The organism is Streptomyces sp. CB01201, from assembly GCF_002803085.1.
In the GTDB taxonomy this organism is placed as follows: Bacteria; Actinomycetota; Actinomycetes; order Streptomycetales; family Streptomycetaceae; genus Streptomyces; species Streptomyces hundungensis.
The window spans coordinates 1-218,780 of sequence record NZ_NNBJ01000014.1; the positions used below are offsets into that span (position 1 = coordinate 1).

Here is a 218,780-nt window from a genome sequence, read left to right on the forward strand (position 1 = left end):
CGCCGAGCCGACCGCCGGGAGCGCCCGGGCCGCCGCCGCTGAGCGGGCCGGCCGCGAGACCGGCACGCGAGGGCGGACCGCCCGCGAGACCGGGCCGGCCGCCCTGGCCCGCCGGGGCCTGCGGCTGCCCGGCACCCGGCTTGCCGGGCACCTTCTTGCCGCCCTGGGCGACATCGACGGGGAGCATGACGAGCGCGGTGGTACCGCCGGAGTCCGACGGGCGCAGCTGGATGCGGATGCCGTGTCGCAGGGACAGGCGGCCGACCACGAACAGGCCCATGCGGCGCGAGACCGAGACGTCCACGGTGGGCGGCGACGCGAGCCGCTCGTTGATCGCGGCGAGGTCCTCGGGGGAGAGGCCGATGCCGGTGTCGTGGATCTCGACCAGGACGCGGCCGTCGGGCAGCGCGTGACCGGTGACGCGGACCTTGGTCTGCGGCGAGGAGAACGAGGTGGCGTTCTCCAGGAGCTCGGCGAGCAGGTGCACGAGGTCGTTGACCACGCGTCCGGCGACCTCGGTCGCGGGCACGGCGGCCAGCTCGATGCGCTCGTACTGCTCCACCTCGGACGCGGCGGCGCGGAGCACGTCGACCAGCGGGACCGGGCGGGTCCAGCGCCGGCCCGGCTCCTCACCGGCGAGGACGAGGAGGTTCTCGCCGTTACGGCGCATACGGGTCGCGAGGTGGTCCAGCTTGAAGAGCGAGGACAGCTGGTCCGGGTCGGCCTCGCGGGACTCCAGCTCGGAGATGAGCGAGAGCTGACGCTGGATCAGACCCTGGGAGCGACGCGAGAGGTTGGTGAACATCGCGTTGACGTTGCCCCGGAGGAGGGCCTGCTCGGCGGCGAGGCGGACGGCCTCGCGGTGCACGTCGTCGAAGGCCGCGGCCACCTGGCCGATCTCGTCGCGCGAGTGCACGCCGACCGACTCCACCGAGGTGTCGACGTCCTGCGGGTCCGACTCCGAGAGCTGCTTGACGAGCTCGGGCAGACGGTCCTGGGCGACCCGGGTCGCGGTGTCCTGGAGGCGGCGCAGCGAGCGGATCATGGAGCGGGCCACGACGAACGCGCCGACCAGCGAGACGCCGAGCACGATGAGGATCAGCGCACCGTTGAGGATCGCGTCGCGCTGCGAGGAGTCGCGCAGCTCGCGCGCCTTCTGCTCCATCTCGCCGAGCAGGGTCTGCTCGATGGTCTTCATCTGGTTGATCTTGTTGGAGTCCTGGTCGTACCAGTCGAGGTACGAGCGCCGCTGCTCCTGGTTGATGCCGCCGGTGTTCTTGAGCACCCGCTGCGAGTACGCGTTGGCGGCGGTGATCTCCGAGTTGCCCTTGTCGAGCGGGGCCATCAGCTCGGTGGAGTTGCCGCCGTTGGCCTCGTACACGTTCTGGAACGAGGCCAGTGACTGGCGCTCGCCGTCCTGGGCCGCCTTGGCGTAGAGGCGGTCGGGCTCCGTGAGGTCGCCCGCCTTGTCCTTGGTGGCCGGCAGGGCCGCGGCGATGATCGCGCGCTGGACGGAGGCGTACTCCTTGGCCGAGGAGAAGGCCGCGAGCGCACGGGTCCGCTTGATCATCTCCGGGTTGGAGGTGGCCTGGGCCATGTCCTGGGAGAGGCTGAGCAGACCGCGGATCAGACGGCTGTAGGACTCGACCGTCTGGGAGTTGGTCGAGCCCTCCTTGTAGGCGGTCCTGCGGATGCTCTCCAGGTCCTGGAGCTGGATCGCGATGTTGGTGACGTTGCGCCGGATCGACTCCAGGGCGGCGTCGTTCTCCGTGCCGCTGACGTCCTGGGTCGCGTGGATGAACGACTTCCTGACCAGGTCGGTGGCCGAGCGGTCGGTCTGGACGCGGGCGTCGGAGGTCTGGGTGGAGAGCGGGCCGGCCGAGTCGTCGCGCTCGGTCTGGAGCGCGGCGGCGAGCTCGGTCGCCTGCTTGGTCATGTCGGTGAGCAGCTGCATGTGGTCGAGCTGCTGCATGTCGTTCATCGACTGCTGGATGCGCAGCCCGCCCAGGGTGGTCGCGGCCACCACGGGGAGGGCGAGCAGGGCGACGAGTCGGGTCGAGATGCGCCAGTTGCGCAGGGCTATTCGGGAGCCCGTGTCCACGGGACCCGTGGGTTTGCGGTCGGCACCGGCGCTGTCGCCCGCGGACGGGCCGGCGGGCCCGCTGGTGCGGGCCGTCTGGCCGCCCGCCTCACCGGCCGGCGATGCGGTCGGGTTCTCGGGGCCCCGGGGGTTCTGGGCGTGCTGGGGCGAGGAACTGGCCGTCTTGGGGCCAGTCCCGCCCTGCGGCTCCTGCTCCGCCGCAGCGCTGCCATCCCTCTTGAAACGTCCCTGCACTAGCGTCGCAACCTCTGGACCAGGCGTCCCCCCGCTCAAGGCGGATGGGACGGTGTCGGCGTCATGGGGGCACTGCGCGCCCCCTGTGTGGTCTGAGTGACCGGCGCTTGTCCTGCTCCCCCTCCCGCCGCTCACCCGGCGCTGCGTTGCGCCCCTGCGCACCGGTCAGTGACCCGCGGCGGTGCGTGGAATTCCAGCACAGTGCCGGATCTCCAACAAGGCCCGCGTACCGGGCCGTGACCCGAGTGACACATTGTGAGTATCGCGTCACAACACGTAGAAAGTGATCACGGAGAAAACGGACTTATGCTCCCGAGTCACTTACGGGCGGGGGGTGTCCCAGTCGACATGATCAGGAGCGGAATGAAGGGTTCGATGCCTAAATGTCCGTTCCTGGAACGGCAGTTGACGGACCCTTATATCCCTTTTGCGGCTTGATTCGTGAGCAAACTCACATGTTGATCGTCGTCTCTACGACCCTTTGCCGGGAATTCGAATGTTTAGCCTGACGCTTTACAGGGATGGCCAGACCGACAATCGGCGCCCGTCGGCGCCCGTAAAGACAGGGTTCGTAGCAGAGATGAAGACGACGATGATCATCCGCAACATAGCCAACCCGCGCCGCACCACCCTGGCGCACCTCGCGGACGCCGAGGAACTGCAGCGGGCGGCCCAGCCGGAGCACACCGTCGCACTGCCGACCCAGACGGCCAACCCGCGCCGCACCATCCTGATGAAGGCCCCGGCCGCGCCCCAGGCCGAGACCCCGGCCCGGGCCGACGCCGCCGCCGCTGTCTGACCGGCCGCCCCCGTGCGGTGGCGCTACGGCCGGGCGGCCTCGCGGCCGGGCGGAATCGCACGGCCTGCGCCCCCGCCCGCGTTAGCCTGGAGCGTCAGACTCCGGCCGGTCGGCCAGTACCCGCTCAAGCGAAGTGAGGGGCGACAGCACTCGTGCGCATCGCCAGGTTCTCCATCGACGGCAATGTCGCCTTCGGAGCCGTCGAGGGTGAAGGCCCCGACGGTCTCGTACTCGACATCATCAAGGGCATCCCGTACGCGGACTTCGAGCTCTCCGGCACCAAGGTGCCGCTGAGCAAGGTCCGCCTGCTGCCGCCCGTGCTGCCCAACAAGGTCGTGGCCATCGGCCGCAACTACGCGGAGCACGCCAAGGAGCTCGGCAACTCCGTCTTCGACGATCAGGGCCGCCCCGAGGCGCCGGTGGCCTTCTTCAAGCCGACCACCTCGGTGATCGGCTCCGGCGACACCATCGAGTACCCCTCCTTCTCCAACGAGCTGCACCACGAGGCCGAGCTGGCCGTCGTGATCGGCCGCATGTGCCGTGAGGTCCCGCGCGAGCGCGTCAAGGACGTCATCTTCGGCTACACCTGCGCCAACGACGTGACCGCCCGTGACGTACAGCAGCGCGAGAAGCAGTGGGCCCGGGCCAAGGGCTTCGACACCTCGTGCCCGCTGGGCCCCTGGGTCGAGACGGACCTGGACCCGAGCGACCTCGCCATCCAGGCGACCGTCAACGGCGAACAGCGTCAGCTCGGCCGCACGGCCGACATGATCCGCTCCATCGAGGACCTGGTCGTCCACATCACCGAGGCCATGACGCTGCTCCCGGGCGACGTCATCCTCACCGGCACCCCGGCCGGGGTCGGCCCCCTCAACGTCGGCGACGAAGTCGCCGTCACCATCGAAGGCATCGGCACTCTCACCAACAGGGTGATCAAGCGTGGCTAACCCCCTGGACGCGAAGGTCCGCGTCCGTTTCTGTCCCTCCCCGACCGGCAACCCCCACGTGGGCCTGGTCCGCACCGCCCTGTTCAACTGGGCGTTCGCCCGGCACCAGGGCGGCACGTTCGTCTTCCGCATCGAGGACACCGACGCGGCCCGCGACAGCGAGGACTCCTACAACCAGCTCCTGGACTCCCTGCGCTGGCTGGGCTTCGACTGGGACGAGGGCCCGGAGGTGGGCGGTCCGCACGCGCCGTACCGCCAGTCGCAGCGCATGGACATCTACCGCGATGTCGCCGAAAAGCTGCTCGCCGCCGGCCACGCGTACAACTGCTACTGCACCACCGAGGAGCTGGACGCCCGCCGCGAGGCGGCCCGCGCCGCCGGCAAGCCGTCCGGCTACGACGGCCACTGCCGCGACCTGAGCGCCGAGCAGAAGCAGGCCTACGAGGCCGAGGGCCGCAGCCACGTCGTCCGCTTCCGGATGCCCGACGAGGCGACCACCTTCACGGACCTGGTCCGCGGCGAGATCACCGTCCAGGCGGAGAACGTCACCGACTACGGCATCGTCCGTGCGAACGGGGCGCCCCTCTACACCCTCGTGAACCCGGTCGACGACGCCCTGATGGAGATCACCCACGTCCTGCGCGGCGAGGACCTGCTCTCCTCGACCCCGCGCCAGATCGCGCTCTACAAGGCGCTGATCGAGCTGGGCATCGCCAAGCAGGTCCCCACCTTCGGCCACCTGCCGTACGTGATGGGCGAGGGCAACAAGAAGCTCTCCAAGCGCGACCCGCAGGCGTCCCTGAACGTCTACCGCGAGCGCGGCTTCCTGCCCGAGGGCCTCCTGAACTACCTCTCCCTCCTGGGCTGGTCGTTCTCCGCGGACCAGGACGTCTTCTCGATCCAGGACATGGTCGCGAAGTTCGACATCGCGGACGTCAACGCCAACCCGGCCCGCTTCGACCTGAAGAAGGCCGAGTCCATCAACGCGGACCACATCCGCATGCTGGACGAGAAGGCGTTCGCCGCGGCCTGCGAGCCGTGGCTGCGCGCGCCGCACGCGAACTGGGCCCCCGAGGCGTTCGACGAGAAGGCCTGGCAGGCGATCGCCCCGCACGCCCAGACCCGCGTGACCGTCCTCTCGGACATCACGGCCAACGTCGACTTCCTCTTCCTGGACCAGCCGGTCGAGGACGAGGCGTCCTGGGCGAAGGCGATGAAGGAGGGCTCGGACGAGCTCCTGCGCACGGCCCGGGAGAAGCTGGAGTCGGCGGACTGGACGTCCCCGGAGTCCCTGAAGAACGCGGTCCTGGCGGCGGGCGAGCAGCACGGCCTGAAGCTCGGCAAGGCCCAGGCCCCCGTCCGCGTGGCCGTCACCGGCCGCACGGTCGGCCTCCCGCTCTTCGAGTCCCTGGAGATCCTGGGCAAGGAGAAGACCCTGGCCCGCATCGACGCGGCGCTGGCGAAGCTGGCGGCGTAGCCGGAGGGCAGGGCCCGATCGAGGGGCGGCAGCCGATCCGGCTGCCGCCCCTCCGTCCTGTCCCATCCGCCGCGCGGCCAGAGCGGGCCGGGCTCCGCGGTGCGAGGAGCTTGGCAACGGGCCCCAGAGGTAAGGGAGTTGCTTCTGGAGCAGGCACGGTGGCCCGACGGGTGCCGCCCCGAATCGGATGTCGGTGGGGCGAGTTATGTTCTTCGGGCAGTGCGCGCAACGCTGCGGACCGCCGTCGCCACGCCTCACCGGGAGACCCTCATGCCCATGCCCGCCCCCGACTTCTCCTGGCACTTCACCCCGGGCAACGTGTTCGAGGAGGAGTCGGGCAGTACCGGCACGATGAGTGTGGTCCGCGGCGGGGAGTTGTGGCTGCACACCGGGCGGGTCATCGCCTGTGACCCGTTCGTCTCGCTGGGGGCCGGGGAGGCCGAGCCGTTCACGGCGCGGGTGGAGCCGGGGCGCTATCCGGTGGAAGCGGCCCTGGCCACCCTGGTGCGGCCGGGGGAGCCGGAGGTGGACGGGCCGCATCTGCGGGTGGCCGCCGCGCGGCTCGTCATCCAGGACGTCCCCGCCGTCTCCTGGGAGCTCGCGCTCCAGCCGGGGCAGGAGCTGGCCGAGCTGGATGACGAGGAGTTCTTCGGCTACGGGGTCGACGCCGGCACCGGATGCTTCTACGACGCCGGGTCCGACGGGTCCTTCCCCGACTGCGCGGGCGACGAGGGCCCGCTGTGGGACGCCTTCGACACCGTTCCGCCCTCACCGGGCCCGCACACCGTCACCGACCCCGCGTCCGGCCACAACCTGATCGCCTTCACCTCGGGGTGGGGCGATGGGGCGTACCCGACCTGGATAGGCAGGGACGAGGCCGGCGCGGTCACCTGCTTCGTCACCGACTTCTTCGTCGTTCCCGCCGAGGCGCTGGTCCCCTGAGCCGCCGGCCCGCCGCCTGTGCCAGAAAACCCGGGCCGCCTGCCGGGCGGGCGGCCTAAGCTCGAAGCATGGCCATCCGCGCCGTCCTCTGGGACATCGACGACACGATCTTCGACTTCGCCGCGGCCTCCCGCTCCGGCATGCGCGCGCACCTCGACATCGAGGGCCTGCCCCCCGCGTACGAGTCCCTGGAGGCGGCCCTCGACGGCTGGGACGAACTGACCGCCTTCCACTGGGCCCGGTTCGCCGCCGGGGAGACGGACTGGCACGGGCAGCGGCGCGACCGCGTGCGGTCGTTCCTCGGCGCGGCCATGAGCGACGAGCTGGCCGAGGCCTGGTTCGAGCGGCACATCGCGCACTACGAGGCCGCCTGGAGCCTGTTCCCGGACACGCTGCCCGTTCTCGACGTCCTCGCCGACGACTACCGGCATGCCGTCCTGTCCAACTCCTCCCTGCACAACCAGGAGCGGAAGCTGCGGATCCTGGGCGTCCGGGACCGCTTCGAGGCGCTGCTCTGCGCGGTCGAACTCGGCGTAGCCAAGCCGCAGGCGGCCGCCTTCCTCGCCGGCTGCGAGGCGCTCGGGCTGCCGCCCGAGGAGGTCGTCTACGTGGGCGACCAGCCGGACATCGACGCACGCGGGGCGGTCGAGGCGGGGCTCAAGGCGGTCTGGCTGGACCGGTCGGGGCAGGGCGGCAGGCCCGAACTCGTACGCATCACCGGACTTGCCCAGCTCCCCGGCCTGCTGCGCCGCGATACCCGTTTTGGAGCGCCGGACACCTTCGGGTAATGTTCTTCCTGCGCCAAGGGGAACGGGACGAAAAACCCCGAACCGGAAGCGCAAGCCAAGCAAAACCCCCGACGGGGGTTGCGTTTTGGTGGGCTATGGTGTAATTGGCAGCACGACGGTTTCTGGTTCCGTTAGTCTAGGTTCGAGTCCTGGTAGCCCAGCTCGCAGAGCTTTATCTGCAAGGCCCCCGTTGTGTAGCGGCCTAGCACGCCGCCCTCTCAAGGCGGTAGCGCCGGTTCGAATCCGGTCGGGGGTACAGATCCTTCCCGCGGGATCACCAGGGTCGCTCCCGGTGAACCTGATGCAGGATCGCTAGGGCCCCCGTTGTGTAGCGGCCTAGCACGCCGCCCTCTCAAGGCGGTAGCGCCGGTTCGAATCCGGTCGGGGGTACTGGTCTAAACCACCATGGGCTATGGTGTAATTGGCAACACTACGGTTTCTGGTACCGTCATTCTAGGTTCGAGTCCTGGTAGCCCAGCGGGTCATTTCAAGATCCTGGACCTTCGTCGAAGGTCCGAAAAGGCAAGTAGGCCCCCGTTGTGTAGCGGCCTAGCACGCCGCCCTCTCAAGGCGGTAGCGCCGGTTCGAATCCGGTCGGGGGTACGCACAGAGAATGGGCCCTTCGCATCTTGCGGAGGGCCTTTTCGTTTGCCCTGCCCTGCCCTGCTCAGGGGGGGCGGCTTCGCGCCACCCCGCCGCCCGGTCACCCGCTCGTGAAGCGCCGCCCGGACTCCCGCGCCTCGGCGATCCTGCGCAGGCTGAGCAGTACCGGCTCGTACAGCACGGTCAGGGCCACCGCCGCCTCCACCTGTGCGTCGGGGGAGTCGTAACGCTCCACCAGATCGAGGTCCGTCACCGCCAGTTCGGCGGCCGCCCGCGCGTAGGGCAGCAAGTCGTCGACGGCGCACGGGTAGTTGAGCCGGACCAGCGCCCCCACCGCGTCGACGAGCGTGCCGTAGGCGGGGGAGCCCGGGCCGCAGGCGTGCGCGCCTTCCCGCCAGTTGAGCCGGGAGAGCAGTGCGTCGACGGTGTGCCGGGCGAGGTCCGCGGCGGGGGCCCCGGGGTCGGGTTCGGCTGCGCCCGGCAGCGCTCCTACCGCGATGCCCAGGCGGTGGTGGTGGTCGAGGGAGTCGTCCTCCAGGGCGGCGAGCACCTCCCGGGCGGTGGCCACCGGAACCCGGCCGACCTGGATCAGGGCGCGCACCAGCCTCAGGCGCTGGAGGTGGCTGTCGTCGTACGCGGACCGGGTGGCCGTGACCCGGCGGCCCGGCGGCAGCAGCCCCTCGCGCAGGTAGTACTTGATCGTGGCCGTGGAGACCCCGCTGCGTTCGCTCAGTTCCGCCAGTTTCACGCCGGTTCCCCCTTGCGTCGTTCATTGGAGAGTGTCACTATCCAATCATGGATAGTTCGGCTATCCAATGGCCAGGAATCGTGACAGGGGGAACGTCATGAACGACAAGCCGGTCCCGGGGCGCATGACCGCCGCCGCCGAGGGAGACGTGGTCGTCTTTCTCATCGGAATGCGCATCAACAGCTTCAGGGCGCTGCGCAGTTGGCTGCCCGTCTCGGCGGCCATGCCGCGGATGCTGAAGGAGCTGGAAAGGGAGAAGGAGCAGGGCGTCGGGCTGCTCGGCTACCGGCCCGTGCTCGGTGGGCCGCGCCTGATCGGCGTGATCCAGTACTGGGAGTCCAAGGAGAAGCTGCTGGCCTACGCGTCCGCCGCGGACAAGGAGCACCGACCGGCCTGGGCGGCCTTCAACCGCCGGGCCCGGGCGGGCCGGGGCCACGTCGGGATCTGGCACGAGACGTATGTCGTGCCCGCCGGGTCGTACGAGTCGGTGTACCTGAACATGCCGGAGTCGGCGGCCGGTCTCGGCGCGGCCACCGGTCTGGTCCCGGTCGGCCGGCGGGGCGATCGGGCGGCCGACCGTCTCAAGATCCAGGCGGGTTGATTCCGACCCTCGGACACCAGGGGCTTCCCGCCGGGGCGCGGCCACGTCCTCACCAGGGACAACTCATCGGCCACATCATCAACTTGGCAGGCCGTCGTCTTGGCATTCCGGGTGGGAGCATGGAGCATGGGCCTTGCGGGCGGTCGATGCGAGAGGTCCATGATAAAGATTCTGATTGCCGAGGACATGGCGATGCTGCGCCGAGCGCTGGTCGAAATCCTCTCATTGGAAGCGGACTTCGAAGTGGTGGCCGAAGTCGAATCCGGCGACGAGATCGTCCCCAAGGCAATCGCCCTGCAACCGGATGTGGCTGTGCTCGACATCGGTCTGCCCGGCATGGACGGCATCTCCGCGGCCGCCGCGCTGGGTACCGTCCTGCCCGACTGCCGGATCCTCATGCTCACAGGGCTCGGCAACCCCAGCACCCTGCGCCGAGCCCTGGCCACCCGGGCCACCGGCTTCCTGCGCAAGGACGCCGATCCGGCCCAACTCATGGGCGCGATCAGGGCGGTGGCCTCCGGGGAGACGGCGATCGACCCCCAATTGGCGATCGCGGCACTCCAGGACGTGACGCAGCCGCTGGCGCCCCGCGAGCTGGAGGTCCTCCGGCTCGCCGCCGCGGGCGAGGGCACCGCGGCCATCGCCCGCAGGCTGTTCCTCTCGCCGGGCACGGTGCGCAACTACCTGAACAGCGCCGTGGTGAAACTGGGCGCCCGCAACCGTATGGACGCGGTACGGATCGCGCGCGAGAGCGGCTGGATCTGAGGCGGGGCGAGCGCGTTCCGCCGGCCTCGGGTACCGCCCCGTCGTCCTTCGGCTCAGGCCTCCGCGTTCAGGCCGCTGTCCGGCCCCGGCCGGCACGGCCGAGTGGTGCGTCTCCCTCCGGCGGGCGCACGGCTGCGGCGGGAGGACGCAGGAAGCGGCGTCTCGGCTCCTGGGCCGCTGCCGGGAGCGGGACGACTGCCGTCAGGGAGAACCATGTGTCGTCGACGATCTCGATGTTGAGCCGGCCCTCCAGCGCTTCGAGGCGTTCGCGGAGGTTGGTGAGGCCGCTTCCCAGCAACGTTCCGCTGGTGGGACTGACCGGGGTCTCCTGGATCCCGTCGTTGGTCACGATCAGTCGGACCGCGCCCGGTTCGCGGCTGAGCTGGACGATGCAGCTTCCGGCCCGGCTGTGCCGGAGCGCATTGGTGATGCCCTCGCGCAGCACCGTCGCCAGTGTCGTCTCGACGTCGGACGGCAGAGGTCCGGCGCTGCCCCGGGACACGGCGCGGATGCCCATGTCCCGGAGAATGGCGAAGAGGGTGTCGATCTCCGTACTCAGTGACATGGCGCGGTAGGTCTGCGAGACGGCCCGCACATCGGCGAACGCCCGCTGCGTGGTGTCCAGGATCTCCGTCAACTCCTGGCGCAGGCGGGCGTGTTTGGAAGGCGGCAGCCGTCGAGCCAGTTCGCACTTGAAGGCGATCGTGGTCAGGCTGATGCCCAGCAGGTCGTGCAGATCGCGGGAGAACCGCAGCCGTTCCGCCTCCAGGGCCATCCTGGTCAGCTCGTTCCGGGTGCGGTGGGCCTCCTCGACGAGACGGGTCAGCTCGGAGAGGCCGTAGACCACAAGACCGGTCAGCGCGGTCGCGATGGTCCCGTACCAGAGCGAACCGCGGCCCATTCCCGTCCCCAGCACCAGCAGGCCGGCCGACCCCACGGCCAGCGCGTAGATCAGCCATCTCCACCAAAACGGCAGCACGAGCAGGGCGGAGCCGGCGAGAAACCCCGGGGTGGCGAGCCATGCCTCGGCATAGGCGAGAAACGGAACGTAGGTGAGGACGGCCTGGCACCCGAAGCTCCAGTACTGGAGGCCGGCCAGTCGCGGCAGGAGGTGCGGGAAGGAATGGATCAGTTGGAGCCCATAGACGAAGAAGAGAGTGGTCATGCCGCTGGCCAGACCGGCAGGTGAGGGGCGGTCCTCCAGCAGATAGCCCACGCCGATGCCGAAGAACGCGACGAGCACGGCGAAGGTGATGGCGACGGCGGTCCCGAGGGCGAGGTGTCTGCTTCGCGCGTCCTCCTGTTCGACGTGCGGGTCATGGTGCAGAGCAGAACCTTGCATCTCTTCCCCCCGGACGAGCCGAACGAGTCAGTGAGTCTGGCGGCGCTGCTCCAGCCTCTCACGGCGTACCGGGAAGATATAGGAATTCCTGGTCGATTTTAATCGGCCGGAATGCCAGGAAGCGGAAACTCGGCAGGATAATGGGCGGACCTGCTCAAGTTATCCGTGCGGGGCGCGAGTTGGGGTGGGCGAAGGGGTCGCCGTTCACCTTCGCCGGAATCCGGTATTCCTTCTACGCTTGTCCGACGGAACGCACCCTGCCCGTTGCTTTCGGCACGACCTGGCGGCGCCTGCGAGGGCTCTTCACCTCGCAGGCGCCGCTTCGGTCGGGGAGGCAAGCCACGGCAGCTCGGGGCCGGCCGACGGGGGTGGACAACCGACCCCGGCTGCCGTGGCTCGTTCGGAGGGTGCCGCTAGACGCGGCTCTTGGCGCGGTACAGGTGCATGGTCAGCGGGGCGAAGATCAGCGTGATGACGCCGCACGCCAGCAGGACCCAGCCGATGTCGGTGCCACTCGCGTCGCCGTGGACCAGTCCGCGTACGGCGGTGGCCGCCCTGCTGACCGGGTTGGCGTTGACGATCGCCTCCATCCAGCCCGGCATCGTCTCGGGCCGCACGAAGATGTTGCTCGTGAAGACCAGGGGGAACATCACCAGCATGCTGGAGCCGGACACCGTCTCCGGCGCCTTGGCGACCACGCCGAGCGCGGCGAAGATCCAGCTGACGCTCACCGCGAAGACCAGCAGGAGGAGCATCGCGGCCAGCACTCCGCCCACCCCGCCGTCGGGCCGGAAGCCGAGGGCGAGGCCGACGGCCATCGTGGTGGTCAGGGCCAGCACGTAACGGAAGATGTCGCCGAGGATGCTTCCCACGATGGTGGCCGGCTGCCAGAACGGCAGGGTCCGGAAGCGGTCGTAGATGCCCCGGGTGATGTCCATGTTGAGCGCGGTGCCGGTGTAGACCGTCGGCATCACGACCGTCTGCACGAGGACGCCGGGCAGGAAGTACTGGAGGTATTCCTTGGTCGACCCGGCGAACGCGCCGCCGAAGAGGTAGGTGAAGGTCAGCAGGAAGACGATGGGCATCAGCGTGACGTCGAACAGCACCGCCACGCCGTAGTGCTTCATCTTCCGCATCGTCCGCCAGGCCGAGACCCGCACCGCCGTCAGCGGGTTGGGGCGAGAGGGGCGGATCTGGCTGGTGAGGGCCTTGCGCAGGGCGTCGGCGGGCACGCCCGGGGTGGCCGCCGTCTCGGATGTGATGGTCATGCCGCGTCCTCTTCGTTGGCGGTGCTGTCTTCGGCGGGGCGCCCGGTCAGGGCCAGGAAGACCTCGTCGAGACTGGGTCGGCCGAATGCGAAGTCCGAGACGGCGATCTCGGCGCGGGCGAGTTCGGCCAGGGCTCGGACCACCCGGTCGTTGTCGTCGGTCCGCACGGAGAGCGCGAACGGGTCGGACTCCTGGAAGACCGGTGACGCGAGCGTCCGGGTGAGTAACTGGGAGGCCTCGGGGCGGCTTTCGGCGTTGACGAGCCGTACGTGCAGAGCGCCGGTGCCGACCGATGCCTTGAGTTCGCCCGTGGTGCCCTCGGCGATGACCCGGCCGTGGTCGATGACGGCGATCCGGTCGGCCAGTTGGTCGGCCTCGTCCAGGTACTGCGTGGTGAGCAGGATCGTGGTGCCCAGGGCCACCATCGCCCGCACGCTGTCCCACACCTGGTTGCGGCTGCGCGGGTCGAGGCCGGTGGTCGGCTCGTCCAGGAAGAGCAGGTCGGGGGTGATCACGAGGCTGGCGGCGATGTCGAGCCGGCGGCGCATGCCCCCGGAGAAGGTCTTGGCCTGCCGTCCGGCGGCATCGGTGAGGTCGAAGGCCGCGAGCAGCTCCTCGGACCGGTCCGCGGCCTGTGCGCGGGAGAAGCCCAGCAGCCTGGCGAGCAGGGTCAGGTTCTCGGTGGCGGTGAGGTCCTCGTCGATCGAGGCGAACTGGCCGGTGAGGCTCACCCGGCTGCGCACCGCCTCGGCCTCCTTGACGACATCGTGCCCGAGCACCCGGGCGGTTCCGCCGTCCGGGGTCAGCAGGGTGGACAGCATCCGGATCGTCGTCGTCTTGCCCGCGCCGTTGGGTCCCAGCACCCCGTAGACGACGCCCTGGGGGATGGCCAGGTCGACGCCGTCGACGGCGCGGGTCTCACCGAAGACTTTGACGAGGCCCGACGTCTCGATGGCAAGAGTGGATTGCGAACTCAATCTGTGACTCCTTGGTCCTGATGCGCCACGAGGGACTGCGCCCACGGCAGGCACACGGGAGGGACTCTGAGGGGTGGAAGGGCGGGAAACGAGCGGCACCCAGGGTCAATATTCAAATTTGACCACTCCCTCAAAGCTAGAGCACGAGGAGCCAACTATGCAAGTTTGATTAGTGGGTCAGGAGAGAACGATCAGTACGCCGGCGACTCGACGGGGGCATGCCAGGCTCCCGGCATCCCGAAGGCGTCTCCGTGCTCGCCGGCCATCTCGTACTCCCCTGCCCTCACCCGTTCCAGCAGGTCATGCGTCCACTCCACACCGAGGTCGGCATACCGCGTGCGCATGGTCCACAGCTCGCTCAGATGCGGCGGCAGGCCGTCGGCGCGGGCCGCCGTGGATTCCCCCCGGAGTGCCGCCTGCTGTGCCTCCAGGATGTCCAGGCGGGTGGCGAGGGCCGCGACGGCGCGGTCGCGGGGGAGCGCGGGCATCAGGGCGAGGCCGGCGCTGAGCATGTCGGCCCGGTGCTCGGGCCGTTCCAGGGCGTCGACGAGCAGCCGGAAGAACTCCGCGTCCCCCTCGGGGGTCACGCTGTAGTCCACCCGCCCCGGCCAGTGCGCGATCTCGCTGGCCTCCATGAGTCCGGCCTTCGCCAGCTGGCGCAGCGCGTGATAGATCGATCCGGGCTTGACGTTCGCCCAGTCGTCGATCCCCCAGGACAGCAGCTCGGCCCGCACCCGGTAGCCGTGCGTCCTGCCGAAACCGCGTACCACTCCGAGGACCAACAGCCGCGTCGCCGACATCATCACCCCGTTCCGCCTGGTGCGGCGTACCGCCTGCCCGCCGCCCGCCTGGGCGTCAGCATAGTGAACCGCCGGCGGCGGTGACGGAGCACGCACCGTCCCCGAACTCCCGGCGGCCGACGGGCGGTTGAGCTGTGTGACGGCTCAGCTGCTCGCCTCAAGCTCCACCTTCGGAACGTCCGGCAGCTTGCCCAACTGCACCAGCAGGGGGCGCATGTTGATGACGTCCCAGTGCTCGACGACCTTGCCGTCCGCGAAGCGCAGCTCCTCCACCAGGTGCCAACTCACGGGCCGGCCGGTCGGTTTCACGCCCATGAACTCGTTCTGGTGGGTGGCGGTCACGGTGATCCGCAGGATGACCCGGTCCTCCTCGGCCATGATGCTCTTCACTTCGAGCCGGAGATCGGGGAACGCCTTCAACCCGCCCTCCATGAGCTTGATCATGTCGGCGGAACTCACCTCGCTGTCTTCGGAGTAGTGCACGATGTCCGGCGACCAGTGCTTGATGATCCCGCTCAGATCCCACCGGTTCCAGGCGGCGACCATCTCCAGGCACAGCGCCTTGCGATCGGCCAATGACATGGCGATTCCTCACAGTCTCGCGGACGATGTCCCGCCAGCCTGCCCGCGCCCGCGTGAAATCGCCTGAAGGACCGCTCCATTCCTCCTTGAGCGGCGCGGGCAGCCCCGGTCCATCGGGCCTCGCGGGACCCTCCAGCCCGGCGCGACAGCCTTGGCGTCCTGGAACCACCTCTCCGGCATGCCGCCGGGGAGCACGCCCGCCTGCCGAGGAGGAGCCTTTGAACATCCTGCTGACCGGTGCCACGGGCAGGGTCGGCCGCCATGTCGCGGACGGCCTGGTGGCCATGGGACATCATGTGCGGGCGCTCACCCGGACTCCGTCAACTGCCGCGCTGCCAGCGGGAGTCGAGGTCGTCCAGGGTGATCTGGAGCAGCCGGGGACCCTGCCGAAGGCCCTGGTGGGCATCGACCGGATGTACCTCTTCCCGGTGCCCGGGACCGCCCGCGAGGTGGCGGCGCTGGCCCGGGACGCGGGGGTCCGGCACATCGTCGTCCTGTCGTCCAGTTCGGTCCTTGAGGACGCCGACAACCCCAGCCACCAGCACCACCGGGCGGTCGAACGGGCCGTCGAGGAAAGCGGCGTGGACTGGACCTTCGTACGCCCCGACGAGTTCGCCGGCAATGCCCTCTGGAAGTGGGGGGACTCCATCCGTACGGAGAACGTGGTGCGCGCCCCGTACGGCAAGGCCGCCCGGGCGGTCGTCCACGAGGCCGACATCGCGGCGGTGGCGGTGGCCGCCCTGCTGGAGGACGGACACGCGGGCGCGCGGTACCTGGTGACGGGCCCCGCGGCACTGACACAGATCGAGCAGGTCCGCGTCCTGGCGGAAGCGATCGGCCGGGAGATCCGCTTCGAGGAGCTGAGCCGTGCGGCCGGGCGCGCGGCGATGAGCGGTTTCATGCCGCCCGAGGTCGTCGAGATGCTGCTCGACTACCTCGCGGCATCGGCCGCCGCCCCCGGCCCGGTGACCGATGTGGTGCACAAGGTCACGGGCCGGGAAGCCCGCACCTTCGCGAGCTGGGCCGCGGAGCACGTCGACAATTTCAGCAGTTCCGGCTGAGGGAGGGGAGACCGCGATGTACGGATCCGGGATGGCCGAGATCTACGAGCTGCTCCACGAGTCGCGCGGCAAGGACTACCGCGCGGAGGCGGCCACCGTCACGGAACTCGTCAGGAGCTGGAATCCGCAGGCGGCCTCGCTGCTGGACGTCGCCTGTGGCACCGGCGCGCATCTGCGTCACTTCGCCGCACTCTTCGACAAGGTCGAGGGGCTGGAGCTGTCCGACGCCATGCTGGCGATGGCCCGCGCCGCCGTGCCCGCCGCCGTGCTGCACGGCGGTGACATGCGCGACCTGTCCCTGGGGCGCTCCTACGACGTGATCACCTGCATGTTCGGCGCGATCGCCTATCTGAAGGACACCGCCGAACTGACCACGACCCTGCGGTCGTTCGCGGACCATCTCGCGCCGGGCGGGGTCGTGGCGGTCGACCCGTGGTGGTTCCTGGAAACCTCCCTCGACCGCCATGTCAGCGCGGACACGGTGACCGTGGGGAGCCGGACCATGACCCGCGTCTCCCACACCGAGCGGCAGGGGCACATCTCGCACATGGTCGTGCACTACGTGGTGGCCGAACCCGGCAGCGGGGTGGAGCACTTCGCGGAGCAGCACTCCCTGACCCTCTTCACGCGGGCCGAGTACGAGGAGGCGTTCACCCGCGCCGGCCTGCGGGTCACCTTCGTCGAGAAGATCCAGTCGGGCCGCGGCCTGTTTCTCGCCGACCGGGCCGAGGGCGGGCGGCGCTGAGCGGACCCGCCCGCGGCGAAGGGGCGGTGACCGCCCCTTCGCCGCCATCAGCCGGGCAGTTGCACGGACAGCGCGTGCCGGAAGACGTTCTTCGGGTCCCAGCGGGCCTTGACCTTCTGGAGGCGCGGATAGTTCCCCTTGTAGTAGAGGGTGTGCCAGGGCACTCCGGAGGTGTTCCAGGCCGGGTCGGCGAGATCGATGTCGGGGTAGTTGATGAAGGTGCCCTCGGTGCGGTCGTCGGGCACCGGAACGCCGCCGGTGGTGGCGAAGACATCGCGGTAGATCGCCCGGATCCAGGCGAGGTTCGCGTCGTCCTGGGTGGGATCCATCCACGTCGCGGACATCCACACCTTGATGATGGAGTCCCGCTGGGCGGTGGCGGTGGCCGTCTCCGGCACGGTGTTGACCTTCGCGCCGTAGGAGTAGAGCGAGACCTCGCCCCAGACCGGGGAGTCGGCGCTCAGATACCGGTAGAGGGTGGCGGACTGGGCGGCGGTCCACGGCTTGCGCAGATACGCGCCCTTCGACTTGGTCCGGTCGAAGCCCCCCGTGTCGAACTTGTTGGCCAGCGTGGCGCGCAGCCAGGGCTCCGTGCTCCGCTGGACGGCGGGCTGTACCCCGGTGCCCTCGTTGATCGCGGCCACGAAGTCGCTCAACAGCCCCTCGGCGCCGTCGAGTCCGCCGTCGATCTGGGTGTCGAGCAGGATCTGCCCGGCCGCCCGGCTGTTGAGGTAGAAGACGCTGTGCAGACTGGCGTACGGGGTGCCGGCGGCACTGTTGCGCTGGTGCCAGGCCCCGTGGTTGGCGATGATCCGGGTGAACGCCGCCTCGGTGAGCGCGGACCAGTCCCAGGTCACGAGGTGCCGCAGGGTCGACCGGGGCGCCTTGGGGAGCAGGGCGGAGGGGTCGTTGCCGGTGGCTCCGGGGGTGCGGAACCAGTACCGCGTGACGATCCCGAAGTTGCCGCCGCCTCCGCCGGTGTGGGCCCACCACAGCTCGCGGTTGGGGTCGTCCGCCGCGCTGGTGGCCACGACCTTGCGGGCCCGGCCCGAGGCGTCCACGACGACGACCTCGACGGCGTACAGATGGTCGGCCACCACCCCGTCGCGACGGGAGAGCGGGCCGTAGCCGCCTCCCAGGACATGGCCGCCGACCCCGACCTGAGGGCAGACGCCGGCCGGAATGGTCACGCCCCAGTCGAGGTACAGGGTGCGGTAGGCCTCGCCGAGAGTGGCGCCCGGCTCCACGGCGAACGCCCGCCTGGCGGCGTCGTAGCAGACCTGTCTCATCTCGGACATGTCGATGACGGCCCGGACGGCGGGGTCGTCCACGAAGCCCTCGAAGCAGTGCCCGCCGCTGCGCACGGCGATCCGCCGGCCCGCTTCCAGGGCCCGGTTCACCGCGTCGACGACCTGGTCCGCGGTGTGCACGACGTACACGGTGTCGGGTCTGCCGCGAAAGCGCCCGTTGAAGCCCCGCGAGATCAGGTCCTGGTAGCGCCGGTCGGTCCGGTCCACCTGGACGAGCCCGGTCGCGGGGCCGCACGCGCCGCCCTGCGCCGCTGCCGGTGCGGCCGCCTCGGCGGCCGAGGCGCCCGGTACGGCCGCGGTCACCACGGCCGCTCCACCGACCGCGGCCGCACTGCCGAGGAATCCGCGGCGCGTGAATTCGTTCAACACAAACACCCTTCCTTCCCTGTCATGACATTGCTCCGGTCATTCGGCCGGAGCTCGCCGCCATTGCCTTGGGCGGTTACGGCGTCACCGGTTCCAGGATCACCACGGGAATCTCCCTGGTGGTCTTCTTCTGGTAACTCTTGTACTGCGGGAAAATCCCCGCCATGAGTTTCCAGAGTTCCGGCTTCTCCTCGGCATTCGCCGTGCGTGCCCGCACGTCGAGATGCTCCTCGCCGATCTGCACATGGGCCTCGGGCGAAGCGACCAGATTGAGATACCAGAGCGGATGCTCGGGCTTTCCGCCGTTCGAGCCGACCACGATGACGTTGTCACCGTCCCGGCCGTAGATCACCGCGGTGCGCCGCAGCCGGCCGGACTTCCGGCCCCGGGTGGTGAGCAGCAGGGTGTCGAGCCCGTACCACTTCGCCCCCTCCTTGCCGCCGCTGCGGTCGTATCGGCGTATGTGCGCGGCGACCCAGCCCGTCGGGCTGTCGACGGGTGTCTCGTCCTGCTGCTCCGGCTGCTGCTCATCCGGCATGGCCCCTCCGAGCTAATCAAGTTTGTCTAGATGAGACCCTAGCCACGCGGGACCCGGCCGCGCAATCACCTGTGGGTACCGGGACCTCAGTAGGCCCGGCCCCTGCCGAAGACCGAGGCCGGCGCGGCGACCGGGACGCGGCCGACGAACCGGGGCTCGAAGTCGAGGTCCGCGTTCAGCACCGCCTGGTGCAGCCGCTGCACCCGTGGGCTCGGCTCCAGACCGAGATGGGCGACCAGCGCGACCCGCAGCCGGTGGAAGACCTGGAGTGCCTGCGCCCGGCGCCCGCTGAGGTGAAGGGCCCACATGTACTGGCCGTGCAGCCCCTCGTACAGCGGGTTCTCGACCGTGAGGGCCGCCAGCTCGGCCAGCACCTCGCGGTACAGGCCGAGCCGCAGCTGCACGTCGACCAGGCACTCGAACGCGGCGAGCCGGGACTCCTCCAGCTGCTGGCGCCTGCTCTCCAGCACCCGTCCGACCGGAACGTCCACCAGAGCGGGACCCCGCCACAGCAGGAGCGCCTCGTTCAGATCCCGCACCCCGGCCGCGTCGTCGCCGCGCGACAGGGCCTCGCGGCCCGCGGTCACCAGGCGCCGGTAGCGGTGCAGGTCCAGCACTCCGGCCTCGGTCGCCAGGAGATAGCCGCCCGCCCGGGTCACCAGGATGTCGCGGGACACCTCGCCGGCGGTCAGCCCGGTGACGGCGGAGAACATCTTGCGCAGGTTCAGGACATACGTCTGGAGCGTCGCCAGACCGCTGACGGGTGGATCATCGTCCCACAACTCCCGCACCAGGGAAGGCGCGGGCACCACCTGTCCCGTGTGGACGAGCAGCATCGTCAGCACGTTCCGCAGCTTCGGGGCACTCGGCGCGGCCGTCTCCCCGTTCACTCGCACGCACAACGGCCCCAGCACACCGAATTCCATCGTGTTCTCCCCACTCTCCGCCGTCGCGGTTCCCGCCCTCACGGACGGCGGTGCTCCCTTTCCGGCCACGGCTCCCCGAGCTGGCGGTAGGTGCCCTGGTAGTCGGGCCAGTCGCGGTGGTGGTGGATCTTTCCGTCGACGAAGTGGAGGAGGTGGATCTGCTCGCCCGAGAACAGCCGGCCGGTGGGCGCCATGCCCACCATCTCGCCCACGTGCCGCCCGTAGAGCACCAGACGGGCGCGCACCCAGTCGCCGTTCTCCTCGATGCCCACCTCCTCCAGGCGCGCCTCCTCCGAGAACGTTCTCCTGACCCACGCGACATTGACCGCGAAAAGCTCCGGGCCGCGCAGCGAAGTGAATTCCAGAGTTCCCGGATTCATGTATTCCGCATGAATGTAGTCGGCTACATCGTCCGTTTTCCCGGTGTTGTACGCCTCCACCAGGCGCCGAACGCTCGCTATCTGATCGCTCACGTTTTACCCTCCCGAATCGATGCGGTACGTGCCGGAATCAATTCTTAGGAGAAGTCCTGTCCGGAAACAAGGGCCGACCGGCTCGCCACGGATTGCTTTACGTTTTATCCAACCGCAATCCAGTGGCGCTCCAAGGCCCCTCCATCCGCGTCGGAGACGGAGCGGGAAAGGTGGTGGGTCCACCGAGAGAGCGGGAGAGTCAGTGGACACGTCCACGTACAAGACCGAAGTGGCAGCAGCCTTCAACAGCGCCGCGGCGTCCTATGACCGGCTCGGTGTGGAGTTCTTCACCCCGATGGGCCGGCGCCTGGTGGAACGGGCGGCACCGGGCGAGGGGGCCCGGGTCCTCGACATCGGCTGCGGCCGGGGGGCCTGCGTCTTCCCGGCAGCCGAACGCGTGGGACCGGGCGGTCGGGTCACCGGCATCGACGTCGCCGAGGCGATGATCGAGGAGGCCGCGAAGGAAGCGGCGCTGCGGGACGCCGCCACGGTGGAGCTGCGGGTGATGGACGGGGAGTACCCGGACTTCGCGCCGCGCTCCTTCGACGTGGTCCTGGGCAGCTACAGCATCATCTTCCTGCCCGACGCGCCCGCGGCACTGGCCCGCTACGCGCCGCTGCTCTCCCCGGGAGGCCGACTCGCCTTCACCAGCCCGGTGTTCACCGAGGACACCTTCCCCTTCCTGCCCCCGGTGTTCACCGAACTCATCCCGCGCGAGCTGCTGCTCGACCTGCCGCCGCAGTGGCAGCCCGAGCGTCTTCAGGAGCGCTTCAACAGCTGGCTCGCGGATCCGGCCGACCTCGCCCGCACCCTGGAGGAGGCCGGCTTCCAGGAGGTCTCGGTCGTCGACGAACCGGTCCGGCTGGTGGCCGAGTCGGGCCGTGCGTGGGTGGACTGGTCCCACACACAGGGCATGCGCCTGCTCTGGAACCACCTCTCGGACGACAAGCGGCAGCAGCTGCGGACGCGGCTGATCGGTTCGCTGGACGCGATGCGCGACGGGGACGGGCCGCTCACGATCGACACACCGGTGCGCTACGTCACGGCGACCGTCCGCACCTGAGGCGACCGTCCGCACCTGGCGGCGGCACCGGTTCCGTACGCGACGCCACGGAACCGGTGGCCCCGGCTCGCTGCGCCGCACGCGCCTGACGCCCCACCCACCTGAACGGACAGGGGAGGGGCGTCAGTTGCGTGTCCTCGGGTGCGGGGGTCAGACAGCGGTGGCGGGCCGTTGCGGCAGGTCGTGGGGGACCGGGGTGCGGACGATCGGGTGACCCGCGGCCGCCACACGGGCCACCGCGGCGTCCACCGCGGCCCGGTCCGCCTCGGGCGGCCCGGGCCGGGCCGGGAGCAGGGACACCACGGCACTGGTCCCCCGCCGGACGGCCGGGTGGCGGCGGGCCACCTGGGACAGGCCCTGCCCGGGTCCCACCTCCACCAGCAGGTGGTCACCGGTCGCCAACAGCCCCTCCAGCGCCGGCCAGAAGAGCACCGGAGCCACCGGCTGCCGCGCCCAGAAGGACACGTCGTCGATGTCGGACCGCGTCAACGGGGCGGCGGTGTAGGCGGAATGGACCGGCAAGGACGGCACACGCCGGTCCACGGCGGCAAATCGTTCGGCCGCGCCACGGCAGGCGGGTTCGAGCACCGGACTGTGGAAGGCGCTGAGCGAGGGCACCCGGCGGCAGACGAACCCGGCCTCCCGCAGCGTGCGGCCGACCTTGTCCAGCGGGCCGTCGGGACCGGCCAGCACGGTCTGGCGCGGGGCGTTGACCGCGCCGACGACGACATCGCCGCTCAGATACGGCGTCACCTCCGCCCGGGACGCGGCGACCGCCAGCATGCCGCCGGGCGGGGCCCCGGCCAGTCGTCGTACCCGGTCCAGGACCAGGCCGGTCGCGTCCCGCAGGCCGAACACCCCGGCCAGTACCGCCGCCGCCAGCTCCCCGATGCTGTGCCCGAGCAGGGCGGCCGGGCGCACGCCCCAGCTCAGCACCAGTTTGCCGAGCGCGTGGTCCACGGCGAAGAGCAGCGGCTGCGAGCGCGTGACGTGGTCCAGCTCCGTGACCGGCCGTTCGGCCAGCCAGTCCTCGCGCAGCGCGACGCCCTCGGGACCCGCCGCGTCGAAGAACGCGTCCATCGCCGCGGTGAATACCGGCTCGTGCCCATAGAGCCCTGCGGCCATCCGCTGGTGCTGGGAGCCCTGTCCCGGCAGCAGCAGGGCGACGGGCGGAGACGGTGCGGGGGTCATACGACGCCCTCCCTGTTGGTCGTGGCCGCCCAGTCGGGCCGTTCCAGCATTTCGACAACCGCGCACGAGTAGGTGAATCCGGCGCCCACGCTCATCCACACGACCAGATCCCCGGAGCCGAGCGCGCCGGAGCCGACCAGGTGGTCGAACCCGGCGATCTGGTCGCCCGCGCCGAGGTGCCCGACACCACGGCTCCACTGCCAGGTGGTGCGCTCCTCCGCGATCCCGAAGCGGGCGAGATGGCCCGCCCGCAGCCGCTTGCGGCCCAGGTGGGGAAGGACGAAGCGGTCGACGTCGGCGAGCGTGACCCCGGCGCCGGCGAGGGCCCTTTCGACGGCTGCGTCCTGCGCGGCCGCGCTCGCCGCGATCACCTGGGTCACCCGGCGGGTGGCCAGGAAGTCCTTCTTGCAGGCGTCCAGGTCGACGACCGGCCGGTGGCTGAACGGGGCGTGGCCGAACGGGTCCTCGCCCCGGTGCATCCCCTCCAGTTCCGGCGCGGAGACGGTGGCAAGACCGCGGATCCGGGCGAAGCCCTCCCGCGAGGACAGCACGAGGGCGGTGCCCCCGTCCCCGTAGAAGGTGCCCGAGTCGCTGCGCCAGCGGTCGAAGCCGGGCGGGCGGAAGGCGTCGCCGGTCGTCACCAGCACGCGCCGGTCGAGCTCGCCGGACGCCGGGCCGGAGCGCAGGTGGTCGACCGCGAGCCCGAGCGCGGCCATGCCGCCGTTGGAGACCTGGCCGACCTCGATCGCGGGGCACTGGTTGCCGACGGCGGTGCGCTGGACGTACGAGGCGGGCGCCCACAGGTCGTGCCCCTGATAGAAGAAGCTGGCATGCAGGATCAGCGACACATCGTCGAAACCGGAGCGCCCGAGGGCGGTCCGGGCGGCGCGGGCCGCCATCTCGGGCGCGGGCTCGTCGTGCGCCACGGCCACGGACACCATGCCCGTGGCCGTGGCCAGAGCCTCGTCGCACAGCCCGGCCGCGACCGCGTCCGCGACCGCGGTGCGGGGCGGCAGCCAGGACGCGCACCCCGCGATCCGGATGTCCGGTGCCGCCACCGCGGGGGCGTCCCCCGCACCGAGTCCCGCCTCGGTCATCCGGCGGCCTCCAGCGGGGCCGGGTGACCCGCGAGCACGGCGTTGACGGCGTCGACGAACGCCGCCGGGGTGAGAGCCTCGCCGAGCAGTTCCTCGGGGAGCTCGACACCGTAGCCGCGCTCGACCCTGCTGATCGCCTCCATGAGGGCCAGCGAGTCGTAGCCGAGCAGGGCGAACTCCTGCTCCGCGGCGGCGCTCGACAGATCGGCCGCCTCCTCCTCGCCTGCGCACTCACGCATGATCCGGAAGAGGTCTTCGACGGTGAAAGCGGACATGACGTCTCCAAGGGGCGGCCCCGCGGGCCGCGGTGAGGCCGGCCGTGCACGGCACGGCCGGGCGGAACGGATGGTGCGGGAGATGTGCAGTTGCTCTGCCTCAGGCCGCCGCCGGACGGCTCACGACCATGGCGCTGTTGAATCCGCCGCGTCCCCGGGCCAGTACCAGCACGGCCGCCCCGTCGACGGGGCGCGACGAGCGGGTCACGAGGTCGATGTCGTAGCCCGTGGCCGGTCCGTCGACGTGGACCGTGGGCGGGACGACACCGTCCCGCAGGGCGAACAGGGCCGTGACGAGATCGAGCGGGGCGGCGCCCGCGTACAGGCGGCCCGTCATGGTCTTGGGGACCGTGACCGGCACGCCCGCGGGCCCGAACACCGCGGTCAGGGCCGCTGCCTCGACGCGGTCGGCCTCCGGTTCCCCGGCGCCGTCCGCGAGGACGAAGGCGATGTCCCGGGGACGCAGACCCGCGTCGGCCAGCGCACCGCGGACGGCCCGTTCCAGGTTGCCGGGCCGCCCCGAGCCGGGGCGGGGGTCGAAGGTGGCGGCGTAGCCACTGATCTCCCCGTAGCTGCGTGCCCCGCGTGCCCGGGCCCGCTCCGCGTCCTCCAGGACCAGGATCGCTCCGCCCTCGCCCGGCACATGGCCGTCGGCCGCGGCGTCGAAGGGCAGATAGGCGCGGGTGGGATCCGTGCTCTCGCTGAGGATTCCGGCGGAGATCTGCGCGGCGAGTCCGTAGGGACACAGCGAGGCGTCCATGGCACCCGTCAGCATGACCGGGGTGCCCCCGCGGATCCGCCGCCTGGCCTGGGCGACCGCGTCGAGGCCGCCCGCCTGGTCGGCGACGAGGACTCCGGTGGGTCCGCGCAGGTCGTGCCGGATGGAGACCTGGCCCGAGTTGACGGCGTAGAACCAGGCGAAGGACATGTACGCGCTGACGTGCTTGGGGTCCTTGCCCCACAGGTGGCCCAGTTCGCGCTGCCCGAACTCGAACCCGCCCGAGGCACTGGCGGTGGCCACCCCGCGCTCGGCGGCGGGCAGGCTGTCGGCCGCCAGGCCGGAGTCCGCGAGCGCCCAGTCGGAACCCGCCAGGGCGAACTGCGTCGTGCGGTCGGTCTGCGGGACGAGACGGCTGGGGACGTGCTCGCGCACCGAGAACCCGGTGACCTCGCCGGCCAGCCGGGAGGGGTACGAGGAGGGGTCGAAGCGGGTGATGCGGCCGATGCCGCTCTCGCCGCGCAGGGTCGCCGACCAGTACTCCTCCGCCCCGATCCCGTTCGGCGCGAGCACGCCGAGTCCGGTGACCGCGGCCGCGGTGGTCATGGGCGCCTCCCTTCCGTGGCGGTGAGCACCAGCGCGCTCTGGAAGCCGCCGAAGCCGCTGCCCACCGTCAGTACGGTGTCGGTGGGCTGGTCGCGCGCGGTCAACGGCACGTAGTCCAGGTCGAGTTGGGGGTCCGGCTCGTGCAGGCCCGCGGTGGGCGGCAGCACGCCGTGCCGGATCACCAGCGCGGAGGCGGCCGCCTCGATGGAGCCGACGGCACCGAGCGAGTGGCCGATGACCGCCTTGATGGAGCTGACCGGGACCCGGCGGGCGTGGTCGCCCAGGCTGTGCTTGATCGCGGCCGTCTCGTGGATGTCGTTCTGCTTGGTGGCCGTGCCGTGCGCGTTGACGTAGCCGACGGCCTCGCGGTCGATCCGGGCGTCGTCGAGCGCGCCGGTGATGGCGGCGGCCATCTCCAGTCCGTCGGGACGCAGGCCGGTCATGTGGTGGGCGTTGGCCCGCGCGGCGAAGCCCGCGATCTCGGCGTAGACCGGCGCCCCGCGCCGCAGGGCGGACTCCCGCTCCTCCAGGACGAGGACGGCCGCCCCCTCGCCGAGCACGAAGCCGCTACGGGTCCGGTCGAAGGGCCGCGAGGCACGGTCCGGGGTGTCGTTGCGCGGCGAGGTCGCCTTGATGGCGTCGAAGCAGGCCACGGTGATCGGCGCGATGGGAGCGTCACTGCCCCCGGCGATCATGATGTCGGCGCTGCCCTCCCTGATGAGCTCGACGGCGTGCCCCAGGGAGTCGAGGCCGGAGGTGCAGCCCGCCGAGACGAGCGCGACGGGGCCCTCGGCGCCGGCCTCCCAGGCGACCTCCGCCGCCATCGAGCTCGGCACGAAGTAGTCGTACAGATACGGGGTCCCCGCCGCGTGGTCGACCAGCCACTGCCGGCCGCCGCCGCTGCGCGCGACGTACTCCTCCTCCAGCTTCTGGGTGCATCCCACCGCGGAGCCGAGGCTGACGCCGGTCCGGTGCGCGTTGCCCGCGTCGATCTCGATGCCGCTGTCGGCCAGCGCCTCGCGGGCGGCGACCAGGGCGAACTGGGTGGCGCGGTCGAGGCGCACGGTGTCCCGCTCGGACAGTCCGGAGCGGGCCGCGTCGAAGTCGCATTCGGCGGCCATCCGGGAGCGGAACGGCGCCGGGTCGAAGGCGGTGATGGTCCTGGTCGCCGAGACACCGGAGACGATGCGTTCCCAGAACGCCTTCGTGCCGATGCCCCCCGGGGCGATCACGCCGAGGCCGGTGATCACCACCCGGCGGGTCGTCATATCTCCTCCCGCGCCGGGGCGTCGTCGAGGGCGCCGCCACGGCGCAGCCGCGCGAGATACAGTTCCGGCCGGCTCTCGCCCAGTGCGCGCAGTGCCTCGGCGTGCGGCCGGAAGCCGGCCCCCGAGACGGCCGCGCGGAACGAGGCGAGGTCCCGCCACTCGGCGACGTTGACGTACTGGCCGGGCCGCTCCGCGTGCCGGGAGAGCGTGTGCCGGACGAAACCCGGCTGGCGCGCCATGAACTCGGACGTCCGCGCGAACTCCTTCTCGAACACCTCGGGTTCGGCGTGCACGGTGAAGGTGTTCACGAAGGTCACGGCAGCGGCCCCCCTGGCATCCGGCTCCTGATCCGTCATCGATGGCCTCCTCGTTGCCTGGTGTTGCCCGGTCTCTCGTCAACGCGTTCATGGACCCCGCGTCGCTTGACATCGTGCGTTCGCTCGTGTCGTTCCACGCTGCGTGCCAGGTCTCTCAGGTGGATGGACGGCCAATGGAGCCCTGGCCGGGCCGGGGGTAGAGCGCGTTCCGACCGGCCGCTGACACCCTCGCAGTCGTCCGGCACGTCACCGCGGGGACCGCTGAGGAGCCGTCATGTCGCAAGGAGCAGAACGCGTCGCCATCGTCACCGGTGCCACCAGCGGGATCGGTCTGGCCGTGGCCCGCAGCCTGGCCGAAGGGGGTGCGCGGGTCTTCATCTGCGCCCGCGACGGCGACCGGGTCGCCCACACCGTCAAGGAGTTGCGCGAGGCCGGCCACGACATCGGCGGCACCTCGTGCGACGTACGCGACGGCGGCCAGGTGCGTGCCTTCGTCCAGGAGGCCAGGGAGCGGTTCGGCCCCGTCACCGTGCTGGTGAACAACGCCGGCCGCAGCGGTGGCGGCCATACCGCGCAGATCCCCGACGAGCTGTGGCTCGACGTGATCGAGACCAACCTCACCAGCGTCTTCCGGATGACCCGAGAGGTCCTGACGACCGGCGGAATGCTGGAGCGCGGCGCCGGACGGATCGTCAACATCGCCTCGACGGGCGGCAAGCAGGGCGTGGCCCTGGGAGCGCCGTACTCGGCGTCGAAGCACGGCGTGGTCGGCTTCACCAAGGCCCTGGGCCTGGAGCTGGCGAAGACGGGCATCACCGTCAACGCCGTCTGCCCCGGCTATGTCGAGACGCCGATGGCCGAGCGGGTGCGCCAGGGATACGCCGGTGCCTGGGACATCACCGAGGACGAGGTGCTGGAGAAGTTCGAGGCGAAGATCCCCCTCGGCCGTTACTCCACGCCGGACGAGGTCGCCGGGCTGGTCGGCTATCTGCTCACCCCGACGGCCGCCTCGATCACCGCCCAGGCGATGAACGTCTGCGGCGGGCTCGGCAACTACTGACAGCGGGCCCGGCCGGGCACGGCCGCGGGCAGACAGAGGGGATCAGCATGGCGCACGAGGTGCACACGACCGAACACGCGATCACGGTGGCCGCAGCCCCGGAGGCCGTCTTCGCCCTGGTGGAGCGGGCGCAGGACTGGCCGCACGTCTTCCCGCCGAGCCTGCACGTGGAATATCTGGAGCGGTCGCGGGACGAGGAGCGGCTGCGCATCTGGGCCACCGCCAACGGCGAGGTCAAGACCTGGACTTCCCGGCGCACCCTGGACCGCGAGGGACTGCGGATCCGGTTCCGCCAGGAGATCTCCCAGGATCCCGTCGCCGCGATGGGCGGCGAGTGGATCGTCGAGGCGCTGCCGGACGGCGGCAGCCGGGTACGCCTGCTGCACGACTTCCGGGCCGTCGGCGACCTGGAGAGCAACGTCCGCTGGATCCTGGCGGCGATCGAGCGCAACAGCGGCGCCGAGCTGGCCGCGCTGGAGTCCGCCGCACTGCGCTCCGGCACCGACGAGGCGCCGTACACCTTCGAGGACTCCGTGCGCATCGACGCCCCGGCCCAGCAGGTACGGGACTTCCTGCGCGACGCGGAGCTGTGGCAGCAGCGGCTTCCGCACGTCGCCCGGGTCCTCCTGAAAGAGGACACCCCCGACGTCCAGCACCTGGAGATGGACACCCGGACCCCCGACGGTTCGACGCACACCACGGCCTCCGTGCGGATCTGCCTGCCCGACGGCCGGATCGCGTACAAGCAGCTGCGGACCCCGCCCCTGATGTCCGTGCACACCGGCGATTGGTCGGTGGCGGAGACCCCGTCCGGCTGCGTGGCCGTCTCCCGGCACACGGTGGTCGTCAACGCCGCAGCCGTCGGCCAGGTCCTCGGCCCCGCCGCGACCACCGCCGAGGCCCGCACCTTCATCCGGGACGCGCTCGGCGGGAACAGCACGATCACCATGCGGCACGCCAAGGAGCACGCCGAGCTACAGGCCCGGAGCGAGCCGCTGCCGCCCGCCGAGTACGCCTCCGTCCAGCAGTTCTACGCCCGGCAGATGCGGCTCCTGGACGAGGGCGACGGCGAGGCGTGGGCGGCCACCTTCACCGAGGAGGGGGCCTTTGAGCAGACCTCGTTCACCGAGCCGGTACGGGGCCGGGCGTCGATCGCGCGGGCCGTGCGCGAACGGCCCGCGGCGCCTGCCGGGACCGTACGCCGGCACTGGATCGGCCTGCCGGCCGCCTGGCGGTTCCCGGACGGCTCGGTGCGCACGGGCTACGACGCCCTGGTCGTCTCGACCACCGAGGGCGCGGCTCCCGTGATCCGGCTGAGCACGTCGTGCCAGGACGTCCTCGTCGCCGACGGGGACGGCTGGCTGGTGAGCCACCGTCACGTCCGCCACGACGGGCAGTGAGGGCCGCCGCCCCGGACGTGCCGGATCCGCGCCGGGCCGGCCCGGATCCGGCACCACCACTCGCGAAAGGGAGACCCATGAAGGTCCTGTTCACCACGTTCGCCGCGAAGTCCCATATGCATGCCCAGGTCCCCCTGGCCTGGGCCCTCCAGACCGCCGGCCACGAGGTCCGTATCGCCAGCCAGCCGGATCTGGCGGAGGACATCACCCGTACCGGACTGACCGCCGTCTGCGTGGGGGAGCCGCTGCTCCTGGAGGAGCAGATGCAGCGGGTCAACGAGGGCCTGGGCGAGGACGCCGAGATCATGGAGAGCCAGGCGGAAGCCGGGATGGACATGACGGAGACCCGGCCCGAGATGCTGACCTGGGACCACGTCCTCGGGGTGTTCACCTCGATGACGGCCATGGCCTTCCAGAACTCCTGCCCGGAACGCATGATCGACGACCTGGTCGCGTTCAGCCGCGAGTGGCAGCCCGATCTGGTCATCTGGGACACCCTCTCCTTCGCCGGGCCGGTGGCCGCACAGGTCACCGGCGCCGCACACGCCCGGCTGCTGTTCGGGCTCGATCTGCTGGGGCGGATGCGCGAGACCTTCCTCGACCTGCTGGCGGAGCGGCTTCCCGAGCAGCGGGACGATCCGCTGCGCGAGTGGCTGACCTGGACGCTCGGCCGCTACGGCGCGCGGTTCGAGGAGGAGGTGGCGGTCGGCCAGTGGACCATCGACCCGGTGCCGCCGTCGATGCGGTTCCCGGTGCGGCAGCCGTTCGTCCCGCTGCGCTACATCCCCTACAACGGGCAGGCCGTCGTACCGGACTGGCTGCACGAGCCGCCGAAGAAGCCGCGCGTCTGCCTGACGCTGGGGGTGGCCCACCGGGAGGTGCTGGACGGCGACCGCGCCTCCATCGGCGAACTGGTCGAGGCGCTGGCGGAGCTGGACGTCGAGGTGGTCGCGACGCTCAACGCCAAACAGCTCGCCGGACTGCGGCTGCCCGACAACGTCAGGGCCGTCGACTTCGTGCCGCTCAACGCGCTGCTGCCGACCTGCTCCGCGGTCATCCACCACGGCGGCTCCGGCACCTTCCAGACCGCGCTGGCGCACGGGGTCCCGCAGCTGATCGTGCCCGACATGGTCTGGGACACCATCCACAAGGCCAAGCAGCTGGAGAAGTTCGGCGCGGGGCTGTATCTGCACGACGTCGACCACTACACCGCCCAGGACCTGCGCGAGCACGTGCTGCGCCTGCTTGAGGACCCGTCGTTCGCGGAGAACTGCGCGCGGATCCGCCGGGAGATGGTGGGCACGCCGAGCCCCAACGACATCGTCCCCCTGCTGGAGAAACTCACCGCGGAGCACCGTACGGCTCGGGACACCCGCGGCACCGACCGAAAGGAGCGGTAGATGACCTCCGCCGTGCAGTTCCGCGAGCTCGCCGTCTCGGGCGCGTACGCCTTCACCCCGCCCGTCTTCGAGGACGACCGCGGCCTTTTCACCTCGCCGTACCAGGAGCCGGCGTTCCGGGAGGCGCTGGGGCATCCGCTCTTCCCCGTCGCCCAGTCCAACCACAGCAGATCGCGGCGCGGCACCGTCCGGGGCATCCACTACACCGTCACCCCGCCGGGCGTGGCCAAGTACGTGTACTGCGCCCGGGGCCGGGCCATCGACATCGTCGTGGACATCCGGGTCGGCTCGCCCACCTACGGCCGCTGGGACTCCTGCCTGCTCGATCCGCAGAGCTTCAGCGCGATGTACTTTCCGGTCGGTGTCGGGCACGCCTTCGTCGCCCTGGAGGACGACACGGTGATGTCGTACATGCTCTCCGGGAGTTACGAGGCACAGCACGAGCTCGCCCTCTCGCCGCTCGACCCCGCGCTCGGCCTGCCGATCCCCCGGGACACGGAGCCCCTGCTGTCCGCACGGGACACGGCCGCGCCGCTGCTCGCGCAGGTGCGGGCGGAGGGCGGCCTGCCGGAGTACGACAAGTGCCGCCGGATCGAGGCCGCACTGTGGCGGCGCTGAGCGAGGGCCGGCCACCGACCGCGGGATCCCGGATCGCGGTGCTGGGGGCCACCGGCTGCGTCGGCCGCTGTGTGAGCGCGGCGCTGGCGCGCGAGGGGCACCAGGTGCTCGCCGTCGCACGACGCGGCGGGCCCGCGGTGGCGGACCACGACTTCGTCGGCCTGGACGTGGCGGCGGTCCCGCCCTCCGATCTCGCGCGGCTGTTCACCAGGCACCGGGTGAGCGCGGTGGTCAACGTGACGGGCGGCTGGGGCACGACCGAGGAGGAGATGCGGTACGCCCACATCACCCTGGTCGACCGGCTCCTGAGGGCCGTGACACAGATGGAGGCGCGGCCGCGGCTGGTCCATGTGGGCTCCATCCACGAGTACGGCCCGGTGCCGGAACCCCGCTCCATCGGCGAAGGCCTCGAACCCCGGCCGACCACCATGTACGCCAGTACCAAGCTGGCCGGCTCCGAGCTGGTGCTCGACGCCACCCGGGGCGGCCGGGTGGACGGACTGGTGCTGCGCGCGGTGAACGTCTGCGGTCCCCGCACCACGCGGGCCAGTTTCCTCGGGGCGGTCGTCGACACCCTGCGGGCCGCGGACCCGGGCGAGCCGGTGACGCTGCGGGTCGCGGACGCGCGGCGGGACTTCATCGACGTACGGGACCTGGCCGAGGCCGTGGTCCTCGCCGTGACGTCACCGGCCACCGGACAGGTCGTCAACATCGGCCGGGGGGAGGCCTCCGCCATGCGTGAGCTGGTGGATCTGCTGGTCGCCGTCTCGGGGCTGCCGTCCGGGGCGGTGCGGATCGAGGACGGGCCGATCGCCAGCAAGGGCGGCGGCTGGACCCTGGCCGACATCCGGCTGGCGGGAGAACTGCTCGGCTGGAAACCGCGGATCCCGCTCAGCGAGGCGATGCGGGCCACCTGGGAGACGCCCGCCGACTGATCCACCCGGACCGGGCCGCGTACGCCCCATCCATGACAAGGAGTTCAGATGGCCGAAATGACGGCGCGGATCGCCAGGTCGGCTGCGGCCGTGGAGAGCGCCCGCACCGATCTCGCCGGATTCGACGACTGGTTCGCCGAGTACGGGGAGCAGATCTACACGACGGCCGAGCGGGTGCCGCTGGCGGCCCTCGACCAGTGGTACCAGACACCGGTGACCGGCGATCTGCGCCATCGCAGCGGCAAGTTCTTCACGGTCCACGGCCTGCGGGTGCACGATCCGGGCAACGCGGTGCCCTGGTGGGACCAGCCCATCATCGACCAGCCCGAGGTCGGCATCCTCGGCATCCTCATCAAGGAGTTCGACGGCGTTCCGCACTTCCTGATGCAGGCCAAGGCGGAACCGGGCAACCCCGGGGGCCTACAGCTCTCTCCCACCGTGCAGGCGACGCGCAGCAACTACACCGGCGTCCACAAGGGCAAGCCCGTGCCGTATCTGGACTACTTCCGGGACACCTCACGGCACCGGGTGGTCGCCGATGTCCGGCAGTCGGAGCAGGGCGCCTGGTTCTACCGCAAACGCAACCGCAACATGGTGGTGGAGACGACCGCCGAGGTGGAGGTCCTCAAGGGCTTCCGCTGGTTCACGCTGGGGCAGTTGTACCGGCTGCTGGCGCGTGACGACATCGTGAACATGGACGCGAGGACCGTGCTGGCCTGTCTGCCGCACGCCTCCCGGCCGGACGGCGCGCTGCACCGGACGACCGACGTGCTGAGCTGGATCACCCGCGCCCGTTCGCTGGCCTCCGTGCACACCGAGCGGATCGCGCTCAACGCGCTCGACGAGTGGCGGCAGAGCGAGATGGGCCACTCGCACGAGAGCGGCGGGTTCTTCGACGTCATCGGGGTTTCCGTGACGGCCGCCGGGCGCGAGGTCGGCACCTGGCGCCAGCCGATGATCGAGCCGCACGGCACGGGGGTCATCGCGTTTCTGACCCGCGAGATCAACGGGGTGCCGCATGTGCTGGTGCACGCCCGGACCGAGCCCGGCTACGCGGACGTCGTGGAACTGGCGCCGACCGTGCAGTGCGTCCCGGACAGCTACCGCTGGCTGCCGCCCTCCGCGAGGCCCCGCCACCTCGACGAGGTGCTGGCCGCCCGGCCCGACCGCATCCGGTTCGAGGCCGTGCTCTCCGAGGAGGGCGGCCGCTTCTTCCACGCCCGCAACCGCTATCTGATCGTGGACAGCGACGTTCCCGAGGACCCCGGCCATCCCGACTACCGCTGGCTGACCATGGACCAGCTCACCCAACTGCTCCGGCACAGCCATTACCTCAATGTGCAGGCCCGGAGCCTGGTGGCGTGTCTGCGCGGCCTTGAGGCGAGCCGCCCGGCCGGCTGACCGGGCGAGGGGCGCGGCCGTACCGAAGAAGGACCGGTGCACCGCACCGGACACACCGAGGGCCCGGCCACATGGCGCCGGGCCCTCGGTGTGTCCGGTGCGCGCCGCGGCCGGCCCGCCGCACCGGCTCAGAGGCTGTCCAGTACGTCGCGCACCGCACTGATCACCTTGTCCTGGACGTCCGGCGCGAGGGTCGGGTACATGGGCAACGAGAAGATCTGGCCCGCCAGTTCCTCGGTGACGGGTAGCGAGCCCAGGGGATACCCGAGGTGGGCGAACCCGGACATCGTGTGCACCGGCCAGGGGTAGCTGATGTTGAGCTCGATGTCGTACGCCTTGAGGGCCTCGATGATGGCGTCGCGCCGGGGGTGGCGCACCGTGTAGACGTAGTACACGTGCTCGTTGCCGGGGACGGTGTGCGGCAGCACCAGATCGGTGTCGCCGAGCCCCTCCTCGTAGCGGCGGGCGACCGCCCGCCGCCCCTCGATGTAGGTGTCGAGCCGACCCAGCTTGCGCCGCAGGATTTCGGCCTGCACCTCGTCGAGCCGGGCGTTGTGGCCCGGGGTGCCGACGACGTAGTACCGCTCCTCCATGCCGTAGTAGCGCAGTCGGCGCAGCGCGCGGTGGGTGTCGTCCCGGGAGGTCAGCACGGCGCCGCCGTCGCCGTACGCGCCGAGCACCTTCGTGGGGTAGAAGGAGAAGGCGGCGGCGTCACCCGCGGCGCCGGCGAGCCGGCCGTCGCGGCGGGCACCATGGGCCTGGGCGCAGTCCTCGACGAGGAACAGGTCGTGCTCGGCGGCCAGCCGCTCCAGCGGGGCCAGGTCCACGCACTGGCCGTAGAGGTGGACGGGCAGCAGGCACCGGGTCCGGGGGCCGAGGACCGCGGCCACCTGCTCGGTGTCCATGAGGTAGCTGTCCGGGTGGACGTCGACGAACACGGGGGTGGCGCCCACCGAGTCGATCGCGACCACGGTGGGGGCCGCCGTGTTGGACACGGTGACCACCTCGTCCCCGGGGCCGACGCCGAGCGCCTGGAGGGCCAGCTTGATCGCGTTGGTGCCGTTGTCCACGCCGACGCAGTGACCCACGCCGTGATAGCCGGCGAACTCCCGCTCGAAGCCGCGGACACTCTCTCCGAGGACGAGCCGGCCAGAGGTGAAGACCGTCTCCACAGCGTCCAGAATATCGGCGCTTTCGTTCTCGTATTCCTTCTGGTAGTCCCACACGAGAGTCGTCATTAATTCTTTCCCTCCCATACCGATGCCACGCCACGGGACGTCACCGTTCCCTTACAGCCCACCATATTGCCGGACCGATCCACAACCCTTGCATTCCTCTATTCTCGGTCGAATCTCCGTGGACTCCGGGATTTCCTTCTTGCTGTCGGGTGAATCCGGTCGTTAACATGGTCGGAAATCAAGGACAGGGGCATAACGTGAAAGGGATTATTCTCGCCGGCGGTTCGGGATCACGGCTCCATCCAATAACTGTCTCCGTATCGAAGCAACTGCTTCCGGTGGGCGACAAGCCGATGATCTACTATCCGCTTTCGGTGCTGATGCTCGCGGGTATCAAGGAGATCCTGCTCATCTGCACCGAGCGCGACCTGGAGCAGTTCCGCAGACTCCTGGGCGACGGAACCCAGCTCGGCATCCGGATCGACTACGCCGTCCAGAACCGGCCGGCCGGACTGGCCGAGGCCTTCGTCATCGGCGCCGACCATGTGGGCGACGACGATGTCGCCCTGGTCCTGGGGGACAACATCTTCCACGGCTACCACTTCTACGACCTGCTCCAGAACAACGTCCGGGACGTGCGGGGCTGTGTGCTGTTCGGCTACCCCGTGGAGGACCCGGAGCGCTACGGGGTGGGCGAGACCGACGCCTCGGGCCGCCTCGTCTCCCTGGAGGAGAAGCCGATCAGGCCGCGCTCCGACCTCGCCATCACCGGGCTCTATCTGTACGACAACGAAGTGCTCGACATCGCCAAGAACCTTCGCCCGTCGGCCCGCGGAGAACTGGAGATCACCGATGTGAACCGGAATTACCTGGCCCGCGGCCGAGCCCGCCTTGTCGACCTCGGCCGCGGTTTCGCCTGGCTCGACGCCGGAACTCCGGAATCCCTGCTCCAGGCCTCCCAGTATGTCCGGACCCTGGAAGAACGCCAGGGCGTGCGCATCGCCTGCGTGGAGGAGATCGCCCTGCGCATGGGATTCATCGACCCGGAAAGGTGCCACCAGCTCGGCGAGAAGATGTCCCAGTCGGGTTATGGCCGATACGTGATGTCGGTGGCCCGCGAAATGTCGTCCTGACGCCTGCGCCACTCACGCCGATTCGCGTACACCGACGAAGAGACCACGACCGGTCGGGCCGTCCGCCAGGAGCTCCACGGAACAACCGGCGTCGGTGAACGCGGAGACGTACTCGTCCTTGGTGAAGAGGGTCAGGACGTCGATCTCGGTGAACTCCTTGATGCCGGCGGCGTCGCCCACGGTGAAGCGGACCTCCATACGGGTGGCCCGGCCCTTGCGGGTGGTGTGCGAGATCCGCGCGATGGTGCGGTGCTCCTCCCGGGCCAGGTCACCCGCGACATAGCCCTCGATGAAGTTCTCCGGGAACCACCAGGGTTCGACGACCAGGACGCCGCCGGGCTCCAGATGGCCGGCCATCGACCCGATGGCGGCCCGCATGTCGGCCACCGTCTCCAGATAGCCGATGGCGCAGAACATACAGCTCACCGCCGAGTAGCTGCGGCCCAGCGCGAAGTCGCGCATGTCTCCCGCGTGCACCGTGACGTCGGGCAGCCGCTGCTCGGCGAGCCGGCGCATCGGCTCCGCGATCTCCAGTCCCTCGGCGACCTCGAACAGCGTGCTGAACACGCTGAGATGGGCGCCGGTGCCGCAGGCGACGTCGAGCAGCGAGTCGGCTCCGGGGCGGCGTTCGGCGATGAGGCGGGCGACGTCCCTGGCCTCCTGCCCCCAGTCCTTGCCCCGGCTTCGGTAGATGGTCTCGTACACGTCCGCGAGTTCCCGGCCGTACATGTGGGTCTCCTCCTGTGGTCGCCCCGCAGGGCGCGTCGTCCGCTCGCCTGGCACGCTCCTCAGTCGTCGAGCAGCGCCACCGCCCTCGCCCAGCCGGCGCCCGCGCCGACGATCCGGACCGGGAAGCACGCGACACGGAAGCCCTGGGAGACCGGCAGCCGGTCGAGCCCGGCGAGCCGTTCGACCTGGCAGTACTCCCGGTCCCGGCCGATCATGTGGGCGGGCCACAGCACCGAGCGGTCACCCGTCTCCCGGTAGCGGGCGATGATGTCGCCGAAGGGCGCGTCCAGGCTGAACGCGTCCGTGCCGATCACCCGGACTCCCTGGTCGAGCAGCAGGTGCACGGCCGAGCCGTCGAGCCCGGTGAAGTCCGTGAAGTACTTCTGCGTCCCCGACCACGCGTCGGCGCCGGTCCTGAGCAGCACGATGTCCATGGGGGAGAGGGTGTGCCCGATCCGGTCCAGTTCCCGCTGCACCACGTCGGCGCCGGCCGCGCCCGTGCCCTGGTCGCTCAGGTCGAGCACGACCGCGGGCCGGAAGAACCAGTCGAGCGGCATCTCGTCGATGTGGCGCGGCGGCCCGTCGCGGTAGGAGGCGCGCGTGCCGTAGTGCGAGGGCGCGTCGACGTGCGTACCGGTGTGGGTCGTCAACTGGAGGCGGTCGAGCGAGAGGAACTCGCCCTCCGGCAGCTCCGCCGGGTCGAACGCGATCCCGAAGTGGTCACGCATCTCATCGCTCATGTGCGCCGCGGCCTCCTTCGGGCCGAGCACGTCGTGCACCACGGGATCGGGCTCGAAACCCGCCGCGTCCACGGGCGAGGACAGGTCGATGATGCGCACACGAGCCTCCCGGCGATGGGTTCCTGCAAGTCAGCCCATGTTCACCAGCGCGGCTGGAAGAGCGTTGGAGCTTGGATGAACGACCGCCTGCGCGCCCGCACACCCCGCGCTCGATCGATCCTGGAGAAGCCGCTGACACCGTCGTGACCCATCGGGAACCCGGGAACGCACCCGCCCCGGCACGAGGGAGCGGCGGAAGGGACACGGCATGGCAGCACAGGCCCCGACGGCCCCGGCGGAGGTCTACGCCGAGGTACAGCACTTCTACGCACGGCAGATGCGGCACCTGGACTCGGGCGAGGCCGAAGTCTGGGCCGGCACCTTCACCGCGGACGGCTCCTTCGCGCCGCCGTCGCTCCCGGAACCGGTACGCGGCCGCCCGGCCCTGACCGAGGGCGCCCGCAAGGCCGCCGCGGGCCTCGCCGCCGCGGGCGAGACGCACCGCCACTGGGTCGGCATGCTCACCGTCACCCCGGCGGACGACGGCTCACTGACGGCCGAGAGCCAGGTCTCGATCATCGCGGTTCCGCGGGGCGGCCCGGCCCGGCTGCACCTGGTGTGCACCTGCCGGGACGTCCTGGTGCGCGAGGCGGGCGAACTCCTGGTCAGGGAAAGGGTGGTGACCCGTGACGACCGGCCGTAGCGGAAGCAGGCCGCGCTTCGGGCGGCCCGGCCCCCGGTCCCGCACATGAGCGCGGCCCAGGCCCCGACGACGCCTCGGGGCGTGATCGTCACCGGCGGCGGGACCGGCATCGGGCGGGCCACGGCCCGCGCCTTCGCGGACCGCGGCGACCGGGTACTCGTCGTGGGCCGTACGCCCGCGACCCTGGCCGGGACGGCCGAGGGACACCCCGGCATCAGCGTCCTGGCCGCCGACCTCACCGACCCGGACACCCCCGGGGCCGTCACCGCCGCGGCGCTGGACGCCTTCGGCCGAATCGACGTGCTGGTCAACAACGCGGCCACCGGCGGATTCGCCTCTCTCGCCCAGACCACGCGGGAAACCGTCATCGACCAGCTCGGCAGCAATCTCCTGGCCCCGCTGCTGCTGACCCGGCAGACCCTGGACGCCCTCGGCGCCGAGGGCGGCGGAACCGTTCTGAACATCGGCTCGGCCGGCGCGCTGGGCCTGCGTGCCTGGCCGGAGAACGGGGTCTACGGCGCCGCCAAGGCCGGGCTCGACTTCCTCACCAGGACCTGGGCCGTGGAACTGGCATCCCGCGGCATCCGGGTCCTCGGCCTGGCGCCGGGCGTGATCGACACCGGCATCGGTGAACGGTCCGGCATGTCCCAGGAGGCCTACGCGGGCTTCCTTCAGCAGATCGCCGCGCGCGTCCCGGCCGGCCGGGTCGGCCGCCCCGAGGACATCGCCTGGTGGGCCGTCCAGCTCGCCGATCCGCGCGCCGCCTACGCGACCGGAGCGGTGCTCGCGGTCGACGGCGGTCTGTCCCTCACCTGAACCACGCCCCGAAGGAGACCGCCGTGACATATACGGACACCGACGAGACGGCCACCGACGAGAGCCCCGCGGCGCCCGAGGAGGTTGAGCAGACCGACAGCGAGCTGGGCCGTCATCTCCTGACCGCCCGAGGCTTCCACTGGATCTACGGAACCAGTGGCGATCCCTACGCCCTGACGCTGCGCGCGGAGAGCGACGACCCGGTGGTGCTCGCGCGCCGCATACGGGAATCGGAGACACCGCTGTGGCAGAGCGCCGCGGGGGCCTGGGTCACCGGCCGGCACGGTGTGGCCGCCGAGGTGCTGGCCGACCCGCGGCTGAGCCTGCGCCACGCCGACCTGCCGGGTCCGCAGCGGCACGTCTTCTCGGATGCCTGGAGCAATCCGCTGCTGTGCCACATCGTCCCGCTGGACCGGGCCTTCCTGCACGCCTCGGGCGCCGACCACGCGCGCTGGGAGCGGTCGGCGGCACCGGTGCTCGGCGCGGCCGCGGCGGACGGGCACCGCAAGAGCGCCGAACGCGTGCACCAGGAGACCGCCGACGGACTCGGTGCCGCCTTCGATCTCATGGCGGACTATTCCCGCCCGGTGGCCACCGAAGCCGCCGCGGCGCTGCTCGGGGTCCCGGACGCGCAGCGGACACGCTTCGCCCGCGCCTGTCTGGCCCTGGGTGTCGCGCTCGACGCGGCGCTCTGCCCGCAGCCGCTCGCCGTCACCCGCCGGCTCACCGAGGCGATCGAGGATGTCCGCGCCCTAGTCGGCGAGCTCGTCGCGGCTCGGCGGGCCGAGCCGGGTGACGATCTGCTCAGCACGGTCCTGAGCGCGGGCTCCGCCGACTCCGCCGGCTCTCGCGCCCAGGACGCACTCGCGGTCGGTGTGCTGACCGCCGCGGTGGGCGTCGAGTTCACCGCCGGGCTCATCAACAACGCCCTGGAGGCACTCCTCGCCCATCCCCGGCAGTGGGCGCTGCTCGGCGAGAGCCCGGAACTGGCGGCCGGCGCGGTGGAGGAGACGCTGCGTCACGCGCCGCCGGTGCGGTTGGAGAGCCGGATCGCCGCCGAGGACCTCACCCTGGCCGGTCAGGACATCCCCGCCGGCGCCCAGGTCGTGGTCCACGTCGGAGCGGCCAACCGGGATCCCGAGGCGTTCTTGGCCCCGGACCACTTCGACCTCACCCGGCCCCCGGGACCGGGGCACTTGTCGCTGTCCGGCCCGCACACCGCTCTGTTCGGGGCGTTCGCCCGGCTCCAGGCCGAGACCGCGGTACGCACCCTGCGGGAGCGCCACCCCCGGCTGGCCCCGGCCGACGGCGTCCAGCGCCGGATGCGATCCCCCGTCCTGGGCGGAGTGCTGCGGTGCGCGCTCACCACCTCCGCGTGAGGTGCGCCGGGCCGCCCGGGCGCGGCACCGCCGGAGTTTCGACCGAGCCGCAGAGAGAGGACCGGCCATGCGGGTACTGCTGACGTCCTTCGCGATGGACGCGCACTTCAACGGGTCCGTGCCGCTCGCCTGGGCGCTGCGGGCCGCCGGGCACGAGGTACGGGTGGCGAGCCAGCCCGCCCTGACGGGGAGCATCACGGCGGCCGGACTGACCGCCGTCCCGGTGGGAGCCGACCACGGTCTCGACGAGATGGTCAAGGGGGTGGGTGACTCCGTGCTGTCCCACCACGCCAACCAGTCGCTTGACCCCGATGCCCCCGGACAGCTCACCCCGGCCTTCCTCACGGGCTGGGACACGATGATGACCGCCACCTTCTTCGCCCTGGTCAACGACGATCCGATGGTCGACGGACTCGTCGCGTTCGCCCGCGACTGGAAGCCGGACCTCGTCCTCTGGGAGCCGTTCACGTTCGCGGGCGCGGTGGCCGCGAAGGTGACCGGCGCGGCCCACGCGCGGCTGCTGTCCTTCCCCGACATGTTCCTGCCGATGCGGCGGGCCTTCCTCGCGCAGCTCGCCCCCGGCCCCACGGCCGGGGACGGAGAGCGGCGGGGGGCGCACACCGAGGACTCCCTGGGCCAATGGCTGGAGTGGACCCTCGGACGCTACGGCGTGCCCTTCGACGAGGAGGCGGTGACCGGGCAGTGGTCGGTCGACCAGGTACCGCGCAGCTTCCGCCCGCCGTCGGACGGACCGACCGTGGGCATGCGCTACATCCCGTACAACGGGCCGCTGCCCGCCGTCGTACCCGACTGGCTCCGGGTCCCGCCGACACGTCCGCGTGTGTGCGTCACCCTGGGGCTCACCGCTCGGACCTCGGAGTTCCCCAACGCCGTCCCGGTCGACCTGGTCCTCAAGGCGATCGAGGGGCTCGATGTCGAGGTGGTGGCCACGCTCGGCGCCGAGGAGCGGGCGCTGCTGACCCACGTCCCGGACAATGTGCGCCTGGTGGACCACATACCGCTGCACGCGCTGCTTCCGACCTGCGCGGCCATCGTGCACCACGGCGGTGCCGGGACCTGGTCGACGGCCCTCGTCGAGGGCGTCCCGCAGATCGCCATGGGCTGGATCTGGGACGCGATCGAGCGGGCGCGCCGCCAGCAGGAACTGGGCGCCGGTCTCCATCTGCCCTCCCACGAGGTGACGGTGGAAGGACTGCGGAGCAGGCTGGTGCGGCTCCTGGAGGAGCCCTCGTTCGCCGCGGCCGCCGCGCGGCTGCGCACCGAGGCCGCGTCCGAACCGACCCCGGCGGAGGTCGTCCCCGTACTGGAGCGGCTGACCGCCCAGCACCACGCCCACGGGCGCCGACGTCCAGGAGGTACGTCCCCATCATGCGTGTCCTGATCACCGGCGGCGCCGGCTTCATCGGATCCCACTATGTGCGCTCCCTGCTGGCCGGCGGTCTGCCCGGCCCCCTGCCGAGCCGGGTGACCGTCATCGACCTGCTCACCTACGCGGGAAGCACGGACAACCTGCCCCTGGCGGACTCCCGGCTGGACTTCCGGCGGGTCGACATCCGCGACCTCGACGCACTCCTCGATGTGCTCCCCGGTCACGACGCGGTGGTGCACTTCGCGGCCGAGACCCATGTCGACCGTTCCCTGACCGGTGCCGAGGAGTTCGTCCGCACCAATGTGCTGGGTACGCAGGCACTGCTGGAGGCGAGCCTGCGCTGCGGGATCGCCACCTTCGTGCACGTCTCGACCGACGAGGTCTACGGTTCCATCGCCGAGGGGACCTGGACGGAGGAGGAGCCGCTGCTGCCCAACTCGCCCTATGCGGCGTCGAAGGCCGGCAGCGACCTCGTCGCCCGCTCCTACTGGCGCACGCACGGGCTCGACGTGCGCACCACCCGGTGTGCCAACAACTACGGACCGCGCCAGCATCCGGAGAAGCTCATCCCGCTGTTCGTCACGGAGTTGCTGGCCGGCCGGAGCGTGCCGCTGTACGGGGACGGCAACAACGTCAGGGAGTGGCTGCACGTGGACGACCACTGCCGTGCCGTCCACGCGGTACTGACGGGCGGCCGGGCCGGAGAGATCTACAACATCGGCGGGGGCACGCACCTGACGAACCGTCAGATGACCGCCAAGCTGCTGGAGTTGTGCGGCGCGGACTGGTCCCGGGTCCGCCAGGTGCCCGACCGCAAGGGCCACGACCTCCGGTACGCGGTGGACGACTCGAAGATCCGCACGGAACTCGGCTACCGGCCGCTGCGGTCGTTGGACGAGGGGCTGCGCGAGGTCGTCGACTGGTACCGCGGCCGGTCGTCCCGGCGACCGGGAACGGCCGAGCGGGTGTGAACCGGCTCCCGTCGGGGGCGGCCGCGACGGCCGGGCCGGCCCCCGGCGGGAGCCGGGCGTGAAAGGCCCCGGCCCGCCCGTACCGGGCGCTGCCTCAGCCGCTGATGACCCGCGCGGCCTTGCGCACCTGCTCGACCAGGAGCGCCTGCCGCAGCAGTGCCTCGCCCAGGGCGGCCCGCCCGGTGCCCGACAGGGCCGCCGCGGCGAACGCGTCGAGCGCGTTGCCCACCTGGTGGTCGGCGGCCAGCGTCACCTCGGTGATCCGGTCCTGCTGTTCCAGGCGGACCGCCGGGCGGTGCTCCCGGGGCGGCGTGAAGGCCCGCGGCACGCTGATCCTTCCCCGGCTGCCCCACAGGGCGTACACGGACCGGTAGGAGTGCTGGAATCCGAAGTCGAGCTGCGCCGTCACACCGGTCGGCGTGGAGAGCAGCGCGCTCCCCGCGACATCGACACCGGTGGCCTCGTCGACGCGCAGACAGGCACCGAGGACGTCGAGTTCGCCGGCGAGGTGGAGCTGGGCCGCGCGCAGCGGATACACCCCGACGTCCAGCAGGGCGCCGCCGCCGAGCCGCGTGTCGTACCGGAAGGACGCCGCATCGGGCGGCGGCACCCCGAAGGAGCTCGAAAAGACCCTCAGTTCGCCGATCTCGCCGGCCAGGTCCCGTACCGCCGCGTGCTGCGAGTGGTGCAGGAACATGAAGTTCTCGGTGAGCGCCAGATCGAACCGGGCGGCCAGCGCCACCAGTTCGGCACTCTGCGCGTACGTGGTGCTGAGCGGCTTCTCCACCAGGACGTGTTTGCCGGCGGTCAGCGCCTCCGCGACCCACTCGTGGTGCATTCCCGGCGGCAGCGGCACATAGACCGCGTCGATGTCGTCCCGGTCGAGCAGCGCCTTGTAGCCGGTCACCGCCGCGCACCCGAAACGGGCCGCGAGACGTTCGCTCCGCGCCCCGTCCCGGCTCGCCACGGCCACCAGCCGCACCGACTGGTGCTCCACGAGCGCGGGCAGGATCCGGCGCACCGCGATATCGGCACAGCCCAGAACGCCCATGCGGAGTACGGGTCGTGGAGTGTCCTCGGGCATCTGCCACCTCACCTGTCGGATACGTCACCGATCAAGCTAGCCAGATCAGGTCGAAAACCCCTGGACGCCCGCTGGAGCAGGCTCTTTCCGCGCGGACTCCATGGCTCCTGGACCGAGCGGCGCGAGCATGGCCCGGAGGCAATCCTTTGAGGAGGGACGGCTATGACGTCGGACGCCAAGGCCCTGGTCCTGGAGCAGGTTCGCGAGTACCACCGCCAGCAGCAGCCGGAGCACTTCGTGCCGGGAGTGACACCGATCCTCTCCTCGGGTGCGGTCCTGGACGAGGAGGACCGGATCGCGCTGGTGGAGGCCGCGCTGGAGCTGCGGATCGCGGCCGGGGCGTACGCCCGGCGTTTTGAGAGCAGGTTCGCCCGCCATATCGGCGTACGCAAGGCGCATCTGGTCAACTCCGGCTCCTCGGCGAACCTGTTGGCGCTCTCGGCGCTGACCTCGCCCCGGCTCGGCGAGCAGCGGCTGCGCCCGGGCGACGAGGTGATCACCGTGGCCGGCGGCTTCCCCACGACGGTGAACCCGATCATCCAGAACGGTCTCACGCCCGTCTTCGTCGACCTCGAACTCGGCACCTACAACACGACGGCGGAGCGCGTCCGGGCGGCGATCTCGGACCGGACCAGGGCCATCATGATCGCGCACACCCTCGGCAACCCCTACGAGGCGGCGGAGATCCAGCAACTGGCCACCGACCACGAGCTGTTCCTGGTCGAGGACAACTGCGACGCCGTCGGCTCGACCTATCAGGGGCGGATGACGGGAACCTTCGGGGACCTGGCCACCGTCAGCTTCTATCCGGCCCACCACATCACGACGGGCGAGGGCGGCTGTGTCCTGACCAAGAACCTCGAACTGGCCCGGATCGTCGAGTCGTTCCGGGACTGGGGCCGCGACTGCTGGTGCGAGCCGGGCGAGGACAACACCTGCCTCAAGCGGTTCGACTACCAGCTCGGCGATCTCCCCAAGGGCTACGACCACAAGTACATCTTCTCGCACATCGGCTACAACCTGAAGGCGACCGACCTCCAAGGGGCCCTGGCGCTCAGCCAGTTGAAGAAGCTCCCGGCGTTCGGCGAGGCCCGGCGGCGCAACTGGCAGCGGCTGCGCGACGGCCTCGCCGACGTCCCGGGCCTTCTGCTGCCGAGCGCGACGCCGGGCAGCGACCCGAGCTGGTTCGGCTTCGTCATCACGGTGCTGCCCGACGCCACCTACACCCGCCGCGACCTGATCGCCTTCCTGGAGGACCGGCGCATCGGCACACGCCGGCTGTTCGGCGGCAACCTCACCCGCCACCCGGCGTACCTCGACACCCCGCACCGGGTCTCGGGAGACCTCCGCAACTGCGACATCATCACCGAGCAGAGCTTCTGGATCGGGGTGTATCCGGGCATCACCGAGGAGATGACCGACTACATGCGGGAGTCCATCGTCGAGTTCGTCGCCAAGAACGGCTGAGCCGCCCGGACCCGTCAGCCGATCATCCGGTCCAGCAACGCGTCCTCCCCGCAGCCGGGCACGTCCAGCCACGGCTCCGCCGCGAGCACCGCCTGCTGTAGGCGCTGCAACCGCGGCGACGGCGAGAGCCCCAGTTCCTCCGCCAGCCGGCGGCGCAGCATCTGGTAGACGTCGAGCGCCTGCCAGGAGCGGCCCGCCCGGTACAGCGCCGTCATGCACTGGGCGTGCAGGCCCTCGTGCAGCGGATGGCGTCCGGTGAGTTCGATCAGCTCGGCCAGGAGTTCCGCGTGGCGCCCCAGCCGCAGATCCGCTTCGAGACACCGCTCCAGCACACCGAGCCTGCTCTCCTCAAGACGGGCCACCTCGATGCTCAGAACAGGCCCTATCCGCACGTCCACCAGCGCGGATCCGCGCCACAACGACAGCGCCTCACGGAAGTGGGCGGACGCCTCCTCCTGCCGGTCCTCGGCGGTGGCGAGCCGCCCCGCGGCGACCAGCCGTTCGTACCGCGGCACATCGACGGCGTTCGGCGGCGCCTGCCAGGAGTAGCCGCCGTACTGGGTGACGAGGACGTCCTTGGCGGACACGCCCGCGTCGGTGCCGTAGGCGGCGGTGAGCTGCCTGCGCAGCTGGAGGATGTACGTATGCAGGGTGGCCAGCGCGCTCTGGGGCGGTTCGTTTCCCCAGATCTCCTCCATCAGGGTCGCCACGGGCATGACGCGATTGGCGTGGATCGCGAGCAGGGCGAGGATCTGGCGCGGTTTCGCCGCGGTCGGCACGATCGATCGGCCCCGCACCTCGGCCGTCAGCGGTCCCAGCAACCAAATGTCCATGTCTCTCCCCCATGTGGTTGGTCGGTGGAGCACCGCGAAGAGCTCCTTGCCAGGCAGTCTTGCTGGCTGCTTCCCGTCTCAACCAGTACTGAGGGCCCGGCCACGCATATGCGGAACGTGTGCGCAAGATGTGTGTTTCTCATATAGGTACCGCGCCGAACGCACTGGTAGCGGCCCGGCGCGACCGAAAGGATGGCGGCAGCGCGCCGCACCCCGGCCGGGATGGGGCACGCCGCCACGACATCGACAGGGAAAGGGAGCACACATGTCACCGATCACACCTCTGCCGAACATCGACGCGCCGGCCGCGGGGCTCACCGACGACCTCGTGATCACCGAATTCGGCCCCGAATCCGCCGAGTTCGCCGACAGCCGCATCTGCATCTGCTGGATGCCGGCGGCCGCTCCGAGGTCCGCCGCGGACGGCTGCCGTCTGCCCCGGTGAACCGTCCGCCCCCGGGCGACCGGCTCCCGCGGCTGGGATTCGCCCCGCATCTGCGGGTCGAATCGGTGCCGGGGGAGGCCGTGTTCCTGATGACCGAGGAGCGGGTGACCACGCTCGGCGGCGAACAGGTCGCCCTGCTGGCCCCCCTGCTCGACGGCAGTCGTGATCTGCCCCGTATCGTCGCCGACGCGGCGCCCGGACTGTCGGCCGAAAGCACCGAACGGCTCGTGGCCAGGCTGCTGGACGCGGGCCTGTTGTACGCCTATCCGCCGGGCGGATCCGCCGGCCCCGAGCGGACCTACTGGACGCTGACCGGCCTGGAGGCGCGGCCCGGCGGTGGCGGGGGCGCGCGGGTGGCCCCGGTCGACCTCACCGAGGACGCCGGAAGCACGCTGTGCGCGGCCGTGTCGGCGGCGGGGCTGCGCACCGCCGCCGCGGGCGAGCCGGCCGATCTGGCGCTGGTGCTGTGCCACGACTATCTCGATCCACGGCTGAGCGCGCTGGACGCGGAACACCGTGCCGCGGGCCGCAGTTGGCTGCCGGTGCGAGCGAGCGGCACCCACCTGTGGATCGGCCCGTTCTTCTCCCCCGGAGACGGCCCGTGCTGGCGCTGTGTCGCGGATCGGCTCCGGTTGCGCCGGCGCGGCGAGGCCTACGTCCAGCACCGGCTCGGGCACAGCGGCCCGGCCGCGCATCGGCCGTCGTATCTTCCGGCGGGGCGCGCGGCGGCTCTGCAACTGGCCCTGCTGGAGGCCGGAAAGTGGCTCGCCGGCCATCGGGATGCCGACCAGGGCAGCCTGTGGCGGCTGGACACCCGCACCCTGGAGAGCAGCCGCCATCCCGTACGGCGCCGCCCCCAGTGCCCCCGGTGCGGCGACCCCCTGCTCGTACGCGACCGGGTGTCGGCCCCGGTCGTGCTGTCCCCCCGGCCGGTGCGCGACACCGGGGGAGGGGGTCAGCGGACGGTCGGTCCGGACCGGGTGCTGGCACGGTACGGCCACCTCGTGGACCCCGTCACCGGTCTGGTCGGCGAGATCCGCCGGGATCCGCGGGGACCGGAGTTCCTCAACTGCTTCCACGCGGGCGCTCAGCCGCCCTGGGACCCCTCGCTGCCCCCGCCCCCGCTGCACACCCCGCTGCGCAGCCCCGGTTCGGGCAAGGGGGTCACCGAACTGCACGCCAGGGTGAGCGCGTTGGCCGAGGCCCTGGAGCGGTACAGCGGATACTTCCAGGGCGACGAGCCGCGGCGGCGGGGCAGTTACCGAGAGCTCGCACCGCTGGCCGTTCACCCCGACACCGTCCAGCTCTTCGACCGGCGGCAGTTCGAGGACCGGGACGCCTGGAACCGCACGCACGGGCCCTTCCACCAGGTGCCGGAGATCTTCGACGAGGACGCCCCGCTCGACTGGACGCCCGTCTGGTCACTGACCGAGCAGCGGCAGCGGCTGGTGCCCACGAGTCTGCTCTACTACAACGCCCCGGACGCGGGCACCCGGTACTGCCGGGCCACCTCCAACGGAGCCGCCGCGGGGACCAGTCTGGAGGACGCGGTCGTACACGGCTGTCTGGAACTGGTCGAGCGGGACGCGGTGGCCCTGTGGTGGTACAACCGCACGCGCCAGCCTGGGGTGGTCCTCGACCCGCGGGATCCGTGGCTCGCGCGGACGCGGGCCGGCCTCAAGGGCATGGGCAGGTCGGTGTGGGCCCTCGACCTCACGTCCGATCTGGGGATTCCCGTCGTGGCCGCCGTCTCGGCCCGCATCGGGAAGCCCGCCGAGGACATCGTGCTCGGCTTCGGCGCCCACTTCGACGCACGGGTCGCCCTGCGCCGGGCGCTGACCGAACTCCATCAGATGCTCCCGCCGCTGGCCCGGGAACCCGTTGACGGAGGGTCCGCCTACACCGGCACCGACCGCGAGGCCCTGCGCTGGTTCCGGCACGCCACCACCGCCAATCAGCCCTATCTGCTGCCGGCCGCCCGCCGGTCCTCCCGGCCGCCCGCGGCTCTGCGGCCGCCCGCCGACGCGGCGGCCCAGGCCGGGGCGCTGGTCGCGCTACTGCGCCGGCACGGGCTCGACGTACTGGTGCTCGACCAGACCCGCCCCGACGTCGAGATGCCCGTCGCCAAGGTGCTGGTCCCCGGGCTGCGCCCGATCTGGGCGAGGTTCGGACCGGGCCGGCTCTTCGAGGTGCCGGTCGCGCTCGGCCGGCTGCCCCGGCCGACGGACCCGGCCGATCTCAATCCTCTTCCGCTGCATCTGTGACGGGCCGAAGGGCTCCCGCCGGCCCTGGACCGGGCCCCGGACACGCCTCCGGCCCACCGCTGCGGCGTTGAAGCGGTGGGCCGGAAGGGGACGTGGGGGACTCAGCCGTTGCGGCGCAGGGCTTCGGACAGGCGGGCCGCGGCGTCGATGATGGCCTGGGCATGCATCCGGCCCGGGTGCCGGGTCAGGCGCTCGATGGGGCCGGAGACCGAGACCGCGGCCACCACCCGGTTCGACGGGCCGCGCACCGGCGCGGACACCGAGGCCACACCCGGCTCGCGCTCGCCGATGGACTGGGCCCAGCCCCTGCGGCGCACCCCGGAGAGGGCCGTCGCCGTGAAGCGGGCGCCCTGGAGGCCGCGGTGCAGGCGCTCCGGCTCCTCCCAGGCCATCAGGATCTGCGCGGAGGACCCGGCCTTCATGGTCAGCGTGGAGCCGACCGGCACGGTGTCGCGCAGGCCCGAGAGGCGCTCGGCGGCCGCCACGCAGATCCGCATGTCGCCCTGGCGGCGATAGAGCTGCGCGCTCTCGCCCGTGACGTCGCGCAGATGCGTCAGGACCGGGCCGGCCGTGGCCAGCAGGCGGTCCTCGCCGGCCGCCGCGGCGAGCTCGGCGAGACGCGGGCCGAGGATGAAACGGCCCTGCATGTCCCGGGCCACCATCCGGTGGTGTTCCAGTGCCACGGCCAGTCGGTGTGCCGTGGGTCGTGCGAGCCCTGTGGCCGCGACCAGACCTGCGAGGGTGGCCGGACCGGACTCCAGAGCGCTCAGGACAAGGGCAGCCTTGTCCAGAACGCCTACGCCGCTAGAGTTGTCCATGCAACGATATTCGCGTCTCACTCTGTGAAACGCAAGTTCAATTTTCTCCGGAAGTCGTCAAGCTGTACTGGCGATCCGTACAACGGAACGCGGCCCTCGTCCGGGGCGTGCGCACGGGCGGGGCAATGGGTCTCTAGAAGTGCCGGCGAAGCCGCCGGCCGGAGGGAAGGCGATGGGTAGGACACTCGCGGAGAAGGTCTGGGACGACCATGTCGTCAGGCGAGTCGAGGGCGAGCCGGACCTGCTCTTCATCGATCTTCACCTGCTGCACGAGGTGACCAGCCCGCAGGCCTTCGACGGACTGCGCAAGAACGGCCGCCCGGTGCGGCGCCTCGACCTCACCATCGCCACCGAGGACCACAACACCCCCACCCTCGACATCGACAAGCCGATCGCGGACCCGGTCTCCCGGGTCCAGCTGGAGACGCTGCGCAAGAACTGCGCCGAGTTCGGTGTGCGGCTGCACCCGCTCGGCGATGTCGAGCAGGGCGTCGTCCACGTGGTGGGACCGCAGCTGGGCCTGACCCAGCCGGGCACCACCGTGGTCTGCGGCGACTCGCACACCTCCACCCACGGCGCTTTCGGCGCGCTGGCGTTCGGCATCGGCACCAGCCAGGTCGAGCACGTCCTGGCCACCCAGACGCTGCCGCTGGCCCCCTTCAGGACGATGGCCATCACCGTCGACGGCGAACTGCCCGAGGGCGTCACCGCCAAGGACCTGATCCTCGCCATCATCGCCAGGATCGGCACCGGCGGCGGCCAGGGCTACGTCCTGGAGTACCGCGGCTCCGCCATCGAGAAGCTGTCGATGGAAGCCCGCATGACCATCTGCAACATGTCCATCGAGGCCGGTGCCCGCGCGGGCATGATCGCCCCGGACCGAACCACGTTCGACTACCTGGAAGGGCGCGCCCACGCTCCCCAGGGCGAGGACTGGGACGCGGCGGTCGCGTACTGGAAGACCCTCAAGTCCGACGAGGACGCGGTCTTCGACGCCGAGGTCGTCATCAAGGCCGACGAGCTGGCCCCGTTCGTGACCTGGGGCACCAACCCCGGCCAGGGCGCGCCCCTGTCGGCCAACGTCCCCGACCCGGCTTCGTACGAGGACGCTTCGGAGCGCCTGGCCGCCGAAAAGGCCCTGGAATACATGGGGTTGACCGCGGGACAGCCGCTGCGCGACATCAACGTCGACACCGTCTTCGTAGGTTCGTGCACCAACGGCCGCATCGAGGACCTGCGCAACGCCGCGGCCGTCATCGAGGGCCGCAAAGTCGCCGACGGCGTACGGATGCTGGTCGTCCCCGGCTCGGTCCGGGTCGCCCTGCAAGCCATCGACGAGGGCCTGGACAAGGTGTTCACGGCCGCCGGAGCCGAATGGCGGCACGCGGGCTGCTCGATGTGCCTCGGCATGAACCCGGACCAGCTGGCCCCCGGCGAGCGCTCCGCGTCCACCTCCAACCGCAACTTCGAGGGCAGGCAGGGCAAGGGCGGCCGCACCCACCTGGTTTCGCCCCAGGTCGCCGCCGCGACCGCGGTTCTCGGCCATCTGGGCTCGCCCGCCGACCTGTCCGACGCCCGTACCCCCGTGGAGGCCTGAGAACCATGGAAGCTTTCACCACGCACACCGGCCGGGCCGTTCCGCTGCGCCGCTCCAACGTCGACACCGACCAGATCATCCCGGCCCACTGGCTGAAGAAGGTCACCAGGGACGGCTTCGAGGACGGACTCTTCGAGGCCTGGCGCAAGGACCCCGAGTTCGTCCTGAACAAGCCCGAGCGCAAGGGCGCCACGGTTTTGGTGGCCGGCCCCGACTTCGGCACCGGCTCCTCCCGCGAGCACGCGGTGTGGGCGCTCCAGAACTTCGGCTTCAAAACCGTGATCTCGTCCCGCTTCGCCGACATCTTCCGCGGCAACTCGCTGAAGAACGGGCTGCTCACCGTAGTTCTCGACCAGAAAGTCGTGGACGCGCTGTGGGAGCTGACCGAGCGCGATCCCCACGCCGAAATCACCGTTGACCTGGAGGATCGCCAAGTTCGCGCGGAAGGCGTCACCGCCGACTTCGAACTCGACGAGAACGCCCGCTGGCGGCTCCTGAACGGCCTGGACGACATCTCCATCACGCTCCAGAACGAGCCGGACATCGCCGCCTACGAGGCCCGTCGCCCCGCCCACAAGCCGAGCACGATCCAGGCCTGAACCGCCTATTGACCCCCCTTCGGCTGCATCGCGCCCCCTGATTTCCGGATTGATTTCCGGGCAGGGGGCGCGTCGCGTTTTGGGCTCCGGGGGTGACGTCAACTAGCCTTGTGCGCAGGGCAGATGGCCGGATAGTCGCTTGCGCGACCGCGGGGGCGTACGGACGTCCCCGAGTCGCCGGATTCGCTCAGTTGCCCCCGCCGGAGGTGACAACTCGCCTCAGATGGCACAATCGACGCATGGAACGCGACAGCCAACTCAAGCTCTACGGGCTGGTCGCGGACCAACTGAAAGAAGCGCACACAAGGGTGCGCGAACTGCAAGTCCCGGAGGGCGTACGGATGGCGCTGTCCCGGAAGCTGCTGGTCATAACAGCGGCTGCCAAACACGATCTCGCCGATGCGGCAAGGCGTCTGGACCGGTTGTTGAAGGACCTCGACGAGGGCCGATTCCCCGAAGGCGACTGAGCCGTAAGGAACTAGGCGAGAGCCGACTTCGTTGCGGCACTAGGGTGATTAGCCCGTTTCGTGTTTGATTTGCGGTATATATCTGCCTAACGTGCGAAAAGGCCTGGACACTTTCGCTCAGGCAATGTCTCCGAAGGGGAAGACGTGAACAAGGCGCAGCTCGTAGAAGCGATTGCCGACAAGGTCGGCGGCCGTCAGCAGGCCGCGGACGCGGTGGACGCGGTGCTGGACGCGGTCGTCCGCGCAGTCGTCGCCGGGGACCGCGTCTCGGTCACCGGTTTCGGCTCGTTCGAGAAGGTCGACCGCCCGGCCCGTTACGCCCGCAACCCGCAGACGGGTGAGCGCGTCCGGGTCAAGAAGACCTCGGTTCCGCGCTTCCGCGCGGGCCAGGGCTTCAAGGACCTCGTCGCGGGCTCGAAGAAGCTCCCGAAGAACGACGTGGCCGTCAAGAAGGCCCCCAAGGGCAGCCTCTCGGGCGGTACTTCCACCCGGACGACCGTCAAGAAGGCCGCGGCCAAGAAGGCCACGACCGCCAAGAAGGCGACCGCCAAGAAGACCGCGGCGGTGAAGAAGACCGCTGCCGCGAAGACCACGGCGGCGAAGAAGACCACCGCCAAGAAGGCGACCGCCAAGAAGACGACGGCGACCGCCAAGAAGGCCGCGCCGGCGAAGACCGCGACCGCCAAGAAGGCCACCGCGAAGAAGACCGCGCCGGCCAAGAAGACCGTCGCGAAGAAGGCGCCCGCGAAGAAGACCACGGCGCGCAAGACCACTGCCAAGAAGGCGACCGCTCGCAAGAAGTAGTCACCAGCGGCAAGGCTCATGCGCCGGGCCGGGCTCCCCTCGGGGAGACCCGGCCCGCGGCCGTTTCCGGCCAAGTCGCCGTGCGGCCGCCCCTCGGGGCCCGCCGCGCGGGTTCAGAACGTCTGCAACGTCACCAGCGTGATGCGCAGCTCCGCACCCGAGCCCTCGGTCTCGATACGGACCCGCTGCCCGGCCCGCAACAGCCGCAGCCCGCCCGCGTCGAAGGCCGGCGCCCCGAAGTCCACCGGGGTGCCGTCGTCGAGCAGCACACTGCCGCTGCGGGTCTCGGAGTCGTACGTGTACGCGGTCGCCTGCATACCGGTCAGCCTAGGGCCTTCACGGGGTCGAGGGCGCCCAGGAGGGCCGTGGTGGACGGGCCCACGCCCAGGGCGAGGGCGGTGCGCAGATCGGCGCCGGTGTCCACGTCCCGGCGTACCGTGTCCACGTCCGCGAGCAGGATTTCGATGGCGCCCGATGCCGAATGGGCCGTTCGTGAGGGGCCGCCGAAAAACGGGTCCAAATCCTTGCCGGGAAGCGCCGAAAGGAAAGTCGTGCCGATTCCGGCCGCGTCCGCGAGAAATGCCCGCGGAAATGCCCCGGCCGCGGCGAGCACCCGGCCCAGTTCGGCGGGGCGCAGCGCGGGCAGGTCCGCGTTGAGGGCGGCCACGGGGAGCGCCGCCCGGCGCGCGCGTACCCGGTGCGCGCCGTGCGCGAGGGCCGCGTTGAGGCCGGCGCCGGGGGAGTCGGGCACGACGCGGGCGCCGAGAGCGGCCAGTTCGGCCCCGGCCAGGCGGTCGTCCGTGACGACCGCCACATCGCGCACCGCCGGGCAGGCGAGGGCGGCCGTCACGGTGTCGCGCGCGAACGCCAGGGCGAGCCGCGGCCGCAACTCGTCGCCGACGGCGGCCGCGAGCCTGCTCTTGGCCAGGGCCAAGGGCTTGAGGGGTATGACGAGGGACCAGCGGGCAGCTGTGGCGGTGTTCGTGGCGTCCCCTCCGTCCGGACGCCGCCCCGCGTCGGCCGGGCGGCGGCGGCTTCATTGTCACCCGCCCGGACGGCCGCCGTGCGGACCGGGGCGTACGGTGTTCTCGACAGACCAGGGGCCTGGGGCGACACTTGCCCCCAGCAGCAACCCAGCGTCCGTTCCCCCGGGTCCCGCAGCGGCCCGGCCGGGGTCCACAGAGGAAGGTGTCCGAGTGTCCCGCCGCAGAATCGGCTTCTGGTACCGCCTGGCGGCGGTCATCGCAAAACCGCCGCTGGTCGTTCTGTTCAAGCGGGACTGGCGGGGAATGGACAACATTCCGGCCGAGGGCGGATTCATCACCGCCATCAATCACAACTCGTATCTGGACATGTTCTCGTACGGGCATTTCCAATACAACACCGGACGGGTGCCCCGATTTCTGGCGAAGGCCGCCCTTTTCAAGGCGCCCGGCGTGGGGATCCTGCTGCGCGGGACGGGCCAGATTCCCGTCTACCGCGAGTCCACCAACGCGGTCGGCGCCTTCCGGGCCGCCGTGGACGCCGTGGAACGCGGTGAATGCGTGGCCTTCTACCCCGAGGGCACTCTCACCCGCGACCCCGGCCAGTGGCCGATGACCGCGAAGACCGGTGTCGCGCGGGCCGCCATGCTGACGCGGGCACCCGTCATCCCGGTCGCCCAGTGGGGCGCCAACCTCGCGATGCCGCCGTACGCCAAGGAGAAGAAGGTCCGCTTCTTCCCGCGCAAGACCCTCCAGGTGAAGGCCGGTCCGCCCGTCGACCTCGACCGGTACTACGACAAGGAGCCGACGCCCGACGTCCTCAAGGAGGTCACCGAGGTCATCATGGCCGCGATCACCTCCCTGCTTGAGGAGTTGCGGGGCGAGCAGGCCCCGGAGAAACCGTACGATCTGCGCGAAGTCCGCGCACGGCAGCGCCGCGAGGCCGCCGGGGAGGGCTCCAAGTGACACACGGCACCACCAAGGCAGCGGTGTTCGGGACCGGTTCGTGGGGCACGGCGTTCGCCATGGTCCTCGCCGACGCGGGCTGCGAGGTGACCCTGTGGGCCCGCCGCCCCGACCTCGTCGAAGCGGTCAACTCCACCCGCACCAACCCGGACTACCTGCCCGGCATCGAACTCCCCGCGTCCGTACGGGCCACCACCGACCCCGCCGAGGCCGCGGCCGGCGCCGACTTCACGGTCCTCGCCGTGCCCTCGCAGACGCTCCGCGACAACCTCGCCGCGTGGGCGCCGCTGCTGGCCCCCGACACCGTGCTCGTCTCCCTGATGAAGGGCGTCGAACTCGGCACCGCCAAGCGGATGAGCGAGGTCGTCGCCGAGGTCGCCAAGGTCTCCGAGGACCGCGTCGCCGTGGTCACCGGGCCCAACCTGGCCAAGGAGATCGCCAAGCGGATGCCGGCCGCGGCCGTCGTGGCCTGCCGCGACGAAGCCGTCGCTCAACGCCTCCAGGCCGCCTGCCACACCCCGTACTTCCGCCCGTACACCAACACCGACGTGGTCGGCTGCGAACTGGGCGGCGCCGTCAAGAACGTCATCGGGCTCGCCGTCGGCATCGCCGACGGGATGGGGCTCGGCGACAACGCCAAGGGCTCGCTCATCACCCGCGGCCTCGCCGAAACCACCCGGCTCGGCCTCGCGATGGGCGCCGACCCGCTGACGTTCTCCGGACTCGCGGGCCTCGGTGACCTCGTCGCCACCTGCTCCTCGCCGCTCTCGCGCAACCACACCTTCGGCACCAACCTCGGCCGGGGCATGACCCTCCAGGAGACCATCGCGGTCACCAAGCAGACCGCCGAGGGCGTCAAGTCCTGCGAATCCGTACTGGATCTGGCCCGCCGGCACGGGGTGGACATGCCCATCACGGAGACCGTCGTCGGCATCGTCCACGAGGGCAAGCCGCCGGTCGTCGCGCTCAAGGAGCTCATGTCCCGCAGCGCCAAGGCCGAGCGGCGCTGACCGCGCCGGGCCCCCGCGGCCGTGGATCCGACGCTCCGAACGGGTACCCTCAACGCGATATGAGCAGCGAGAACCTCCCCCAGAGCCCTGAGAAGCAGTCCCGCAAGCCGCGGGTGGCCGTGGTGTTCGGCGGCCGCAGTTCGGAACACGGCATCTCGGTCGTGACCGCCGGCGCGGTGCTGCGCGCCATCGACCGGACGAAGTACGACGTGCTGCCCATCGGCATCACGACGGACGGCCGCTGGGCGCTCACCGCCGACGAACCGGAGCGGATGGCGATCACCGACCGGCGCACCCCCAGCGTCGAGGAGCTCGCCGAATCCCCCGAGGGCGGCGTGGTCCTGCCCGTGGACCCGGGCAACCGCGAAGTCGTCTACAGCGAGCCCGGATCGGTTCCCAAGGCGCTCGGCGAGGTCGACGTCGTCTTCCCGATGCTGCACGGCCCCTACGGCGAGGACGGCACCCTTCAGGGCCTCCTGGAACTGTCCGGCATCCCGTACGTCGGCGCGGGTGTGCTCGCCTCGGCCGTCGGCCAGGACAAGGAGTACATGAAGCGCGTCTTCACCTCCTTCGGGCTGCCCGTCGGGCCCTACCTCGTGGTGCGTCCGCGCGAGTGGGAGCAGGACGAGAAGGGCGCCCGCCAGCGCATCGCGGACTTCGCGGGTGAGCACGGCTGGCCGCTGTTCATCAAGCCCTCCCGGGCCGGCTCCTCGTTCGGCATCACCAAGGTCGACTCCTTCGAGGGGCTGGACGAGGCCATCACCGAGGCCCGCCGCCACGACCCCAAGTTCCTGGTCGAATCGCTGCTGCGGGGCCGCGAGATCGAGTGCGGCGTCCTGGAGTTCGAGGACGGGCCGCGGGCGAGCGTGCCGGCCGAGATCCCGCCGGTGACCGCGCACGACTTCTACGACTTCGAGGCCAAGTACATCGACTCGGCGGCCGGGATCGTGCCCGCGCCGATCGGCGAGGAGGCCACCGCCGAGGTGCAGCGCCTGGCCGTGGAGGCCTTCGAGGCCGCGTCCTGCGAGGGCCTGGTCCGCGCGGACTTCTTCCTTCAGGACAACGGCGAGTTCGTCATCAACGAGATCAACACCATGCCCGGCTTCACGCCGATCTCGATGTACCCGCGGATGTGGCAGGAGAGCGGCGTCGAGTACGCGGACCTGGTCGACAAGCTCATCCAGGCGGCCCTGCGCCGGCCGACGGGACTGCGCTAGAGGCTCTTGGTGGTCTTGACGACGGGGGCGCCGAACGCCTGGAGCACGGACGCGTCGTGCGCGTACCGCGCCCCCGTCAGCAGCTCGATGTAGGGCTCACGGTAAGCGCTGACGAACCGGGGACCCTCGGGGCGCGGGAACACGACCCACCAGACCCCCTCCACCTGAACACCGTTGGACTTGGGGTCGTTCATATCGTCACCCCGCGGGATCCCGCAGCGCAGTACGATCTCCGCGTCCCCGTCCCCCCATCGGGCCGTCAGTGGCGAGTCCGGGGTGGGGTCGTGCCGCTTCTGGCCGGCGACGGTGTCGGGCAGGAGCCTGTCCAGCGCCTCGCACGCCCGCGCCTCCTGCGCGGGGGGCGAGGGAACCGCCACCTTCGCGGTGGCGTCGGACGAAGAACAGCCCGCGACCGCCAGGAGGGCGGCCACGGGCAGGATGAGAAGCGGCCGGCGAGAGAAAGTCACCGGCCCAGGGTATGCGGGGGCTACAGATGGACGACCGGGCAGGTCAGGGTTCTGGTGATGCCGTCCACCTGCTGGACCTTGGCGACCACCATGCGGCCCAGCTCGTCGACCGTCTCGGCCTGGGCCCGCACGATCACGTCGTAGGGTCCGGTCACGTCTTCGGCCTGGATGACCCCCGGGAGCTTTGCGATGGCCTCGGCGACGGTCGACGCCTTGCCCACCTCGGTCTGAATGAGGATGTACGCCTGTACCACGGAACCTCCAGGGCGGCCACGAGGATCATGTGGGGGAGAGAAAGAGACGCCACGGTACCGCGTCGCCCCGGGCGACGGGGAGACCCGCGCGAGCGGCCGCTCATGCCGAGCAGCGAGAGCGGCCCTGAAGTTGACGTATGTGTTGACGGTACCCATGCACGTGACCGCTCGCGACCGCAAGCGCACGGGGGCAGAAGAGGTACGACGATGAGAGGTGGGACACGGTGAAAGGCACTGTGGGCGAGTTGGGGGAGTTCGGGCTCATCAGGGAGCTGACCTCGCGGCTCACCACCACCCCCGCGGTCCGGCTGGGGCCGGGCGACGACGCCGCGGTCGTGACCGCACCCGACCGCAGGGTGGTCGCCAGCACGGACATCCTCCTTGAGGGGCGGCACTTCCGCCGCGACTGGTCGACCGCGTACGACGTGGGCCGCAAGGCCGCCGCGCAGAACTTGGCCGACATCGCCGCCATGGGCGCGGTGCCGACCGCGGTGCTGCTCGGCCTGGTGGTGCCGGCCGAGCTGCCGGTGACCTGGCCCACCGAGCTGATGGACGGCATCCGCGACGAGTGCCAGGTCGCGGGCGCGGCCGTGGTCGGCGGCGACGTGGTGCGCGGGGACACCATCACGGTCGCCATCACCGCGCTCGGCGACCTGCGCGGCCACGAGCCGGTGACCCGGGCCGGCGCGCAGCCCGGCGACGTCGTCGCCGTCACGGGCTGGCTCGGCTGGTCCGCGGCGGGCTACGCGGTGCTCTCCCGCGGCTTCCGCTCGCCCCGCGCCTTCGTCGAGGCCCACCGCCGCCCCGAGCCCCCGTACCACGCGGGTCCCGCCGCGGCCGGGCTCGGCGCCACCGCCATGACCGACGTCAGCGACGGCCTGGTCGCCGACCTGGGGCACATCGCCGAGTCCAGCAAGGTCCGCATCGACCTGCGGTCCGGGCTCATCGACATTCCGACGCAGATGAGCGACATCGGGCAGGCCGTCGGCGTGGACCCGCTCCAGTGGGTGCTCACCGGCGGCGAGGACCACGCGATCGTCGCGACGTTCCCGCCGGACGTGAAGCTGCCCGCCCGCTGGAAGGTCATCGGCGAGGTCCTCAACCCGTCCGCGCTGCCCACGGTCACCGTGGACGGCGCCCCCTGGACCAGCAAGGGCGGCTGGGACCACTTCGGGGACGATCCCGAATGATCCTGCGCACTCCCCGCATCCCCCGTGTGCTGACCGTCGCCGGATCCGACTCCGGCGGCGGCGCGGGCATCCAGGCCGACCTCAAGACGATGCTGGCGCTCGGTGTGCACGGCATGAGCGTGCTCACCGCCGTCACCGCGCAGAACTCGCTGGGCGTCCAGGGCGCCTGGGACCTTCCGGTGGAGGCGGTGCGGGCCCAGTACCGGGCCGTCGTCGACGACATCGGCGTCCAGGCCGTGAAGACCGGGATGCTGTCCTCGGCGGTCCTCGTGGAGGCGGTCGCCGAGCTGCTGGCCGGCACCGGCGCCCCCGTCGTCGTGGACCCCGTGGGCGTCTCCAAGCACGGCGACCCGCTGCTCGCGGCCGAGGCGCTCGACTCCGTACGCAGCAAGCTGCTGCCCACCGCGACCGTCGCCACCCCCAACCTGGACGAGGTGGCGCAGCTCACCGGTGTCCAGGTCGAGGACGAGGACGGAATGCGGCGGGCGGCCGACGCGATCTTGGAGTTCGGACCGCGCTGGGCGCTGATCAAGGGCGGCCACTTCCCCGGTGACGCGCTCGACCTGCTCAGCGACGGCACCGAGGAGCACTGGCTGCGGTCCCCGCGCCTGGACAACCGGCACACCCACGGCACCGGCTGCACGCTCGCCTCCGCCATGGCCTCGGGCCTGGCCAAGGGCCTCGCGGTCCCGGAGGCGGTCCGGGCGGCCAAGGAGTACGTCACGGGCGCGATAGCCGCGGGGTTCGCGCTCGGCGCGGGCATAGGACCCGTGGACCACGGCTGGCGCCTGCGGTAGGGGAGGCGTGCGTGCCCGGGTGGGCCCCGGGTACGCACGCCGCCGCGGTCCGGCGCACGGCAAAAAGCCGGCCCACCGAGGTGGACCGGCTTTTCAAGGCAACCGCAGGGGCTGCGCTACGACAGACGTCGCAATTAGCGCGAGACCTTGCCGGCCTTGATGCACGAGGTGCAGACGTTGAGCCGCTTCGGCGTCCGACCGACCACGGCACGCACACGCTGGATGTTCGGGTTCCAGCGACGAGACGTACGGCGGTGCGAGTGCGAAATGTTGTTGCCGAAGCTCGGCCCCTTGCCGCAGACGTCGCAGTTGGCAGCCACGGGTCACTCCAAAAGCTTCAGATGCATTAAATGCACTTACAGTGAATCCGGCGCACCGGAATCAGAGATCTGAAGTGGCTTGCCGGGGGAATTGGCCCGACTCTCGCCGGGCAACCGAAGCAGCATACAACGCCTGCTCCTGAGATACGAAACTACCACGGTCCCGGCCGCCCCCGCCCCGGCCCCCGGCCGCACCGGGTCTACCCTGCGCTCAGAGCCTGTGTCCGCACCCCGACACGGGCTCTCATCCGCTCCCCGCCCACAAGGAGGACCACCAGGTGCCGCAGACCCTCGATGCCGTCGCGGTACGCGGCTGGTGCGCGCTGGCGCTCGACGCACTGGGCCGGGACCGCGAGGCGATCGACGCGATCAACGTGTATCCGGTCGCGGACGGGGACACCGGCACCAACCTCTATCTGACGATGGAGTCCGCGGCCCAGGCCGTCGAGGCCGTCTTCGCCGCCTACCCCGAGCCGCCCGTGTACGCCGGCGTCCCGCCCACCGCCGATGTCGTACGGGCCATGGCGCACGGCGCCCTGCTCGGCGCCCGCGGCAACTCCGGCACGATCCTCGCCCAGCTCCTGCGGGGCATGGCCGAGGTCGTCGCGGCGGGCGAGGGCGATCTGGCCCTGGCCCTCGACCGGGCCGCGTCCGCCGCCTACCAGGCGGTCGCCCACCCCGTCGAGGGCACCGTCCTCACCGTGGCCGCCGCCGCCGCGAAGGCCGCCGCGGGCGCGAACGGCACCCCGGCGGCGGTGGCGCAGGCCGCCTACGCGGGCGCCCGCGACGCCCTGGACGCCACGCCTTCCCAGCTGGCCGCCCTCGGCCGCGCGGGCGTGGTGGACGCGGGCGGGCGCGGTCTGGTCACGATGCTGGGCGCCCTCGTCCAGGCGCTCTCCGGCGAGGCCCCCGTGGTGCGCCGGGAGGCGCCGGTGCCGGTGCCCGTCGACGACTGCCCGGCCGAGGCGGCCGGGGCCGGGCCCGCCTTCGAGGTGATCTACCTCCTGGAGGCCGACGACGCGGCCGTGGACCGGCTGCGCGCCCGGCTCGACCGGCTCGGCGAATCCCTGGTGGTCGTCGGCGGCGACGGCCTGTGGAACGTCCATGTGCACGTCGACGACGCGGGCGCCGCCGTCGAGGCCGGAGTGGAGGCGGGCCGGCCCCACCGGATCCGCATCACGCACTTCGAGCAGCCGACCCCGGTCGAACCGCCCCGCGAACAGGTCCAGCGGGCCGTCGTCGCCGTCGTACCCGGCGAGGGTCTTGCCGGGCTGTGCTCCGAGGCCGGCGCGACGACCGTGCTCGCCCGGCCGGGCGAGGCCCCGGCGAGCGGCGAACTCGTGGAGGCGATCCGGCGCGCGCACGCCCGCGAGGTCGTGCTCCTGCCGAACGACGCCGAGCTGCGCCACACGGCCGCGGCCGCCGTCGAGCAGGCCCGCGCCGAGGGCATCCGGGTCGCGCTCATCCCGACCCGGGCCGCCGTCCAGGGCATTGCGGCGCTCGCCGTGCACGCCCCCGAGCGGCGCTTCGACGAGGACGTCGTCGCGATGACGTCGGCGGCCGGCGCGACCCGGCACGCCGAACTCGCCGTCGCGGAGCGGCAGTCGTGGACGATGGCCGGCGTCTGCCAGGCCGGGGACGTGCTCGGCCTCATCGACGGGGACGTGGTCGTCATCGGCCAGGACCTCGCCGGTACCGCCCGTACCGTGCTCGACCGGATGCTGGCGGCGGGCGGCGAGCTGGTCACCCTCGTGCTGTCCGCGGACGCCCCGCCGGACCTGGCCGCACAGCTCGAATCGCATGTCGGCAAGGCCCACTTGGCGGTCGACACCGTGGTGTACGAGGGCGGCCGCCAAGGGGTCCCGCTGCTGATCGGCGTGGAGTAGCACCCCGCTCGCCGGTGCCCGTGGCGTTCGCGGCACGGGTTTGACCAGCGGTTATCCACAGGCTTTGGCGGGCTGTCAGTCCGGTGGTGTGCAATGGATCGCGTGCCTGCGCTCGAAGAACCACTGAAGAAGCTGCTCGGCGGACCCACCGCGAAGGTGATGGCCGAGCACCTCGACCTGCACACGGTCGGCGACCTCGTGCACCACTACCCGCGGCGCTACGAGGAGCGCGGCCAGCTCACCAAGCTGGCCGAGCTGCCCCTGGACGAGGACGTCACCGTCGTCGCCCAGGTCGCCGACGCCCGGGTGCACACCTTCAACGGCGGGCGCGGCCAGCGCCTGGAGATCACCATCACCGACGGCAGCGGCCGGCTCCAGCTGGTCTTCTTCGGGCGCGGCATCCACAAGCCGCACAAGGAACTGCTGCCCGGCAGCCGGGCGATGTTCGCCGGCAAGGTGTCGATGTTCAACCGGCGCATGCAGCTCGCCCACCCCACCTACGCCAAGCTCGGAGCCGACGCGGCCGAGGGCGAGGACACGGCGGACATCGACTCGTGGGCCGGCGCCCTGATCCCGATCTACCCCGCCTGCAAGGGCCTGGAGTCCTGGAAGATCGCCAAGGCGGTCGACGCGGTGCTGCCCAGCGCCCAGGAGGCCGTCGACCCGCTGCCCGACTCCCTGCGCGAGGGGCGCGGTTTCGTCCCGCTGCCCGAGGCCCTCCTCAAGGTGCACCGGCCGCACACCAAGGCCGACATCGAGGACGCGCGCCAACGCCTGAAGTGGGACGAGGCCTTCGTCCTCCAGGTGGCGCTCGCCCGCCGCCGCCACGCGGACGGCCAACTCCCCGCCGTGGCAAGGCGACCGGCCCCCGGCGGCCTGCTCGACGCCTTCGACGCCAAGCTGCCCTTCACGCTCACCGAGGGCCAGGAGAAGGTCTCGGAGGAGATCTTCGACGACCTGGCGACCGAGCACCCCATGCACCGCCTGCTCCAGGGCGAGGTCGGCTCCGGCAAGACGATGGTCGCGCTGCGCGCCATGCTCGCCGTCGTCGACTCCGGGGGACAGGCCGCGATGCTCGCGCCCACCGAGGTCCTCGCCCAGCAGCACCACCGCTCGATCACCGAGATGATGGGCGAACTCGCCGAGGGCGGCCTGCTCGGCGGGTCCGAGCAGGGCACCAAGGTCGTGCTGCTCACCGGCTCGATGGGCATGCCGGCCCGGCGCCAGGCGCTGCTCGACCTGGTCACCGGCGAGGCGGGCCTGGTCATCGGCACGCATGCCCTGATCGAGGACAAGGTGCAGTTCCACGACCTGGGCCTGGTCGTCGTCGACGAGCAGCACCGCTTCGGCGTCGAGCAGCGCGACGCCCTGCGCGGCAAGGGCAAGCAGCCCCCGCACCTGCTCGTCATGACGGCCACGCCCATCCCGCGCACGGTCGCCATGACGGTCTTCGGCGACCTGGAGACCTCCGTCCTCGACCAGCTGCCCGCCGGCCGCTCGCCCATCGCCAGCCATGTCGTGCCCGCGCAGGACAAGCCGCACTTCCTGGCCCGCGCCTGGGAGCGGGTCCGCGAGGAGGTCGACAAGGGCCACCAGGCGTACGTGGTCTGCCCGCGCATCGGGGACGACGAGGAGGAGGCGAAGACCGCCAAGGGCAAGAAGAAGGCGGAGGAGGCCGAGACCGCCGACAAGCGGCCCCCGCTCGCCGTGATCGAGACCGCCGGCCAGCTGGCCAAGGGGCCCCTCCAGGGACTGCGCGTCGAGATCCTGCACGGCAGGATGCAGCCGGACGACAAGGACGCCGTGATGCGCCGGTTCGGCGCCGGCGAGGTGGACGTCCTGGTCGCCACCACCGTCATCGAGGTCGGGGTGAACGTGCCGAACGCCACCGCGATGGTGATCATGGACGCCGACCGCTTCGGCGTCTCCCAGCTCCACCAGCTGCGCGGCCGCGTCGGCCGCGGCTCCGCGCCCGGCCTGTGCCTGCTCGTGACCGACATGCCCGAGGCGAGCCCGGCCCGGGCCCGGCTCAACGCCGTCGCCGGCACGCTCGACGGCTTCGAGCTCTCCCGCATCGACCTCGAACAGCGCCGCGAGGGCGATGTGCTGGGCCAGGCCCAGTCCGGAGTGCGCTCCTCGCTGCGGATGCTCACCGTCATCGACGACGAGGAGGTCATCGCCGCGGCCCGCGAGGAGGCCGTCACGGTGGTCGCCGCCGACCCGGACCTTGAGCGGCTGCCGGGCCTGCGCACGGCGCTGGACGCCCTGCTCGACAAGGACCGCGAGCAGTATCTCGACAAGGGCTGAGAGACTGTCGGAACACATCCGGCGCGGGAACCGCACCGGCCTCGTGAACCGCGTGGCCCACCGGGACCGCGTGGACCGCATGGACACGGACAAGGACTGAGATGACCCGCGTGATCGCCGGCCGGGCCGGTGGACGCCGTCTGGCCGTACCGCCGGGCACCGGCACCCGCCCCACCTCCGACCGGGCGCGCGAGGGCCTCTTCTCCACCTGGGAGGCACTGCTCGGCACGCTCGACGGCATCCGGGTCGCCGATCTGTACGCCGGGTCGGGAGCCGTGGGCCTGGAGGCCCTCTCGCGGGGAGCGGCCCACGCCCTGCTGGTGGAGGCCGACACCCGGGCCGCCCGCACGGTCCGCGACAACGTGGCCGCGCTCAAGCTGCCGGGCGCCGAGGTGCGGACCGGCAAAGCGGAGCAGATCGTGACAGGGCCGGCGCCCGCCGCCCCCTACGACGTGGTCTTCCTCGATCCGCCGTACGCCGTCACCGATGACGATCTTCGGGAGATCCTGCTCACACTCGGTCGTGGGGGCTGGCTCGCGGAGGACTGTCTCGTCACCGTGGAGCGCAGCACCAGAGGCGGAGCCTTCGGCTGGCCCGAAGGATTCGAAGCGCTGCGGGCCCGTCGTTACGGCGAGGGCACGCTTTGGTACGGTCGCGCCGCCTCCACGTGCGAAAACGCACCACGAGACACCCCATGACCGGACCGGAGAGCGAGGGACATCAGTTGCGCCGCGCCGTCTGTCCGGGGTCCTTTGACCCCATCACCAACGGACACCTCGACATCATCGCCCGCGCCTCCCGGCTGTACGACGTCGTACATGTCGCGGTGATGATCAACCAGTCGAAGCAGGGCCTGTTCGCCATCGAGAAGCGGATCGAGCTGATCCGTGAGGTGACGGCCGACCTCGGCAATGTCGAGGTCGAGTCCTTCCACGGCCTGCTCGTCGACTTCTGCAAGGAGCGGGACATCCCCGCGATCGTCAAGGGCCTGCGGGCCGTCAGCGACTTCGACTACGAGTTGCAGATGGCCCAGATGAACAACGGGCTCTCCGGCGTCGAGACCCTGTTCGTGCCGACCAATCCGACGTACAGCTTCCTGTCGTCCTCCTTGGTCAAGGAGGTGGCGACCTGGGGCGGAGACGTCTCCCACCTGCTGCCGGCCGCCGTCCAGGAGGCCCTGGTCGCACGGCTCGCCGAGAAGCGGGCGGCCGAGCGGTAGGGAGCGGATCGCTGACAGTCCGTCATCCGGTGTCGGGCGGGCGCCGACTGGCCTTACAGTCGTCCCGTCCGTCTCCAATCCGTTAGAAGAGTGGCGATCACCGGTGGACGTGCAGAAGAAGCTCGACGAGATCGTCGAGGTGGTCGGCAGCGCCCGGTCCATGCCCATGTCGGCCTCGTGCGTGGTCAACCGCGCCGACCTCCTCGCGATGCTGGAAGAGGTGCGCGAGGCCCTGCCCGGCTCGCTCGCCCAGGCCCAGGAGCTCATCGGCGGCCGGGAGCAGATGGTCGAGCAGGCCCGCCAGGAGGCCGAGCGGATCATCGAGTCCGCGCACGCCCAGCGCGGCACGCTGATCTCGGACACCGCCGTCGCCCGCCAGTCCCAGGACGAGGCCGACCGCATCCTCGACGAGGCCCGCCGGGAGGCCGAGGAGATCCGCGCCGAGGCCGACGACTACGTCGACTCCAAGCTCGCCAACTTCGAGGTCGTCCTCACCAAGACCATCGGCTCGGTCGACCGCGGCCGGGAGAAGCTGCTCGGCCGCGGCCCCGGCCTGGACGACCAGGGCCACACGGACGAGGACGCCCCCGAGTACAGCTCGGACCCGGGAACCCTGATCCACCGGGCGGACGAGTACGTCGACGCCAAGCTGGGTGCGTTCGAGGCCGTGCTCGCCAAGACCCTCGAAGCCGTCGGCCGCGGCCGGCTCAAGCTGCACGGCAGGACCGCGTCCGACGAGCTCGGCGCCCACATGGCCGCCCAGGACGCGGCGGGCGGACTGCACCAGCACACCAGTGACGCCGACTACCTGGCCGGCCTCGCCGAACTCGCCGAGCCCGAGCCGGCCGCCGCCCACGCCGCCGCCGAGCCGCACATCCCGGCCCAGCAGCAGCCCCCGGTCTACGACCCCTACGGCTACCAGCAGCCGCAGCAGGACCCGTACGGCTACCAGCCCCAGGTCCAGCAGCAGGACCCGTACGCGCAGTACGGGTACGCCCAGCAGGATCCGTACGGCTACGACCAGGGCCAGCAGCAGTACGCGGCCCCGGACACCGGGCAGTACGGGATGCCTCCGCAGCCGCAGCACCAGCCGCAGCAGGCCGCGCTCGACGAGACCAGCCTCTTCGACACCAGCATGATCGACCTGGACCAGCTGCGCGCCTACGAACAGGGCCACGGACAGAACCGCTCATAGGGCCCGTCCGGCGGGCCGAACGGGGGGAACCGGACCGGATTGGGCCTATCGCGGCCGGTCCAGTATCCTGGTTCTTCGGTCGCGCGTACGTCCGCGATCCAAGCTGCCCGATTCGCTGCGCGAAGCCGGTGGCAGCCACTCCACGACCCTGAAAGCGGGAAGAACCCTGAGCACGCGCCTTGACCACCGCAATCCCCTCGTGTTCGACACACACGAGCTGGGACGGCGTCCCGGTGCGCTCCAGCGTCTGACCCGCACCGTGGAGGCCCCGAAGGAACTCGGGATTCCCGAGGTCATCCACGTGCCCGAGGGCAGGCCCGTGGACATTGAGCTCCGCCTGGAGTCGGTCATGGAAGGGGTGCTTGTCACAGGCACCGCCCGTGCATCGGCCGAGGGTGAGTGCGTAAGGTGTCTGGAGCCGCTTCAGCAGGACGTTGAAGTGGATTTCCAGGAGATGTTCTCGTACCCCGACACCGACGACCGGGGCCGCCGCAAGGCAGCCGCGGACGACGATGCCGAGGACGACGAGGACATGATTCCGCTTGAGGACGGCCTGTTCGACCTTGAGCCTTTGCTGCGTGATGCGGTAGTGCTCGCACTGCCGATGCAGCCGGTGTGCCGGGAGGACTGCCCGGGGCTGTGTTCCGAATGTGGAGCGCGCCTGGCGGACGACCCGGAGCACCACCATGACGCCGTCGACATTCGTTGGGCGGCATTGCAGGGACTCGCCGGGACCATCCAGGACGGCGAGAAGGACAACATGAGCGGCACTGCGTCTGACGTGCAGGATGCCGCCGAGAAGCAGGAGAAGTAGCCGTGGCTGTTCCGAAGCGGAAGATGTCGCGCAGCAACACGCGCCACCGCCGGTCGCAGTGGAAGGCTGCGGTCCCCACCCTGGTTGCGTGCGAGAGCTGCCATGCGCCGAAGCTCCAGCACATCGCGTGCCCGAGCTGCGGTACGTACAACAAGCGCCAGGTCCTCGAAGTCTGAGCGGCTGGTGAGAGGCCCGATGTCTGAGTCCAACGCCAAAAAGGCGGACAACAACACGGCCTCGTCCCACACGCTTCTGGAAGGGCGGCTCGGGTATCAACTTGAGTCCGCCCTTCTGGTGCGTGCGCTCACCCACCGTTCGTACGCGTACGAGAACGGCGGTCTGCCGACCAATGAGCGGCTTGAGTTCCTCGGGGACTCGGTGCTCGGTCTGGTCGTCACGGACACGCTGTACCGCACCCACCCCGACCTTCCGGAAGGCCAACTGGCCAAGCTCCGGGCCGCGGTGGTCAATTCTCGTGCGCTCGCGGAAGTGGGCCGTGGGCTCGAACTCGGCTCCTTCATCCGGCTCGGCCGGGGTGAAGAGGGCACGGGCGGCCGGGACAAGGCTTCCATCCTCGCCGACACCCTCGAAGCGGTGATCGGCGCTGTCTATCTCGACCAGGGTCTTGAGGCGGCGTCCGTGCTCGTCCACAAGCTGTTCGACCCCCTGATCGAGAAGTCCTCGAACCTCGGGGCCGGCCTGGACTGGAAGACCAGTCTCCAGGAGCTGACGGCGGCCGAAGGGCTCGGCGTCCCCGAGTACCTGGTCTCCGAGACCGGACCCGACCACGAGAAGACCTTCACTGCTGCCGCCCGCGTCGGTGGTGTCTCGTACGGCACCGGCACCGGCCGCAGCAAGAAGGAAGCGGAGCAGCAGGCCGCCGAGTCGGCGTGGCGGGCCATTCGCGCCGCCGCCGACGAGCGGGCCAGGACGGTGGCCGAGGCCGCCGTCGCCGCTCCGGCCGATGGCGGGTCGCCGACCCCCGCCGCCGGCGGTACGGCGGCCTGACCGCCCCTTCCTCGCGCACCCCCGTCCAGCGCTCCGGCGCCGGGCGGGGGTGCGTGCTGCCGGGGGCCGCCGCGACCGCGGGGGCGCCGCGGGGGTAATCTGCGCGCATGCCTGAGCTGCCTGAAGTCGAAGTGGTCCGGCGCGGTCTGGAGCGCTGGGTGGCCGGGCGCACCGTGGCGGACGTCGAGGTGCTGCACCCCCGCGCGGTACGCCGTCACCTCGCCGGGGGCGACGATTTCGCGGCCCGGCTCAAAGGCCACCGGATCGGCGTCGCCCGTCGGCGCGGCAAGTACCTGTGGCTGCCGCTCGCCGACACCGATGCCTCCGTGCTCGGACACCTCGGGATGAGCGGGCAGCTGCTGGTGCAGCCGACGGACGCCCCCGACGAGAAGCACCTGCGGATCCGGGTGCGCTTCCAGGACGACGCCGGGACCGAGCTGCGCTTCGTCGACCAGCGCACGTTCGGCGGCCTCTCGCTGCACGACACCGCCGCCAACAGCACGGACGGCCTTCCGGACGTCATCGCGCACATCGCCCGGGACCCGCTGGACCCGGAGTTCGACGACGAGGCCTTCTTCGTGGCGCTGCGGCTCAAGCGCACCACGGTCAAACGAGCACTGCTCGATCAATCGCTCATCAGCGGTGTCGGCAACATCTACGCCGACGAGGCGCTCTGGCGCGCGAAGCTGCACTACGACCGTCCGACCGCGACCCTGAACCGCCCCAAGGCGGCGGAACTCCTGGGCCATGCACGGGACGTCATGAACGCGGCGCTCGCCGTCGGCGGCACCAGCTTCGACAGCCTCTACGTCAACGTCAACGGCGAATCCGGCTACTTCGACCGCTCGCTCGACGCCTACGGCCGCGAGGGCGAGCCCTGCCGGCGCTGTGGCACGCCGATGCGCAGGCGGGCCTGGATGAACCGGTCCAGCTACTTCTGCCCCAAGTGTCAGCGCGTCCCGCGCGCCACGTCGTAGCTCTGCTGCGCGTCGAGCACCGACGGCATCCTGTCCTCCACGAAGTGGATGAGCGCCAGCAGCCGCTCGGCCACCTCGCGCCCCAGCGGGGTCAGTTCGTAGTCGACCCGGGGCGGATTGGTCGGCTGCGCCTCGCGGTGGACGAGCCCGTCGCGCTCCAGTGAGTGCAGCGTCTGGGAGAGCATCTTCTCGCTGACGCCGTCGACCCGCCGCCGCAGCTCGTTGAAGCGGAGGCTCCCCTCGTGCAGCGCGCCCAGCGTCAGGCTGCCCCAGCGCCCCGTGACGTCCTCCAGGGTGCGCCGCGAGGGACAGGACTTGGCGAACACGTCGAACGCGAGGTCGCCGTCGGCGCGGTCCTCGACGGCGACCCCGTCCGTGCGGGTGGAACCGGGGGAAGTCTCATCCATACCGTCACCATACGCCCCCACAGCGCGTACGCCTAGGTTGCGCTAACTAGAAGTTAGTGCTTACCTGAGTGCAGCGCTGCCCGTGCCGCCGCCGCTGCACCGGCTCCGGCCCGTGCGCCTGTTCCGCCGTCCTTTCCGTGCCTTGTTCCATGCCCTGTCGCATGCCCTTGAGGGGAACCGCTGTGATCACTCCTGTCGTCTCGATCGCCTACCACTCCGGCTACGGCCACACCGCCGTCCTCGCCGAGGCGGTCCGGACCGCGGCCGCCGAGGCCGGGGCCACCGTGCACGTCATCAAGGTCGACACCATCACCGAGGCCGAGTGGGAGCTGCTCGACGGCTCGGACGCCATCGTGTTCGGCTCGCCCACCTACATGGGGACCGCCTCCGGCGCCTTCCACCAGTTCGCCGAGGCCAGCTCGAAGCGCTGGTTCACCGACGCCTGGCAGGACAAGCTGGCCGCCGGCTTCACCAACTCCGGCTCCAAGAGCGGCGACAAGGGCCACACCCTGCAGTTCTTCCAGACCCTCGCCGCCCAGCACGGCATGCACTGGGTCAACCTCGGCCTGAAGCCCGGCTGGAACGTCTCGACGGGTTCCGAGCACGACCTGAACCGGCTCGGCTTCTTCGCCGGGGCCGGCGCCCAGACCAACAACGACGAAGGACCCGAGGGTGTCCACAAGGCCGACATCGCGACCGCCGAACACCTCGGCCGCCGCATCGCCGGAACCGCCCGCCTCTTCGTCGCCGGCCGGGCGGCCGTCGGCGCCTGACGGCACTCCCGCCGGGTGATCGAATGCAGCACAGCCGAAAGGGCCCCCTCCGTTCATGGCGGAGGGGGCCCTTTCACGTTCCCGTGCGTACTTCCGGTGTGCTCTTCGCGCGCGTCCGGCCGAATGACCGAACCGGAGTGGCGAATGAGCGAGTGAATTGATCAATTGCCCCGGTGCGCCGTGCGCCCGGGCGAAGGATCAAAAGCCGAAGTCCTGGGTCCACCAGGGGCCGCCGGGGCCGAAGTGCACACCGACGCCCAGGGATTTGTACTCGCAGTTGAGGATGTTCGCGCGATGGCCCGGGCTGTTCATCCAGGCGTCCATCACGGCCTTGGCGTCGGCCTGGCCGCGGGCGATGTTCTCGCCGCCCAGGCCCTGCACGCCTGCCTTCGCGGCCCGGTCCCACGGGGTGCGGCCGTCCGGGTCGGTGTGGTCGAAGAAACCGCGGGCCGCCATGTCGTCACTGAAGGCGGTGGCGAGCGCGGCCAGCGCCGGGTCCGCCGCCACGGGGCTGCAACCCGCCTGCGCCCGCTGCTGGTTGACCAGGGACATCACGGTCGCGGCGGCCGACACCTCGGCGCTCGGCGACTGCACCGGCTGCGCGGGCGCGGCGCTGGGCGGGCTGCTCGGGGGAGCCGCCGGCTTCGACGGAGCGGGGGCCGGGGCCTCGGACTTCTTCTGCGGGACGGGCGGCGCGGAGGGAGCGGAGGAGGCCGGCGCCGACGGCGTGGCCGGGGCGCTGGGCGAGGAGGGCGTGGCCGTCGGCGCCGCCGACGCGGCCCGGCTCGGCCCGGCAGGCGTGGGCGCCGCCTCGGTGGGCTTCCGCGATTCGCTGCCCTGCGGCCGTATGTCGGGGGTGCGGCTCGCCTGGACCCGGGGGCCGGTCATCGTGTCGCCGCTCACCTTGTACGTACCGCCGCCGGGCAGCAGACCCGAGGCGACGGCCACGGCGCCCACGGCCACCGCCGCGGAGACGCCGAGCAGCCCGGTGCGCACGGGCGCCGCGGCCCGCTTCCTCCGGCGCGACCCACCTCGGGGCCGGCCGCCCCGGCCCGCCGACGCTTCGGCGGGCGCGGGGTCGGCGGCGGAGCGACGATGGCGTCCCATCTGCGGTGCCTTCCTCCATGCCGGGGCAATGCCTGACGCATTGCCGCGCGGGCCGCGGTCGGCCCGAAATGATCAAATAGCCACTAACCCATACGGGTGAGGCCGATTGCGTCGCGACTGTACGCCATGGCGCATGGGGGTGAAGTGCAGCGTGAGCAATTGGCCGGTTAGCGTGCACGTATGAACGAGGATGCGCACGGAGATGTTCGAGTCACGGCCTGGGTGCGCGGGCGAGTACAGCAAGTCGGCTTCCGCTGGTTCACCAGGGCAAATGCTCTGGAGATCGGCGGCCTCCGCGGGTTCGCCCTCAATCTGGACGACGGGCGGGTCCAGGTCGTCGCCGAGGGGCCACGTGAGAATTGCCACCGTTTGCTGGAGTGGCTTCGCTCCGGCGACACACCGGGGCGGGTCGACGGAGTGACCGAGATCTGGGACACAGCCCGGGGCGGCTACGACAGCTTCGCGATCCGCTGAGCCGGGGCCCCGCCGTGCGTGAGCCGGCCGCGGTGACACCGCGCGTCCGGCTCGCAACCACGCGCTGACCTCGAACGATCTGACTGTTGCCATCTCGCGTCCGGCGTGGAAGGCTGCGGCAGTAAGGACGATCTCCACGCCCCCGGGGCTCCGAGGAGAGGCAGCGCCGCCCGGTCCGCGGCCGCGTGCCCCCGGATTGCCCATGGATACGGGGCGTGATCGTGTTGACCGTCAAACTTTTTGGTGAGACTCTGGAAGCCCCGCGCACCTTAGCTGTTTGGCATGAAGAACCGCAGTCAAGTCCAAGCACCGCGGGTGCGATTCCCTCACGACCCACACCGCTTCGGTCGGTCACTCAGTGTGGAGGACCATCCATCATGGCAAAGGCGCTTCTCGGTTACGTCGGCGGTTCCGACCCGCGACTCCTCGCCGAGATGCGACGGCTCCAGCAGCGCGTCCAGGACCTTGAGTCCGAGCTCAACCGGATTCAGTCCGAGAACGACGTGCTCGCCGCTGCCGCCGCTTCGCACCGCGGAGATTCGCTGCTCGAAGGCATCGACATCGACGTCCCCCAGGCGGAGCCCGCCCTCACCTGATCCAGGTGGGAGAGGCTTCGTTCTCTCGTCGAGATCGAGAGATCCGCAAGACCTGCAATGTATTGCAAGGGACGCTTCGGCGTCCCTTCTTTCTTTCCGCCGGTGGGTGCCGGAGGGGTGCTCCGCCTTTCCCTTCACGCTCTGATCTGCCCTGCACCTTCCTGGGCGAAACCGGGAGCTGAAGGTAGAGTCCGGCGGCGTGCACCTCAAGGCCCTCACCCTGCGCGGATTCAAATCATTCGCCTCCGCGACCACGCTGAAGTTCGAGCCGGGCATCACCTGCGTGGTGGGGCCCAATGGATCAGGCAAGTCCAATGTCGTGGACGCGCTGAGCTGGGTCATGGGTGAGCAGGGCGCCAAGTCGCTGCGCGGCGGAAAGATGGAGGACGTCATCTTCGCCGGGACGACCGGCCGCCCGCCGCTGGGCCGGGCCGAGGTCTCCCTCACCATCGACAATTCCGACGGCGCGCTGCCCATCGAATACGCCGAAGTCACCATCACGCGGATCATGTTCCGCAACGGCGGCAGCGAATACCAGATCAACGGCGACACCTGCCGGCTTCTCGACATTCAGGAACTGCTCTCCGACTCCGGCATCGGCCGCGAGATGCACGTCATCGTCGGACAGGGCCAGCTCGACTCCGTGCTGCACGCCGACCCGATGGGCCGGCGCGCCTTCATCGAGGAGGCGGCCGGCGTCCTCAAGCACCGCAAGCGCAAGGAGAAGGCGCTGCGCAAGCTGGACGCGATGAAGGCCAACCTGGCCCGTGTCCAGGACCTGACCGACGAGCTGCGCCGCCAGCTCAAGCCGCTCGGCCGGCAGGCCGCCGTGGCCCGCCGCGCCGCCGTCATCCAGGCCGACCTGCGCGACGCCCGGCTGCGGCTGCTCGCCGACGACCTCGTACGCATGCGGGAGGCGCTCAGCGCCGAGATCGCCGACGAGGCCGAGCTGCTGCGCCGCAAGGAGAGCGCCGCCGCCGACCTCCGGGCGGCCCTCGCCCGGGAGGCCCAACTGGAGGAGCACGTACGGCGATTGGCGCCTCGGCTCCAGCGCGCCCAGCAGACCTGGTACGAGCTGTCCCAGCTGGCCGAGCGGGTGCGCGGCACGATCTCGCTTGCCGACGCCCGGGTCAAGAGCGCGCGTGCCCAGCCCCCCGAGGAGCGGCGCGGCCGTGACCCCGAGGACATGGAGCGCGAGGCCGCCCGGATCCGCGAACAGGAGGCCGAGCTGGAGGCCGCTCTCGAAGCGGCCGAGCACGCCCTGGAGGACACCGCGGCCCACCGCGCGGATCTGGAGCGGGAACTCGCCGTCGAGGAAAGGCGTTTGAAGGATGTGGCCCGGGCCATCGCGGACCGCCGCGAAGGGCTCGCGCGACTGCACGGCCAGGTCAACGCGGCGCGCAGCCGCGCGGGTTCCGCCCAGGCCGAGATCGACCGGCTCGCCGGCGCGCGCGACGAGGCGGGCGAGCGGGCCGCGCTCGCCCAGGAGGAGTACGAGCGGCTCAAGGCCGAGGTGGACGGCCTCGAAGCCGACGACACCGAGCTTGCCGACGCCCACGACGCGGCCAGGCGGGAGCTGGCGGCGGCCGAGGCGGCGCTGGGCGGCGCCCGCGAGGAAGCCACCGCCGCCGAGCGGAAACGTGCCGCCGTCGCCGCCCGGCACGACGCCCTCGCGCTCGGGCTGCGCCGCAAGGACGGCACGGGCGCGCTGCTCGGCGCCCGCGACGCGCTGGCCGGGCTGCTCGGGCCCGCGGCCGAACTGCTCACCGTGGCACCCGGCTATGAGGTGCCGCTCGCCGCGGCCCTCGGTGTCGCGGCCGATGCCATCGCGGTCAGCGGGCCCTCGTCGGCCGCCGAGGCCATCCGGCTGCTGCGCAAGCAGGACGCCGGCCGCGCGGCCCTGCTCCTGAGCGGCGCCCCCGAGGACGAGCGCCCGGCCCCCGGCGAGGGCCCGCCCCGCGCCGCCGACCTGGTGCGCGGCCCCGCCGAACTGATGCCCGCCGTACGGCACCTGCTGCGCGGGGTCGTGGTGGTCGCAACGCTGGAGGACGCGGAGGACCTGGTCTACGCGCGGCCCGCGCTCACCGCCGTCACCGCCGACGGCGATCTGCTCGGCGCCCACTTCGCGCACGGCGGCTCGGCCGGCGCACCCAGCCTTCTGGAGGTCCAGGCCGCCGTCGACGAGGCCGCCGCCGAACTCGCCGACCTGGCCGTACGCTGCGAGGAACTGGCCGGGGCCCAGCGGGCGGCGCAGGAGCGTCGCGGTCAACTGGCCCTGGAAGTGGAGGAGTCGGGGGAGCGGAGGCGGGCCGCCGAGAAGGCGCGGTCCGCGGTGGCCCAGCAGCTCGGACGGCTCGCCGGGCAGGCCCGTGGCGCGGCGGGCGAGGCCGAGCGGACCGCTGCCGCCGCAGCCCGCGCCCAGGAGGCGCTGGAGCGGGCGACCGAGGAGGCCGAAGAGCTGGCCGAGCGGCTCCTGGTGGCCGAGGAGCTGCCGGTCGAGGAGGAGCCCGACACCTCGGTCCGCGACCGGCTGGCGGCGGACGGCGCCAACGCCCGGCAGACCGAGATGGAGGCCCGCCTCCAGGCCCGTACCCACGAGGAGCGCGTCAAGGCGCTCGCCGGACGGGCCGAGGCGCTCGACCGCGGGGCCGCGGCCGAGCGCGAGGCGCGGGCCCGGGCCGAGCAGCGGCGCGCCCGGCTGCGGCACGAGGCCGCCGTCGCCGAGGCCGTTGCCGCGGGGGCCCGGACCCTGCTCGGCCACGTCGAGGTGTCGCTGGTGCGGGCCGACCGGGAGCGGGCCGGTGCCGAGGCCGCGAAGGGGGAGCGGGAGCAGGAGCTGGCCGCGGCCCGCGGGGCCGGCCGGGATCTGAAGGCAGAACTCGACAAACTCACTGATTCAGTTCACCGCGGCGAGGTACTAGGAGCTGAGAAGCGGCTGCGGATCGAGCAGCTGGAGACCAAGGCGCTGGAGGAGCTGGGGGTCGAGCCGGCCGGGCTCGTGGCCGAGTACGGGCCCGACCAGCCGGTGGCCCCCTCTCCGCCCGCCGAGGGGGAGGAGCTGCCGGATGATCCACTGCACCCGCGCAACCAGCCCGTCCCGTATGTGCGGGCCGAGCAGGAGAAGCGGCTCAAGGCAGCCGAACGGGCGTACCAGCAGCTCGGAAAGGTCAATCCGCTCGCCCTTGAGGAGTTCGCGGCGCTGGAGGAGCGCCACAAGTTCCTTTCCGAGCAGCTGGAAGACCTCAAGAAGACCCGGGCCGACCTCCTTCAAGTCGTGAAGGAGGTCGACGAGCGGGTCGAGCAGGTCTTCACCGAGGCCTACCGGGACACGGCCCGGGAGTTCGAGGGCGTGTTCTCGCGGCTCTTCCCGGGCGGCGAGGGCCGGCTGATCCTGACCGACCCGGGCAACATGCTGGCCACCGGAGTCGACGTGGAGGCGCGCCCGCCGGGCAAGAAGGTCAAGCGCCTCTCGCTGCTCTCGGGCGGCGAGCGGTCCCTGACGGCGGTGGCCCTGCTCGTCTCCATCTTCAAGGCCAGGCCCAGCCCGTTCTACGTGATGGACGAGGTCGAGGCCGCCCTGGACGACACCAACCTCCAGCGCCTCATCCGGATCATGCAGGAGCTCCAGGAGTCCTCCCAGCTGATCGTGATCACGCACCAGAAGCGGACGATGGAGGTCGCCGACGCGCTGTACGGCGTCTCGATGCAGGGCGACGGCGTCTCCAAGGTCATCAGCCAGCGGCTCCGCTGAACGGCGCGGGGGTGGGTATCCCGCCTGCCCCCGCAGCTGTTCAAGTCTTGAATGAACACCCGTCACCGGTCCCTGAAAATTCACAACCGACCAGGTATTGACTTAGAAACTTGAAGGCATAGTCTCTGCAACGTTGTCTTTACGTTCAAGTGGTGGGTGACCGGAAGTTGTGCGCCACTTAGACGGAGTCCCCTCACCCCCGGCGGCGTTGCCGGGCGGCCCCAGGAGTACACGTGACCAGTACCGCGCAGTCGCAGGCGTCCGGAGGCGGCCACACCGCTCCGGACCACCTCGGCCATGTCATCTTCATCACGGCGGCGGCCGCGATGGGCGGCTTCCTCTTCGGCTACGACAGTTCCGTGATCAACGGCGCCGTAGAGGCGATCCGCGACCGGTACTCCATCGGCTCGGGAACGCTCGCCCAGGTCATCGCCATCGCCCTGATCGGCTGTGCGATCGGAGCCGCCACGGCGGGCCGGATCGCCGACCGCATCGGCCGCATCCGCTGCATGCAGATCGCGGCGACCCTCTTCACCATCAGCGCCGTCGGCTCCGCGCTGCCGTTCGCGCTCTGGGACCTCGCCTTCTGGCGGATCATCGGCGGCTTCGCCATCGGCATGGCCTCGGTCATCGGCCCGGCCTACATCGCCGAGGTCGCCCCGCCCGCCTACCGCGGCCGGCTCGGCTCCTTCCAGCAGGCCGCCATCGTCATCGGCATCGCGATCTCCCAGCTCGTCAACTGGGGCATCCTGAACGCCGCCCACGGCGACCAGCGCGGCAAGCTCATGGGCCTGGAGGCCTGGCAGGTCATGCTCGGCGTGATGGTCGTCCCGGCCGTCCTGTACGGGCTGCTCTCCTTCGCCATCCCCGAGTCGCCGCGCTTCCTCATCTCGGTCGGCCGTGACGCCGACGCCAAGAAGGTGCTCGCCGACGTCGAGGGCAAGGACGTCGACCTGGACGCCCGCGTCGCCGAGATCGAGCACGCGATGCGCTCCGAGCACAAGTCGAGCTTCAAGGACCTGCTCGGCTCGAAGATGGGCTTCCTGCCCATCGTCTGGGTCGGCATCGGCCTCTCGGTCTTCCAGCAGCTCGTCGGCATCAACGTCGCGTTCTACTACTCCTCGACGCTGTGGCAGTCCGTCGGCATCGACCCGTCCAGCTCGTTCTTCTACTCGTTCACCACGTCGATCATCAACATCATCGGCACCGTGATCGCGATGGTCCTGGTCGACCGGGTCGGCCGCAAGCCGCTCGCGCTCGTCGGCTCCATCGGCATGGCGATCGCCCTCGCGGTCGAGGCCTGGGCGTTCTCCGCCCACCTCGTCGACGGCAAGCTCCCCAACACCGAGGGCGTCGTGGCACTGATCGCCGCCCACGTCTTCGTGCTCTTCTTCGCCCTGTCGTGGGGCGTGGTGGTCTGGGTCTTCCTCGGCGAGATGTTCCCGAACCGGATCCGCGCCGCCGCCCTCGGCGTGGCCGCGGCCGCCCAGTGGATCGCCAACTGGGCCATCACCGCGAGCTTCCCGAGCCTGTCGGACTGGAACCTGTCCGGCACGTACGTCATCTACGCGATCTTCGCCGCGCTCTCGATCCCCTTCGTGCTCCGGTACGTCAAGGAGACCAAGGGCAAGGCGTTGGAGGAGATGGGCTAATCCCCGCTGCCCCTCTCTCCTCTCATCAAACCGCCCCGGCTCGCCCGTCGAGCCGGGGCGGTTTGGTGCTGAATTCCTGATTCCGGGTCATCCGTGCCAGGCTTTTGATCATGGAAAAGAGAACCAACCCCGTCGCCGTCTTCAACTTCATCGGCGTCGGCGCGGCCGTGCTGTTACCGGGGATATCGCTGCGCGAAGGCGCCTCGCCCGTTCTGGGCTTCGTGCTCACGGGCCTGCTGTTCGTCGTCGTCAACCAGGCGATCCGGTGCTACCCGACGGACATCCGCAGCGCCCCGCCCGTCATGCTCCTGATCCTCGGGGCCGTCGGCGTCGTGCAGGACACGCTCTTGTGGCTGCTCGCCGGATGGGTCGGCGGCAAACTGGACGGCTTCGAGGTCGACGGCTTCGGGACGGCCCTGCTCGGCGGCCTCGTCGTGCGGACCGTGGTCCTCGTCCTCATGGCTCTCGCACCACGCCGGACGGAAGACGCGGAACCGGCCTAGAGCCGTATCGGGCAACCTTCGCCCCTCCCTCCATGACGTCATGGAGGGCCTCTTTCGGCGATCAGGTGAGGTGCTCCCATAAGGCCGAGGTCTCTCGATGGCGACCGGATCCGCCGGACAGACCCTAGAGCGCCGGCAGCACCCGGTCGCAGAACAGGTGGAGGCTGCTCCACGCCTCGTCGATGGGCATGCCGCCGCACAGCGGGTGCAGGACCAGGGAGTCGGAGGCCAGTGAGGCGCACTGCTCCGGGGTCAGCACCCGGTAGACGCCCTCCGCGCGCAGCTCGGCCACCGTCGTCGCCGCGGACTTCACCGCCGAGCGGATGTCCTTGGACTGCCAGGACGCGTACATCCGCGCCTCGTGCAGGAAGTGCTCGCCGTACTCGGCCCAGGTCCGGTCGGGGTCCTCGCTGATGTGCAGCAGGGGCGTCGCCGCCGCCGGCATCATGCAGAAGCCCTCGGTGCCGTACTCGGCGAGCTTCTCGTTGTAGTACGACTCCAGGTCCGGCAGATGGGCGCTCGGGAAGAACGGCAGGCCGAGCCGGGCCGCCCGGTTCGCGGCCGCCCGTGAGGAGCCGCCGACCAGCAGCATCGGGTGCGGCTCGGTGAACGGGCGCGGTGTGACCCGCACTTGGCGGCCCCGGAAGGTGAACTCCTCGCCGCTCCACGCCTTCAGAAGGGTTTCCAAAAGCTCGTCCTGGAGCTTGCCGCGCCGGCCCCACTCGACGCCCTGCTGCTCGTACTCGGCGGGCCGGTAGCCGATCCCGGAGACCGTCACCAGACGGCCGCCGCTCACCAGGTCGAGCACCGCGATGTCCTCGGCCAGACGCAGCGGGTCGTACAGGGGGCCGATGATCGCCGAGACGGTCACCGCGATGCGGCGGGTCGCGCCGAAGACCGCGCCCGCGAAGGCGAACGGGGAGGGCAGCCAGTTGTTGTCCGTGCCGTGGTGCTCCTCGGTCTGGACGGTGTCGATGCCCCGGTCGTCGGCGAACGCCGCCATCTCCAGGGCCGCCCGGTAGCGGGCGGACAGGGACTGCGCGGTGGCGTCCGGGTCCACCAGGTTCATGCGTACGACCGTGAACGGCATGGCAAAGTCCCCCTCCACCGGGTGGGTTCCGTGGGAACCCGGGCGAAGGGGGACGGTAGCTGACGGAGCGTCAGACGGCCAGAGTCTCGGCGGACTTGGCGGTGTCGGCGCCCTCGGGTGCCTCGGACTGCACCACCGGCGGCTTGGGCAGCGCGAGGTACAGCAGGCCGGAGATCACGATCGTGGCGATCCAGCCGAGGCCGTACTCGCCGACCGGGTTGTTCGCGGAGAGCGGGCCCGTGAACCAGTCGGACTTGGTGAACATCAGGCCGCCGAGCAGACCCACCGCCCAGGCGATGACCGCGGCGGGGGCGAAGCCGGCCTTGTACCAGTAGGCGCTCGTACGCGTCGTGTCGAGCAGCGCCTTCGCGTCGTACTCGGTGCGCCGCAGCATGTCCGCGCCGAACACGCCGACCCAGGCGGAGAAGGCGACGGCGAGCAGCGAGAGGAAGGCGATGAAGGAGCCCATGAAGCTGGTGGCGACCAGCATCAGGATGCCGCCGAAGACCAGCGAGATGACCGCGTTGACGGAGACCGCCCAGTGCCGCGGGATCTTGAAGCCGAGGGTCTGCGCGGTGAAGCCCGCCGAGTACATCGACATCGAGTTGATCAGCAGCATGCCGACGAGCGCGATCAGCAGGTAGGGCACCGCGATCCACATCGGCAGGATCTCGCCGAGGAAGGACACCGGGTCGGCGGCCGAGGCGAGGTCGGGCGTGGAGACGGCCATGACCGCGCCCATCAGGACCATCGGCAGCACCACGATGCCGGCGCCGCCGATCGAGTTGCCGACGATCGCCCTGGAGGAGGCGGTGCGCGGCAGGTAGCGGGCGAAGTCGGGGGCGGACGGGATCCAGCTGACACCGCCCGCGGCGATCATGCCGATGCCGGCGACCATCAGCGAGGTCTTGCCGGCCGGCTGGTGGAAGACGGCGGACCAGTCGGTGTTCAGCACGAGGTAGACGAGCACCAGGACCGAGAACGCGCCGAACAGGAACGTCGCGTACTTGTTGCACTTCTGGACGACGTGGATGCCGAGGCCCGAGATGGCGAACGTGATGACCACGAAGACGGCGAGCGTCACGATGATCAGGAACGTGTTGCTCTTGATCCCGAAGAGGATGTCGAGGACGGTCAGCACCGCGTAGGCGCCGGTCACCGCGTTGATGGTCTCCCAGCCCCAGCGCGCCACCCAGATCAGCGAACCGGGCAGCAGATTGCCGCGCTGGCCGAACACCGCGCGCGACAGCGCCATGCCGGGGGCGCCGCCGCGCTTGCCCGCGATCCCGATGAGCCCGACCAGGCCGTACGAGAGGATGGGCGCGCACACGGCGACCACGATCGCCTGCCAGAAGTTGAGCTTGTACGCGACGACGAGGCTGGCGCCCATCGTGAGCAGCAGCACGCTGATGTTCGCGGCGACCCAGGTGGGGAAGAGCTCGCGGGTTCTGGCGGTGCGCTCCGCGTCCGGCACGGGCTCCAGGCCACGTGTTTCCAGGGCGCTCTGCGCTTCGTCGGGGGAGCCGGTGTCGTTCATGGGGGTGGAGTTCCGTGCCTCTCGCTCGGCTCGACACTGAGCCGGTGGGGGTAGTCGAAGGGGACTCTACGCGCGTTGATGCAGCTACCTCTATCGTACTTTAATCTGACACCTGCCCCATAATTCCCTTCCGTTCTCGGAGGAAGGTACAAACTGGGCCCTCGCGGACTCGTACCCGATACTGGGAGCGTTATGGAATTCGTCATCCTTGCTGTAGTCATCGCCCTGGTCGCGGTCGGCGCGATCAGCGGGCTCGTGGTCAGCAGCCGCAAGAAGAAGCAGCTGCCGCCCACCGCGCCGCCGAGCACGCCGACCATCACAGCCCCGCCCGCAGAGCCTCAGGTCGGTGAGGACGCCGCGGAGACGGCGGAGGAACCGCGCCGCACCATTGAGGAGGTCGGCCTTCCCGAGGCCCCCGCCACCCCGGTCGTCATCGAGGAGCCCGCCGCCCCCGAGGCGCCGGCGCTCGATGTGCCCGAGCCGACCGCCGGCCGGCTCGTCCGGCTGCGGGCCCGCCTCGCCCGCTCGCAGAACTCGCTCGGCAAGGGTCTGCTCACCCTGCTCTCCCGCGAACACCTCGACGAGGACACCTGGGAGGAGATCGAGGACACCCTGCTGACCGCCGACGTCGGCGTCGCGCCCACCCAGGAGCTGGTCGACCGGCTCCGCGAGCGCGTCCGGGTGCTCGGCACCCGCACGCCCGACGACCTGCGCACCCTGCTGCGCGAGGAGCTGCTCTCCCTGCTCGGCACCGACTTCGACCGCGAGGTCAAGACGGAGGGCGGCGAGACCGTCCCCGGCGTCGTCATGGTCGTCGGCGTGAACGGCACCGGCAAGACCACCACCACCGGCAAGCTCGCCCGCGTCCTGGTCGCCGACGGCAAGTCCGTCGTGCTCGGCGCGGCCGACACCTTCCGCGCGGCCGCCGCCGACCAGCTCCAGACCTGGGGCGAGCGCGTCGGCGCCCGTACCGTGCGCGGCCCCGAGGGCGGTGACCCGGCCTCGATCGCGTACGACGCCGTCAAGGAGGGCATCGCCGAGGGCGCGGACGTCGTGCTCATCGACACCGCGGGCCGGCTGCACACCAAGACCGGCCTCATGGACGAGCTCGGCAAGGTCAAGCGCGTCGTCGAGAAGCACGGCCCGCTCGACGAGGTGCTGCTGGTGCTCGACGCCACGACCGGGCAGAACGGCCTGGTCCAGGCCCGGGTGTTCGCCGAGGTCGTCGACATCACCGGCATCGTCCTGACCAAGCTGGACGGCACCGCCAAGGGCGGCATCGTCATCGCCGTCCAGCGTGAACTGGGCGTCCCCGTCAAGCTCGTCGGACTCGGCGAGGGCGCGGACGACCTGGCCCCGTTCGAGCCCGAGGCGTTCGTCGACGCGCTGATCGGCGACTGAGCCCCACCCTTCGCGCACCGACGCCCCGCCGCATCTGCCCGATGCGGCGGGGCGTCGGCGCGTTCCCGGCCTAGGCCGCCGAACGATGGCAGATGTAGGCCAGCGTGCCGAGCAGGAGGCGGGCCTCCGGGGGGCGGGTCGCGGTGTCGAGCGAGGGCGGGCGCAGCCAGTTGACCTCGCCGGAGGGCGGCGCCGGCACATAGCTGCCGCGCGGCGGGCAGCGCAGATCGAGGACCGCGTCGTCCCAGCCCATCCGGTAGAGCAGCCGGGGGAGTTCGGCGCAGGCGCCCGGCGCGACGTAGAAGTGGGTGCGGCCGGTGGGCGTCGAGGACACCGGGCCCAGGGGCAGCCCCATCCGCTCCAGGCGCACCAGTGCCCGCCGGCCCGCGGGGGCCGCCACGTCCAGCACGTCGAAGGTCCGCCCGACCGGCAGCAGCACGGCGGCGCCCGGGCACTGCGACCAGGCCTCGGTGACGTCGTCGAGCGTGGCCCCCGCCGGGACCTCGGGGGTGAAGGCGAGCGGATGGGCGCCCGGCTCCGTACACGAGGAACTGCCGCACGAGCACACGCCGTTGAGGGCCCGGGCGCCGGGTGCCACGGCCCACCCCCACAGGCCGGTGTACTCGGCGACGGCCGTGGCCTCGCTGGTGCGGGTCGTGCGTGTGGAGCGGCCGCGGCGCCAAGAGCCGGGCCGGGTCTCCCTGATGCCCCGGCTGCCGCCGATCGTGAAGCCCATGCCCCCTCCAACGGGTCTGCCGCGTCAGTGGTTACGACGCCAGTGGCGTAGTCGTGACGATCCGGAGTTTTCCCGTCACTTTCCGTTTCCGCCAGGTCGGATGCGGTCGTGAAAGGGGTGGTGCGATGCGCTTCGTGCGCCCCGGCGCACTCCGCTCCACCCGACGCTGATCGTCCTGTGTCAAGTGAATCGCGCCTGGCGGCAGGGGAGTTCATTCGATGGGGTGGCGAATGGTGGCGTTTCTGGAATCGCCATGGCCGGACGGGTGATCGTAGGATTACCGTCGGTACACGGACCTGGGGGATGGGCGCACCCGTGGGTATGCCGGGGGCAAGGCGGTTTCCGGTCCGAGCGGGTGCAACCGCGGGACAGGAGGCCCAACTAGCGGCATTCTGATAGGGGTTCGCGCGATCGACGCACAACCGACGCACATGAGGCTTCAGCAGATTGGGGGCGTTCCAGTGGGCGGCAGTGGGGCTAGCGGTACGAGCGCCGGAAAGCGCCCCAACGAACAGCTGGGTTCGTGGTTCGTACGGAGCGGCTGGTCGAAGGGTGAGCTGGCGCGCCAGGTGAACCGGCGGGCGCGCCAGATGGGCGCCCACCACATCAGCACCGACACCTCCAGAGTCCGGCGCTGGCTCGACGGCGAGATGCCGCGCGAGCCCATTCCGCGCATCCTCTCGGAGCTGTTCTCGGAGCGCTTCGGGAGCATCGTCGCGATCGAGGACCTCGGCCTGCGCCAGGCCCACCAGTCGCCCTCGGTGTCCGGGGTCGACCTGCCGTGGGCCGGGCCCCAGACGGTGTCGCTGCTCAGCGAGTTCTCGCGCAGCGACCTCATGCTCGCCCGGCGCGGCTTCCTCGGCACCTCGCTGATGCTGGCCGCGGGCCCCTCCCTGATCGAGCCCATGCAGCGCTGGCTCGTGCCCTCGCCGGCCGGCGAGCCCGGGCCCCCGGAGACCGCCGCCAGCGCGCGGCGCCCCTCCCGGCTCTCCCGCCCCGAGCTGGAACTGCTCGAATCCACCACCGCGATGTTCCGCCAGTGGGACGCCCAGTGCGGCGGCGGCCTGCGCCGCAAGGCCGTGGTCGGCCAGCTCCACGAGGTCACCGACCTGCTCCAGGAGCCCCAGCCGACCGACACCTCCAAGCGCCTGTTCAAGTGCGCGGCCGAACTCGCGGAGCTCGCCGGCTGGATGAGCTACGACGTCGGCCTCCAGCCCACCGCCCAGAAGTACTTCGTGCTGGCCCTGCACGCCGCCAAGGAGGCGGGCGACAAGCCGCTCGGCTCGTACATCCTGTCCTCCATGAGCCGGCAGATGATCCACCTCGGCCGGCCCGACGACGCGCTCGAACTCATCCACCTCGCCCAGTACGGCAGCCGCGACTGCGCCACCGCCCGTACCCAGGCCATGCTGTACGCGATGGAGGCCCGCGCCTACGCCAACATGGGCCAGCCCAGCAAGACCAAGCGCGCCGCCCGGATGGCCGAGGACACCTTCGGTGACGCCGGGCTCGACGGCGAGCCGGAGCCCGACTGGATCCGCTTCTTCTCCGAGGCGGAGCTCAACGGGGAGAACGCCCACTCCTACCGCGACCTCGCCTATGTGGCCGGCCGCAGCCCCACCTACGCCTCGCTCGCCGAGCCCGTGATGGAACAGGCGGTCGCCCTGTTCGGCAAGGACGAGGAGCACCAGCGCAGTTACGCCCTGAACCTCATCGGGATGGCCACCGTGCACCTGCTCAAGCGGGAGCCCGAGCAGTCGACCGTGCTGGCCGAGCAGGCCCTCGGGGTCGCCAAGCGGGTCCGCTCCGAGCGGGTCAACACCCGGCTGCGCAAGACCGTCGACACCGCCGCGCGCGACTTCTCGGACGTGGCCGAGGTGGTGCGGATGACCGACCTGCTCACCAAGGAGCTGCCCGAGACGGCCGAGGCCGTCTGACCCACCCGCCGTCGCCCGGCTCCGCGACGGCATACAAGACCCCGGCCGCGACACCTACCCCGTTCAGCCCGACTCGGCTCCCCCACGCCAGGTCAAACGGGTGGCGTCGCGGCCGGTCCGCCAGGTGCGGGCGCCCTCGGACGGCAGCGCCCGCTCCCGGCCGATCCGGCAGTTCACGGGCACGTAACACGCCCGCCTCCTTCGTCACTGCGGTGAAACATCGAGCGGCATCGACGGAAACCGCGCTGGGACAACCTCATGGCGCATAACCGGCCCCCGGCCAGTTCCCGCCCGAGTAACGCCCCCGCACGGGCCGTACCGACGACGAGGAGACGCCGATGCCTCCAGGCATCACGCTCGCAGCTGACGCTCCGCAGCTGTCCAGCGCCAACACCGGATTCATGCTGATCTGCTCAGCGCTGGTGATGATCATGACGCCCGGCCTCGCCTTCTTCTACGGAGGCATGGTCCGCGTCAAGAGCACCCTCAACATGCTGATGATGAGCTTCATCAGCCTCGGCATCGTCACGATCCTGTGGGTGCTCTACGGATTCAGCCTGACCTTCGGCGAGAGCAACGGCTTCATCGGCTGGTCCAAGGACTACTTCGGGCTCAGCGGCATCGGCCTGGTCCAGCTCTGGCCCGGATACACCATCCCGATCTACGTCTTCGCCGTGTTCCAGCTGATGTTCGCGGTCATCACACCCGCGCTCATAAGCGGGGCGCTCGCCGACCGTGTCAAGTTCACCGCCTGGTCGCTGTTCACGGCCCTGTGGGTCACCGTCGTCTACTTCCCCGTCGCGCACTGGGTGTGGGCCTCGGACGGCTGGCTCTTCAAGAAGGGCGTCATCGACTTCGCCGGCGGCACCGCCGTGCACATCAACGCGGGTGCGGCCGCTCTCGGCGTGATCCTCGTCATCGGCAAGCGGGTCGGCTTCAAGAAGGACCCGATGCGGCCGCACAGCCTGCCGCTCGTCATGCTCGGCGCGGCCCTGCTCTGGTTCGGCTGGTTCGGCTTCAACGCCGGCTCCTGGCTCGGCAACGACGACGGCGTGGGCGCCGTGATGTTCGTCAACACCCAGGTCGCCACGGCCGCGGCCATGCTCGCCTGGCTGCTCTACGAGAAGCTGCGCCACGGCTCCTTCACCACCCTCGGCGCCGCCTCCGGCGCGGTCGCGGGCCTCGTCGCGATCACCCCCGCGGGCGGCTGCGTCAGCCCGCTGGGCGCGATCGCGGTCGGCGCGATCGCGGGCGTCCTGTGCGCCATGGCCGTCGGCCTCAAGTACCGCTTCGGGTTCGACGACTCGCTCGACGTCGTCGGCGTCCACATGGTCGGCGGGATCACCGGCTCGCTGCTCATCGGCCTCTTCGCCACCGGCGGCGTACAGTCCACCGCCAAGGGCCTCTTCTACGGAGGCGGCCTCGACCAGCTCGGCAAGCAGGCCATCGGAGTCGGCGCGGTCCTCGGCTACTCCCTCGTGGTCTCCGCGGTCCTCGCCCTCGCCCTCGACAAGACGATCGGGATGCGGGTGCCGGAGGACGACGAGGTCTCCGGCATCGACCAGGTCGAGCACGCCGAGACGGCGTACGACTTCAGCGGCGCGGGCGGCGGCACGATCCCCCGCAAGGCCGTGCCGGTCCCGGGCGACGTGGCAGCGAACAAGAAGGTGGACGCATGAGGCTCATCACCGCGGTCGTCAAACCGCACCGGCTCGACGAGATCAAGGAAGCCCTCCACGCCTTCGGCGTCCAGGGCCTGACCGTCACCGAGGCCAGCGGCTACGGCCGCCAGCGCGGCCACACCGAGGTCTACCGCGGCGCCGAGTACACCGTCGACCTCGTCCCCAAGATCCGGATAGAGGTCCTGGTCGAGGACGAGGACGCCGAGGAACTCATCGACGTCGTGGTCAAGGCGGCCCGCACCGGAAAGATCGGCGACGGCAAGGTGTGGAGCGTGCCCGTCGAGACGGCGGTCCGGGTCCGGACCGGCGAACGCGGACCTGACGCACTGTAGGGGCGTCCGGTGGGCCCTGGCGGGGCCGTGCCCACCGACACCCCGGGAACACGGCAAGGAGCTGCTGGGTGACGAGCGTTGAAGTGAGTACCGGATCCAACGACGGCGACTCGGAGCCCGGCGGTTACGCGGCGGCCCGGCTGCGCCTTCTCACCGAGAAGGGGCGGTCCGGGCCGCCGCGCCGCGCGGCCCTGTCCCAGCTGACCGATGCCTGGCTGGCCACCCTGTTCGCCGGCGCGGTCGAAGGGTCCGGGGTGGGCGGGGCGGCCCTGGTCGCGGTCGGCGGCTACGGACGCGGCGAACTCTCCCCGCGCAGCGACCTCGACCTGCTGCTCCTGCACGACGGGCGGGCCGACGCCGGGGCACTCGCGCTGCTCGCCGACCGGCTCTGGTACCCGGTGTGGGACCTCGGCCTCGCCCTCGACCACTCGGTGCGCACCCCCGCCCAGGCCCGCAAGACGGCAGGCGAGGACCTCAAGGTGCAGCTCGGCCTCCTGGACGCCCGCCATGTGGCCGGCGACCTCGGCCTCACCACGGCGCTGCGCACCACCGTCCTCGCCGACTGGCGCAACACCGCCCCCGGGCGCCTGCCCGAGCTGGACGAGCTGTGCCGTGAACGGGCGCAGCGCCAGGGCGAGTTGCAGTACCTCCTGGAAGGCGACCTCAAGGAGGCCAGGGGCGGGCTGCGGGACGCGACCGCCCTGCGTGCGGTCGCCGCCTCCTGGGTCGCGGACGCCCCCCGCGAAGGCCTCGCCGAGGCCAGGCGCCGTCTGCTCGACGTGCGTGACGCGCTGCACCTGTGCACCGGCCGCGCCACCGACCGCCTCGCCCTCCAGGAACAGGACGCGGTGGCGGCCGAACTGGCGCTCCTGGACGCCGATGTGATGCTCCGTCAGGTATCGGAGGCGGCCCGCGTCATCTCCTACGCCGGCGACGTCACCTGGCGCGAGGTCGGCCGCGTGCTGCGCGCCCGCTCCGCCCGTCCCCGGCTGCGCCAGCTGTTCGGCGGCGGGCGCCCCGGCGCCCCCGAACGCACCCCGCTCGCCGAAGGCGTCGTCGAACAGGACGGCGAGGTCGGCCTCGCACTCGCCGCCCGCCCCGAGAAGGACCCCGTCCTCACGCTGCGCGCCGCGGCCGCGGCCGCCCAGGCGGGCCTGCCCATCTCCCGGCACGCCGTACGCCACCTGGCGGGCACGGCGGCCCCGCTGCCCACGCCCTGGCCCGCCGAGGCCCGCGACCGGCTGGTCTCGCTGCTCGGCGCGGGCGAGTCCACCGTCCCCGTGTGGGAGGCACTCGAAGCGGAAGGGCTCGTCACCGCGCTGCTTCCCGACTGGGAACGGGTGCGCTGCCGGCCCCAGCGCAACGCCGTACACACCTGGACCGTGGACCGCCACCTCGTCGAGACCGCGGTACGCGCCTCCCGCCTCACCCGCCGGGTGCACCGCCCCGACCTGCTCCTGGTCGCCGCCCTGCTGCACGACATCGGCAAGGGCTGGCCCGGCGACCACTCGGTGGCCGGCGAGACCATCGCCCGCGACGTCGCCACCCGGATCGGCTTCGACGCCGCCGACGTGGCCGTCGTCGCCACCCTCGTACGCCATCACCTGCTGCTCATCGAGACCGCGACCCGGCGCGACCTGGACGACCCGGTCACCGTGCGCTCGGTCGCCGAGGCCGTCGGCTCGACGGGCACCCTGGAACTGCTGCACGCCCTCACCGAGGCGGACGCGCTGGCCACCGGGCCGGCCGCCTGGTCCTCGTGGCGCGGCTCCCTCGTCGCCGACCTGGTCAAGCGGGCCTCGGCGGTCCTCGCGGGCGCGCCCGCGGACCCCGAACCCGCCGCGGTCACCGCCGAACAGGAACGCCTCGCCGTGGAAGCCCACCGCACCGGCGGCCCCGTCCTCGCCGTGCGGGCCCGCACCGACGGCTCGGACGAACACGAACCCCTCGGCGTGGAACTGCTCATCGCCGTCCCCGACCAGCCCGCCGTACTGCCCCTGACGGCCGGGGTGCTGGCCCTGCACCGCCTCACCGTCCGCGCCGCCGAGCTGCGCGCGGTCGACCTGCCCGACCCGGTCGGCGGCTCGGTCCTGCTCCTGGACTGGCGGGTGGCCGCGGCCTACGGCTCGCTGCCGCAGGCCGCCCGGCTGCGGGCCGACCTGGTGCGGGCGCTCGACGGCTCCCTCGACATCGGGGCCCGCCTGGCCGAACGCGAGGCCGCCTACCCGCGCCGCCGCGCCGCCCCGGCCCCGCCGGCCCGGGTGACCGTGGCACCCTCGGCCTCCCGGCACGCCACCGTCATCGAGGTCCGCGCCCAGGACGTCCCCGGCCTCCTGCACCGCATCGGGCACGCCCTGGAGAGCGCGGGCGTACGGGTGCGCTCCGCCCACGTCTCGACGCTCGGCTCCAACGCCGTGGACGCCTTCTACGTGACGGACGCGGACGGCGCGGCCCTCGGCGCGGGGGAGGCGGCGCGGGTGGCGGGGCAGCTGGAGTCGGCCCTGGGAGAGGTGCCCGGGCCCGCGTGAGCACCCCCGACGCGGGAAGGGGTGTGCAGGCACCCCCGCGTACCCCCACCCGCCGGGATACCCTGGGGCCTGTTCACCCGACCGCCCCACGAGCCGAGGACCCGCGACCACCGTGTTCGATACCCTTTCCGACCGCCTGAGTGCGACGTTCAAGAACCTCCGGGGCAAAGGACGCTTGAGCGAGGCGGACATCGACGCCACGGCGCGCGAGATCCGCATCGCTCTGCTTGAGGCCGACGTCGCGCTGCCCGTAGTCCGCGCCTTCATCAAGCAGGTCAAGGAGCGCGCGTCCGGCATCGAGGTCTCCCAGGCCCTCAACCCCGCCCAGCAGGTCATCAAGATCGTCAACGAGGAGCTCATCGGCATCCTCGGCGGCGAGACCCGGCGCCTGCGGTTCGCCAAGACCGCGCCGACCGTGATCATGCTCGCGGGCCTCCAGGGTGCCGGTAAGACCACCCTCGCCGGAAAGCTCGGCAAGTGGCTGAAGGGGCAGGGCCACTCCCCGCTCCTGGTGGCCTGCGACCTCCAGCGCCCCAACGCCGTCAACCAGCTGAGCGTCGTCGCCGAGCGCGCCGGAGTCGCGGTCTACGCGCCGGAACCGGGCAACGGCGTCGGCGACCCGGTCGAGGTCGCCAAGGACTCCATCGAGTACGCCCGGTCCAAGCAGTACGACGTGGTCGTGGTCGACACCGCCGGTCGCCTCGGCATCGACCAGGAGCTGATGCAGCAGGCCGCGGACATCCGCGACGCCGTCAGCCCCGACGAGGTCCTCTTCGTCGTCGACGCGATGATCGGTCAGGACGCGGTCAACACCGCGGAGGCCTTCCGCGACGGCGTCGGCTTCGACGGCGTGGTGCTCTCCAAGCTCGACGGCGACGCCCGCGGCGGTGCGGCGCTCTCGATCGCCCACGTCACGGGCAAGCAGATCATGTTCGCCTCCAACGGCGAGAAGCTGGAGGACTTCGACGCCTTCCACCCGGACCGGATGGCGTCCCGCATCCTCGACATGGGTGACCTGCTCACCCTGATCGAGCAGGCGGAGAAGACGTTCAGCCAGGCCGAGGCCGAGAAGATGGCCTCCAAGCTGGCGTCCAGCAAGGGCGGGAAGGACTTCACGCTCGACGACTTCCTGGCCCAGATGGAGCAGGTCCGCAAGATGGGCTCCATCTCCAAGCTGCTCGGCATGCTGCCCGGCATGGGGCAGATCAAGGACCAGATCAACAACATCGACGAGCGCGATGTGGACCGCACCGCGGCCATCATCAAGTCGATGACCCCCGGCGAGCGCCACGACCCGACGATCATCAACGGCTCGCGCCGCGCCCGTATCGCCAAGGGCTCCGGCGTCGAGGTCAGCGCGGTGAAGAACCTCGTCGAGCGCTTCTTCGACGCCCGCAAGATGATGTCCCGGATGGCCCAGGGCGGCGGCATGCCGGGCATGCCCGGGATGCCGGGCATGGGCGGCGGCCCCGGCCGGCAGAAGAAGCAGGTCAAGCAGGGCAAGGGCAAGCGCAAGAGCGGCAACCCGATGAAGCGCAAGGCCGAGGAGGCCGCGGCCGCCGAGCGCAAGGCGCAGGGCGGCGCGCTCGGGCTTCCCTCCGCCGAGGAGCAGAAGAACTTCGAGCTGCCCGACGAGTTCAAGAAGTTCATGGGCTGACCGCCCGCGACCGTATGTGCGGGGCGCCTCCCGATCGACCGGGGAGGCGCCCCGCACGCATTCCGGCACCTCATCAGGACCCGCCCGGAATGCCTTATTTATACGAGTCTCCAATAATGGCGCGTACCGGCCATGAGGAGAGCACGTGCCCACTTCCGTACCCCCGCGCGACCGCCCCGACCAGCCGTGGCGCTCGGAAGGGGCGCCCCCGCCGCCCGCGCCGAAGAAGAAGATGCCCGGCGGCTGGGGCCGGCTGATCCTCACCGCCCTGATCGTCTACCTGATCACCAATCTGATCCTGTCGTTCTTCAACGACGGCGACGAGCCGACCGTCTCGTACACCGAGTTCAGCAAGCAGGTCACGGCCGGCAACGTCTCCAAGATCTACGCCAAGGGCGACGCCATCCAGGGCCAGCTCAAGAACAAGGCGCCCGTCCCGTCCGGCGAGGGCAGCGGCGACTACACGAAGTTCACCACCCAGCGCCCCACCTTCGCCGACGACGACCTGTGGGCCCAGCTGACCAAGCAGAACGTCACCGTCACCGCCGAGCCCGTCGTCGAACACCGCAGCTTCCTCGCCAACCTGCTCATCTCGCTCGCCCCGATGCTGCTGCTCGTCGTCCTGTGGCTGTTCATCGCCCGGCGCATGAGCGCGGGTCTCGGCGGCGGCGCCGGCGGGATGCTCGGCCGCAAGACGCCGCCCAAACCGGTCGAGATGGCCGACGACAAGCGCACCACCTTCAAGGACGTGGCCGGCATCGACGAGGTCGAGGGCGAGCTCAACGACGTCGTCGACTTCCTCAAGAACCCGGGCGCCTACCACGAGATGGGCGCCCGCATGCCCGGCGGCGTGCTGCTCGCGGGCCCGCCCGGCACCGGCAAGACGCTGCTCGCGCGGGCCGTCGCGGGGGAGGCCGGGGTGCCGTTCTTCTCGGCGTCGGCCTCGGAGTTCATCGAGATGATCGTGGGCGTCGGCGCCTCCCGCGTGCGCGAACTGTTCGCCGAGGCCCGCAAGGTCGCCCCCGCGATCATCTTCATCGACGAGATCGACACCATCGGCCGGGCCCGCGGCGGCGGCTCCGGCATGGGCGGCCACGACGAACGCGAACAGACCCTCAACCAGATCCTCACCGAGATGGACGGCTTCACCGGCTCCGAAGGCGTCATCGTGCTGGCCGCCACCAACCGGGCCGACGTCCTGGACCCGGCGCTCACCCGCCCCGGCCGCTTCGACCGCATCGTCCACGTCAGCCCGCCCGACCGGGGCGGCCGCGAGGCCATCTTGAAGATCCACACCCGTGAGATCCCGATGGCGCCGCAGGTCGATCTGGAGCAGGTAGCCCGCAGCACGCCCGGCATGACCGGAGCCGACCTCGCCAACCTCGCCAACGAGGCGGCCCTGCTCGCCGTCAAGCGCCAGCAGCGCGAGGTCACCCAGTCCGACCTCTCGGACGCCCTCGAAAAGGTCCAACTCGGCGCGGAGCGGCCCCTGGTGATGCCGTACGAGGAGCGCCGGCGCACCGCCTACCACGAGAGCGGCCACGCACTGCTCGGCATGCTCCAGCCCGGCGCCGACCCGGTCCGCAAGGTCACCATCGTGCCGCGCGGCCGCGCCCTCGGCGTCACCCTGTCCACCCCGGACGCCGACAAGTACGCCTACACCGAGGAATATCTGCGCGGCCGCATCATCGGTGCGCTCGGCGGCATGGCGGCCGAACAGATCGTCTTCGACGTCATCACCACCGGCGCCGAGAACGACCTGGAACAGGTCACCAACATCGTGCGCGGCATGGTCGGCCGCTGGGGCATGAGCGAGAAGATCGGCCCGCTGTCCGCGCTGCCGGGCGACGCCCAGCAGGCGTACGGGCTCTCGGCGGCGCCCGGCACCCTGGACACCATCGCCGTCGAGATGCGCCGGATCGTCGACGAGTGCTACGACAAGGCGTGCCGGCTCCTGCGCGAGAACCGCGACAAGCTGGACGCCCTCGCGGAGGCCCTGCTGGCCAACGAGACCCTGGAGGAGGCGGCGGCCTACCGCGCGGCCGGCATCCCCCGGCTGTCGAAGGCGGAGGTCTAGCCGGGCGCGGAGCAGGACCGCTGCCAACTCCCTTATGGGGCAAGGCGGTTACTGCACGTTCACGGCGTGCGGGCGATGAGGTAACGGAAGACGTTCGGCATCCACACCGTGCCGTCGCGCCGCACATGGCCGTGCAGCGCCTCGACGATCTCCTTCTCCACCTGCGCCTGATCGGTGGCGCGGGCCGCCGCGTCGAAGGCACCGGTCGACATCAGACCCCGTATCGCACTGTCGAGATCCGCATAGCCGAAGGGGCACGCCACCCGGCCGGAACCGTCCGGCTTCAGCCCGGCGCGGGCCGCCACGTCCTCCAGGTCGTCGCGCAGGCTCGGCCGCCAGCGCGGCGCATCGCTCACGCGGGTCGTCAGCCGGGTCGCCACCCGCAGCACCGCCGAGGTGGCACACCGCTCCGGCGGCCCCCAGCCGGCGAGCACCACGGGGCTGCCGCGTTCCGCGAGCCCCACGGCCTCCTCCAGAGCGGGCACCAGGCCCTCCGTGTCGCCGGCCGCACAGCCGACGGGCTCGAAGGCGGTGATCACGCCGTACGGGGGCGAGTCCGGTTCGGCCGCGTCGGCGGGACCGCCCGTGACCAGCCGGGCCGCACCCCGTCCCGTGACGCCCCGGCGCCCGGAATCCGGAGCGAACCGCTCCCGCGCCAGCGCCAGGAGCGCGGCCCGTTCCGGGCCGTCCACGCCGGTCACCGCCGCGCCGCGCGAGCCCGCGATCAGCAGCGCGAGGCCCGAGCCGCAGCCGAGCCCGAGCAGCCGGGTCCCCGGGCCCACGCCGAGCCGTTCGTAGGCCGCCTCGAAGAGGGGGACGAGCATCCGTTCCTGGATCTCCGCCCAGTCCCGCGCGCGCCCGGTCGTGCCCGCCGAAGGGGCGGTGGCCGTGCGGGAGTGATGCCGGACGAGCGTTGGTGTCATGGAAAGCGCCCCAATCCGCCGAGAGGTCAGCTGTGCCCTGATTGACAGCCCCCCGTGAATGTCCGTACGCACTTCCCCCGTATGCCAGGGAACTCCGCATCCCGGCCCGCGTCCAGAGGGCGGAGCCATCAACCGCGCTCCGGCCCCCGGCCGGAACGCGATTCACGCTCCACCACGCGGGCGCCGTACCATTCGCGCCATGGCAAAGGCACCCGTTCTCACGCCCCAGGCGGAAGACTTTCCGCGCTGGTACCAGGATCTGATCAACAAGGCCGAGCTCGCGGACAACGGCCCGGTGCGCGGCACCATGGTGATCCGACCGTACGGCTACGGCCTCTGGGAGCGGATGCAGCAGGAAATGGACGCGCGCATCAAGGACGCAGGCGCCCAGAACGCCTACTTCCCGCTCTTCATCCCCCAGTCTTACCTGACTCGCGAGGCTGAGCACGTCGAGGGCTTCGCGCCCGAGCTCGCGGTGGTCACGCACGGTGGCGGCAAGGAGCTCGAAGAGCCCGTCGTGGTCCGCCCCACCTCCGAGACGATCATCAACGACTACTTCTCGAAGTGGGTCCAGAGCTACCGCGACCTGCCGCTGCTCATCAACCAGTGGGCGAACGTGGTCCGTTGGGAGATGCGCCCGCGCGTCTTCCTCCGTACGAGCGAATTCCTGTGGCAGGAGGGGCACACCGCCCACGCCACCTACGAGGACGCCCGCGACTACGCCGCGCGCATCCACCGGGACGTCTACGCCGACTTCATGATCAACGTGCTCGGCATCGACGTCGTCCTCGGCCGCAAGACCGCCAAGGAGCGCTTCGCCGGAGCCATCAACACCCTCACCCTGGAAGGGATGATGGGCGACGGCAAGGCCCTGCAGATGGGCACCAGCCACGAACTGGGCACCAACTTCGCCAAGGCCTTCAACACCCAGTACCTGTCCAAGGACGGCAAGCAGGAACTGGTCTGGCAGACCTCCTGGGGCGTCTCCACCCGCATGGTCGGCGGCCTGATCATGTCGCACGGCGACGACAGCGGGCTGCGGGTGCCGCCGCGGCTCGCCGCCGTACAGGTCGTCGTCGTGGCGATCAAGGGCGACGAGGCCGTCGCCAAGGTCCGCGAGGTCGGCGACCGGCTCAAGGCCGCGGGCCTGCGCGTCCAGGTCGACGACCGGATCGACACCCCCTTCGGCCGCCGCGCCGTCGACTGGGAGCTGAAGGGCGTCCCCGTACGCGTCGAGATCGGCCCGCGCGACCTGGAGGCGGGCACCGCGATGCTGGCCCGCCGCATCCCCGGCGGCAAGGAGCCCGTCTCCCTCGACGCCCTCGCCGAACTGCTGCCCGCCCTCCTCGAAGAGGACCAGGCGCTGCTCCTGAGGCAGTCCCGCGAGCGCCGCGAGTCCCGCACGAGCGACGTCACCACCCTCGCCGAGGCGGCCGAGGCCGCCATCGCCGGCGGCTGGGCGCGCATCCCGTGGGCCGACCTCGGCCCCGAGGGCGAGGCCAAGCTCGCCGAACAGGCCGTGTCCGTACGGTGCCTGGTCGCCGAGGACGGGTCCGTGCCCGACGCCGACGACGCACCCGGTACGGTCGCGATCGTGGCCCGCGCCTACTGAGACCGCGCCCCGCGCTCCCGAGGGGGCCCGGCCGGCACAGGTGGCGCACAGGCCACTGACAGTCGGCCGAAACCCCTCTTGCGCGCCGGCCGGGAACGTCCGACAACGGTCGTTCCGGCGTGGGGAGTTCTCCTACACGCCGGGGCGTACCCGCCGCTACGTCATACCTTGGTGCGAGCTGTGAGCCTTCTCCGCAGATCAGCGCACCCGCCCTCGTCCGCACGCATCAATGCCAACTGACGGGTACGAGCAAATTATTTGGGATGCCCCGGAATAGGAACACAGCGGCCCTGCGGCTCGTTGTCACGACGTGAGCACGACACCACCTGTTCTCGCCGCAGAGCTGGCACAGGCGTGGGCCGACATTCAGCGGTACCACTCCGAGCTGCCGGACCTAGCCGCGCCCGAGTCCCTGATCGGAGAGTCGTCGTCCGCCTGTGGCGCCGAGCTCTCCTTCGAGCGACTGCTCCATGAGGCAGTCCACGGCATTGCCGCCGCCCGCGGTGTACGCGACACCTCCCGCGCCGGCCGCTATCACAACCGGAGGTTCCTGGCGATCGCCGAGGAGCTCGGCCTCGACCATCCGGAGGAGCCGCACCCCAGCAGCGGCTTCTCCCTGGTCACGCTGAACGCCGAGGCAAGGCGCCGCTACCGGCCCACCATCGAACGGCTGCAGCGGGCGCTCAAGGCGCACACCGTCGCCACCGCCGCCGACACCAAGCGCTCCTTCCGCGGACCGGCCGCCCGGCACGGCTCCTCCGGAGGCGGCGTCCGGGTCAAGGCGGTCTGCGACTGCGGGCGCAACGTCCGCGTCGTTCCGTCCGTGCTCGCCCAGGCGCCGATCGTCTGCGGCGGCTGCGGCAAGCCGTTCCGCATCCCGGAAGGGGCCGAGGTGGTCGCCGCGGCCGGCTGACCCCGGGCCCGGCCGCCGGCAGGGGCGGCAGGTCCGGGGGAGCGGGCCGCCCGGGGGTGCCCCACGGACCCCCGGCGTGCGCACTCCAGGCGTGTGGCACAATGGCTAGCTGTACTCGACAGCCGCACAGGAACCCTCTCGCCTCCGGCTGACGCGTCCATCGGGCACTCCGAGTACCGCAACCCCACGTGGCATCTCATGTGCCCAACCACGTCAAGACCAGGAGACACCACTCCAGTGGCAGTCAAGATCAAGCTCAAGCGCCTCGGCAAGATTCGCCAGCCGCACTACCGCATCGTCGTCGCCGACGCCCGCACTCGCCGTGACGGTCGCGCGATCGAGGAAATCGGTCTGTACCACCCGACGTACAACCCGTCGCGCATCGAGGTCGACGCCGAGCGTGCGCAGTACTGGCTGTCCGTCGGCGCCCAGCCGACCGAGGCCGTCCTCGCCATCCTGAAGCTCACCGGCGACTGGCAGGCGCACAAGGGCCTCCCGGCCCCCGCGCCGCTGCTCCAGCCGGAGGCGAAGGAAGACAAGCGCGCTTCCTTCGAGGCCTTTGCCAAGACCCTTGAGGGCGACGACGCCAAGGGTGAGGCCATCACCCAGAAGGCGAAGAAGACCGAGAAGAAGGCGGACGAGGCCGAGGCCGCCGCCGAGTCGACCGAGTCCTGAGCATGCTCGAGGAGGCTCTTGAGCACCTCGTGAAGGGCATCGTCGACAACCCCGACGACGTGCAGGTCGCCTCGCGCAACCTGCGCCGGGGGCGCGTGCTGGAGGTCCGGGTCCACCCCGACGACCTCGGCAAGGTGATCGGCCGCAACGGCCGCACCGCTCGCGCCCTGCGCACCGTCGTGGGTGCAATCGGCGGTCGTGGCATCCGCGTCGACCTCGTCGACGTGGACCAGGTCCGCTGACCAGTAGGGTCGCTTTACCTAGATACGCCGGCTCCGGGCCGGGGAGGGCTTCTCGCCCGCCCCGGCCCGTAGTCGTATTCCGGGCCATAGTGGTACGAAGGCCGCGGCCGTCATGAGGCCGCAGTTGTCCGAAGGAGAAGCAAGCGTGCAGTTGGTAGTCGCGCGGATCGGCCGCGCCCACGGCATCAAGGGCGAGGTCACCGTCGAGGTGCGCACCGACGAGCCCGAGCTGAGGCTCGGTCCCGGCGCCGTCCTCACCACCGACCCGGCGTCGGCGGGCCCGCTCACCATCGAGACCGGCCGGGTGCACAGCGGCCGGCTGCTGCTGCGCTTCGAGGGCGTGCGCGACCGCACCGCCGCCGAGGCCCTGCGCAACACCCTGCTCATCGCCGACGTCGACCCGGCCGAGCTGCCGGAAGAGCCCGACGAGTACTACGACCACCAGCTCATGGACCTGGACGTGGTCCTCGCGGACGGCACCGAGGTCGGCCGCATCACCGAGATCACCCACCTGCCCTCGCAGGACCTCTTCATCGTGGAGCGGCCCGACGGCAGCGAGGTCATGATCCCCTTCGTCGAGCAGATCGTCACCGAGATCGACCTCCAGGAGCAGCGCGCGGTCATCGACCCGCCGCCCGGCCTGATCGACGACCGCGCCGTGATCGCCTCCGCCCGCGACGAGGAGGCGGACGAGCCCGGGGAGGCCGAGGAGCCCGGCCGGTCCGGCCGGGGCGGGCAGAACGCCGGGGACGCCGGCTGATGCGGCTCGACGTCGTCACGATCTTCCCCGAGTACCTCGAACCGCTGAACGTCTCCCTGGTCGGCAAGGCCCGGGCCCGCGGGCAGCTCGACGTTCACGTCCACGACCTGCGGGACTGGACGTACGACCGGCACAACACGGTCGACGACACCCCCTACGGCGGCGGCCCCGGCATGGTCATGAAGACCGGGCCCTGGGGCGACTGCCTGGACGAGGCGCTCGCGAACGGCTACGAATCCGGCGCGAACGGCCCGGTCCTGGTCGTACCCACGCCCAGCGGCCGCCCCTTCACCCAGGAACTCGCCGTCGAACTCTCCGAGCGGCCCTGGCTGATCTTCACGCCGGCCCGCTACGAGGGCATCGACCGCCGCGTCATGGACGAGTACGCCACCCGGCTGCCCGTGTACGAGGTGTCCATCGGCGACTACGTCCTGGCCGGCGGCGAGGCCGCGGTCCTGGTGATCACCGAGGCGGTGGCCCGGCTGCTGCCCGGCGTCCTCGGCAACGCCGAGTCGCACCGCGACGACTCCTTCGCGCCCGGCGCCATGGCCAACCTCCTCGAAGGGCCCGTCTACACCAAGCCCCCCGAGTGGCGCGGCCACGGCATCCCCGAGGTCCTGCTCAGCGGCCACCACGGCAAGATCGCGCGCTGGCGCCGGGACGAGGCGTTCAAGCGCACCGCCCAGCACCGGCCCGACCTGATCGAGCGCTGCGAGGCCAGTGCCTTCGACAAGAAGGACCGCGAAACCCTCTCCATCCTCGGCTGGGCCCCCGAGCCCGGCGGCCGATTTTGGCGCAGGCCGCAGGCCGTGGAAGAATAGGCCGCTGCCGTACGCTCAGCCGGCGCCCCTGCCACAGGGGGAACGACGCCCGCCCTTCGCGCACAGCACCCCATTCATCTCGAATTCCGCTGATGACCTGTGGCATCAGTGAGGAAGTAGTCAGTCATGGCAAGCCTGCTCGACTCCGTCAACGCCGCCACGCTGCGCAGCGACGTCCCGTCGTTCCGCCCGGGTGACACCGTCAACGTCCACGTCCGCGTGATCGAGGGCAACCGCTCCCGTATCCAGCAGTTCAAGGGCGTAGTCATCCGCCGCCAGGGCGCCGGTGTCTCCGAGACCTTCACGGTCCGCAAGGTCTCCTTCTCCGTCGGCGTCGAGCGCACCTTCCCGGTGAACTCCCCGATCTTCGAGAAGATCGAGGTCGTGACCCGCGGTGACGTCCGTCGCGCCAAGCTCTACTACCTCCGTGAGCTGCGCGGCAAGGCCGCGAAGATCAAGGAGAAGCGCGACCGCTGAGCCCCGGCTCACACCCGCGCACGGGCCTGACGGCGGCCGGATAAGCTCTGGCCCCGATGGACACCGAAGCACAGCACACGGAGCGCGACCCTTCCGCGGCCCCCGAACCGGGGCCGGCGGAGCGGTCGCGCTCCGCGCGTTTCTCCACCCTGGCCGGCCTCCTCGAAGGCCCCTGGCGCAAGACCGGGGCACTGTTCGCGCTCTGCGTCGTCTTCCTGCTGCTGCTCAGCCACTTCGTGGTGCAGCCCTTCCTCGTCCCCAGCGGCTCGATGGAGAACACGCTCCAGGTCGGCGACCGGATCCTCGTCGACAAGCTCGCCTACCGCTTCGGGGGAACGCCCCGGCGCGGTGACGTCGTCGTCTTCGACGGACGGGGTTCCTTCGTACGAGAAGGTGACGAAGGGAACCCGCTGGGGCGCGCGGTGCGTTCAGCAGGAGCGGCCCTCGGCCTGACCGAGCCCGCCGAGACCGACTACGTCAAGCGCGTCATCGGAGTCGGCGGCGACCATGTGGTGTGCTGCGACCGGCGGGGGAGGCTCCAGGTGAACGGCACGGCCATCGACGAGCCCTATCTGCACCCCGGCGACCGCCCCTCCCAGGTGCCCTTCGACATCGTCGTGCCCGACGGCACCCTGTGGGTCCTCGGCGACCACCGCTCCCGCTCCAGCGACTCCCGCGACCACCTCGGCGACCCCGGCGGGGGCATGGTCCCGGTGGACCGCGTCATCGGCCGGGCCGACTGGATCGGCTGGCCCCTCGGCCGCTGGACCTCCCTCGGCGACTCCGGTGCCTTCACGGACGTACGCGACCCGGGCGGGGCCCATGGGTAACCACGGGCGCTCGCGCCCGGCCGCCCCTGCGGGCGGCGACCAGCCGCTGCCCACCGGCACCCGGCCCACCTCCGCCCCGGCCGCCCCCGGCCGGCGCGGCCACAGCGGCCGGGCCGAGCGGCGCAGGCTGGCCCGCAAGGTCAAGCGGCGCAGACGCCGCTCCGCGGTGCGCGAGATACCGCTCCTCATCACCGTCGCGCTGCTCATCGCGCTGGTCCTGAAGACGTTCCTCGTCCAGGCCTTCGTGATTCCCTCCGGCTCGATGCAGCAGACCATCACCATCGGCGACCGCGTCCTCGTCGACAAACTCACTCCCTGGTTCGGCTCGAAGCCCGAACGGGGCGACGTCGTCGTCTTCAAGGACCCCGGTGGCTGGCTCAAGGACGAACCGAAGACGTCCTCGGGCCAGGACCCCGTCGTCGTCAAACAGGTCAAGGAGGGCCTGACCTTCATCGGTCTGCTGCCCTCCGACAACGAGCAGGACCTCATCAAGCGCGTCATCGGAGTCGGCGGCGACACCGTCAGATGCTGCGACAAGGACGGCAAGGTGACCGTCAACGGGCATGCCCTCGACGAGCCGTACGTCTTCACGCCCGCCACCGATCCGCCCGCACTCATCCAATTCGAGGTAAAGGTTCCCCAGGGCCGGATCTTCGTCATGGGGGACCACCGGTCCAACTCCGCGGACTCCCGCTACCACCTCGACAACGGTCAGTACGGCACGGTGCCGGTGAGCGGCGTGGTGGGCCGCGCAGTGGTCGTGGCCTGGCCTTTCTCGCACTGGCGCAGACTCGAAGTGCCGCCCACCTTCGGCTCGGTGGCCGCCGCGCCCGGCGGTCCGGGAGGTGCCGAGTCGCATAGGGTGTCGTCCCGGGATCCGGCGGCGCAGCCGGACCAGGCGACCCAGCCCCCGACCCCTGCGGAACTCCCGCTCGTTATGGGAGTGGTGGGCCTGAGCCTCGTACGGGCCAGGCGGTGGCACAGAGTGAGGAGTGGATGTGGGGGATTTGGCGGTCGGCGCACGATCCGGACGCGAAGAGCCGGAGGAGCGGCCGGAGCAGCAGCTCGCCGATTCCTCCCCGGGCGGTCCCGCGGCGGGCCACGGCTCCGCGGACCCGGCGAACAGCCCCCCGGCCGAGCACCTGGTGCCGGCGCAGGACAGCGGCCGGGGCGACGGCGGGCCTGGTGGCGAAGGACCCGGTGAGGGCGAGGGGCGCACCCCCAAGAAGCCGCGTTCCTTCTGGAAGGAACTGCCGCTGCTCATCGGCATCGCGCTGGTCCTCGCCCTGTTGATCAAGACGTTCCTGGTCCAGGCGTTCTCCATCCCGTCCGACTCGATGCAGGACACCCTCCAGCGCGGGGACCGGGTCTTGGTCGACAAACTCACGCCGTGGTTCGGCGCCGAGCCGCAGCGCGGCGAGGTGGTCGTCTTCCACGACCCGGGCGGCTGGCTCGACGGCGAGCCCACGCCGAACCCGAACGCCGCGCAGAAGTTCCTCTCCTTCATCGGCCTGATGCCGTCCGCCGAGGAGAAGGACCTGATCAAGCGGGTCATCGCGGTCGGCGGCGACACCGTCGAGTGCAAGAAGGGCGGCCCGGTCACGGTCAACGGCAAGACCCTGAAGGAGCCGTACATCTTCCCGGGCGACAGCGCCTGCGACGACATGCCGTTCGGGCCGATCAAGGTGCCCAAGGGCCGGATCTGGGTGATGGGCGACCACCGCCAGAACTCGCTGGACTCCCGCTACCACCAGGAACTGACCGGTGGCGGCACGGTCTCCACCGATGAGGTCGTCGGCCGCGCCTTCACCATCGCCTGGCCGCTCAACCGCATCGACTGGCTCGGCGTCCCCGACACCTTCGACCAGCCGGGTCTGAGCGCGATGGGCACCGCGGCGCCCGCCGCCGTCGGCCTCGCGGGCGCGGTACCGATGGTGCTGTGGCGCCGGCGCAAGCTCGTTCAAGCGCAGGTCAAGGCGGAAACCCCGGCAGCCAAGGGCTGACCCGCGGGCATACCGCCGGGTAGGGTGCGGTCCCGGAATGTCGATCTCCGGGGTCCCGGGACGCCGTGCGCGTCCCGGGGCGCTGCCGGCAAGGGAGCGCTGCGATGAGCGGTAACGGACAGGACCACGACGGCCACGGCCGCAGTCTCGGCAGCGTGCTGTCGGGGGTGGCCGTGGCCGTCGGCTGTGTCCTCTTCCTCGGCGGCTTCGCCTGGGGCGCCGTGCAGTACAAGCCGTACACCGTGCCCACCCAGTCCATGTCGCCGACCGTGAAGGCGGGCGACCGGGTGCTCGCCCAGCGCATATCCGGCGGCGACGTACGCCGTGGTGACGTCGTCGTCTTCAACGACCCGAAGTGGGCCAACGTGCCCATGCTCAAGCGCGTCGTCGGCATCGGCGGCGACCAGGTCGCCTGCTGTGGCACGGGCGGCCGCCTCACCATCAACGGCAAACCGCTGGACGAACCGTATCTGCACGGCGCGCAGGCCTCCGGTACGCCCTTCGACGCCAAGGTCCCGGCGGGCCAGGTCTTCCTCCTCGGCGACGACCGGCTCGTCTCGCTCGACTCCCGGGTCCACCTGGACGACGCCGCCAACGGCTCGGTCCCGCTGAGCACGGTGACCGCCCGTGTGGACGCCGTCGCCTGGCCCATGGACGGCATGCTGGCGCGGCCCACGAACTTCGCGGACCTGCCAGGCGGCATCTCCTCGCCCGGGCCGCTGAAACTGGTCCTGGGCGCCATCGTGGCCGGCGCGGTCCTGATCGTGGTCGGCGCCGCCTGGGGCCCCATCGCCGGACTCGCCCGCCGCCGCGGGAACCGCACCGCAGCGCCCGCCGGAAGGTGAACCCCGTGACCGAACCGCGCAAGGTCGCCCGGGTCGTTCTGCTCGACCCCGACAACCGCATCCTGCTCATGCACGGCTACGAGCCCGAAGACCCCGCCGACACCTGGTGGTTCACCCCGGGCGGCGGCCTGGAGGGCGACGAGAGCCGGGCGGAGGCGGCCCTGCGCGAACTCGCGGAGGAGACCGGGATCACAGACGTCGAACTCGGGCCGGTCCTGTGGCAGCGCGTCTGCTCGTTCCCCTTCGACGGGCGCCGCTGGCACCAGGACGAGTGGTACTACCTGGCCCGTACCACCCAGACCGAGGCCGCCCCGACCGGCCTGACGGAACTGGAGCGGCGCAGCACCTCGGGGCTGAGGTGGTGGACCTCCGCCGAACTGTCGGCGGCGCGTGAGACGGTGTACCCGACCAGGCTCGCCGAGCTGCTGCGCACGCTGCTCGACGAGGGTCCTCCGCACGCGCCGGTGGTCCTGGCCCCGGAAATCGTCTAGGGGCCCAGGGGGCTGACGCACAATAGGGGGACGCACGGCTGAAGGGGAACATGCCATGAGCGCCGAGGACCTCGAAAAGTACGAGACCGAGATGGAGCTGAAGCTCTACCGGGAGTACCGCGACGTCGTCGGTCTGTTCAAATACGTGATCGAGACCGAGCGCCGTTTCTACCTCACCAACGACTACGAGATGCAGGTGCACTCGGTCCAGGGCGAGGTGTTCTTCGAGGTGTCGATGGCGGACGCCTGGGTGTGGGACATGTACCGGCCGGCCAGATTCGTCAAGCAGGTCCGGGTCCTCACCTTCAAGGACGTGAACATCGAGGAGCTGAACAAGAGCGACCTCGAACTGCCGGGGGGCTGAGCGCTGCCGCGGTGAACGGTGAGCGGGGCAGGGGAAAACGGTTGAGCGCTGCCGCGGTGAACGGCTGAGCGGGGCAGGGGCAGGGGCAGGGGGCCGAGCGGGGCCGGGGAGGGCGGACGAACCCCTTCGGGTGGCGGAGTTTTCCACAACCGGAGGGTTGTCCACCAAGATCCACTTCCCGGCGCCGGATGCGTGAGAGTCGGTGCCGGAGGTGGTGCCGGATGAACGCTCGCGGAGCTCTCGGAAAATACGGCGAAGACCTGGCGGTACGGCTGCTCGAAGCGGCCGGAATGACGATCCTGCAACGCAACTGGCGCTGCGGCAGGACCGGCGAGATCGACATCGTCGCCCACGACGACACGGCCCCCGGCGGCCCCGTGCTCGTCATCTGCGAGGTCAAGACCCGCAGGGCGGGCGCCTACGAACACCCCATGGCCGCCGTCACCCCCGCCAAGGCCGACCGCCTCAAACGCCTCGCCGGCCACTGGCTCGCCGACCACGGAGGACCACCTCCCGGCGGCGTACGCGTCGACCTCGTCGGCGTCGTCCTGCCCCGCAAGGGCGCACCCCGCGCCGAGCACGTGCGGGGGGTGGCCTGACATGGGATTCGCACGCACCTGCTCGGTCGCCCTCGTCGGTGTCGAAGGCGTCGTCGTCGAGGTCCAGGCCGACCTCGAACCCGGCGTCGCCGCCTTCACCCTCGTCGGCCTTCCCGACAAGAGCCTCGCGGAGAGCCGCGACCGGGTACGGGCCGCCGTCGTCAACTCCGGCGACTCCTGGCCCCAGAAGAAACTCACCGTCGGCCTCAGCCCCGCGTCCGTCCCCAAGAGCGGCGCCGGCTTCGACCTCGCCATCGCCTGCGCGATCCTCGGCGCGGCCGAACGCATCGACCCCCGCGAACTCACCGACCTCGTCATGATCGGCGAGCTCGGCCTCGACGGCCGCGTACGGCCCGTGCGGGGCATCCTGCCCGCCGTCCTCGCCGCGGCCGAGGCCGGCTACGAACAAGTCGTCGTCCCCGAACAGACCGCCGCCGAAGCGGCCCTCGTCCCCGGCATCTCCGTCCTGGGAGTGCGCAGCCTGCGCCAACTCGTCGCCGTCCTCACCGACGAGCCCGTCCCCGACGAAGAACCCGCCGAGAAGGGCCGCCCCGACGCGATGCTGGCCGGACTCGTCGTCCCCGGAGCCGGAGCGGGCACCGGCCTCGCCGCCGGCCCCCGCGACGCCGACCTCGACCTCATCGACGTCGCGGGCCAGCACGCCGCCCGCGCCGCCCTCGAAATCGCCGCTGCGGGAGGCCACCACCTGCTGCTCTCCGGCCCCCCGGGCGCCGGCAAAACCATGCTCGCCGAACGACTCCCCGGCATCCTGCCGCCCCTCACCCGCCAGGAATCCCTCGAAGTCACCGCCGTCCACTCGGTCGCCGGAATCCTCCCGCCCGGCGAACCTCTCGTCCGCCGCGCCCCCTACTGCGCCCCGCACCACTCCGCCACCATGCAGGCCCTCGTCGGCGGCGGCAACGGCCTGCCGCGCCCCGGCGCGGTATCCGTCGCCCACCGAGGAGTGCTCTTCCTCGACGAAGCGCCAGAATTCGCCGGCAAAGCCCTCGACGCCCTCCGCCAGCCCCTCGAATCGGGCCATGTCGTCATCGCCCGCAGCGCCGGAGTCATCCGGCTCCCGGCCAGGTTCCAGATGATCCTCGCCGCCAACCCCTGCCCCTGCGGCCGCCACACCCTGCACGGCGCGGGCTGCGAATGCCCCGCCTCCATGATCCGCCGCTACCAGGCCAGGCTCTCCGGCCCCCTCCTCGACCGCGTCGACCTCCGCGTCGAAGTCGAACCCGTACGCCGCGAAGACCTCCTCGGCGGAGGGGGCCGCGGCGAGCCCAGCGCCGTCGTCGCAGCCCGCGTCCTCGCCGCCCGCGAGCGCACCGCGGCCCGTCTGGAGGACACCCCTTGGAACAGCAACAGCGAAGTCCCCGGCCATGAACTGCGCACCCGCTGGCTCACCGCCCCCGGCGCCCTCACCGGAGCCGAACGCGACATGGAGCGCGGCCTGCTCACGGCCCGCGGACTCGACCGGGTCCTGCGCGTCGCCTGGACCATCGCCGACCTGGCCGGCCACGACCGCCCCGACGCGGACCACGTCGCCCTCGCCCTGGAACTGCGCACCGGCATCTCCCGAGGCGCCCCCATGCCGGTGGGGGTGAGCCTGTGAGCGCGTATGACGACGAGCACACGGGCCGAGAGGAGCCGTTGGCCGTCGGCAGGTCTGTCAGCACGTCTTCCGGCACGTCTTCCGGCCCCCCTCTCGGGCCGCCTTCCGACAGGCCTTCCGACAGGCTTTCCGACAGGCCTTCCGGCCGGGAGCACCCCGGACCCGTGCTCGGCCCCGTATCCGTGCCCGGCCCCGTACCCGGCCTCGGCCCCGTACTCGGACTCGGCCCCGGACCCGGACTTGGGCCTGTACCCGTACCCGGACTTGGGCCCGGCCCCGCACCCGGCCCCCTACCTGGCTCGGGATCCGGATCCCGGGCCAACCGCACCGGGGCGGACGCCGAACGCCTGGCCAGGGCCGCCCTCACCCGCGTCATCGAACCCGGCGACGAACGCGGCGGCCGCTGGCTGCGCACCTTCGGCGCCGTCGAGCTGCTGCGCCGCCTCACCTCACCCGAAGGGCCCGAGGACGATCCGCCCGGCGCCAGCGCGGCCCGGCTCGACGCCCACCGCCGCCGGGCCGCCCTGGCCGACCCCGAACGAGACCTGGCGACCGCCGCGACGGCCGGCGCGCGGTTCCTCGTCCCCGGCGACGAGGAATGGCCGAGCCAACTCGACGACCTCGCCGACGCCCGACCCGTCGGCCTGTGGGTGCGGGGCCACGCCGACCTGCGGATATGGGCACTGCGCTCCGTCGCCCTGGTCGGCGCCCGGGCCTGCACGCCCTATGGGGCGCACATGGGTGCCGTCCTCGGCTCAGGGCTCGCCGAAAAGGGGTGGGTCGTCGTGTCCGGGGCCGCTGCCGGTGTCGACGGAGCGGTGCACCGCGGGGCCCTGGCTGCCGGGGGAGCCACCATCGCCGTGCTCGCCTGCGGGGTCGACGTCATCTACCCGCGCGGACACGCCGAGTTGATCGGACGCATCGCCGAACAGGGCCTCCTCGTGGGCGAATTACCACCCGGAGACCATCCGACACCCAGCAGATTCATCCTGCGCAACCGCGTCATCGCCGCCCTCACCCGCGGCACCGTGGTCGTCGAGGCCGAGTACCGCAGCGGCTCGCTCGTCACCGCCCGCGCCGCGCAGAAGCTCGGCCGCTTCACGATGGGCGTCCCCGGCCCCGCCACCAGCGGACTCTCGGCCGGCGTCCACGAACTTTTGCGCGGTGAGGCCACCCTGGTCACCGACGCGGCGGAAATCGTCGAACTCGTTGGAGACATGGGTGAACTCGCCCCCGCTCGCCGCGGCCCCGTCCTGCCCCGGGACCTCCTCGCCCCGGACGCCGCACGTGTCCTGGAAGCGTTGCCCTCCCGCGGCACCGCGGCCGTCCGCGACCTCGCCCGCGAGGCCGGAACCAGTACGGACGAGGCGCTCGGCCGTCTCTACGAACTGCACTCGCTCGGCTTCGTCGAACGCGTCGGCGACAGCTGGAGGTTGACGCCGGGCACGCTCCAGGCCGCGGCCACCCGGCGAGGCGGTGCTTGACCAGGGGCATTCGGGTGACAAGGTGAGCAAGATACGTCCACCACGGGCCGCACGGCAGCGCCTTCGGGGCCGACGAGCGGCACCGCGACCCCCACCTGCGCGTGCGCCGGTAACGGCCGGTGCGACCGGGCCCGCTCACCGGACCTCGCGCACCGCGACGGTCCAGTCACGCTACGCTCACGAGGATCCCCGACCGGAAACAGCCCCCGCTCACGTCACAGCAGAACGGCTCAAGGCAACGCATGCCCCAGCACACCTCCGGGTCTGATCGCACGGCAGCGCCCCCGGCTGCCCGCGGCAGCGGCACCGTGCGGCCACCGGCCCCCTCGTCCGTCGACGAGTTGTGGCGGTCGTACAAGGCCACCGGCGACGAGCGGCTGCGCGAGCAGTTGATCCTGCACTACTCGCCCCTGGTCAAGTACGTCGCGGGACGCGTGAGCGTGGGTCTGCCGCCCAACGTCGAACAGGCCGACTTCGTCTCCTCCGGAGTCTTCGGGCTCATCGACGCGATCGAGAAGTTCGACATCGAGCGGGCCATCAAGTTCGAGACGTACGCCATCACCCGGATCCGCGGCGCGATGATCGACGAGCTCCGCGCCCTCGACTGGATCCCGCGCTCCGTACGCCAGAAGGCACGAGCCGTCGAGCGTGCGTACGCGACCCTCGAAGCACAGCTCAGGCGCACCCCGTCGGAGGCGGAAGTCGCCTCCGAGATGGGCATCGCCGTCGAGGAACTGCACGCCGTATTCAGCCAGTTGTCGCTCGCCAACGTCGTGGCCCTCGAAGAGCTGCTGCACGTCGGAGGCGAGAGCGGCGACCGGCTCAGCCTCATGGACACGCTGGAGGACACCTCCGCCGACGACCCTGTCGAGGTCGCCGAGGACCGGGAACTGCGCCGGCTGCTCGCCCGCGCTATCAACACGCTGCCCGAGCGCGAGAAGACCGTGGTCACGCTCTACTACTACGAGGGCCTCACCCTCGCCGAGATCGGCAATGTCCTCGGGGTCACCGAGAGCAGGGTCAGCCAGATCCACACCAAATCGGTGCTCCAGCTGAGGGCCAAACTGGCGGACGTCGGGCGCTGAGGGGTCCTTGGCGAATCGTCCCTGCCGATCACGTTCGGCGCCCGGCCGTAAAGTGGAGCAGTGCCCAGGATCCGAGCGGCCTCCGTGGCCGAGCACCGCACCATGCAGCGCGACGCCCTGCTGGACGCCGCACGATCGCTGCTGTCCGAAGGCGGAACGGAAGCGCTGACCTTCCCCGCCCTGGCCGAGCGCACGGGCCTTGCCCGCTCCTCCGTGTACGAGTACTTCCGCTCGCGCGCCGCGGTCGTCGAGGAACTGTGCGCCGTCGACTTCCCGCTGTGGGCCGCCGAGATCGAAGGCGCGATGCAACGGGCCGACACCCCCGAAGGCAAGGTCGAGGCGTACGTACGCCACCAGCTCGGCCTTGTCGGCGACCAGCGCCACCGGGCCGTGGTCGCCATCTCGGCCAGCGAACTCGACGCCGGGGCCCGCGAAAAGATCCGCGCCGCCCACGGCGGCCTCATCGCCATGATCGTCGAAGCCCTGGCCGACCTGGACCACGCCCAGCCCCGGCTGGCCGCGGTCCTCCTCCAGGGCATCGTCGATGCGGCGGTCCGCCGCATCGAAGCGGCGCCGACGGAATCCCCCGCCGCGATCGCGGACGCGGCAGTGGCCATGGCCCTGACGGGCGTCAGGGGCTGAGGCTGGGGGCCTCCCTCCCCCTACACCCCCCCACCCCCCTCACCCCGGCTCAACCACCCCCGCCACCGGCAGCAGCCGTGATCGTGCGGCCCGGTGTAGGAGCAGGAGCGGGTTCATATAGGTGTCGCCTCTTCTCAGCCCCCAGTGCAGGCAGCCCTGTGGGCAGTGCGAGGGGGCTTCGGTGGTGGTGGCGACCACCTCGCCCGCGGTTACTTCTTCGCCCTCCTTCACCTCGGGCCTTACTGGTTCGTAGGTCGTTCTCAGCGGTGTTCCCCCTGGTGGGGGTGCCTTGCCCGACAGGGTGATCGTGAGGACGCCCCGGCCTGCCACCTGGCCCGCGAAGGTGACGCGGCCGGGGGCGGCGGCACGGACGGGGGTGCCCGGAGGCGCGGCGAGGTCGATGCCGCGGTGGCCGGGGCCGTAGGGCGTGGACGGTGGAGCCCAGGGGTGGACCACCGTGGGCGGGACGACGGGCCAGGCCGCCGCGGTGGTCATGGCAGTCAGGGTCAGCAGAAGTGGCCGGTATTTGGGGAACCTGCGGAAGTACATGAAGGGCCTGCGGAAGTACATGGGGAACAGGGTCCCGGGCGGGAGCGATCGGAGTGGATCTTGCTCGGTAGCTGTGGAGAACTCCCCGGTTGTGGACAGCGCCGTCACCCGGCAGGGTCCGGATCCCGTGCAGCGCCGGGAGCCAGCACGGCTCCGGGTTCCGTGCAGCACCGCGACTCAGCCCGGTCCGGGTCCCGCTCACCGCTGCGGCTCAGCCCGGTTCGGGTTCCGTGCAGCGCCGTCGACCCAGCCCGGTCCGGGTCCCGCTCACCGCTGCGGCTCAGCCCAGTCCGGGTTCCGTGCAGCACCGCGACTCAGCCCGGTCCGGGCCCCGCTGACCGCCGCGACTCAGCCCGGTCCGGGTTCCGCTCACCGCCGTCACCCGGCACTGTGCGGGTCCCGTACACTTCTTGTGGCGATCCGGGTGACCGGATCGACTTCGCACGCCCCGCCGGCGGTCTCACCACCATCGCCGGCCGCGCCTCTCGGTCCTCAACCCACGCAGGGTCCAGGGCACGGCGCAACGGGGCGTCAGGCGCGGCAGCCGACCGGCGGCCGCGGTAACCGAGTACCTCAAGGAGTACGGCCATGGCCGTCGTCACGATGCGGGAGCTGCTGGAGAGCGGCGTCCACTTCGGTCACCAGACCCGTCGTTGGAACCCGAAGATGAAGCGCTTCATCTTCACGGAGCGCAACGGCATCTACATCATCGACCTGCTCCAGTCGCTGTCGTACATCGACCGCGCCTACGAGTTCGTCAAGGAGACCGTCGCGCACGGCGGCTCCATCATGTTCGTCGGCACCAAGAAGCAGGCGCAGGAAGCGATCGCCGAGCAGGCGACGCGCGTGGGCATGCCCTACGTCAACCAGCGCTGGCTCGGCGGCATGCTGACCAACTTCTCCACCGTCTACAAGCGTCTGCAGCGCCTCAAGGAGCTTGAGCAGATCGACTTCGAGGACGTCGCGGCCTCGGGTCTCACCAAGAAGGAGCTCCTGGTCCTCTCGCGCGAGAAGGCCAAGCTGGAGAAGACCCTCGGTGGTATCCGCGAGATGTCGAAGGTTCCCAGCGCCGTCTGGATCGTCGACACCAAGAAGGAGCACATCGCCGTCGGTGAGGCGCGCAAGCTCCACATCCCGGTCGTCGCGATCCTCGACACGAACTGCGACCCCGACGAGGTCGACTACAAGATCCCGGGCAACGACGACGCGATCCGTTCCGTCACCCTGCTCACCCGCGTGATCGCCGACGCCGTCGCCGAGGGCCTCATCGCCCGTTCCGGTGCCGCCACGGGCGACTCGAAGCCGGGCGAGAAGGCCGCCGGCGAGCCGCTCGCCGAGTGGGAGCGCGACCTGCTCGAAGGCGAGAAGAAGGCCGACTCCGAGGAGTCCGCCGAGGCTGCGGCCCCCGCGGCCGAGGCTGCTCCGGCCGCCGAGGCCGAGAAGCCGGCCGAGGCCGCTGCCGAGGCTCCGGCCGCCGAGGCCACCGAGGCTCCGGCCGCGGACGCCGAGCAGGCCTGACCCCTTAACCGGGACCCACAGGTTCGGTAGTTGACGGCGGGGGCCACAAGCCCCCGCCGTCGACCCGTAGCCCCGCAGATCTTCGTAGATCTTTCTAGACTCCGAGAGAGAAACACAGACTCATGGCGAACTACACCGCCGCTGACGTCAAGAAGCTCCGTGAGCTCACCGGCGCCGGCATGATGGACTGCAAGAAGGCCCTGGACGAGGCCGACGGCAGCGTCGACAAGGCCGTCGAGGCCCTGCGCATCAAGGGTCAGAAGGGCGTCGCCAAGCGCGAGGGCCGTTCTGCCGAGAACGGCGCCGTCGTCTCCCTCATCTCCGAGGACAAGACCTCCGGCGTCCTGGTCGAGCTGAAGTGCGAGACGGACTTCGTCGCCAAGGGTGACAAGTTCCAGGCCGTCGCCGCCAAGCTCGCCGAGCACGTCGCCGCCACCTCCCCGGCCGACATCGCCGCGCTGCTCGCCTCCGAGATCGAGGCCGGCAAGACCGTGCAGGCGTTCGTCGACGAGGCCAACGCCAACCTCGGCGAGAAGATCGTCCTGGACCGCTTCGCGCAGTTCAAGGGCGGTTACGTGGCCGCGTACATGCACCGCACCATGCCTGACCTGCCGCCGCAGATCGGTGTCCTCGTCGAGCTCGACAAGGAGAACGCCGAGGTCGCCAAGGGCGTCGCCCAGCACATCGCCGCCTTCGCGCCGAAGTACCTCACCCGTGAGGACGTTCCGGCCGAGGTCGTCGAGACCGAGCGTCGCGTCGCCGAGGAGACCACCCGCGCCGAGGGCAAGCCCGAGGCCGCGCTCCCGAAGATCGTCGAGGGCCGCGTGAACGGCTTCTTCAAGGACGCCACGCTCCTCGGCCAGCCGTACGCGCTGGACAACAAGAAGTCCGTCGAGCAGGTCCTGAAGGAGGCGGGTGTCACCCTGACGCGCTTCACGCGCATCAAGGTCGGCATCTGAGTCCGTTCGGCGTTCGACACTAGACCCCGCTAGGGTCTGAGGCAGTCGTCCGCGCACGCGACGGACGACGGCAGATCTGACGAGGAGGCCATTGCCGCTAGGGACCGCGAGTACCCACCGGCAATGGCCTTCTTCGTATGTGCACGAGGAGATCCCTATGAATCAGGGCGCGGACGCCGCCAAGGCCGATCACTCGGCCGACCACAAGCGCGATGACGGCAAGGTGGCCGGGCGCTTCATGCTGAAGCTTTCCGGTGAGGCGTTCGCCGGCGGTGGGGGGCTCGGTGTCGACCCCGACGTCGTGCACAACATCGCCCGCGAGATCGCCGCAGTCGTCCGGGACGGGGCGGAGATCGCCGTCGTCATCGGCGGAGGCAACTTCTTCCGGGGCGCCGAGCTCCAGCAGCGCGGCATGGACCGGGCGCGCTCCGACTACATGGGCATGCTCGGCACGGTCATGAACTGCCTCGCCCTCCAGGACTTCCTGGAGAAGGAGGGCATCGACTCGCGCGTCCAGACCGCGATCACGATGGGCCAGGTCGCCGAGCCGTACATTCCGCTGCGGGCCGTGCGCCACCTGGAGAAGGGCCGCGTCGTGATCTTCGGCGCGGGCATGGGCATGCCGTACTTCTCCACCGACACCACCGCCGCCCAGCGTGCCCTGGAGATCGACGCCGAGGCCATGCTGATGGGCAAGAACGGCGTGGACGGGGTCTACGACTCCGACCCCCGGACCAACCCCGACGCGGTGAAGTTCGACGCCCTTGAGTACGGCGAGGTCATCACCCGGGACCTGAAGGTCGCGGACATGACCGCGATCACCCTGTGCCGGGACAACAACCTCCCGATCCTCGTCTTCGAGCTCCTGACGGCCGGCAACATCGCGCGCGCCGTCAAGGGTGAGAAGATCGGCACGCTCGTGAGCGACCAGGGCACCCGGGCCTGACCGGGGGATGGACAATCCCCTGCCGGTCGGACACCGTGCAGGGAAAGACGCTGGTTATCCAGGGCCCAAGGGCTCAGATCGCACTGAGTCCTCCCGGCCCACCCAAGACATGCAGGAGCAAGTGGTGATCGAAGAAATCCTCCTCGAAGCCGAGGAGAAGATGGAGAAGGCCGTCGTGGTCGCCAAGGAGGACTTCGCCGCGATCCGCACCGGCCGTGCGCACCCGGCGATGTTCAACAAGATCGTGGCGGACTACTACGGCGCGCTGACGCCGATCAACCAGCTCGCCTCGTTCTCCGTGCCGGAGCCGCGCATGGCGGTCGTGACCCCGTTCGACAAGAGTGCCCTGCGCAACATCGAGCAGGCCATCCGCGACTCGGACCTGGGCGTCAACCCCAGCAACGACGGCAGCATCATCCGCGTGAACTTCCCGGAGCTGACCGAGGAGCGCCGCAAGGACTACATCAAGGTCGCGCGCACCAAGGCCGAGGACTCCAAGGTGTCGATCCGCGCCGTGCGCCGCAAGGCGAAGGACGCCCTCGACAAGCTCGTCAAGGACAAGGAGTCCGGCGAGGACGAGGTCCGCCGTGCGGAGAAGGAGCTCGACGACACCACCGCCAAGTACGTGGCGCAGGTCGACGAGCTGCTCAAGCACAAGGAAGCCGAGCTGCTAGAGGTCTGATGAACGACTCTTCCTGGGGGGCTCCGCCGAGACCCGAATACTGGGGAACCCCCGAGGGGCCTTCCCAGGGGGCGTTCCCGGCGGGGCCTGCATACGATGCGTATGACGCCCCGCCGGTGTCGCGGACACAGCCGATGCCGGTCGTGCCCGACCTCGGCCGAGGCGCCGAAGACCGCGAACGTGATCCGGGGGCCGCTCTGCCGGGCGGCCCTGACTTCCGCGACGAGCCGCCGCAGGAGCCCATGGCAAGCCCTCCGCCCGTGCCGCCCGTGCCCGCCCAGCCGGAGAAGAAGAAGGCGGGCCGCGATCTGCGTTCCGCGATAGGGGTCGGCGTCGGTCTCGGCGTGGTCATCATCGCGTCGCTGTTCATCGTGAAGGCCGTCTTCGTCGGGGTCATCGCGGTCGCCGTCGTGGTCGGACTGTGGGAGCTGACCAGCCGCCTCCAGGAGCGCAAGGAGATCAAGGCGCCCCTGGTGCCGCTCGCGGTCGGCGGCGCGGCGATGGTGGTCGCCGGGTACGTCGGCGGCGCGGAGGGCGCGTGGGTGGCGATGGCGCTCACCTCGCTCGCGGTCCTCGTGTGGCGGATGACCGAGCCGCCCGCGAACTACCTGCGGGACGTCACCGCGGGCGTCTTCGCCGCGTTCTACGTGCCGTTCCTCGCCACGTTCGTGGCGATGCTGCTCACCGCGGACGACGGCCCCTGGCGGGTGCTCACCTTCCTGCTCCTGACCGTGGTCAGTGACACGGGCGCGTACGCGATCGGCTGGCGCTTCGGCAAGCACAAGCTGGCCCCGCGCATCAGCCCCGGAAAGACCCGCGAGGGACTGTTCGGCGCGGTGTCGTTCGCGATGGTGGCGGGCGCGCTGTGCATGCAGTTCCTCATCGACGACGGCACCTGGTGGCAGGGCCTGCTGCTCGGCCTCGCGGTCGCCGCGAGCGCCACGCTCGGCGACCTCGGCGAGTCGATGATCAAGCGGGACCTCGGCATCAAGGACATGGGCACGCTGCTGCCCGGCCACGGCGGCATCATGGACCGCCTCGACTCCCTGCTGCCCACGGCTCCGGTGGTGTGGCTGCTGTTGGCGGTGTTCGTAGGAACTGGCTGACCTGCGTTTTCTTATCGCTTTGAACGGTAAAGGGCTCTTCGTCCACAGGACGGCGAGCCCTTTTCCGTACGTCTGAGACACTTGAGGAACCATGCCCAAGCCCGGAGAACTCACTTTCGTCGCCCCCCGCGGAGCCAAGAAGCCGCCGCGGCACCTCGCCGACCTCTCGCCCGCCGAGCGCAAGGAAGCCGTCGCCGCCATCGGCGAGAAGCCGTTCCGCGCCAAGCAGCTCTCGCAGCACTACTTCGCGCGGTACGCGCACGACCCGGCGGAGTGGACCGACATCCCGCTCGCCGCGCGCGGCCGGCTCCAGGAGGAGCTGCTGCCCGACCTGATGTCCGTCGTGCGGCACATCTCCTGCGACGACGACACCACCCGCAAGACGCTGTGGAAGCTGCACGACGGGACGCTCGTCGAGTCCGTCCTGATGCGCTACCCGGACCGGGTGACGATGTGCATCTCCTCGCAGGCCGGCTGCGGCATGAACTGCCCGTTCTGCGCCACCGGCCAGGCGGGCCTGGACCGCAACCTGTCGACCGCCGAGATCGTGCACCAGATCGTCGACGGCATGCGGGCGCTGCGCGACGGCGAGGTGCCGGGCGGCCCCGCCCGCCTGTCGAACATCGTCTTCATGGGCATGGGCGAGCCGCTCGCCAACTACAAGCGGGTCGTCGGCGCGATCCGCCGCCTCACCGACCCCGAGCCGGACGGCCTGGGCCTGTCCCAGCGCGGCATCACCGTCTCCACCGTGGGCCTGGTCCCGGCCATGCACCGCTTCGCCGACGAGGGCTTCAAGTGCCGCCTCGCGGTGAGCCTGCACGCGCCCGACGACGAGCTGCGCGACACCCTCGTCCCGGTCAACACCCGCTGGAAGGTCCGCGAGGTCCTCGACGCCGCGTGGGAGTACGCCGAGAAGTCCGGCCGCCGCATCTCCATCGAGTACGCCCTGATCCGGGACATCAACGACCAGGCGTGGCGCGGCGATCTGCTCGGCCGGCTCCTCAAGGGCAAGCGGGTGCACGTCAACCTCATCCCGCTGAACCCGACGCCGGGCTCCAAGTGGACGGCCTCGCGGCCCGAGGACGAGAAGGCGTTCGTCGAGGCCATCGCGGCCCACGGCGTGCCCGTCACCGTGCGCGACACCCGCGGCCAGGAGATCGACGGGGCCTGCGGCCAGCTCGCCGCCTCCGAGCGGTAGTCCGCAGCTGGGCCGTCGTCCGAAGGGCAGAACGGCCTGGGGCAGGTCAGGGGGCCCGTGTAACCTGGCTGGAAACATCTGCATATTCCGACAGGGGAGCGCCACAGCGCTGAGAGTGCGGTACCCGCAAGGGATACGGACCGCAGACCCTCTGAACCTTGCCCCGGTCATTCGGGGTAGGAAGTTCGGCGATTACTCAAGCTGTTGCGCCCTGCCCGCACGACCCCGCGTCGTGCGGGCAGGGCCGCGTCTCTTCCTGGTCATCTCCAGGAGGAATGAAGAAATGCGCAGTACCAAGAGGCTCGCGGCCGGCGCGCTCGCCGCCGCCCTCGGGGTCACCACGCTCGCGGCCTGCGGCGGATCGGACGGCACCAAGGCGTCCGGTACGGCCAGTGGGTCCGGGGGCAAGACCGTGACGCTCGTCAGCCACGACTCGTTCAACGCCTCCGCCCCGGTGCTCAAGGCGTTCACCGCCGAGACCGGGTACACCGTCAAGGTCCTCAAGAGCGGGGACGCGGGCGCCGCCCTCAACCAGGAGATCCTCACCAAGGGCTCCCCGCGCGGCGACGTGTTCTTCGGCGTCGACAACACCCTGCTCTCGCGCGCCCTCGACAACGGCATCTTCACTCCGTACGAGGCCAAGGGCCTGGACCGGGTCCCCGGCGACGTCCAGCTGGACAAGGACAAGCACCGGGTCACGCCCATCGACACCGGCGACATCTGCGTCAACTACGACAAGAAGTACTTCGCGGACAAGAAGCTCAGCCCGCCGCAGTCCTTCGGCGACCTGATCAAGCCCGAGTACAAGGACCTGCTCGTCACGGAGAACGTGGCGACCTCGTCCCCGGGGCTCGGCTTCATGCTCGGCTCGGTCGCCACGTACGGCGACGACGGCTGGCAGGACTACTGGAAGAAGCTGAAGGCCAACGGCGTCAAGGTCGTCGACGGCTGGGAGCAGGCGTACAACACGGACTTCTCCGGCTCGGCCGGCGGCAAGAAGGCCAAGGGCGACCGCCCGCTGGTCGTCTCCTACGCCTCCAGCCCGCCCGCCGAGGTCATCTACGCCGACCCGAAGCCGGCCGAGGCCCCCACCGGCGTCGCCACCGGCACCTGCTTCCGCCAGACCGAGTTCGCGGGCCTGCTCCAGGGCGCCAAGAACGAGGCCGGCGGCAAGGCGCTCCTGGACTTCCTGATCTCCAAGAAGTTCCAGCAGGACATGCCGCTCCAGATGTTCGTGGACCCGGTCGCCAAGGACGCCGCGCTGCCCGCGGAGTTCACCAAGTACGGCACGAAGATCACGGAGTCGACGACCGTCGCGCCCGACAAGATCGCCAAGAACCGTGACCAGTGGGTCAAGACGTGGTCCTCGCTCGTCCTGAAGTAGACGGGCCCGATGCGAACGGCCCCGACACGGACGCCCCCGGGGCGGGCCGCCGCGGGGGCGAGGCGCGGGCGGACGCGGTGGCGCGGCGCGGTGCGCTGCGCCGCGGCGGGATGCGGTTCGCGCTCATGGCGCTGCCGCTCGTGTTCTTCGCGCTGTTCTTCGCCTGGCCCGTGGCCGCCATCGTCGGCCGCGGGCTCAAGGCGGACGGGGCCTGGCAGTTCGGCCGGATCACCGAAGTACTCGGCGACCCGGACATCGGCCACGTCCTGTGGTTCACCACCTGGCAGGCCCTCGCCTCCACCGCGCTGACCCTCGCGATCGCACTGCCCGGCGCCTATGTCTTCGCCCGCCTCGACTTCCCCGGCAAACAGCTCCTGCGGGCCGCCGTCACCGTCCCGTTCGTGCTGCCGACCGTCGTCGTGGGCACCGCGTTCCTGGCGCTGCTCGGCCGCGGCGGGCTGCTCGACCAGCTGTGGGGCGTGCGCCTGGACACCACGGTGTGGGCGATCCTGCTCGCGCACGTCTTCTTCAACTACGCCGTCGTCGTACGCACCGTCGGCGGCCTGTGGTCCCAGCTCGACCCCCGGCAGGAAGAGGCCGCCCGCGTCCTCGGCGCGTCCCGCCTCGCGGCCTGGCGCAGGGTCACGCTGCCCGCGCTCGGCCCGGCGGTCGCCGCGGCCGCGCTCATGGTCTTCCTCTTCACCTTCACCTCCTTCGGTGTCGTCCAGATCCTCGGCGGGCCCACCTTCTCCACCCTCGAAGTGGAGATCTACCGCCAGACCGCCGAACTCCTCGACCTGCCGACCGCGGCCGTCCTCACGATCGTGCAGTTCGCGGCGGTCGGCGCGATCCTCGCCGTGCACGCCTGGACGGTACGCCGCCGCGAGAGCGCCCTGAAGCTCGTGGACCCCGCCCAGACCGCACGCCGGCCCCGCGGCGCCGCCCAACGCGTCCTGCTCGGCTCGGTCCTGGCGGTCGTCGCCCTGCTGATCCTGCTGCCCATCGGCGTCCTGGTCCAGCGCTCCCTCGACACCCCCGACGGCTACGGATTCGGCTACTACCGGGCACTCCAGGCCGCCGGTGACAACGGCAGCTTCCTCGTGCCGCCCATCGAGGCGATCGGGAACTCGCTCCAGTACGCCCTCGCCGCCACCGCCATCGCGCTCGTCGTCGGCGGGCTCGCGGCGGCCGCCCTCGCCCGGCGCGGCACCGGCCGCCTCATGCGGAGCTTCGACGCGCTCCTGATGCTGCCGCTCGGCGTCTCCGCCGTGACCGTAGGCTTCGGCTTCCTGATCACCCTCGACAAGCCGCCGCTGGACCTCAGGACCTCCTGGATCCTGGTGCCGCTCGCCCAGGCGCTCGTGGGCACGCCCTTCGTCGTACGGATCATGCTGCCGGTGCTGCGCGCGGTGGACGGGCGGCTGCGCGAGGCGGCGGCCGTGCTCGGCGCGTCCCCGCTGCGGGCCTGGCGCGAAGTGGACCTGCCGCTGGTGCGCCGGGCGCTCCTGGTCGCGGCGGGCTTCGCCTTCGCGGTCTCGCTCGGCGAGTTCGGGGCGACCGTCTTCATCGCCCGGCCCGACCACCCGACGCTGCCCGTCGCGGTGGCCCGCCTGCTCGGCCGGGCCGGCGACCTCAACTACGGCCAGGCGATGGCCCTCAGCACGATTTTGATGGTGGTGTGCGCGGTGTCGTTGCTCGTCCTGGAACGCATCCGGACCGACCGCGGCGGGGAGTTCTGATGCTGAAGCTCGACGGTGCGACCGTACGGTTCGGACAGCGGGCCGCGCTCGACGCGGTCGACCTTGAGGTCGCCGACCACGAGACGGTGTGCGTGCTCGGGCCCAGCGGCAGCGGAAAGTCGACGCTGCTGCGGGTCGTCGCGGGCCTCCAACCCCTGGACGCCGGACGGGTGTTGCTCGGCGGCGCCGACCAGGCCGGGGTGCCGGTGCACAAGCGCGGGCTCGGCCTGATGTTCCAGGACCACCAGCTCTTCCCGCAGCGCGACGTCGCCGGGAACGTGGCGTTCGGGCTGCGCATGCGGGGTGCTTCGCGGGCCGAACAGGCTGCCCGGGTAGGGGAGTTGCTCGACCTCGTCGGCCTTCCCGGCGCCGAGCGGCGGGCCGTCGCCGCGCTCTCCGGCGGCGAGCAGCAGCGCGTCGCCCTCGCGCGGGCGCTGGCGCCCTCGCCGCGCCTCCTCATGCTGGACGAGCCGCTGGGGCAGCTCGACCGTACTCTGCGCGAGCGTCTGGTGGTCGAACTTCGTTCCCTGTTCGCCCAGTTGGGTACGACCGTACTGGCCGTCACGCACGACCAGGGCGAGGCCTTCGCCCTGGCCGACCGGGTCGTGGTGATGCGGGACGGCCGCATCGCGCAGACCGGTACGCCCCTGGAGGTCTGGCAGCGCCCCGCCTCCGAGTTCGTGGCGCGCTTCCTGGGCTTCGAGAACGTGGTGCCGGCGACGGTGACGGGGGCGGTGGCGGCCACCCCCTGGGGGAAGGTGCCGGTTCCTCCCGGCTCCCCTCAGGGCGAGGTGCGCCTGCTGCTCCGCCCCGGGGGCATCCGGCTCGTCCCCTCCCGGGACGGCCTGCCCTGCGAGGTCGTCGCGCGCACGTTCCGGGGCAACCACGTGGCCCTCCGACTGCGGCCCGGGGCGGGGCCGTTGCTGGAGGCCGAGTGTGACTTGGCGGCCGCGCCGGAGGTTGGCTCCGGGGTGGGGGTCGCCTTCGCGGCGGGCGGGGTCGTGGTGCTGGCGGAGGACTAGCCCCGCGGCCCGCGTCGCTCCTGGGCCCGGCCCGTGGGGCTTGGCCCTGGTTCTGCGGGCTTTGTGGCGGCCTTGCGCCTGGCTCCGCGGGGTTTGCGCCTGGCTCCGCAGGGTTTGCGGCCGGTTTGCGCCTGGCTCCGCGGGTTTGCGGCAGCCTCGGTCCCAGTCCTGCGGGGTCGCGCCCCCGCCCCCTTCAGGCTCCGTGCTGTGCGGCTGCGTCGCGGTGGCCTGGCCTGCGGGGGCGGGTGGCTTGCGCTGCCCCGGACGCCGGTTTTTGCCCCTCCCCACCCCTTCCCGCAACCCTCCGGGGGTGGGCGTGGGGCTGGGCGGCTTCCGGGGCTGCGCCCCGGGCCCGTTGGTTCGGGTGCGGATCGTGCTTGGCTGGTCGCGCAGTTCCCCGCGCCCCTGGGTCTGTTTGAGCTGCGGACCGTGCGTGGTTGCTCGCGCAGTTCCTCGCGCCCCTAAAGGCCTCGGTGCTGGCCCGCATCGGGCACTTCAGCCTGTCCGGCGTTTGAGGACGAGCGCCGTTCAGGCGCGAACGGGGTCCGGGGCGGAGCCCCGAACGGGGGTGCAGGGGGCTCCGCCCCCTGCGGGGGTTCGAGGGGCGCAGCCCCTCCGGGGGTCTGGGGCGGAGCCCCGCGGGGCCGGGGCCCACCAACCCCGGGCAACGGGCGGGCGGGGCCGAGGCCCGCTAGCCGACCCGGGCCGGCTCCTTCGGAGCCACCGGCTCCGCCGTGTCGGGCGTGCCGAACCACGCCACCGCCACCGCCCCGCCGACCGCCAGGACGAACCCCAGGACCGCCATCCAGGCGAGCCCCGCCCGGGACGCGTCCCCGAGCCACAGCACCCCGATCGCCCCGGGCAGCACCGTCTCGCCCACCACCAGCGCCGCCGTCGCCCCGTTCACCGAGCCGATCTGGAGAGCCACCGTGTGCAGATACATCCCGCCGGTTCCGGCGACCAGGATCGCGTAGAGGGCCGGGTCGGTCAGGAGGGCCCCGGCGTCGAAGGGGTCCACGCCGTTCAGGATCCGTACGCCCACCCCGAGCGCACCGAAGCCGAGCCCGGACAGCAGCCCCGCCAGGATCGCGGCGCGCGAGCCCAGGAGGCGTACGACCACTGTGCCCCCGGCCATCAGCAGGAGCGCGACCGCCAGCAGCCACCAGTGCGTGGCCAACTCGGTGTGCCCGCTGCCCTCGTGGCCCGCCGCCGAGGCGAGCAGCACCAGGGCCGAGCAGACCACCCCGATCGACGTCCACTCGGCACGGCTCAGCCGGATGCCGAGCAGCTTGACGCTGAGCACCGCCGTGATCACCAGGTTCGCGCTGATCACCGTCTGGGAGAGGAAGAGGGGGAGCAGCCGGGCCGCCAGCGCGCCGAGCCCGAACCCGACGAAGTCGAGGACCGTACCGACGATGAACTCCCAGGTCATCGCGGCCTTGGCGGTGGACGACAGGCTCGGCCCGCCGTGCTGGGTCCGGTCGGCGGCGGTCGCGTCGCGCCGGGCGGACTTGCGGGACCCGACGGCTTGCAGGACCGAGCCCGTGCCGTAGCAGACCGAGGCGGCGATGGCGGTCAGCAGACCGAGCAGCACAGAGGACTCCGTTCCTGGCGGGGGCAACTCGTTCGCCCCACTCCGCTTTACCAGACGTTTACCGCCCTTTGGGAGTTGCCTGGAGGTCGGCCCTTTTCCGGACCGTCCCGGATGCGCCGCGCTATCGCGACATGCGGGCCAGCGCGTCGGGAGCCTCGGCGACCGAGTCGACCAGGGCGATCCGGGCCGCCATCGGCCGGTCCTTCGCGAGCGCCTGGAGCAGCGGCCAGGTCGGCAGCTCCTTTGTCCAGTGCGCCCGGTCGACGAGCACCATCGGCGTCGGCGTCCCGCGCGACTCGTAGTAGTTCGGCGTCGCGTTGTCGAAGATCTCCTGCACGGTACCGGCCGCGCCCGGCAGGAAGACGACGCCCGCGTTGGAGCGGGCGAGCAGCCCGTCCTCGCGGGTGGCGTTCGCGAAATATTTGGCGATGGCGCCCGCGAAGGCGTTCGGCGGCTCATGACCGTAGAACCAGGTGGGGATCCCCACGGAGGTGCCGCCGCGCGGCCACTTCGTCCGCACCTCGAAGGCGGCGCGCGCCCAGGCGGACACCGAAGGCCTGAACGAGGGCTCCCCGCCCAGGAGTTGGAGGGCCGAGGCCAGCATCGCGTCGTCGAAGGGCGCCGCGTACGCCCCCAGGTTCGCGGCCTCCATGGCGCCCGGACCGCCGCCGGTGGCCACGGTGAACCCGGCACGGGCCAGGGTGCGGCCGAGTACGGCCGCCCCTTCGTACTCGGCAGTGCCGCGGGCCATCGCGTGGCCGCCCATCACGCCCACGACCCGCGCCCCGACGAGCAGTTCGTCGAGGGCGTCCGAGATCGCGTCGTCGTGGATCGAGCGCAGCATCGAGGAGAATATGTCGCCGTCCGCCTTGGTCCGCTGGAACCAGTCGTACGACAGGGCGTCCGGTGTCCCCTCGTACCCCTGCGTGAGCCCCTCGAAGAGCTCGGTGGGGGAGTAGAGCGCGCCGCGGTAGGGGTCGAAGGGCAGATCGGGTACGGGCGGGAAGACCAGCGCCCCGTCGGCCCGCACCTTCGCGGCCGCGTCCGGCTCCATCGCGCAGCCGAGGAACACCGCGCCCGCCGTGCCGACGCCGAGCAGGACGCTCGTACGCCCGGTCAGGTCGACCGACTGGACGCGGTACCCGGCGAGTTCGCCCCGCTCGGCGGCCGCGTCGAACTCGGCCAGTGATTCGATCTCGGTGTCGTTGCCCGCAGGGAACTTCGCTTCGTCTTCCGGCACGCCCACATGCTAGGCGCTGCCCGGTGCGGGCTCCCCGGGCGGGTCCGCGGGCGCGGGCCACCCGGCCCGCGCCCGTCACGAAAGCCCCGGTCCGTAGGGGCTTCGCCCCGCCGCGGCGCCTACCGCAGCGGCAGCGCCGCGACCTCCGCGACGAGCACCGTGAGCGGGGTGAGGACCGCGAGCAGCGCCGCCGCCCGCAGGAACGCGGCGGTCCGCAGCACTGCTACCGGCGTGCCGATGGACACCAGGGCCGCCGTGGTGTGGGCGCGGGCATGGCGCGACTCCAGGGCCGCGGTCAGCAGCGTCGCCACCGTGCAGCTCATCACGAGGGCCGCGCCGAGCCCGGTCAGCGGGCCGAAGGGGTGCGGGCCCGCCCGGTCGCCGTACAGGGTGGCCGCGGCGATCGCCCCGGCGGCCACCGCGCACACCACCCCGAGCGGCCGCCCGATGCGCCGGGCCTCCGCCATCAGGACCCGGCCCGCGAGCAGCCGGGCCGCGCTGGGCCGGGCCAGCTGGAGCAGCCGCCCGCAGAAGTGGGCCAGGGCCGGTCCCGCCAGGGCGAGGCCGAGCACGGTGATCGCCCAGCCGGCGAGGACGCCGGCCGGGGTGCCCCCGGGGTGCCCCGGCATCGGGAAAGCGGCGCCCTGCGAGCCACGGCTCGCGTACGTCTCGACCGCGAGGCCCGCCGCGACCAGCGCGAAGCCCCACGGCAGTCCGGCCGGTGCGGGCGCCGGCTCCTCGGGGTGCACCGGGTCGCTGGTGCGTCCGGCGCGCTGGGTGCGCGGGCGCAGGGCGAGCCCGGCCGCGAGGGACGCCGTCACCGGGAGCACCGCGAGCAGGGTCAGGGCCCCGGCCAGCGGCATCGGCTCGTCGGCGGCGAGCAGTCCGGCGGCGGCGCCGTCGAAGGGCAGCCCGTCGATGTCACCGCGCAGATGCAGATACACCAGGAGCGCCACCGCCGAGCCCAGGGTGCAGGTCACCGCCGTGGACGCGGCGGCGATCGCGGCGAGCCGCGCCGGGCCCAGGCCGACGGCGGAGAGCCCGGTGCGCGGCCGGGTGCTCGGGTCGGTGCGGGCGACGGCGACCGCGAAGTGCACGGTCGCCGCCAGCGGCACCGCGCACCACAGCAGCCGCAGCACCGAACTGCCGGAATGGCCGACCGCGTATCCGAGCGTGCACAGGAGCAGGAAGCCCACCCCGGCGGACGCGGCGGCCACCAGCAGCCGGCGCAGCAGGACCAGGGGGTGGGTACCGCGGGCTAGACGGAGAGCGAGCACGCGGCGATACCCTCCGTTTGCGAAGTACCACTGTTCTCACGGGAGTTGACGCGTCGCCCGTCGACGAGGACCACCGTGCGGTCGGCGAGGGCGGCCACGTCCGTGTCATGGGTGGCGATGATCGTGGTGATGTGGTGCGAGCGGGCCGCGGTGAGCAGCGTGCGCAGCACCTGGGCGCGGTCGGCGCTGTGCAGGGTCGCGGTCGGCTCGTCCGCGAACAGCACGGCCGGCTCGGTGATCAGGGCGCGGGCGATCGCCACGCGCTGGCGCTCCGCCTGGAGCAGGGCGTGCGGGCGCTTCTTGGCGCAGGTGTCGATGTCGAGGCGCTCCAGCCACTCCAGGGTGGCGTTCTTCGCGCTCCGGTGCGAGACGCCCCGCAGCAGCAGCGGCAGGGCCGCGTTCTCCCAGGCGCTCAGCTCGGGCACCAGGGCGGGCTCCGGGTCGATCCAGGCGAACCGGTCGCGCCGCAGCCGCTCGCGGGCCGCCGCGCCCAGGGTGTGCACGGCCCCGCTGTTGAACCACACCTCGCCCTCGTCCGGCACGACCGCGCCCGAAAGGCAGCGCAGCAGGGTCGTCTTGCCCGAGCCGCGCGGGCCGCCGACGGCGAGGATCTCGCCCTCGCGGGCCTCCACGCTGACCCCGGTCAGGGCGGGCGAGCCGCTGTGGGAGTGATGCAGGGAACGTGCCCACAGCACGTCGTTGTCCGGCGGAGCCACCATGGTGCACACCTCGGTTCAGATCAGATTTCCTGCTCCCCGTACGGGGGAACGAAGGCAGGGCCGATCGGTCACTGGGCACGCTAGGCACTGGGGTGTGACTGCCATGACAGCACGCGGCCCGGCCGCCCCCATCTCACTCGGATGGGCGCGGCCGGGCCGTGGGCGGGACGGGTCAGAGCTTCGTCCAGGCCTCCGTCAGGACCTGACGCAGGACGCCCTCGATCTCGTCGAAGGTGTTCTGGTCGGAGATCAGCGGCGGGGCGAGCTGGACGACCGGGTCGCCGCGGTCGTCGGCCCGGCAGTACAGGCCGTTGTCGTACAGCGCCTTGGAGAGGAAGCCGTACAGGACGCGCTCGGTCTCCTCGTCGTTGAACGTCTCCTTGGTGGCCTTGTCCTTCACCAGCTCGATGCCGTAGAAGAAGCCGTTGCCGCGGACGTCGCCGACTATCGGCAGGTCGTGCAGCTTCTTGAGGGTGTCGAAGAAGGCGCCCTCGTTGTCGAGCACGTGCTGGTTGAGGCCTTCCTTCTCGAAGATGTCGAGGTTGGCCAGGCCCACCGCCGCGGAGACCGGGTGGCCGCCGAAGGTGTAACCGTGCAGGAAGGTGTTGTCACCCTTGTAGAACGGCTCGGCGAGCCGGTCGGAGATGATGCAGGCGCCGATCGGGGAGTAGCCCGAGGTCATGCCCTTGGCGCAGGTGATCATGTCCGGCACGTAGTCGAACTTGTCGCAGGCGAACATCGTGCCCAGGCGGCCGAAGGCGCAGATGACCTCGTCGGAGACGAGCAGCACGTCGTACTTGTCGCAGATCTCGCGGACCCGCTGGAAGTAGCCGGGCGGCGGCGGGAAGCAGCCGCCCGCGTTCTGCACCGGCTCCAGGAAGACGGCGGCGACGGTCTCGGGTCCCTCGAAGAGGATCTCCTGCTCGATCTGGTCGGCGGCCCAGCGGCCGAAGGCCACCGGGTCCTCGCCGTGGATCGGGGCGCGGTAGATGTTGGTGTTCGGCACCTTGTGCGCGCCGGGGACCAGCGGCTCGAAGGGCGCCTTCAGGGCGGGCAGACCGGTGATGGACAGGGCGCCCTGCGGGGTGCCGTGGTAGGCGACCGCGCGCGAGATGACCTTGTACTTCGTGTGGTTGCCGGTGAGCTTGTGGTACTGCTTGGCCAGCTTCCACGCGGTCTCGACGGCCTCGCCGCCACCGGTGGTGAAGAAGACCTTGTTGAGGTCGCCCGGCGCGTAGTTCGCGAGGCGCTCGGCGAGCTCGACGGCCTTGGGGTGGGCGTAGGACCACACCGGGAAGAAGGCCAGCTCCTGCGCCTGCTTGTAGGCGGTCTCGGCGAGCTCGTGACGGCCGTGGCCTGCGTTGACGACGAACAGGCCCGACAGGCCGTCCAGGTACTTCTTTCCCTTGTCGTCGTAGATGTAGGTGCCTTCGCCACGGACGATGGTGGGAACAGGCGCGTTCTCGTACGACGACATGCGGGTGAAGTGCATCCACAGGTGGTCGTAGGCGGTCTGGCTGAGGTCCTTGCTCACGGCTATCGGGTTCCCCACATATAGGTCTGCTTCTTCAGCTTGAGATAGACGAAGCTCTCGGTGGAACGCACGCCGGGGAGGGCGCGGATCCTCTTGTTGATCACTTCGAGGAGGTGGTCGTCGTCCTCGCAGACGACCTCCACCATCAGGTCGAAGGAGCCCGCGGTCATCACCACGTACTCGCATTCGGCCATGGCCGTCAGCGCTTCCGCCACGGGGTCGAGGTCGCCCTCGACGCGGATGCCGACCATCGCCTGCCGCCGGAAACCCACGGTGAGCGGGTCGGTGACGGCGACGATCTGCATGACGCCCTGGTCGAGCAGCTTCTGCACGCGCTGGCGCACAGCCGCCTCGGACAGGCCCACGGCCTTGCCGATCGCGGCGTAGGGACGGCGTCCGTCCTCCTGGAGCTGCTCGATGATCGCCAGGGAGACGGCGTCGATCGACGGGGACTGTCCGTTCCCGATCCTGGGTTCTGTGCTTCGGCTGGCCACGGAGCCACTGTGCACCCGAGTCGTCCGTCCCGCAACCCCGAAGCGATGAAATTCGTTGTTCTGTGACCTCCAGAGAACTGAATCCGAAGTTCACGGGCGGTAGGTCTGTCGAAAGCGTCACCTCACCGACTAGGGTGGGGTGTCTCACCCATCGGACATCGGACCGGGAGGCCAGCGAAGTGACCACCGAACTGCGTCGTTTGCGCAACTACATCGACGGAGAGTTCCGCGATGCTGCCGACGGGCGGACCATCGAGGTGGTCAACCCGGCCACGGGACAGCCCTATGCGACATCGCCGCTCTCCGGCCAGGAGGACGTCGACGCCGCCATGACGGCCGCCGCCAAGGCGTTCCCCGCCTGGCGCGACGCCACCCCCGCCGAGCGCCAGCGCGTCCTGCTCAAGATCGCGGACGCCATCGAGGAGCGGGCCGAGGAGCTGATCGCGGCCGAGTCGGAGAACACCGGCAAGCCGCTTGAGCTCACCCGCACCGAAGAGGTGCCCCCCATGGTCGACCAGATCCGCTTCTTCGCCGGCGCCGCCCGGCTGCTCGAAGGCCGCAGCGCCGGCGAGTACATGGAGGGACTGACCTCGATCGTCCGCCGCGAGCCGGTCGGCGTCTGCGCGCAGGTCGCGCCGTGGAACTACCCCATGATGATGGCGGTCTGGAAGTTCGCCCCGGCGCTCGCCGCGGGCAACACCGTCGTCCTCAAGCCGTCGGACACCACCCCCGCCTCGACCGTCCTGCTCGCCGAGATCATCGGCGCGATCGTCCCCAAGGGCGTCTTCAACGTCATCTGCGGCGACCGCGACACCGGCCGCGCGATGGTCGAGCACAAGACCCCGGCGATGGCCTCCATCACCGGTTCGGTACGGGCCGGCATGCAGGTCGCCGAGTCCGCCGCCAAGGACGTCAAGCGCGTCCACCTGGAGCTGGGCGGCAAGGCCCCGGTCGTCGTCTTCGAGGACGCCGACATCGACAAGGCCGTCGAGGACATCGCCGTCGCGGGCTACTTCAACGCCGGCCAGGACTGTACGGCCGCGACCCGCGTGCTCGTGCACGAGTCGATCCACGACGAGTTCGTGGCCGCGCTCGCCAAGGTGGCCGCCGAGACCAAGACCGGGCAGCCGGACGACGAGGACGTGCTGTACGGCCCGCTCAACAACGCCAACCAGCTGAAGCAGGTGGCCGGCTTCATCGACCGGCTGCCCGCGCACGCCAAGGTCGAGGCGGGCGGCCACCGGGTCGGCGAGCAGGGCTACTTCTACGCCCCGACCGTCGTCTCCGGCCTGAAGCAGGACGACGAGATCATCCAGAACGAGGTGTTCGGGCCGGTCATCACCGTCCAGCCGTTCACCGACGAGGCCCAGGCCCTCCAGTACGCGAACGACGTCGAGTACGCGCTGGCCTCCTCGGTGTGGACCAAGGACCACGCCCGCGCCATGCGGATGTCCAAGAACCTCGACTTCGGCTGTGTGTGGATCAACACCCACATCCCGCTGGTCGCCGAGATGCCGCACGGCGGCTTCAAGAAGTCCGGCTACGGCAAGGACCTCTCCGCGTACGGCTTCGAGGACTACACCCGCATCAAGCACGTGATGACGTCCATCGAGGGCTGAGCCACGGCCTGAACGGCGCACCGGGGCGGGGGAGTTGTCCCCCGCCCCTTTTCGCTGCCGTCATGCCCCGCCGCCATGCCCCGACAGGGTGTCTGGCTCGGGGCTCCGGGCTGTACGCAGCGTCCATTGAACGCGGTGGACGCGGGAGGCATCCTGCCGGAATGCGACCGACCGCGTTCCCCGCAGCCAGCCCCCTGTCCCGCCGCAGCCTGCTGCGCGCCCTCGGCGGCGGTGCCGCGCTGGCCGCGCTGGCCGGCTGCGGGGTCCCCGCGGCGTACGTCGAACCGGGCGACCGGGCCGGGCGCGACCGCTCGGCCGCCGACAAGTCCCTCACCTTCGCCAACTGGCCGCTCTACATAGACGTCGACGACAACGACGCCTCCCGGCGGCCCACCCTGGACGCGTTCACCAAGAGCACCGGGATCTCCGTCACGTACACCGAGGAGATCAACGACAACGACGAGTTCTTCGGGAAGATCAGCCCGGCCCTGATGAACCACCAGGAGACCGGCCGGGACCTGATGGTCATCAGCGACTGGATGGCCGCCCGGTTCGTCCGGCTCGGCTGGGTGCAGCAGATGGACCGCGCCAAGCAGCCCAACGTCACCCGCTACCTCGACCCCCAGCTGCGCACCCCCGCCTTCGACAACGGGCGTCTGCACAGCGTCCCGTGGCAGTCCGGGATCACCGGGATCGCGTACAACAAGAAGAAGCTCGGCCGCGAGATCCAGCACGTCCACGATCTGTGGGACCCGCGGCTCGCGGGCAAGGTGACACTGTTCTCCGGGCTCGACGAGTCGTTCGCGCTCCTGATGCAGGGCGAGGGTGTCGACATCACGAAGTGGACGGCCGACGACTTCCACCGGATGTGCGACCAGGTCGAGAAGCAGGTCGCGAAGAAGCAGATCCGCCGCTTCACCGGCAACGACTACACCAGCGACCTCAACAAGGGCGACGTCCTGGCCTGTCAGGCCTACAGCGGTGACGTCTTCCAGCTCCAGGCCGACAACCCCGACATCGAGTTCGTGGTGCCCCAGGAGGGCGCCGAGCTGTGGGCGGAGTCGATGATGATCCCCAACCTGGCCCGCCACAAGGCGAACGCGGAGGCGCTGGTCGACTACTACTACGACCCCCAGGTCGCGGCCGAACTCGCCGCCTCGGTCAACTACGTGTGCCCGGTGCCGGCCGCCCGCGAGGTCCTGGCCTCCTCGAAGAACAAGGAGGAGGCCCAGCTCGCCGAGGACCCGCTGATCTTCCCGGACGACGCGATGCGGAGGCGCCTCGCCATCGCCCGGGACATCACCTCCGAGGAGCGCGTCGAGTTCGCCAAGCGCTGGAACGAGATCGTGGGGCTCTAGGCGGGGGTGCTGAGGCTGCGGCCGGGGGCCGGGGCAGGGGTCCGCGGTGCCGGTCCCCTGCCCCGGCCCCGATCCGTCCCCTGATTTTTAGACGTGTTCAACACGGGCGTCTGGCTGCCGGGGCCGACCGGCTGGATCGGCCGGGTGCGGGCCGGGCTCGACACCGCCGACGCCGACTGTCCGTTCCTCCTCACGGCACGGACTGGCTCGCCTTCGCCCATCTCGTCATCGCGGTCGCCTTCTACGGGGTGCTGCGCGACCCCGTCCGCAACATCTGGGTCGTCGGGTTCGCGAGGATCGCCTGCAGTTCGGCGTGATCCCGCTGTATGTGGTGCGGCGCAAGATCAGGGCCCTTGAGGCGATGGGGGAGCGGGGGCGGTGCCGGCCTGACGGCGGCGGGCGCCAGGACTTGAGCGACCGGGCCTCAGGAAGGGTCCGGGGCGCCGAAGGTTGCGAGCATGATCTTCATCGCGGTGGGGTTCATGTCCGCGCCCTTCGCGTCCGTGGAGTTGACGCTGTAGACCAGGGTCCGGGCGAGGGTGCCGGTGGGGGACAGCACGCCGGCGATCACCGTGTTGTAGCCCCAGCGGCCGCCGGTCTTGCCCCATACGTTCCGGCCGCCGAGCCGCTTCATCGACAGGCCCGCGCTGTAAGCGGCCGGCTTGCCCGTCTCCCGGTTTCGCACCGCAGGGTCGGGCAGCGTGAACATCTCCTTGAGCTGAGCGCCGTGCACCAACCGGCCGGTGAACAGGGCGTCCGTGAAGCGCTCCAGGTCGGCCGTGGTGGAGATCAGGTTCCCCGCCGCGAAGGTGTCGCCCGCGCCCCACACCGTCACGTCCCGCAGCTCCGTCGAGCCGTCCGGCGCGGGGAACACCTGGTAGCCGTGGTTGTGCGGGCCCCTTAGGGCGGGATCCGCACCGGGCACATAGGTGTCCGTGAGGCGCAGTGGCCGCACGATGCGGGCGGCGAGCTGATGGGCGTAGGAGTCATGGGTGATCCGCTCCAGGAGCAGCCCGGCCACGGTGTAGCCGATGTTGTCGTAGTGCTGCGCGGTGCCGGGCGCGAAGTCCGGCTTCCGCGCGGTCGCCGCGCGCACCACGTCCGCCGGGTCGCTGGCCTCGAAGCGGTGCGCGTACAGGTACTCCAGGGAGTCGTCGGGCGAGTCGTCCGACGGTATCCCGCTGGTGTGGTTCAGGAGTTGACGGACCGTCACCCCGGCGTAGGCCGCCGGGATCAGGTCGGGCAGGTAGCCGCGCACCGGGCGGTCGAGGGCGACCCTGCCCTCGCCCGCGAGTTGCAGCACCATCGCCGCCGTGAACACCTTGGTGACCGATCCGGCCCGGAAGCGTCCGTTCGGGTCCGCCGGGGCGTCGCTCACCAGGTCGTGAACCCCGGCGCTGTCGCGCCAGCTTCCCTCCGAGCCGCCGACGCGGACCAGCGCCGCCGTCGCGTCCGCGCCCGGCTTCCCCGCGCCCGTGATGGCCGCGCGCAGGGCGGCGGTGTCGAGTCCGGTGTCGGCGCGATGGGCGGTGGCCCCGGCCGGCGAGGGAGAGGGGACCGCGACGGCCGGGGCCACCGAGAGGCCCAGGACCAGGGCGGTGGCGAGCAGAGTGGTGCGGGTGCGGGTGTTCATACGGAGGCCTTCGTGATCGAGGGAGGTGGCGCCGATGAACCCCATCCTGCTGATCACGCGCCGCCTGTGGGTCGCCGCGACGAGCGGTTTCCGAACCTCCGACTCCTCACCGGAGCGGGGGAGTCGGAGACCCTGACTCCCCCGCGCGGGGGAGCACGGTCAGGACGGTGCGGCCACGGCGACCAGTCCCGTCTCGTACGCGCAGATCACCGCCTGGACGCGGTCGCGCAGCCCCAGCTTCGCCAGCACATGGCCGACGTGCGTCTTCACCGTGTGCTCGGAGACGGTGAGTTCGGCCGCGATCTCGGCGTTGGACAGGCCCCGGCCGAGCAGCAGCAGCGTCTCGCGCTCGCGGGCGGTCAGCGCGGCGAGCCGCTCCGGGGCGGCCGGGACGGTGGGCCGCGAGGTGTACTCGGCGATCAGTCGCCGCGCCACCGACGGGGCGAGCAGCGCGTCCCCGGCGGCCACCACCCGCACCGCGTGCACCAGATCGTCCCGCCGGACGTCCTTGAGCAGGAAACCGCTCGCCCCGGCGTGCAGCGCTTCGTAGACGTACTCGTCGGAGTCGAAGGTGGTCAGCATCACCGTGCGGCAGGCCCCGGCGGCGCTGATCGCGCGGCAGGCCTCGATGCCGTCCAGGCGCGGCATCCGGATGTCGAGCAGCGCCACATCGGGCGCGAGGCGGCGGACCGCCTCGACCGCCTGCGCGCCGTCGCCGACCTCGGCCACCACCTCGATGTCCGGCTGGACGTCCAGGATCAGCGCGAAGCCACTGCGCACCAGCTCCTGGTCGTCGGCCACCACCACACGGATCGTCACGGCCCCACCTCCGCCGAGGAGGGTACCGAGCGGGATCCGGGTACGCGGGGCGACAGCGGCAGGACGGCCCGCACCTCGAAGCCCCGGCCGTCCGGGCCCGGCCCCGCCGAGGCGCTGCCGCCCTGCGCGGCCGCCCGCTCGCGGATGCCGACCAAGCCGTGTCCGGTACCGGGTCCGGAGCCGGTACCGCATCCGTCGTCCAGGACGTGGATCGCCAACTCGCCATCCCTGCAGTCCAGTTGGACCGTTATCGCGGAAGCGTCCGCGTGCTTCACCGCGTTGGTCAGGGCCTCCTGCACGATCCGGTACACCGTCGTTTCCGTGTCCAGGGGGAGCGGGCCGGGCGTGCCCGTCGTCCGGTACGTGACCGGGGGGCCGCCCAGTGACACCCGCTGGACCAGCGCGGGCAGCGCGGAGAGGCCCGGCTGCGGTTCGCGCGGGGCGGCGGCCGGGGGAGCGCCCGGGGCGTCCTCCTCGCGGAGCAGCCCGAGCATGCGGCGCAGCTGGACCATCGCGTCCCGACCGGTCTCGGAGATCGCCTCGAACGCGGCCTCCGCCCGGTCCGGCGCGGCCCGTACCGCGAGCGGGCCCGACTCGGCCTGCACGATCATGATGCTGACCGCGTGCGAGAGGATGTCGTGCATCTCCCGGGCGATCCGGGCCCGTTCACGGGCCGCGGCCTGTTCGGCCTCGATGCGGTTGGCCCGCTCCAGCTGTGCCGCCCGATCCTCGACGGCCGCGGTGTAGGCCTGCCGGGTGTGGGTGAGCCGCCCGAGCACGTACGCGGCACCGAAGACGAAGAAGGAGAACATCAGCTCCTTGACGTCCTGGCTGTTGAGCGCCACCGAGGGCCCGATGAGCACCGCGACGAGAGCGGCCACCCCGACCCGCTTGCGGGCCGGAGAGAGTGCCGCGACCGAGTACACGGCGATGAGCCCGGGATAGGGGAGCGGCTGGCCCGGTCCGTCCAGGGTCAGCTTGTATGCCGCGCCCGCCGCCAGGACCGCGAGCGTCACCGCGACCGGGGCCCGGCGCCGCCACACCAGCGGGAGCACGCTCAGGGAGGTCAGGGCGTAGTCGGCCCAAGTGGCGGGGCGCAGTCCGTCGGGGCGGGCCACGACGAACGGGATCGACATGGCCGCCTCTACGAGCAGGGCGAGGCCGATGTCGACCGTCCGGGCGTTCGCCGCCCGCAGCCGTGCCGTCAGGCGTGCCGTCAGGCGCGCCGCCGGCCGTGCCGCGAGTCGTGCCACCGGTCGTGCCCGCAGCTGTTCGGCCGGCCGTTCAGTGCCACCCACCCCATCCCCCCCGTCAACCTTCCCCGCCCGCACGTGTCCCCGTCGGCCGGCTTCCGCCCCGCCCGTGCCGTCCCCGCCCCGCCTACCGCCCCGACAGGACGGCCGACAGCGTGTCCAGGCGGTTGGTGGTGATCGCGTCCACGCCGTGGCCGATCAGCCGGCGCTGGGTGCGGGCGGTGTCCGCGGTCCAGGCCGAGACGAGGAGGCCGTCCCGGTGGACCCGTGCCACCAGGTCCGAACTCAGCAGGCCGAAGCGGTAGTTGAGCCAGCGGGGCTTGACGGCCTCGACCAGGGCGGGGCGCGGCGGGGCGGGCTTGGTCCAGGTCAGGGCGATCTCGGCGGCCGGGTCGGCGCGGCGCACCCACAGCATGGCGACCGGCCCGGCGCAGTAGTAGACCCGCTCGCCCGCACCGCACTCGCGGACCGTGTTCACCACCTTGCGCACCGACGCCTCGGTGGCGCCGGGCAGATCCAGCAGCACCCGGTGCGCCCCGGCCGCCATCAGGGCCTGCCGCAGGGTGGGCACCCCGCCGCCGGTGACCTCGGCGACCTCCGCGTGCGGGAGCTCGGCCAGCGGACGGTCGAAGTCCCACAGCCGCTTCAGCGTCTCGTCGTGCAACAGCACGGGCACGCCGTCCCGGGTGGTGCGGACATCGAGCTCGACCGCGTCGGCACCCCGCTCCAGGGCCGAGGCGATGGAGGGGAGCGTGTTCTCGCGGACGCGGTACGGGTCGCCGCGGTGGGCCACGGCTGTCACGGTGCGCATGGGGTCATTGTGCTGAGCGGTGGCGGGGGCGGCCAGCCGGAGCCCCCGCCGGCGGGGATCAGCGGGCGAGCCACTTCGCGGTGTAGTCGTCGATCTCCCCGGCGAGCTTCGTCTTGCCGGCGGGGTCGAGGAAGGACGCCTCGACGGCGTTCTTCGCGAGGTCGGCAACCCCCCGCTCGTCCAGCTCCAGGAGCCGGGCCGCGACCGCGTACTCGTTGTTGAGGTCGCTGCCGAACATCGGCGGGTCGTCGCTGTTGACGGTGACCAGGACGCCCGCGGCCACCATCTCCTTGATGGGGTGCTGGTCCAGGTCGGGCACCACGCGCGTCGCCAGGTTGGACGTCGGGCAGACCTCCAGGGCGATCCGGTGCTCGGCCAGATGCTGGAGCAGGGCCGGGTCCTGGGTGGCGCTGGTGCCGTGGCCGATGCGCTCGGCGCGCAGGTCGATGAGCGCGTCCCAGATCGACTGCGGGCCCGTGGACTCGCCCGAGTGCGGTACGGAGTGCAGCCCGGCGGCGATGGCCCGGTCGAAGTACGGCTTGAACTGCGGGCGGGGCACGCCGATCTCCGGGCCGCCCAGGCCGAAGGAGACCAGGCCCTCGGGGCGCACCCCGTCCTCGGTGGCGAGGCGGGCCGTCTCGGCGGCGGCGTCCAGACCGGCCTCGCCCGGGATGTCGAAGCACCAGCGCAGGACCGTGCCGAACTCGGCCTCGGCGGCCCGGCGGGCGTCCTCGATCGCGTCCATGAAGGCGCGCTCGTCGATGCCCCGGCGGGTGGAGGAGAACGGCGTGATGGTCAGCTCGGCGTAGCGGACGTTCTGCCGGGCCATGTCACGGGCCACCTCGTAGGTGAGAAGGCGCACATCCTCCGGGGTGCGGATGAGGTCGACGACCGAGAGGTAGACCTCGATGAAGTGCGCGAAGTCCGTGAACGTGAAGTAGTCGGCGAGCGCCTCGGGGTCGGTGGGGACCTTCGAGTCCGCGTGGCGGGCGGCGAGTTCGGCCACGATGCGCGGTGAGGCGGACCCCACGTGGTGCACGTGGAGTTCGGCCTTGGGCAGCCCCGCGATGAAGGGGTGCAGGTCGGTCATGGGGTCCTCCATGGGTCTGCCGCGAGGGTCCTCGCGCGATGGGCGGCGTACGGCCTTCGCCGGTCGGGGATCATGGTAGGCCGGGCACACGCGCCCGGATCCGTTGGCCGTAGCATGACGGAACCACGATGGGGGAGGCCCATGTCAGACAACACCCAGCAGCCGTCGGGAGGCCAGGAGCCCCGCGACCCCTGGGCTCCGCCGGAGCGCAAGGTCCCGCTGGACAAGCCGTCGGTGCACGACCAGCAGACGGTCATATCCATGCCGGGCACTCCGACCGAGGGCCAGTACCCCGCCCCGCCGCAGGCCGCCCCCGGCGCCCCGGCCCAGGCCCCGTTCCCGGGTGCGCCCGGGCAGCAGGCTCCCGGCACCGGCTACGGCGCCCCGACCCCGCCGCCGGGACAGCCGGCCCCCGGCAGCTACGGCTACCCCGCCTACCCGCAGCACCCCGGGCAGGGCTACGCCGGGTACCCGGGCCAGCAGCCCGGGTACGGCTATCCGGGATTCGCCGCGGTCGCCCCGCCGCAGAACGGCTTCGGCACGGCCGCGATGGTGCTCGGCATCGTCGGATGTGTCCTCATGCTCTGCACCATCGGCATCGCCGGCATCGTGATCGGGACGCTCGCCCTGATCTTCGGGCTGCTCGGCAAGGGCCGGGTCAGGCGCGGTGAGGCGAACAACCGCGGGCAGTCCCTGACGGGCATCATCATGGGCATCATCGCCATCGTGATCGGCGTCGGGATTCTCGTCCTGGTGATCGTGACCAATTCGCTCGACCATTCCACCCGGTACGACGACTACTCGAACTTCCTGTCGCTGGCCGTCTCGGCCCGCTGAGGAAGCACTTCCCGCCGAGGAAGCACTGCCGAGGACCCTCCGGAGGAGCGAGCCAAGAGGATCCGGGGATCTCACCCCGAGCGGGGGAGGCCGCCAAGGCCTCTCTCGCTCGGGGCCGCCCTGCCCGGCCGCCCTGTCCGGCCGCACGGGCAGGCAGCCGCCTCAGCGCAGCCGCTCCCGCGCCTCCGTCAGGGCGAAGCCCAGCAGGTTCAGGCCACGCCACCGCCGCGGGTCCGCCGCCTCCGGCGCGTCCGCCGCCAGGCCTATGCCCCAAATCCGGTCCAGCGGGCTCGCCTCGACCAGGACCCGCTTCCCGGTGCCGAGCAGATAGCCCCGCAGCGCCTCGTCCTGACCGAACTTGTGCAGGCTGCCGGCCAGCACGATGCCGTACCGCTCCCGGCGCCACACCTCGTCGTCGAAGCCCCGCACCAGGCGTCCCGCCTTCTTCGCGAGCGCCGGATTCGCCGCGTCGATCGCCGCGCGCTCCGCGTCCGGGTCGCCGAACAGCCGGGCCTTCGACGCCATCATCCAGTGCTCGGCCGTCGCGTACCGGACGCCCTCGACCGTGAAGGGCGAGGGCCACCACTGGCTGAAACAGCTCCGGCCCAGCGACCCGTCCCGCTGCGGCCGGTGCCCCCAGAAATGCAGATACTTGATCCGGTCACCCTCACTGACCTGCGCGATCAGCGCGTCCAGCGCCGCGCGGTCCCCCGTGTCCTCGTTCATGCATGCGAGTGTGGCAGGCGCCACTGACACTCCGTCGGGCCATAACGGCTCCGACGCGACACATGGTCGACAGATTCCGTCGCGTAACCAAAAGGCAACAACGGAATCACTTGTTGGCCAGATGTGCCTCTGTCAGGATCGGCACTCAAATCGAGCTGAAGCTACGAAGAACGTGGGCGACATGGACACCGACACCGGCAACGGCAACAGCAATCCCGCCAAGGACCGCTTCCCCGCGCAGGACCGCTTCGCGGCCGGCGCCCAGTACATCGGCGGGCGGCTGCGCCCCGGCACCTCCGGGCGCGAGCACGCGGTCGTCGATCCGGCCACGGGGGCCACGGTCTACACGTACGAGCTCGCGGGCACCGCCGATGTCGACGCCGCGGTCGCCGCGGCCAAGGAGGCCTTCCCCGGCTGGTCCGGCGCCACCCCCGGCGAGCGCTCGGCCGCCCTGCACCGGTTCGCGGAGGTGCTCGCCGAGCGGGCCGAGGAGTTCGCCCAGGCCGAGTCCCTCCAGTGCGGAAAGCCGATCAAGCTGAGCCGGGAGTTCGACGTGCCCGGCACCATCGACAACACCGCGTTCTTCGCGGGCGCGGCCCGGCACCTGGAGGGCCGGTCGGCCGGGGAGTACGAGGGCGACCACACCTCCTACGTACGCCGTGAGCCCATCGGTGTCGTCGGTTCCATCGCGCCCTGGAACTACCCGCTCCAGATGGCCGCCTGGAAGATCCTTCCGGCGATCGCGGCCGGCAACACCATCGTCCTCAAGCCCGCCGAGACCACCCCGCTGACCTCGCTCCTGTTCGCCGAGGCGGCCACGGAGGCCGGCATTCCGGACGGCGTGATCAACATCGTCACGGGCGCCGGCAAGGACGCGGGCGAGCACCTCGTCGGCCACCCCGACGTCGTGATGACCTCCTTCACCGGATCCACCGGCGTCGGCAAGCGGGTCGCGGAGATCGCCACCCGCACGGTCAAGCGCCTCCACCTGGAGCTGGGCGGCAAGGCCCCCTTCGTGGTCTTCGACGACGCCGACCTGGAGGCCGCCGTGCACGGCGCGGTCGCCGCCTCGCTCATCAACTCCGGCCAGGACTGCACCGCCGCCACCCGGGCCTACGTCCAGCGCCCGCTGTACGACGCCTTCGTCGAGCAGGTCGCGGCCCTGATGGAGACCGTCCGGCTCGGCGCCCCCTTCCGCGAGGACACCGACCTCGGCCCGCTGATCTCGCACGTCCACCGCGACCGCGTCGCCGCCTTCGTCGAGCGGGCCAGGAGCTACGCCCGGATCGTCACCGGCGGCGAGGCCCCCGAGGGCGACGGCGCCTACTACCGGCCCACCCTCATCGTGGACGCGCCCCAGGACAGCGAGGTCGTCCAGGACGAGATCTTCGGCCCGGTCCTGGTGGTGCTGCCCTTCGACAGCGACGACGAGGGCATCGCGCTCGCCAACGACACCCCCTACGGCCTCGCCGCCTCCGCCTGGAGCCGGGACGTGTACCGCACCGGGCGGGCCACCCGCGAGATCAAGGCGGGCTGCGTCTGGATCAACGACCACATCCCGATCCTCAGCGAGATGCCGCACGGCGGCTACAAGGCGAGCGGCTACGGAAAGGACATGTCGGCGTATTCCTTCGAGGAGTACACGCAGGTCAAGCACGTGATGTACGACAACACAGCGGTCGCCAGGAAGGACTGGCACCGCACGATCTTCGGGGACCGATAAAAAGGCGGCCCGACCAGGCCACCGAACCCACCCGAAAGGGCATTCAGCGCATGGAGCAGTACGAGCCCGAAAGCCTGTCAGCGGCCCAACTGGCGGCCGTCCGGCGCAGCTTGACGAATGGCAGGGGCGCCCTGACCCGCCGTTCGCTGCTGCGCGCCTCGGGCGTCGGCGCGCTCACCGTCGGCGGCCTCGCCACCCTGAGCGCGTGCGGCATCCCGGCGGCCAAGAAGGAGAACGGCACCGGACCGTCCAACACGGACCACTCCGCCCAGGAGAAGGAGGTCAACTTCTCCAACTGGACGCAGTACATGGACATCAGCGACGACAAGAAGCACCACCCGACGCTGGACGAGTTCACCCGCCGCACCGGGATCCAGGTCAAGTACACCGAGGACATCAACGACAACGTCGAGTTCTTCGGGAAGATCAAGCCGCAGCTCGCGGCCGGCCAGGACACCGGCCGGGACCTGGTCGTGCTCACCGACTGGCTCGCCGCCCGGCTCATCCGGCTCGGCTGGGCGCAGCAGCTCGACCCCGCGCACCTGCCCCACGCCTACGCCAACCTCGCCCCCCAGTTCCGCTCGCCCGACTGGGACCCCGGCCGCGCCTACTCCTACCCCTGGACCGGCATCCCGACCGTCATCGCCTACAACTCCAAGGCGACCGGCGGCAAGAAGGTCGACTCCATCACCCAGCTGCTCGACGACCCCACCCTCAAGGGCCGCGTCGGCTTCCTGTCCGAGATGCGCGACTCCATCGGCATGACCCTGCTCGACCTCGGCAAGGACCCCGCCAGGTTCACCGACGCCGACTTCGACGCCGCGATCGGGCGGCTCCAGAAGGGCGTCGACTCCAAGCAGATCCGCCGCTTCACCGGCAACGACTACACCGGCGACCTGGTGAAGGGCGACCTCGCGGCCTGTGTCGCCTGGGGCGGCGACGTGACCCAGCTGCGCGCCGACAACCCGGACATCAAGTACGCGATCCCGGCGGCGGGTTACATGACCTCCAGCGACAACCTGCTCGTCCCGGCGAAGGCCCGGCACCAGAGCAACGCGGAGAAGCTCATCGACTACTACTACGAGCTGCCGGTCGCCGCGAAGCTCGCCGCGTTCATCAACTACCAGTGCCCGGTCGACGGGGTGCGCGACGAACTCGCCAGGATCGACCCGGCCCTCGCGGCGAACGAACTGATCCTGCCGGACAAGGCGATGGCCGCGAAGTCCCACTCCTTCCGCTCGCTCAGCGAGGCCGAGGAGACCGCCTACGAGCAGAAGTTCTCCAGGCTCATCGGAGCGTGAGCGCTCCGCGGGGTGCGGTGTTTTTCGGGTGCGGGCCCGCTGTGGCTGGTCGCGCAGTTCCCCGCGCCCCTTAGGGGCCCTAGGCCCGGACCCGTGATCCCCCTCCTCTTCCCCCCCTCGATACCCCCTGGGACCCCACCCATGACTGACAGCACCGCCGGCGGCGATGTCCGCCTCACCGGGATCAGCAAGACGTACGGCTCCTTCACCGCCGTGCATCCGCTCGAACTGACCGTCCCGCAGGGCTCGTTCTTCGCCCTGCTCGGTGCGTCCGGCTGCGGCAAGACCACCACCCTCCGCATGATCGCCGGGCTTGAGGAGCCGACCACCGGGACGGTCTTCCTCGGCGACAAGGACGTCACCGATCTGCCGCCCTACAAGCGGCCGGTGAACACCGTCTTCCAGTCGTACGCCCTCTTCCCGCATCTGAACGTCACCGAGAACATCGCCTTCGGGCTGCGCCGGCGGGGCATCAAGTCGGTGCAGAAGCAGGTCGACGACATGCTGGAACTCGTCCAGCTCGGCGACTTCGCGCAGCGCAAGCCGCACCAGCTCTCCGGCGGGCAGCAGCAGCGCGTCGCCGTCGCCCGCGCGCTCATCAACCACCCCCAGGTACTGCTCCTGGACGAGCCGCTCGGCGCCCTCGACCTCAAGCTGCGCCGTCAGATGCAGCTTGAGCTCAAGCGCATCCAGACCGAGGTCGGCATCACCTTCGTGCACGTCACCCACGACCAGGAGGAGGCCATGACGATGGCCGACACGGTCGCGGTGATGAGCGGCGGCCGGGTCGAACAGCTCGGCGCACCGGCCGAGTTGTACGAGAACCCGAAGACCACCTTCGTCGCGAACTTCCTCGGCACCTCCAACCTCATCGAGGCCGAGGTGGCCGAGAGGAGCGGCGAGGACCTCGTCGTCACCGCGGGCGGCGCCAAGCTGCGGCTGCCCGGCGGACGATGTTCGGCCCCCACGGCGAGCGGCGGCAAGCTCCTCGTCGGCGTACGCCCCGAGAAGATCTCGCTCGCCCACCGCGACGACGAGGGCGCGATCGCCGACGGCCGCAACCGCGTCACCGGCCGCATCGTCGACTCGTCGTTCATCGGGGTCTCCACCCAGTACCTCGTCGACTCCCCGGCGGGCAGCGGCCTTTCGGTGTACGAGCAGAACATCGAGCGCGACACCCGCCTGGTGCCCGGCGCCGAGGTCGTCCTGCACTGGAACCCGGCGCACACCTTCGGCCTGGACGCGGCGCAGGCCAAGGACGCGGGCGTCGAGAAGGTCGAGGACGCCGCGTGACCGCCCTGGCCGAGGCGCCCGCGGCACCCACCGTGCGCAAGGCCTCCACCCGCAAGCGGCTCGTCCCGTACTGGCTGCTGCTGCCGGGCATCCTCTGGCTGATCGTGTTCTTCGCGCTGCCGATGGTGTACCAGGCCTCGACCTCCGTACAGACCGGGTCACTTGAGAAGGGCTTCCAGGTCACCTGGCACTTCCAGACGTACTGGGACGCCTTCAAGGAGTACTACCCGCAGTTCATCCGCTCCCTGCTCTACGCGGGCACGGCGACCCTGCTCTGTCTGCTGCTCGGCTACCCGCTGGCCTATCTCATCGCCTTCAAGGCGGGCCGCTGGCGCAACATCGTCCTCATCCTGGTCATCGCGCCGTTCTTCACCAGCTTCCTCATCCGCACCCTGGCCTGGAAGACGATCCTGGCCGACGGCGGGCCCGTGGTGCACGCGCTCGCCACCCTGCACATCCTGGACGTCACCAACTGGCTGGGCTGGACCGAGGGCAGCCGGGTCCTGGCCACGCCGATGGCGGTGGTCTGCGGACTCACCTACAACTTCCTGCCCTTCATGATCCTGCCGCTGTACACCTCTCTTGAGCGCATCGACTCCCGGCTGCACGAAGCGGCCGGCGACCTGTACGCGACCCCGGCCACCACCTTCCGCAAGGTGACGTTCCCGCTGTCGATGCCCGGTGTCGTCTCGGGCACGCTGCTCACCTTCATCCCGGCCAGCGGTGACTACGTGAACGCCGAACTGCTCGGCTCCACCGACCAGAAGATGGTCGGCAACGTCATCCAGTCGCAGTTCCTGCGGGTCCTGGACTATCCGACGGCCGCGGCCCTCTCCTTCATCCTGATGGCCATCGTCCTGATCATGGTCACCGTCTACATCCGCCGAGCCGGGACGGAGGACTTGGTCTGATGAGTCTCATGCCCATCCTCAAATGGCTGCGCCGCAACTTCGTGGTCATCGCGGGGCTCGCGACCCTCGCGTATCTGATCCTGCCGAACGTCGTCGTGATGGTGTTCTCGTTCAACAAGCCGAACGGGCGCTTCAACTACTCCTGGACGCGGTTCTCCACGGACGCCTGGAAGGACCCGTGCGGTGTCGCCGACATGTGCGGCTCGCTCTCGCTCTCGTTGCAGATCGCCTTCTGGGCGACGATCGGCGCGACCGTGCTCGGCACGATGATCGCCTTCGCCCTGGTCCGCTACCGGTTCCGGGCCCGCGGCGCGATCAACTCGCTGATCTTCCTGCCGATGGCGATGCCCGAGGTCGTGATGGCCGCCTCGCTGCTCACGCTCTTCCTCAACATGGGCGCGCAGCTGGGCTTCTGGACCATCCTCATCGCGCACATCATGTTCTGCCTCAGCTTCGTCGTCACCGCCGTCAAGGCCCGTGTGATGTCCATGGACCCGAGGCTCGAAGAGGCCGCGCGCGACCTCTACGCGGGCCCGGTCCAGACGTTCCTGCGGGTGACGCTGCCGATCGCCTCGCCCGGCATCGCGGCGGGCGCGCTGCTCGCCTTCGCGCTCTCCTTCGACGACTTCATCATCACCAACTTCAACGCGGGCTCCACCGTGACCTTCCCCATGTTCGTGTGGGGCTCGGCGCAGCGCGGCACGCCCGTGCAGATCAACGTCATCGGGACGGCGATGTTCATCGTTGCCGTCGTGGTGGTCACCGCCGGACAATTCATTGCGAACCGGCGCAAGAACAGCGCGAAAGCGTAACCGTACGCAGTTCCTGAGGGAGTTGGAAATCATGGCCGTGACCCGAGCCATGAAGAGCGCAGCACGGCAGTCCCTGGCGGGCGCGAAGCCCGTCCCCTTCTGGCTGGAGGACCCCGGCCGCCCCGAGGCGCTGCCCGCCCTCACCGGCGACGAGCGGTGCGACCTGCTCGTCGTCGGCGGCGGCTACAGCGGACTGTGGACCGCGCTGATCGCCAAGGAGCGCGAGCCCGGCCGCGAGGTCGTCCTCATCGAGGGCAAGGAGATCGGCTGGGCCGCCTCCGGCCGCAACGGCGGCTTCTGCGCGGCCTCGCTCACCCACGGTCTGGGCAACGGCCTGGCCCGCTGGCCCGGTGAACTCGCCAAGCTCGAACAACTCGGCGCGGCCAACCTCGACGCCATCGGGGACGCGGTCGCCCGCTACAAGATCGACTGCGACTTCGAGCGCACCGGCGAGATCGACGTGGCCACCGAGCCGCACCAGCTGGAAGAGCTGCACGAGATGTACGAGGAGGCGACCGGGCTCGGCTTCGGCGGGCTCGAACTCCTCGACGAGCAGGCGCTGCGCGCCCAGGTCGACTCGCCCACCTTCCTCGGCGGCCTCTGGGACCGCGACGGCGTCGCCATGCTCCACCCGGCCAAGCTCGCCTGGGGCCTGAAGCAGGCCTGCCTGGACCTGGGCGTACGCATCTACGAGCACACCCCGGGCCTCTCGCTGACCCGGGTCGGCAGCGGCATGGGCGTGCGCACTCCGTACGGCAAGGTGCGGGCCGAGCAGGTCGCGCTCGGCACCAATGTGTTCCCCTCGCTGGTCAAGCGGCTGCGCCCGTACACGGTCCCGGTGTACGACTACGCCCTGATGACCGAACCGCTCTCCGCGGACCAGCTCGCCTCGATCGGCTGGCAGGGCCGCCAGGGCCTCGGGGACGCGGCCAACCAGTTCCACTACTTCCGGCTCTCCGCGGACAACCGGATCCTGTGGGGCGGTTACGACGCGATCTACCCCTACGGCGGGAAGGTGCGCAGCGAGTACGACGACCGGCCCGAGACGTACGCCAAGCTCGCCGAGCAGTTCTTCTACTGCTTCCCGCAGCTGGAGGGGCTCCGTTTTGGGCATGCGTGGGGCGGCGCGATCGACACCTGCTCGCGGTTCTCGGCGTTCTTCGGCACGGCCCACGGCGGCCGGGTCTCCTACGCCGCCGGGTACACCGGGCTCGGGGTGGGCGCGACCCGCTTCGGCGCCGATGTGATGCTCGACCTGCTCGCCGGGGAGCACACCGAGCGCACCGAGTTGGAGATGGTGCGCACCAAGCCGCTGCCGTTCCCGCCGGAGCCGGTGGCCTGGGCGGGCATCGGCATCACCAAGTGGTCGCTGGCCCGGGCCGACGAGCGGGGCGGCCGGCGCAATCTGTGGCTCAGGGCGATGGACCGGGTCGGCCTTGGCTTCGACAGCTGACGGCCCCGGACCGCAACAGGGCTTCCCCCTGCGGCAGTTGAGTGCTTGATCATCCCGTACGCCCCCGGGTCACGCCGGGGGCGTACCCCTTAGATCGCCCTGTGACCCAGCTCACTGCCGATTGCTGCGCGAAGTCGCGTCATAACCCGGCCCCGCGCCGCTCTCTCCCGTGGACGCACTGGCTGTGTCCAGTGGAGCGGGTCGAGCGGAGGGACGGCAATGACTGCCTCGGGGTCGAAGACCGCGGTGGAATGGCTGGCGTCGGTGGCGCCGGATCCCGATGCCTGCCGGTGGGAGTGGGAGCGCAACCCCCTCGGGGTCGCCCTCCTCCCGGCCGGCCGGCGCTGGGACGTACTGATCGTGCCGGGCGAGCTGGGCCACCACACATTCGATGTGCTGGCCCGGCTCGTGGACCGGCCGGGTCCCGTGCTCGTCGACTTCGGCGACGCGCGGATGGGCTTCTTCGTGCCGCCCGGCACCGCCGCGCGCTGGCTCGGCACGGGGGTGCGGGGTGCGGGCCACGGCACCTGGATCGTGGTGCCCTATCCCGGCCGGACGACCGGCGGGGTGCGCTGGCTGGTGCCGCCCGACGGCTCGGGCACGCTCACCGACCCCACCCTCCTGGAGCTGGCGATGCACGAGGCGGCGGCCCGGATCGCGCGCGACGGGGACAACCGGGACAAGGGGGAATGAGTGGGGGCGGACGGCTGCCGGAAGCCTTGACAACCGGATTGGTCTGGACCATGTTGTGCGCACTTCGTGTCTCAATACCCCCTTGCCTGGAGGCAGTTGTGGACCGCACCAGACATCCGGCCCTCCGGTCATCGCTCTGCGCCGCCCTGACGGCGGCCGCCCTCGGCGCGGCCGGGCTCGTCGCCGCGGCGCCGTCCGCGCAGGCCGCCGACGCCGACCTCATGCGCAACGGCGGCTTCGAATCCGGGCTCGACGGCTGGAGCTGCACCGCCGGCAGCGGCGCCGTGGTCACCTCGCCCGTGCACGGCGGCACCCACGCCCTGAAGGCCACTCCGGCCGGCAGCGACAACGCACAGTGCGCCCAGAGCGTCGCCGTCCAGCCCAACTCCACCTACACGCTGAGCAGTTGGGTGCAGGGCAGCTATGCCTACCTCGGCGCGTCCGGCACCGGTACGACCGATGTGTCGACCTGGACCCAGTCCGCGCCGTCCTGGCAGCAGCTGACCACCACCTTCAAGACCGGCGCGAGCACCACATCGGTGACCGTCTACACCCACGGCTGGTACGGCACCGGCGCCTACGAGGCCGACGACGTGAGCCTGATCGGGCCCGGCGGCACCCCCGTCCAGCTGCCGGCCGCCCCCGCCGGGCTCACCGCCTCCGGCGCCACCTCCTCCGGCATGAGCCTGAGCTGGTCCCCGTCGGCCGGCGCCACCGGCTACAACGTGTACCGCGACGGCGCCAAAGCGGCCTCTGTGAGCGGGACTTCGGCCACCGTCACCGGCCTCGCGCCCAGTACCTCGTACAGCTTCCAGGTCACCGCGACCAACAGCGCGGGCGAGTCGCCCAGGTCGGCCGCCGTCAGCGCGAGCACCACCAGCGGCGGCACCACCCCGCCGCCCTCGGGGCACGCGCTGGTCGGCTATCTGCACGCGTCCTTCGCCAACGGCGCCGGCTACACGCGGATGGCGGACGTGCCCGACGACTGGAACATCATCGACCTGGCCTTCGGTGAGCCGACCTCCCCGACCTCGGGCGACATCCGCTTCACGCCGTGCCCGGTCAGCGAGTGCCCCACCGTGGAGCCCCTCGCCGACTTCAAGGCGGCCATCAAGGCCAAGCAGGCCGCGGGCAAGAAGGTACTGATCTCCATCGGCGGCCAGAACGGCCAGGTCCAGCTGACGACGACCGCCGCCCGCGACACCTTCGTCTCCTCCGTCTCGAAGATCATCGACGACTACGGCCTCGACGGCCTCGACATCGACTTCGAGGGCCACTCGCTGTCGCTCAACACCGGCGACACGGACTTCCGGAGCCCCACGACTCCCGTCGTCGTCAACCTCATCGACGCCCTGAAGACCCTCAAGGCCAAGTACGGCTCCAAGTTCGTCCTGACCATGGCCCCGGAGACGTTCTTCGTGCAAATGGGCTACCAGTACTACGGCTCGGGCCCCTGGGGCGGCCAGGACCCCCGCTGCGGCGCCTATCTGCCGGTGATCTACGCCCTGCGCGACTCGCTCACCCTGCTGCACGTCCAGGACTACAACTCGGGCTCGATCATGGGCCTCGACAACCAGTACCACTCGATGGGCGGCGCGGACTTCCACATCGCCATGACCGACATGCTGCTCACCGGCTTCCCGGTCGCGGGCGACACCACCAAGGTGTTCCCGGCGCTGCGGCCCGACCAGGTCGCCATCGGGCTGCCGGCCTCCACCCAGGCGGGCAACGGCTGGACCAGCCCCGCCGAGGTCACCAAGACCCTGGACTGCCTGACGAAGAAGGCGAACTGCGGCACCTACCAGACCCACGGCAGCTGGCCGGGCCTGCGCGGGCTGATGACGTGGTCCATCAACTGGGACCGGTTCAACGGCGGAGAGTTCTCGAAGAACTTCGACGCATACCCGTGGAGCTGAGCACCAGGAGCGCCCCGCACAGGCAGCAGCTGGCCAGCACGTCCAGGGGCCAGTGGTAGCCGTGCAGCACCAGGCCGGTGCCCGTCGCCGCCGTCAGCACCCCGGCGGCGACGGGCAGCGGCCAACGCCGGCGTACGAACGGGGAGAGCAGCAGCGCGGCCGCGCCATAGGCCACCATTGCGGTCGCGGTGTGGCCGGAGGGGTAGTAGCCGGTGGCGGGGTCGAACGGGCCCGGCCGGGCGGTCCACTCCTTCAGCGGCACCACGAGCAGCGGCACCAGGGCCATCGTGGCGGCGGCGATCAGGGCCCGGCGGCGCAGCCCGCGCCACAGGGCGTAGCCGATCGCCAGGGCGAGCACCGGCAGGGCGACCGGCATGCTGCCGAGGTCGGAGAGTCCTTCGGCGAGCCAGGAGGGGCCGTGGCCGGTGAGCGAGGGATCGAGGCGCTCGTCGAGACGGCGCAGCGGGCCGTCGGAGACGACCTGCCAGGTGATGACCGCGAACACGCAGAGCAGCGTGACGAAGAGGAAAGCCGGCCGCCCCGGAACAGGGGGGGAGGTTCCGGGGCGGCCGCCTTGACCGGCGTGCCGCTCGCCCCGGGGGGTGTGGGGCGGTCGGCCGGCCGATCGGTGAGGAGTTCCGGAGCCAGGGGCTCCAGTGGTGTGCGCGAGGGCACGACCAGGGCAGGGCTGGGGAAGCTCCGCTCTGGAATCGCCCGCAGTCCCCTGCGGGCGGGGTGTTTCTCTCATCTGCGGAAACCGTACGGCAGACAGCGGGGGACCGACAGCGGGAACTCCATCCCGCCATCGGCCCCCCACACCTTCTTCACAGGCGGTACCGGTCGCTCGGCGTCACACGCCGGCGAAGGCCTGCTCGATGATGTCGAGGCCCTCGTTCAGCAGGTCCTCGCCGATGACCAGCGGCGGCAGGAAGCGCAGCACGTTGCCGTAGGTGCCGCAGGTCAGGACCAGGAGGCCCTCCGCGTGGCAGGCCTTGGCGAGTGCGCCGGCGGCCTCCGGGTTCGGGGTCTTCGAGGCGCGGTCCTTGACCAGCTCGATGGCGATCATGGCGCCGCGGCCGCGGATGTCGCCGATGATGTCGTACTTCTCGGCGATGGTGGCCAGACGGGCCTTCATGACCTCCTCGATGCGCTTGGCCCTGCCGTTGAGGTCGAGCTCCTTCATCGTCTCGATCGCGCCGAGCGCCGCGGCACAGGCCACCGGGTTGCCGCCGTAGGTGCCGCCGAGGCCGCCCGCGTGCGCGGAGTCCATGATCTCGGCGCGGCCGGTCACGGCGGCGAGCGGCATGCCGCCCGCGATGCCCTTGGCCGTGGTGATCAGGTCGGGGACGATGCCCTCGTCCTCACAGGCGAACCACTGGCCGGTGCGGCAGAAGCCGGACTGGATCTCGTCCGCGACGAACACGATGCCGTTGTCCTTGGCGAACTGGCTGATCGCCGGCAGGAAGCCCTTGGCCGGCTCGATGAAGCCGCCCTCGCCGAGCACCGGCTCGATGATGATCGCGGCGACGTTGTCCGCGCCGATCTGCTTGTTGATCATGTCGATGGCCTGCGCGGACGCCTCGGCGCCGGCGTTCTCCGGGCCGGTGAGCCAGCGGTAGCCGTAGGCCACCGGAACGCGGTAGACCTCGGGCGCGAACGGGCCGAAGCCGTTCTTGTACGGCATGTTCTTGGACGTCAGCGCCATGGTCAGGTTGGTGCGGCCGTGGTAGCCGTGGTCGAACACGACGACGGCCTGGCGCTTGGTGTACGCACGGGCGATCTTGACGGCGTTCTCGACGGCCTCCGCGCCCGAGTTGAACAGGGCGGACTTCTTGGCGTGGTCGCCCGGGGTCAGCTCGGCCAGCTGCTCGGCGACGGCGACATAGCCCTCGTACGGCGTGACCATGAAGCAGGTGTGGGTGAAGTCCTGCAGCTGGGCGCTCGCGCGGCGCACCACGGCTTCGGCGGAGGCGCCGACCGAGGTCACCGCGATGCCGGAGCCGAAGTCGATCAGGCGGTTGCCGTCGACGTCCTCGATGATGCCGCCGCCCGCGCGCGCGGTGAAGACGGGCAGAGTGGAGCCCACACCGGCGGCGACCGCCGCGAGACGGCGGGCCTGAAGCTCCTGCGACTTCGGGCCGGGGATGGCGGTGACGACGCGGCGCTCCTGCGGGATCGCGCTCATGACGGGCTCCTGGAGATTTTCTGGGGGATTCGGACGCTTCCTTGGCTTTCTTGGCAGGCTAGGGCGCGCGGACGGCCCCTGGCATGCGCCGTTCGGTAGTGGTGGGGGTGTGTCCCTTGTCCTCGGCGGACAGTTCCCCCGGGCGGGCGCGCGGTGCGCGGCAGCGGTGAACCGTCGTGCGCTGGCACTAGATTGAGCGTTCGCACCGCTCGGAACGGACCTGGCTGGTCAGGGGGGCAAGGGGTCGATGGACACCGAAGGCACGTACGACGCACGCGGCACCCGTTCGGGGTCGGTCCCGCGCCCCGCCGGACCGCCGCCCCGCCCGGCGCTCCCGCCCCGGCCCGTCGAGGCGCCCACCGCGGGAACCTCGCTCGGCGACTGGCTGCGCACCCCGCGCGCCCCCGCCGAGCCGGGCCTGTGGCGCTTCGGCCACAAGCCGCGTCCCGACGCGGACCCGGACCGGGTGCCGGACCGGGCGCTGCTGGGCGGCGCCATCGTCGCCCTGCTCGCGGCCTCCCTGGTCTGGTCGCTGTGGCGCAACGGGTACGTCCCGCACAGCCGAATCCTGCTCGAACTCGTCACCCCGGCCGACTGGTGGGGCCTGGAGCGGCCGCAGGCCGCCACGACCGCCCTCGCCGTCTACAACAGCCTGGTGGCGGTCGTGATCCTGTGGACGGCGGGCCGGCTCGGCAACTGGCACGAGGTGTTCCGGCGGTACGCCGTCGACCATCCGCAGCCCTCGCGCGCGCTGCGCACCGCGCTGGCCGGGGCCTTTCTGGCCTGGTGCTTCACCCAGGCCGACAGCCTCAACGACTACGCCCCGTCGGTGGCCACCGTGCAGGCGGGCGCGTCGCCGCCGCGACCCCTGCTGCCCTTCGGCGACCTCGCGCTCTACCTGATGCCGCACGACTGGCTCTACAGCGGCACGGGGACGGACGTCGCCGACCGCCTGCGCACCTTCGCGACCTGCTACCACCTGCTGGGCGCCGCCGTGATCCTCTGGCTGACCGCACGGGCCGGCGACTGGCTCACCGCGGTGCGCGGCCTGCGGGCCGGCCGGGGGAGCGGTGCCGCCCCCGGCGGCCCCGCACCCGCCGCCGGAACGTCCCCCGCCGACTGGCCGCAGCTGCGGGACGCCGGGCTCGGGGCGGTAGCCGACCGGCTGGTGGCCGAGGAGCGCTCCGGGCACATGAACGACGTCGACTGCGTCCGCATCCGGCGGGCCTGGACGACGGTCAAGGCCGACCCGGCCCGGCTCGGCGCGTTCACCGAGGCCGTCGCGGGCCAGGGCGCGCGGGCCTGCCTGCACCCCTCGGGCGACCGCGACCTGCCCGCCCGTGCCGCCACCCACGACCTGCTCACCTCCCAGGTACGGCTCGGCCACTACCCCGACACCGACCGCACCCCGGCCACCCGCCGGGGCGCGGGCGCCGCGATCGACCCGGGCTCGCTCGGCTCCTCGCTGCTGGCGATCGGCCCGTTCGGCTCGGGCAAGACCCGGCACCTGGTGCGGCCCGTCGTGGAGTCGCTCGCGCTCCAGGCGCTCGCCGGGAAGGCCGCCGTCGTCGCGGTGTGTGCCGCGGGCACCCCGCTGGGCCCGGACGACGGCTACGACGTCGTGATCAAACCCGGCGACCCGTCCTCGGCGTACGACCTCGACCTGTACGGCGGCGCCACCGACCCCGACGAGGCGGCGGCCCTGCTCGCCGAGGCCTTCGCGGGCGACCTCGCCGAGGTCGACTCACGGCGGGCCGCGACGGTCCTGGCCCAGCTGCTCGGTCCCTACCGCGCGGCCCACCGGCGCTTCCCCTCCGTGCCCGTGCTGCGCGAACTGCTCGACGGCTCACCCGGCGCGCTCGCGGACCTGCGGGCCCGGCTCGACGACGAGACCCACCGCACCTACCATCGCGAACTCGACGCCAGGGAAAGGCAGTTGGGGACACCGGGCGACCCGGGGCTCGCGCTCGCCGCACGCGTCGCGGTGCTCGACCGCCCGGCCTTCGAGGGCTTCTTCGACACCACCGGCGAAAGCCGGCCGTTCTCGCTGCGCGCCCTGGAACACCCGCTGCGGGTCCGCGTCGACGTACCCGAGCGCGCCCACCCGGAGGCGGCCCGCCTCCTGACCCGGCTGATCCTGGCCCAGTTCACCATCGGCGCGACCGCCCGCGGGGACCGCTCGCTCTTCGCCCTTCTCGCCCTCGACGACGCCACGCACGCCGTCACCGCCGAGTCCGTACGCGGCCTGCAACGGCTGCGGAACTGCAACGCCGGGGTGCTGCTCACGCTGCGCGCACTCGGTGACGTCCCCGAACCGCTGCACACCTCGCTGCTCGGCTCGGTCGGCTGCCACATGGCGTTCGCCGGGCTCAGCACCTGGGACGGGCGGCTGTTCGCGCAGGCGTGGGGCACCGAATGGGTGGAGACCACCGAGGTCGCCAAGCACACCGTCTTCGCGGACCAGCCGCTCACCCGGGCGGTCCACGCGCTGCGCAAACTCGTCACCGGAAAGGCGGTCACCACCGACGCCGTCACCGTGCGCAAGGTCGAGCGCGAACGCTGGTCGGCCTCCGAGCTCGCCCACCAGGTGCCCGCGGGGCACGCGGTGCTCTCGCTGACCACGGTGAAGGGAGAGCACGCGCCGCCCCTGCTGGTCGATCTGCGGCGGTGACGAGCCGAGGGGGGGGCGACGATCTGCCGGGTGAGGCGCGGCCGGTAACGGGCGGTCGAGCGGCCCCCGGGTATCTGGCCGGGCTGGCAAAATGGGAGTGTGCGTTCATACGGGACGTAGTAATGGCCCGCGGTCCGTCCGTCCCGTACGCCCCGCGTACGTCCCGTCCTTTCCCGTCGAAGGTAGCCGGTCCCATGCCGCCCACGCTCGCCTCGCTCGTCCAGCACTCGGCGCTCAAGCTCACCGTGCGCGCCGGCGAGGAACACCTGGACCGCCCGGTGCGCTGGGCCCACGTCAGCGAACTCGCCGATCCCGTCCCGTACATGGAGGGCGGCGAGCTGCTGCTCATCACCGCGATGACGCTGGACGCGGAGGACCCGCAGGCGATGCGCCGCTACGTGCGCAGGCTGTCGCGGGCCGGAGTGGTCGGGCTCGGCTTCGCGATCGGCGTCAACTACGACTCCGTCCCGGACGCGCTCCTGGACGCGGCCCGCGAGGAGGGCCTGCCCCTGCTGGAGGTGCCCCGGCGCACCCCCTTCCTGGCCATCTCCAAGGCGGTGTCGGCGGCCATCTCCGCCGACCAGTACCGGGCGGTCACCGCGGGCTTCGAGGCGCAGCGCGAGCTCACGAAGGCGGCGCTGTCCGACGGGCCGGCCGTACTGATCGCCAAGCTCGCCGCCCATGTCGACGGCTGGGCCGCGCTGTACGACACCTCGGGCGCGGTCGTGGCCGCCGCCCCGGAGTGGGCCGCGCGCCGCGCCGCCCGGCTCACCGGTGACGTGGCCCGGCTGCGCGAGCGCGCGGCCCCGGCCAGCGCGGTGGTCGGCGGCGCCGACGAGGCGTCCGGGGACCGCGTCGAACTCCAGTCGCTCGGCACCGGGCGCCGGGTGCGGGGCGCGCTCGCCGTCGGCACGGGGGCGCCGCTCGGCACCGCCGAGCGGTACGCGGTCCACTCGGCGGTCGCGCTGCTCACCCTCACCACCGAACGCTCCCGCTCGCTCCAGGCCGCCGAGCAGCGCCTGGGCGCGGCCATCGTGCGGATGCTGCTCTCCGGGCAGCAGGACCACGCCCGCGCGGTCGCGGGGGACCTGTACGGCGGGCTCCTGGACGCGCCGTTCCGCCTCGTCATCGCCGAGCCGGTGGGTGACGGCGACCCGGCGGGGCTCGGGGCGCTCGCCGAGACGATGGAGTCGGCGGCCGCGCGCTGCGGCGAGGCGGTCCTGGTGGTGCCGGAGGCCGCACGGCTCGTCGTGCTCGCCGCGGACGGGGGCGAGGCGGTCTCGGCCTGCCTCGCCCACGAGGCCGCCGAGGGCGAGGAGGTCGTCGTCGGGCTCTCCGCGCCGGCCGGGCCGATCGCGGCGGCCTCCGCGTACAAGCAGGCCGAGCAGGCGCTGTCGGTCGCCCGGCGCCGGGGCAAGCCGCTCGTCGAGCACGAGGAGCTGGTCGCGGGGTCGGTGCTGCCGCTCCTCGCGGACGACGCGGTGCGGGCGTTCGCGGACGGGATGCTGCGGGCGCTGTACGAGCACGACGCGACGGGGCGGGGTGATCTGGTGGCCTCGCTGCGGGCGTGGCTCTCGCGGCACGGGCAGTGGGACGCGGCCGCCGCGGACCTCGGGGTGCACCGGCACACCCTGCGGTACCGGATGCGGCGCGTGGAGGAGATCCTGGGCCGCTCCCTGGACGACCCCGACGTCCGCATGGAGCTCTGGCTCGCCCTGAAGGCAACCTCCACCCCCGACCCGGGGTGACCCCGACCCGGGGTGGCCCCGACCCGGGGTGGCCCCGACCCGGGGTGGCCCCGACCCGGGGTGGCCCCGACCCGGGGTGGCCCCGACCCGGGGTGGCCCGACCCGGGGTGGCCCGACCCGGGGTGGCCCCCGCCCCCCTCTCCCTGGGGCTCCGCCCCAGACCCCGGGGGTTCGCCCCTCCCCGCCCCTTCCCGAAACCCTCCGGGGGTGGAGTGGGGGGTGGGTGGGCTTTCGGGGGCTGCGCCCCGGGCCCCCTGGTGTGGTTCGGCTGCGGACCGTGCGTGGCTGGTCGCGCAGTTCCCCGCGCCCCTGTAGGGGGCCCGGGGTCTCTCCGGTTGCGCCCACTGCGGCGGAGCCGCGCAAGTGTCGCAGTGCCGCGCCCCGGTAGGTGGCCCCGAATGTCTCGGTGCCGGCCAGCACCAGAGCATTTCAGCCCGTCATGGGGGTCCCCCCTGGCCCTTGAGGCCTTGGGGGAGATTGAGGACGAGCGCCGTTCAGGCGCGAACGGGGTCTGGGGCGGAGCCCCAGGGTCACTTCAACGCCCGGAGGGTTGGGGGAAGGGGCGGGGAGGGGAAAGGCCCTCGGGGTTCCGGGCGGAGCCCCAGGGGTTCCGCCCTCGCGGAGGCGACAAAGCGGCGTACGGAGTGGGCGGACCACTCCACCCCGGACAAACACACACCCCCGCCCCGCGCCCTACCGTGAGGGCATGACTTCTACCCACGCCTTCTGGCTCGCCGGCCGCGAGGCCACCGGCGACGACAGCTTCGATGTCACCTCGCCCTGGGACGGCCGGCACGTCGCCTCGGTCAGCGTCCCCACCGACGCCCAGGTCGAGGAGGCCGTGGCCGCAGCGCACGCCGTCGTGGAGGAGTTCGCGGCGACCCCGGCGCACGTCCGCGCCGCCGCCCTGGACCACGTCTCCAAGCGCCTCACCGAGCGGACCGAGGAGATCGCCCAGCTGATCTCCGCCGAGAACGGCAAGCCGATCAAGTGGGCCCGCGGCGAGGTCGGCCGCGCGGTGTCCGTGTTCCGCTTCGCCGCGGAGGAGGCCCGCCGCTTCAACGGCGGCGAGGCCCAGCGCCTGGACACCGACGGCGGCGGCGTGGGCCGCCTCGCCCTGACCCGCCGCTTCCCCAAGGGCGTCGTCCTCGGCATCGCGCCGTTCAACTTCCCGCTCAACCTGTGCGCCCACAAGGTCGCCCCGGCCATCGCCGTCGGCGCCCCGATCGTCCTGAAGCCGGCCCCCGCGACCCCGCTCTCGGGCCTCGTCCTCGGCGAGCTGCTCGCCGAGACCGAGCTGCCCGCCGGCTCGTGGAGCATCCTGCCGGTCGCCAACGACAAGATGCCGGCCCTGGTGCAGGACGACCGCCTCCCGGTCATCTCCTTCACCGGCTCCGACAAGGTCGGCTACGCGATCATGGACTCGGTGCCGCGCAAGCACTGCACCCTGGAGCTCGGCGGCAACGGCGCGGCCGTCGTACTCGCCGACTGGGCCTCCGAGGAGGACCTGGACTGGGCGGCGACCCGCATCGCCACCTTCTCCAACTACCAGGGCGGCCAGTCCTGCATCTCCGTACAGCGCGTGATCGCGGACGCCGCCGTGTACGACCGGCTGCTCCCGAAGATCGTCGCGGCCGTCGAGGCGCAGGTCACCGGTGACCCCTCCGACTCCGCCACCGACGTCGGCCCGCTGGTCAGCGAGGACGCCGCCCGGCGCGTCGAGTCCTGGGTCGACGAGGCCGTCGCGGCCGGCGCCACGCTGCTCGCCGGCGGCAAGCGCGACGGCGCCTCCTACGCGCCGACCGTGCTCACCGAGGTCCCGGCCGGTACCACCCTCGCCTGCGAGGAGGTCTTCGGACCGGTCCTCACCGTGCAGAAGGTGGACGGCGAGGCCGAGGCGTTCGCCGCGGTCAACTCCTCCAAGTACGGCCTCCAGGCAGGGGTGTTCACGCACGACGTGCAGACCGCCTTCCGCGCCCACCGGGCCCTGGAGGTCGGCGGCGTGATCGTCGGCGACGTGCCGTCCTACCGCGCCGACCAGATGCCGTACGGCGGCGCCAAGGCCTCCGGCGTCGGCCGCGAGGGCGTCCGCTACGCGATGGACGACTACACCTACGAGCGCGTCCTCGTCCTGACGGGCCTCGCCCTGTAGGACCCCGCGCCACGAGACCGGCGGCCGGAACCCACTGTGCGGGGGTTCCGGCCGCCGTCGTACGTCCGGGCGGGCGCGAGGGGTGGTCCAAGTGCCGGGAATGGGGTACATACGGTCGAGTAGCACCACCCGGTAACGGGCAGCCGCCCGCACCCGTCAGCCCGCGGCGAGGAGAACCCCTCAATGACCGCACCACAGCACACGCCCAAGGTCTCCGAGCGCGAGGCGCGCCAGGTCGCCGAGGCCGCCCGCGAACAGGACTGGCGCAAGCCCAGCTTCGCGAAGGAACTCTTCCTCGGCCGGCTGCGCCTCGACCTGATCCACCCCCACCCCCAGCCCGCCCCGAAGGACGTGGAGCGCGGCGAGGCCTTCCTCGCCAAGATGCGCGACTTCTGCGAGACCCGGGTCGACGGCCGCCTCATCGAGCGCCAGTCGCAGATCCCCGACGAGGTCGTGAACGGGCTCAAGGAGCTCGGCGCCTTCGGGATGAAGATCGACACGAAGTACGGCGGCCAGGGGCTGACCCAGGTCTACTACAACAAGGCGCTCACCCTTGCCGGTTCGGCCAGCCCCGCGATCGGCGCGCTGCTCTCCGCGCACCAGTCGATCGGCGTGCCCCAGCCGCTCAAGCTGTTCGGCACCCAGGAGCAGAAGGACGCCTTCCTGCCCCGCTGCGCCCGTACCGACATCTCCGCGTTCCTGCTCACCGAGCCCGACGTGGGCTCCGACCCGGCCCGGCTCGCCACCGCCGCGGTGCCGGACGGCGAGGACACATACGTCCTGGACGGCGTGAAGCTGTGGACCACCAACGGGGTCGTCGCCGACCTCCTTGTCGTGATGGCCCGGGTGCCGAAGTCCGAGGGCCACAAGGGCGGCATCACCGCCTTCGTCGTCGAGGCGGACTCGCCGGGCGTCACGGTCGAGAACCGCAACGCCTTCATGGGGCTGCGCGGCATCGAGAACGGCGTCACCCGCTTCCACCAGGTCCGCGTCCCGGCCGCCAACCGGATCGGGCCCGAGGGCTCCGGCCTCAAGATCGCCCTGACCACGCTCAACACCGGCCGGCTCTCGCTGCCCGCGATGTGCGTGGGCGGCGGCAAGTGGGCTCTGAAGATCGCCCGTGAATGGGCGGGGGTGCGTGAGCAGTGGGGGCGTCCGGTCGCCCGGCACGAGGCGGTCGGCGCCAAGATCTCCTTCATCGCCGCGACCACGTTCGCCCTCGAAGCCATGACGGACCTCTCGGCGCAGATGGCCGACGAGAACCGCAACGACATCCGCATCGAGGCCGCCCTCGCCAAACTGTACGGGTCCGAGATGGGCTGGCTGATGACGGACGAGCTGGTCCAGATCCGCGGCGGCCGCGGCTTCGAGACCGCGGACTCGCTCGCGGCCCGCGGCGAACGGGCCGTGCCCGCCGAGCAGATGCTCCGGGACATGCGGATCAACCGGATCTTCGAGGGCTCGACGGAGATCATGCACCTGCTGATCGCCCGCGAGGCGGTCGACGCCCACCTGTCCGTGGCGGGCGACCTCATCGACCCCGACAAGACCCTCCAGGACAAGGCGAAGGCGGGCGTGGGCGCGGCCGGGTTCTACGCCAAGTGGCTGCCCAAGCTGGTCGCCGGGCCGGGTCAACTCCCCAGCGCCTACAGCGAGTTCGGGCCGCTGGCCCAGCACCTGCGGTACGCCGAGCGGGCCGCGCGCAAGCTCGCCCGCTCCACGTTCTACGCGATGTCGCGCTGGCAGGGCCGGATGGAGACCAAGCAGGGCTTCCTCGGCCGGATCGTCGACATCGGGGCCGAACTGTTCGCGATGAGCGCGGCCTGCGTACGGGCCGAGCACCTGCGCGCCACCGGCGAGAACGGCCGCGAGGCGGTCCAGCTGGCCGACACCTTCTGCCGCCAGTCGCGCATCCGGGTGGAGGAACTCTTCACGCGGCTGTGGAGCAACACCGACGACCTCGACCGCAAGGTCGTCGACGAGGTGCTCGCCGGTGCGTACACCTGGCTGGAGGAGGGCGTCGTCGACCCGTCCGACGACGGCGCCTGGATCGCGGACGCGACCCCGGGCCCGGCCAAGCGCGACAACGTCCACCGCCCCATCCGCTGACCCGGCCCCCGCCCCGTCCGCCGACCAGGCCCCGGCGACCCGGAGCGACAGGTTCCGCTCCGGCGCCGGGACCCGGGGCGCCGTCCCGCGAGCGGGGTACGGGACGGCGCCCGCGTCCGCCTTCCGACACCGCCGGCGTCCGCCTTCCGGCACCGCCCGCGGTCGCCTTCCGGTACCGCCGGCGTCCGCCTTCCGGCACCGCCCGCGGTCGCCTTCCGGTACCGCCCGCGCACTCATCCCGGGCTTATTGTCAGGAGCGCTGTTCGGGCGCACAGCGGATGCGGCAACAATGGGGGCATGAGCGACAGCCCAGCCCCCCTCGCCGACCCCCACATCACCTTCGACCCGGTCGAAGGCCGACGCGATGTGGTGGTCCTCGGATCCACCGGGTCCATCGGTACCCAGGCCATCGACCTGGTCCTGCGCAACCCCGACCGCTTCCGCGTCACCGCGCTCTCCGCGGCCGGCGGCCGGGTCGAGCTGCTCGCCGAGCAGGCCCGGCGACTGCGGGTGCGCACCGTCGCGGTGGCCCGCGAGGACACCGTGCCCGCGCTGCGCGCGGCGCTCGCGGCGCAGTACGCGGGCGAGCCGCTCCCCGAGATCCTGGCCGGCCCCGACGCGGCGACCGAGCTCGCGGCGTCCCCCTGCCACACCGTCCTGAACGGGATCACCGGGTCGATCGGCCTCGCCCCGACGCTGGCCGCGCTCACGGCCGGCCGCACGCTCGCGCTCGCCAACAAGGAGTCGCTGATCGTCGGCGGCCCGCTGGTGAAGGCGATCGCCGCGCCCGGCCAGATCATCCCGGTCGACTCCGAGCACGCCGCCCTCTTCCAGGCGCTGGCCGCCGGAAAGCGCGCCGATGTGCGCAAGCTCGTCGTCACCGCCTCGGGCGGCCCGTTCCGCGGGCGTACCAGGAGCCAACTCGCCGATGTCACTCCCGCCGACGCGCTCGCCCACCCCACCTGGGCGATGGGCCCGGTGATCACCGTCAACTCGGCGACCCTGGTCAACAAGGGCCTGGAGGTGATCGAGGCCCACCTGCTCTACGACATCCCCTTCGAGCGCATCGAGGTCGTCGTACACCCCCAGTCCTATGTGCACTCCATGGTCGAGTTCACCGACGGCTCCACGCTGGCCCAGGCCACCCCGCCCGACATGCGCGGGCCGATCGCCCTCGGGCTCGGCTGGCCCGAGCGGGTGCCGGACGCGGCCCCCGCCTTCGACTGGACCAAGGCCTCGACCTGGGAGTTCTACCCGCTCGACAACGAGGCCTTCCCCTCGGTGGGACTCGCCCGGCACGTCGGGGAGCTGGGCGGGACGGCTCCGGCGGTGTTCAATGCCGCGAACGAGGAGTGCGTGGACGCGTTCCTGGCCGGGCGGCTCCCCTTCAGCGGGATCATGGAGACGGTGACGGAGGTCGTCACCGAACACGGGACGCCGGCCGCGGGAACTTCCCTCACGGTCTCGGACGTCCTGGAAGCGGAGACCTGGGCACGCGCCCGGGCCCGGGAACTCGCGGTGAAGGCGACAGCGGAGGCACACGCATGACGATCCTGTTGACGGTCCTCGGCATAGTGCTCTTCGCCGTGGGGCTGCTCATCTCCATCGCGTGGCACGAGCTGGGCCACCTCTCCACGGCCAAGCTCTTCGGCATCCGCGTGCCGCAGTACATGGTCGGCTTCGGCCCGACCATCTGGTCGCGCAAGAAGGGCGACACCGAGTACGGCATCAAGGCGGTGCCGGCCGGCGGCTACATCCGCATGATCGGCATGTTCCCGCCCGGCGCCGACGGCCGCATCGAGGCCCGCTCGACCTCGCCGTTCCGCGGCATGATCGAGGACGCGCGGGCGGCCGCCTTCGAGGAGCTCCAGCCCGGCGACGAGGACCGGCTCTTCTACACGCGCAAGCCGTGGAAGCGCGTCATCGTCATGTTCGCCGGCCCGTTCATGAACCTGATCCTCGCGGTCGCGATCTTCCTCAGCGTGCTGATGGGCTTCGGCATGGCGACCCAGACCACCCAGGTCGCCGGCGTGCAGAAGTGCGTGATCGCGCAGAGCGAGAAGCGCCAGACCTGCCAGCCCGGTGACGCGGTGTCGCCCGCCGAGGCGGCCGGCCTGAAGAACGGCGACACCATCGTCGCCTTCAACGGCAAGCCCGTGAAGGACTGGTCAGACCTCTCCGACCGCATCCGCCAGACCATCGGCCCGGCCACGATCACCGTGGAGCGCGCGGGCCAGCAGGTCACCCTGCACCCCACGCTCGCCAAGAACATGGTGGCGAAGAAGGACGGGAACGGCGACGTCGTACCGGACCAGTACGTGCCGGCCGGCTACCTCGGCTTCGCGCCCAAGTCCGAGATCAAGCCGCTCACCTTCGGCCAGTCCGTGGACCGCATGGGCGAGATGGTGCAGAACGGCGTCCACTCGATCGTCGCCCTGCCCGGCAAGATCCCGGACCTGTGGAACGCGGCCTTCGACGGCGGCGAGCGCAAGGCCGACTCCCCGGTCGGCGTGGTCGGCGCGGCCCGTCTCAGCGGCGAGGTGCTCAACCTGGACGCCCCGACGCCGAACATCATCGCGACGTTCCTGTTCCTGCTCGCGGGCTTCAACCTCTCGCTGTTCCTGTTCAACATGCTGCCGCTGCTCCCGCTGGACGGCGGCCACATCGCGGGCGCCCTGTGGGAGTCGCTGCGCCGCAACGTCGCCCGCGTCTTCAAGCGCGCCGACCCGGGCCCGTTCGACGTGGCGAAGCTGATGCCGGTCGCGTACGTGGTGGCCGGGATCTTCATCTGCTTCACGCTGCTCGTCCTCGTGGCGGACGTGGTGAACCCGGTGAAGATCACCTGACGGCGGCGGGGGAGATCCCTGTCGTGCGCGTCCGCCGTATACGTCCGCCGTACGGTGCCGGACGCGTACGGCGCGTGAACCGGGGCGGCCCCGGGCGCATGGAGCGCCCGGAGCCGCCCCTTCGCGTGAACTCGGGGGCAGGGTGTGCCCGGGGGCCCGTGGGTGACGTAACCTCGAAGGCTGGAGCCCGCCGATCTCGGGACCTTGATCCACACCTTGGGGTTGCACAGCAGATGACTGCGATTTCACTGGGAATGCCGTCCGTACCGACCAAGCTGGCCGAGCGTCGCAAGAGCCGTCAGATCCAGGTCGGTTCCGTGGCGGTCGGCGGGGACGCACCCGTCTCGGTGCAGTCCATGACCACGACGAGGACGTCGGACATCGGTGCGACGTTGCAGCAGATCGCCGAGTTGACGGCGTCGGGCTGCCAGATCGTCCGCGTCGCCTGCCCGACGCAGGACGACGCGGACGCGCTGGCCACGATCGCGCGGAAGTCGCAGATCCCGGTGATCGCGGACATCCACTTCCAGCCGAAGTACGTGTTCGCGGCGATCGACGCGGGATGTGCCGCGGTGCGCGTGAACCCGGGCAACATCAAGCAGTTCGACGACAAGGTCAAGGAGATCGCGCTGGCGGCGAAGGACGCCGGCACGCCGATCCGGATCGGCGTCAACGCGGGCTCGCTGGACGCGCGGCTGCTGAAGAAGTACGGCAAGGCGACGCCGGAGGCGCTCGTCGAGTCCGCGCTGTGGGAGGCCTCCCTCTTCGAGGAGCACGGCTTCCGTGACATCAAGATCTCGGTCAAGCACAACGACCCGGTCGTGATGGTGAACGCCTACCGGCAGCTGGCCGCGCAGAGCGACTACCCGCTGCACCTGGGTGTGACCGAGGCGGGCCCGGCGTTCCAGGGCACGATCAAGTCGGCCGTCGCGTTCGGCGCGCTGCTCGCGGAGGGCATCGGCGACACGATCCGCGTCTCGCTCTCGGCCCCGCCGGCCGAGGAGATCAAGGTCGGCATCCAGATCCTGGAGGCCCTGAACCTGCGCCAGCGCCGCCTTGAGATCGTGTCCTGCCCCTCCTGCGGGCGGGCCCAGGTGGACGTCTACAAGCTGGCCGAAGAGGTCACGGCGGGCCTTGAGGGCATGGAGGTTCCGCTGCGGGTCGCGGTCATGGGCTGTGTCGTGAACGGGCCCGGCGAGGCGCGTGAGGCGGACCTGGGTGTCGCCTCCGGCAACGGCAAGGGGCAGATCTTCGTCAAGGGCGAGGTCATCAAGACGGTGCCGGAGTCGAAGATCGTGGAGACGCTGATCGACGAGGCGATGAAGATCGCGGAGCAGATGGAGCGGGACGGGGTCGCCTCGGGCGAGCCCCAGATCTCGGTGGCCGGCTGATCCGTCCCGTCCGGGGCTCCGGGGCTGCCCGAGGTGCGCCGGGGCCCTGCCCCGGGCCCCGGGTCTGGCCCCTCCCCACCCCTTCCCGCAACCCTCCGGGGGTGGGATGGGCGGGCTTCCGGGGGCTGCGCCCCCGGGCCCCTCGGGTTCGGCTGCGGACCGTGCGGGGCTGGTCGCGCAGTTCCCCGCGCCCCTAAAGACTTCGGCGCTGGCCCGCACCGGGCATTTCAGCTCGTCCAGCTGATCGGTGCGGGCCAGCGCAGGCATCTTCAGCCCGTCATGGGGGTCCCCCCTGGCCCTTAAGGCCTTGGGGGAGTTTGAGGACGAGCGCCCTTCAGGCGCGAACGGGGTCTGGGGCGGAGCCCCAGGAAAGCGGGGGGCCCGGGGCGGCGGGTACAGTGCGGAGATCAGCAGCCCGTCCCGTGAGGCCCCCTCGTGTTGATGCAGACCACCACCCGGGTCCTCGAACCCGGCGACCTCGGCGCGGCGCTCGCCATCCTGGAGAGCGACCCGGTCGCCAACGCGTTCGTGACGTCCCGCGTACAGATCGCCGGCCTCGACCCCTGGCGCCTCGGCGGCGAGATGTGGGGCTGGTACGCGGACGGCCGGCTCCGCTCCCTGTGCTACTCCGGCGCCAACCTCGTACCGATCTGCGCCACCCCCGAGGCGGTACGTTCCTTCGCCGACCGCGCCCGCCGCACCGGCCGCCGCTGCTCGTCCATCGTCGGCCCCGCCGAGCCCACCGCCCGGCTGTGGCAGCTGCTCGAACCGCACTGGGGCCCGGCCCGCGACGTACGCCCGAACCAGCCCCTGATGGTCGCCGAGCGGATGCCCGACGACATCACCCCCGACCCGTACGTCCGCCGCATCCGCAAGGACGAGATGGAGGTGATCATGCCGGCCTGCGTCGCCATGTTCACCGAGGAGGTCGGTGTCTCCCCGATGGCCGGTGACGGCGGCCTGCTCTACCAGGCCCGGGTGGCCGAACTCGTCGGTTCCGGGCGGTCGTTCGCCCGCATCGAGGACGGCAGGGTCGTCTTCAAGGCCGAGATCGGCGCCGCCACCAACCAGGCCTGCCAGATCCAGGGCGTCTGGGTCGCCCCCGAGCACCGGGGCAAGGGCCTGTCCGCCACCGGCATGGCGGCCGTCCTGCGATACGCCCTCGCGGATGTCGCCCCGGTCGTGAGCCTGTACGTGAACGACTTCAACACCCCCGCTCGCGCCTGCTACCGACGGGTCGGTTTCCGTGAGACCGGAGCATTCATGAGCGTGCTGTTCTGAGGTTAGGGTGCGCCCATGGCTCCTGACTCTGAGGTACTGGTCGGCCCGCTCGACCTCGCGGCCCGCGTGGACGAGGCGCTCGCCGTGCAGGCGGTCGCCTTCGGACTGGGCGCCGAAGAGGTGGGGGTCCGCCGCCACATCGTCCTTCGCCACCTCACCTACCCCGGCGCCCGGGCGCTCGGAGCCACCACCCCCGACGGGCGGCTGGCGGGCTTCGTCTACGGGATGCCCAACGACCGGGCGCACTGGTGGTCCACCGTCGTCGAGCCGTATCTGCGCAACAGGAACACCGAGCACTGGCTGGACGACTCCTTCGTGATCACCGAGCTGCACGTCCACCCCGCCTTCCAGGGCCGGGGCCTTGGCCGGGCGCTCATCACCACCATCACCGACACCGCCACCGAACCCCGCTCGATCCTCTCCGCGATCGACACCGAGAGCCCGGCCCGTGCCCTCTACCGCTCCCTCGGCTACGCGGACCTGGCCGGCCAGGTCCAATTCCCGAGCGCGGCACGGCCGTACGTCGTGATGGGCGCCCCCCTCCCGCTGCTGCGGAGCGGGCCCCCTCGGTAAACGGATTTCCGCGCACTCGGGCCGCCCGGCTAACCTCCAGGCATCACCCCGTGCACGTACAGGAGAGAAATCCATGGCAGCCGCCCAGGTTCAGCGCATGTCCCGTCTGATGGCCAAGACATTGCGCGACGACCCGGCGGACGCCGAGACGCTCAGCCACAAGCTCCTGGTGCGCGCCGGTTACGTACGCCGCAATGCCGCCGGCATCTGGACCTGGCTGCCGCTCGGCAAGAAGGTCCTGGACAACATCTCCACCGTCGTGCGCGAGGAGATGGACGCCATCGGCGCCCAGGAGGTCCTGCTCCCGGCGCTGCTGCCCAAGGAGGCGTACGAGGCGAGCGGCCGCTGGGACGAGTACGGCGACCTGCTGTTCCGGCTCAAGGACCGCAAGGGCGGCGAGTACCTGCTCGGCCCGACGCACGAAGAGATCTTCACGCAGACGGTCAAGGACCAGTGCACGTCCTACAAGGACCTGCCGGTGATGCTCTACCAGATCCAGACCAAGTACCGCGACGAGGCCCGTCCGCGCTCCGGTGTGCTGCGCGGCCGCGAGTTCCAGATGAAGGACTCGTACTCCTTCGACACCACCGACGAGGGCCTCGCCGAGTCGTACGCGCTGCACCGCGCCGCCTACCAGAAGATCTTCGCGCGCCTGGGCCTGGACTACCGCATCGTGTCCGCCGTCTCCGGCGCCATGGGCGGCTCCGCCTCCGAGGAGTTCCTGGCCCCGGCCGCGGCCGGTGAGGACACCTTCGTGGACTGCCCGGCCTGCGACTACGCGGCCAACACCGAGGCCGTCACCTTCGTGGCCGCACCCGTCGACGGCTCCGCGCACGGGCCCGTCGAGGAGATCGACACCCCCGACACCCCCACCATCGAGACCCTGGCCGCCCACCTCGGCGTCCCGGCCTCGGCCACCCTGAAGAACCTCCTGGTCAAGGTCGACGGCGAGATCGTCGCGGTCGGCGTCCCCGGCGACCGCGAGGTGGACCTCGGAAAGCTCGGCGAGCACCTGGCCCCCGCGGTCGTGGAGCTCGTGACCGCCGAGGACTTCGCCGACCGCCCCGACCTCGTGCGCGGCTACGTCGGACCGCAGGGCCTGGAGAAGGTCCGCTACATCGCCGACCCGCGCGTCGCCCCCGGCACCGCCTGGGTCACCGGCGCCAACAAGCCCGACACCCACGCGCGCAACGTGGTGTGCGGCCGTGACTTCGAGGTGGACGACCACCTCGACGTCGTCGTGGTCGAGGAGGGCGACCCGTGCCCGTCCTGCGGCGCCGGCCTCAAGCTGGACCGCGCGATCGAGATCGGCCACATCTTCCAGCTCGGCCGCAAGTACGCCGACACCTTCCAGCTCGACGTCCTCGGCAAGGAGGGCAAGCCGGTCCGGGTCACGATGGGCTCGTACGGCATCGGCGTCTCCCGCGCGGTGGCGGCCCTCGCCGAGCAGACCGCCGACGACAAGGGCCTGTGCTGGCCCGCCGAGATCGCCCCGGCCGATGTGCACGTCGTCGCCGCGGGCAAGGCCGTGCAGACCGAGGCGGCCCTGGAGGCGGCCGAGCAGCTGCGCGCCGCCGGGCTGCGGGTCCTGGTCGACGACCGGGCCGGTGTCTCGCCCGGCGTGAAGTTCACCGACGCCGAGCTGATCGGGGTGCCGCAGATCCTGGTCGCCGGGCGCCGGGTCGCCGAGGGCGTCTTCGAGCTGAAGGACCGGCGCAGCGGCGAGCGCGAGGAGCTGCCGCTGGCCGAGGCGATCGCCCGCCTGACGGCCTGACGGCCGCGGCTGCCCGGGTGCGCTGGGGCTCCGCCCCAGGCCCCGTTCGCGCCTTGAGGACGGACTGAAGATGCCCGCGCCCCGGGTATTTAGGGGCGCGGGGAACTGCGCGACCAGCCACGCACGGTCCTCAGCTGAGGAACCCTCCCCCGGAGGGTCTCGGGAAGGGGCGGGGCGGGGGCTCTCCCGGGGTGTGGGGCGAAGCCCCACCAGGGGGCGCGGGCTACAGCCAGCCCGCGAATTCGAGGAGGAGTTCCGCGTCGCGGTGGCGGCCCGCCGCCCCCGCCCGCAGCCCGGACTCGACCGCACGGAACAGCGTCCAGCCGTGCAGCCGCTCCGGGTCCACGTCCAGCGAGTCGGCGAGCTTCTTCACGCGGCGCCGGGCAGCCGACGCCCCGGTCGGCGCGGCGATGAGGTCCTCCACCCGGTCCCGTACCAACCGCGCCAGGTCATAGGCGCGTTCACCCACCAGCGGTTCCGGACCCACCGTCAGCCATGGCACCCGCTCGCCCGAAAGCACCTTGCTCTGCCGGAAGTTGCCGTGCAGCAGCATCAACTCGGCTGCGGAGGAGGCGAGTTCATCGCGGGCAGCCAGCGCGGCCGTCACCAGCGGCGCCAGCTCGCCGCTCCCCGCGGCCCGCATCGGCACGCTCTGGCGCCCGGTGCGCTCGGCCACCGATTCGAAACCGTGGCCGCCCGGCGGCTCGACCCACAGCCGCCGTACCGTCCCGGCCGCCTCCAGGAGCGCCTTCGCCTCGGGCAGCGAGCGCAGGGAGACCTCGGGGTGCAGCCGTTCCAGGAGCAGCGCGTCGTCCGGCGCGCCCTCCTCCATCAGCTGGGCCGCGCCCCAGCCGTTCCAGTGCGCGAGCGCCGCGCGTTCCAGGTCGGGGCGGGCGAAGGAAGGGGCGACCTTGAGGGCGGCGGGGGCGCCGTCCGGCCGGCGTACGAGGGCGACCAGGCTGGAACGTCCGCCCGGCGCCTGCACCCGGTCGACGGTGAGCCCGCGCCGGGCCGCCGACTGTTCGGCCAGCTCCGGCAGCCGGCCGAGCCAGGGCCCGGCCAGCGCATCCCCGTACGTCTCGCCGAGCGCGCGGACCAGCCGCTCAGGCGGTTCGAAAGCCATGCGTGTATTGCCCCTTGCTCAGGTCTGACCGGTGGAACTCAGGTACGGGCCGGTGGAACGGGTGCGCTCGGGCGTTCCGCGAGCCCAGGAAAGGCTACGCTGCCGCCCCGCCACCGCACGGCCCGCACCGCCGCCTCCCGCAGGGCCGCGGCCGCCTCCTGGCGCAGCGGCCCCTCGGCGGACCGGACGAGGTCGGAGTACACGCCGGCCACCCGGTCCTCCAGCTCCGCCGCCAGGCGCACCGCGGCGCCCGCGTCGGCCACCGCGAACGGCAGGGCGTAGGCCGCGGCCGCCGCCACCGGCGATCCGCCCAGGTCACGCACGGTACGGGCAAGCAGATCGCGCCGGGAGCGGTGCGCGGTGAGGGCGTCACGCGCCTCCGGGACCCGGGCCTCGGCGAGCCGTCCGCCGAGCACTCCGTATCCGTACACCGCCGCGTGTTCGGCGGCGAGCGCGGCCTGGGCCGCGTCCAGGGGCTCGGCCATCACGCGCCCCCGCCCAGGAGGTAGGCGTGCCCGGCGCCGGAGGCGGCCACCGAGGCGAGCAGGCGGGCCAGCTCCGGCGGGGCGGCGGCCACGGCCGCCAACTGGGCGTCGGAGGTGCGGCGTTCGGCGTCCGCGAGCTGCTTGACGGCGTCCTCGGCGTCGGCCGGGACGGAGGAGACCGCGGCCGACGGGGTGACCGCCGGGCTCGGGGTGGCCGCCGGGGGAGGGGCGAGCGCCCTGTCGTGCTGGACTGCCTGGTCGCGCAGCGGGGCGAGGCGGTCCCGCAGCGACGGATGCATCGCGAGCACCGCGTCGTACTGGGTGACCAGGGCCCGGCTCGCCGCCGACGTCCGCTCGCGCAGCGCCGCCTCCGCCCGCTTCGCCGCCTCGCGCGCCCCGGCCGCGGCGCCCTGCCCGCCGCCCGCGTCCGAGCAGCCGGCCAGCACTCCCGCGGCCGCCGCTCCCGTCACGGCCAGCACACGCCTTCGCGTGGTCCCCGGGTGCCCCACGTGTCACTCCCTGCGCGCCGGTCCGCCGGTGACCGAGTGATCACCGCAGGCGAGCGTACCCGCGGGGCCCGGGCCATGGACGGCAACACCCTCCCGGACCGGATACCCTTTGATCTGAACGGCGGCGGTCCACACGACGGCCGCCGTACGCGACGACGACCCCCACAACAGCAGACGCGGCCGAGGAGTCACCCGGATGAGCACCACCCAGAGCGACAGGCTGCGCGGTCTTCTTGAACCGCTCGTCAGCGCGAAGGATCTGGACCTCGAAGAGATCGAGGTGTCCCGGGCGGGCCGCCGGCGCGTGCTGCGGATCGTGGTCGACTCCGACGACGGCGTCGAGCTGGACGCCTGTGCCGAGCTGAGCCGGGCCGTCTCCGCCGCGCTCGACGAGAGCGACGCGATGGGCGAGGACGAGTACGTCCTGGAAGTGACGTCGCCGGGCGCCGAGCGCCCCCTCACCGAACCGCGCCACTACCGGCGGGCCACCGGCCGGCTCGCCCGGCTCCAGCTGCACGACGGCAGCGAAGTGGTCGCACGGATCGTCGAGGCCGACGAAGAAGGCATCGACGCCGAGATCCCGGGCGTGAAGGGGCGCAAGCCCACCGCCCGCAGGATCGCCTTCGCCGAGATCACCAAGGCGCGGGTCGAGATCGAGTTCAGCCGCAAGGACGGAAAGAACGAGATCGCACAAGACAGCAGGGACGACATCCTGAACGACATTCAGAACGAAGAGGAGGCGTAGCCGTGGACATCGACATGAGTGCCCTGCGGGGTCTGGTCCGGGAGAAGGAGATCTCCTTCGACCTGCTGGTCGAGGCGATCGAGTCGGCGCTCCTCATCGCCTACCACCGCACCGAGGGCAGCTTCCGGCGTGCGCGCGTGAAGCTGGACCGTGAGAACGGTCATGTCACGGTGTGGGCGAAGGAAGACCCGGCCGACCTCGAAGAGGGCCAGGAGGCCAAGGAGTTCGACGACACCCCGTCGGGCTTCGGCCGGATCGCGGCGAGCACCGCCAAGCAGGTCATCCTGCAGCGGCTGCGCGACGCGGAGGACGACATCACGTTCGGCGAGTTCGCCGGCCGTGAGGGCGACGTCATCACCGGCGTCGTCCAGCAGGGCAAGGACCCGAAGAACGTCCTGGTCGACATCGGCAAGATGGAGGCCATGCTGCCGGTGCAGGAGCAGGTGCCGGGCGAGGAGTACACGCACGGCCTGCGCCTTCGTACGTACGTCGTACGGGTGGCGAAGGGTGTGCGCGGGCCGTCGGTGACGCTGTCGCGCACCCACCCCAACCTGGTCAAGAAGCTGTTCGCGCTTGAGGTCCCGGAGATCGCCGACGGTTCGGTGGAGATCTCCGCGATCGCCCGCGAGGCCGGCCACCGCACGAAGATCGCGGTGCGCTCCACGCGCAGCGGCCTCAATGCCAAGGGTGCCTGCATCGGCCCGATGGGCGGCCGGGTGCGCAACGTCATGGCCGAGCTGCACGGCGAGAAGATCGACATCGTCGACTGGTCGGACGACCCGGCCCAGATGGTCGCCAACGCGCTGTCCCCGGCCCGGGTCTCCAAGGTCGAGGTTGTGGACCTCGCGGCCCGCTCCGCCCGGGTGACCGTCCCGGACTACCAGCTCTCCCTCGCCATCGGCAAGGAGGGTCAGAACGCCCGGCTCGCCGCCCGCCTCACCGGCTGGCGCATCGACATCCGCCCGGACACCGAGCAGCCCGAGCAGGACTGACGGGAATAAGAAGTGGCCCTGCCCCGGTTCCTCGGGGCAGGGTGAAGCTTTCTGGACAACAACCGTTCGATTTTTGCCCCAAAGGGGTGAGGTCGGTGCGGGGAGGTAGACTTAAACGTGTCTGGCCGGACGCACGCCCGCGCCTGCCCTGAGCGAACCTGCGTGGGATGCCGGGAGCGAGCGGCCAAGAGCGATCTGCTGCGCATCGTGGCGGTCGAGGGTGCTTGCGCCCCCGATCCTCGCGGTACGCTGCCCGGCCGGGGTGCGTATGTACACCCCGCCTCGGTCTGTCTCGACCAGGCGGTCCGCCGCCGGGCGTTCTCCAGGGCCTTCCGGGCCAAGGAAGCGCTCGACACCGCGGATGTGCGGAAGTACGTCGAGCAGGCGGCAACGTAAGAAGAAGCACGGCACGGAATCCCGTGCGGTCAGGTACCTCGCGAGTTGGAAGTAGGTCGAGATTGCGATGAGCACTCGATGAGTACGCGATGAGTACGCCCATGAAGTAGCGACGGTCCGGCGGTAACCCGGACCTAAAAGGAGCGAAGTGGCTAAGGTCCGGGTATACGAACTCGCCAAGGAGTTCGGGGTGGAGAGCAAGGTCGTCATGGCCAAGCTCCAAGAACTCGGTGAATTCGTCCGTTCGGCGTCCTCGACGATCGAGGCGCCGGTTGTACGCAAGTTGACTGACGCACTGCAGGGGCCCGGCGGCAACGCCGGCAAGTCCGCTGCCAAGCCCGGCGCGCCCCGCAAGGCCGCGCCCTCGAAGCCCGCGGCGCCCTCCCCGGCCGCCGCGGCACGTCCCGCTGCCCCGAAGCCCGGAGCCCCGGCCCCCAAGCCGGCCCCCGCCGCGCCTGCGGCCCCGGTCGCCCCGGCGGCTCCGGCGAGCAACACCCCCTCTCCGGCTTCTCCGGCTCCGGCCGCCTCGGGCCCCCGCCCGGGTCCGAAGCCCGCCCCGGCCAAGCCGGCCCCGGTCACCCCGGTGCCCGCCGCCGAGTTCTCGGCTCCGGCTCCGGCCCAGCCCGCGGCGCCCCAGGCCCCGCGTCCCGCCGGCGCCACCCCCGGCCCGCGTCCCGCCCGTCCGGCCCCGGCCGGTCAGCGTGACGGTGGCCAGCGCGACGGCGGCCAGCGCGACGGCGGCCGTGGCGGCGACCGTCCGGCCCGCCCCGCGGGTCAGGGTGCTCCCCGTCCGGGCGGTGCCCGGCCGGCCGGTCCGCGCCCCGGCAACAACCCCTTCACCTCGGGTGGCTCCACCGGAATGGCGCGCCCGCAGGCGCCCCGTCCCGGCGGCGGCGCACCCCGACCGGCCGGTGGCCACGGCGGTGCCGGTGCCCCCGGTGGCGCCCCGCGTCCGCAGGGCGGCCCCGGCGGCGCCCCGCGTCCGCAGGGTCAGGGCGGCGCCCGTCCGAGCCCGGGCGGCATGCCCCGTCCGCAGGGCGGCGCCCCGCGTCCCGGTGGTGCTCCCGGCGGTAACCGTCCCAACCCCGGCATGATGCCGCAGCGTCCCGCTGCGAGCCCGCGTCCCGGTGGCGGCCCCGGTGGCCGTGGTCCCGGCGGCCCCGGTGGCCGTCCGGGCGGCGGCGCCGGTCGTCCCGGTGGCGGCGGCGGCTTCGCCGGCCGTCCGGCCGGTCCCGGTGGCGGCGGTCGTCCCGGTGGTGGCGGCGGCTTCGGCGGCCCCCGTCCCGGTGGCGGCGCTCCCGGTGGTGGCGGCGGCTTCGGCGGTCGTCCCGGCTTCCAGGGCCGTCCCGGCGGCCCCGGTGCCCGTGGTGGCACGCAGGGTGCCTTCGGCCGTCCCGGCGGGCCCGCCCGTCGTGGCCGCAAGTCGAAGCGTCAGAGGCGCCAGGAGTACGAGGCCATGCAGGCCCCGTCGGTGGGCGGCGTCATGCTGCCCCGCGGCAACGGACAGTCCGTCCGTCTGTCCCGCGGTGCCTCGCTGACCGACTTCGCGGAGAAGATCAACGCCAACCCGGCGTCGCTCGTCGCCGTGATGATGAACCTCGGCGAGATGGTCACCGCCACGCAGTCGGTCTCCGACGAGACGCTGAAGCTGCTCGCCGACGAGATGAACTACATCCTCGAAATCGTCAGCCCCGAGGAGGAGGACCGCGAGCTGCTGGAGTCCTTCGACATCGAGTTCGGCGAGGACGAGGGCGGCGAGGAGTTCCTCGTCGCGCGTCCGCCGGTCGTGACCGTCATGGGTCACGTCGACCACGGTAAGACCCGCCTTCTGGACGCGATCCGCAAGACGAACGTCGTTGCGGGCGAGGCCGGTGGCATCACGCAGCACATCGGTGCGTACCAGGTCACGACCGAGGTCAACGAGGAAGAGCGCAAGATCACCTTCATCGACACCCCGGGTCACGAGGCGTTCACCGCCATGCGTGCCCGTGGTGCGAAGTCGACCGACATCGCGATCCTCGTGGTGGCGGCCAACGACGGTGTGATGCCCCAGACGATCGAGGCGCTGAACCACGCCAAGGCGGCCGACGTGCCGATCGTGGTCGCGGTCAACAAGATCGACGTCGAGGGCGCGGACCCGACCAAGGTGCGCGGTCAGCTCACCGAGTTCGGTCTGGTGGCCGAGGAGTACGGCGGCGACACGATGTTCGTCGACATCTCCGCCAAGCAGGGCCTCAACATCGAGTCCCTCCTGGAGGCCGTGGTCCTCACCGCCGATGCCTCGCTCGACCTGCGGGCCAACCCGGAGCAGGACGCGCAGGGTATTGCGATCGAGTCCCACCTGGACAAGGGACGCGGCGCCGTGGCGACCGTCCTGGTCCAGCGAGGCACCCTGCGGGTCGGCGACACCATGGTGGTCGGCGACGCGTACGGCCGAGTCCGCGCGATGCTCGACGACAAGGGCGAGAACGTGGAAGAGGCGGGTCCCTCGACCCCGGTCCTCGTCCTCGGTCTCACCAACGTCCCGGGCGCCGGCGACAACTTCCTGGTCGTCGACGAGGACCGTACGGCCCGTCAGATCGCCGAGAAGCGCGCCGCCCGTGAGCGCAACGTCCGCTTCGCCCGCAAGGGTGTGCGGTTCTCCCTGGAGAACCTGGACGAGGCCCTCAAGGCCGGTCTGGTGCAGGAACTCAACCTCATCATCAAGGGCGACGCGTCCGGTTCGGTGGAGGCTCTTGAGTCCTCGCTGCTCCAGCTCGACGTCGGCGACGAGGTCGACATCCGCGTCCTGCACCGCGGTGTGGGTGCGGTCACCGAGTCGGACATCAACCTGGCGACCGGCTCCGACGCCATCGTCATCGGCTTCAACGTCCGCGCTGCGGGCCGCGCGGCCCAGATGGCGGACCGCGAAGGCGTCGACGTCCGGTACTACTCGGTCATCTACCAGGCGATCGAAGAGATCGAAGCGGCCCTCAAGGGCATGCTCAAGCCGGAGTACGAAGAGGTCGAGCTCGGCACGGCGGAGATCCGCGAGATCTTCCGCTCGTCCAAGCTGGGCAACATCGCCGGTGTCCTGGTCCGGTCGGGCGAGGTCAAGCGCAACACCAAGGCGCGCCTGCTGCGCGATGGCAAGGTCATCGCGGAGAACCTCAACATCTCCGGTCTGCGCCGCTTCAAGGACGACGTCACCGAGATCCGCGAAGGCTTCGAGGGCGGTATCAACCTCGGAAACTTCAACGACATCAAGATCGACGACGTCATCGCGACGTACGAGATGCGCGAGAAGCCGCGCGGCTAGTCCGTGCAGCCGATCCGTACCCCTGGAGGCGCGGCCTCCTGAGGAACGCGAAGTCGGGGCCGATCGGCGGGAAGATATTTCCGTCGATCGGCCCCGGCCGTTCCGGTACGGTTCTTGGTGTCCCTGCCAAAGCTTTGGCGGGGCCCTCCAGCCCGTACCGGCGGGACATCCGGACATACATGTATGTGGGGACACTGTCCTTCGATCTGCTCCTCGGCGACGTACGGTCGCTGAAGGAGAAACGCTCCGTCGTCCGGCCGATCGTGGCCGAGCTCCAGCGCAAGTTCGCGGTGAGCGCGGCCGAGGTCGGCGACCAGGATCTGCACCGCAGGGCCGAGATCGGCCTGGCGGTGGTGTCCGGGGACACGGGGCACCTCACAGACGTACTCGACCGGTGCGAGCGGCTCGTCGCCGGCCGGCCCGAGGTGGAGCTGCTCTCGGTGAGACGCAGGCTCCACAGCGACGAAGACTGAACACTGAGCAAGGCTTGAGAAGGAGAAGGACCAGTGGCCGACAACGCGCGGGCGAAGAAGCTGGCGGACCTCATCCGGGAGGTGGTGGCCGAGAAGCTGCTGCGTGGCGTCAAGGACCCGCGCCTCGGAACGCACGTCACCATCACGGACACCCGGGTCACCGGCGACCTGCGGGAGGCCACGGTCTTCTACACGGTGTACGGGGACGACGAGGACCGGGCCGCCGCCGCGGCCGGCCTGGAGAGCGCCAAGGGCATCCTGCGCTCCGCGGTCGGCTCCGCCGCCGGCACCAAGTTCACGCCCACCCTGACGTTCATCGCGGACGCGCTCCCCGAGAACGCCAAGACCATCGAGGACCTCCTCGACAAGGCACGGGCCTCCGACGCCGCGGTGCGCGAGGTGTCCTCGGGCGCCCAGTTCGCCGGTGACGCCGACCCGTACAAGAAGCCCGGCGACGAGGACGACGCCTCCGCATGAGCACCGCAGCAAAGACGCCCGACGGACTTGTCATTGTCGACAAGCCGTCGGGCTTCACTTCGCACGACGTCGTGGCCAAGATGCGCGGCATCGCCAAGACCCGCCGCGTGGGCCACGCCGGCACCCTCGACCCGATGGCGACCGGGGTGCTCGTCCTGGGCGTCGAGCGGGCCACCAAGCTCCTCGGCCACCTCGCCCTCACCGAGAAGGAGTACCTCGGTACGATCCGACTCGGCCAGGACACCGTGACCGACGACGCCGAGGGCGAGATCACCTCGTCCACGGACGCCTCCAAGGTGACCCGCGAGGGCATCGACGCGGGCGTCGCCGAGCTGACCGGCGCCATCATGCAGGTGCCGTCCAAGGTCTCCGCGATCAAGATCGACGGCAAGCGGTCCTACGCGCGGGTGCGCGGCGGCGAGGAGTTCGAGATCCCGGCCCGCCCGGTGACCGTGTCCTCCTTCCGCGTCTACGACGTCCGCGAGGCCGTCGCCGAGGACGGCACCCCCGTCGTCGACCTGGTCGTGTCCGTCGTCTGCTCCTCGGGCACCTACATCCGCGCGCTCGCCCGCGACCTCGGGGCATCGCTCGGCGTCGGCGGCCACCTCACCGCGCTGCGCCGCACCCGGGTCGGCCCCTACGGCCTGGACGCGGCCCGCACCCTGGACCAGCTCCAGGAGTCGCTCACGGTCATGCCGGTGGCGACGGCCGCGGCCGCCGCCTTCGCCCGCTGGGACGTGGACGCGCGCCGCGGCGCGCTGCTGCTCAACGGCGTACGCCTGGACATGCCGGACGAGTACGAGAACGGCAAGCCGGTCGGGGTGTTCGGGCCCGAGGGCACGTTCCTCGCGCTCGTCGAGAGCCAGAAGGGCAAGGCCAAGAGCCTGGCCGTGTTCGGCTGAGCCGGCCACCGGGGAGAGCGAGCGCCGACCGCACGCCGTGGAGCGGCCGTGCCGGCCACCGTGGAGCGGCCGTGCCGGCCACCGTGGAGCGGGCGGCGCGGCCCGCTCCACGATCCCCCTCGCAGGGGGTCTATCCGCGACGCCCGGGCGATTCACTCCTACGGGCAGGCGCTCGGAGTGAAGGGCGGGAGCGCAGGGGGGCGCTTTCCCCCGATCTTCTTCTCGGGCGGATCACCGCAGAACTACCGTTTCGGACATGGGACGCGGTGCTGGGGGCGAGGGCGCCAAGACGCTCGTACGGATCTGTGATCTGGCCGGACGGACCCGGGGAACGGGCTTCGTCGCCGACGACCGGGGGACCGTCGTCACCAGTCACGAGGCCGTCGACGGACTGAGCCGGGTCGTGCTGCACGCCCCCGGCGAACGCACCTGGCTCGCCGAGGCCGACGACCTCACGCCCCTGCCCGAAGCGGGCCTCGCCCTCGTACGCACCGACGGGCTCGGGGTGCCGCCGCTGCCGGTCTCCTCGCGCACCGGAATCGAACCGGGCAGCTATGTGCGCGTCGCCGCCCACGGCTGGCGTGAGGCCCGGGTGCTCGGCACCTCGGCCGTCACCTACACCGCCACCGACCGCTTCCACCTCCTGGGCGGTGTACTGGAGTTGGCGATCGGCACGGCCGGCAGCGAGGCCATGCGGCTCGGCGGCGAGGCCAGCGGGGGACCCGTCGTCGACACGGTCACCGGCGCCGTCCTCGGCGTCGTCGGCACCGCGCTGCACGCGGCCCACCAGGCCTCCGGTTTCGCCGTGCCGCTGCGCGCCGAACAGGGCCCGCTCGCCGAGCTGCTGCGCCGCAACGCCGCCACCGTGCCCGCCTACGGCGCCGACCTCAACCTGGCCGGCGTCCTCCAGCTCACCGCCACCTCGGTGGGCTCCGCGGGCGGCCCCCGCCCCTGGCAGGACCCGGTCGAACGGCCCGCCACGGCAAGGGAGTTCGCCGCCTTCGACACCGGCGATGCCCTGGTGCTCGGGCTCGTCGGGGACCCCGGCACCGGCCGCACCACCGAACTCGCCGCCCTCGCCGCCCGGCGGGCCCGCGGCGCCGAGCCCGCGCCCACGCTCTGGCTGCGCGGCGCCGACCTGCGCGCCGACGACACCTGTGTCGCGGACGCCGTCGGCCGCGCCCTCGCCCACGCGGCCCGCATCGTCGCCGCCGGGGTGGCGCGCGGCGAGGAGCCGGCGGCCACCCCCGACCGCCTGGCCCACCTCGCCCGCGCGGCCCGACGCCCGCTGCTGGTCCTCCTGGACGGTCCCGAGGAGATGCCGCCCGTCCTCGCCCACCGCCTGGCCGAATGGACCGCCGGGACGGTGGAATGGCTCGGCGCGGCCGGGGCGCGCCTGGTCGTCGCCTGCCGGCCCGAGCACTGGGAGCAGGCCGGCGCCCACTACCCCGAAGGCGCCCTGCACCCCGCCCGGCTGCCCCGCCTGCCCGACGGGGTGCGCGTCGGTGACCTCGGGCACAAGGAGGCCGCCCGGGCCCGCGAGCGCTACGGCATCGCGGAGGGCGCGCTCGGCGACCGCGACGCACGCCACCCCCTCACCCTGCGGCTGCTCGCCGAGGTGCGCGCCGCGCTGCCCGCCGAGCCCGAGGGGCGGCCGGACCGCGAGGAGGTGTTCTCCGCACACCTGGACCTGATGTGCCTGCGCATCGCGGTGCGCGTCGCCGCCTCGGCCCGCCCTCCGGTGCGCGGCCGCGCGGTGCGCCGGCTCGCGGCCCGCGTCGGCGGACAGGTGCACGAGGCGGCCCGGCGCTGCCTGGGCCCCGGCCAGGGCGAGCTGGACCGGGAGTCGTTCGAGGAGATCTTCCCGTGGCGGACCGGCTCGGCCTCCGCGGTGCTCACCGAGGGCCTGCTGGTGCCCGCCGGTGCCGGCTACCGCTTCGCGCACGAGGAGCTCGCCGACTGGGTCCAGGCCGGCCACCTCGACCTGGACGCCGCGCTGTACGCCCTGGTGCACCGCTGGGCCGACGAGAGCGACCCGGCGACCGTCGTCCGGCTGCCCTCACGGGACGCCCACGGCGCCGTGGTGCCCGGCGGCCATGTACCGCCCCCGCCCGGCTCGGGGCCCGGCCCCGCCGAGCGCTCCCTGCCGGTGCCCCGGCACCGCATCGGGCCGGTACTGGAGGCCATGCTGCTCCTCGGCAGCCGGCACGGCTCCACCCAACTCGCCCTGAAACTGAAGGAGTTGGTGGCCGCCCTCGACCGGACGCCGGTCAAGGGAGCGGACGGCGAACGGTTCGCGGACGCCCAGTGGTGGGCCGTCCACCTCCTCACCGAGACCCTGCTGCGCGTCCCCGACGCCCGGCCCTACCAGGAAGTGCTGCGGCTGCTCGCCGACCGGATCAGCCACCGGTCCCTGCACGGGGGCGGCCCCGCCGACCTGGGCGCGCTCGGCGCGTTCGGGCCGTGGTTCTGGATGCGGCTGCGCCTCGGCGAGGACGGCAGGTTCGAGCTTCTGCGCCGCCTGGTGCCGGCCGACGGGGTGCCCGGCGCCGCGCCCGGCTGGGAGCGCTACCTGGACGCGGCCGACCGGCGGCTCGCCGCCGAGCCCCGGACGGTGCAGCCGCTGCTCTGCCGCTGGTTCGGCGACGAACGGCCGCTGCCGGTGGCGCCCGGCACCGAGGTGCGGCCCACCGTCGCACGGGCGGCCCAGGCCCTGCTGTACGCGCGCCGGGCCCTGGCGGTCGACGACCTCACCGAGGCGCTGGTGGCGACCGACCACGTACGCGCCGACGAACTCCTCACCCAGCTCGCCGAGGACGAGCCGTCCGCGCTGTGCCGGGCCGTGGACCGCTGGGCCCACGACGACCGGCCCGAGCGGCGCGCCGCGGCCGCCGCCCACGGGCCGCGCGTGGCCCTCGGCATCCGCACCCCCGCCGACCGCGCCCTCCTGCGCTACGCGGCCCTCGCGCTGCTCGCCCGCCCCGAGGACGCGCCCCTGCACGGCGCGGCCCTCGCACTCCTGGTCCGCGACCCCGGCACCCGCGCCCGCTACCTCGACCGGGCGCTCGCCGCCTACACCGCGGGCGACCCGGCGCTGCCCGCCGCCGCGCTCGCCACCGCCCTCACCACCCACCCCGAACCCGTGCTCGCCGCCTTCCGCGCCCGGCTGCACGAGGCCGGCACGGACGCGGCCGATGTCCTCGGCGCGCTCGCCGAGATCAACACCCCCGCCCTCGCCCGGCGCGCCGCGGCCCTCGTACAGGAACACGCCGAGCACCACCCGGAGGCCGCCGGGCCGACGGCCGCCTTCGTGGAGCGGCGGCTCGCCTACGGCCCGGCGGCCCGCGCGGTGCTCTTCCCGATGGTGACCAGCCTGCTGCGCGGCCCCGCCCACCCCGTCCGGCGCGCCCTGGCCCCCGTGCTCGCCGCCCCCGGCACCCGCGCCTCGCGCCCGCTGCGCGCCGAGCTGCTCGACGTCCTGCTCGACTTCGAGCGCTACGAATCCCGCGACCCGGCCGTGGTCGACGCGCTGCTCGACGCCGCCGCGCACGGCTCGGGCGAGCGGGCCGAGGCCCGCACCCGCGACCTCGTCCACCGCACCGGGCTCCTGTTCGTCCGGACGCCCGAAGGCGCGGCCCGTTTCGACCGGCGCCTGGTCGAGCTGTGCGAGGAGGTCCCCGGCTTCGCCGCGCAGGTCGCCGGATGGCTGATCCAGGCGCCGCACGAATGGGCCGCGGTGGTCGGCCCGGGCGCCCGCCGCGCGGTGGAGACGCTGGGCAGTCCCATGCCGATGCGATCCCGGGCCGCCGGGCATGGCAGTCTTAGACCTGCATAACGCGTAAGGGTCAACGACGTACACGGGTTCGAGGAGCGGTCACAGTGCAGCGCTGGCGTGGCTTGGAGGACATCCCCCAGGACTGGGGACGCAGCGTCGTCACCATCGGCTCCTACGACGGGGTGCACCGCGGACACCAGCTGATCGTCGGGCGGGCCGTGGAGCGCGCCCGCGAGCTGGGCGTACCGTCCGTCGTGGTCACCTTCGACCCGCACCCCAGCGAGGTCGTGCGCCCCGGCAGCCACCCGCCGCTGCTCGCCCCGCACCACCGGCGCGCCGAACTGATGGCGCAGCTCGGTGTCGACGCGATCCTGATCCTCCCCTTCACCAGCGAGTTCTCCAAGCTGTCGGCCGCCGACTTCGTGGTGAAGGTCCTCGTCGACAAGCTGCACGCCAAGCTCGTCGTGGAGGGCCCCAACTTCCGCTTCGGACACAAGGCCGCGGGCAATGTCGAGGTGCTCGCCGAGCTCGGCCGCGGCTACGACTACGAGGTCGAGGTCATCGACCTGCGGGTGCGCGGCGAGGCGGGCGGCGGCGAGCCGTTCTCCTCCACGCTGACCCGCCGCCTGGTCGCCGAGGGCGACATCGAGGGCGCCGCCGAGATCCTCGGCCGCCCCCACCGCGTCGAGGGCGTCGTGGTGCGCGGCGCCCAGCGCGGCCGCGAACTCGGCTACCCGACGGCCAACGTCGAGACCCTGCCGCACACCGCGATCCCCGCGGACGGCGTGTACGCGGGCTGGCTCACAGCGGACAACGAGCGGATGCCCGCGGCCATTTCGGTCGGCACCAACCCGCAGTTCGACGGCACCGAGCGCACGGTGGAGGCATACGCCATCGACCGCGTCGGCCTCGACCTGTACGGCCTGCACGTCGCCGTCGACTTCCTCGCCTATGTGCGCGGCATGGCCAAGTTCGACTCCATCGAGGACCTCCTCGAAGCGATCGGCAACGACGTGAAGCGCTCCAGCGAGCTGATCGAGGCGTACGAGGCCGAGCGCGGCTAGGGCGCCGGGGGCACCGCCCCCGCACGCGCCGCCGCCCAGTGGCAGGCGACCCGCGCGGCCGGGCCGCCCGCCAGGACCGGCAGGTCCTCGGTGCGGCAGCGGTCCGCCACCCCCGCCCGCTCCGCCTCGCCCGACGCCAGGACCTGGCAGCGGGCGTGGAAGCGGCAGCCGCCCGGAACGCGGGAGGGGTCCGGGGGCTCGCCGGTGAGGACCACCGGGTCGCCGGGGAACTCCGGCAGGACCGACAACAGGGCCTGGGTGTAAGGGTGTTGAGGGTTCGTCAGGACGTCTTCGACCGGGCCCGTCTCCACGATGCGGCCCAGATACATCACCGCCACCCGGTCCGCGATGTTCCACGCCAGACCCAGGTCGTGCGTCACGACCAGCGCGGACAGGCCGAGTTCGTCCCGCAGGCGCAGCAGCAGGGCCAGGATCTCGCCGCGCACCGAGGCGTCCAGGGAGGCCACCGGCTCGTCGGCGACGATCAGTTCGGGGTCCAGGACCAGCGCGCCCGCGATCACCACCCGCTGGCGCTGACCGCCCGACAGCTCGTGCGGATAGCGCGGGAAGAACCGCTCCGGCGGGCGCAGCCCCGCCCGCGACAGGGCCCCGGCCACCAACTCCCGCTCGGCACCCGGCGATCCGTGGATGCGCAGGCCCTCGGCGACCGCGTCGTACACCGTGTGCCGGGGGTTGAGCGAGCCGCTCGGATCCTGGAGCACCAACTGGACGCGCCTGCGGTACGCCTTGAGGGCGCGGGCGTGGTGGTCGAGCGGGCTGCCGTCGAAGACGACCGTGCCGCCGGTCGGGGTGACCAGGCCCAGCAGGGTGCGGGCAAGCGTCGTCTTGCCGCAGCCCGACTCGCCGACCAGGGCCACGATCTCGCCCGCGCCGACGGTGAGTTCGACACCGTCGACCGCCCGGGCCGGCGCCGCGCCGCGCCGCCCGGGGAAGGTGACGCGTAGCGCGGACGCGGCGAGGAGGGGAGCCGTGGTGGTGGTCATGCGGTGCTCCTCGGCAGAAGATCGGCGTGCACACAGGCCGCCCGGTGCTCCGGACCCGCCTCGCGCAGCCGCTGGTCGTCGACGGCGCAGACGCCGATCGCGACCGGACAGCGCGGATGGAAGGCGCAGCCCGGCGGCAGCGCGGACGGGTCCGGCGGATCGCCCGGCAGGCCCCGGGGCGCCCGGCGCGAGGCCGGGTCGCCGACCCGGGGGAAGGCGGCGGACAGCGCCCGGCCGTACGGGTGCCGGGCCGCCGCGTGGACCTGGCGCGCCGGGCCCTCCTCGACGACGCGGCCCGCGTACATCACCGCGAGCCGGTCGCAGGTGTCGGCGAGCACCGCCAGATCGTGACTGATCATCAGCAGGCTGATCCCCCGGTCGGTCACGAGCCGGTCGAGCAGCCGCAGGATCTGGGCCTGGATCATCACATCGAGGGCCGTCGTCGGCTCGTCGGCGACGATCAGCTCGGGGGCGCAGGCAAGGGCCATCGCGATCATCACGCGCTGGCGCTGGCCGCCGGACAGCTCGTGCGGATACGCGTCCGCGCGGGCGGCGGGCAGCCCGACCTGTTCGAGCAGTTCGCGGGCCCGGGCCCGGGCGTCGTCCGGCCCGGCCAGGCCGTGCAGCAGGATCGGCTCCGCGAGCTGGTCGCCGACGCGGTGCACCGCGTTCAGGGAGTGCATCGCCCCCTGGAAGACGATGGAAGCCCCCGCCCAGCGGACCGCCCGAAGCCGCCCCCACCGCATGCCGAGCACGTCCTCCCCGTCGAGCAGCACCGAGCCGGTCATCGTCGCCGACGACGGAAGCAGCCGCAGCAGCGCCATCGCGAGCGTCGACTTCCCGCACCCCGACTCGCCCGCCATGCCCAGTTTCCGGCCGGGCGCGAGCGTCAGGTCGACACCGCGCACGGCCGCCGCCCCGTTCCCGTACGTGACGTGCAGGTCCCTGATCTCCAGCAGGCTCATCAGGCCCCCAGCTTCGGGTTGAGCACGGCCTCCACGGCCCGGCCGCACAGCGTGAACGACAGGGCGACCAGCGCGATCGCGAGGCCGGGCGGCGCCAGATACCACCAGTGCCCGGAGGAGACCGCGCCCGCCTCACGGGCGTCCTGGAGCATCCCGCCCCAGGAGACCACCGTCGGATCGCCCAGGCCCAGGAACGCGAGCGTCGCCTCGGTGAGGATGGCGTTGGAGATGCCGAGCGTGGTCTGCGCGAGGACCAGCGGCATCACGTTCGGCATCACATGCCGGGACATGACATGGCCGTGCCCGCCGCCGAGCGCACGGGCCCGCTCGACGTACGGGCGGGACTCCACCGCGATGGTCTGCGCCCGCACCAGCCGGGCCGTCGTCGGCCAGGACGTCACGCCGATCGCCAGGACCACCGTCCAGACGCTGTGCGACATGACGGTCGCGAGCACGATCGCGAGCACCAGCGTCGGCATCACCAGGAACCAGTCGGTGATCCGCATCAACGCCGTCGCGAGCCAGCCCCCGTAGTGCCCGGCGAGGATCCCCACCAGGGTGCCGATCGCCACGCTCAGCGCCGCCGCGAGCAGCCCGACCGCCAGCGAGATCCTGGCCCCCCAGATCAGCAGGGCGAGCAGCGAGCGCCCGAACTGGTCGGTGCCGAGCGGGAAGTGAAGGCTGGGCGACTCCAGCGCGGAACCGGGCGCACGCGTCACGCTCTGGACGTCCCCGCCGACGGTGAGCGGTGCCGTGAGCGCGAGCAGCCCGATGACGGCGAGGCCCGCCAGACCGTACAGGCCCGCCCGGCGCGTGCGGTACGCGCGCCAGAACCGGGCCGCCGCATCGCGCCGGCGCGCCCGGGCCGGCGAGGCCGCCCGGCCACCGCCGGGTGCGGCGGTCGTCGTCATCGGCCCGCCTCGTCGTCGTGCACGGCGGTCCTGGTCATGGGCGCAGGGCCGGTCCGGTACGCGGTCGTCGTCATCGGCCCACCCGGGGATCGAGGAGCGGATACAGCAGGTCGGCCAGCAGGTTCATCAGGATCATCGTGCCGGCGAACACCACGAACAGGCCCTGCACCAGCGGGAGATCGGGCACGCTCAGCGCCTGGTAGAACAGGCCGCCCAGGCCCGGCCAGGAGAACACCGTCTCGACCAGGATGGAGCCGGCCGCCACATGGCCCAGGTTGATGAACAGCATCGTGACCGTGGGCAGCAGCGCGTTGGGCACGGCGTGGTGGCGGCGCACCAGCGCGTCGCGCAGCCCCTTCGCGCGGGCCGTCGTCAGATAGTCACCGCCCATCTCGTCGAGCAGCGAGGACCGCATGACGAGCAGGGTCTGCGCGTACTGCACCGCGACCAGGGTCGTCACGGGCAGCACCAGGTGGTGCGCGACGTCCAGGACATGGCCCCAGCCCCTCGCGTCGCCCGACTCCATGCCGCCGGTCGGGAACAGCCCCGGGACCGGGCCCGTCCCCACCGAGAACGTGATGATGAGCAGCAGCCCCAGCCAGAACGAAGGTACCGACCACAGGGTCAGCGCGAGGCCCGTGTGGAACCGGTCGCCGAGCCCGCCGGCGCGCCAGGCCGAGCGGGTGCCGAGCCAGATGCCGAGCACCGAATACAGGACGACGGCCGTGCCGGTCAGGAGCAGCGTCGCCGGGAGCTTCTCCGCGATGAGCGGGCCGACCGGCGCGTGGAACTGGTACGAGGTGCCCAGGTTCCCGGTCAGCGCACCGCCGCAGTAGCGCGTGAACTGCTGCCACAGCGGCAGATCGAGCCCGAACTGGCCGCGCAGATAAGCCAGTTGCTCGGCCGAGACCTGGCGGCCGTGCGTCATCGTACGGACCGGGTCGCCGGGGATGATCCGGAACAGGAAGAAGCTGGTGACCAGGACGGCGAACAGGGACACCACCGCCCCGGCCAGCTTGCCGCCGGCATAGCGCGCGGAGGTGAGCGCCCGGCCCGTGGCCGCGAACCGGCGCCCCCGCGGCCCGGTGTGCGCCTCGGCGACCACCGCGGGGGTGTCTGCCGGACTCGCTGTCGTCATGGCCTACTCGCGGTCGTCGGCGCCGGCCCGGCGGCGCAGCACGAGGAAGGAACCGATCCCGGCGAGCACGGTCACGCCCGCCACGCTGCCGAGGACGGCACCCGCCGGGGAGCCACCGCCCGGCTGCGCGGCCGAGCCGCTCGCCGGGACCGCCGACCACCAGCTCCAGTAGCCGTCCTGACCGTAGATGTTGCCCGCGGCCTCGGGCATCGTGGTGATCGACTCGATCTGGTCCGTGCGGTACGCCTCGACCGCGTTGGGGTACGCCATGACGTTGATGTACCCGGTGTCGTACAGCCGCGACTCCATCCGCTTGACCAGGTCCGCCCGCTTGGCGGTGTCGTACTCGGCCAACTGCTTCGCATACAGCTCGTCGAACGGCCGGTCGCAGACGAAGTCGTCCGTCTGCCCCGTCGCCTTCGGGGTGGCGGGCCGCGCCGCGCAGGTGTGGATGGACAGGACGTAGTCCGGATCGGGGCTCACCGAGTAGCCGTCGAGGGCCAGGTCGTACTCGCCGGACATCCAGGGGTCGGTGACGTTGTCGACGCAGTCCACGGTGAGTCCGATGCCGAGCGCGGCCCACCATTCCTGGAGGTACTTGGCCACCGCCTTGTCGTTGGGGTCGATGGCATGGCACAGCAGCCGCAGGCCGAGCGGCCTGCCGTCCGGGCCGGCCCGCCGGCCGTCGGGGCCCGTGCGGTAGCCCGCCCGGTCGAGCAGCGCGGCCGCCTGCGCCGGGTCGTACGCGATCTTCTGGTCCGGGGCCGGCCGCCAGAAGTAGTCGGCGAACCGGGGCGGGACATAGCCCTCGCCCTCGACGGCGTGCCCCTGGAAGACCTTGTCGACCAGCATCTTGCGGTCGATCGAGGCGAACAGGGCCCGGCGCACCCCGGGGTCGAGCAGCGCCGGGTTGCCGTCGCCGAACCTGGTGCCGTCCCTGGACTGCGCGCCCGGGTTGGTGGCGAGCGCGAAGAAGCGCCGGCCGGGGGCGTCATTGACCTTGATGTGGCCGGCCGACTTCAGTGAACTTGCCTGCGCGGGGGTCAAGTTGGAGACGAAGGACACCTCGCCCTTGCGGAGCGCCGAGACCGCGGCGTCATTGTCCTTGTAGTACTTGAAGACGAGCTCGTCGAAGCGGGGCGCACCCCGCCAGAAACTCTTGTTGGGCCTGAGCTTGATGTACTGGTCGACCTTGTAGTCGGTCAGGACGAACGGCCCGTCGCCGACGACGGGGAACCGCCGGTCGTTGTTGAACGTGGTGAAGTCGCCGACCTTCTCCCACACGTGGCGGGGCACGATCGGCACGTCCAGGGCGGTCATGGTCGCCTGGGGCCGCTTGAGCTCGACGACGAGAGTCGTCGGGTCGGGGGCGGTGACCCTCTTGAAGTTCGCCACGAAACTGCCGCCCGCGGTCGCGGCCCCCCGGTCGCTCATCATCTTGTTGAACGTCCAGGCCGCGTCCTCGGCGCCGACCGGCCGGCCGTCCGACCACTTCGCGTCCGTACGGATCGTGTACGTCCAGGTCAGCTTGTCCGGTGAGGTGTTCCAGGCGGTGGCGAGCCCCGGGACCGCACGGCCGTCCTTGGCGTCGTAGTCCGTCAGGTACTCGTACATCAGCCGGTGCACGCTGGTGCTGATCAGCCGCTGGGCGAGGAAGGGGCTCAGCGAGTCGACGCTCTGGGAGACGGCGACGGTGAGCACCTTCTCACCGCCCTTGGCGTCGTCGCCCGCCGCGCCCCGGGCGGGGAGCGCGGCCGTGGCGGTCAGCGCCAGGACGGCGACTCCCACGGCCACCCGGCGGCCGGGCCGCGACGGTCGGGGGGTGTCGCGCGACGGGACTGTTCTTGCCATGGACGGTGACCTCGCGTCATCACTCGCACGGAAAAGCAGGGTTGAGCGCCGGCGGAGCGCCGGTCGAACAGGAGGTGGTGGCCGGTTTGGGCGCAGGTCTATCAGCGTGGTCTAGACGTGTCAACGAGGCATCGCAGGCCATTCGCGGGCCATGTGGTCTGCGAAAACACCAGAGGGCCCGCACCGTTTCCACGGTGCGGGCCCTCATTGGTCCAGTCCTGGGCCGCTCTACTGTTGCGGAGCTGACGGCGGCTGCGGAGCGTGATCGCCGCCGTCCTCACCCGTCTGCGGCTGCGGCGGCTGAGGCTGCCAACCGGCGGGCGGTTGCGGGGCGTTGGGGTAGGGCTGGCCGGGGGCGGGCTGCCCCGGCTGGGGCGCGGGCATCTGCCCCGGCTGGGGCATGGGCATCTGGCCCGGCTGACCGGGCTGCCCCGGCTGTCCCGAGGGGGCGGGCTGGGTCCCGTACGGCTGGCCGGGATAGGGCTGACCCGGGTAGGGCCGGCCGGGCGGCGCCTGCTGCGGGAACGGCTGCCCCGGCGCGGGCTGACCCGGGGCCGGCTGGGGCTGTCCGGGGTAGGGCCCCGGCTGGGCCGCGCCGGGCTGGGGCTGTGCCTGGCCGGGGAACGGCTGGGCGGGAGCCCCCTGCCGGCCCGGCATCGGCGGGGCCATGTGCGGCGGCGGGTTGAGACCGTCCCCCGTCCACAGCCCTTGCTGCTGCTGGGCGCGTACGAAGTCCTCGGCCACCAGCGCCGAGAGGTTGAAGTACGCCTCCCGGGTCTTGGGCCGCATCATGTCGAGGTCCACCTCGGCGCCCGCCGACAGGTGCTCGTCGAACGGCACCACGACCACACCGCGGCAACGCGTCTGGAAGTGCTGCACGATGTCGTCCACCTTGATCATCTTGCCGGTCTCGCGGACGCCGGAGATGACGGTGAGGGAACGCTGGACCAGCTCGGCGTAGCCGTGTGCCGAGAGCCAGTCGAGCGTGGTCGAGGCGCTGGACGCGCCGTCCACCGACGGCGTCGAGATGATGATCAACTGGTCGGCGAGGTCGAGCACCCCGCGCATCGCGGAGTACAGCAGACCGGTTCCCGAGTCGGTCAGGATGATCGGGTACTGCTTGCCGAGGACGTCGATCGCGCGCCGGTAGTCCTCGTCGTTGAACGTCGTGGACACCGCGGGGTCGACATCGTTCGCGATGATTTCGAGCCCGGACGGCGCCTGCGAGGTGAACCGGCGGATGTCCATGTACGAGTTGAGGTACGGGATCGCCTGGACCAGGTCGCGAATGGTGGCCCCGGTCTCACGACGCACCCGGCGGCCGAGCGTGCCGGCATCGGGGTTGGCGTCGATCGCCAGGATCTTGTCCTGCCGCTCGGTGGCCAGGGTCGCGCCGAGCGCGGTCGTCGTGGTCGTCTTGCCGACACCGCCCTTGAGGGAGATGACAGCGATCCGGTAGCAGGACAGGACCGGCGTCCGGATCAGGTTGAGCTTGTGCTGCCTGGCCGCCTCCTCCTTCTTGGCGCCGGGCTTGAAGCGCGAGGCCCCGGCTGCCGGGCCCCGGCTGCTCTTCGCCTTCGGCTTGTTGTTGCGCAGCAGCCGGTCGGAGGACAGCTCGACGGCGGCCGTGTACCCGAGCGGAGCGCCCGGGTTCGACCGCTCCCGCTGGTCGTGCGCGATCGGCGCGGGCCAGGCCGTACCGGACCGGGGGTCGACGGGCGGCGCGGGGGGCGCCGGCTGGGCGTGCGGGTCGACGGGCCCCTGCGGACCCGGCTGCGCCGGGGCGGGCTGCCCCTGTATGGGCCCGCCCTGCGGTACGGGCTGACCCTGCTGCGGGAAGCCGTAGCCGCCCTGCTGTGCGGCAGCGGGGGCCGGGGGAGTGTTCGGGTGCGGGAAGCCGTAACCGGCCTGCGCGGCGCCGGGCATGGGGCCGGGCTGCGGTGCGGACCCGGGCTGCGGTGCGGCCGGGATCGGGGCCTGGGCCTGGGCCTGGGCCGGTGGCGTGGCGGGGTACGGGAAGCCGTAGCCACCCTGCTGGGCGGGGGCGGGGGCGGCCGGCGGGGTGTTCGGGGCGGGGTTCGGCCCGGTGTTGGGCTGCGGGAATCCGTACCCACCCTGTTCGGCGGCGGGGGCGGTGTCGGCGGCGGGGGCGGCCGGAGGGGTGTTCGGGGCGGGGTTCGGGTGGGGGAAGCCGTAACTGCCCTGTGGCGTAGGGGAGTTGGGTGCGGGCGGTTGGGGGACGACCCCCGGTTGACCCGGTTGACCCGGTTGACCCGGTTGACCCGGTTGGGCCTGCGGGGCTGGCTGACCCTGGTGCGGGAAGCCGTAACCGCCCTGCTGTGGGGGCTGGGGCTCCTGCGGCCACCCGGGGGCTGCCGGTGCGGCCCGGTCCGGGAACGGACCCGGCGCCGGCTGCGCCTGAGCCTGCGGCTGTACCGGCCACTGGGGCGCGGCGGCGGGCGTGGCGGGCTGGAACGCCGGGGGCAGCGGCGGGAGTCCGGGCTGCGGCCCGGCGGACGCGGCCCACGGCTGATCGGTGGGGGGCGCGTCCTGCGGCTCCACCTCGGGGGCGTCCGGGGCGACGGCATCCACGGGCGGTACCGCGTCCGCGACGGGGGCCGCCTCCGCGACCGGCACGGCGTCGGCGACCGGTGCCGCGTCGATGAGGGGTGCCGCGTCCGTGAGGGGCGCGGGCGGGGTGGGCTCCGGAGTGGCTTCGGCCTCTGCGGGGACGGCCTCTGCGGGGACGGCGTCTGCGGGGACGGCGTCGGTGGGGACGGCGTCCGAAGGGGTGGCGTCGACGGGGTGCTCGGCGTCGAAGGGGGGACGGCCCGGCTCCGGGGCGGCCGGGCTGTCGCTCGGCGCGCTGCCGCCGGGGGAACGGTCGTGGGCGTCGTCGCGGGCGTTCTCGTGCGCGTCGCCGGACGAGCGGAGGTCACCTTCTTCGACTTCTTCGACTTCTTCGACTTCTTCGGCTTCTTCGCCGTCGTCGGCGGCCGACGGCGCCTTGGGAGCATCATCCGCGGAGGCCAGGGTCGACAGTGTGCCGCTGGGACGCCTGTTGGGACCTTCGTTGAAGGGATCGAAATCGTCGAAGCCGTCCGAAGCGCCCGGGCCGTCCGAGCTGTCGGAGTTGGCCGAATGGCCGGAGTCGGCGGAGGCGTCGAGGGCTTCGGGGCTCTCGGGGGCGGCGTTCTCGGCCGAGGGTGTCACGGTCGCCGGGCTCGCCGGGGACGCCGGGATCGGCTCGTACGCCGACGCGGTGGCTGACGGCACGTCAGAAGCAGGGGAAGTGGCGGGCGGAGCCGGGGGCGTGGTCGGCGCGGGCGCGGATGCGCCGCGTGCCGCGGCGGCCGCCGCTTCGAGCTGCTCGAACTCCCGCTTGAGGGCGGTGGGTGAGAACCGCATCGTCGCGCCGCTCTCGATGTCGCCGCCGCCGAAGGCCTGGTCCTCGTCCGCCGGGCGCGGAGCCTGGGGTGCGGGCGGGGCCGGGGGTGCGGGTGCCGAGAAGGCGGCCGGGGGAGCGGCCGGCGCCGAGGGGGCCGGAGGCGGCGGCGTGGTCGCCCAGTGCGGCTGCCAGCCGCCGTCGTCCGGGAGGCTCGGCACGTTGACCGGTGCACCGGTCGGCGGGGGCGGCGGCGGAAGCTGAGCCCCCGCGTTCCCGCTCTGCTCGCCGAATGGTGCCGGTGCCGGTGCCGGTGCCGGAGCCTGAGCCGGTGCGGCCGGAGCCTGCGCGGGCGGGGTGTCCTGTGCACCCTGGGTGTACCAGGCGGGCGGGGTGTAGTCGATGGTGAACTCACCCGTGGTCTCGGGATCGGCGTCGGACCGATTCTCGTCGCGCGCGTTCCCGCCGGTGCGGAACTGGTCCTGGTCGCTGTTCACCGGTTTCCTTTCGTTTCGCCTGTGACCGGGTCGTGGGCCGTGGGTTTCCTGGACGTGTGCGGGCCGGGGCGGGGCAACCCCCGTGTGCGGGGCACGGAGTCGTGCACGGTCGCCCGCCTCTGTCCCCACCGCGAGCGCCGCGCCGTCCGGAACGTCGGACGGCGTGCGTCGCCGTGGAGTCCCTGCCCCCGGTCCGTCCCACCCTAATCGTCGTCAATAGTGGTGCGGCAGGCCCGGCCGCCCCGAGTACCTGTCCCTTTCGTCACCCTCGCCTCATGCGTGCCGTGTAAGTGGTCGACAGGAGGCGGAGCTTGTGGGGCGAAACGGTTGGATTGGGTCAACTTGCGCTGCTGTGGCGGGGGTCAGTCGACCCGTCGGGCGTTCCCCAACAATCCGGTCTCGGTGTCCGTCGCCTGCGTCATCGCGAAGGTGCGGTCGTGCTTGTTGCACCAGAGCGTCACCCCGTCGGCGAGCGTGGGGAGGGCTTCCTGTTCCGTACGCGGCAGGTTCATGATGCGGCCCGTGCGGGCGGCCTCGTCCGGCGAGACCCGCTGCACACCGACGAGCCGCGCCTGACGGATGAGCCGCGGGGCGACGGGGCTGACATAGGGGAGCAGGGTCAGCACCGCCTGCCAGGGCGCCGAGACCACCCGGCCGCGCGGCGGACGCATGCCGCAGTCCCGCACCACCAGGACCGGTTCGCCGGCCGAGGCGCCGAGCGGCGGCACCCGGCCCACGTCGTGCACGGTCAGGCCGCTCCGGCTGGCGATCGCGTGCACCAACGGGTCCCAGGCCTGCGGCCGGCCGGTCTCCACCGCGACCCGGACGCCGGTCGCGGCCGCCCGCAGTGCGAGCACCTGGGCCGTCCACAGCCCGCCGATGAACACGATGTCGTACGCGGTTGGCCGGCTCACCCCGAGCACCGCGGGCCGTCCCGCGGCGTCCACCCCGACGACCACCCCGTCGTCGCCGATGGGCAGGGCGAGCGCGTCCAACTGGTCGGTGGACAGGGTGTGGCGACGGTGGCGGGGCCCGATCAGGCCGAAGCCGGTGCGCGGTTCGCGGCGCGGACCGGGGGCGGGTGTCGTCGTGGCCATCAGCGGGCGCCTCCGAAGGGCAGAGTGGCGAGCACGCCGGGCAGCTGCTCGTGGTCCAGCGCCACGAGCTGGGCCCTCGCCTCCCGCGCCGAGCTCTCCAACGCCCGCCGGGCCGTGCTCAGTTCGGCTTCGTTGCGGCCGGTCACCCGCAGGTGGCCGCTGACGCTGCTCTGCCGGGCACCGGCGCGGGCGATCGTCAGGCTGAACGTGGTGGCGAGGGCGGGCGCCGCGGTGAGCAGGGCCACGAGTTGCTGCAGACCGCCGGCCCCGGCCCCGGTGTCGATCCTGGGCCAGCGGCGGACCCAGTACGTGGCGTGCCGGCGGTTGTCGCAGCGCCAGGACCGGCTCGACTCCTCGGTGCGCTGCTGGGGAGTCTCCGCGCGGGCCGCCTCCGCGGTGACCAGCGGGTTCGCGCAGGCCGACGTGGCCACCGCGTCCGCGAGCTCCTCCTCGGTCAGGACCGTGGCGTTCAGACCGGCCCCGGTCAGCCGGCTCGCCAGGTGCAGTGCGGTACGGGACGCGCACTTCTGGGCGCCGGCCAGGCCGCCGCCGCGCGCGGCCACCGCCTCGGGGCACAGCTCGGGATTCAGCTTGAGGGCGATCCAGGTGATGCGGACCGCCGGCGAGGCCGTCCGGGCGTGCAGCGGCGCGTAGTTGGTGACGGCCAGGGACTGCTGGGGCAGCCGCAGCGCGGGCGCGGGCCGGGTGTGCAGCACGATCTGCGCCGATTCGAGCCGGATGTCATCCACGTCCAGCGCGTCCCGCACCAGGGCGAGTGGCAGCGGGCGTTGACCCCGCTCGGTGTGCAGCGCCGTCGCGTCCGACTCCACCTGGAGGACGGTGGTGAGGAAGCCGCCGTCGCCGATCATCCCGATCGGCCGCCGGTCGCGGCCGCCGTGGCTGTAGCTGCGCAGCGTGGGATCGCACTCCACTGCCGGGGCGAGCCCGGGCAGCGTGCCCGGCGGCACCACGACCTCGCCGGCCCGCTTGCGCCGGGCGCGCAACGCCCGCGCGGCGCAGACCAGTTCGGGCAGCGAACGCCCCCGGCGGCGCACCACCGCGAGCAGTACCAGGGCCACCGCGACGACGCCCGCCGGCGCCAGGGCCATCGGGCCGACGGCCCGGGCCGCGAGCAGCAGGGCGGCGGCCGACTCGATCAGGACAAGCTGTTGCAGCCGGAACGAACCGGAGCGCCCGGAACGGGACTTGAGGTGGAGCGTCACCGCCCCGACGGCCGCGGTGGTCGCCGCACGGGGGGCCGGGGAGGACGGCTCCGTGCGCGCTCCGGAGCGGGCGGCCGCGGTGCCCGGCGCGGGTGCCCCGTTACGGGAGCGCGAGCGCGTCCCTGTCGGCGAAACCATCCGTCAACCCCCCCGAAATCCCTCGAAGCGCCTCGAAGCCCCTCGAAGTCCCTTGGCCCGTATGGCCCTTGAGGATCCGGCAACCCTACTCGCTCCGGACGTACCATCACGTAACAGGCATAGTAGGGGCCCGGTCTGACAGCGACGGGCGGGGTACGGGCCCTCGGGGGATCCGCCCGGCGACAACGGAGAACGCGGACACTCATGGCATCACGGCGGGACGAGCTCAACGCGTACACCTTCGCGAAGCGTCGCACGCTCGCATCGTTCATCCAGCCCTCGCCGACGGGATCGGAAGAGGGGGCTCCGCGTCCGCTGCGAGCCGTGCTGCCGGGTGCGGTCGTGGCGGTGGTGCTGCTCGCCGCGTTCGGAGCGTGGGGGATGTTCAAGCCCACCGCGCCGCCGGGCTGGGACACACCCGGCGAGAAGGTGATCATCGCGAGCAAGTCGACCACCCGGTACGTGGTGCTCACCACCGACGGCAAGAAGGAACTGCACCCCGTCCTCAACATGGCGTCCGCGAGACTCCTGCTCGACCCCGGCAAGGGCCAGGTCGTCAAGGTCGACGAATCCGTACTCGACAAGGGCTCGCTGCCGCACGGCGCCACCCTCGGCATCCCCTACGCCCCCGACCGGCTCCCCTCCCCGGAGGAGGCCGGATCCGCCAAGCGCTGGGCGGTGTGCGAACGCCCCGGCGACGGCGGACGCGCCATCCAGAAGGCCGCGTTCGTCTTCGCCGACCGCGACAGGAACCGCACCGACGGCACCGAACGGCTGACCGGCGGCCAGCTCCTCTACGTCGTGGGAGCCGAGGACCGGACCCGCTACGTCGTGGACGCGCAGGGCACCAAGTACCCGGTCGGCTCCGACGAACTCCTGCTGCGTGCCCTGGTCGGCTCCGGCCGGCAGCCCGAGCGGGTGTCCAAGGAGTGGCTGGAGAGCCTCCGTTCGGGTGACCCCGTCACATTCCCGAAGGTCGAGGGGAAGGTCGGCGCCCCCGCCGGCGTACCCGGCACCCTGGCCCGCGAGGCCGACAGGATCGGCATGGTCCTGCGCGCGCCCAACGGGGCGGGCAGCCAGTACTACCTCGTCCAGCAGGGCAAGGTCGCGCCGGTCTCCGACTTCACGGCGAAGCTGCTCCTCAGCAGCCGTGCGCTCGGCAACCTCATGAAGACCGGCCGGGCCACGGAGACCAACGCGGCCCAGTTCACCCCGGAATCGACCGAGTTCGCGGCCCAGGAGAACTGGCCGCGCCGGGCGCCGGTCGCCGTCAACGACGCGGGCACGGCGAACGGCAGCCGCAACACCGTCTGCAACGTGCTGCGCGACGTCGACAAGGACAACGGGGCCACCACCATGAGCACGTGGGCGGGCGCCGACTTCCCCGCACCGCTGCCCGCCGGCTCCAGCAGCGCCTACGTGACGCCCGGTTCCGGCCAGCTCTTCCGCCAGGTCCAGGGCGCCCAGGCCACGGCGGGCGGCGTCTTCCTGGTGACGGACACCGGCCTGCGCTACGCCATGCAGTCCAACGGCGACAGCGCCGACGGCGACGCGGGCGCCGGACTCAACGCCGATCAGCGCAAGCAGCTCGACCAGGAGGCCCAGCAGGCCCAGACCCGGCTCGGCTATGCCACGTCCGAGCCGGCGCCCATCCCCATGAGCTGGTCCGCCCTCCTGCCCACCGGGCCCCGCCTGTCCACCGGGGCGGCCCGGTGGCCCCAGGGCTCCTGAGGGGGCGGCACGGTCATGGCGTACGCCCTCAAGTCCGTTGCCCTGTCCGCCGCGGCGACCCTGACCGTGCTGGCGTCGCCCGCGGCCGCCACCCCCGCCGCACCCGCCGACGGCGGCGGCAGCGACCAGTGCACCTTTCCCGCCAAGCCGTACGCCGGCCGCCCCTGGGCGCTCCAGCGCGTACTCCTGGACGAGCTGTGGCACCAGTCGACCGGCAAGAACGTGAAGGTCGCCGTGATCGACACCGGCGTCGACACGAAAAACCCCCAACTGACCGCGGCCGTCGACGCCTCCAGGGGCAAGAATTCCCTGCCCAGGGGCCTCAGGGACTCCGACAGGCGGCCGCTCCCGCGCGGCGCCGAGAACGGCACGACCGACACCGTCGGACACGGCACGAAGGTCGCCGGGATCATCGCGGCCCGCCCCGCCAAGGGCACGGGCTTCGTGGGCCTCGCCCCCGACGCGACGATCATCCCCGTCCAGCAGAACGACGCCGACGGCCACGGCACGGCGCAGACCCTGGCCGAATCCATCCGCTACGCGATCGACGCCGGCGCCGAAGTCATCAACATCTCCCAGGACACGGCGAACGCGGTGGAGCCCGCGGGCTCCCTGCGGCAGGAGGTCGACTCGGCCCTGGCCCACCAGATCGTGGTGGTCGCCTCGGCGGGCAACGACGGCCTCGGCGGCAACGTCAAGCGGACCTACCCGGCCTCCTTCCCGGGCGTGCTCGCGGTCGCCGCGTCCGACCGCAACAACGAGCGGGCCGCCTTCTCGCAGTCCGGCGAGTTCGTCGGCGTGGCCGCGCCCGGCGTCGACATGGTCTCCACCGTGCCCGGCGGCGGCCACTGCGCCGACAGCGGCACGAGCTTCTCGGCGCCCTACGTCGCCGCGGTGGCGGCGCTCATCAAGGCCAAGCACCCCAAGTGGACCCAGCGCGAGATCGTCACGCAGATCCAGCAGACCGCGGAACGCTCGATCGCCGGGCACGACCGCCTGGTCGGCTGGGGCGTCGTCGACCCGGTCCGCGCCCTCACCGAGGACGACCACCCCCTGGAAACCCCCCTCGCCCACGAGGGCGTCACCCCCGCCCGCTTGCCCACCCCCGCCGCCCTCCAGCTCGGCGAGACCGACGAACAGCGCACGCGGCGCCTGGCGACGTACGTCGCGGTCGGGGCGGCGGTGCTGGCGGCGGCACTGGGCGGGGCGGCGGTGGCACTCCGGGACGCGCGGCGCAGGAGCCGGCGGGAGGAAGGACCTGAGTAGAAGGACTCGTGCGCCGCACCCCAACTCCTCATCTCTTTAAGCGAACTGAGCGAACTGGCGAACTGGCGAACCGATGGGACCGCCAGGACGGAGTCGTCCGAGCGACACGTAACCGTGCGTACCGCGTCAACTTGACTCCACCAATGGCCTGTTGGACGCGGGACGAGCGTTGGTCAAAGTGACTGCGGTGTGTTAAACGGTGTCGATGATGAGTGACGACCACCTCCCGATCCGGCCGAATTGCACGGTAGCGAGCGGGAATTCCGGCGCAGCGGGGAGGAGTGTCATGAGACGTCGTCCTGCCGGCACGGGCAGGCGGCCGCAATGACGGCCGACCTCAGCCGCGGCTTGGAGGCACTGAAGACCTTCAAGGGCCGCGTGGACACAGTGCTCACCACCTTCGAGGACTCGCACGGCAGCCCCACGAAGCTCGCGTCCCAGCAGATCCCCCGCGCGTCCTTCAGCGCCGGGGGCGCGGCGTTCCCCGAGGCGGACGGCCTCCACACCCAGTACCACCGCGTCCACGAACACCTGACCTCGCTGTCGAAGTCGCTCGGCCTCCAGATCGAGGCGATGGGGATCGCCGTGCACGGGGCGGACGTCGGGTTCGACAACCTGGACGAGGAGACGCGGCAGCGCTTCTGGGCGATCCAGTCCAAGATCGACTACGACGCGGACGCGGCGCAGCGCGCGAAGGCCGGGCACCCGGACACCGAGCGCACCGACGACAAGACGTCACGGACGGGGTGGTAGCGATGACCGACAAGAAGCCGCAGCCCTCCTCGCCGCAGGCACCGCCGCTCACGGAGCAGCAGCGCGTCAGTCGGCAGGTGGGTGTCACCGACACCACCACGGAGGCGTCACAGGCGCTGGCCGGCATGTTCCCCTTCGGTGGGTCACCGCGCTTCTTCGGCACCACCGATTTCGAGAGCCACCGGCTCAACGAAATGATCGACCTGGTGGAGCACGCCAAGCCGGAGCACCTGACCAGTGCGGGGGAGGCGCTCTTTGCCGCCTGCGAAGCGATCCACGAGGCGGCCGGCGCCCTCGGCAAGGACATCGCCCGCGTCGCCTGGGAAGGCCAGGCGGGCAACGCCTTCCGCGACTGGGGCAAGAACCTCGCCAACCACGCCAGGGACCTGGCCGACTTCGCCGGCACGGCCGCCGCCCAAATCAGCGCGGCCGGCACAGGCCTCGCGTCCGTCCGCCAGGCGATGCCACCCCGCGACCTCCGCGCCGAGCCGGTCAGGGCGACGGACCTTCCGGCGATGAAGAGGGTCGCGGGGAACGCGGAGTACGAGGCGGCGGTGCGGGTGGAGAAGGATCGCCAGGAGGCGATCAACCAGATGAACCGCCTGTCGTCGTTCTACACCGTCTCGGAGCAGACGCTGGCCGCACAGCAGCCGCCTGTCTTTCAGTCGATGCCGGTGGTGGGGGTGCCGCAGCCCGAGCCGGGCTTCGGGAACGAGCCGCGGGAGTCGGACAGGCCGACGCCCCTCAGTCCTTCGGTCGACCGAACTCGGATTGTTCATCACCCGGATGAGCGCTCTTCGCAGCCGCAGAGCCAGGTGCAGAATCTTGCTGATCGGGTAGGTCGGTTCGAACATCAAGTGGCCACCTCGGCCTCCTCGGCAGCCTTCCCGATGGAGCCGCCGACAAGGACCGAACTCAACAGCGTTGTCGCACCCTCCGTGCCGACATCGGCCCCCGCGGTGGCCTCTCAGCCGCCTTCCGTCCCTGAGGCTCCTCCCGCTGTTAGCGGTCTGCCATCCGTCCTTGGCGAGTCACTGATGCCCGTCACCGGTGGCGCTGCCAGGGCTCTCGGTCCCGCCGGTAGTGGTTTCCGCGAGCCGGTGCACTCCGTCGCCGGCCCGTCGGCTGCATCCGGGCGAGGGGTGGCGACACCTCTTGGCCGAGCGGGAGGACCATCACCAAACGAGGTTCAAGGGGGAGGTCGCGCGAAGGGCGAAATGCCCATGGCGCGTGGAGTTGCGGGAGGCAGTCCGCGATTCAGCGAAATGTCCGGGCCTCGTGGTGGGACAACAAGCCCGATGGCCGCGGGCCGGGGTGGAGGTGTTGTTGGTGGGCGACCGACCGCAGCCTCCCCGGGGTCTGCCGCCTCGCGGTCGCCGAGGGGCGCGGTCGTGGGTGGCGAAGGCGCAGCGAGTTCCTCGCAGGCGCGCCGTTCTATCCAACGTGGCGTGATCGGGGCGACCAGGCCGTCGCCTGCAAATGGGGCGCCTTCCATCAGCAACGCCGATGGCGTGGTCGGCAAACCGCAAGGCAGAACCTCGGGTGCTCGCGCTGCCCGCAACGGCTTCAGCCGAGGCGGCACTGGTCTGGTGGGGAGAGTGAGAAGCGACAGGGACCGAAACTCGGAGGATCAGCGGACCGATCAGGACGGTGACCCCGCTGGCGAAGCAGAGGAGTCGTCACTCTGACCGGACGGGGTGACGCATACGAGCAGTACCTAGGCGCAGGCGAGAACGCAGAAAGCATGAAGGCACTAATGAATCGACGAAAGAAGCCTGACTCGATGAACGGCGTGCGGAGCCGCGAGCGGGTGGCTTCGGTCTGCGCGGTGCTCGGTGTTTGGGCGGTCGCCGCCTCCGGCCTCGACTCACATGCCTTTGCTGACGGCGACTCCCCCCGCGAGTGGTACCTCGACTCCATGCGGGCTTCGGATATGTGGAAGATCAGCACCGGCAAGGGCGTCAAAGTCGCAGTTGTGGACACCGGGGTTAACCCGAACACGCCATCCCTGCGAAGTCAGGTGCTCAGCCAGGAAGTTGCGCAGCCCGCGTCCTATGGCGCAACGACGGACTATCAGGGTCACGGAACGACGATGGCCGAGCTGATTGCTGGTACGGGAGCCGGAGGCGGCATCAAAGGGCTGGCCCCGGACGCCAAGATCGTCCCGTTCCGTGTCGCCATGAAAACCATGAAAGACGCGGATGACCGCAAGAGGACGGCTTCAGCCGCAGTCGGGATCCGGGCAGCGGCTGATTCGGAAGCCAAGATCATCAATCTGTCCTTCGGTGGGGCCGCAGCGGAACCCGGCGAGCGTGAGGCGGTGGAATACGCGCTATCCAAGGGGAAGTTGGTGTTTGCGGCCACTGGAAACGACGAGGAGACGAGCGGCGGGGTGCTGGAGTTCCCTGCAGCTTTTCCCGGAGTCGTCGGTGTTGGTGCAGCTGACGCGAGCGGCACGGTTGGAAAGTTTTCACAGTCGGGGAACTACGTCGATCTGGCATCGCCCGGCCTCAACACCCTCGCGTGGTGTGACACCACGTTTCAGGAGTACTGCAATGCGTCGGGCACGAGTGCGGCCTCAGCCATCGCCTCCGCCTCCGCCGCCCTCATCTGGTCCGCCCACCCCACCTGGACCGCCGACCAGGTGCTCCGGACGATGATCGACACCGCCGGGCGGTCCTGGGACAGGAACACGCCCAGCAAATATCTCGGTTACGGCCTCATCCGACCCCGCCTCGTGCTGGAGAAGCCGGACATCGACCCCGGCCCCGCCGACGCCGACCCCGTCTCGCCGGAGCAGGGGGGAAGCAGCGCCACCCCGGCCGACCCGGCCGCCCCGGCCGCGCCCGACTCGTCGGCGCCCCCGAAGAGCGACCCCGTCGCCAAGGGCGAGGAGCAGGGCGACGGCGGGGGCAACACCCCCTGGGCCATCGGCGGAGTCGTCGCCGGGCTCATCGCGATCGGGGGCGGCGTCGCCGCCGCGATCAGGAGCCGGCGGCGCGGCGCATAACCGCACCACGACCGACAAGCCACAGCCATTCGCCTCAGCGCCGCTTGACCAACCGAAAGGAAACCGCACATGTCGAAGGACCAGCTGGTAACAGACAGCGAGATGAAGCATCTCGAAACCCAGATCCTTCACAAATTCGACTCGGTGAAGGGCCAGCTCAAGTCCCTGCAAGGCGTGATCGACCAACTGGAGGGCGCCTGGGAGGGCATCGGTGCCGGTGCGTTCAACAAAAAGCAGACGGAGATCAACAACAGCATGGCCAGCATCGGCCACCGGCTGCTGCGGTTCCTTGAGGCGATGAAGGCGACGCGCACCGGCAAGGGCGACATCGACCACGAGGTCCACCGGGCGCTCATGGGCGTCGACGTCGTGGACGGATACAGCGGTGACGCGGGAGCCACGGCCGCGATGACCTCCAGCCTCAGCACGTACTAGCCGGTCGAACGGGCCCCAGCGGGCCCGGGGGGCAGCACGGCCCACCACGAGCGCGCACTCGTCGGAAAGACAGCACGAAGACAGCAGAAAGACAGGGGAAGCCATGCCCAACTACAGCGACGACGTCCTCGGTGTCACGTACGGGAGCCTCGACGAGGCGGTCATCGCCATCAGGGCCCAGGCCGCCAAGCTCCAACAGGACCTCGACGAGATCAACCGGCTGGTCAAGACGGCCGCTCAGAACTGGCACGGCGAGGCCCAGACTGCCTTCGCGGCGGAACAGCAGGGCTGGGACAGGGATGCCCAGGTGGTCCAGCAGTCGTTGAAGCAGATCGGCGACGCCGTCGCCGAGGCAGGCCCGACCTACCGGGCCGGTGACCGCAAGGCGGCCGGCTACTTCCACCAGTAGGGGAGTGCGGGAGAGCGATACCGGGAGAGCGATGCCGGGACAGCGATACCGGGACGGGGTGGGCCCGCGCGGGAGGCGCCCGCCCCCGTTCGGCGCCGGTGCGCGCGCCGGCGTCCGGCCCCGCCCCTTCGCCCCGCCCCTTCGCCCCGCCCCTTCGCCCCGCTACTCCGACGGCGCTTCGAGGCCCCCGTTGCGCACGGACGGCTCCAGGTCGAACTCCCCGTCCCGCGCGCCCAGTACGAACGCCTGCCACTCCGCCTCGGTGTACCGCAGCACCGTGTCCGGGTCCACGGAGGACCGCATCGCCACGGCTCCGGCCGGCAGATAGGCGATCTCGACCCGCTCCTCGTCCTCCGACGTCCCGGGAGCGCTGTGCCATTCGACCCCGGAGATGTCGAGGGCGTACAGCTCGTTCTTCTCGCGCTCCTTGCGCTCCCGCAGTTCCGTGTCCTGTTCCTCAGCCATGACGGAGCGATTCCTTCCAGACGTAGCGACGGTGCGACGGGCCGCCTGCCAACCGGCCGTCTGATCAGCCTACTTGGCAGGAGACGGCCTGGGCGGGGACGCGGAGAGAATCACGAGAACGGGCTCCCGATGGGGGGGCTTCGTCGGGTGTTCTCGGGGTCGGGGGCCTCGCCCTTCCTCTCCTCGCGTCCGGCATGCGGAGCAGAGAGCGGCCAGGTCCCCCCTCCCGCACGACGGGCTCGGCGGCGCCCGTCGACGCGATCCGTCAGTTCGCTCCCTCCACCAGCCCCGTCTGCACCAACGGCTTGCCCCGCCTGCGGGAGACGAACGTGCCCCGGCCCGTCGGCATCGGGCGGGGACGGACGCCGGCCAGGAGGTCGCCCTCGGCGGGGTCGCCCGCCAGGACCACGCCCTGGGCGCCCAACTCCTTCATGCGCTGGATGAACGGCTCGTACGCGGCACGGCCCGCGCCCGCCGTGGAGCGGGCGATGATGAAGCGGACCCCGACATCGCGGGCGAAGGGCAGCAGCTCGGTGAGCTTGCCCAGCGGGTTGCCGCTCGGCGTCGACACCAGGTCGTAGTCGTCGACCACGACATACACCGTGGGCCCCCGCCACCAACTGCGGTCGCGCAGCTGCTGCGCGGTCACGTCCGCGCCCGGCGCGCGGCGCCGCATCAGGTCGGCGAGCGCGTCCATGTGGTGGTCCATGGCGTTCGACATCGGGATGTACTCGGCCAGATGCGACGGCGGGGTCGCATCCAGCAGGGCACGCCGGTTGTCCACCACGAACAGCTTGCACACCTCACCCCCGTACCGCCGGGTGAGCTGGGTGATGAGCAGGCGCAGCAGGTTCGACTTGCCGGACTCGCCCTCGCCGAAGACGAGGAAGAACGGGTCCTGCTCGAAGTCGACGAACACCGGCTCCAGGTTGTTCTCGTCGAGCGCGAACGCGATGCCGCGCTCCGGCGCCGCATGGCCGGGCGGCAGCTGGGCCGCCGGGAGTTCGCGCGGCAGCAGGCGCACCGCCGGCGCACCCGGCACCGTCCAGTGCCGGGCCACCTCGGTGGCCAGGGCGGCCGTCGCCTCGGCGAGGCCGGTGTCGGACGGGAGGCCGTCGATGCGCGGCACCGCCGCCATGAAGTGCAGCTTCTGCGGGGACTGGCCGCGCCCCGGCACCCCGACGGGCACGTTGGCGGCCACCTTGCGGTCGAACTCCGAGTCCATGGTGTCGCCGAGCCGCAGCTCCAGACGGTTCGCCAGATGATCCTTCAGATTGGCCCGGACCTCCATGGAACGCGACGCGGTCAGCACCAGATGGATGCCGTAGCCGAGGCCGCGGGCCGCGATGTCCAGGACGACCTGCTCCAGACCCTCGTACTCGGTACGGAAGTTGCCCCACCCGTCGATGACGAGGAACACATCGCCCCACGGCTGGTCGGCGACCGGGATGCTGCCGCGCGCCCGGCGGGCCCGGAAGTCGGCGATGGAGGCGATGCCCGCCGAACGGAAGTACTCCTCGCGCCGGGTCAGCACGCCGTACACCTCGGCCACCGTGCGCCGCACCCGCTCCGGGTCGAGCCGGGAGGCCACCCCGCCGACGTGCGGCAGACCGGCCACCGCCGCCAGACCGCCACCGCCGAAGTCGAGCCCGTAGAACTGGACCTCGTGCGGAGTGTGGGTGAGCGCGAACGACGCGAGCAGAGTGCGCAGCAGCGTCGACTTGCCGGACTGCGGGCCGCCCAGGATCTGCAGATGGCCGGCCGCACCCGAGAAGTCGCACCACAACGGGTCGCGGCGCTGCTCGTACGGCTTGTCGACCAGGCCCAGCGGCACGACGAGCCGTCCGGCGCCCTCACAGCCCGGCTTGGTGAGTCCGCGCCCCGCCACCGGGGCGAGACCGGGCAGCAGCGTGTCGAGTGCCGGAGGGCTGTCCAGCGGCGGCAGCCACACCTGGTGCGCGGCCGGTCCGCGGGCCTCCAGACGGCGCACGATCACGTCCAGCACCGTGTCGGCCAGCGCGTCATCGGTCCGCGGCCCACTGCGCGGACGCGGCCCCGGCACGGACTGCGGGGCGTACGCCACCGGCACCTCGGCCGCGGTGAACAGGACCGGCCTGCGGTCCACGGGCACCGGCCCGCCGAGCGCGGCCGAACGGTCGGCGCCCGTACGGTACGCACCCGAGACGTACGCCGCCTTGAAGCGGGTCATCTCGTCGGTGCCGAACTTCAGACAGCCGGAGCCCGGAACGCTCGGCAGGTGGTAGGCGTCGGGCACCCCGAGCGCCGCGCGGGACTCCGCCGCGGAGAAGGTGCGCAGACCGATCCGGTAGGAGAGGTACGTCTCCAGACCGCGCAGCCTGCCCTCCTCCAGACGCTGCGAGGCGAGCAGCAGGTGCACGCCGAGCGAGCGGCCGATGCGGCCGATCTGCACGAACATCTCGATGAACTCGGGCTTGGCGGTGAGCAGTTCGCTGAACTCGTCGATGACCAGGACCAGCGAGGGCACGGGCTGGAGCGGGGCGCCGGCGAGCCGGGCCCCCTCGTAGTCGTGGATGTTGGCGTAGTGGCCGGCCTCGCGCAGCATCTCCTGGCGGCGGTTGAGCTCGCCGCGGATGGAGTCGCCCATGCGGTCGACGAGGGTCAGGTCGTCGGCGAGGTTGGTGATGACGGCCGCGACGTGCGGCATCTGCGCCATGCCCGCGAAGGTCGCACCGCCCTTGAAGTCGGCGAGGACGAAGTTCAGCGTCTCGGAGGAATGCGTCACCGCCAGGCCCAGCACCAGGGTGCGAAGGAGTTCCGACTTGCCGGAACCGGTCGCGCCCACGCACAGGCCGTGCGGGCCCATGCCGTCCTGCGCGGCCTCCTTCAAGTCGAGCATGACGGGCCGCCCGTCCTCACCCACACCGATGGGCACCCGCAGCCGCTCGGAGGCCGACCGCGGCCGCCAGGTGCGGGCGGTGTCCACCGAATCCGCGTCCCCCAGGTTCAGCAGATCGGTGAACTCCAGGTTGGCGAGGAGCGGTTCGTCGTCGTCGCCACCGGAGGCCATGCGCAGCGGGGCCAGCTGACGGGCCAGCGCGTCGGCGCCCTCGTACGACAACAGATCGGGCGTGCCCTCGTACACCAGGCCGTGGCCCGACTCCAGGCGCAACCCGCGCGGCTGCACCACCATCGCCAAGTCGCCCCGGGCGCCCGTCAGTTCACCGGGTACGACCTCGACGACCGTGACCCCCTGCACACCCTCCGCCGCGGCGAGCTGCGACATCGGCGGCGGCGAAACCCCGTCGAGCACGACGACGATGTGCGGCTCCTCCGGCAGCGGTGCGCCCTCGGGGTGGAAACGCGGACGGCCCGTCAGCCGCGGGGTCAGCAGCTCTTCGAGTTCGGCCGCGCTCCGGCTGAAAAGACGCCGGCTGCCCGCACCGTCGACGAGACCGGGCGCCTGCGTGTGCGGCAGCCACTTCGTCCACTCCCAGTGCCCCGCCGCGGACGCGGACGCGGCGACCGCGATCACCAGGTCCTCGGGGGAGTGCAGCGCGGCGAGCGAGGACGTCAGGGCGCGGGCCGAGGCCCGTACCGTCTGCGCCTCACCGCTCAGCGTCAGGTGGTAGAAGGCGCGCAGCGACACCGCCATCGGCAGGTCCTGCACCGTCTGGTGGGCGGCCACGAACCGCTGCATCGCGCCCGCCGTCAACGGCTCCAGCCGATCGACCGGAGCCGTCTGCGGAGGCACCAGCGCGGTGGCGAGCGCCTGCGGACCCAGCCCGACGCGGACCTGCCCGAAGTCCTCGTCGCCCGACCGCCGTTCCCACACCCGGCTGCCCTCGGCGACCAGCGCCCACAGCTGCTCCGGCGAGGGATGCAGGTAGTACTGCGCATCGCGCTGCCGGCGCGCGGCCTCGGCGGCCTGGCGCCGGGCCTGGCCGAGATGGCGCAGGTAGTCGCGGCGCATGTCCGCCAACTGCCCCTGCGAACCCCGGCGATAGCGGACGATCATCGCCACCGACATGGCCACCGTCGACGCGACCATCACCATGCCCATGATCTTCATGAACGGCTGCGAGTTCGGCATGAAGAAGAACACCACCGAGCCACCCATGCCCAGCATGGGCAGGAGTTGCATCAGCGTGCCCTCCTGCTGTCCGCGCGGCAGCTCCGGCGGAGACTGGAGAACGACCTCCTCCGTCGGCACCCCGCAGGGCAGCGCTCGTGGCGGCCGCTTGACGACGATGTGACTCACGACGCACCAATTCCCTTGGCCGTAGGGGAAGTTCAGCTCACCGCCCCGTGTCCGGCGAACGCCGACCGCGGTGGGATCCTACTGACATCCGGTGTGCTCGGCCGGCGATAGGGTGCGTCGGGTTCGCGTCACACCCGCGAACACAGCGAAGACGGCCGGAAGACCGACACCGGCGGCGAACACCCCGGGCCCGGGCGCCCGGAGCGCCGCCCACACACCGGCGACAGCGAGTCGAGGAGGAGCCGAGGGTGAGCCGGACGACCACCGCCACGACGGCCGCCGAGCCGAACCGGCCGGACCGGGCAACGGGGGCGGGCCTCGGCTTCTGCCGGGTGACGATCGTCGCCCCCGACGGCCGCATCGACGTGGCGCTGCCCGATGACATCCCGGTCGCCGACATCTACCCCGAGATCCTCCGGCTCGCCCGGCAGAGCCCCGTAGAGGGCGCCCCCGTCGGCTACTCCCTGGTCCGCCGCGACGGCACCGTCCTCGACAGCGCCCGCTCCTTCGCCGCCCAGTCGATCCTCGACGGCGAACTGCTCACCCTGCGCCCGTTCTCCCAGTCCCTGCCCCCCGCCGTCTTCGACGACGTGTCCGAGGCCGTCGCCTCCGCGGTCACCCAGGACCGCACCCTGTGGAACACCGGCCTGACCCGCGCCGCAGGCCTCGTCGCCGGCGGCGTCCTGCCCGCCCTGCTCGCCTTCGCGGCCTGGACCGGCGACCCCCGGCACGACATGCACGGCCTGCCCGGCATCCTCGCCGCCGTCGCCGGACTCCTCCTGCTCACCTTCGCCGCCGTCCGCGCCCGCATCTACGACGACCAGCTCTCCGCCGTCGCCCTCGGCCTCGGCGCGCTGCCCAACATCGCCGTCGCCGGCTCCGGACTCCTGCCGCTCACCGCCCACCACGGCATCGGCCGCCTCCAGATGCTGCTCGCCTGCGCCGCCGTCCTCATCGCCTCGCTGGTGCTCACCCTGCTCTCACCCCGCGGCGACGGGCCCTTCGTCGCGTTCGTGCTCGCCTCCGCGATCGGCGCGCTCGTCGTGTTCGCCGCGATCCTCACCGACATGACGGCCACCGGGACCGCCGCGGTCGCCACCCAGCTCGCCGTCGGCGCCCTCGCCTTCCTGCCCGGCCTCTCCCTGCGCTTCGCCCGGCTGCCCATCGGCTTCGCCGCACCCCACGGCTCCCGGCGCGACGCCGACGACACCACCGCGCAACCCGTCGACGCCGAGCGCATCGCCGCCCAGGCCCGGCGCGGCCACGAACTGCTCAGCGGCCTCGTCGGCGGCTGCGCCCTGCTCGCCGTCGCCGGCGCCGCCGTACTCGGCTTCTCCGACAACAGCTGGGGCCGCCTCCTCGCCCTGGCCACCGGCATCGCCCTGCTCATGCGGGCCCACCTCTTCCGCTACACCGCCCAGGTCGGCGCCACCCTGGCCGCCGGACTCGGCTCCCTCGTCCTGCTCGGCCTCGGCCTGTGCATCAACGCCCCGCGCGGCCCGATGGCGGACGCCCTCAGGGGCGACAGCGCCGCCCTCGACCTCCGTACGCTGTGGCTGGTCGCCGCGATAGCCGCGGCCGCGGCCCTGGTCACCGCCATCGCACTGATCGTGCCGAACCGCGGAGTGACCCCCTTCTGGGGCCGCTTCCTGGAGATCGCCGAGGGATTCGTGCTGCTCACGCTGCTGCCGCTGACCCTGGCCGTCTTCGACGTGTACGCCCGGGCCCGCGCCCTGACCAGCTGATCCCGCCCGCCCCGGGCGCCGGTCAACCGCCACCCGGGGTACTGGTACGCTGTGTGACGGCCGTTTGTGTACGCGTTTCCGGACCATCTGGAAGCTGCGCTCATCGGACCTTCGCCTCCGAGTCACGGAAGCTCCCCTGAGATCAAGACCAGGGGCACTCGTGGGCGCATCGAACCATACTGAGGAGTAAGCGTGCCGCTCGACGCCGCTACGAAGAAGCAGATCATGTCCGAGTTCGGCCAGAAGGAGGGCGACACCGGCTCCCCCGAGGTCCAGGTCGCCATGCTCTCGCGCCGCATCTCCGACCTGACGGAGCACCTCAAGACGCACAAGCACGACCACCACTCCCGTCGTGGCCTGCTGATCCTCGTCGGCCAGCGCCGCCGCCTGCTGCAGTACCTGGCCAAGAAGGACATCCAGCGCTTCCGTACGCTGGTCGACCGCCTGGGCATCCGCCGCGGTGCGGCCGGTGGCGCCAAGTAAGCATGCTGTCGAGGGAGCGGTTCCCACCTATTAGGGGGCCGCTCCCTTTGCTGTACGTGCGAGACGTACCGAACGCTCAGTAGTCTGGTACGCACAACAGAACAGCAGCACCGAAGAAGCAAGCAGTACCAGCAGTACCGAAGAAGCTTCACCGCGACGAGCGAGCAGAAGCCTCCTCCGCCGCCGGTCCTCGGTAGTGGCCCCCGGAAAGCAAGGAACACCGGGCGCTTCGATCGAAGACCGGCCCGCCCCCAGGAGCGCTTCTCCGCCGCCGTCACCCCACCGTCCGTCGCGCCACACGGGCCCGGCGGACGAAAAGACGACAAGCAAATGGAGAAAACGCTAGTGGAGAACGAAACCCACTACGCCGAGGCCGTCATCGACAACGGCACCTTCGGCACCCGCACCATCCGCTTCGAGACGGGCCGCCTGGCCAAGCAGGCCGCCGGCTCCGCCGTGGCGTACCTGGACGACGACACCATGGTCCTCTCGGCGACCACCGCGTCCAAGAAGCCCAAGGACCAGCTCGACTTCTTCCCCCTGACGGTGGACGTCGAGGAGCGGCAGTACGCGGCCGGCAAGATCCCCGGCTCCTTCTTCCGCCGCGAGGGCCGCCCCTCCGAGGACGCCATCCTCACCTGCCGCCTCATCGACCGCCCGCTGCGCCCGTCCTTCAAGAAGGGCCTGCGCAACGAGATCCAGGTCGTCGCGACGATCATGGCGCTCAACCCCGACCACCTGTACGACGTCGTCGCGATCAACGCCGCGTCCGCGTCCACCCAGCTGGCCGGCCTGCCCTTCTCCGGCCCGATCGGCGGCGTCCGCGTCGCGCTGATCAACGCCCAGTGGGTCGCGTTCCCGACGCACACCGAGCTTGAGGACGCCGTCTTCGACATGGTGGTCGCCGGCCGCGTCCTGGAGGACGGCGACGTCGCGATCATGATGGTCGAGGCCGAGGCCACCGAGAAGACCATCCAGCTGGTCAAGGGCGGCGCCGAGGCGCCCACCGAGGAGGTCGTCGCCTCCGGTCTGGACGCCGCGAAGCCCTTCATCAAGGTGCTCTGCAAGGCCCAGGCCGACCTCGCCGCCAAGGCCGCCAAGCCCACCGGCGAGTTCCCGGTCTTCCTCGACTACCAGGACGACGTCCTGGAGGCGCTGACCGCCGCCGTCAAGGGCGAGCTCACCCAGGCGCTCACCATCGCCGGCAAGCAGGACCGCGAGGCCGAGCTGGACCGCGTCAAGGAGATCGCCGCCGACAAGCTGCTCCCGCAGTTCGAGGGCCGCGAGAAGGAGATCTCCGCCGCGTACCGCGCGCTGACCAAGAAGCTGGTCCGCGAGCGCGTCATCACGGACAAGGTCCGCATCGACGGCCGCGGCATCACGGACATCCGCACGCTCGCCGCCGAGGTCGAGGCCATCCCGCGCGTGCACGGATCGGCGCTGTTCGAGCGTGGCGAGACCCAGATCCTGGGCGTCACCACCCTCAACATGCTCCGCATGGAGCAGCAGCTGGACACCCTCTCCCCGGTGACCCGCAAGCGCTACATGCACAACTACAACTTCCCGCCGTACTCGGTCGGCGAGACCGGCCGCGTGGGCTCGCCCAAGCGCCGCGAGATCGGCCACGGCGCGCTCGCCGAGCGCGCCATCGTGCCGGTGCTGCCGACGCGCGAGGAGTTCCCCTACGCGATCCGCCAGGTGTCCGAGGCCCTCGGCTCCAACGGCTCGACGTCCATGGGCTCGGTCTGCGCCTCCACCATGTCGCTCCTGAACGCCGGTGTGCCGCTCAAGGCCCCCGTCGCCGGTATCGCCATGGGCCTCATCTCCCAGGAGATCGACGGCAAGACGCACTACGTCGCCCTCACCGACATCCTCGGTGCCGAGGACGCGTTCGGCGACATGGACTTCAAGGTCGCCGGCACCAAGGAGTTCGTCACCGCGCTCCAGCTCGACACCAAGCTCGACGGCATCCCGGCCTCCGTCCTGGCCGCCGCCCTCAAGCAGGCCCGTGACGCCCGCCTCCACATCCTCGACGTGATGATGGAAGCGATCGACACGCCGGACGAGATGTCCCCCAACGCCCCGCGGATCATCACCGTCAAGATCCCCGTGGACAAGATCGGCGAGGTCATCGGCCCCAAGGGCAAGATGATCAACCAGATCCAGGAGGACACCGGCGCCGAGATCACGATCGAGGACGACGGCACCATCTACATCGGTGCCGCCGACGGCCCGGCCGCCGAGGCCGCCCGCGCCACGATCAACGGCATCGCCAACCCGACCATGCCGGAGGTCGGCGAGCGCTACCTGGGCACCGTCGTGAAGACGACGACGTTCGGCGCGTTCGTGTCGCTGCTCCCGGGCAAGGACGGTCTGCTGCACATCTCGCAGATCCGCAAGCTCGCCGGCGGCAAGCGCGTGGAGAACGTCGAGGACGTCCTGGCCGTGGGCTCCAAGGTCCAGGTCGAGATCGCCGAGATCGACTCCCGCGGCAAGCTCTCCCTCATCCCCGTGGTCGAGGGCGAAGAGGCTGCCGAGGGTGACAAGGACGACGCTTCCAAGTGACGTCCCGTAGTTCCGCGACGACGGCCCGCCCCTCCTCCGAGGGGCGGGCCGTCGCCCGTACCCAAACGCTCCTGAAGGGTCAGGACGGCATCGGCACCGTCCGCCGCACGACCCTCCCCGGCGGCCTGCGGGTCGTCACCGAAACCCTTCCCTCCGTACGGTCGGCGACCTTCGGCATCTGGGTCCAGGTCGGCTCGCGCGACGAGACGCCGACGCTGAACGGCGCCACCCACTACCTCGAACACCTCCTCTTCAAGGGCACCAGGAAGCGCAGCGCCCTCGACATCTCCTCCGCGCTCGACGCGGTCGGCGGGGAGATGAACGCCTTCACGGCGAAGGAGTACACCTGCTACTACGCGCGGGTGCTCGACAGCGATCTGCCGCTGGCCATCGACGTCGTGTGCGACATGCTCACCGACTCGCTGATCCTCGCCGAGGACATCGACGCCGAACGCGGCGTCATCCTCGAAGAGATCGCGATGACCGAGGACGACCCCGGCGACTGCGTGCACGACCTGTTCGCGCACACCATGCTCGGCGACACCCCCCTCGGCCGCCCGGTCCTCGGCACCGTCGACACCATCAACGCCCTCACCCAGGCGCAGATCTCCCGCTTCTACAAGAAGCACTACGACCCGCGCCACCTGGTCGTCGCAGCCGCCGGCAACGTCGACCACGCCACCGTCGTACGCCAGGTCCGCAAGGCCTTCGAGAAGGCCGGCGCGCTCACGCACACCGACGCCGTCCCCCTCGCCCCGCGCGGCGGCTCCCGCACCCTGAAGGCCGCCGGCCGCATGGAGCTCCTGAACCGCCGCACGGAACAGGCCCACGTGGTCCTCGGCATGCCCGGCCTGGCCCGCACCGACGAGCGCCGCTGGGCGCTCGGCGTCCTCAACACGGCGCTCGGCGGCGGCATGTCGTCCCGCCTGTTCCAAGAGGTCCGCGAGAAGCGCGGCCTGGCCTACAGCGTGTACTCGTACACCTCGGGCTTCGCCGACTGCGGACTGTTCGGCGTGTACGCGGGCTGCCGCCCCAACCAGGTCCACGACGTCCTGAAGATCTGCCGCGACGAACTGGACCGGGTCGCGACCGAGGGCCTGTCCGACGACGAGATCGGCCGCGCGGTCGGCCAGCTCTCCGGCTCCACCGTCCTCGGCCTGGAGGACACCGGCGCGCTCATGAACCGCATCGGCAAGAGCGAACTGTGCTGGGGCGAGCAGATGTCGGTCGACGACATGCTGGCCCGGATGGCGCAGGTCACCCCGGACGACGTCCGCGAAGTGGCCCGTGATGTCCTGGGGCAGCGTCCCTCGCTGTCCGTCATCGGCCCGCTCAAGGACAAGCAGGCCGACCGCCTCCACGAAGCGGTCTCGTAAACGGTCTCGTAACCCCGTAAGGAAACAAGCGAATGAGCAAGCTGCGCGTGGCGGTCCTCGGAGCCAAGGGCCGGATCGGCTCCGAGGCGGTACGAGCCGTGGAAGCCGCCGAGGACATGGAGCTGGTCGCCGCACTCGGCCGCGGCGACAGCCTGGACACGCTCGCCGACACGGGCGCCCAGGTCGCGGTCGAACTGACCACCCCCGCCTCGGTGATGGACAACGTGGAGTTCTGTGTACGCCACGGAATCCACGCCGTCGTCGGCACCACGGGCTGGACGGAGGACCGCCTCGCGCAGCTGAACACCTGGCTCGCCGCCTCGCCGCAGACCGGCGTGCTCATCGCCCCGAACTTCTCCATCGGCGCCGTCCTCACCATGAAGTTCGCCCAGCTCGCCGCCCCCTACTTCGAGTCCGTCGAGGTCATCGAGCTGCACCACCCCAACAAGGTCGACGCCCCCTCCGGCACCGCGACCCGCACCGCCCAGCTCATCGCGGCGGCCCGCGCCGAGGCCGGGGTCGCCCCCGCACCGGACGCCACCACCACCGCGCTCGACGGCGCCCGCGGCGCCGACGTGGACGGCGTACCCGTGCACGCCGTCCGGCTGCGCGGCCTCCTGGCCCACCAGGAAGTCCTGCTCGGCGCCGAGGGCGAGACCCTGACCGTGCGCCACGACTCCCTCCACCACAGCAGCTTCATGCCGGGCATCCTGCTCGGCGCCCGCCGCGTGGTGACCACTCCCGGCCTCACCTTCGGCCTGGAACACTTCCTCGACCTCAACTGAGCGGCACCGTAGGCCTCATGCGCGCGAAAATCACCTATCTCATCACGGCCGCCGTCCTGGTCTTCTACTTCGTCCTGGCCGGCAGCCGGGGCGTGCTGCTCCTGGAGCAGGGCACGTGGATCACCGTCACGCTGGGCGTGGCCGTGCTGATCCTGCCGGTCATCGGCGTCTGGTTCCTGTGGGCCAACACCCGCTTCGTGACCAAGGCCAACAAGCTCGCCGTGGCCCTGGAGGCCGAAGGCGGCCTGCCCGTCGACGAGTTGGTCCGCACCGAGACCGGCCGCATCGACCGCGACTCGGCCGACGCCGTCTTCGCCCGCCGCAAGGCCGAGACGGAGGACGCACCCGACGACTGGCGCTGCTGGTTCCGCCTCGCCGTCGCCTACCAGGACGCCCGCGACACCCCGCGGGCCCGCAAGGCGATGCAGCGAGCGATCGCCCTGCACGAGAACAAGCCGACGGGGTCCGACGGCGAGAGCCTGACGGCGGAGGCCTGACGGCGGAGGCCTGTCGGCGGGCGCACGTCACGACGGGGATGTGACGACGGGGATGTGACGACGGGGATGTGACGACGGGGATGTGACAGCGCCCGGGCGGCTTCGGCCACCCGGGCGCCGGTCCACTCAGCCCCGGCGGTACTCGTCGCCCCAGGCCTCCACCAGGTCGGCCGCCCGGTCGAAGGCCTCGCCGCGGCCCAGGAAGTCCGCGTTGTGGTCGGTGAGCAGCGGCGGAAGCGTGCCGCCGCCCTGCCGCTCGGCGAGCAGCGCCTGGCCCTGGACCGTGCGCGGCAGGCCGAGCCAGCGCACCGGCTGCTGCACCGTGCGTACGCCCGCGATCCGCGGCCACGCCACCGTGGTCGTGGTGAGGAAGGCGACCCGGCGCAGCCCGGCCCGGCTGACCCACACCCCGACGCGCAGCAGCCGCAGCGCGGAGGCGATGACGAGCACGGCGACGCCCAGGACCGCGACGCCACCCGCCGGTTCCCCCGCGGCGGCGATGATCACGGCCGCCAGCAGCACGAACGAGGCGAGGAGCAGCAGCACGGCCGCCGCGCCGACCCGCCACGGGCCGGGCCGGTAGGGCCGCCGCCAACGATCGTGGTCGTCGAAGGGCAGGGCGACGTCGTCGGAGTACTCACCGGGTGCGTCGACTGCGCGGTCGGCCGTCAGGAAGGGCAGGGGCACGACTGATCCTCACTCACAAGCACGCTCGATTGGGCTGTGCGGGGTGAGGCTACCGAGGAGGCCGGTGTGCGGCCACTTCCGGGGGTTGGGGCGCGCGTCGGCGCGTCAGGGCCGGTCAGTGGCCGTCCGACGTCCGTCAACGCCCGTTGGAGGCCTCGGACTGCTGGCTGTGCCCGGGGGACTGCGGGCTTTCCATGGCCGGAAGGCCGAACAGCAGCGCACCGGTGAGGCCGGCTATGACCGTGAGCCCGACCAGCGTCCTGCCAACGAGTTGACCTGCGCTGGCGCGCTGGCGCGGCGGCGGCTCGACGTTGCTGCGGTAGCGGTCGGCCTCGGCGACGAATGCGAACGGAACGGGCTCACGCCGGCGGAACATGGGGGCACATCTCCTGGGAAGCTTGAGTGGCTGTCGAACTGGCTGCTGCTTACTGGTACAGACGCTCGGCACTGCCGATTGGTGCCCGAATTCCCCGAATTGGCCGAAGAATGTGCTGACGATCCGTCAGAGACGGAGATGTCGGTGCCGGGCCGTAGAGTGGACGCCGCCCGAGCGACGCAATTGGAAGGACCCGCCGGTGACCGACACCCCCGCCCCAGACCTCAAGCCCAGCTTCCGCGACGACGTCACCGTCGAGCTGGTCAAGCACGCGGCGACCGACTCGGACGTGCTGTGGGCCGCCCGTGTCTCCACGGCGGGCGAGCAGTCCCTGGAGGAGCTCCAGAAGGACCCCGAGCGCTCCAAGGGCCTCATCAACTACCTGATGCGGGACCGGCACGGCAGCCCCTTCGAGCACAACTCGATGACCTTCTTCATCAGCGCCCCGATCTTCGTCTTCCGCGAGTTCATGCGGCACCGCGTGGGCTGGTCCTACAACGAGGAATCGGGCCGGTACAGGGAGCTCCAGCCCGTCTTCTACGTCCCGGGCGCCGACCGCAAGCTGGTCCAGCAGGGCCGGCCCGGCAAGTACGAGTTCGTCGACGGCACCGCGGCCCAGCAGGAGCTGACCTCCCGCGTGATGGAGGACTCCTACCGCCGCTCCTACGAGGCGTACCAGGAGATGCTGGCGGCCGGCGTCGCCCGCGAAGTCGCCCGCGCCACGCTGCCGGTCGGCCTCTTCTCCTCGATGTACGCGACGTGCAACGCGCGCTCGCTGATGCACTTCCTCGGTCTGCGCACCCAGCACGAGCTGGCGAAGGTGCCGTCCTTCCCGCAGCGGGAGATCGAGATGGTCGGCGAGAAGATGGAGCGCGAGTGGGCCCGCCTGATGCCGCTCACCCATGCGGCCTTCAACACCAACGGCCGGGTGGCCCCGTAACCACCCCGGCCGACAGGGGCGCCGGGCCATACCGGCACAGATGTGCGGATACGCCGCGCAAAGTGTCCGTATTGCGGCGTTTCGTGAAGTTCATCTAGGCTGATCAAACGGACCCGGCACTGCTTGAACCCCCGAGCAGGCAGTGCCGGGCTCCCTCAGCCACCAGCCCCCCGAAGGGACACCACGCGCCGAGCAACGAGTAGCGTGTTACCCATGGCTCCGATCTCCACTCCGCAGACCCCCTTCGGGCGGGTCCTCACCGCCATGATCACGCCCTTCACGGCGGACGGCGCACTCGACCTCGACGGCGCCCAGCGACTGGCGGCCCACCTGGTCGACGCAGGCAACGACGGACTCGTCGTCAACGGCACCACCGGCGAGTCCCCGACCACCAGCGACGCGGAGAAAGACCAGCTCGTACGAGCCGTACTGGAAGCCGTCGGAGACCGGGCCCACGTCGTGGCCGGAATCGGCACCAACGACACCCGCCACACCCTCGAACTCGCCCGAACGGCCGAACGCTCCGGCGCACACGGCCTGCTCGCGGTCACGCCGTACTACAACAAGCCCCCACAAGAGGGACTGTTCCGGCACTTCTCGGCCATCGCCGACGCCACCGAGCTCCCCGTGATGCTCTACGACATCCCCGGCCGCAGCGGCGTCCCGATCGACACCGAAACCCTCGTACGGCTCGCCGAGCACCCCCGGATCGTCGCCAACAAGGACGCCAAGGGCGACCTCGGCCGCGCCAGCTGGGCCATCGCCCGCTCCGGCCTCGCCTGGTACTCCGGCGACGACATGCTCAACCTGCCACTCCTGTCCGTCGGCGCCTGCGGCTTCGTCTCCGTCGTCGGCCACCTCGTCACCCCCGAGCTCCGCGCCCTCCTGGACGCCCACCTCGCAGGCGACGTCCGCAAGGCCACCGAGATCCACCAGCAGCTGCTCCCCGTCTACACCGGCATGTTCCGCACCCAGGGAGTCATCACCACCAAGGCGGCCCTCGACCGCCAAGGACTCCCCGCAGGACCCCTGCGCCTGCCCCTCGTCGAACTCACGCCGGAAGAATCCAGCCAGCTGGCGCTCGATCTGGCAGCCGGTGGGGTACAGCTCTAACCACAGACTTCACAACTGAATACGCGCCGGACAAACGCGCGAAACCACACACAACAGCAAGTGCACGAATGACATACGCGCCACGTGCCCTACCGGTACGTGGCGCGTGTGGTGAGGAGAGTCTTTTGAGTCATCCGCATCCCGAACTCGGCACCCCGCCGCAGCTTCCCAAGAACGGCCTGCGCGTCACCCCACTCGGCGGTCTCGGCGAAATCGGCCGGAACATGACCGTCTTCGAGTTCGGCGGCCGCCTGCTCATCGTCGACTGCGGCGTCCTCTTCCCCGAGGAGGAGCAGCCCGGCATCGACCTGATCCTGCCCGACTTCAGCTCGATCAGGGACCGCCTCGACGACATCGAGGGCATCGTCCTGACGCACGGCCACGAGGACCACATCGGCGGCGTCCCCTTCCTGCTCCGCGAGAAGCCGGACATCCCGCTCATCGGCTCCAAGCTGACCCTCGCACTCATCGAGGCCAAGCTCCAGGAGCACCGCATCCGCCCCTACACGCTGGAGGTCGCCGAAGGCGACCGCGAGCGCCTGGGCCCCTTCGACTGCGAATTCGTCGCCGTCAACCACTCCATCCCCGACGCCCTCGCGGTCGCCATCCGCACCCCCGCGGGCATGGCCGTCGCCACCGGCGACTTCAAGATGGACCAGCTCCCGCTCGACGGGCGCCTCACCGACCTGCACGCCTTCGCCCGGCTCAGCGAGGAAGGCATCGACCTCCTCCTCTCCGACTCGACGAACGCCGAGGTCCCCGGGTTCGTGCCGCCGGAGCGGGACATCTCCAACGTCCTGCGCACCGTCTTCGCCAACGCCGACAAGCGCATCATCGTGGCCAGCTTCGCCAGCCATGTGCACCGCATCCAGCAGATCCTGGACGCCGCCCACGAATACGGCCGCCGCGTCGCCTTCGTCGGCCGCTCGATGGTCCGCAACATGGGCATCGCACGCGACCTCGGCTACCTCAAGGTCCCGGCCGGCCTCGTCGTCGACGTCAAGACCCTCGACGACCTGCCGGACGACGAGGTCGTCCTGGTCTGCACCGGCTCGCAGGGCGAGCCCATGGCCGCGCTCTCACGCATGGCCAACCGCGACCACCAGATCCGGATCGTCCAGGGCGACACCGTGATCCTCGCGTCGTCGCTCATCCCGGGCAACGAGAACGCGGTCTACCGCGTCATCAACGGCCTGACCCGCTGGGGCGCCAACGTCGTCCACAAGGGCAACGCCAAGGTGCACGTCTCGGGCCACGCCTCGGCCGGCGAGCTGCTGTACTTCTACAACATCTGCAAGCCGAAGAACCTGATGCCGGTCCACGGCGAATGGCGCCACCTGCGGGCGAACGCGGAACTCGGAGCCCTCACCGGCGTCCCGAAGAACCACATCGTCATCGCCGAGGACGGCGTGGTCGTCGACCTGGTCGACGGCACCGCGAGAATCGTCGGCAAGGTCCAGGCCGGTTACGTCTACGTCGACGGCCTCTCGGTCGGCGACGTGACGGAGTCCTCCCTCAAGGACCGCCGCATCCTCGGCGACGAGGGCATCATCTCGGTGTACGTGGTCGTCGACTCCAGCAGCGGCAAGATCACCAGCGGCCCGCACATCCAGGCCCGCGGTTCCGGCATCGAGGATTCGGCGTTCTCCCCGGTCGTCGCGAAGATCGAGGAAGCCCTGAACCGTTCCGCCCAGGACGGCGTCGTGGAGCCCCATCAGCTCCAGCAGTTGATCCGCCGTTCGGTCGGCAAGTGGGTCTCGGACACCTACCGCAGGCGTCCGATGATCCTGCCCGTGGTCGTCGAGGTCTGACGGTCCCTCGGTCGTACCTCTGGAGCGGGGCGCCTCGATTTGCATCGAGGCGCCCCGCTCCAGTAGGTTTATGTCTCCGCCTGAACGGGAACCCGGCACAGTCAAGTGCCGCACGGGGGACCGGAACGGGGCGGGAATCCGACTCCAGAATCTCTGATAAAGTCGGGCCACGCCGAAAGGGAAACGCGAAAGCGAATACCTGAAGGCAACTCCCCATTCCGACGGGGAATCGGACACGAAAGAGTCTGATAGAGTCGGGAACACGAAATACCGA

Annotated in this window: 191 protein-coding genes, 5 tRNA genes and 3 pseudogenes; 135 read left to right on the forward strand and 64 right to left on the reverse strand. The window is 71.5% G+C overall.

Annotation, left to right across the window (positions count from 1 at the left end; genetic code table 11):
- Nucleotides 1-2,335 (reverse strand): sensor histidine kinase (locus CG740_RS26920; RefSeq protein WP_159030412.1); only part of this gene is annotated, 2,335 nt, incomplete at its 3' end.
- Between the two features lie 580 nt (nucleotides 2,336-2,915).
- Between CG740_RS26920 and CG740_RS26925 the strand changes: the two genes are divergently transcribed.
- From CG740_RS26925 to CG740_RS26970, 10 genes are all read left to right on the forward strand, one after another.
- Nucleotides 2,916-3,134, forward strand: a complete 219-nt coding sequence (locus CG740_RS26925) for a hypothetical protein (RefSeq protein ID WP_100577875.1) — start codon at nucleotides 2,916-2,918, stop codon at nucleotides 3,132-3,134.
- 152 nt (nucleotides 3,135-3,286) lie between these two features.
- A complete protein-coding gene (locus CG740_RS26930) occupies nucleotides 3,287-4,081 on the forward strand; it encodes a fumarylacetoacetate hydrolase family protein (protein WP_100577876.1) in 795 nt (264 codons plus the stop codon).
- On the forward strand, nucleotides 4,074-5,558 hold the full coding sequence (gene gltX / locus CG740_RS26935) for a glutamate--tRNA ligase (RefSeq protein WP_100577877.1): 1,485 nt from the start codon (nucleotides 4,074-4,076) through the stop codon (nucleotides 5,556-5,558). Before CG740_RS26930 ends, gltX begins: the two co-directional genes overlap by 8 nt.
- Nucleotides 5,559-5,828: 270 nt before the next feature.
- Nucleotides 5,829-6,500 (forward strand): DUF4241 domain-containing protein, encoded by a 672-nt coding sequence (locus CG740_RS26940; RefSeq protein ID WP_100577878.1) that lies wholly within the window; start codon nucleotides 5,829-5,831, stop codon nucleotides 6,498-6,500.
- Nucleotides 6,501-6,568: 68 nt separating this feature from the next.
- Nucleotides 6,569-7,288 (forward strand): HAD family hydrolase, encoded by a 720-nt coding sequence (locus CG740_RS26945; protein ID WP_100577879.1) that lies wholly within the window; start codon nucleotides 6,569-6,571, stop codon nucleotides 7,286-7,288.
- A gap of 89 nt (nucleotides 7,289-7,377) precedes the next feature.
- Nucleotides 7,378-7,449 (forward strand) — tRNA-Gln (locus tag CG740_RS26950).
- A gap of 22 nt (nucleotides 7,450-7,471) precedes the next feature.
- Nucleotides 7,472-7,544: transfer RNA gene (locus CG740_RS26955), tRNA-Glu, on the forward strand.
- A 61-nt stretch (nucleotides 7,545-7,605) separates the two neighbouring features.
- A tRNA-Glu gene (locus CG740_RS26960) sits at nucleotides 7,606-7,678 on the forward strand.
- 16 nt (nucleotides 7,679-7,694) lie between these two features.
- Nucleotides 7,695-7,766: transfer RNA gene (locus CG740_RS26965), tRNA-Gln, on the forward strand.
- A 52-nt stretch (nucleotides 7,767-7,818) separates the two neighbouring features.
- Nucleotides 7,819-7,891: transfer RNA gene (locus tag CG740_RS26970), tRNA-Glu, on the forward strand.
- Nucleotides 7,892-7,991: 100 nt separating this feature from the next.
- Here CG740_RS26970 and CG740_RS26975 read toward each other — a convergent pair.
- The gene (locus CG740_RS26975) at nucleotides 7,992-8,639 is read right to left on the reverse strand and encodes a MerR family transcriptional regulator (RefSeq protein ID WP_100577880.1); all 648 of its coding nucleotides are present in this window, start codon (nucleotides 8,637-8,639) and stop codon (nucleotides 7,992-7,994) included.
- A gap of 97 nt (nucleotides 8,640-8,736) precedes the next feature.
- On the opposite strand from CG740_RS26975, the gene CG740_RS26980 reads away from it, so the two are divergent.
- Both CG740_RS26980 and CG740_RS26985 read left to right on the forward strand, forming a co-directional pair.
- On the forward strand, nucleotides 8,737-9,240 hold the full coding sequence (locus CG740_RS26980; RefSeq protein WP_234376508.1) for a DUF4188 domain-containing protein: 504 nt from the start codon (nucleotides 8,737-8,739) through the stop codon (nucleotides 9,238-9,240).
- A gap of 159 nt (nucleotides 9,241-9,399) precedes the next feature.
- A complete protein-coding gene (locus tag CG740_RS26985; RefSeq protein WP_100577881.1) occupies nucleotides 9,400-10,005 on the forward strand; it encodes a response regulator transcription factor in 606 nt (201 codons plus the stop codon).
- 67 nt (nucleotides 10,006-10,072) lie between these two features.
- Here the strand turns inward: CG740_RS26985 and CG740_RS26990 are convergent, their stop codons facing one another.
- From CG740_RS26990 to CG740_RS27010, 5 genes are all read right to left on the reverse strand, one after another.
- Nucleotides 10,073-11,347 (reverse strand): sensor histidine kinase, encoded by a 1,275-nt coding sequence (locus CG740_RS26990; protein WP_100577882.1) that lies wholly within the window; start codon nucleotides 11,345-11,347, stop codon nucleotides 10,073-10,075.
- Nucleotides 11,348-11,760: 413 nt separating this feature from the next.
- Entirely contained in the window at nucleotides 11,761-12,615 is an 855-nt protein-coding gene (locus CG740_RS26995; protein WP_100577883.1) for an ABC transporter permease, read from the reverse strand.
- On the reverse strand, nucleotides 12,612-13,592 hold the full coding sequence (locus CG740_RS27000) for an ATP-binding cassette domain-containing protein (RefSeq protein WP_100577884.1): 981 nt from the start codon (nucleotides 13,590-13,592) through the stop codon (nucleotides 12,612-12,614). The genes CG740_RS26995 and CG740_RS27000 overlap by 4 nt, the downstream gene beginning before the upstream one ends.
- Nucleotides 13,593-13,783: 191 nt before the next feature.
- Nucleotides 13,784-14,395: a PadR family transcriptional regulator gene (locus tag CG740_RS27005; protein WP_234376509.1), complete on the reverse strand. Its 612-nt coding sequence runs from the start codon at nucleotides 14,393-14,395 to the stop codon at nucleotides 13,784-13,786.
- Nucleotides 14,396-14,536: 141 nt separating this feature from the next.
- Complete coding sequence (locus CG740_RS27010; RefSeq protein ID WP_100577885.1) at nucleotides 14,537-14,974, reverse strand: ester cyclase; 438 nt, start codon at nucleotides 14,972-14,974, stop codon at nucleotides 14,537-14,539.
- Between the two features lie 218 nt (nucleotides 14,975-15,192).
- Between CG740_RS27010 and CG740_RS27015 the strand changes: the two genes are divergently transcribed.
- A complete protein-coding gene (locus tag CG740_RS27015; protein WP_100577886.1) occupies nucleotides 15,193-16,035 on the forward strand; it encodes an NAD(P)H-binding protein in 843 nt (280 codons plus the stop codon).
- Between the two features lie 16 nt (nucleotides 16,036-16,051).
- Nucleotides 16,052-16,780: a class I SAM-dependent DNA methyltransferase gene (locus CG740_RS27020; protein WP_100577887.1), complete on the forward strand. Its 729-nt coding sequence runs from the start codon at nucleotides 16,052-16,054 to the stop codon at nucleotides 16,778-16,780.
- Nucleotides 16,781-16,827: 47 nt separating this feature from the next.
- Here CG740_RS27020 and CG740_RS27025 read toward each other — a convergent pair whose 3' ends face one another.
- The 4 genes from CG740_RS27025 to CG740_RS27040 all read right to left on the reverse strand — a co-directional run bounded on the left by CG740_RS27025 (nucleotide 16,828) and on the right by CG740_RS27040 (nucleotide 20,393).
- Nucleotides 16,828-18,456, reverse strand: coding sequence for an FAD-binding oxidoreductase (locus tag CG740_RS27025; RefSeq protein ID WP_100578041.1), 1,629 nt, complete (start codon nucleotides 18,454-18,456; stop codon nucleotides 16,828-16,830).
- A gap of 76 nt (nucleotides 18,457-18,532) precedes the next feature.
- Nucleotides 18,533-18,994 carry a nitroreductase family deazaflavin-dependent oxidoreductase gene (locus CG740_RS27030; RefSeq protein WP_100577888.1) on the reverse strand — a complete coding sequence of 154 codons (462 nt, stop codon included), beginning with the start codon at nucleotides 18,992-18,994 and terminating at the stop codon, nucleotides 18,533-18,535.
- Nucleotides 18,995-19,080: 86 nt separating this feature from the next.
- Nucleotides 19,081-19,920: an AfsR/SARP family transcriptional regulator gene (locus tag CG740_RS27035; RefSeq protein WP_100577889.1), complete on the reverse strand. Its 840-nt coding sequence runs from the start codon at nucleotides 19,918-19,920 to the stop codon at nucleotides 19,081-19,083.
- 38 nt (nucleotides 19,921-19,958) lie between these two features.
- Nucleotides 19,959-20,393, reverse strand: coding sequence for an ester cyclase (locus CG740_RS27040; protein ID WP_100577890.1), 435 nt, complete (start codon nucleotides 20,391-20,393; stop codon nucleotides 19,959-19,961).
- A 202-nt stretch (nucleotides 20,394-20,595) separates the two neighbouring features.
- Here CG740_RS27040 and CG740_RS27045 point away from each other — a divergent pair, with 202 nt between their 5' ends.
- Nucleotides 20,596-21,456: a class I SAM-dependent methyltransferase gene (locus CG740_RS27045; protein ID WP_100577891.1), complete on the forward strand. Its 861-nt coding sequence runs from the start codon at nucleotides 20,596-20,598 to the stop codon at nucleotides 21,454-21,456.
- 150 nt (nucleotides 21,457-21,606) lie between these two features.
- Here the strand turns inward: CG740_RS27045 and CG740_RS27050 are convergent, their stop codons facing one another.
- The 6 genes from CG740_RS27050 to CG740_RS27075 form a co-directional block, all read right to left on the reverse strand.
- Nucleotides 21,607-22,647: an acyltransferase domain-containing protein gene (locus tag CG740_RS27050; protein WP_100577892.1), complete on the reverse strand. Its 1,041-nt coding sequence runs from the start codon at nucleotides 22,645-22,647 to the stop codon at nucleotides 21,607-21,609.
- Nucleotides 22,644-23,744, reverse strand: coding sequence for a ketoacyl-ACP synthase III family protein (locus CG740_RS27055; RefSeq protein WP_100577893.1), 1,101 nt, complete (start codon nucleotides 23,742-23,744; stop codon nucleotides 22,644-22,646). Before CG740_RS27055 ends, CG740_RS27050 begins: the two co-directional genes overlap by 4 nt.
- Nucleotides 23,741-24,019 (reverse strand): acyl carrier protein, encoded by a 279-nt coding sequence (locus CG740_RS27060; protein ID WP_100577894.1) that lies wholly within the window; start codon nucleotides 24,017-24,019, stop codon nucleotides 23,741-23,743. Before CG740_RS27060 ends, CG740_RS27055 begins: the two co-directional genes overlap by 4 nt.
- Before the next feature lie 100 nt (nucleotides 24,020-24,119).
- The gene (locus CG740_RS27065) at nucleotides 24,120-25,343 is read right to left on the reverse strand and encodes a ketosynthase chain-length factor (protein WP_100577895.1); all 1,224 of its coding nucleotides are present in this window, start codon (nucleotides 25,341-25,343) and stop codon (nucleotides 24,120-24,122) included.
- Nucleotides 25,340-26,611: a beta-ketoacyl-[acyl-carrier-protein] synthase family protein gene (locus tag CG740_RS27070; protein ID WP_100577896.1), complete on the reverse strand. Its 1,272-nt coding sequence runs from the start codon at nucleotides 26,609-26,611 to the stop codon at nucleotides 25,340-25,342. Before CG740_RS27070 ends, CG740_RS27065 begins: the two co-directional genes overlap by 4 nt.
- On the reverse strand, nucleotides 26,608-26,967 hold the full coding sequence (locus tag CG740_RS27075; protein WP_100577897.1) for an antibiotic biosynthesis monooxygenase family protein: 360 nt from the start codon (nucleotides 26,965-26,967) through the stop codon (nucleotides 26,608-26,610). The genes CG740_RS27070 and CG740_RS27075 overlap by 4 nt, the downstream gene beginning before the upstream one ends.
- Before the next feature lie 235 nt (nucleotides 26,968-27,202).
- Here CG740_RS27075 and CG740_RS27080 point away from each other — a divergent pair, with 235 nt between their 5' ends.
- From CG740_RS27080 to CG740_RS27105, 6 genes are all read left to right on the forward strand, one after another.
- On the forward strand, nucleotides 27,203-27,988 hold the full coding sequence (locus CG740_RS27080; RefSeq protein ID WP_100577898.1) for an SDR family NAD(P)-dependent oxidoreductase: 786 nt from the start codon (nucleotides 27,203-27,205) through the stop codon (nucleotides 27,986-27,988).
- 47 nt (nucleotides 27,989-28,035) lie between these two features.
- Nucleotides 28,036-29,388 (forward strand): SRPBCC family protein, encoded by a 1,353-nt coding sequence (locus CG740_RS27085; RefSeq protein WP_100577899.1) that lies wholly within the window; start codon nucleotides 28,036-28,038, stop codon nucleotides 29,386-29,388.
- Between the two features lie 77 nt (nucleotides 29,389-29,465).
- On the forward strand, nucleotides 29,466-30,788 hold the full coding sequence (locus tag CG740_RS27090; protein WP_100577900.1) for an activator-dependent family glycosyltransferase: 1,323 nt from the start codon (nucleotides 29,466-29,468) through the stop codon (nucleotides 30,786-30,788).
- Nucleotides 30,789-31,406, forward strand: coding sequence for a dTDP-4-dehydrorhamnose 3,5-epimerase family protein (locus CG740_RS27095; RefSeq protein ID WP_100577901.1), 618 nt, complete (start codon nucleotides 30,789-30,791; stop codon nucleotides 31,404-31,406). It abuts the gene before it with no gap.
- Nucleotides 31,394-32,341, forward strand: coding sequence for an NAD-dependent epimerase/dehydratase family protein (locus CG740_RS27100; protein ID WP_234376510.1), 948 nt, complete (start codon nucleotides 31,394-31,396; stop codon nucleotides 32,339-32,341). Before CG740_RS27095 ends, CG740_RS27100 begins: the two co-directional genes overlap by 13 nt.
- 48 nt (nucleotides 32,342-32,389) lie before the next feature.
- The gene (locus CG740_RS27105; RefSeq protein ID WP_100577902.1) at nucleotides 32,390-33,742 is read left to right on the forward strand and encodes an NDP-hexose 2,3-dehydratase family protein; all 1,353 of its coding nucleotides are present in this window, start codon (nucleotides 32,390-32,392) and stop codon (nucleotides 33,740-33,742) included.
- A 128-nt stretch (nucleotides 33,743-33,870) separates the two neighbouring features.
- Here CG740_RS27105 and CG740_RS27110 read toward each other — a convergent pair whose 3' ends face one another.
- Complete coding sequence (locus CG740_RS27110; protein ID WP_100577903.1) at nucleotides 33,871-34,980, reverse strand: DegT/DnrJ/EryC1/StrS family aminotransferase; 1,110 nt, start codon at nucleotides 34,978-34,980, stop codon at nucleotides 33,871-33,873.
- A gap of 197 nt (nucleotides 34,981-35,177) precedes the next feature.
- Between CG740_RS27110 and rfbA the strand changes: the two genes are divergently transcribed.
- Entirely contained in the window at nucleotides 35,178-36,053 is an 876-nt protein-coding gene (gene rfbA / locus CG740_RS27115) for a glucose-1-phosphate thymidylyltransferase RfbA (RefSeq protein WP_100577904.1), read from the forward strand.
- 12 nt (nucleotides 36,054-36,065) lie between these two features.
- Here rfbA and CG740_RS27120 read toward each other — a convergent pair whose 3' ends face one another.
- Nucleotides 36,066-36,782 (reverse strand): class I SAM-dependent methyltransferase, encoded by a 717-nt coding sequence (locus tag CG740_RS27120; RefSeq protein WP_100577905.1) that lies wholly within the window; start codon nucleotides 36,780-36,782, stop codon nucleotides 36,066-36,068.
- A 59-nt stretch (nucleotides 36,783-36,841) separates the two neighbouring features.
- Complete coding sequence (locus tag CG740_RS27125; RefSeq protein ID WP_100577906.1) at nucleotides 36,842-37,621, reverse strand: cyclase family protein; 780 nt, start codon at nucleotides 37,619-37,621, stop codon at nucleotides 36,842-36,844.
- Between the two features lie 208 nt (nucleotides 37,622-37,829).
- Between CG740_RS27125 and CG740_RS27130 the strand changes: the two genes are divergently transcribed.
- The 5 genes from CG740_RS27130 to rfbB all read left to right on the forward strand — a co-directional run bounded on the left by CG740_RS27130 (nucleotide 37,830) and on the right by rfbB (nucleotide 42,820).
- A complete protein-coding gene (locus tag CG740_RS27130) occupies nucleotides 37,830-38,264 on the forward strand; it encodes a nuclear transport factor 2 family protein (RefSeq protein WP_100577907.1) in 435 nt (144 codons plus the stop codon).
- A gap of 45 nt (nucleotides 38,265-38,309) precedes the next feature.
- Complete coding sequence (locus CG740_RS27135; protein ID WP_199846588.1) at nucleotides 38,310-39,080, forward strand: SDR family NAD(P)-dependent oxidoreductase; 771 nt, start codon at nucleotides 38,310-38,312, stop codon at nucleotides 39,078-39,080.
- Nucleotides 39,081-39,103: 23 nt separating this feature from the next.
- On the forward strand, nucleotides 39,104-40,459 hold the full coding sequence (locus CG740_RS27140) for a cytochrome P450 family protein (RefSeq protein WP_159030413.1): 1,356 nt from the start codon (nucleotides 39,104-39,106) through the stop codon (nucleotides 40,457-40,459).
- 67 nt (nucleotides 40,460-40,526) lie between these two features.
- Entirely contained in the window at nucleotides 40,527-41,861 is a 1,335-nt protein-coding gene (locus tag CG740_RS27145; protein WP_100577910.1) for an activator-dependent family glycosyltransferase, read from the forward strand.
- Complete coding sequence (gene rfbB / locus CG740_RS27150) at nucleotides 41,849-42,820, forward strand: dTDP-glucose 4,6-dehydratase (RefSeq protein ID WP_100577911.1); 972 nt, start codon at nucleotides 41,849-41,851, stop codon at nucleotides 42,818-42,820. Before CG740_RS27145 ends, rfbB begins: the two co-directional genes overlap by 13 nt.
- 94 nt (nucleotides 42,821-42,914) lie before the next feature.
- Here rfbB and CG740_RS27155 read toward each other — a convergent pair whose 3' ends face one another.
- Complete coding sequence (locus CG740_RS27155) at nucleotides 42,915-43,904, reverse strand: Gfo/Idh/MocA family protein (RefSeq protein ID WP_234376511.1); 990 nt, start codon at nucleotides 43,902-43,904, stop codon at nucleotides 42,915-42,917.
- A 162-nt stretch (nucleotides 43,905-44,066) separates the two neighbouring features.
- On the opposite strand from CG740_RS27155, the gene rfbH reads away from it, so the two are divergent.
- Nucleotides 44,067-45,371: a lipopolysaccharide biosynthesis protein RfbH gene (rfbH, locus tag CG740_RS27160; RefSeq protein WP_100577913.1), complete on the forward strand. Its 1,305-nt coding sequence runs from the start codon at nucleotides 44,067-44,069 to the stop codon at nucleotides 45,369-45,371.
- Nucleotides 45,372-45,385: 14 nt separating this feature from the next.
- Here rfbH and CG740_RS27165 read toward each other — a convergent pair whose 3' ends face one another.
- Complete coding sequence (locus tag CG740_RS27165) at nucleotides 45,386-46,204, reverse strand: AfsR/SARP family transcriptional regulator (protein ID WP_100577914.1); 819 nt, start codon at nucleotides 46,202-46,204, stop codon at nucleotides 45,386-45,388.
- A 265-nt stretch (nucleotides 46,205-46,469) separates the two neighbouring features.
- Here CG740_RS27165 and CG740_RS41135 point away from each other — a divergent pair, with 265 nt between their 5' ends.
- Nucleotides 46,470-46,649 carry a hypothetical protein gene (locus tag CG740_RS41135; protein WP_100577915.1) on the forward strand — a complete coding sequence of 60 codons (180 nt, stop codon included), beginning with the start codon at nucleotides 46,470-46,472 and terminating at the stop codon, nucleotides 46,647-46,649.
- Entirely contained in the window at nucleotides 46,646-48,913 is a 2,268-nt protein-coding gene (locus tag CG740_RS27175) for a TOMM precursor leader peptide-binding protein (RefSeq protein ID WP_234376512.1), read from the forward strand. The genes CG740_RS41135 and CG740_RS27175 overlap by 4 nt, the downstream gene beginning before the upstream one ends.
- 101 nt (nucleotides 48,914-49,014) lie before the next feature.
- On the opposite strand, the gene ndgR is transcribed toward CG740_RS27175, so the two are convergent.
- Nucleotides 49,015-49,731 carry an IclR family transcriptional regulator NdgR gene (gene ndgR, locus CG740_RS27180; protein ID WP_053644579.1) on the reverse strand — a complete coding sequence of 239 codons (717 nt, stop codon included), beginning with the start codon at nucleotides 49,729-49,731 and terminating at the stop codon, nucleotides 49,015-49,017.
- Between the two features lie 172 nt (nucleotides 49,732-49,903).
- On the opposite strand from ndgR, the gene leuC reads away from it, so the two are divergent.
- From leuC to CG740_RS27200, 4 genes are all read left to right on the forward strand, one after another.
- Nucleotides 49,904-51,328, forward strand: a complete 1,425-nt coding sequence (gene leuC / locus CG740_RS27185; protein ID WP_100577916.1) for a 3-isopropylmalate dehydratase large subunit — start codon at nucleotides 49,904-49,906, stop codon at nucleotides 51,326-51,328.
- Nucleotides 51,329-51,333: 5 nt separating this feature from the next.
- Nucleotides 51,334-51,927, forward strand: a complete 594-nt coding sequence (leuD, locus tag CG740_RS27190) for a 3-isopropylmalate dehydratase small subunit (RefSeq protein WP_100577917.1) — start codon at nucleotides 51,334-51,336, stop codon at nucleotides 51,925-51,927.
- A gap of 239 nt (nucleotides 51,928-52,166) precedes the next feature.
- Entirely contained in the window at nucleotides 52,167-52,394 is a 228-nt protein-coding gene (locus tag CG740_RS27195) for a hypothetical protein (protein ID WP_100577918.1), read from the forward strand.
- Between the two features lie 144 nt (nucleotides 52,395-52,538).
- Entirely contained in the window at nucleotides 52,539-53,198 is a 660-nt protein-coding gene (locus tag CG740_RS27200; RefSeq protein WP_100577919.1) for an HU family DNA-binding protein, read from the forward strand.
- Between the two features lie 113 nt (nucleotides 53,199-53,311).
- Here CG740_RS27200 and CG740_RS27205 read toward each other — a convergent pair whose 3' ends face one another.
- Nucleotides 53,312-53,515 (reverse strand): hypothetical protein, encoded by a 204-nt coding sequence (locus tag CG740_RS27205; protein ID WP_100577920.1) that lies wholly within the window; start codon nucleotides 53,513-53,515, stop codon nucleotides 53,312-53,314.
- Nucleotides 53,516-53,520: 5 nt separating this feature from the next.
- On the reverse strand, nucleotides 53,521-54,147 hold the full coding sequence (gene cofC, locus CG740_RS27210; RefSeq protein ID WP_100577921.1) for a 2-phospho-L-lactate guanylyltransferase: 627 nt from the start codon (nucleotides 54,145-54,147) through the stop codon (nucleotides 53,521-53,523).
- 247 nt (nucleotides 54,148-54,394) lie between these two features.
- Here cofC and CG740_RS27215 point away from each other — a divergent pair, with 247 nt between their 5' ends.
- From CG740_RS27215 to CG740_RS27225, 3 genes are read left to right on the forward strand one after another with little or no spacing between them, the layout of a single operon-like run.
- On the forward strand, nucleotides 54,395-55,147 hold the full coding sequence (locus CG740_RS27215; protein WP_100577922.1) for a lysophospholipid acyltransferase family protein: 753 nt from the start codon (nucleotides 54,395-54,397) through the stop codon (nucleotides 55,145-55,147).
- Nucleotides 55,144-56,157, forward strand: a complete 1,014-nt coding sequence (locus CG740_RS27220; protein WP_100577923.1) for an NAD(P)H-dependent glycerol-3-phosphate dehydrogenase — start codon at nucleotides 55,144-55,146, stop codon at nucleotides 56,155-56,157. The genes CG740_RS27215 and CG740_RS27220 overlap by 4 nt, the downstream gene beginning before the upstream one ends.
- A 59-nt stretch (nucleotides 56,158-56,216) precedes the next feature.
- On the forward strand, nucleotides 56,217-57,374 hold the full coding sequence (locus CG740_RS27225; protein ID WP_100577924.1) for a D-alanine--D-alanine ligase family protein: 1,158 nt from the start codon (nucleotides 56,217-56,219) through the stop codon (nucleotides 57,372-57,374).
- Here the strand turns inward: CG740_RS27225 and CG740_RS27230 are convergent.
- The gene (locus CG740_RS27230) at nucleotides 57,371-57,841 is read right to left on the reverse strand and encodes a DUF3515 domain-containing protein (RefSeq protein WP_100577925.1); all 471 of its coding nucleotides are present in this window, start codon (nucleotides 57,839-57,841) and stop codon (nucleotides 57,371-57,373) included. The two genes, CG740_RS27225 and CG740_RS27230, sit on opposite strands and share 4 nt — an antisense overlap.
- 20 nt (nucleotides 57,842-57,861) lie before the next feature.
- Complete coding sequence (locus CG740_RS27235) at nucleotides 57,862-58,095, reverse strand: Lrp/AsnC family transcriptional regulator (protein ID WP_100577926.1); 234 nt, start codon at nucleotides 58,093-58,095, stop codon at nucleotides 57,862-57,864.
- 224 nt (nucleotides 58,096-58,319) lie between these two features.
- On the opposite strand from CG740_RS27235, the gene CG740_RS27240 reads away from it, so the two are divergent.
- Nucleotides 58,320-59,285: a thiamine-phosphate kinase gene (locus CG740_RS27240; protein WP_100577927.1), complete on the forward strand. Its 966-nt coding sequence runs from the start codon at nucleotides 58,320-58,322 to the stop codon at nucleotides 59,283-59,285.
- On the forward strand, nucleotides 59,282-60,082 hold the full coding sequence (gene thiD / locus CG740_RS27245; protein WP_100577928.1) for a bifunctional hydroxymethylpyrimidine kinase/phosphomethylpyrimidine kinase: 801 nt from the start codon (nucleotides 59,282-59,284) through the stop codon (nucleotides 60,080-60,082). Before CG740_RS27240 ends, thiD begins: the two co-directional genes overlap by 4 nt.
- Nucleotides 60,083-60,216: 134 nt before the next feature.
- Here thiD and rpmB read toward each other — a convergent pair whose 3' ends face one another.
- Entirely contained in the window at nucleotides 60,217-60,402 is a 186-nt protein-coding gene (rpmB, locus tag CG740_RS27250) for a 50S ribosomal protein L28 (RefSeq protein ID WP_003951095.1), read from the reverse strand.
- Nucleotides 60,403-60,680: 278 nt separating this feature from the next.
- Between rpmB and CG740_RS27255 the strand changes: the two genes are divergently transcribed.
- The 9 genes from CG740_RS27255 (at nucleotide 60,681) to mutM (ending at nucleotide 69,808) form a co-directional block, all read left to right on the forward strand.
- A complete protein-coding gene (locus CG740_RS27255; protein WP_100577929.1) occupies nucleotides 60,681-62,288 on the forward strand; it encodes a DAK2 domain-containing protein in 1,608 nt (535 codons plus the stop codon).
- A gap of 93 nt (nucleotides 62,289-62,381) precedes the next feature.
- Complete coding sequence (gene recG, locus CG740_RS27260) at nucleotides 62,382-64,595, forward strand: ATP-dependent DNA helicase RecG (RefSeq protein ID WP_100577930.1); 2,214 nt, start codon at nucleotides 62,382-62,384, stop codon at nucleotides 64,593-64,595.
- Nucleotides 64,596-64,696: 101 nt separating this feature from the next.
- On the forward strand, nucleotides 64,697-65,293 hold the full coding sequence (gene rsmD / locus CG740_RS27265) for a 16S rRNA (guanine(966)-N(2))-methyltransferase RsmD (RefSeq protein WP_100577931.1): 597 nt from the start codon (nucleotides 64,697-64,699) through the stop codon (nucleotides 65,291-65,293).
- Between the two features lie 26 nt (nucleotides 65,294-65,319).
- Nucleotides 65,320-65,814 carry a pantetheine-phosphate adenylyltransferase gene (coaD, locus tag CG740_RS27270; RefSeq protein WP_199846596.1) on the forward strand — a complete coding sequence of 165 codons (495 nt, stop codon included), beginning with the start codon at nucleotides 65,320-65,322 and terminating at the stop codon, nucleotides 65,812-65,814.
- A 103-nt stretch (nucleotides 65,815-65,917) separates the two neighbouring features.
- On the forward strand, nucleotides 65,918-67,009 hold the full coding sequence (locus CG740_RS27275) for an ATP synthase F0 subunit B (RefSeq protein WP_100577933.1): 1,092 nt from the start codon (nucleotides 65,918-65,920) through the stop codon (nucleotides 67,007-67,009).
- A gap of 166 nt (nucleotides 67,010-67,175) precedes the next feature.
- On the forward strand, nucleotides 67,176-67,823 hold the full coding sequence (locus CG740_RS27280) for a YceD family protein (protein WP_100577934.1): 648 nt from the start codon (nucleotides 67,176-67,178) through the stop codon (nucleotides 67,821-67,823).
- Nucleotides 67,824-67,825: 2 nt separating this feature from the next.
- The gene (gene rpmF / locus CG740_RS27285) at nucleotides 67,826-67,999 is read left to right on the forward strand and encodes a 50S ribosomal protein L32 (protein ID WP_100577935.1); all 174 of its coding nucleotides are present in this window, start codon (nucleotides 67,826-67,828) and stop codon (nucleotides 67,997-67,999) included.
- 19 nt (nucleotides 68,000-68,018) lie between these two features.
- Nucleotides 68,019-68,831 (forward strand): ribonuclease III, encoded by an 813-nt coding sequence (rnc, locus tag CG740_RS27290; protein ID WP_100577936.1) that lies wholly within the window; start codon nucleotides 68,019-68,021, stop codon nucleotides 68,829-68,831.
- A 107-nt stretch (nucleotides 68,832-68,938) separates the two neighbouring features.
- Complete coding sequence (gene mutM, locus CG740_RS27295) at nucleotides 68,939-69,808, forward strand: bifunctional DNA-formamidopyrimidine glycosylase/DNA-(apurinic or apyrimidinic site) lyase (protein WP_100577937.1); 870 nt, start codon at nucleotides 68,939-68,941, stop codon at nucleotides 69,806-69,808.
- Here mutM and CG740_RS27300 read toward each other — a convergent pair.
- Nucleotides 69,781-70,215: a winged helix-turn-helix transcriptional regulator gene (locus tag CG740_RS27300; RefSeq protein WP_100577938.1), complete on the reverse strand. Its 435-nt coding sequence runs from the start codon at nucleotides 70,213-70,215 to the stop codon at nucleotides 69,781-69,783. The genes mutM and CG740_RS27300 overlap by 28 nt on opposite strands.
- Before the next feature lie 182 nt (nucleotides 70,216-70,397).
- Between CG740_RS27300 and CG740_RS27305 the strand changes: the two genes are divergently transcribed.
- Complete coding sequence (locus CG740_RS27305) at nucleotides 70,398-70,988, forward strand: flavodoxin family protein (protein WP_199846589.1); 591 nt, start codon at nucleotides 70,398-70,400, stop codon at nucleotides 70,986-70,988.
- A 198-nt stretch (nucleotides 70,989-71,186) separates the two neighbouring features.
- Here the strand turns inward: CG740_RS27305 and CG740_RS27310 are convergent, their stop codons facing one another.
- The gene (locus CG740_RS27310; protein WP_100577940.1) at nucleotides 71,187-72,095 is read right to left on the reverse strand and encodes a CAP domain-containing protein; all 909 of its coding nucleotides are present in this window, start codon (nucleotides 72,093-72,095) and stop codon (nucleotides 71,187-71,189) included.
- 180 nt (nucleotides 72,096-72,275) lie between these two features.
- On the opposite strand from CG740_RS27310, the gene CG740_RS27315 reads away from it, so the two are divergent.
- The 5 genes from CG740_RS27315 (at nucleotide 72,276) to CG740_RS27340 (ending at nucleotide 79,071) form a co-directional block, all read left to right on the forward strand.
- On the forward strand, nucleotides 72,276-72,569 hold the full coding sequence (locus CG740_RS27315; RefSeq protein WP_100577941.1) for an acylphosphatase: 294 nt from the start codon (nucleotides 72,276-72,278) through the stop codon (nucleotides 72,567-72,569).
- A 377-nt stretch (nucleotides 72,570-72,946) separates the two neighbouring features.
- Nucleotides 72,947-73,165 carry a hypothetical protein gene (locus CG740_RS27325; protein WP_100578044.1) on the forward strand — a complete coding sequence of 73 codons (219 nt, stop codon included), beginning with the start codon at nucleotides 72,947-72,949 and terminating at the stop codon, nucleotides 73,163-73,165.
- A 199-nt stretch (nucleotides 73,166-73,364) separates the two neighbouring features.
- A complete protein-coding gene (gene smc, locus CG740_RS27330) occupies nucleotides 73,365-76,916 on the forward strand; it encodes a chromosome segregation protein SMC (RefSeq protein WP_100577942.1) in 3,552 nt (1,183 codons plus the stop codon).
- A 233-nt stretch (nucleotides 76,917-77,149) separates the two neighbouring features.
- A complete protein-coding gene (locus CG740_RS27335) occupies nucleotides 77,150-78,568 on the forward strand; it encodes a sugar porter family MFS transporter (RefSeq protein WP_100577943.1) in 1,419 nt (472 codons plus the stop codon).
- A gap of 110 nt (nucleotides 78,569-78,678) precedes the next feature.
- Nucleotides 78,679-79,071: a phage holin family protein gene (locus tag CG740_RS27340; RefSeq protein WP_159030415.1), complete on the forward strand. Its 393-nt coding sequence runs from the start codon at nucleotides 78,679-78,681 to the stop codon at nucleotides 79,069-79,071.
- 124 nt (nucleotides 79,072-79,195) lie between these two features.
- Here CG740_RS27340 and CG740_RS27345 read toward each other — a convergent pair whose 3' ends face one another.
- A complete protein-coding gene (locus CG740_RS27345; RefSeq protein WP_100577945.1) occupies nucleotides 79,196-80,161 on the reverse strand; it encodes an LLM class flavin-dependent oxidoreductase in 966 nt (321 codons plus the stop codon).
- Between the two features lie 70 nt (nucleotides 80,162-80,231).
- Nucleotides 80,232-81,698, reverse strand: a complete 1,467-nt coding sequence (locus tag CG740_RS27350) for a cytosine permease (protein ID WP_100577946.1) — start codon at nucleotides 81,696-81,698, stop codon at nucleotides 80,232-80,234.
- Between the two features lie 192 nt (nucleotides 81,699-81,890).
- Here CG740_RS27350 and ftsY point away from each other — a divergent pair, with 192 nt between their 5' ends.
- The gene (ftsY, locus tag CG740_RS27355) at nucleotides 81,891-83,099 is read left to right on the forward strand and encodes a signal recognition particle-docking protein FtsY (protein WP_100577947.1); all 1,209 of its coding nucleotides are present in this window, start codon (nucleotides 81,891-81,893) and stop codon (nucleotides 83,097-83,099) included.
- A gap of 70 nt (nucleotides 83,100-83,169) precedes the next feature.
- Here ftsY and CG740_RS27360 read toward each other — a convergent pair whose 3' ends face one another.
- Nucleotides 83,170-83,835: a bifunctional DNA primase/polymerase gene (locus CG740_RS27360; protein ID WP_100577948.1), complete on the reverse strand. Its 666-nt coding sequence runs from the start codon at nucleotides 83,833-83,835 to the stop codon at nucleotides 83,170-83,172.
- 461 nt (nucleotides 83,836-84,296) lie between these two features.
- Here CG740_RS27360 and nsdA point away from each other — a divergent pair, with 461 nt between their 5' ends.
- The 6 genes from nsdA (at nucleotide 84,297) to ftsH (ending at nucleotide 94,048) form a co-directional block, all read left to right on the forward strand.
- Complete coding sequence (nsdA, locus tag CG740_RS27365; protein WP_100577949.1) at nucleotides 84,297-85,772, forward strand: transcriptional repressor NsdA; 1,476 nt, start codon at nucleotides 84,297-84,299, stop codon at nucleotides 85,770-85,772.
- Between the two features lie 338 nt (nucleotides 85,773-86,110).
- Nucleotides 86,111-87,451 (forward strand): ammonium transporter, encoded by a 1,341-nt coding sequence (locus CG740_RS27370; protein ID WP_100577950.1) that lies wholly within the window; start codon nucleotides 86,111-86,113, stop codon nucleotides 87,449-87,451.
- On the forward strand, nucleotides 87,448-87,786 hold the full coding sequence (locus CG740_RS27375) for a P-II family nitrogen regulator (RefSeq protein WP_100577951.1): 339 nt from the start codon (nucleotides 87,448-87,450) through the stop codon (nucleotides 87,784-87,786). The genes CG740_RS27370 and CG740_RS27375 overlap by 4 nt, the downstream gene beginning before the upstream one ends.
- A 68-nt stretch (nucleotides 87,787-87,854) precedes the next feature.
- Entirely contained in the window at nucleotides 87,855-90,314 is a 2,460-nt protein-coding gene (locus tag CG740_RS27380) for a [protein-PII] uridylyltransferase (RefSeq protein ID WP_100577952.1), read from the forward strand.
- Between the two features lie 112 nt (nucleotides 90,315-90,426).
- Nucleotides 90,427-91,971 (forward strand): signal recognition particle protein, encoded by a 1,545-nt coding sequence (gene ffh, locus CG740_RS27385; protein WP_100577953.1) that lies wholly within the window; start codon nucleotides 90,427-90,429, stop codon nucleotides 91,969-91,971.
- Between the two features lie 145 nt (nucleotides 91,972-92,116).
- Entirely contained in the window at nucleotides 92,117-94,048 is a 1,932-nt protein-coding gene (gene ftsH, locus CG740_RS27390; protein ID WP_100577954.1) for an ATP-dependent zinc metalloprotease FtsH, read from the forward strand.
- A gap of 59 nt (nucleotides 94,049-94,107) precedes the next feature.
- Here ftsH and CG740_RS27395 read toward each other — a convergent pair whose 3' ends face one another.
- Nucleotides 94,108-94,971 (reverse strand): SAM-dependent methyltransferase, encoded by an 864-nt coding sequence (locus CG740_RS27395; RefSeq protein WP_100577955.1) that lies wholly within the window; start codon nucleotides 94,969-94,971, stop codon nucleotides 94,108-94,110.
- Nucleotides 94,972-95,170: 199 nt separating this feature from the next.
- Between CG740_RS27395 and proS the strand changes: the two genes are divergently transcribed.
- The 18 genes and pseudogenes from proS to CG740_RS27485 all read left to right on the forward strand — a co-directional run bounded on the left by proS (nucleotide 95,171) and on the right by CG740_RS27485 (nucleotide 110,432).
- On the forward strand, nucleotides 95,171-96,583 hold the full coding sequence (gene proS / locus CG740_RS27400) for a proline--tRNA ligase (protein ID WP_100577956.1): 1,413 nt from the start codon (nucleotides 95,171-95,173) through the stop codon (nucleotides 96,581-96,583).
- A 310-nt stretch (nucleotides 96,584-96,893) separates the two neighbouring features.
- Nucleotides 96,894-97,496, forward strand: coding sequence for a hypothetical protein (locus CG740_RS27405; RefSeq protein WP_100577957.1), 603 nt, complete (start codon nucleotides 96,894-96,896; stop codon nucleotides 97,494-97,496).
- 237 nt (nucleotides 97,497-97,733) lie between these two features.
- Entirely contained in the window at nucleotides 97,734-98,171 is a 438-nt protein-coding gene (gene rpsP / locus CG740_RS27410; RefSeq protein ID WP_100577958.1) for a 30S ribosomal protein S16, read from the forward strand.
- Between the two features lie 2 nt (nucleotides 98,172-98,173).
- Nucleotides 98,174-98,413, forward strand: coding sequence for an RNA-binding protein (locus CG740_RS27415; RefSeq protein ID WP_005311361.1), 240 nt, complete (start codon nucleotides 98,174-98,176; stop codon nucleotides 98,411-98,413).
- A 145-nt stretch (nucleotides 98,414-98,558) separates the two neighbouring features.
- Complete coding sequence (gene rimM / locus CG740_RS27420) at nucleotides 98,559-99,173, forward strand: ribosome maturation factor RimM (protein ID WP_100577959.1); 615 nt, start codon at nucleotides 98,559-98,561, stop codon at nucleotides 99,171-99,173.
- On the forward strand, nucleotides 99,173-99,994 hold the full coding sequence (trmD, locus tag CG740_RS27425; protein ID WP_100577960.1) for a tRNA (guanosine(37)-N1)-methyltransferase TrmD: 822 nt from the start codon (nucleotides 99,173-99,175) through the stop codon (nucleotides 99,992-99,994). The genes rimM and trmD overlap by 1 nt, the downstream gene beginning before the upstream one ends.
- 126 nt (nucleotides 99,995-100,120) lie before the next feature.
- Complete coding sequence (gene rplS, locus CG740_RS27430; protein WP_100577961.1) at nucleotides 100,121-100,471, forward strand: 50S ribosomal protein L19; 351 nt, start codon at nucleotides 100,121-100,123, stop codon at nucleotides 100,469-100,471.
- Nucleotides 100,472-100,527: 56 nt separating this feature from the next.
- Nucleotides 100,528-101,301, forward strand: coding sequence for a signal peptidase I (gene lepB / locus CG740_RS27435; RefSeq protein ID WP_100577962.1), 774 nt, complete (start codon nucleotides 100,528-100,530; stop codon nucleotides 101,299-101,301).
- Nucleotides 101,294-102,400: pseudogene (lepB, locus tag CG740_RS27440) on the forward strand (signal peptidase I); the annotation flags it as partial. The gene lepB (CG740_RS27435) and the pseudogene lepB (CG740_RS27440), both read left to right, overlap by 8 nt.
- A complete protein-coding gene (gene lepB / locus CG740_RS27445; RefSeq protein ID WP_100577963.1) occupies nucleotides 102,309-103,304 on the forward strand; it encodes a signal peptidase I in 996 nt (331 codons plus the stop codon). The pseudogene lepB (CG740_RS27440) and the gene lepB (CG740_RS27445), both read left to right, overlap by 92 nt.
- A 104-nt stretch (nucleotides 103,305-103,408) precedes the next feature.
- Nucleotides 103,409-104,149 carry a signal peptidase I gene (gene lepB, locus CG740_RS27450; protein ID WP_100577964.1) on the forward strand — a complete coding sequence of 247 codons (741 nt, stop codon included), beginning with the start codon at nucleotides 103,409-103,411 and terminating at the stop codon, nucleotides 104,147-104,149.
- 5 nt (nucleotides 104,150-104,154) lie between these two features.
- A complete protein-coding gene (locus CG740_RS27455) occupies nucleotides 104,155-104,640 on the forward strand; it encodes an NUDIX hydrolase (protein ID WP_199846590.1) in 486 nt (161 codons plus the stop codon).
- A 55-nt stretch (nucleotides 104,641-104,695) separates the two neighbouring features.
- Nucleotides 104,696-105,004, forward strand: coding sequence for a DUF2469 domain-containing protein (locus CG740_RS27460; protein ID WP_003965949.1), 309 nt, complete (start codon nucleotides 104,696-104,698; stop codon nucleotides 105,002-105,004).
- A gap of 221 nt (nucleotides 105,005-105,225) precedes the next feature.
- Nucleotides 105,226-105,603 carry a YraN family protein gene (locus CG740_RS27465; protein WP_100577966.1) on the forward strand — a complete coding sequence of 126 codons (378 nt, stop codon included), beginning with the start codon at nucleotides 105,226-105,228 and terminating at the stop codon, nucleotides 105,601-105,603.
- Between the two features lies 1 nt (nucleotide 105,604).
- Nucleotides 105,605-107,221, forward strand: a complete 1,617-nt coding sequence (locus CG740_RS27470) for a YifB family Mg chelatase-like AAA ATPase (protein ID WP_100577967.1) — start codon at nucleotides 105,605-105,607, stop codon at nucleotides 107,219-107,221.
- Nucleotides 107,222-107,568: 347 nt separating this feature from the next.
- Entirely contained in the window at nucleotides 107,569-108,705 is a 1,137-nt protein-coding gene (dprA, locus tag CG740_RS27475) for a DNA-processing protein DprA (protein ID WP_100578045.1), read from the forward strand.
- A 242-nt stretch (nucleotides 108,706-108,947) separates the two neighbouring features.
- On the forward strand, nucleotides 108,948-109,790 hold the full coding sequence (gene whiG / locus CG740_RS27480; RefSeq protein ID WP_100577968.1) for an RNA polymerase sigma factor WhiG: 843 nt from the start codon (nucleotides 108,948-108,950) through the stop codon (nucleotides 109,788-109,790).
- A gap of 84 nt (nucleotides 109,791-109,874) precedes the next feature.
- The gene (locus CG740_RS27485; RefSeq protein WP_100577969.1) at nucleotides 109,875-110,432 is read left to right on the forward strand and encodes a TetR/AcrR family transcriptional regulator; all 558 of its coding nucleotides are present in this window, start codon (nucleotides 109,875-109,877) and stop codon (nucleotides 110,430-110,432) included.
- 39 nt (nucleotides 110,433-110,471) lie between these two features.
- Here CG740_RS27485 and CG740_RS27490 read toward each other — a convergent pair whose 3' ends face one another.
- Nucleotides 110,472-110,927, reverse strand: coding sequence for a murein hydrolase activator EnvC family protein (locus CG740_RS27490; protein WP_234376513.1), 456 nt, complete (start codon nucleotides 110,925-110,927; stop codon nucleotides 110,472-110,474).
- 642 nt (nucleotides 110,928-111,569) lie between these two features.
- Between CG740_RS27490 and rpsB the strand changes: the two genes are divergently transcribed.
- The 9 genes from rpsB to CG740_RS27535 all read left to right on the forward strand — a co-directional run bounded on the left by rpsB (nucleotide 111,570) and on the right by CG740_RS27535 (nucleotide 121,535).
- Nucleotides 111,570-112,499, forward strand: a complete 930-nt coding sequence (rpsB, locus tag CG740_RS27495) for a 30S ribosomal protein S2 (protein WP_100577970.1) — start codon at nucleotides 111,570-111,572, stop codon at nucleotides 112,497-112,499.
- Between the two features lie 122 nt (nucleotides 112,500-112,621).
- Entirely contained in the window at nucleotides 112,622-113,458 is an 837-nt protein-coding gene (gene tsf, locus CG740_RS27500) for a translation elongation factor Ts (protein ID WP_100577971.1), read from the forward strand.
- A 157-nt stretch (nucleotides 113,459-113,615) separates the two neighbouring features.
- A complete protein-coding gene (gene pyrH / locus CG740_RS27505; protein WP_199846591.1) occupies nucleotides 113,616-114,404 on the forward strand; it encodes a UMP kinase in 789 nt (262 codons plus the stop codon).
- A gap of 124 nt (nucleotides 114,405-114,528) precedes the next feature.
- On the forward strand, nucleotides 114,529-115,086 hold the full coding sequence (gene frr / locus CG740_RS27510; protein WP_053729268.1) for a ribosome recycling factor: 558 nt from the start codon (nucleotides 114,529-114,531) through the stop codon (nucleotides 115,084-115,086).
- A complete protein-coding gene (locus CG740_RS27515; RefSeq protein WP_100577973.1) occupies nucleotides 115,086-116,192 on the forward strand; it encodes a phosphatidate cytidylyltransferase in 1,107 nt (368 codons plus the stop codon). Before frr ends, CG740_RS27515 begins: the two co-directional genes overlap by 1 nt.
- 91 nt (nucleotides 116,193-116,283) lie before the next feature.
- On the forward strand, nucleotides 116,284-117,390 hold the full coding sequence (gene rlmN, locus CG740_RS27520; protein ID WP_053729267.1) for a 23S rRNA (adenine(2503)-C(2))-methyltransferase RlmN: 1,107 nt from the start codon (nucleotides 116,284-116,286) through the stop codon (nucleotides 117,388-117,390).
- 283 nt (nucleotides 117,391-117,673) lie between these two features.
- Nucleotides 117,674-118,774, forward strand: a complete 1,101-nt coding sequence (locus tag CG740_RS27525; protein ID WP_100577974.1) for a thiamine ABC transporter substrate-binding protein — start codon at nucleotides 117,674-117,676, stop codon at nucleotides 118,772-118,774.
- A gap of 110 nt (nucleotides 118,775-118,884) precedes the next feature.
- The gene (locus CG740_RS27530; protein ID WP_100578047.1) at nucleotides 118,885-120,513 is read left to right on the forward strand and encodes an ABC transporter permease; all 1,629 of its coding nucleotides are present in this window, start codon (nucleotides 118,885-118,887) and stop codon (nucleotides 120,511-120,513) included.
- The gene (locus tag CG740_RS27535) at nucleotides 120,513-121,535 is read left to right on the forward strand and encodes an ABC transporter ATP-binding protein (protein WP_100577975.1); all 1,023 of its coding nucleotides are present in this window, start codon (nucleotides 120,513-120,515) and stop codon (nucleotides 121,533-121,535) included. The genes CG740_RS27530 and CG740_RS27535 overlap by 1 nt, the downstream gene beginning before the upstream one ends.
- 691 nt (nucleotides 121,536-122,226) lie before the next feature.
- Here CG740_RS27535 and CG740_RS27540 read toward each other — a convergent pair.
- From CG740_RS27540 to CG740_RS27565, 6 genes are all read right to left on the reverse strand, one after another.
- A complete protein-coding gene (locus CG740_RS27540) occupies nucleotides 122,227-123,129 on the reverse strand; it encodes a hypothetical protein (protein WP_100577976.1) in 903 nt (300 codons plus the stop codon).
- Between the two features lie 121 nt (nucleotides 123,130-123,250).
- Nucleotides 123,251-124,369 (reverse strand): LOG family protein, encoded by a 1,119-nt coding sequence (locus tag CG740_RS27545; RefSeq protein WP_100578048.1) that lies wholly within the window; start codon nucleotides 124,367-124,369, stop codon nucleotides 123,251-123,253.
- A 119-nt stretch (nucleotides 124,370-124,488) separates the two neighbouring features.
- Complete coding sequence (locus tag CG740_RS27550) at nucleotides 124,489-125,646, reverse strand: hypothetical protein (RefSeq protein ID WP_100577977.1); 1,158 nt, start codon at nucleotides 125,644-125,646, stop codon at nucleotides 124,489-124,491.
- Nucleotides 125,628-126,365: an ABC transporter ATP-binding protein gene (locus CG740_RS27555; protein WP_100577978.1), complete on the reverse strand. Its 738-nt coding sequence runs from the start codon at nucleotides 126,363-126,365 to the stop codon at nucleotides 125,628-125,630. The genes CG740_RS27550 and CG740_RS27555 overlap by 19 nt, the downstream gene beginning before the upstream one ends.
- Before the next feature lie 172 nt (nucleotides 126,366-126,537).
- On the reverse strand, nucleotides 126,538-127,917 hold the full coding sequence (locus tag CG740_RS27560; protein ID WP_100577979.1) for an aspartate aminotransferase family protein: 1,380 nt from the start codon (nucleotides 127,915-127,917) through the stop codon (nucleotides 126,538-126,540).
- A complete protein-coding gene (locus tag CG740_RS27565; protein WP_199827074.1) occupies nucleotides 127,902-128,393 on the reverse strand; it encodes an Lrp/AsnC family transcriptional regulator in 492 nt (163 codons plus the stop codon). Before CG740_RS27565 ends, CG740_RS27560 begins: the two co-directional genes overlap by 16 nt.
- Before the next feature lie 179 nt (nucleotides 128,394-128,572).
- Here CG740_RS27565 and CG740_RS27570 point away from each other — a divergent pair, with 179 nt between their 5' ends.
- From CG740_RS27570 to CG740_RS41140, 3 genes and pseudogenes are all read left to right on the forward strand, one after another.
- Nucleotides 128,573-130,012, forward strand: a complete 1,440-nt coding sequence (locus CG740_RS27570; RefSeq protein WP_100577980.1) for a gamma-aminobutyraldehyde dehydrogenase — start codon at nucleotides 128,573-128,575, stop codon at nucleotides 130,010-130,012.
- A gap of 161 nt (nucleotides 130,013-130,173) precedes the next feature.
- On the forward strand, nucleotides 130,174-131,370 hold the full coding sequence (locus tag CG740_RS27575; RefSeq protein WP_199846592.1) for a polyamine ABC transporter substrate-binding protein: 1,197 nt from the start codon (nucleotides 130,174-130,176) through the stop codon (nucleotides 131,368-131,370).
- Nucleotides 131,371-131,463: 93 nt separating this feature from the next.
- Nucleotides 131,464-131,734 (forward strand): annotated as a pseudogene (locus CG740_RS41140) (hypothetical protein); the annotation flags it as partial.
- Nucleotides 131,735-131,794: 60 nt separating this feature from the next.
- On the opposite strand, the gene CG740_RS27585 reads toward CG740_RS41140, so the two are convergent.
- The 5 genes and pseudogenes from CG740_RS27585 to CG740_RS27605 form a co-directional block, all read right to left on the reverse strand.
- Nucleotides 131,795-133,003, reverse strand: a complete 1,209-nt coding sequence (locus CG740_RS27585; protein WP_100578050.1) for a serine hydrolase domain-containing protein — start codon at nucleotides 133,001-133,003, stop codon at nucleotides 131,795-131,797.
- Nucleotides 133,004-133,056: 53 nt separating this feature from the next.
- A pseudogene (locus CG740_RS27590) lies at nucleotides 133,057-133,822 on the reverse strand (response regulator).
- The gene (locus CG740_RS27595) at nucleotides 133,819-135,075 is read right to left on the reverse strand and encodes a sensor histidine kinase (RefSeq protein ID WP_442802856.1); all 1,257 of its coding nucleotides are present in this window, start codon (nucleotides 135,073-135,075) and stop codon (nucleotides 133,819-133,821) included. The pseudogene CG740_RS27590 and the gene CG740_RS27595 overlap by 4 nt, the downstream one beginning before the upstream one ends.
- Before the next feature lie 127 nt (nucleotides 135,076-135,202).
- Nucleotides 135,203-135,886 carry a glycerophosphodiester phosphodiesterase gene (locus CG740_RS27600; RefSeq protein ID WP_100577982.1) on the reverse strand — a complete coding sequence of 228 codons (684 nt, stop codon included), beginning with the start codon at nucleotides 135,884-135,886 and terminating at the stop codon, nucleotides 135,203-135,205.
- 58 nt (nucleotides 135,887-135,944) lie between these two features.
- Complete coding sequence (locus tag CG740_RS27605) at nucleotides 135,945-137,066, reverse strand: adenosine deaminase (protein WP_376215077.1); 1,122 nt, start codon at nucleotides 137,064-137,066, stop codon at nucleotides 135,945-135,947.
- A 51-nt stretch (nucleotides 137,067-137,117) separates the two neighbouring features.
- Here CG740_RS27605 and CG740_RS27610 point away from each other — a divergent pair, with 51 nt between their 5' ends.
- Entirely contained in the window at nucleotides 137,118-137,813 is a 696-nt protein-coding gene (locus tag CG740_RS27610) for a hypothetical protein (protein ID WP_100577984.1), read from the forward strand.
- Between the two features lie 162 nt (nucleotides 137,814-137,975).
- Here the strand turns inward: CG740_RS27610 and CG740_RS27615 are convergent, their stop codons facing one another.
- Nucleotides 137,976-138,539, reverse strand: coding sequence for an NADAR family protein (locus CG740_RS27615; RefSeq protein WP_199846593.1), 564 nt, complete (start codon nucleotides 138,537-138,539; stop codon nucleotides 137,976-137,978).
- A gap of 181 nt (nucleotides 138,540-138,720) precedes the next feature.
- Between CG740_RS27615 and CG740_RS27620 the strand changes: the two genes are divergently transcribed.
- The 8 genes from CG740_RS27620 (at nucleotide 138,721) to CG740_RS27655 (ending at nucleotide 148,641) form a co-directional block, all read left to right on the forward strand.
- Nucleotides 138,721-140,262 carry a gamma-aminobutyraldehyde dehydrogenase gene (locus tag CG740_RS27620; protein ID WP_100578053.1) on the forward strand — a complete coding sequence of 514 codons (1,542 nt, stop codon included), beginning with the start codon at nucleotides 138,721-138,723 and terminating at the stop codon, nucleotides 140,260-140,262.
- A 50-nt stretch (nucleotides 140,263-140,312) separates the two neighbouring features.
- A complete protein-coding gene (locus tag CG740_RS27625; protein ID WP_100577985.1) occupies nucleotides 140,313-141,563 on the forward strand; it encodes a polyamine ABC transporter substrate-binding protein in 1,251 nt (416 codons plus the stop codon).
- Between the two features lie 141 nt (nucleotides 141,564-141,704).
- Nucleotides 141,705-142,856, forward strand: a complete 1,152-nt coding sequence (locus CG740_RS27630; protein WP_100577986.1) for an ABC transporter ATP-binding protein — start codon at nucleotides 141,705-141,707, stop codon at nucleotides 142,854-142,856.
- Nucleotides 142,853-143,767, forward strand: coding sequence for an ABC transporter permease (locus CG740_RS27635; RefSeq protein WP_100577987.1), 915 nt, complete (start codon nucleotides 142,853-142,855; stop codon nucleotides 143,765-143,767). Before CG740_RS27630 ends, CG740_RS27635 begins: the two co-directional genes overlap by 4 nt.
- A gap of 8 nt (nucleotides 143,768-143,775) precedes the next feature.
- Nucleotides 143,776-144,579 (forward strand): ABC transporter permease, encoded by an 804-nt coding sequence (locus CG740_RS27640; protein ID WP_100578054.1) that lies wholly within the window; start codon nucleotides 143,776-143,778, stop codon nucleotides 144,577-144,579.
- A 31-nt stretch (nucleotides 144,580-144,610) separates the two neighbouring features.
- The gene (locus tag CG740_RS27645; protein ID WP_100577988.1) at nucleotides 144,611-146,032 is read left to right on the forward strand and encodes an NAD(P)/FAD-dependent oxidoreductase; all 1,422 of its coding nucleotides are present in this window, start codon (nucleotides 144,611-144,613) and stop codon (nucleotides 146,030-146,032) included.
- 219 nt (nucleotides 146,033-146,251) lie between these two features.
- A complete protein-coding gene (locus CG740_RS27650) occupies nucleotides 146,252-146,725 on the forward strand; it encodes a hypothetical protein (RefSeq protein ID WP_100577989.1) in 474 nt (157 codons plus the stop codon).
- A 98-nt stretch (nucleotides 146,726-146,823) separates the two neighbouring features.
- On the forward strand, nucleotides 146,824-148,641 hold the full coding sequence (locus tag CG740_RS27655) for a chitinase (RefSeq protein ID WP_234376514.1): 1,818 nt from the start codon (nucleotides 146,824-146,826) through the stop codon (nucleotides 148,639-148,641).
- On the opposite strand, the gene CG740_RS27660 is transcribed toward CG740_RS27655, so the two are convergent.
- Together CG740_RS27660 and gabT are read right to left on the reverse strand one after the other, a co-directional pair.
- Nucleotides 148,592-149,389, reverse strand: coding sequence for a phosphatase PAP2 family protein (locus CG740_RS27660; RefSeq protein WP_100577990.1), 798 nt, complete (start codon nucleotides 149,387-149,389; stop codon nucleotides 148,592-148,594). The genes CG740_RS27655 and CG740_RS27660 overlap by 50 nt on opposite strands.
- Before the next feature lie 102 nt (nucleotides 149,390-149,491).
- Complete coding sequence (gene gabT, locus CG740_RS27665; RefSeq protein WP_100577991.1) at nucleotides 149,492-150,826, reverse strand: 4-aminobutyrate--2-oxoglutarate transaminase; 1,335 nt, start codon at nucleotides 150,824-150,826, stop codon at nucleotides 149,492-149,494.
- A 247-nt stretch (nucleotides 150,827-151,073) separates the two neighbouring features.
- Between gabT and CG740_RS27670 the strand changes: the two genes are divergently transcribed.
- The 10 genes from CG740_RS27670 (at nucleotide 151,074) to CG740_RS27715 (ending at nucleotide 167,371) form a co-directional block, all read left to right on the forward strand.
- Nucleotides 151,074-153,497 (forward strand): ATP/GTP-binding protein, encoded by a 2,424-nt coding sequence (locus tag CG740_RS27670; RefSeq protein ID WP_100577992.1) that lies wholly within the window; start codon nucleotides 151,074-151,076, stop codon nucleotides 153,495-153,497.
- 194 nt (nucleotides 153,498-153,691) lie between these two features.
- Nucleotides 153,692-155,245: a PucR family transcriptional regulator gene (locus CG740_RS27675; RefSeq protein WP_100577993.1), complete on the forward strand. Its 1,554-nt coding sequence runs from the start codon at nucleotides 153,692-153,694 to the stop codon at nucleotides 155,243-155,245.
- Between the two features lie 706 nt (nucleotides 155,246-155,951).
- Nucleotides 155,952-157,397 (forward strand): aldehyde dehydrogenase family protein, encoded by a 1,446-nt coding sequence (locus CG740_RS27680; protein WP_100577994.1) that lies wholly within the window; start codon nucleotides 155,952-155,954, stop codon nucleotides 157,395-157,397.
- Between the two features lie 183 nt (nucleotides 157,398-157,580).
- Nucleotides 157,581-159,506, forward strand: a complete 1,926-nt coding sequence (locus tag CG740_RS27685) for an acyl-CoA dehydrogenase family protein (protein WP_100577995.1) — start codon at nucleotides 157,581-157,583, stop codon at nucleotides 159,504-159,506.
- A gap of 297 nt (nucleotides 159,507-159,803) precedes the next feature.
- On the forward strand, nucleotides 159,804-161,054 hold the full coding sequence (gene dxr / locus CG740_RS27690; RefSeq protein WP_100577996.1) for a 1-deoxy-D-xylulose-5-phosphate reductoisomerase: 1,251 nt from the start codon (nucleotides 159,804-159,806) through the stop codon (nucleotides 161,052-161,054).
- Nucleotides 161,051-162,352 (forward strand): M50 family metallopeptidase, encoded by a 1,302-nt coding sequence (locus CG740_RS27695; protein ID WP_100577997.1) that lies wholly within the window; start codon nucleotides 161,051-161,053, stop codon nucleotides 162,350-162,352. Before dxr ends, CG740_RS27695 begins: the two co-directional genes overlap by 4 nt.
- 233 nt (nucleotides 162,353-162,585) lie before the next feature.
- Complete coding sequence (gene ispG, locus CG740_RS27700; protein ID WP_100577998.1) at nucleotides 162,586-163,743, forward strand: flavodoxin-dependent (E)-4-hydroxy-3-methylbut-2-enyl-diphosphate synthase; 1,158 nt, start codon at nucleotides 162,586-162,588, stop codon at nucleotides 163,741-163,743.
- A gap of 438 nt (nucleotides 163,744-164,181) precedes the next feature.
- On the forward strand, nucleotides 164,182-165,024 hold the full coding sequence (locus tag CG740_RS27705) for a GNAT family N-acetyltransferase (RefSeq protein ID WP_199846598.1): 843 nt from the start codon (nucleotides 164,182-164,184) through the stop codon (nucleotides 165,022-165,024).
- Nucleotides 165,025-165,039: 15 nt separating this feature from the next.
- Nucleotides 165,040-165,597, forward strand: a complete 558-nt coding sequence (locus CG740_RS27710) for a GNAT family N-acetyltransferase (RefSeq protein ID WP_100577999.1) — start codon at nucleotides 165,040-165,042, stop codon at nucleotides 165,595-165,597.
- 73 nt (nucleotides 165,598-165,670) lie between these two features.
- Nucleotides 165,671-167,371, forward strand: coding sequence for a proline--tRNA ligase (locus tag CG740_RS27715; protein ID WP_100578000.1), 1,701 nt, complete (start codon nucleotides 165,671-165,673; stop codon nucleotides 167,369-167,371).
- Between the two features lie 223 nt (nucleotides 167,372-167,594).
- On the opposite strand, the gene CG740_RS27720 is transcribed toward CG740_RS27715, so the two are convergent.
- The 3 genes from CG740_RS27720 to CG740_RS27730 are packed head-to-tail and all read right to left on the reverse strand — an operon-like array spanning nucleotide 167,595 to nucleotide 169,449.
- Nucleotides 167,595-168,494 (reverse strand): aminoglycoside phosphotransferase family protein, encoded by a 900-nt coding sequence (locus CG740_RS27720; protein WP_100578001.1) that lies wholly within the window; start codon nucleotides 168,492-168,494, stop codon nucleotides 167,595-167,597.
- A 38-nt stretch (nucleotides 168,495-168,532) separates the two neighbouring features.
- Nucleotides 168,533-168,979, reverse strand: a complete 447-nt coding sequence (locus CG740_RS27725; protein ID WP_100578002.1) for a ferritin-like domain-containing protein — start codon at nucleotides 168,977-168,979, stop codon at nucleotides 168,533-168,535.
- A complete protein-coding gene (locus CG740_RS27730; protein WP_234376515.1) occupies nucleotides 168,979-169,449 on the reverse strand; it encodes a hypothetical protein in 471 nt (156 codons plus the stop codon). Before CG740_RS27730 ends, CG740_RS27725 begins: the two co-directional genes overlap by 1 nt.
- A gap of 235 nt (nucleotides 169,450-169,684) precedes the next feature.
- Between CG740_RS27730 and rimP the strand changes: the two genes are divergently transcribed.
- From rimP to CG740_RS27775, 9 genes are all read left to right on the forward strand, one after another.
- Nucleotides 169,685-170,233, forward strand: coding sequence for a ribosome maturation factor RimP (gene rimP, locus CG740_RS27735; RefSeq protein ID WP_100578004.1), 549 nt, complete (start codon nucleotides 169,685-169,687; stop codon nucleotides 170,231-170,233).
- Between the two features lie 2 nt (nucleotides 170,234-170,235).
- Nucleotides 170,236-171,225, forward strand: coding sequence for a transcription termination factor NusA (nusA, locus tag CG740_RS27740; protein ID WP_100578005.1), 990 nt, complete (start codon nucleotides 170,236-170,238; stop codon nucleotides 171,223-171,225).
- A gap of 117 nt (nucleotides 171,226-171,342) precedes the next feature.
- A complete protein-coding gene (locus tag CG740_RS27745) occupies nucleotides 171,343-171,621 on the forward strand; it encodes a YlxR family protein (protein WP_100578006.1) in 279 nt (92 codons plus the stop codon).
- 148 nt (nucleotides 171,622-171,769) lie between these two features.
- Complete coding sequence (infB, locus tag CG740_RS27750; protein WP_100578007.1) at nucleotides 171,770-174,919, forward strand: translation initiation factor IF-2; 3,150 nt, start codon at nucleotides 171,770-171,772, stop codon at nucleotides 174,917-174,919.
- A gap of 179 nt (nucleotides 174,920-175,098) precedes the next feature.
- Nucleotides 175,099-175,392 (forward strand): DUF503 domain-containing protein, encoded by a 294-nt coding sequence (locus CG740_RS27755; RefSeq protein WP_100578008.1) that lies wholly within the window; start codon nucleotides 175,099-175,101, stop codon nucleotides 175,390-175,392.
- 33 nt (nucleotides 175,393-175,425) lie between these two features.
- On the forward strand, nucleotides 175,426-175,869 hold the full coding sequence (gene rbfA / locus CG740_RS27760) for a 30S ribosome-binding factor RbfA (protein WP_100578009.1): 444 nt from the start codon (nucleotides 175,426-175,428) through the stop codon (nucleotides 175,867-175,869).
- Nucleotides 175,866-176,771, forward strand: coding sequence for a tRNA pseudouridine(55) synthase TruB (gene truB / locus CG740_RS27765; protein ID WP_100578010.1), 906 nt, complete (start codon nucleotides 175,866-175,868; stop codon nucleotides 176,769-176,771). Before rbfA ends, truB begins: the two co-directional genes overlap by 4 nt.
- A gap of 256 nt (nucleotides 176,772-177,027) precedes the next feature.
- Nucleotides 177,028-180,606 (forward strand): S1 family peptidase, encoded by a 3,579-nt coding sequence (locus CG740_RS27770; protein ID WP_100578011.1) that lies wholly within the window; start codon nucleotides 177,028-177,030, stop codon nucleotides 180,604-180,606.
- Nucleotides 180,607-180,650: 44 nt separating this feature from the next.
- Entirely contained in the window at nucleotides 180,651-181,610 is a 960-nt protein-coding gene (locus tag CG740_RS27775; RefSeq protein WP_100578012.1) for a bifunctional riboflavin kinase/FAD synthetase, read from the forward strand.
- Here the strand turns inward: CG740_RS27775 and CG740_RS27780 are convergent.
- The 8 genes from CG740_RS27780 to eccE all read right to left on the reverse strand — a co-directional run bounded on the left by CG740_RS27780 (nucleotide 181,607) and on the right by eccE (nucleotide 193,819).
- Nucleotides 181,607-182,614, reverse strand: a complete 1,008-nt coding sequence (locus CG740_RS27780) for an oligopeptide/dipeptide ABC transporter ATP-binding protein (protein ID WP_100578013.1) — start codon at nucleotides 182,612-182,614, stop codon at nucleotides 181,607-181,609. The genes CG740_RS27775 and CG740_RS27780 overlap by 4 nt on opposite strands.
- Nucleotides 182,611-183,579 carry an ABC transporter ATP-binding protein gene (locus tag CG740_RS27785; RefSeq protein ID WP_100578014.1) on the reverse strand — a complete coding sequence of 323 codons (969 nt, stop codon included), beginning with the start codon at nucleotides 183,577-183,579 and terminating at the stop codon, nucleotides 182,611-182,613. Before CG740_RS27785 ends, CG740_RS27780 begins: the two co-directional genes overlap by 4 nt.
- Entirely contained in the window at nucleotides 183,579-184,490 is a 912-nt protein-coding gene (locus tag CG740_RS27790) for an ABC transporter permease (RefSeq protein ID WP_100578015.1), read from the reverse strand. The genes CG740_RS27785 and CG740_RS27790 overlap by 1 nt, the downstream gene beginning before the upstream one ends.
- A gap of 70 nt (nucleotides 184,491-184,560) precedes the next feature.
- Nucleotides 184,561-185,628, reverse strand: coding sequence for an ABC transporter permease (locus CG740_RS27795; protein WP_100578016.1), 1,068 nt, complete (start codon nucleotides 185,626-185,628; stop codon nucleotides 184,561-184,563).
- A gap of 3 nt (nucleotides 185,629-185,631) precedes the next feature.
- Nucleotides 185,632-187,479 carry an ABC transporter substrate-binding protein gene (locus CG740_RS27800; protein ID WP_100578017.1) on the reverse strand — a complete coding sequence of 616 codons (1,848 nt, stop codon included), beginning with the start codon at nucleotides 187,477-187,479 and terminating at the stop codon, nucleotides 185,632-185,634.
- 228 nt (nucleotides 187,480-187,707) lie between these two features.
- Nucleotides 187,708-191,361 (reverse strand): SCO5717 family growth-regulating ATPase, encoded by a 3,654-nt coding sequence (locus CG740_RS27805; RefSeq protein WP_199846594.1) that lies wholly within the window; start codon nucleotides 191,359-191,361, stop codon nucleotides 187,708-187,710.
- Nucleotides 191,362-191,723: 362 nt separating this feature from the next.
- Nucleotides 191,724-192,458: a hypothetical protein gene (locus tag CG740_RS27815; RefSeq protein ID WP_100578018.1), complete on the reverse strand. Its 735-nt coding sequence runs from the start codon at nucleotides 192,456-192,458 to the stop codon at nucleotides 191,724-191,726.
- Nucleotides 192,458-193,819: a type VII secretion protein EccE gene (gene eccE / locus CG740_RS27820; protein ID WP_100578019.1), complete on the reverse strand. Its 1,362-nt coding sequence runs from the start codon at nucleotides 193,817-193,819 to the stop codon at nucleotides 192,458-192,460. The genes CG740_RS27815 and eccE overlap by 1 nt, the downstream gene beginning before the upstream one ends.
- A 204-nt stretch (nucleotides 193,820-194,023) precedes the next feature.
- On the opposite strand from eccE, the gene eccB reads away from it, so the two are divergent.
- From eccB to CG740_RS27855, 7 genes are all read left to right on the forward strand, one after another.
- Nucleotides 194,024-195,550: a type VII secretion protein EccB gene (eccB, locus tag CG740_RS27825; RefSeq protein ID WP_100578020.1), complete on the forward strand. Its 1,527-nt coding sequence runs from the start codon at nucleotides 194,024-194,026 to the stop codon at nucleotides 195,548-195,550.
- Between the two features lie 15 nt (nucleotides 195,551-195,565).
- A complete protein-coding gene (mycP, locus tag CG740_RS27830; protein WP_100578021.1) occupies nucleotides 195,566-196,816 on the forward strand; it encodes a type VII secretion-associated serine protease mycosin in 1,251 nt (416 codons plus the stop codon).
- Between the two features lie 324 nt (nucleotides 196,817-197,140).
- Nucleotides 197,141-197,569, forward strand: coding sequence for a hypothetical protein (locus CG740_RS27835; protein WP_100578022.1), 429 nt, complete (start codon nucleotides 197,141-197,143; stop codon nucleotides 197,567-197,569).
- A gap of 2 nt (nucleotides 197,570-197,571) precedes the next feature.
- A complete protein-coding gene (locus CG740_RS27840) occupies nucleotides 197,572-199,257 on the forward strand; it encodes a hypothetical protein (protein WP_100578023.1) in 1,686 nt (561 codons plus the stop codon).
- 68 nt (nucleotides 199,258-199,325) lie between these two features.
- Nucleotides 199,326-200,579, forward strand: a complete 1,254-nt coding sequence (locus tag CG740_RS27845; protein WP_234376516.1) for a S8 family serine peptidase — start codon at nucleotides 199,326-199,328, stop codon at nucleotides 200,577-200,579.
- Between the two features lie 69 nt (nucleotides 200,580-200,648).
- Entirely contained in the window at nucleotides 200,649-201,014 is a 366-nt protein-coding gene (locus CG740_RS27850) for a WXG100 family type VII secretion target (RefSeq protein ID WP_100578025.1), read from the forward strand.
- A gap of 103 nt (nucleotides 201,015-201,117) precedes the next feature.
- A complete protein-coding gene (locus CG740_RS27855) occupies nucleotides 201,118-201,423 on the forward strand; it encodes a WXG100 family type VII secretion target (RefSeq protein WP_100578026.1) in 306 nt (101 codons plus the stop codon).
- 162 nt (nucleotides 201,424-201,585) lie between these two features.
- On the opposite strand, the gene CG740_RS27860 is transcribed toward CG740_RS27855, so the two are convergent.
- Nucleotides 201,586-201,888, reverse strand: a complete 303-nt coding sequence (locus tag CG740_RS27860) for a DUF397 domain-containing protein (protein WP_100578027.1) — start codon at nucleotides 201,886-201,888, stop codon at nucleotides 201,586-201,588.
- A gap of 265 nt (nucleotides 201,889-202,153) precedes the next feature.
- Nucleotides 202,154-206,128, reverse strand: coding sequence for a type VII secretion protein EccCa (gene eccCa / locus CG740_RS27865; protein WP_100578028.1), 3,975 nt, complete (start codon nucleotides 206,126-206,128; stop codon nucleotides 202,154-202,156).
- 248 nt (nucleotides 206,129-206,376) lie between these two features.
- Between eccCa and eccD the strand changes: the two genes are divergently transcribed.
- The 6 genes from eccD to CG740_RS27895 all read left to right on the forward strand — a co-directional run bounded on the left by eccD (nucleotide 206,377) and on the right by CG740_RS27895 (nucleotide 213,579).
- On the forward strand, nucleotides 206,377-207,873 hold the full coding sequence (gene eccD / locus CG740_RS27870) for a type VII secretion integral membrane protein EccD (protein WP_100578029.1): 1,497 nt from the start codon (nucleotides 206,377-206,379) through the stop codon (nucleotides 207,871-207,873).
- Nucleotides 207,874-208,065: 192 nt separating this feature from the next.
- Nucleotides 208,066-208,356, forward strand: a complete 291-nt coding sequence (rpsO, locus tag CG740_RS27875) for a 30S ribosomal protein S15 (RefSeq protein ID WP_053728973.1) — start codon at nucleotides 208,066-208,068, stop codon at nucleotides 208,354-208,356.
- A gap of 345 nt (nucleotides 208,357-208,701) precedes the next feature.
- Nucleotides 208,702-210,921: a polyribonucleotide nucleotidyltransferase gene (locus CG740_RS27880; RefSeq protein ID WP_100578030.1), complete on the forward strand. Its 2,220-nt coding sequence runs from the start codon at nucleotides 208,702-208,704 to the stop codon at nucleotides 210,919-210,921.
- The gene (locus CG740_RS27885) at nucleotides 210,918-212,297 is read left to right on the forward strand and encodes a M16 family metallopeptidase (protein WP_100578031.1); all 1,380 of its coding nucleotides are present in this window, start codon (nucleotides 210,918-210,920) and stop codon (nucleotides 212,295-212,297) included. The genes CG740_RS27880 and CG740_RS27885 overlap by 4 nt, the downstream gene beginning before the upstream one ends.
- A 32-nt stretch (nucleotides 212,298-212,329) precedes the next feature.
- The gene (dapB, locus tag CG740_RS27890; protein ID WP_100578032.1) at nucleotides 212,330-213,082 is read left to right on the forward strand and encodes a 4-hydroxy-tetrahydrodipicolinate reductase; all 753 of its coding nucleotides are present in this window, start codon (nucleotides 212,330-212,332) and stop codon (nucleotides 213,080-213,082) included.
- Nucleotides 213,083-213,099: 17 nt separating this feature from the next.
- Nucleotides 213,100-213,579, forward strand: coding sequence for a hypothetical protein (locus CG740_RS27895; protein WP_100578033.1), 480 nt, complete (start codon nucleotides 213,100-213,102; stop codon nucleotides 213,577-213,579).
- Between the two features lie 126 nt (nucleotides 213,580-213,705).
- On the opposite strand, the gene CG740_RS27900 is transcribed toward CG740_RS27895, so the two are convergent.
- Both CG740_RS27900 and CG740_RS27905 read right to left on the reverse strand, forming a co-directional pair.
- Nucleotides 213,706-214,266 (reverse strand): hypothetical protein, encoded by a 561-nt coding sequence (locus CG740_RS27900; protein ID WP_100578034.1) that lies wholly within the window; start codon nucleotides 214,264-214,266, stop codon nucleotides 213,706-213,708.
- A gap of 136 nt (nucleotides 214,267-214,402) precedes the next feature.
- Entirely contained in the window at nucleotides 214,403-214,642 is a 240-nt protein-coding gene (locus tag CG740_RS27905; protein WP_100578035.1) for a hypothetical protein, read from the reverse strand.
- A 199-nt stretch (nucleotides 214,643-214,841) separates the two neighbouring features.
- On the opposite strand from CG740_RS27905, the gene thyX reads away from it, so the two are divergent.
- The 3 genes from thyX (at nucleotide 214,842) to CG740_RS27920 (ending at nucleotide 218,506) form a co-directional block, all read left to right on the forward strand.
- Nucleotides 214,842-215,582 carry an FAD-dependent thymidylate synthase gene (gene thyX, locus CG740_RS27910; protein ID WP_100578036.1) on the forward strand — a complete coding sequence of 247 codons (741 nt, stop codon included), beginning with the start codon at nucleotides 214,842-214,844 and terminating at the stop codon, nucleotides 215,580-215,582.
- Between the two features lie 213 nt (nucleotides 215,583-215,795).
- Complete coding sequence (gene dapA, locus CG740_RS27915) at nucleotides 215,796-216,695, forward strand: 4-hydroxy-tetrahydrodipicolinate synthase (RefSeq protein ID WP_100578037.1); 900 nt, start codon at nucleotides 215,796-215,798, stop codon at nucleotides 216,693-216,695.
- Between the two features lie 125 nt (nucleotides 216,696-216,820).
- Nucleotides 216,821-218,506 (forward strand): ribonuclease J, encoded by a 1,686-nt coding sequence (locus CG740_RS27920; protein WP_100578038.1) that lies wholly within the window; start codon nucleotides 216,821-216,823, stop codon nucleotides 218,504-218,506.
- Nucleotides 218,507-218,780 lie beyond the last annotated feature (274 nt).

Bases quoted from the DNA above. Each gene is read 5' to 3' on its own strand.
- lepB (WP_100577964.1), top strand. From the start codon at position 103,409: ATGAGCGGTAACGGACAGGACCACGACGGCCACGGCCGCAGTCTCGGC.
- tsf (WP_100577971.1), top strand. From the start codon at position 112,622: ATGGCGAACTACACCGCCGCTGACGTCAAGAAGCTCCGTGAGCTCACC.
- CG740_RS27375 (WP_100577951.1), top strand. From the start codon at position 87,448: ATGAGGCTCATCACCGCGGTCGTCAAACCGCACCGGCTCGACGAGATC.
- CG740_RS27770 (WP_100578011.1), top strand. From the start codon at position 177,028: ATGGGACGCGGTGCTGGGGGCGAGGGCGCCAAGACGCTCGTACGGATC.
- CG740_RS27120 (WP_100577905.1), bottom strand. From the start codon at position 36,782: ATGTACGGCCGGGAACTCGCGGACGTGTACGAGACCATCTACCGAAGC.
- CG740_RS27315 (WP_100577941.1), top strand. From the start codon at position 72,276: ATGAACGAGGATGCGCACGGAGATGTTCGAGTCACGGCCTGGGTGCGC.
- CG740_RS27205 (WP_100577920.1), bottom strand. From the start codon at position 53,515: ATGCAGGCGACCGCGTACACGTACGACTCCGAGACCCGCAGCGGCAGT.
- CG740_RS27130 (WP_100577907.1), top strand. From the start codon at position 37,830: ATGGCAGCACAGGCCCCGACGGCCCCGGCGGAGGTCTACGCCGAGGTA.
- CG740_RS27030 (WP_100577888.1), bottom strand. From the start codon at position 18,994: ATGCCGGATGAGCAGCAGCCGGAGCAGCAGGACGAGACACCCGTCGAC.
- CG740_RS27460 (WP_003965949.1), top strand. From the start codon at position 104,696: ATGAGCGCCGAGGACCTCGAAAAGTACGAGACCGAGATGGAGCTGAAG.
- CG740_RS27710 (WP_100577999.1), top strand. From the start codon at position 165,040: ATGGCTCCTGACTCTGAGGTACTGGTCGGCCCGCTCGACCTCGCGGCC.
- CG740_RS27345 (WP_100577945.1), bottom strand. From the start codon at position 80,161: ATGCCGTTCACGGTCGTACGCATGAACCTGGTGGACCCGGACGCCACC.
- CG740_RS27155 (WP_234376511.1), bottom strand. From the start codon at position 43,904: ATGCCCGAGGACACTCCACGACCCGTACTCCGCATGGGCGTTCTGGGC.
- CG740_RS27795 (WP_100578016.1), bottom strand. From the start codon at position 185,628: ATGACGACAGCGAGTCCGGCAGACACCCCCGCGGTGGTCGCCGAGGCG.
- CG740_RS27575 (WP_199846592.1), top strand. From the start codon at position 130,174: ATGCGACCGACCGCGTTCCCCGCAGCCAGCCCCCTGTCCCGCCGCAGC.
- dxr (WP_100577996.1), top strand. From the start codon at position 159,804: ATGAGCGACAGCCCAGCCCCCCTCGCCGACCCCCACATCACCTTCGAC.
- whiG (WP_100577968.1), top strand. From the start codon at position 108,948: ATGCCCCAGCACACCTCCGGGTCTGATCGCACGGCAGCGCCCCCGGCT.
- CG740_RS27535 (WP_100577975.1), top strand. From the start codon at position 120,513: ATGCTGAAGCTCGACGGTGCGACCGTACGGTTCGGACAGCGGGCCGCG.
- CG740_RS27105 (WP_100577902.1), top strand. From the start codon at position 32,390: ATGGCCGAAATGACGGCGCGGATCGCCAGGTCGGCTGCGGCCGTGGAG.
- CG740_RS27525 (WP_100577974.1), top strand. From the start codon at position 117,674: ATGCGCAGTACCAAGAGGCTCGCGGCCGGCGCGCTCGCCGCCGCCCTC.
- proS (WP_100577956.1), top strand. From the start codon at position 95,171: ATGGCAAAGGCACCCGTTCTCACGCCCCAGGCGGAAGACTTTCCGCGC.
- CG740_RS26980 (WP_234376508.1), top strand. From the start codon at position 8,737: ATGAACGACAAGCCGGTCCCGGGGCGCATGACCGCCGCCGCCGAGGGA.
- mutM (WP_100577937.1), top strand. From the start codon at position 68,939: ATGCCTGAGCTGCCTGAAGTCGAAGTGGTCCGGCGCGGTCTGGAGCGC.
- CG740_RS27785 (WP_100578014.1), bottom strand. From the start codon at position 183,579: ATGAGCCTGCTGGAGATCAGGGACCTGCACGTCACGTACGGGAACGGG.
- CG740_RS27370 (WP_100577950.1), top strand. From the start codon at position 86,111: ATGCCTCCAGGCATCACGCTCGCAGCTGACGCTCCGCAGCTGTCCAGC.
- rpsB (WP_100577970.1), top strand. From the start codon at position 111,570: ATGGCCGTCGTCACGATGCGGGAGCTGCTGGAGAGCGGCGTCCACTTC.
- CG740_RS26940 (WP_100577878.1), top strand. From the start codon at position 5,829: ATGCCCATGCCCGCCCCCGACTTCTCCTGGCACTTCACCCCGGGCAAC.
- CG740_RS27625 (WP_100577985.1), top strand. From the start codon at position 140,313: ATGGAGCAGTACGAGCCCGAAAGCCTGTCAGCGGCCCAACTGGCGGCC.
- CG740_RS27465 (WP_100577966.1), top strand. From the start codon at position 105,226: ATGAACGCTCGCGGAGCTCTCGGAAAATACGGCGAAGACCTGGCGGTA.
- leuD (WP_100577917.1), top strand. From the start codon at position 51,334: ATGGAAGCTTTCACCACGCACACCGGCCGGGCCGTTCCGCTGCGCCGC.
- CG740_RS27780 (WP_100578013.1), bottom strand. From the start codon at position 182,614: ATGACCACCACCACGGCTCCCCTCCTCGCCGCGTCCGCGCTACGCGTC.
- CG740_RS27310 (WP_100577940.1), bottom strand. From the start codon at position 72,095: ATGGGACGCCATCGTCGCTCCGCCGCCGACCCCGCGCCCGCCGAAGCG.
- CG740_RS26925 (WP_100577875.1), top strand. From the start codon at position 2,916: ATGAAGACGACGATGATCATCCGCAACATAGCCAACCCGCGCCGCACC.
- CG740_RS27055 (WP_100577893.1), bottom strand. From the start codon at position 23,744: ATGACCGAGGCGGGACTCGGTGCGGGGGACGCCCCCGCGGTGGCGGCA.
- CG740_RS26995 (WP_100577883.1), bottom strand. From the start codon at position 12,615: ATGACCATCACATCCGAGACGGCGGCCACCCCGGGCGTGCCCGCCGAC.
- CG740_RS27050 (WP_100577892.1), bottom strand. From the start codon at position 22,647: ATGACCCCCGCACCGTCTCCGCCCGTCGCCCTGCTGCTGCCGGGACAG.
- lepB (WP_100577962.1), top strand. From the start codon at position 100,528: ATGGACACCGAAGCACAGCACACGGAGCGCGACCCTTCCGCGGCCCCC.
- CG740_RS27035 (WP_100577889.1), bottom strand. From the start codon at position 19,920: ATGGAATTCGGTGTGCTGGGGCCGTTGTGCGTGCGAGTGAACGGGGAG.
- ftsY (WP_100577947.1), top strand. From the start codon at position 81,891: ATGGAATTCGTCATCCTTGCTGTAGTCATCGCCCTGGTCGCGGTCGGC.
- CG740_RS27515 (WP_100577973.1), top strand. From the start codon at position 115,086: ATGAACGACTCTTCCTGGGGGGCTCCGCCGAGACCCGAATACTGGGGA.
- recG (WP_100577930.1), top strand. From the start codon at position 62,382: ATGGATCGCGTGCCTGCGCTCGAAGAACCACTGAAGAAGCTGCTCGGC.
- CG740_RS41135 (WP_100577915.1), top strand. From the start codon at position 46,470: ATGTCACCGATCACACCTCTGCCGAACATCGACGCGCCGGCCGCGGGG.
- ispG (WP_100577998.1), top strand. From the start codon at position 162,586: ATGACTGCGATTTCACTGGGAATGCCGTCCGTACCGACCAAGCTGGCC.
- CG740_RS27300 (WP_100577938.1), bottom strand. From the start codon at position 70,215: ATGGATGAGACTTCCCCCGGTTCCACCCGCACGGACGGGGTCGCCGTC.
- CG740_RS27610 (WP_100577984.1), top strand. From the start codon at position 137,118: ATGTCAGACAACACCCAGCAGCCGTCGGGAGGCCAGGAGCCCCGCGAC.
- eccB (WP_100578020.1), top strand. From the start codon at position 194,024: ATGGCATCACGGCGGGACGAGCTCAACGCGTACACCTTCGCGAAGCGT.
- eccE (WP_100578019.1), bottom strand. From the start codon at position 193,819: ATGGTTTCGCCGACAGGGACGCGCTCGCGCTCCCGTAACGGGGCACCC.
- CG740_RS27715 (WP_100578000.1), top strand. From the start codon at position 165,671: ATGGCAGCCGCCCAGGTTCAGCGCATGTCCCGTCTGATGGCCAAGACA.
- CG740_RS27065 (WP_100577895.1), bottom strand. From the start codon at position 25,343: ATGACCACCGCGGCCGCGGTCACCGGACTCGGCGTGCTCGCGCCGAAC.
- CG740_RS27680 (WP_100577994.1), top strand. From the start codon at position 155,952: ATGACTTCTACCCACGCCTTCTGGCTCGCCGGCCGCGAGGCCACCGGC.
- truB (WP_100578010.1), top strand. From the start codon at position 175,866: ATGAGCACCGCAGCAAAGACGCCCGACGGACTTGTCATTGTCGACAAG.
- CG740_RS27845 (WP_234376516.1), top strand. From the start codon at position 199,326: ATGAATCGACGAAAGAAGCCTGACTCGATGAACGGCGTGCGGAGCCGC.
- CG740_RS27895 (WP_100578033.1), top strand. From the start codon at position 213,100: ATGCGCGCGAAAATCACCTATCTCATCACGGCCGCCGTCCTGGTCTTC.
- CG740_RS27075 (WP_100577897.1), bottom strand. From the start codon at position 26,967: ATGACGGATCAGGAGCCGGATGCCAGGGGGGCCGCTGCCGTGACCTTC.
- rlmN (WP_053729267.1), top strand. From the start codon at position 116,284: ATGCCCAAGCCCGGAGAACTCACTTTCGTCGCCCCCCGCGGAGCCAAG.
- pyrH (WP_199846591.1), top strand. From the start codon at position 113,616: ATGAATCAGGGCGCGGACGCCGCCAAGGCCGATCACTCGGCCGACCAC.
- CG740_RS27135 (WP_199846588.1), top strand. From the start codon at position 38,310: ATGAGCGCGGCCCAGGCCCCGACGACGCCTCGGGGCGTGATCGTCACC.
- CG740_RS27090 (WP_100577900.1), top strand. From the start codon at position 29,466: ATGAAGGTCCTGTTCACCACGTTCGCCGCGAAGTCCCATATGCATGCC.
- CG740_RS27725 (WP_100578002.1), bottom strand. From the start codon at position 168,979: ATGGCCGAGCCCCTGGACGCGGCCCAGGCCGCGCTCGCCGCCGAACAC.
- CG740_RS27585 (WP_100578050.1), bottom strand. From the start codon at position 133,003: ATGAACACCCGCACCCGCACCACTCTGCTCGCCACCGCCCTGGTCCTG.
- ndgR (WP_053644579.1), bottom strand. From the start codon at position 49,731: ATGGACAACTCTAGCGGCGTAGGCGTTCTGGACAAGGCTGCCCTTGTC.
- CG740_RS27020 (WP_100577887.1), top strand. From the start codon at position 16,052: ATGTACGGATCCGGGATGGCCGAGATCTACGAGCTGCTCCACGAGTCG.
- CG740_RS27850 (WP_100578025.1), top strand. From the start codon at position 200,649: ATGTCGAAGGACCAGCTGGTAACAGACAGCGAGATGAAGCATCTCGAA.
- CG740_RS27855 (WP_100578026.1), top strand. From the start codon at position 201,118: ATGCCCAACTACAGCGACGACGTCCTCGGTGTCACGTACGGGAGCCTC.
- CG740_RS26945 (WP_100577879.1), top strand. From the start codon at position 6,569: ATGGCCATCCGCGCCGTCCTCTGGGACATCGACGACACGATCTTCGAC.
- CG740_RS27840 (WP_100578023.1), top strand. From the start codon at position 197,572: ATGACCGACAAGAAGCCGCAGCCCTCCTCGCCGCAGGCACCGCCGCTC.
- rsmD (WP_100577931.1), top strand. From the start codon at position 64,697: ATGACCCGCGTGATCGCCGGCCGGGCCGGTGGACGCCGTCTGGCCGTA.
- CG740_RS27005 (WP_234376509.1), bottom strand. From the start codon at position 14,395: ATGATGTCGGCGACGCGGCTGTTGGTCCTCGGAGTGGTACGCGGTTTC.
- CG740_RS27790 (WP_100578015.1), bottom strand. From the start codon at position 184,490: ATGACGACGACCGCCGCACCCGGCGGTGGCCGGGCGGCCTCGCCGGCC.
- CG740_RS27010 (WP_100577885.1), bottom strand. From the start codon at position 14,974: ATGTCATTGGCCGATCGCAAGGCGCTGTGCCTGGAGATGGTCGCCGCC.
- CG740_RS27165 (WP_100577914.1), bottom strand. From the start codon at position 46,204: ATGGACATTTGGTTGCTGGGACCGCTGACGGCCGAGGTGCGGGGCCGA.
- CG740_RS27340 (WP_159030415.1), top strand. From the start codon at position 78,679: ATGGAAAAGAGAACCAACCCCGTCGCCGTCTTCAACTTCATCGGCGTC.
- thiD (WP_100577928.1), top strand. From the start codon at position 59,282: ATGATCCTGCGCACTCCCCGCATCCCCCGTGTGCTGACCGTCGCCGGA.
- CG740_RS27645 (WP_100577988.1), top strand. From the start codon at position 144,611: ATGGCCGTGACCCGAGCCATGAAGAGCGCAGCACGGCAGTCCCTGGCG.
- CG740_RS27110 (WP_100577903.1), bottom strand. From the start codon at position 34,980: ATGACGACTCTCGTGTGGGACTACCAGAAGGAATACGAGAACGAAAGC.
- dapA (WP_100578037.1), top strand. From the start codon at position 215,796: ATGGCTCCGATCTCCACTCCGCAGACCCCCTTCGGGCGGGTCCTCACC.
- CG740_RS27815 (WP_100578018.1), bottom strand. From the start codon at position 192,458: ATGGCCACGACGACACCCGCCCCCGGTCCGCGCCGCGAACCGCGCACC.
- CG740_RS27670 (WP_100577992.1), top strand. From the start codon at position 151,074: ATGGACACCGAAGGCACGTACGACGCACGCGGCACCCGTTCGGGGTCG.
- CG740_RS26990 (WP_100577882.1), bottom strand. From the start codon at position 11,347: ATGCAAGGTTCTGCTCTGCACCATGACCCGCACGTCGAACAGGAGGAC.
- CG740_RS27360 (WP_100577948.1), bottom strand. From the start codon at position 83,835: ATGGGCTTCACGATCGGCGGCAGCCGGGGCATCAGGGAGACCCGGCCC.
- CG740_RS27225 (WP_100577924.1), top strand. From the start codon at position 56,217: ATGAGCAGCGAGAACCTCCCCCAGAGCCCTGAGAAGCAGTCCCGCAAG.
- CG740_RS27640 (WP_100578054.1), top strand. From the start codon at position 143,776: ATGCCCATCCTCAAATGGCTGCGCCGCAACTTCGTGGTCATCGCGGGG.
- CG740_RS27145 (WP_100577910.1), top strand. From the start codon at position 40,527: ATGCGGGTACTGCTGACGTCCTTCGCGATGGACGCGCACTTCAACGGG.
- CG740_RS27470 (WP_100577967.1), top strand. From the start codon at position 105,605: ATGGGATTCGCACGCACCTGCTCGGTCGCCCTCGTCGGTGTCGAAGGC.
- rfbB (WP_100577911.1), top strand. From the start codon at position 41,849: ATGCGTGTCCTGATCACCGGCGGCGCCGGCTTCATCGGATCCCACTAT.
- CG740_RS27350 (WP_100577946.1), bottom strand. From the start codon at position 81,698: ATGAACGACACCGGCTCCCCCGACGAAGCGCAGAGCGCCCTGGAAACA.
- CG740_RS27080 (WP_100577898.1), top strand. From the start codon at position 27,203: ATGTCGCAAGGAGCAGAACGCGTCGCCATCGTCACCGGTGCCACCAGC.
- CG740_RS27095 (WP_100577901.1), top strand. From the start codon at position 30,789: ATGACCTCCGCCGTGCAGTTCCGCGAGCTCGCCGTCTCGGGCGCGTAC.
- CG740_RS27620 (WP_100578053.1), top strand. From the start codon at position 138,721: ATGGACACCGACACCGGCAACGGCAACAGCAATCCCGCCAAGGACCGC.
- rfbH (WP_100577913.1), top strand. From the start codon at position 44,067: ATGACGTCGGACGCCAAGGCCCTGGTCCTGGAGCAGGTTCGCGAGTAC.
- CG740_RS27615 (WP_199846593.1), bottom strand. From the start codon at position 138,539: ATGAACGAGGACACGGGGGACCGCGCGGCGCTGGACGCGCTGATCGCG.
- CG740_RS26985 (WP_100577881.1), top strand. From the start codon at position 9,400: ATGATAAAGATTCTGATTGCCGAGGACATGGCGATGCTGCGCCGAGCG.
- CG740_RS27490 (WP_234376513.1), bottom strand. From the start codon at position 110,927: ATGACCACCGCGGCGGCCTGGCCCGTCGTCCCGCCCACGGTGGTCCAC.
- CG740_RS27085 (WP_100577899.1), top strand. From the start codon at position 28,036: ATGGCGCACGAGGTGCACACGACCGAACACGCGATCACGGTGGCCGCA.
- CG740_RS27395 (WP_100577955.1), bottom strand. From the start codon at position 94,971: ATGACACCAACGCTCGTCCGGCATCACTCCCGCACGGCCACCGCCCCT.
- CG740_RS27675 (WP_100577993.1), top strand. From the start codon at position 153,692: ATGCCGCCCACGCTCGCCTCGCTCGTCCAGCACTCGGCGCTCAAGCTC.
- dapB (WP_100578032.1), top strand. From the start codon at position 212,330: ATGAGCAAGCTGCGCGTGGCGGTCCTCGGAGCCAAGGGCCGGATCGGC.
- rimP (WP_100578004.1), top strand. From the start codon at position 169,685: ATGAGCACCACCCAGAGCGACAGGCTGCGCGGTCTTCTTGAACCGCTC.
- rnc (WP_100577936.1), top strand. From the start codon at position 68,019: ATGTCTGAGTCCAACGCCAAAAAGGCGGACAACAACACGGCCTCGTCC.
- CG740_RS27695 (WP_100577997.1), top strand. From the start codon at position 161,051: ATGACGATCCTGTTGACGGTCCTCGGCATAGTGCTCTTCGCCGTGGGG.
- CG740_RS27685 (WP_100577995.1), top strand. From the start codon at position 157,581: ATGACCGCACCACAGCACACGCCCAAGGTCTCCGAGCGCGAGGCGCGC.
- mycP (WP_100578021.1), top strand. From the start codon at position 195,566: ATGGCGTACGCCCTCAAGTCCGTTGCCCTGTCCGCCGCGGCGACCCTG.
- CG740_RS27800 (WP_100578017.1), bottom strand. From the start codon at position 187,479: ATGGCAAGAACAGTCCCGTCGCGCGACACCCCCCGACCGTCGCGGCCC.
- leuC (WP_100577916.1), top strand. From the start codon at position 49,904: ATGGGTAGGACACTCGCGGAGAAGGTCTGGGACGACCATGTCGTCAGG.
- CG740_RS27660 (WP_100577990.1), bottom strand. From the start codon at position 149,389: ATGAGAGAAACACCCCGCCCGCAGGGGACTGCGGGCGATTCCAGAGCG.
- CG740_RS27555 (WP_100577978.1), bottom strand. From the start codon at position 126,365: ATGGTGGCTCCGCCGGACAACGACGTGCTGTGGGCACGTTCCCTGCAT.
- trmD (WP_100577960.1), top strand. From the start codon at position 99,173: ATGCGGCTCGACGTCGTCACGATCTTCCCCGAGTACCTCGAACCGCTG.
- CG740_RS27755 (WP_100578008.1), top strand. From the start codon at position 175,099: ATGTATGTGGGGACACTGTCCTTCGATCTGCTCCTCGGCGACGTACGG.
- CG740_RS27630 (WP_100577986.1), top strand. From the start codon at position 141,705: ATGACTGACAGCACCGCCGGCGGCGATGTCCGCCTCACCGGGATCAGC.
- rplS (WP_100577961.1), top strand. From the start codon at position 100,121: ATGGCAAGCCTGCTCGACTCCGTCAACGCCGCCACGCTGCGCAGCGAC.
- CG740_RS27835 (WP_100578022.1), top strand. From the start codon at position 197,141: ATGACGGCCGACCTCAGCCGCGGCTTGGAGGCACTGAAGACCTTCAAG.
- CG740_RS27600 (WP_100577982.1), bottom strand. From the start codon at position 135,886: ATGCGCACCGTGACAGCCGTGGCCCACCGCGGCGACCCGTACCGCGTC.
- CG740_RS27070 (WP_100577896.1), bottom strand. From the start codon at position 26,611: ATGACGACCCGCCGGGTGGTGATCACCGGCCTCGGCGTGATCGCCCCG.
- CG740_RS27195 (WP_100577918.1), top strand. From the start codon at position 52,167: ATGGAACGCGACAGCCAACTCAAGCTCTACGGGCTGGTCGCGGACCAA.
- CG740_RS27650 (WP_100577989.1), top strand. From the start codon at position 146,252: ATGACTGCCTCGGGGTCGAAGACCGCGGTGGAATGGCTGGCGTCGGTG.
- CG740_RS27415 (WP_005311361.1), top strand. From the start codon at position 98,174: ATGCTCGAGGAGGCTCTTGAGCACCTCGTGAAGGGCATCGTCGACAAC.
- CG740_RS27905 (WP_100578035.1), bottom strand. From the start codon at position 214,642: ATGTTCCGCCGGCGTGAGCCCGTTCCGTTCGCATTCGTCGCCGAGGCC.
- CG740_RS27060 (WP_100577894.1), bottom strand. From the start codon at position 24,019: ATGTCCGCTTTCACCGTCGAAGACCTCTTCCGGATCATGCGTGAGTGC.
- CG740_RS27325 (WP_100578044.1), top strand. From the start codon at position 72,947: ATGGCAAAGGCGCTTCTCGGTTACGTCGGCGGTTCCGACCCGCGACTC.
- CG740_RS27720 (WP_100578001.1), bottom strand. From the start codon at position 168,494: ATGGCTTTCGAACCGCCTGAGCGGCTGGTCCGCGCGCTCGGCGAGACG.
- CG740_RS27860 (WP_100578027.1), bottom strand. From the start codon at position 201,888: ATGGCTGAGGAACAGGACACGGAACTGCGGGAGCGCAAGGAGCGCGAG.
- gabT (WP_100577991.1), bottom strand. From the start codon at position 150,826: ATGAGCGCGATCCCGCAGGAGCGCCGCGTCGTCACCGCCATCCCCGGC.
- CG740_RS27530 (WP_100578047.1), top strand. From the start codon at position 118,885: ATGCGGTTCGCGCTCATGGCGCTGCCGCTCGTGTTCTTCGCGCTGTTC.